The following is a 214754-nucleotide window of genomic DNA, read 5'->3' on the forward strand; positions in this document are numbered from 1 at the left end:
TTGCACTCAGTGATTTCGCGTCCGTTGTGGTAGCCTTTATCTACCAAAGCCGTGTAAGTTTCTAGCTCTAGATTTTCTTTGGCTTCGATAGCGATAGCTGCCAGTGCGTTGCGATCATTGCGATTAATAGTGTGAGTAGCAACCACTAAATTGTGTTTATTGTCTACCGCTGCCTGGACATTGTAACTTATCTCGACCACAACTCCTTGAACCAGTAGTGCGCGTGAGTCAGAATCGGTGGTACTAATTTGAGGTTCGCCACTAGCTTTTAGTTTTTCTTCCAGAAATTCATAACGGATTTTGTTTTTCTTTAATCGCGCTATTTTTTCTTGGATTTTAGTAACGGTTACTGTGTTGTCTTTTACATCATTTGTTTCTAATTCTGTCAAGTATTCTTGAGTTCTTTCTTCAATATAAGCCAAGTGTTTGTCAATTTTCTTTTGGTTAAAATTAGCTTTCTTGCTGTTGTGCGCTCTGCTTTTTGCGCCATCAATTGCAATGGTTTCACCAGCAACTAGGTCGGCATCTTTCAAAAAAGAAACAAAGAGTTTGAATAGTTTTCTAAGCCCTGCTGGGTTTTGCTTTCTAAAATCAGAAATGCTATGGTAATTTGGGCAAATAGCCTCTAAAAGCCATTGTAATTCGATATTGTGAAAGCACTCTTTTTCTAACTTTCTAGAACTTCTAAGGCCATTTAGGTACCCATATAAATAGATTTTAAGAAACAACTTAGTGTCAAAACTGGGACGGCCTTCAGATTTTATAGTTTGTACCGTAAAACCAAGTGCTTCAAGTGAGATGTGCTCTACAAAGGCTTCAATAAAACGTATGGGATTATCTGAGGCGATTTTATCTTCTAAACTACTTATTTGTAACTGTTGACGCGATGTTCCGGAGATGTGTTGCATCTTTAAATGTACAAATTTTCTCGCTTATATCATAAATAAAATACTATATTTGATGCAAATAAAACGGAAGTTTTTTCACAGACTGACGTTGGTGGAAATGCCAAAAAAATCGTAAAAAAAGAAAATATCTTACTAATAATTTGTAGAATGTTATCTAATTGAATAACTTTGCGCTATGAATGAGAAATTTATAAGGGAAGTTATTTATTACGAAGATTATTATCTTGACTTTCTTAACGCTCAAAAAGAAGACGTTAAAAAGAAATTTAACTGGACATTACAGCTAATATCAACTCAAGATAGAATTCCTGAAAAATTTTTCAAACATATCACAGGTTCAAGTGGAATATTTGAAGTAAGAGTTGAAGTTGGATCTGACATTTTTAGAATTTTTAGTTTCTTTGATAAAGGAAATCTTGTTGTTTTAGTAAATGGTTTTCAAAAGAAAACGCAAAAAACTCCAAAGGCTGAAATTGAAAAAGCTGAAAAACTAAAAAAAGAATATTTAGAATATAAATATAAAAAGTAACGATTATGAAAACAGAAAATAAAAAAATTACATCATTCGCTGAACATTTAGATGCTCAATATGGAAAAAGCGGAACAGAAACCCGTCAAAAATATGAAGAAGAATATGAGAGTTTTGAACTTGGCGTTTTAATTCAAGAAATGAGAAAAGAACGTGGAATGACACAAGAACAATTAGCATTAAAATGTGGAACAACAAAAACTTACATTTCTAAAATAGAAAATAATGCTAGTGATATTAGACTTTCAACATTAATGAGAATAATCAGACAAGGATTAGGGGGACATTTGAAATTAAGTCTAACTGCATAAAGGCACTATCAACCAACACACGTTTTGCGCTATTGCGAATTTTGTGCAAGCCGGACGTTTATATTTCGCAAAAAATAGTATCTTTAACAGAAAATAAGTAGTTCCGAAGCTCGCAACAGCGCAAAGCGCGGGAACGTCAGGCTGTGAATTTACCCCACTTTTGCTCAAATTAATTCAATAATGCCTTTTCTATTCGCACAAAACTCGCTTGTAAGCGAGTCGGTTTTTAGAGATAGAAATAATTGTTTGATATTTTTGAACTCGCAGAAGAGCTTAAAAAAGGTCACTTTGATTACGGCATACCCTTTTGGTGGGTATTTTGCATTCCATTTCTGGATTTTATCAATTAAATCGGGAATTCCCAGAATATTCATCGTGCGTTTGATGTTGTATATTAACACAAACAAACTGTGTTCTCCATTGATTCTAATTATGCCAAGTATTCTTGAGTTCTTTCTTCAATATAAGCCAAGTGTTTGTCAATTTTCTTTTGGTTAAAATTAGCTTTCTTGCTGTTGTGCGCTCTGCTTTTTGTGCCGTCAATTGCGATGGTTTCACCAGCAACTAGGTCGGCATCTTTCAAAAAAGAAACAAAGAGTTTGAATAGTTTTCTAAGCCCTGCTGGATTTTGTTTTCTAAAATCAGAAATACTATGATAATTTGGGCAAATAGCCTCTAAAAGCCATTGTAATTCGATGTTTCGAACGCACTCTTTATCTAACTTTCTAGAACTTCTAAGGCCATTTAGGTACCCATATAAATAGATTTTAAGAAACAACTTAGTGTCAAAACTGGGGCGCCCTTCGGATTTTATAGTTTGTACCATAAAACCAAGTGCTTCGAGTGAGATGTACTCTACGAAAGCTTCAATAAAACGTATGGGATTGTCTGAGGCGATTTTATCTTCTAAACTACTTATTTGTAACTGTTGACGAGATGTTCCGGTTATATGTTGCATCTTTAAATGTACAAATTTTCTCTCTATTATCCAAAATAAAATACTATATTTGATGCAAATAAAACGGAAGTTTTTTCACAGACTGCCGTTGTATGCCATTTTAAAAATCGTGCTAATCAACAAAATTTTGGTAATAATTTTCACTATTTTACAATTCTAAATTAATAGAATTTAATGAAAAAAGTATGAAACAAAAATTAAGAACATTAGATTCGTTAGAGCTTTTAAGTTTTCAAAATCAAAAGGCTAAATATCCTTCACATTATCACGACACATATTGTATTTCTTTAATAAAAAAAGGTGTGCTTCTTGAAAACGAATTAATAGCAACTTCGGGTAAAATAATAATTTCACATCCTTATGAAATTCACGAAAATAATTCATTAGAAAACATCAGTTTTTCTACGTATTACGTTAGTCAGGATGTTATTAATTTTATCAGCCCTTTCAATCATACAATTTTTCAAAGTAAAATTATCGAAAACCCTTTACTATTTAATAGACTAAACAATCTGCAACACTTTATCAACGACAAGCAAGATGAAAAAACTTTTATAAATCAATTAAACAAAGCTTTTAATCAGATTATATTTCAACTAACAACAAACTATGGCGGGAGAAATCCTAACAATGTAGAAAATGAATCTTATATTATACAGAATTTGAAATCGCACATATCAGATAATTTAAACACAAAATTGAGCATAATTGAACTTGCAAAAATAGTTAGTATGGATAAATTTCAATTTATTCGTTGGTTTAAATTTAATATTGGTTTGACGCCATTTCAATATATAATGCTAAAAAGAGTAGAGTATGGAAAGTCTCTAATTAAACAAGGGTTTCCAATCGTTGATGCTGCATTAGATTCTGGTTTTTATGACCAAAGTAATTTTTCGAATTATTTTAAAAAATATATTGGAATGAGTCCAAGCTTGTACAAACAAAGTTGCAATATCTTCCAAGACTCAAACTCACTTTAAAAATATATTTGTACTTCGTAAATTGAAACCTATTTATTATGAAGTATTTTATTGTCTTTCTACTACTTGTTTTTGGATTAGAAGCTCGAGCACAAAATCAAAATGATTTTGAAATCCAAATAAAAATAAAATCAACAGCACTTAAAGACCAACAATCTTCTGGCACTTGTTGGAGTTTTGCAACTACATCATTTATAGAAACAGAAGCACTTCGTTTAGGAAAAGATACTATTACAATATCACCAATATTTTATGTATCTCCTACATATATTAAAAAAGCTGAAAAGTTTATTGAAAAAAAAGGCAAAAGCTGGTTTGAGGCTGGAGATTTAACCTTTAGTGTTTTAGATGCTTATAAAAAATACGGTGCTGTACCAGAACAGGTTTATAAAGGAATTATTGAAGATGATTGGCAACACGACCACGTGGAAATGGACAACTTGCTATTGGCTATGGTTAAATCTGTGGGAACTTCTGGCTACGGTAGGATAAAACCGCAAAGTTGGGAAAAATCTTTCGGTTGTGTTTTAAATGCATATCTAGGAACAGCACCAAAAACATTTAATTATGAAGGCAAATCATACACACCAAAAACTTTTGCAGATACTTTTATAGGTATAAATCCAGATGAATATATAGAAATAACGAGTTATTCTCATCTTGAGTTTTACAAAAATGTCGTTCTAGATATTCCCGCCAATTGGAATGAAAACAAATATCTAAACCTTCCGCTTGAAGATTTTGAAAATGTAATCAACAATTCCCTTAAAAATGGATACTCATTGGCTTGGGATGGAGATGCTACCGAAACTAATTTTAATTTTCAAAAAGGTGTTTTGACTCTTACAAAAAAACAAGAAAAATTGAAAATTACTCAACTATTGCGACAGCAAACCTTTGAAGAAAAGACAACAACTGATGACCATAATATGCATATTATTGGAACCGCTATTGACAAAAATGGAAATTTATATTATTTATTAAAAAACTCTGAAGGAAGCAATACAATGAACGGATATATCTATATGTCTAAAAATGCACTTCTTTTAAAAACAGTTTCTGTCTTGGTTCATCAAAATGCCATACCACAAAATATTAAGAAAAAACAAACGTAAATATTTAAGCGATAAGATTATAAAAATAAAATCGATGAGAATAAAAATAAACTTAATTCTACTCTTTACAACTCTTTGTACTTTAATTTCTTGCAGTAGTAAGTACCAAAAAAATAACTCAATCAAGGGGATTTGGAAATCAGTCGGCTATGGAAAAATTTTAAAAATAGATTCTACCACTTATAAATATTTTGACATAACTGATATTTCTTGCTTACCGTCTAAAGAAGGCAATATTTCAGAAATAAAAAATGCAATTCAAATTTCAAATGATACGTTGACTGTAAAACTTGGATTTAGCGATTATCAATACTCTAGAATAAAGGAGTTTCCAATTTTATGTAAACAAAATCCAAAAAACAAAAATGACATATTATATAACTTCGAAGTTTTTGCAAATACATACAAAAATCATTATGCTTATTTTGAACTTAATAACGTTGATTGGGATAATGTTTACATAAACTCGAAAAACAAAATCAATTCAAAAAGTACAGAACTTGACTTATATTTAGTTATTAAAGATATGCTTGAAAAATTGAAAGACAATCACGGTTCGATAGAACCAACGGATGAAATTTACGAATTGGCAGAAAATAAAATTCAATCAGAATTAGAAGACGAAACGGAAGAATTAAGAGAATATGGCGATTTTGAGATAGCCGGAATTGTCGCAGATTATTATATTAAAGAGGATTTTACCAAAGACACTTGGCTTATGAAATGGGGAAAGATGGAAAACAATGTTGGCTACATCCAGATAAAAGCAATGTTTTTGTATGCGGATTTAAATGTAAATGATAGTCTTGTTAAAGAGAATGGATTTGTTTCAACATATATGGACGCATTTGATAATTTAAATTACGAACAACAAATTGCAGAGGAAGTTGCTGGAATAAGTAAACTAATGGATACAATTATGCAAGACTTAAAAGAAACAAGTCATATAATTATAGACGTTCGTTTTAATGGTGGTGGACAGGATGCAGTAGCATTAGAAATTTTAAGACGATTTAACGCTGACAGAAAACAAATCGCTGTAAAAAAAGCAAAGCACAATAACGGCTATACAAAAAAAACACCTATTTATTTAGAGCTTGCCAAAAATCCATACACAAAACCAGTTTATCTCTTGACTTCTCAACAGTCTGCAAGTGCAACAGATATGATTGCATTAAGTTCAATGGAATTAAATAATTTAAAACGTATTGGTTCACATACAAACGGAGCAATTTCAGATGCTTTACAAAAGAATTTACCAAACAGATGGCATTTTTCAGTATCAAACGAAATTTACACAGATAAAAATGGGCAAATTTACGAGAATATTGGAGTTCCTGTTCATTACGAATTAAATTATCCAAATGATAGACAAACATTTTTCAGAAGTGTTGCTAACGATCTAGAAAAAGATAAAATAAATATATTAAAAGCTATTGAAAAACTGCTAGATAAATAAAAAACGGCATATAACAGCAAGGGTTTCGTTGCGTTCAACAGCAAGGGTTTCGTTACGTTCGCCGCGGCGAACGAACAATGAACCCGCGGTTGAATCCTCCGCGACGGACAGGCTGGAACCGGTTACATGCCATTAACACTATGGAGTTATCGTAAAGTATTGATGTAGAATTTCAAGAGGCAAGTGGCCTCTTTTTTTTTGCAGTACAAAGTATTGTTTTTTTTTTAATCTTTATTGAACTTCAATGTCCATTCAGATAACCATAAAAATAGATTTTAAGAAACAGCTTAGTGTCAAAACTAGGATGACCTTCGGATTTTATAGTTTGTACTGTATAACCAAGAGCTTCTTGTAAGATGTGCTCTAAAAAAGCTTCAATAAAACGCTCCCGAAGCATCGGGAGGATTGTCTGACGAGATTTTTTCTTCTAAACTACTTATTTGTAACTGTTGACGCGATATCCCAGATATATGTTGCATATTTAAATGTACAAATTTTCTCGCTTATATCTCAATTAAAATACTATGTTTGATGCAAATAAAACGGAAGTTTTTTCACAGACTGATGTAAATAGTAATGTTAAAAAAAAATGTAGAAACCGAAACGATAGAAAATCTTTTATAAATTTGATTATTAATTTTAAAACAATAAATGAAATATCCTAAATATCAATATCGTTCAGAAACTTCAATGAGCTATTATGAATTTAGTAGTGAAGGACCGAAAGGACTTATTAAAAAAATAGTAGAATTTACTGAAACAGGAACTGAAAATGTATACAATTTAGGATTTGCTGATTATAATGAAAAAACTAAAACAACAAGCGACATTTCTGTAACGAATAATGGAGATAGTCTAAAAGTTTTAGCAACTGTCGCTTCTACAGTTTATGCTTTTACTCAGAAAAATCCCAAAGCATGGATTTTAGCAACTGGAAGTACAAACATTAGAACAAGATTATACAGAATGGGAATCACAAATAATCTGGCTGAAATAAATGAGGACTTTAAAGTTTTCGGATTAAATGATATCGGAGAATGGGTCACATTTATAGTAGGAGAAGATTACGAAGCATTTTTGTTAACAAAAAAAGAAAATATATTATAGTTATGACAATAGATCAATTAAATCAATCGAAAGTTCCGATTATTGTTTTCGACAAAAAATTGGAAGAATTTAAAGGAAAGGTATTGTTTCCTGAAAAATTAAAAAGAGCAAACGAAATTTTGGCAAAAGCAGGTCTACCTAAAGTTGAAATAAAAAAATAAATACTACTGCTAAAAGGTAAGGGTTCTTTAGGCTTGAAAAGCCAGCACCCGAGCGACAGCGAACTGACCAAGTAATGAACCCGCACTTCAATCCTCCGCGGCGGACAGGCTACAACCGTTTATATGCCGCCAGCACTATGGAGTCAATTTTAACTTATTAAAAGGATTTTGAAAAGGTAATCAAGCCTCTTTTTTTTGTAATATATTAAACTGGGAAGACCTTCGGATTTTACAGTTTGCACCGTAAAACCCTGTCCTTCGAGTGAGATGTGCTTTACAAAAGCTTCAAAAAAACGATCCCGGAGCATCGCTGGAACCGCTTACATATCGGCAATACTATGGAGTTATCTATAACTTATTAAAAGGATTTTGAGGAGGCAATCATGCCTCTTTTTTTTGCAACATAGTCAAACTTGCAAAACCCTCAGCTTTTATAGTTTGTACCGTAAAACCAGGTGCTTCGAGTGAGATGTGCTCTACCAAAGCTTCAAAAAAACGATCCCGGAGCATCAGGAGGATTATCTGAGGCGATTTTATCCTCTAAACTACTTATTTGTAACTATTGACGAGATGTTCCGGATACATGATGCATGTTTAAATGTACAAATTTTCTCGCTTATATCTAAATTAAAATACTATATTTGACGCAAATAAAACGGAGGTTTGTTCACAGACTGACGTTGTGTGCTATTTTTGAGCAACGAAAATCCCAAGAAACTACAACTAAAAACAGGAAAGCTGAAAACTGCATTTTGAAAGAGTAAGCAAAAAATAAAAAAGTATGTTAGAGTATTTAGCAGGATTAAGCGCAATTGTAATTATAATAAGTTTATTTTCTTATTTTCTACCAACTGTAATTGCAATGTTACGTGGAAAATCAAACACATTTGCAATTTTATTACTTAACCTTTTTCTGGGTTGGACTTTTATTGGATGGATTGTTGCATTAGTTTGGAGTGTAACAAGTGATAACAAACCACAAACAATTGTTGTAAATAATAATTCTTCGATTGAACCTAAAAACGAATTAAAAACTTTGACAAGTGTAGGAATTAAATCCGAACAAATAGATAATACAAATCTAAATTCTCATCAAGATAAAATTCAAAACCTGAAAAAACTAAAACAATTATTGGATGATGGGATTTTAACTCAAGAAGAATTTATTCAACAAAAAAATCAAATTTTAGAATAATAAACATGGAGAAAAATATTTACGGAATTATTCAAGATTGGCACGAACTATTAAAAAACGGCACCATAACAGAAAATGAGTTTAATTCAAAAAAAAACGAACTATTAAATATTGAAAAGAAGAAAACAGAAGAGCAAGAAAAACAAAGAATTAACGACAATGTTGAGTTTGAAAAAAGTAAAAGCTTTGTTAATAATTCAATTCTTTACACAATAGGAATTATTTGTATTGGTATTTTAGCCTTTTATTTTTTTAATCGAAATGATGAAGAATTTGAAACAGAAAATAATTCAGTCGGAAATGTCGAAACCGATACTATGTTAGGTAATTATATTGTTCAAGCTGATAATTCAACCTTGGTGCATTTTTTTGAGGAACCAGAAATCAATACAGAAAAAAAAGCCTATTTTAGTACTAATGACACTGTATATGTTACTCAAATTGAAAATGGTTTTGGTTATGTTAGATTTTTAAATAGTAAAGGACAAAAATCTATTGGTTGGTTACCATTAGAAAAAATGATTTATTGTGAAGAATGTATAAGTGAAGATGCCGAAAATTAAAACAGCACACAACAGTTAGGGTTTCGTTGCGTTCGAAGAACGAACAATGAACCCGCGGTTGAATCCTCCGCGGCGGACAGGCTGGAACCGGTTGAGAGTCCTCTAACACTATGGAGTTATCGTGAAGTATTGAAACAGAATTTCAAGAGGCAAGTGAGCCTCTTTTTTTTTACTGTAAAAAAAGTCCGGTTTTTCTCTTGTTTTCCTTTCCCGAATTTTCAGGATTAGTCACAACTTCCTTTACCCATAAAGTTAATTTTTACAATGATTTGAGCTTTGGCTATCGCCAAAATACCATCCCGACACTTCGGTAGGCGGACCACACTGGTCAAAAACAGCTATTCGATGTAAATTGCCTGTTTTGCAACAAGGGCATTTGGGTAAAAAAGGTCTAAGAAACAACTTAGTGTCAAAACTGGGACGACCTTCGGATTTTATAGTTTGTCCCGTAAAACCAAGTGCTTCAAGTGAGATATGCTCTACTAAAGCATCGATAAAACGTCCGAAACTTCGGGAGGATTTTCTGAGGTGATTTTTTCTTCTAAACTACTTATTTGTAACTGTTGACATGATATTCCAGATATATGTTGCATTTTTAAACGTACAAATTTTCTCGCTTATAACAAAATAAAATACTATATTTGACTCAAATGAAACGGAAGTTTTTTCATAGACTGACGTTGGCAGATATAGTCTCAAAAATCGTAAATAAAGAAGAAATTTCGAAATAAATTTGGAAAATTAGTAACTTTTAAGTTACCTTTGAAAAATGAAAGTACGTGAAGTTATAGCATATGAAAATCACTTTGAAGAGTTTCTCCTTGAACAACCGAAAAAAGTTCAAGATAAAATATTCAAAATTATTGAAGCTATTGAAACATTAGAAAGAGTTCCAGCGAATTATTTAAAATCAATGGAAGGAAATAATGGACTTTACGAAGCGAGAATTCAACTTGGTTCAAATATTTGGCGTGTATTTTGCTTTTTTGACGAAGGAAAACTTGTAATACTTTTAAATGGTTTTCAAAAGAAAACTCAGAAAACGCCTAAAAATGAAATTAAAAAAGCGTTGAAATTAATGACTAAATATTATTCTGAAAAAACTAAATAATCATGGAAACTAAAACGTGGAAAGAAATAAAAAACAATGTTTACGGTAAAAAAGGCACTGAAAGACGTGACGAACTTGAAAGAGAAATTCAAGGTTTTAAAATTGGAATACTTTTGAAAAAAGCTCGTGAAGAAAAACAACTAACTCAAACTGAACTTGGAGAATTAGTTGATAAAAAGAGAGAATATATTTCTCGAATTGAAAATAATGGAAGTAACTTAACTCTTAAAACTTTATACGATATTGTGGAAAAAGGGTTTGGCGGAAAAGTGAAAATTCAAATTGAACTATAACTCCATCTGCTAACAGCTAGGGTTTCGGTACCTTCGCCGAGTCGAACGAACACCCGAGCGACAGCGAACGGACGAAGTAATTAACCCGAGGTTGAATCCTCCGCGGCTGACAGGATAGAACCGATTACATGCCGCCAACACTAAAGAGTTAATTTTAAGTTATTAGAAGGATTTTGAGGAGGCAATCATGCCTCTTTTTTTTGCATAATAGTTAAACTTGTACAACCTTCGGATTTTATAGTTTGTACCGAAAAACCAAGTGCTTCAAGTGAGATGTGCTCTACAAAAGCTTCAATAAAACGCACAGGATTATCTAAAGCGATTTTATCTTCTAAAGTACTTATTTGTAACTGTTGACGCGATATTCCAGATATATGTTGCATCTTTAAATGTACAAATTTTCTCGCTTATATCAAAAATAAAATACTATATTTGACGCAAATAAAGCGAAAGTTTTTTCACAGACTGACGTTATGCACAATTATACCTCACGAATCTAAAACAAAAAAAATGGAACTTGTAAGTCAAATTATTAATGATTTAATTGATGAAGAAAAATCTTTAAATTCAGCATTATTAAAAACTAAAGTTCTAGCAAGTAGAATACAAAATGAAGTTTTATTAAATTGGGTAAATAATGAATTATCCGGATATCTAAACACAAATAAAATACCTAATTACCGAAGAGAAATTAATAATGAACTAAAAGGAACTTTTATTAATGGAACAATGAAATATACAAATACACAAGTTCCAACAATAGGTTTAGATAAATCATTTGAAAAAAAATTAAGAACTACAGATTTTATAGAAAGTATTAGTATGCTTGAAAAATTAATAATTAGTAACAAATCTTCTACTTTAAATGGAGCAATTAGAGCTGAGTTGTCATCCATAATAGAAGAAAATTGGATTAATATGGGAAATCCATATCTTCAACTTATTTCAGTATATAAATCAATGCCTAAAAGTTCTGTCGTCGAAATAATCATAAATGTAAGAAATAAATTATTAGATTTTATGTTAGAACTTGATGGTAAATATGGTAATTTAACAGAAATAAAAGATTTGACAATGAAAAAAGAAGAAATCTCTTCAATTGTAAACAATACAATTATAACAGGTGATGGAAATATTTTAAATACAGGCAAAAAGTCAACCATAAAAAATACTCCAAATATCAATAAAGCAAATAAAGATGATTTAATTACTCATTTAAAAAATATTGGATTAACAGAAGATGATACGACAGAAATTGCCGAAATAGTTGATTTAGAAGCACCAGATTTTCAAAATGAAAAATTTGGTGTTAAAGTGAATACTTGGATTGCAAAAATGATTGGCAAAACAGTTGATGGAAGTTGGAACGTTGGAATTGGAGTTGCGGGAACTTTATTAGCCGAAGCAATTAAAAAATATTATGGAATGTAATAAAATAACTGTGCATAACAGCTAGGGTTCCTATGTAAAGCATTTAAAGTTATTAACAACTTTTTATATGGGCGATATGTGGGTGATTTTCGAGTATAAAATACCGTTCCAACGGCTTGTTGGAAAAGTTGGGAACAACTTTTTGTCCGCCGTAGGCTCTGGACAGAAAAAGTTGTTCTGACTTTTTCAATAATGCCACGATTAGTTTTTGCTCTTTTATATCATATTTCACTTTTAAATTCTTAAAGCTCAGGCTCCTATTTGTGGTCTAAATAAATAGCCACCAGCACCTGTGTGGTTGTAAGAATAATAAAATAGCTGCCGGCTCGTTATGTAGCCCACGCTTTAGCGTGGCTACCACCTTAGCTTTGCAGTCTATTTTTTCTTGTTATTTTGTGAGACTCTTAAGAAAGTTATTTTTTGATTTTCGCTACTCCTATTTTTAATTTTATACTATTGATTTTTCTGAAATTATGTTTTTATTAATTTTATATGGGGTTTGTGTCTTAACGACTGCTAGTATCCTTCGAGTCATTTTGTGAGCTACTTTTACGATGATACTTTTTACATTCTTTCCTTGATGTTTTCTATAATACTGTTGCATTTCAAGATCTTTCCTCACAGCCATCCAAGCCGCTTCAATTAAGTAACTTCGTAATTGACTTCGGCTCCGAGGAGTTATTCCCAAACATTTCTCGCTACCACCACTTATGTGTATTCCAGGAACAATTCCAACAAAGCTAGCAAATTGTCCCTCGGTATTAAAACGCCTCAAATCACCACATTCTGCAATAATAACAGAGGCTAGATAACCCCCAATACCAGGAATACTCTTCAATAAATTGTAATCTTCTTTGTGGCTTTTTCGACAATAGGCTCGCATTTGATTGGCAATTTCCAAATATTCTGATTTGACGAATTTGTACATTCTAATTTTCCCTTGTAATGCCAGATCTCCACAAGTAGTGCTGAATTTCACTTTTTCTAACCATTCTATAAAACCATTAGACCAGTTCGAATTGTCATATTCGACGGGAACCTCTACTGCGTGAAACAACAGCAAACTCTTGATATGGAGTTTAGTTGTCCTCAATTTCTTTGTAACCTGTGTTCTATGACGTGCCAAACTCGTGAACTGATCCTCAACTTCAGTAGGGATATTGATCCCTTTTAAAGTGCCAGATTTTAACTGGTTGGATAAATTTTTAGCATCCAATGCATCTGTTTTCTGATACCGTTCTTTATTTCCTGTCTTCACGTCAGCTGGGTTGAATACCAGTACATTCCAGCCTAAATTTAAAAAATAGCGAGCTACAGAAAACCCACAACAACCTACTTCATAAACTAAATAAATATCATGATTATGAAAATTATTAGTTACGTATTGCTCTAAATCACATGATTTTGAAGGCATAGAATACGTTTTATGGAAAAATAAATCGGTCTGAATGGAAACTGTCCATGTTTTCTTGTGTATATCCAAACCAATATATACTTTTGGACTAGTAGTAATTTGAATACTCATATCATTAAAGTATTGGCAGACCGCTAAAACTGTACTGCAGTTAATATTTATTTTGAGGTTCAATTTACTGCTTTTACATGGATGCTCGTTGCGTTCGCCGCGGCGAACGAACACCCGAGCGACAGCGAACGGACGAAGTAATGAACCCGCGGTTGAATCCTCCGCGGCGGACAGGCTGGAACCGATTACATGCCGTCAACACTTATGAAGTTATCATAGAGTATATTAATGAATATCAAGGAGATTAATAGTCCTCTTTTTTTTTGCAGTACAAAAAGGTCGTTTTTTTCTTGTTTTCCTTTCCCAAAGTTTCGGGCTTAATCACAATTTCCCTTACCTATCAAGTTAATTTTTATCATGATTTGAGCTCTGGCTATTGCCAAGATACCATCCCGACACTTCGGGAGGCGCACCTCGCTAGTCAAGAACAGCTATTCGATGAAAAATGCCTGTTTTGCAAAAAGGACATTTACCAAGGAAAGGCTTTTCTAATACTTTTAGTTTTTCTTGTAAAAGTTTTAGTTTTTCCCGTTCATTGAGAAACTACCTAAAAACCGTAATGCCGTATTATAAGAGTTTGGGGCATGTATCACTTACAACCAGACAATTATTGAGACGGAAAACCTAGCGAATGATAAGATAAGATTCACAATGAAAATTTTGTTTTGGTCCATACTAAAAAAAAGAGTTCGTGGTTTTTATATCGGGACCAACAAATTCGATATGAAGCGTTTAATTACAGCTATTAGGTTTCTAAGTGAAGAATAATATTCTTAAACCTATCATATATTATATTTTTTAAATATTAAGCATCATAAATCTAACTTATCTCCTCTTTTTTGGCATATTAATATGATAACGATCATTTTAAATTACTTTAAATTATGTACTTTTGCAATCTTAATTGAATCTAAATAAGCTTTGCTAACAACGATACATTCGCTCAAAAAAGGAGAACAAGCCATCATAAAAGACTTTGACATCGATACCGTTCCCTTAAAATTATTGGAAATGGGTTGCTTGCCAGGCAACATGGTAGAATTACTCCAAATTGCACCTTTTGGAGATCCATTATTTTTGAATATCAACGGTTCGCATGTAGCGATTAGAGTAGAAACTGCAAAGGAAATTGAAGTTGATATTATTAAACTCAACTTATGATTAGTAAACAAAATATCAATATTGCTCTTATCGGCAACCCTAATGTAGGTAAAACTTCTGTTTTTAATCAGTTAACAGGATTAAACCAGCAAGTAGGTAATTATCCCGGAATTACAGTTGAAAAAAAAATTGGTTTTTGCAAATTACCAAATAACATTAAAGCAAACATCCTAGATTTACCGGGAACTTACAGCTTAAATGCCAGTTCAATTGACGAAAATGTTGTCATTGAATTGTTATTAAACAAGAAAGACAAATTGTATCCTGACGTGGCACTTGTAGTTACCGATGTTGAAAACTTAAAAAGAAACTTACTACTTTTTACTCAAATAAAAGATTTAGAAATTCCAACAATATTGGTCATAAATATGGCCGACAGAATGAAGTTCAAAGGAATTTCACTCAATATTCCATATCTTGAAGAACAACTAAAAACTAAAATTGCACTTATTAGTTCGAGAAAAGGATTTGGAATTCCAGAATTAAAAGAAATGATTGTTAACTATCGATCTCTTTCAACAGAATCGTGCCTGAATGCTTCGATTATTGATCCTGAGTATTTTGATAGTTTGCGCAAAGCATTTCCTAATCAATTGTTGTATAAATTATGGTTGGTAATTACTCAAGATGTAAATTTCCTGAATTTAGATCGAAATGAAATTCGCAGTTCTTTTACTAAATCGCACTCTGATCTAAAACGCTTACAGCAAAAAGAAACAATAAAAAGATATCAATTTATCAATGATGCTTTAAAAGAAGGACTTAAAATTGATTCAAGTGTTGCTAAAGATTATCGAAGCAAACTTGATCGAGTTCTTACTCACAAAGTTTGGGGCTATGTGATTTTCTTTTTAATCCTATTTGTTATTTTTCAGTCGATTTTTGAATGGTCAACAATTCCAATGGATTTTATCGACAGTAGTTTTGCGTCCTTAAGCGCTTACACTGCCGCTGAACTACCCTCAGGTGTTTTGACTAATTTAATTTCACAAGGAATTATCCCAGGGATTGGAGGAATTTTGATTTTTATTCCGCAAATCGCGTTTTTGTTTATGTTTATTTCTATTCTTGAAGAAAGCGGATATATGAGCCGCGTGGTTTTCTTGATGGATAAAATAATGCGAAAATTTGGTTTATCAGGAAAAAGCATCGTTCCGCTCATTTCAGGAACTGCGTGTGCGATTCCTGCTATTATGGCAACTCGAAATATAGAAAACTGGAAAGAAAGATTAATAACCATTTTAGTAACTCCTTTTACTACTTGCTCAGCGAGATTACCTGTATATGCCATTATCATAGGATTAGTAATTCCGGATGAACACTTACTTGGATTTTTGAATATGCAAGGTTTAACTTTAATGCTACTGTATCTTTTAGGTTTTGCAGCCGCTATCCTGTCGGCTTATGTTTTAAACAAAATATTAAAAATAAAGAGTAAAACCTATTTTGTTGTAGAAATGCCCAATTATAAATTGCCTCTTTTTAAAAATGTTGGTATTAATGTGATTGAGAAAACAAAAGCTTTTGTTTTTGGTGCGGGAAAAATCATTTTGGCCATTTCCATTGTGTTATGGTTTTTAGCATCCTATGGTCCAGGAAAAGATTTTAACGACGCTGAAAAAATTATTACTAAAAACAACATTACTTCGCCCTTAAATCCGGACGAATTTGAAAATGCAGTCGCTTCGCAAAAATTAGAAAACTCATACATAGGAATTATGGGCAAAACAATTGAACCTGCTATTTCGCCTTTGGGTTACGACTGGAAAATAGGAATTGCCATTATCAGCTCGTTTGCTGCAAGAGAAGTTTTTGTTGGCACTTTAGCCACTATTTACAGCGTAGGTGGAACCGATAATGAAGGTACTATTAAGAACAAAATGGCAGCAGAAATCAATCCGGCTACTGGTCAAAAAGTGTTTAATTTTGCCTCAGGAATATCATTGTTATTGTTTTATGCTTTTGCTTTGCAATGCGCTAGTACACTTGCCATCACTAAAAAAGAAACTAATTCATGGAAGTGGCCACTTGGACAATTAATTCTAATGTCTGGACTGGCTTATGTGGTTGCCTTAATTACATACCAAATTCTTAAATAATCTCAACTTTCCTTTCACCCCACATTTCAACAAATGTTAAATAACGCAAATATGTTATTTTTAATTTGTCTAAATAAGATTTGCGTTTTATCTTTGCAGCTTAGAATTAATCTAAATAAAAATAATAATGAAATATAGTATAATTGCCGCTTCACTTTTAATAACTTCCGTTTTGTTTGCGCAACAAAAGGAGCAATCAAAAACAGAATTAGATAGTATTGAAAATGCAAATAAAGCCGCTATCGATCTAGAAACTGTAATTGTAACTCCATTTCAGCAAAGTCCGGAGAGACAACCAGCAGTAAAAGGGAATGTGATATTTGTTGGGAAAAAGAATGAAGTTTTAAAACTATCAGCTATTACCGCAAATTTAACAACTAATAACGCACGTGAGGTTTTTTCAAGAGTTCCAGGGGTTAACATTTGGGAAAATGATGGTTCGGGAATCCAAGTTAATATTGGTGTTCGCGGCTTAAGTCCTAATAGAAGCTGGGAATTAAACACAAGACAAAATGGTTACGACATATCATCAGATGTTTTTGGATATCCAGAAGCATATTATAATCCACCATTAGAAGCAGTTGAAAACATCGAATTAGTTCGTGGAGGTGCATCTTTGCAATTTGGACCACAATTTGGAGGAATGCTGAACTATGTTTTAAAAAGAGAACAAAAAAGGAAATTTACTTTTGAAACTCAAAATACAGTTGGAAGTTATAATTTGATGAGTAGCTACAATGCCATTGGAGGAAAAATAAATAAATTCTCTTACTATGCGTATAACCATTCCAGAAGCGGGGACGGTTGGAGAGAAAATAGCAAGTACAAAGTTCGTAATTCACACTTGTTTTTAGAATATGCTTTTACAGAAGATACAAAATTATCTGCTGAATATACTAATATGGATTACTCCATGCAGCAAGCTGGGGGTTTAACGGATCAACAATTTAAAGAAAATTCAAGACAGTCCTCACGAGATAGAAACTGGTTTGGTGCGCCATGGAATTTATTTTCGGTAAACTTTGATACCAAAATTTCTAATTCTCTTACTTCAAACACAAAACTTTTTGGTTTAGTGGGCGAGCGTAACAGTGTCGGTTTTTTAGGAACTCCAAACGTTGAAGACGCTATAAATCCTGCAACTAATGATTATTCTAATAGAAGAGTTGACAGAGACTTTTACAAAAATATTGGAATTGAAAACAGAAACACTTACAGTTATGCAATTGGCAAAAGCCAAAATACTTTAGCATTTGGAGCTAGAATGTATAAAGCCGAAACACAGAGACAACAAAGTGGTAGAGGAACAACAGGCTCTAATTTCGATTTAACCACGCTTGAAAAATATCCAAGAGATTTACATTTTAATACTGAAAACGTTGCATTTTTTGCTGAAAATAACTTTAAAGTAACGGAAAATTTTAGTGTTGTTCCTGGTGTTCGATATGAATATATTACTTCTTCTGGAGATGGGCGATTTGGCGTAAGCTCAGGAAATGATATTCCTTTTCAAAATGAAAAAATTACTCGCCATCAGCCGCTTTTTGGTCTTGGGATGGAATATAAATTAGGTTCAACTAATATATACGGTAACATCACTCAAGCATTTAGACCAGTTTTGTTCTCTGACATTACACCACCAGCAGTTACTGATGTTGTGGATCCTAATTTGAGAGATGCAAGTGGATACAACGCTGATTTAGGTTATAGAGGAACGGTAAAAGGATTTTTAAATTTCGATTTTAGTTTGTTTTATTTGAGTTATAATAATAGAATTGGTGGCGTAAGACAATTTGTAAATAACGACCCTACTCAAGGTACATTTTTATTTAGAACTAACTTAGGAGAAACGGTAAATAAAGGAATAGAAGGTTTTGTAAACATGAATGTTACTAAATTTTTTGGTGTAGATAATGCCTTTGGAAATATTGATGTTTTTGCAACCACTAGTTTTATTGATTCAAGATATACTGATTTTAGAATTAGTTCAGCAACAGGAGCAGCACCTAACACTGTGATAACTGAAACTAATCTTGCGGGAAATCGTGTAGAAAATGCACCGAGATACATACATAATTTTGGAATCAGTTGGAGTAAAACTCAATTTTCAGCAACATTGCAATATAAAACCTCTGGTAAGATTTTTACTGATGCCAATAACACAACCGCTGCATCAGCAAATGGTGTAACGGGATTATTAGACGGTTACAAAGTGATGGATTTATCAGCTGAATATAAATTTCTTAAAAATTACAATATTAGATCTGGTATAAATAATTTGACAAATGAAAATTATGCAACCCGAAGAGCAAGTGGATATCCTGGACCAGGTATTCTGCCAGGAGAAGCAAGAACTTTCTTTATCTCTATTGGAGCAAAATTATAATTAGATAATGTTCTAATAGTACTATTTAAAAAGGAGTGGAATCGCGGTATTGATTTCACTCCTTTTTTGTATACCGTTCCTACTTATAAAAAAGTTTAGACCAGATAAATATTGACGATTACACGAGACTAACAATCTTAAACTTTGTCATTACTTTAACGGTATAAAGCAGCCATTAGAAATTGCTTTTCTTAATTTTACCGTATGGATATTCAAGAAGTTATTGCTTATATTTTACTTGGAATTGCACTAGCATTCCTAGCTAAAAAATTCTTTTTTAAAAAGAAAAAATCAGGTAAAGATTGCGGAAGTGATGACTGTGGTTGCCATTAACCAAGTGCAACATCAAGTGTCATCATTACTATGAAACCCCCTACAAATCCCAGCGTAGCGATATCAGTGTTTTTGTCTTGTTGCGTTTCGGGAATTACCTCTTCAACAACCACAAAAATCATCGCGCCTGCTGCAAAAGCTAACGCATAAGGCAAAATAGGCGTAAAAAAAGTAACTGCAAAAGCTCCTAAAACTGCTGCAATAGGTTCAACAAGCGCAGAAGATTGTCCATACATAAAACTTTTCCATCTACTCATTCCCATTCGGCGCAAAGGCATAGCAACAGCGATTCCCTCAGGGAAATTTTGAATCCCTATTCCTATCGCCAAAGTAACTGCAGCTGCAATGGAAGCCTCAGGAATACCAGCCGCAACTCCACCAAAAAGCACACCCACCGCCAGTCCCTCAGGAATATTGTGCAATGTAATAGCAGAAACTAATAATGTAGTGCGTTGCCAAGGTGATTTAATTCCTTCGGTTACTTTAAAATTAATATGAATGTGAGGTAGCACTTTATCAATACCAAAAATAAACAATGCACCAAGAAAAAAACCTACAGCAGCTGGCATCACTTTTGAAAATCCTTCGCCACCTGTCATCTCTATGGCTGGAGCCAACAAACTCCAGAAACTTGCCGCAACCATAACTCCGCCGGTAAAACCAAGCATTCCGTCAAGAACAGTGCGGTTCATAGTTTTAAAAAAAAACACAAACGACGCGCCAAGTGCGGTTAAAAACCAAGTAAACAAACTCGCATATAACGCGGCCAAAATAGGATCAATACTTGTGAAATAAGCAACTATATCTTGAAACATAATTATTGAATGTATAAATTACTGGCTATTTTATTTGAAATCATTAACTCTTTGCTACCCACTCGAATTTTGAAAGAATTATCAAACGTTTCCTTTTCTATGATTGCTATTTGGGATCCTAAAGCTATTTCTTGTTTGTCTAAGTATTTTAAAAAATCTGACGAAGTGTCTTTTACGCCTACGCAAATGCCAGACTGATTTTTTTCGAGTTCAGAAAGAAGCCGTTTTTCGACTTTGATAATCCTACCTTCTGCATCTGGAATAGGATCTCCATGCGGGTCTTCGGTAGGATTTCCTAGAAAATCATCTAGTTTATTAATCAATTTTTCAGATTTAATATGTTCCAATTGTTCGGCAACATCGTGTACTTCATCCCAAGAAAACTCTAACTTTTCTACTAAAAAAGTTTCCCAAAGACGGTGTTTTCTAACGATCATTTTAGCAGCTAGTTTTCCGTTTTCAGTGAGCGAAACGCCTTGGTATTTAATGTAGTTTACCAAATCTTTTTCAGCAAGTTTTTTAAGCATATCCGTAACTGATGATGCTTTAGTGTCCATTTTTTCGGCAATCGCATTAGTGCTGACTGCTTCCTCTGTCATCGAAGTTAGATGATAAATGGTTTTAAGGTAATTTTCTTCTGAGTAAGTCATTCCTACTGTTTATATATTTCTTTACAAAATCTGCTTTTGACGATTATCAAAAAAATAATCCTTCTAAAACCACTCGACTTAACAGATAAGGAAACAAATATAAACAAAAAACGACACCAAAAAAATATTTTTTAGATGCGTCTAAAATAAACTCAAGTCTCACAGGCAACTAGGGCACAAACCTGAAAGTGTAAAATTGACGGCTTTTACTAAATAATTGGAAGGCATTTTAAAGGTAGGTTCAACAGTATCAAGACAAGTTACAGCATGACATTTCTCACAACTAAAATGAATGTGATTGTGCGTGTGCTCGACTTCATTGTGAGCGTGATGACAACTCGCATATTTTATGGTTCCGTCTAAATTTACAATTTTGTGAATTACATCTTCCCCTACTAAGCGATCTAAAACCCTGTAAATAGTAACTCGGTCACATATATTGTTGCTTAGAGTCTGAATTTCAGTATGCGATAAAGCCACATCTGAATGTTTTATAATTTCTAAAATGGTGGTTTTCGCGGTGGTATTTCGAGTTGTTTTCATGATAATAATAATTAATGCAACAATGTTGCGATATATAAATTTAAAGTATCTTTGTACTTTATTTAAAATCGTAAGTGCAAAGTTATTATGAAAAAGGCAAAGATATACGTTTATCTTCTAACAGGATTTCTAGGTTCTGGAAAAACAACACTTTTAAATACTTTGTTGCAACAGTTTTCTGATCAAAAAAACATAGTTATCGAAAACGAATTTGGTAAGATTAATATAGATACTACTTTAATAAAAGGAAAATTTGAATCGGTTTTCGAATTGACTAACGGTTGCATTTGTTGTTCCATAAGTAACCAGTTATTTGAAACTTTATCGCTAATAGACAGTTTGCCAGAAAAACCAAATAATCTGTTTATCGAAACTACTGGAATTGCTGATGCGGGCGAAGTGGCTTCCATATTTAATCAGTTATATATTTCTGAAAAATTTGATTTGAAAAAAATAATATGTGTTGTTGACGCGCAAAATATTAATTACTATATAGATTCAGCCGTCGAAATACACAAACAAATTGTGGCTTCTGATTGTATCTTAATCAACAAAACCGAAACTATTGAACTCAACGAAATTGATTCTGTAAAAAAATTAGTAAAATCCTTAAATCCGTTTGCAGAAATTATACTTTCTAAAGATGGTGGTTTGTTGAAGGATTTTCTATTTACTCCAAACAATTCCAAAATAAGGATTGAAAATACTATAGATCAAACTAAAAATATCCATAACATAAAATCGCTACTTTTTGAAACCGATTCTAAATTTAACATTCAACAATTAAAATATGAGTTATTCAAGATTTTGTATTTGTATTATCATCAAATTTTTAGGATAAAAGGCTATGTATTAGATACTAATAATGAAGTTTTTTTAGTTCAGTCCATCGGGAAAACGACCTCAATAACGCCCGTTAAAAACAAAAAGATCGAAAAAAGTCAGTTGGTTTTCATTGGAACAGTATTAGAAATTAAATCAATAGAACGACTAATGAAACCTGCTTTCGAAAAAATAAATAAAAAAAAAGCGCAACTAATTTCTTAAAATGATCACGATAAACCTACCTAATGGTTCTCAAAAAACCTTTGACCACGATAAAGTTTCATTAATTGATGTTGCTAAATCTATAAGCAATTCACTTGCTAAGGAAGTTTTAGTTGGCAGCTCTAATGGAATAATAATCGATACAAACGATAGTATAAAAGATGGTTCAAAGATCAACTTATTTACTTTTAATGACGACGAAGGCAAGAATGCATTTTGGCATACCTCAGCACATTTATTAGGTGCGGCTTTGCAAGAATTATATTCAAATGTGCTTTTGGGCACTGGGCCAGCAATAGAAAATGGATTTTATTATGATGTTGATTTTGGTGACTACAAATTTACAGATGCCGATTTTAAAGCTGTTGAAAACAAAATGCTAGATTTAGCAAAATTAAAATCAAAGAACGTTCGAAGCGAAGTTAGCAAGCAAGAAGCTTTAGCATTTTTTACACTAAATCAAAACAAATATAAACTTGAATTGATTGATGGTTTGCAAGACGGTAACATTACCTTTTATAAAACTGGTGATTTTACTGATTTATGTGATGGTCCGCATATTCCTGATACAGGATTAATTAAAGCAATAAAAATAACATCTATATCAGGAGCTTACTGGCGAGCTAACGAAAAAAATAAAATGTTAACTAGAGTTTATGGTATATCATTTCCTAAAAAAACAGAACTAGATGCGTATCTCGATGCGTTAGAAAAAGCCAAAGAACGCGACCATCGCAAACTAGGAAGAGAATTAGAACTTTTTTATTTTGATGAAGAAGTCGGAATGGGCTTACCGCTTTGGGCACCAAAAGGCGAGGCATTACGTCAAAACTTAATTGGTTTTTTAAAGAAGATTCAAATGCGTGCTGGCTATCAGCACGTAGCTACACCACATATAGGCAAAAAGGAATTGTACATCACTTCTGGACATTATGCTAAATATGGTCAAGACGCTTTTCAACCCATAAAAACACCAACAGAAAACGAAGAATTTTTTCTCAAACCAATGAATTGTCCGCATCATTGCAAGATATATGCTACCAAACCACGCAGTTATAAAGAATTGCCTATCAAATACGCCGAGTTTGGTACTGTTTATCGCTACGAACAAAGTGGTGAGCTACACGGTTTAACAAGGGTTCGAGGTTTTACACAAGACGATGCGCACATTTATTGCCGACCAGACCAACTCAAAGAAGAGTTTTTAAAAGTGGTTGATTTAGTAAACTTGGTATATGGAAAATTAGGGTTTACCGATTTTCAAACACAAATTTCGCTCCGAGATCCTAATAATTTAGAAAAATATTTAGGCACTGATGAAATGTGGCGCTTATCAGAAAGTGCAATCATTGAAGCAACGCGAGAACGGGGAATGAAAACTACGACCAAAGAAGGTGAAGCAGCATTTTATGGTCCAAAACTAGATTTTATGGTTCGTGACGCAATTGGCAGAAAATGGCAAATTGGAACCATACAAGTTGATTATATGATGCCCGAAAATTTCAATTTAACTTATACTGGGTCAGACAATACAAGCCAGAGACCAGTTATGATTCATCGTGCTTTGTTTGGTTCGATGGAGCGTTTTATCGCTTTGTTAATAGAACATACAGCAGGGAATTTCCCAGTTTGGTTGGCGCCGGTAAAGGTAATTGTTCTACCAATTGCATCTAAATACAATGAATATAGCCAACAAATTGCAGACCGAATTAACGAAGAATTTGACCAGCAAATAGAGGTTGATAGTAGAGAAGAAAAAATTGGGCGAAAAATACGCGATGCCGAAACCCAAAAAATTCCTTATATGGTAATCATAGGTGAAAAAGAAATGGAAACACAAAGCGTTTCAATTCGGGTGCACACTCAAGGCGATGTTGGCACAGTTACTTTGAATGAATTTATAGAAGATTTAAGAAAAAATTTAAAAATAAGCTGATGATTTTAAGCGGAATCGAAATTGAAAAGAAAATTGGTAAGGAAATAATTATTGAGCCTTATGATAAGAAACAACTTAATCCAAATAGTTATAATTTAAGATTACACAACGAACTTGTAGTTTATGATGACGTTGTCTTAGATATAAAAATCAACAATACACATTCAACAATAACAATTCCAAAAGAAGGATTTGTATTGCAACCTGGCAAATTGTATCTAGGTAGAACAGTAGAATATACTAAAGTAGATAATTACATCCCAATGATTGACGGCAGAAGCAGCATTGGTCGTCTTGGAATGTTTATCCATATTACTGCAGGATTAGGAAATGTGGGAACTTCAGGGTTTTGGACACTGGAAATATTTGTAGTGCAACCACTTCGTATTTATGCAAATGTAGAAGTTTGTCAGATATTTTTTAATACTATCGAAGGCGAGTACAACTCTTATCTTTCCGGGAAATATTCAGCAAATGAGGGTGTTCAACCAAGTTTTCTGTACAAAGAACTGGTTTAAAATAGTTCAAAAAATTATCAGTTTTCCTGTTAGATTTTATAATTAATTGATATCGCTTTTGATTGGTTACAGTTGCCACAATCAAACAACGCACTCTAATTTTATGATTTAGGCAAATGGATAATGGGTGATTTTCAAGGGAATTTGCTTGAAAATCTTCAGTTACATTAAATACATTCTTATAAATAAACGAAGATATAATTCAATTTTAGAAAATATAAACAAAGAATAAATAAACAAATAACAAAACTTACGATGAACAATATAAACGAAAAATACGACGCAGTAGGTGACAACCACATTGGTACATCAGCAGAAACGCCACTTCGCGCAGATGCCTTTGATAAATCTGACGATCAAAAAATTGAAGAAATTTCCTTTCACTTTAAAAAAATAATGGAAGTTCTGGGGCTAGATCTAACAGATGACAGTCTTTCTGGAACGCCACATCGCGTTGGAAAAATGTATGTAAAAGAAATTTTTTCGGGCTTGGATCCAAAAAATAAGGCTAAAATGTCAATTTTTGACAACAAGTATGAATATAGTAAAATGCTAATTGAAAGCGATATTACTTTCAATTCGTCTTGTGAACACCATTTTTTACCTATTGTTGGAAAAGCACACATTGCATATATTTCATCAGGGAAAGTTATTGGATTATCTAAATTGAATAGAATTGTACAATATTATGGACGTAGACCGCAAGTTCAAGAACGTATGACCATGCAAATATTTAATGAACTTAAAAATGCGCTTCAAACCGATGATGTTATTGTTGTTGTAGAAGCAGAACATTTATGTGTTTCATCTCGAGGTGTAAATGACAAATCCAGCAAAACCACCACTATTGAGTACGGTGGAAAATTCACGGATAAAGACACACAAAATAATTTTTTTAAAATGCTTTAGATATGTTAGTACTTGCCCGAAAAATTCTTACCGAAAATCAATTAAAAATCACTCAAAACAGAGTTGATCTTTTAGCTCTTTTTTTAACCGATTCAAAAGCATATTCGTTATTGAATTTAGAAATTATTTTTGGTGAGAAACACGATCGTTCCAGTATTTTTAGATGCTTACAAACCTATACAAAACATAAAATCGTAGAGAAATTTGTTGATGCATCAGGAGTTGCTGTTTATGTATTACAGTGTAAAAACGCTAACAATACCCATTCGCATTTTAAATGCAAAGACTGCGAAAATGTCCAACAATTACCAGAATTACCCGCAGAATATTTAGCCCTTCTAGGCAAAAATAAAATCGAAACCACTAATCTTTTAATAGAAGGGAAGTGTGAGAAATGTCAGAGTGAAAAGGAATAAATTTTAAATTTTAAAATAAAAATCGAGATCGAAAAATGACAACATCAATTTATAGAGAATCCCACTTTAACGCGTGCCACAGAATGCACAATTCAATTTGGTCTGATGAAAAAAACGCCACCGTTTTTGGTTTGTGCAACAGTCCTAATTACCACGGACATAATTTTAGATTAGTCGTTAAACTTACTGGCGAAATCAATCCAGAAACAGGATATGTGATGGATTTAAAAGTATTATCGAATATCATAAAAGATAATATTGAAGCTAAGTTTGACCATAAAAATTTAAATATAGATTGTCCTGAGTTTGCTACCAAACTAGCATCTACCGAAAATTTTAGTTGGGTAATTTATAATATTTTGCGACCGTTAATTCCGCAACACCTAAAGCTGGGTTTAATACTTTACGAAACTGATAGGAATTTTGTTGAGATCACTGAATAGTTTTTTAACGCAACATTGTTGCAATAAATAAAATAATTCTATATTTGCATTTTAACTGCATTACAAAGATGATTGAAATGAAAAATAGCACAACGAAGCCGTATGATGTTTTAGGGATATCAAGCGCAACACTTTGTTTAATTCACTGTATTGTGTTTCCCATATTGACTATCGTTCCTTTCGGTTTTTCTAATAGTGTTTTTATCGATTCACTATTTGCTTCAATTGGAATGTTAGTGGTTTCAAAAGTATTAATGAGCAACGCCACTGTAACAGTAAAATATATTTTAGGAATAGCAATTCTTGTTATAGTTGTAAGTGTTGTTTTAGACCTAATATTTCACATACACACTGAACTTATAGTAATTGGTGGATTAGGAATGATCGTTGGACATATTTTGAATTTTAAAAATCATAAAAAAAAGCATTTATAAAATAATCACGCCTTTCACTTGGTTACAAACACCCATTACGATTTGCGACACGAAGTAAAACAACTCCAAAAAATAAGAATAGGAATTAATTACTACTGGAAGACTATCAATATCAATAAAAAACAAATAGTATTTAGATATGAAAAAATTACCCGTAACCGTATTGTCAGGATTTCTTGGTGCAGGCAAAACCACTTTGCTCAATCACATTCTTCATAACAAAGAAGGATTAAAAGTAGCTGTAATCGTAAACGACATGAGCGAAGTGAATATTGATGCCAACTTGATAAAAGCAGAAAATACATTATCGCGTACTGAAGAGCGTTTGGTCGAAATGAGCAATGGCTGTATATGCTGTACTTTGCGTGAAGATTTAATGATAGAAGTCGAAAAATTAGCCAAAGAAAACAGGTTTGACTATTTACTAATTGAAAGTTCTGGAATCAGTGAACCTATTCCTGTGGCGCAAACTTTTTCATTTGTCAATGAAGAGGAAAATATTGATTTATCACGTTTTAGTTACATCGATACAATGGTAACTGTAGTGGATGCATTTAACTTTTTTAAAGATTTTGGCTCAGCCCAAACCCTTCAAGATCGAAAAGCATCTGACATTGAAAATGACAACCGCACAATTGTAAACCTGCTAGTAGATCAAATTGAATTTGCAAACGTAATTATCCTGAACAAAACCGACTTAGTTAGTGAAAAAGATTTATCACTTTTAAAAGCATCGATTACTAAATTAAATCCGGTAGCAAAAATTGTCACTTCAATTCTTGGAAAAGTATCGCCAAGTGAAATATTAAATACAAAATTATTCAACTATGAAGAAGCAGAATCCTCTGCTGGTTGGATGAAAGAACTTGAAGGAATTCACACGCCTGAAACCGAGGAATATGGTATTTCTTCATTTGTTTTTAGAGACGAACGACCATTGCATCCACAACGTTTTTGGCAGTTCATCACCGCTGATTTTCCGCAAAATATCATTCGAAGCAAAGGATTATGCTGGATTGCTTCTCGGCCGGAACAAGCCATAAACTGGAGTCAAGCAGGTGGATCCATGAAAGCCGAAGGAGCAGGCGTTTGGTGGGCAAGTATGCCGCTAGGAGAACGCATGACCTTCAATAACTTTGTCGAATTCCAAGATATTATTGAAGAACGATGGACTGCAAATTTTGGCGACCGCTTGAACGAAATCGTTTTTATAGGACTGAAAATGGAAGAAAAATTAATTCGCATACAACTCGAAAAATGCCTTTGTAATCCAGATGAGATTATGGATTTACAAGATGGCTTTTTCTCTAGTAAAGACTTATTCCCAATTGCAAGAGCACATCAAAACGTGGCAGAAACAGCAGTTTTGAACGAAGTGTAAAAATTTATAAATCCCAATCGTTTTGGTTAATTATTGGGTGTTGAAACGGTTCATTGTCATGATGAATCGTTTTTTTATAATAATAAATTAATATTTTTTAATATCTCGAATATAATTTTTAGCTTTGTCTAAATTTAATTTAAGTACAGTGAAAAACTTATACGCAATGTTTATTTTCTTGACGGTTCATTTTGGCTACAGCCAAGAAAAAGCGAGCCTTTCAGGATTTATTTCATCTGATAAAAAGCAAGTGTCAGAAGCACGTGTTTTTTTGATTGGAACAAAGTACACAACCCAAACCGATAGTTTAGGGCATTACACAATCGAGAATATTCCGCAAGGAAATTATAAAATTCAAATTGTAGCAACTGGTTTTGAAACTTTAAAAAAGAATATAACAGTTCCAATAAATGAAAACTCGATTTTAGATTTTGAACTTTCAACTGCTGAGAATCTATTAAACGAGGTGGTAATTTCTGGAACCCTAAAACCAGTAAGAAGATTAGAAAATCCTGTGCCTGTAGAAATAATAACGGCAACCTTTTTAAAACAAAACCCAACTGCAAATATCTTTGATGCGCTACAAAATGTGAATGGCTTGCGACCACAAAACAATTGTAATGTTTGTAACACTGGCGACATCCGCATCAATGGACTAGATGGTCCGTACACGATGGTAACTATTGATGGTATGCCTATAGTTAGTGCCCTTGGAACAGTTTATGGTTTATCAGGAATTCCCAATTCGATGATTGACAGAATCGAAGTTGTTAAAGGCGCTGCTTCAACTTTGTACGGCAGCGAAGCGGTGGGTGGATTAATAAACATAATAACTAAAAGACCAAAAACAGTTCCTGTTTTTACCGCTGATGTTTTTTCAACTTCCTGGTTGGAAACTAATATTGATTTGGGATACAGAGCAAATTTTGGTAAAAACGTAGATGCGCTAATTGGAGTAAATTATTTTACATACAACAACCCCATTGATAATAACAACGACAACTTTACTGATCTCTCCTTACAGAATCGCTTTTCGATTTTTAGCAAATTAAATTTCAATAGAAAATCTCAAAAAGAGTTTAGTTTGGTTTCTCGCTACTTATATGAAGATAGATGGGGCGGCGAAATGCAATGGAACAAACGTTTTAGAGGCGGAAGTGAAGTTTATGGTGAAAGCATCTATACTTCTCGGTATGAATTTCTGGGAAAATACGAACTTCCTATTCGTGAAAAAATGTATTTCCAATTTTCAGTAATTGGTCACGATCAAAATTCTGTTTATGGTAATTCAACGTTTCTAGCTAATCAAAAAATTGCTTTTGGGCAACTGCTTTGGGATAAAAATTGGAATAATCACTCGGTGCTTTTTGGAAGCGCATTTCGATACCAATTTTACAATGACAATACGCCAGCTACAATCACCTCTGATCATTCTAAAATTTATAGTGCCTTTGCGCAAGATGAAATCACTTTTTCTGAGAAAATAAGTGCATTGCTTGGACTGCGATATGATTACAATTCGGCGCATGGTTCTATCGTTACGCCGCGTTTTGCTTTTAAATACAAACCATCTACAAATGATATTTTACGTTTAAATTTTGGAACAGGTTTTAGAGTAGTGAACCTTTTTACGGAGGATCATCAGGCATTATCAGGAGCAAGAGAAGTTATTTTAACTTCTGATTTACAACCCGAAACGTCGTATAATTTAAATTTGAATTATTTAAAAAAATACAATTTAACAAATGCTGGTGTCATTAATGTAGAATTGTCGTCTTGGTACACGTATTTTACAAACAGGATTTTTGCTAATTATGATTTGAACCCCAACCAAATTATTTATGATAATTTGAATGGCTATTCTAGAATTTTTGGACTTAGTTCTAATGTGGATTGGATAACGCCATTTGGATTAAAAGCAACCGTTGGCGCTAGTTATTTTGATCCAATAACTGAGCAAGACGACCAAAAGTTTGTTCCTTTATTCACTGAAAAATTCTCGGTAAACTGGGCGATAAGTTATGAAATCCCATCTTGGTTTTTAGCTGTTGATTATACAGGAAACCTGACTGGCCCAATGCGTTTACCGCTACTTGGTGAACTTGATCCTCGACGTGAAATTTCAATTCCGTTTAGTATCCAAAATATCCAATTTACGTATAAAAAGATTCATAATCTAGAAATTTACACTGGTGTAAAAAACTTGTTAGACTGGACACCTAATCGCAATAATCCTTTTTTGATTGCGCGAGCAAATGATCCTTTTGACAAAAATGTGCAATTTGACCCTAGCGGTAATGTTGTGCCAACTGCTGATAATCCTTATGCGCTGACATTTGATCCCACTTATGCTTATGGACCCAATCAGGGAATACGAATGTTTGTTGGGCTTAGGTATCATATTGATTAGAATATGTTGTTAAATAACTAATTACAGGGACAACATGACCATTTTTCAGTTCTATTTCAATCGCAACTTAAGAACAGCTTTGATTTGTTAACTATCGAAGCTATTCTGTTGAATTGTTTTTTTTCTTAAATCTCCCTATTAATATATTTAAAACAACGTAAAAAAGCGTGATTACTTTATTTATAGCTATAAATCAACGTTTTATGATTTTAAAAATTTCAAAATTAAGAATAAACGGTTGTTAAAATTATACAAACTGTAATTTGTAAGATTTAAAAACAGCGTATTTTTATACAAAACAAATATCTTATGAAAACAAAGAAAATTTTATCGTCAGTAGTTCTAGCAATTACCCTTTTTACTGGAATTAGCTCTTTTGCACAAACAGTTGTAGAAGTTGCCGTTGGATCCCCAGACCACACAACATTAGTAGCCGCTGTAAAAGCTGCAGGTTTAGCAGAGACTTTATCGGGAACAGGACCGTTTACAGTATTTGCGCCTACAAACGCCGCTTTTAACAAATTACCTGCAGGTACAGTTGAAAGTTTATTAGAACCAGCAAATTTAAAAACATTACAAGGTATCTTAACTTACCATGTAGTAGCTGGTAAAATTGATAGTAAGGCAGTTATTGCTGCTATCAAAGAAGGAAAAGGAAAAGCTGTTTTGACCACAGTTCAAGGCGGAACATTAACTGCCTCAATGAAAGGTAAAAATGTAATTGTTACCGATGAAAAAGGCGGAGTTGCTACAGTTACTGCAGTAGATTTGAGTGCATCAAATGGTGTAGTTCATGTAATCGACACTGTTTTAATGCATAAATAGTATTTTAATAAAATTTACAAGCAAAAAATAAACCACGCCAAAGCGTGGTTTATTTTTTTAAATTACCACAAAGAATTATATTTGCAAAGTGAAACACTACGATTATATTTTTACTGGCACAGGATTATCAGCTTTGATGACCGTTTATAAAATGATTCAATCAGGTTCATTTACCAATCAATCTATTTTACTAATTGACTCAAATCCAAAAAAGGAAAATGATAGAACATGGTGTTTCTGGACTACAACCAATTCATTATGGGAAAAATCAATTTCTAAAAAATGGAATTCGGCATTGTTTGCTGATCAAAACTACCGCAAAGATTTAAAATTACACCCTTATCATTACAATATGATAAAAGGATTGGATTTCTACAATCAAGTTTTCGAACTGATCTCAAAACAAACCAATATCACTTTTTTTAACGAAAAAGTAACTGATATTAACGAACTTGAAAACCATGTGTTTGTTGCCACACCCTCAGAAAATTTTACTTGTGGTAAATTATTGAACAGCATTTATGACAAACAAGAACCCGTAAACCAAACTAAATATCCGCTATTGCAACAGCATTTTATAGGTTGGTTTATTAAAAGCAAAGAAGCTGTTTTTAATGGTGACCAAGCCACGTTCATGGATTTCTCAATTGCCCAAAAAGGAAACACCCGATTTATGTATGTTTTACCGACTTCTACAACCGAAGCTTTAGTAGAATATACTTTATTTTCACACAAGCTTTTAAAAAAGGAAGAATACGAAAGCGAGATTGTAAACTATATCAACAAATTAGGAATTACTGATTATGAAATCGTCGATAAAGAACACGGTAGTATTCCAATGTCGTGTTATCCTTTTTGGAAAAAAAATACTCAAAAAGTAATGAATATTGGAACTGTTGGAGGATGGAGCAAAGCCAGCACTGGTTTTACATTTAAGAGTTCCGATAAAAAATCAACGGCCTTAGTCGCTTTTTTACAAAAAGAAACCGATTTTAGAAAATTTTACAAAAAAACAAAATTCTGGTTTTATGATTTGCTCCTTTTAGATATATTGGATCGAAAAAACGAGATGGGATCCTCTATTTTTTCCTCTTTATTTAGAAAAGGAAACCCAGATTTAATTTTTAAGTTTTTGGATGAAGAAACATCGTTCAGCGAAGACTTACAAGTGATGTGGAAATGTCCTCCAATGCCATTCATAAAAGCACTTTTTCATGCGTCATTTAGAGCAATGAAATCGCAATCAAACAATAACAAAACTTTATAACACAGACAATAGAGTTCTTTTTAAACTTCGTAACTTTGTCGATTCAAAATTAATAATTAAAATACAACGATATGTATCCAGAAGAAATGGTAAAACCAATGCAAGCGGAATTAACGTCAGCAGGTTTTCAAGATTTGCATAGTGCTGAGGAAGTAGATAACGCAATAAAAGCGGAAGGCACAACTCTAGTAATTGTAAACTCGGTTTGTGGTTGTGCAGCAAGAAATGCACGTCCAGGAGCAAAAATGAGTTTAGAAGGGGCAAAAAAACCAGATCACTTAATCACGGTTTTTGCAGGTGTTGATAAAGATGCAGTTGATGCAGCAAGACAGCACATGTTCCCTTTCCCTCCTTCGTCTCCAGCCATGGCTTTATTCAAAAACGGAGAATTAGTTCACATGTTAGAGCGTCACCACATTGAAGGTCGCCCAGCTGAAATGATCGCAGAAAACTTGAAAGATGCTTTTAACGAGTATTGCTAAAATATATTTTCAACTTCTCTTAACCCTTTCAGAGTTTAAAACTCTGAAAGGGTTTTTTTAATTAAAAATATTTTCATTGTATGTGAAAACACATTTAGTGCCATTTATGTTTTGAATTACCTGCTAAAAAGAATTGAATATTGTCAGGTTACGCACGTCATCATAATTATAATGAAGCACGAAACGTTGTTTGTAATCTCGACTGCGCTCGATTTGACAAAAACATGAAAGTAAATTTATAGACCATTGGTTATAAGTTCTATAATCATGAAGTAAAATTATTTTAAGTTATCGGATTATAGCTTCACATCATACGCCGCAAAAAAAATTCTACGATATGAGTAGATTGTGGGCAAAAAGACAAGTCTCTATTACATTTCAAAATGATAAATGAACCTTTACATCATTATTCTGATTGGATTCAAAGAACGAACAGATTAGTATTATGCTACTTTCGCCTTTTGAAATAATCCACAATTTATACCAACCAAATAAATATAATAAAAACACATAATTAGCACCGCGACTTCACTAAATTTTCAAGTTTCCTTTTTATTATAAGACTATCTTTGAAACATTAACAACCACAGTAATGAAACAAATCATTTCTATAGATTTCTACTTTCAAAATTTAGACCACATTCCAATTATTGATGTGAGATCGCCAGGAGAGTTTACTAAAGGACACATTCCAAATGCTACTAATATTGAATTATTTTCTGATGATGAACGAGCAGTAGTTGGCACTGCTTATAAAAAAGAGTCTAAGGAAAGGGCATTTGCAATTGGTTACGAATTTGTAAAACCCAAACTAAATGATTTTGTAACCAAATCTGTTGCAATTGCTCCTCATAAAGAAGCGGTAATACAATGTTGGCGAGGAGGGATGAGAAGTAATGCTTTTGCCGATCATCTTATTGAAAATGGATTTGAAAAGGTTTACGTTATCGAAAAAGGGTACAAAGCTTTTAGAAATTATGTACTACAATTTTTTGAACAGCCAGTAAATCTCAAAGTTTTAGGAGGATATACTGGTACTGGCAAGACAGAAATATTATATTACCTAAAAAAGAAAGGGCAACAAGTTATAGACTTAGAAGGATTAGCTAATCATAGAGGTTCTGCTTTTGGAGGTATAGATCTTCCACCTCAGCCAACAACGGAACAATTTGAAAATAATCTATTTTCAATAATTCGGAACTTAAACCCCAAATTACCGACCTGGATTGAGGATGAAAGCAGATTAATTGGGCAGGTATTAATTCCAGATGCACTGTATAATGCAATGCGGAATATGCCTGTATATTTTTTAGATGTTCCGCTTCATGAAAGAGCAAAACTCCTTGTTCACATGTACGCAAATCTAAACCATGATAAATTAGCAATTGCCATTACCCGAATTACGAAAAGACTTGGATACGACAACGCCAAATTTGCTTTGGAAGCACTTGAAAATAAAAACTATTACAAAGTGGTAGAGATAGCGCTTCAATATTACGATAAATGCTATCTAAAAGGATTACAAACCCGTCAGGAATCTACAATTCTTGAATTTAAAATCCCAGCTGTGACTCCTGAAGAAACGGCAGATTTTTTAATAAACTTAATCAATTAAAAAAATGAATGAAGGTATAAAATTAACAAGTTATAGCCACGGTGCTGGATGTGGTTGCAAATTATCACCAAAAGTATTAACTACAATACTAAAGTCCAATGCACCAAAAATTGAAGACAAACAGCTTTTAGTGGGCAACGATACCAGAGATGATGCTGCCGTCTATGATATTGGCAATGGAATAGGAATTATAAGTACAACCGATTTTTTCTTACCTATAGTTGACGACCCTTTCACTTTTGGGCAGATTGCTGCAACTAATGCTTTAAGCGACGTGTATGCAATGGGAGGAAAACCAGTAATGGCAATAGCAATTTTAGGGTGGCCTATTGATAAATTAGCGCCTGAAGTTGCTGCCCAGGTAATGGAAGGTGGCAGAAAGGCTTGCTTTGATGCAGGAATAATACTTGCTGGTGGTCATAGTATTGATAATCCGGAACCAATTTTTGGACTCGCAGTGACAGGGATTGTTGCAATCGATAATATAAAACGAAATGATAAAGCAAAGCCCGGTAGTATCCTCTATTTAACTAAACCGTTAGGTGTTGGAATCTTATCAACAGCACAAAAAAAAGGTGTTTTAGAGAACGATCACAAAGATATTGCTTCTAATTCGATGGTCATTTTAAATGATGTTGGATTGGAACTTTCAAAAATGGAAGAAATAACAGCTTTAACCGATGTAACTGGATTTGGACTTATGGGACATTTACTTGAAGTGTGTGAAGGAAGCAATGTATCTGCCATTATTAATTATAATAGAGTTCCTGTTTTTGAAGAAGTTCATAGCTATATTGATAAAAAATGTGTTCCTGGAGGAACGCTCAGAAACTGGGAAAGTTACGGTCACAAACTTGACATTGAAGATGAAAAACAACGATATATCTTGTGTGATCCACAAACTAGTGGAGGATTGTTAATTGCTGTTTCGAAAGAGGCTACCCACAAGGTGGAAGCACTATTAAGAAGTAAGGGACTTTATGCGGAACCAATAGGCGAATTGATAGAAAAAACAGAATTGTCAGTATATATTAATGATTAATGCTAATCTAAAAACAAACTGAACGATGACAAAGTGTTTGACAAAAAATCAAACGCAAGTAATTTTAAATGTTTGTTAATAATTCTTTCCCGTGCGAGCAATGGTTAGCAAAAAATAAAAAAAAAATAATTTTACAAACATGTATTTTTAACTTTAAATTCAAACTAAAACCTTGGTGATTTTTGCTGACATAGATCAAGATTATAATTTTGGCGATAACTACTCAAAAAATATTAACAAGCGGTCAATTATTTAAATGTCTATATTTACTATAAAATCATAAGGCAAATTCTAAGCCGGGCATTTACCGTTTGGATGTATAAAACTATACTATTAGAAAACCGTGCGAACATTTTAAAAAAAACAGAATGGAAAAATATTTAAGACAACTAATTTCAATAGAATTTGAAGACAAAAAAGAAATTTTCAGCGGTTTTCTTATCGATTGGACGCAAGATTGGATCTTACTCAAGAATAATCCTGTCGATTTTATAATAGATGGCTATACGATATTGAAAAACAAAAATGTAAAGGCAATTATCCAAAACGAAGACCATGAATTTACTACGAAAGTAATCAAACTGAAAGGATTAAAAACAAGCGCAGATGAGATCGTTCCGCTCAAGGACATATCTTCTATTATTTATTTTTTAGCAAGTCATTATGAGATTTTTCAAATTGCAACAAAGTCCAACAAAGCAGTTTATCTTGGTAAACTATTAGAAATTAATGACGATGAAATACAAATAGACTTTTTGGGAACCGAAGGACAATTTGAAGGGGAAATGAGTTTTAAGCAAAAGAAAATAAGAGTAATAGAATTTGATACGGATTACATTAATTCATTGAAACTTATTGTCAAAGAAGAACAGAAAAAGTAAGTATTAGCGACAAGGAATGACAACATTGATACCAAATAGTCTTTGAAAGTACCATTAGGTTTTTGTCAAATCGAGCGCAGTCGAGATTATGGTCGTCTTACAAACAACGTTTGGTGCTTCACTATAATGATGATGATGATGGTGTATTCAACCTGACAACACATAAAAGGTACATCTGGTCATTTAAGTGCAGGTTAAGATTGAAGGCATTTCTTGAATTAAGAAAAGTATTATTTATTTTTTTTGTCTATCGTTTATTACAAATAAAATGAATGTTACTAAACATTTAAACCTAATCTATCCTGAAAACCATACACTTATTTTTAAGCGTAATCATGGATTGATTCTCATTTTAACATCAAAAAAGAATATAGTTTAAATTAAAAATAGTACAAAACACCCTCTTGTTTTGTTGTTCTTTATAAAATATAATCCTTACAGAAGATGAAAAAAAATCTATTAATATTTTGCTTTTTGATGGCGATTTTACTGTCTTGTACTAACAAAAAGACCATCAATAATGATTCGGTACAAAATGATACAATAATAACAATACTAAAATTCTCAAAAGCGGATTCGATAATCGATAAAACTATTGAAGCTCACGGAGGTAAATTATATCTGACTGCCGATTACTCTTTTATTTTTAGAGAAAAAAACTACCGTTTTCAAAATAACGGAGGCAATTTTAAATATACATCCGAAATTAAAAAGGGTGATTCTGTTGTCAAAGATATTCTGACTCCAGCAAAATTTGAACGGTTTATAAACGACAAGTTACAACGTTTAAACAAAGAACAGACTGGTAAATATTCTGAAGCTTTAAATTCTGTTATTTACTTTGTTACGCTTCCTTATAAGCTTCAAGATGCTTCTGTAAACAAAGAATTCGTTGAAGAAAGCACAATAAAAGGAAAGAAGTACGATGCAATAGGCGTAACTTTTGGTAAGGACGGTGGTGGAAAAGATTTTGACGATGAGTATCAGTATTGGATAAACAAAGACACCCATAAAGTAGACTACCTGGCTTACAATTACCACGTAAATGATGGTGGAGTGCGATTTAGAGTCGCTATCAACACACGCGTAATTGCAGGAGTTACTTTTCAGGATTTTATCAATTATGAAGCTCCTGTAAAAACTCCTTTAAAGGATTTGCCTAAATTATACGAACAAGGAAAACTAAAAAAGATATCCCAAATTCTATCGGAGAATATCGTTAATAATCATAAGTAAAATTATTTTTTGCTTTACACATATTAGATTTATTTGCTGTTTCGAAATAATTTTTGTGCTTTTCCCATCAGTAAGTTATTATTTCTACCAAGACCTTTGCGCAACCTTTTTAAGAAATTTGCATCTAAATAAAAAACTACAGCCATGAAAACAAAAATTCTTTTACTGCTATGCTCTTTTTTACTCCTAAGTATGCAATGTGATGATAACGATCCCGATATTCCCGAGTTTACATTGGAACAGAAAAATAAAGAAATCATTGATTACATCAATAGCTTTTCTTGTTCAGAAACAGCTGGTTGTGGCTTTATTGGTTTTGGTTCAAAGCCTTGCGGCGGACCCAGAACGTACTTACTTTTTTCGAATGGAGTTGACATTGTAAAATTGAAACAAATGGTCGCTACCTACAATGAAATGGACCAAGAAAATAACATAAAAACAGGAGCAATTTCTGATTGTATGATGAGATTACCACCAACTGAAGTAAAATGTGTAAATGGTGTTTGTACTATTATCAAATAAATAGTTATTTTTTTTCTAGCTTAGTTTTCCATTTTTAAGGCTTTCCACGTTCTTATAAAGTTTGCGGATATTTTTGTTACTTTTGCAAAAAATAATTTTTCACACTTAACTGTTTATAGCATGCAACTGTATAACACCTTAAGCGCAGAAGAAAGAGCCATCATGATCGATGATGCCGGAAAACAACGTCTTACGCTGTCTTTCTATGCTTATGCGCAAATTTCAAATCCAACACAATTTCGTAATGAATTATTTCTAGCATGGAATCCTCTCGAGGTTCTAGGCCGGATTTATGTCGCCAATGAGGGAATTAACGCCCAGTTATCACTGCCTGCTGATAATTTCTATGCTTTTAAAGACTCTATAGAAGCGTATGATTTCATGAAAGGAATCCGGTTGAATATTGCAGTAGAACACGATGATCACTCCTTTTTAAAACTAACAGTAAAAGTTCGTGACAAGATTGTTGCTGATGGTTTAGTTGATGAAACTTTTGATGTAACCAACATAGGAATTCACCTAAAAGCTCATGAATTTAATGACTTGCTAGAAGATCCAAACACGATTGTGGTCGATATGCGTAATCATTACGAGAGTGAAATCGGGCATTTCACCAAAGCAATAAAACCAGATGTAGATACTTTTCGCGAAAGCTTACCCATCATCGAAGAACAATTAGGAGCGCACAAACAGGATAAAAAAATATTAATGTATTGCACCGGAGGAATTCGTTGTGAAAAAGCCAGCGCTTATTTTAAACACAAAGGTTTTGAGAATGTTTACCAACTCGAAGGCGGAATTATAGAATACACGCGACAAGTAAAAGCCGAAGGTTTAGAAAGCAAATTCATTGGAAAAAACTTTGTTTTTGATCACCGCTTGGGCGAAAGAATCACAGACGATATTGTTTCACAATGCCATCAATGTGGGGCGCCTTGTGACGTTCATACCAACTGCGCCAACGAAGGTTGTCATTTACTTTTCATCCAATGCGATTCCTGCAAAGAAAAAATGGAAGGCTGCTGCTCAACTGAATGTGTGACAGTAATTCATTTGCCAGAAGAAGAACAAAAAGCTGTTCGTAGAGGAATGAAAAACGGCAATATGATCTTCAAAAAAGGAAAATCAGATGTGTTGACTTTTAAGAACAATCAAGATCCATTAGCAGCGGTTCCAACTCTTAGCCAATTAGTAGAAACAAACACTGCGCGCAGAGTCGCCACTGTTCTGAAAAAAGAAATAAAAATTAAAAAACAATACGTTGGAAAAGGAACTCATTTTTTTCCAAAACCAAGTGTTGGAGAATTTTTAATCGAAGAAGGAGAAATAAACGTAGGTGATACCATATTAATTAAAGGAGCTACCACCGGAGAACAGCAAATGATGATTGAAAAAATGTTCGTAAACGACATCGATGCTAAAATTGCAACTACTGACGATACTTGTACTTTTAAATTACCTTTTAGAATTCGTTTGTCTGATAAATTGTATAAAGTTTTAGAGTAATTTAGCTAAGTAAAAAATAGTTATATGCCGCATTCCTATAATAAAATTTGGATTCACGCTATTTGGGCAACAAAATTAAGAACCAGTTTAATTGATTTTTCAATTGAAAAACAAGTTCAGGATTACATTCAGGACGAACTAATTGATTTAGGTTGCCCCGTTAGAATCATAAACAGCATGCCCGATCATGTTCACGCTTTATTTTTACTAAATCCTCAAAAATCAATTTCGGAAGTAATAAAACAAGCAAAAGGAAGTTCGTCCCATTCTATAAATGGAGTGGATTTGATGCTTGAAAAATTTGCTTGGCAAACGGGATACGCTGCTTATTCAGTTAGTGAATCACAAGTTGAGAAGGTTTACCATTATATAAAAAATCAGAAACAACATCATCTAAAGCAAAGTTTTCAGGAAGAGTTCGACGAGTACATTAAATTATATGGATTGTCTGAATAGTATAAGATCAGATTATCGAAGTTAAAAACAACGGATTCCCACGGTTGAAACCGTGGGCAATGAACACAATTATGCTACAACCATTTTTACCACAACCCACGGTTTTATCCGTGGGGAATTGTATCAATCCCGCAGTTAAAACCGAGGGCAATAAAACCAAATATGCTACAACCATTTTATCCACAACCCACGGTTTTATCCGTGGGGAATTCTATCACAAGCAAGTACTTATCTGTCTTATTGAATATTAAAATACAGCGCTTCATAACATCCCACGGTTGAAACCGTGGGCAATAAAAACAAATAAGCTGTAACCTTTTAACCGTGGGGATTTCTATCACAAGCAAGAACTTATCTGTTTTATTAAAAATTAAAAATACAACGGTTGATAAAATCCCACGGTTGAAACCGTGGGCAATAAACACAAATAGCTACAACCATTTTAACCATAACCCACGGTTTTAACCGTGAGGAATTGTATCACGATGAAGAAATTATCTATTTCAATAAATATTAAGAACAAAACGCTTATTAAAATCCCACGGTTGAAACCGTGGGCAATGAACACAATTATGCTAAAACCATTTTTACCACAACCCAAGGTTTTAACCGTGGGGAATTGTATCAGTCCCGCAGTTAAAACCGTGGGCAATAAAAACAAATATGCTACAACCATTTTATCCACAACCCACGGTTTTATCCGTGGGGAATTCTATCACAAGCAAGTACTTATCTGTCTTATTGAATATTAAAATACAGCGCTTCATAACATCCCACGGTTGAAACCGTGGGCAATAAAAACAATTAAAACACAACCACCATTTTAACCATAACCCACGGTTTTAACCGTGGGGAATTGTATCAATCCCGCAGTTAAAACCGTGGGCAATGAACACAATTATGCTACAACCATTTTATCCATAACCCATGGTTTTAACCGTGGGAAATTCTATCACTATCAAGAACTTATCTATTTTTTTGAATATTAAAAATACAACGCTTTATAACATCTCAAGGTTGAAACCGTGGGCAATAAAAACAATTAAGCTACAACGATTTTTACCATAACCCACGGTTTTAACCGTGGGGATTTGTATCAATCCCGCAGTTGAAACCGTGGGCAATAAACACAAATAGCTACAACCATTTTAACCATAACCCACGGTTTTACCCGTGGGAAATTCTATCACTATCAAGAACTTATCTATTTTTTTGAATATTAAAAATACAACGCTTTATAACATCTCAAGGTTGAAAAGGTGGGCAATAAAAACAATTAAGCTACAACGATTTTTACCATAACCCACGGTTTTAACCGTGAAAGAATAATGAAATCCAATTACTCCAAATTAAAACCTTGAGTGTAAAATCAACCTATTACCACACAAATAACTATGATTTTTTTAATAAAATTTTATCAATTTCATCTAATTCCAATGGTTGTAACATAAAATTAAAAAATACTATCTTTACGACTTAATCGTTTTAAGAACTTAAGTTGTGCCCGTCACAACACTATATATAAAATTATGGCATGTACAAGTTGTTCAACTTCTGATGGTGGCGCACCTAAGGGTTGTAAAAATAATGGGACTTGCGGCACCGATAGCTGCAATAAATTGACGGTTTTCGACTGGCTCTCTAATATGAGTTTACCTAATGGAGATGCACCTTTTGACTGCGTAGAAGTACGTTTCAAGAACGGAAGAAAAGAATTTTATCGCAATACTGAGAAATTAACATTGAGCATGGGAGACATTGTAGCTACAGTTGCTTCTCCTGGTCATGATATTGGAATTGTAACTTTGACAGGCGAGCTGGTTAAAATCCAAATGAAGAAAAAAGGAGTCAATCATTCTAGTAACGAAATTCCAAAAATCTATAGAAAAGCCTCACAGAAAGATATTGACATCTGGTCTGTTGCTCGTGATAAGGAGGAACCGATGAAAGTAAGAGCACGTGAATTAGCAATTGCTCAAAAACTTGAAATGAAGATCTCTGATATTGAATTTCAAGGAGATGGATCCAAAGCTACCTTTTATTATACTGCAAATGACCGAATTGATTTTCGTGCTTTAATTAAAGATTTTGCAAAAGAATTTAGCACTAGAATTGAAATGAAACAAGTGGGCTTTCGCCAAGAGGCTGCTCGTTTAGGAGGAATAGGATCTTGTGGAAGAGAATTATGTTGCTCAACTTGGTTAACAGATTTTAGAAGCGTAAACACCTCTGCAGCTCGGTACCAACAACTGTCTTTAAACCCTCAAAAACTAGCTGGGCAATGCGGAAAATTGAAATGCTGCCTAAACTATGAGTTAGATACTTATATGGACGCATTGAAAGATTTCCCAGATTTTGAAACTAGATTAGTTACTGAAAAGGGAGACGCAATATGTCAAAAGCAGGATATTTTTAAGGGATTAATGTGGTTTGCTTACACCAATAATTTTGCCAATTGGCATGTATTAAAAATCGATCAGGTAAAAGAAATTGTAGCTGAAAATAAACTGAAAAATAAGGTTTCTTCACTTGAAGATTTTGCAATAGAAATTGTTGTCGAGGTAGAGAAAAACTTCAACAATGCAATGGGACAAGAGAGTTTAACTCGTTTTGACCAACCAAAAGCGAAGAAAAAACCAAATAAAAAGCGCAAACCCATAGGCGAAAATGTAATTGTTGCAAACAATAACAAACCTACAAATAGCAATAAACCAGCCAACAATAATAACAACAACAACAATCGTCAAGCTCCCGACGATAAGAGACCTGTTGAGCCAAGAAAACCAATAATTATTACTAAAAATGTGGATAAAAAATAGCGCTTTACTGCTTATAGTGGTTGTACTTTTTTCATCTTGTGATAAAAAAAGGGTTTTTGACGAGTATAAATCGGTTGGAAACTCTTGGGACAAAGATACTATTGTCAATTTCCATTTACCAGAATTAGATTCAACGAAACGATATGATTTATTTGTGACTTTACGAGCAAATGACGATTATAAGTACAATAATTTGTACTTAATTGTTGCATTAGAATTGCCAAATGGTTTTACAAAAGTCGACACTTTAGAATATCAAATGGCCGAACCTGATGGAACATTGCTGGGCGATGGCTTTTCAAAAATAAAGGAAAGCAAACTATACTACAAGGAAAACGTACGCTTTCGTTCCACATACAAAGTGCATATTAAACAGGCTGTTCGTGAAGGCGATAAAATACCAGGTGTGAAAGCTCTGGACGGAATTACCGAAGTAGGTTTTAGAATAGAAAAAAAAGAATAAAATAGTATTATGGCCATCAAAAAAAACAACAACCAAGTAAAAAGAACCGATAAAAACAGTGCTTATTATCAAAAGAAATTTTGGAAAATATTCTTTATTGGACTTGGAAGTATTGGATTATTCTTCTTGTTTACCTCATGGGGGCTATTTGGTGCAATGCCCTCTTTTGAGGACTTAGAAAATCCGGATTCTAACTTAGCGACCGAAGTTATTTCAGCAGACGGAGTAGTACTTGGGAAATATTTTCAAAAAAATAGATCACAATTAAAATATTCTGACTTACCCAAAAATCTAGTTCAGGCATTAATAGCCACTGAAGATGCTCGTTTTTATCAACATTCAGGTATTGATGCAAGAGGAACTTTAAGAGCTATTTCTAGTTTAGGAACTAGCGGTGGAGCGAGTACGTTAACACAGCAATTCGCCAAACAATTGTTGCACGGGGAAGGTTCGAAATTTCTGCCTTTTAGAATCAAACAAAAGGTACAAGAATGGATAGTCGCCATTCGATTAGAAAGACAATACACTAAAAATGAAATTATTGCCATGTACTGCAATGTTTATGATTTTGGAAACAACTCTGTAGGAGTGAGTTCAGCGGCAAAAACCTATTTTTCAAAAGAGCCAAAGGATTTAACTATCGATGAATCTGCCATTTTAGTTGGAATGTTTAAAAATTCTGGTTTGTACAATCCAATTAGAAATCCACAAGGCGTTAAAAATCGTAGAAATGTAGTGCTTTCGCAAATGGAAAAAGGTAACATTATTACTGAAGATCAAAAACTAAAGTTACAGAGCTTACCCATCAAACTCAATTTTAAGCTAGAAACTCATAAAGAAGGAACGGCTACTTATTTTAGAGAATATTTGCGGGACTATATGAAAAAATGGGTAGAGACAAATAAAAAACCAGATGGATCTGATTATGATATTTATAAAGATGGTTTAAAAATCTATACTACAATCGACTCGAGAATGCAATTGCATGCTGAGGAAGCAGTTACGGCACACATGGCAAACCTTCAGGAAGAGTTTTTCAATCAATCTAAAGGCAATAAAAATGCTCCATTTGTAAACATTTCATCTGCTGAAACGCAAAGAATTTTGAACCAAGCAATGAAATCATCCAGTAGATGGGCGGTTATGAAGTCAATGGAAAAAACAGATGAAGAGATAATCGCTTCGTTCAGCGAAAAAACTAAAATGACTGTTTTCTCTTGGAAAGGAGAAAAAGACACTATTATGACACCATTGGATTCTATCCGCTATTATAAACATTTTTTACAATCTGGATTGATGGCCATGGAACCGCAAACTGGTAATGTGAAAGCATGGGTTGGCGGTATCAATTATAAATATTTCCAGTACGATCACGTAGGTCAAGGAGCAAGACAAGTGGGATCTACTTTCAAACCATTTGTTTATGCAACTGCTATTGAACAGTTAAATATGTCTCCATGCGACTCCATTATTGATGGTCCGTTTATGATTAGAAAAGGGCGCCACAATGTGACGGAAGATTGGGAACCAAAAAATTCAGATAACAGATACCGCGGGATGGTTACTTTAAAAAGAGGGTTAGCTAATTCTATAAATACCGTTTCGGCAAAGCTTATGGATAAAGTAGGGCCAGAAGCAGTTGTGGACTTAGCACACAAACTAGGAATTAAATCTGAAATTCCTTTTCAACCCTCTATTGCACTTGGAGCAGTTGAAATAACTGTTGAAGATATGGTGGCGGCTTACAGCACTTTTGCCAATCAAGGTGTTTATATGAAACCGCAATTTATATCGAAAATTGAGGATAAAAGTGGTGTAATCATTTACGAACCAATTCCAGAATCACACGATGTTTTGAATAAAGATATTGCTTATGCTGTAATTAAATTATTAGAAGGCGTTACAGAAGGCGGCTCGGGAGATCGTTTACGTACTACAGGCGGTGGTAATGGAGACAACAGATGGACAGGATATCCATACCAATTTAGAAACCCTATTGCTGGAAAAACGGGTACCACTCAAAACCAGTCTGATGGTTGGTTTATGGGAATGGTTCCAAATCTTGTAACGGGAGTCTGGGTAGGTTGCGAGGATCGCTCCGCCCGCTTCAAAAGTATTACTTATGGACAAGGAGCAACTGCAGCTTTACCTGTCTGGGGTTATTTCATGAAACTTTGTTACGCTGATCCTTTATTAAAAGTATCAAAAGCATCCTTCGATCGACCGCCAAATTTATCAATAAAAGTAGACTGTTATGTGCCTAAAAAAGTAATAGACACAACTGCTGTAGAGCAAGATACCGGGGAATTTGAATTGTAAAATTCCTTTCTTTAGGAGCTTAATCCCGCTATTTATTACAATCTTTTTATAGTCAAACCTTTCAGAATTTGACAATAAAAAGGATTTCCATTGCAAACGAAGTTCACTGAACTCCAATAGAAATAGAAAGTTAGTGAAGTAATCGGGGCTAGGGCATTAGTTTTTATAACTCAAATAATGAAACACTCTATTTTTAGAAACAATTTTATCTTTTTAATATATAATTAGATTATTACAACTCATTTTATGATTAACAAAAAAGTAAACAACGTTCAAGATGCACTTCAAGGTATCGAAAATGGTATGACGATTATGTTAGGTGGCTTTGGATTATGTGGAATACCAGAAAATTCGATTGCCGAATTAGTTCAAAAGGAAACGACTAATTTAACTTGTATTTCAAATAATGCAGGTGTTGATGATTTTGGTCTTGGATTGCTTTTGCAAAAGCGCCAAATCAAGAAAATGATATCCTCTTACGTAGGAGAAAATGCCGAATTTGAGCGCCAAATGCTCTCTGGCGAACTTGATGTTGAATTAACGCCACAAGGAACATTAGCCGAAAAATGTCGCGCTGCTCAGGCAGGAATTCCAGCATTCTTTACTCCAGCTGGTTATGGAACGGAAGTCGCTGAAGGTAAAGAAACGCGGGCATTCAATGGAAAAATGCACGTGATGGAATTAGCATATGAAGCTGATTTTTCTATCGTAAAAGCGTGGAAAGGCGACGAAGCTGGAAATCTTATTTTTAAAGGAACAGCAAGAAACTTTAACGCATGTATGGCGGGTGCTGCAAAAATTACGATTGCAGAAGTGGAAGAATTGTTGCCTGTTGGTTCATTAGATCCCAATCAAATTCACATACCGGGGATTATGGTGCAACGCATTTTTCAAGGTGAAACATTTGAAAAAAGAATAGAACAGAGAACAGTAAGAAAAAAGTAATCAGTCTTTAGCGTTCAGTCGTGAAAATTAAACATTTAATGAAAATCTTAATGAACCTTAATTTCTTAATGGTTTAAAATATAAATTATGTTAACAAAAGAAGACATAGCAAAGCGAATTGCAAAAGAAGTTAAAGACCGATATTACGTAAACTTAGGAATAGGTATACCAACATTAGTAGCAAACTATGTTCCCGATGGAATTAATGTTGAATTTCAAAGTGAAAACGGCGTTCTGGGTATGGGACCATTCCCTTTTGAAGGTGAAGAAGATGCTGACATCATCAACGCGGGTAAACAAACCATCACGACTCTTCCTGGGGCAAGTTTTTTTGATTCTGCTTTGAGTTTTGGAATGATTCGCAGTCAAAAAGTAGATTTAACCATACTTGGTGCAATGGAAGTTGCCGAAAATGGCGACATAGCCAATTGGAAAATCCCAGGTAAAATGGTAAAAGGAATGGGTGGCGCAATGGACTTGGTTGCTTCTGCCGAAAATATTATCGTCGCAATGATGCACGTGAATAAAGCAGGTGAGTCTAAAATTTTAAAACGTTGTACTTTACCATTGACTGGCGTAGGTTGCGTTAAAAAAGTGGTTACAGAACTTGCTGTTCTGGAAGTGACTTCAAAAGGTTTTAAACTTCTCGAACGTGCGCCAGGAGTTTCTGTAGAACATATTATTGCCGCTACTGAAGCAGAACTGATTATTGAAGGAGAAATTCCCGAAATGGTTATCTCTCACTATTTATAACCTCTTTGGATAAAAAATATTGATTGCGATTCTGAAACAAAGACAATTTAATTATGATATAAAAAAATCCCGATTGCCATTGCGAGCTCTCGGGATTTGCTAATTTCATCAATTACCTTAAACGTTCATAATCATAAATTTAGCTGCAGTTGGCTGTTAAAATTTAAAACGCAATAAAATTTCATTAGTATTTCTTGCTCTTGCAAGGCTAGCTCTTGTGCTCATTTCATATACAAAACCAAACATGAAGTGCTTGCTGATTGTAATTGTACTAATTGCAGCATAAGCTTGATCTGTTCTATAGGTCGCGCCAATCTCAAATTTGTTTTCAAATGAAAGCATGGTGTTTAGATCAATTGATATTGGTGCAGCATTTACATAGCGCACCATTGTTGATGGTTTGAGCGTGAATGAATCCGATAATTCAAAGTCATAACCACCACTAACGTAAAAATGAGGTCGATCTGTAGCTATTGTTGCAAAACCCATTTCGTTTCTCGCTTTTGTCGTATTTAGTAATCGAGGCACCGCTACGGAAACAAACCATTTTTCATTGCGCAATACGGCTCCAACCCCAATATTAGGGTTGAATGAACTGATGTTTGTTAGTGAATTATCCATCATTATATTATAGGTTTCTAATCCTGATAAGTTTACATCATAAAAGTTACCACCCGCTTTTAAACCAAAATACAAATCTGTATTTTGGTTCATTTGTACTTTATATGAAAAATCAATTGCAACAGTGTTTTGCTTTTCAATGAATGTTTGTTCATTGAGTACAGAAACTCCTATTCCCAAATTCTTACCAACAGGCATTCCAAAAGAAACGGTTTGCGTTGATGGTGCATCAGGTACACCCGTCCATTGCCTGCGAAGCGTACTTGTTAGTAAAGTTTCGTCATTTATACCAACATAAGCAGGATTGAATAAATTCATGTGATAACGAAACAAAGTAATGTTAGTTTCTTCCTGTGAGATCGCTTTAATACTCAGTAAAAGAACTATAACGACTATTATATTTTGTGCTTTTTTCATTTTTTTTGATCTTAATTTATTTAGTAATATAAATCCACCCCTTGTACTCTATTGAACCGTCATTACTAACATCTATTTGATAGTAGTAAGGTGCTTGAGGTAATTCTTCTAAATTATTTTTAAAATGACCATCCCAATCATTAGCGTAATTGTTAGAGTAAAACACTTCAGCTCCCCAGCGATTAAAAACACGAACGATCGTATTAGGACTATTCTCGATATTGTAAATAACCCAAGTGTCATTGACTCCATCTCCATTTGGAGTAATAGCTTGAGAAATGTTCAATCCTACTGCATCGCACACATCGCCTAATCCATCGCTATCTCTATCCTCTTGGCCAGGATTGTAAGTTATAGGACAATTATCAACTAAATCTAAAACTCCGTCGTTATCATCATCTGTATCGCATATATTCCCTATTCCATCTCCATCAGTATCTAATTGATCTTGATTTGAAATTAATGGACAATTATCTTGACCATCTATTATTCCATCCCCATCGGTATCAGAATTAAAAATATCAGAACGGATGGCTTTTTCATCAGCATTAATTTTACCATCGTTATCACAATCTGCATTATTCCATGCTACGCTAGTACTGACGGTTTGACTTATCAAAATAAAATTGCATAAGCTTTTTGGATCTGTTCCGTCCAATTTCTCTTTACCGTCTACAACACCATCACCATCGGTATCTGGATTTTTTGGATCCGTTCCATCTGTTTTTTCTTGTGCATTGGAAACACCATCACCATCGCAGTCGGAAGTATTCCATGCTGGATTTGGCGAGAGTGTTTGACTAGTCAAATTAAACTCACAAGGATTATTAGAATTGGTGTTATCCAGTAATTCCATAGTATCAGTAACACCGTCACCGTCAGTATCACCCACTAGTATCGTTAGCAATAAAGTAACTGACCCAGCATTATAGTTTTCATTGGCAGCTTGATAAGCAGTTATTGTAGTTGTGCCTGCGCTGACTATTGAAACAGTTGTACCGGTAACCGAAGCAATGTTTGGACTGTTACTAATGAAAGTAAATGCTCCTGTGCTGTTACTAGATGGTACGGGTAAAGTAAAAACTGGATCAATATCAAATTTCAAAATATTTACAAATGAACCTATAATTGGATTAGCTTTTGCAATTTCAAAAGTATAATCCGCTGACGTTACTCCAGTATAATTTGTATCTGAGGCAATTGTTGCTACTACTTTGTACGTCCCAGCATTAGTTGGTAATGTAGCACTTGGCCCGTAAGTTGTCGATCCCGTTCCTTCATAAACATAAGAAACTACTCCAATTGAACCTGTTGCATTTACTGTTGCAGGTCCCTGCCCTGTTCCAGTATAAGTGAAATTTGTATTTCCTGTCACTGAAATAGTTGAAGTTGCGGCGGCAATGTTAAAAGCATAATCCGCTGATGTTACTCCAGTATAATTTGCATCTGAAGCGACAGATGCTACAACTTTATACGTTCCAGCATTCGTTGGTAATGTAGCACTTGGCCCGTAAGTTGTCGATCCCGTTCCTTCATAAACATAAGAAACTGCTCCAGTTGAACCTGTAGCTAATACTGTTGCAGGCCCTTGAGCTGCACCAGAATAAGTGAAATTTGTGTTTCCTGTTACTGAAATAGTTGAAGTTGCTGCGACAATATTAAAAGCATAATCCGCTGACGTTTCTCCGTTATAATTTGCATCTGAAGCGATAGTTGCTACTACTTTGTACGTTCCGGCATTTGTTGGTAATGAAGCACTTGGCCCGTAAGTTGTCGATCCCGTTCCTTCATAAACATAAGAAACTGCTCCAGTTGAACCTGTTGCTAATACTGTTGCAGGCCCTTGAGCTGCACCAGAATAAGTGAAATTTGTGTTTCCTGTTACTGAAATAGTTGAAGTTGCTGCGACAATATTAAAAGCATAATCCGCTGACGTTTCTCCGTTATAATTTGCATCTGAAGCGATAGTTGCTACTACTTTGTACGTTCCGGCATTTGTTGGTAATGTAGTACTTGGTCCATAGGTTGTTGAACCCGTTCCTTCATAAACATAAGAAACTGCTCCAGTTGAACCTGTTGCTAATACTGTTGCAGGCCCTTGCCCTGTACCAGAATAAGTGAAGTTTGTATTTCCTGTTACTATAATTGTTGAAGTTGCTGCGGCAATGTTAAAAGCATAATCCGCTGACGTTACTCCCGAATAATTTGCATCTGAAGCGATAGTTGCTACTACTTTGTACGTTCCGGCATTTGTTGGTAATGAAGCACTTGGCCCGTAAGTTGTTGAACCCGTTCCTTCATAAACATAAGAAACTGCTCCAGTTGAACCTGTTGCTAATACTGTTGCAGGCCCTTGCCCTATTGCAGAATAAGTGAAATTTGTATTTCCTGTAACTGAAATAGTTGATGCTTCTTTATTTACCGTTAGCACACCTACATTAGAAACTATATTTTTACATACATTATTAATAGCAGTAACCATCACACGATATTGTACAGTGTCTAGTGATATTGTAGCTGCCGTTACAGCTAATGTATTAGTTGTAACTCCAGAATACGGAGTTGTATTACTTAAGCTTGTCCATGAAACACCGCTGTCCGTACTTATTTGCCATTGGTACCTCAAGTTAGTCGCATTGTCAGTTGCTGGAGGAATTACATAACTAGGCACACCGGCGGTAAAAGTCGTTGTGTTAAGCGATATTGCTTCAACTGTAAATGTTGTATCACTTCCAGCAATCACGCTTGTGTTTAATGGTTGCGTACTAATGGAAGCGTTAGTTGCAGAAGTTGCATTTATGTAAGCGCCTGAATATGTTGCTGCAGCAAGAGTAACCTGACCATTTGAATTTACTGGCGCTATTGCTCCTCCACTTTGTCCAAACTGCTGGTTAGCAGTAGCGCTAGTAGTATTGCCGTAATACTCATTAGAATCAGAACAACCATCGTTGTCTGAATCTAAGTCTAAATGATTAAGTATACCATCACCATCGGTATCTAAAACTTCGTAGTATGTTAGGTAATCTATTGCCAAGAATGTACTATTCCCCGGAACCAAGTTGCCAGTATCTACAAAATTTTTAGACGTTGGCACTAGTAATATTCTATCATAATTATATGATGAGCTGAACGAAATTAAGAATCTTTTCCATGCTGTACTATTATCAATTAGGTCACTTCTTCCTAATAAATCAACACCGTTCAGAGTCGCAATTGCGGCGGTGTTCGCCTGCTGTCCTGCAGTTGGGTCAGGGGTACCTACTCTAATACCATAAAAATCAAAGTGTCCAGGGTGCGTAAATTCAAAATTGGATTGAGAGCCTAAATCCATCTGATATGCTAAAAAACTTAATTGATAAGGTATGCCGCTTAACAAAAATTCATTATTCCTTAATGTGATTAAAACTGTTTCTTGTCCATAGTTATCAGGGGAATGGAGACCCGAGAAAGAAATACCATTTAATGCATTTATTTGTCCTATTAACGTAGGAGGATTTTCAAAATATCCAGCTGAACCAGTCGAATTTCTAATTTGACTACTACCTATTGGAAACGCATTTTCAAAACTATCGTATCCATTTGCTCTTGACCCTGTGGGATTTTCAAAATCTTCTATTACTTTTATGGAAAAACCCTCATCAGTATCTAATATTCCATCATTGTCGTCATCTAGATCTGTCACATCGGGTATACCATCACGATCATTATCTGCATTAATAGTAAAAACATAATCTACAGAAGTCGCTAAATCAAAATTTGTATCTGCTGCAACAGTCGCTACGACTTTGTACGTCCCTGCTGCTACTGGCACTATATTACTTGGACCATAAGTTGTTGAGCCTGTTCCTTCATAACTGTACGTAATTGTCCCACTTGAACCAGTGGTAGTACTCGTTGCTGGACCTTGTCCTAATCCATTAAAAATATAACTTGTTGCTCCATTTACTACAATTGTTGATGCTGCTTTATTTACCGTTAGCACACCTACATTAGAAACTATATTTGTACATACATTATTAATAGCACTAACCATCACACGATATTGTACAATGTCTAGTGATATTGTAGCTGCCGTTATCGCTAAGGTGGCAGTTGTAACTCCAGAATACGGAGTTGTATTACTTAAGCTTGTCCATGAAACACCGCTGTCCGTACTTATTTGCCATTGGTACCTTAAGTTAGCGGCATTGTCAGTTGCTGGAGGAATTACATAACTAGGCACACCGGCGGTAAAAGTCGTTGTGTTAAATGATATTGCTTCAACTGTAAATGTTGTATCACTTCCAGCAATCACGCTTGTGTTTAATGGTTGCGTACTAATGGAAGCGTTAGTTGCAGAAGTTGCATTTATGTAAGTGCCTGAATATGTTGCTGCAGCAAGAGTAACCTGACCATTTGAATTTACTGGCGCTATTGCTCCTCCACTTTGTCCAAACTGCTGGTTAGCAGTAGCGCTAGTAGTATTGCCGTAATACTCATTAGAATCCGAACAACCATCGTTGTCTGAATCTAAGTCTACATTATTTTCTATGCCATCTCCATCAGTATCTGGACACAAACGAATTTCGCTAAATAAAAAACCTGGTGCACCAGCTGTACCTTTATTGTCAATGTCTATTCTGGATACTTTATTTGCACTAAAATCAAAGTAAGCCAAATTAGGTCTGTGGAAAGTGTTTTGACCACCAGGTGCAGTTGGACTTAGATCGACAAAACCCACCCCAGCTGTTTTAGTAATGTTAGCTCCAAGATCATTAAATGTGGTTGGAGTTCCTCCTGGATATGTTCCCGAAGTACCCTCTCCGCTAGCAGTGATAAACGAATTTAGATTTGAATACGGAACTCCATTCTCGTCGTAAACGATTACTCTAGTGATTTCTCCCAGAACGTCTATATCCGTAACTGCAAATTTGATAAAAGCAGGCTGATTTAAGCGCATTATTTGAACAGCATCTCGATCGGGATAAACATAAGAAATAGGAGTTCCTGACGCGTAGAATTCACTGGCACTAGAGGTGCTCTCGGTGTATTCATAAATTTCACCAGTTCCTGTTTTTGTGTAATCTATATTTAATATCCCTACTGCTTGTGAATATCTTTGACCAGATGTTATTTCAGTAACAGAACCAGCAGCAAAATCGCCGTTTGACGCTCTTAAATCAATACATTCATCAGTATCTAATATGCCATCGTTGTCGTCATCCAGATCTGTAATATCTTCAATTCCATCAGCGTCAGTGTCCTTAATAACCCTTACTTCTGATACATTTGAAGTGACATTTCCACAGGTTCCTGAAACTATAACATAGTAATAGGATGTTCCAACCGTGGTAGTTAAGGGAGTATAAAAAGTATTGGCAGCCGCAGGAATTAATGATCCTGTTGTGTTATTATTTACTGTATTCTTGTACCAGGTATACTCCACAGCGGCACCAGTAGCTACAATACTCAAATTATTTGGAATTTGATTCTGAAAAACAGTTTGCGTAGCTGGAGTTATTTGATTTGTTATAGATGTGCCGGGATTAACATTTACCCGTGTTTTTGAGTATCGGTCGCCCCCGCCTCCAGTAATTTTAACGTAATAATAAATAGTACCAACAGTGGTAGATGGCGGAGTGTATGATGATGTTGTTGCTCCACTTATTATTGTTCCAGTTATAATGTTATCAAAAATATTTCTATACCATTGATAAGATACATTGCTACCAGAGGTTGTTACTGCTAAAGCCGTAGCTACAGCATTCAGACAAATGTCTTGCGGAGTGGCAGGTTGGGTGACAATATTAAATGTGGGGCATGCACTTATGGTTACATTAACCGTACCAATAGCACTATTATTATTTCCGTCATTAATGGTATATGTAAATGAACGTGTAGCTGGTGTGTTATTAGATGGCGTAAATGTTATTGTTTTATTTGCATTTACAACTATTGTACCACCAGTTACGACAATTGCGGAACCTATCGTGAAGTTATTGCCATTAATTTTGGTAATAGTAAGCACATCATTTTCAGGATCTGTATCATTATTTAAAACAGCTATATTTACAGCTTCTGAGCAATTTGTTATAGTAGCTTCGTTGGTTGCAATAGGGGCATCGTTTACTTGAAAACCAACAGCTGGATTGTCTATCATATACGTACTTCCAGCAGAGCTTCCCGCACCGTAAAAATAATATCGTAATTGGTAGGCTTGACCATTGATAAAAGTTCCGCCACTGACAATTGCACCTGCAATCCCCGAATTTGTACGATTATAAACTGGCACATCCTGCGATATTATAGTATTACTATTTGTTACAGGATTAAATAAAACTAAAGCTACCCTTCCATTGTTAAAACTTGCTACACGTCTTCCTACTGAAAAAGAACCAACTCGCACAGTGGGTCCTGGCGAATTTAGTACAACAGTCGTAAAAATATAATCATCATTGAGAAGCGCTTCCTCTAATGTTGAAGAAGCAATACCATTAACTGAAAATACTGTAGCGGTTCCGCCAGTCCTGTTAGTAATGTTAGAAAGATTAGCGCCAGGACCTCTAGCCATTGCTGAAGCACTAGTAACTAAGCCATCAAAGTACGCATTTGGTGTATTTGGGGGACTATCCCCAAAAAAGACCACTCCGCCATTATCGGTCCACAGTATACTTTTAAAATTGTTAGATCCAGCATCGATATTAGTCTGAAAAGATTTTGAAATTTTATCATTTGCTTTGAGTATGGCCATCTTCCCAATTACACTGGCATTAAATTCATCCTTGATAAATGCATTTATTAAATATATACTCGGGAATTTATCAGCTACATTTCCAAAGGAACTCGCTTGATATGTTTTTTTATTTAAAGAATCCTTTGTGTAAAAATTTTTGGATCGATCTGCAAAAGAATTTACAGAAAAAATTAATGTGATCACAAAAATAAATAAAAGGGAAAAGCGATAGTGGTAAACTTGTTTCATAAATTGGGTAGGTGTAATTTTATTTAAAATCTTGTAAAAATTGAAAGAATTAGTAATCGATTTTTCATGTGAATCTTATTATTGTTACTGCGATTTTATTTGTTTAAAGTTAATTCTACATTCCAAAATATTAAATTTATCGAAGAACACTCATACGACTTTATTTAAAGTAATTTTTGAAATTTAATAGTAGTAACATTTAAAGTTTTTTTAGGGAAAATCATTAAATATTATCAATTAGAAACAATGCTTAATAGAAAGTACTATTGTAAGTAATTTTGTTTTCATAGATAATTGTTTTGTGTTACTTTTTTTAAATTATTAACTCTACTATTTTAACATGTCAAAAAAATAAAAAATTATAAAATTTTTGTAGCGCAAATATATATTGTTTGTCAGATAATAAAAGATTAAAAGCAATTATAATCGATAAAATACATATTTAACCTAATTTAATGTGCAATAACTTATAAAATTGAAAATCAAAATAATTTTTTAAAGGTAAAAGCAGTGAAATAAAAGTGGTTCTACAAAAATTAAAGCATAAAAATCCAAATGTAGAGTATCTACAAACTATCCTTTTATGAACACGTTGCCGAGAACTTATAAAAAAAGTGGTCATAAAAAAAGAGGCGGAATTCTTTCGTAGAAGTTCCGACTCTTTTTTTATAACATGTTCAAGGATTAGTTTCTAAATCCTAGCATCACAAAAATGAAAAATACAATAACGATAAGTCCCAATAGAGCGCTATCATCCTCCATTAACTCATCCATCGGTTTTTGTCCACCGAAATAAATCCATTTACAAATATTACTTACAAAAAGAAATAAGTTTAAGAAATAATTTCATTATTTTTTTTTAAAAAAACCAAGTCGCTACAAATATTGCAGTAATCACACAAATTAAATCTATAATAAGCATCGCTCCTAAAGCATAACGAGTGTCTTTTATGTTTACAGAACCAAAGTAAACAGCAATAACATAAAAAGTGCTTTCGGCGCTACATTGAAAAATACTACTCAATCTTCCAGTTAGAGAATCGGCTCCAAAAGTATTCATAGAATCTATCAAAAATCCTCTTGATCCAGCTGAACTAAAGGGTCTTAATAAAGCAACGGGCAAAGCATCAATAATTTGCTTATTTACCCCAAAATTAGAAAAGACAAAAGCTAAACCATTACTTATAATATCAAACAAACCACTATTTCTAAACAACGAAATTGCGGCTAACATTCCTAACACATACGGAAAAATTGTAACTCCAGTTTTAACTCCGTTATTTGCTCCTACCACAAATGCATCAAAAACAGTAGTTTTGGCCTCGGCAAATAATTTCTCTTTTCGAAACGCATAAATTAATGTAAAGCCAATAATTGCCAATAATATCAACCCCGAAAGATTAGAAGTGAAATAATTTTTTCCAATCAGATCCAATTGATTTACATACAGCAACAAGCCGATGATAGCTCCAATTAATGTTATTAGACCAAGTACTAAAGAAGCACTTTTAAAATTGATTTTTTGTTTGATTCCCACAATGATAAAGGCGGCTATGGTACCAATAAACGAAGTAATTATACAAGGTAACATTACATCAGCAGGATTAGTAGACCCGGCGGCAGCACGGTAACCAATAATAGATGTGGCAATTAAAGTTAAACCTGATGCATGCAAACACAAAAACATAATTTGCGCATCGCTGGCTCTGTCTTTATCCGGATTGAGTTCCTGCAAACTCTCCATTGCTTTTAACCCAAAGGGAGTTGCAGCGGAATCTAAACCTAAAAAGTTAGCCGCAAAATTAAGCGTCATGTACGAAATAGAAGGATGGTTTTTAGGGATGCTCGGAAATACTTTTACAAAAACAGGACTCAATACTTTGGCTAATTTACCAGAAACTCCTGAAATAATTAGCAGCTCCATCAGCCCACAAAAGAAAGCCAAATAGGCAATAAGCGGAATAATAATGTCAACTAAACTGCTTTTGCACGTTGCTAACAAACCATCTGATTTTTGAACGCCACTGTAAATTTTTACGGTTTTATTCTTGAAAACATAAGTCGTATCAGCATTACTTTTATCGACATCAACAATCATAACTTGATCTGGAGCTAGTATGATGCTATCTTTGATAAAGGCAGGTATTTGATCTATATATTTTTCGGTAATTAAAATCGGATCATCTTTCTTTCCGTTTAAAATATGGTCAATCGTGTAACTGTCCCCCGAAAACAAACTAAAGACTACAAATACAATAGAAGAAATAAAAATGACCAACCAAAATCTACTCAATACCATAATCTAATTTTTTGTAAATGTAAAAAAATTAACCGCAAAGTCCGCAAAGGGATTCGCGAAGAGCACAAAGCTTTTTTTTTAATTTGAAAAGATACTGTTTTAGAAATTGTTCTTACACATGAATAATCTCTTCCTCTATCAACAAATCCTCCCGTCTTAATCTCAGAAAAATTTGTGCTACAGCAATAGTGTCTTTCTCACAATACGTTACAATTCGATCAATATCTTTATCTACATAAAAAACGTGACCCACTTGACTGCCATCGATATCGCCTTTCGGAGTTGGAATTCCGAGTACTTTACACATTAATTTTAATGAAGTGTAATGCTTGTAATCGCCAAATTTCCATAATTCTAAAGTATCTAAATGGGGAATTTCCCATGGCTTTTTGCCAAATAAATTCAACTTGTTTGGAATTGCAATTTGATTTATAATCATGCGTCGGGCCAAAAACGGTATGTCAAATTCCTTGGCATTGTGCCCGCATAAAACATGTTGGGGTTGGTTAAAATGAGTGTTAAGCAAATTATTAAAATCAAGCAACAATTTCTTTTCTTCTCCAAAAAAAGAAGTCACTCGAAAGTTTCGAATATCCCCTTTGATAGTAAAATATCCTACCGAAATACAGACAATTTTACCAAACTCAGCCCAAATACCCGCACGATCATAAAAATCCTCAGGCGTATATTCGTCTTTCCGCTGATATTGCGTTTTGTGTTCCCACAGCTCTTTCACTTCTGGATCCAAAGCATCAAAATCTTCGGATTCCGGAACAGTTTCTATGTCGAGGAACAAAATATTATTGAGGTTGATTTTTTCTATCATTGCTTTCTTTTTTAAACGCAGATTTCACAGATTAGCACAGATTAAGAAAACCTACAAAATGCTTTATCAAAAATATACTTTCCAAATATAAGTAAAATATGATACTATTTGTAAATCTATTAAAGGATGTCGCTGTTAAAACAAACTTTGTTGTGTCGTTAGGTTTTCGTGTTCCAATAACCATTTCTTTCGCCATAATCCCCCAGCATAACCAGTAAGCGAACCATCCGTTCCAACAACCCGATGACAAGGCACCACAATTCAAAGCAGATTTTTCCCGTTGGCAGCAGCCACAGCTCGAATGGCTTTGACATCGCCTAAAATTTTGGATTGTTCCAGATACGTTCTTGTTTTGCCAAATGAAACTCCCTTTAAAGATTCCCACACTTTATGCTGAAATACTGTCCCTTTTGGATTTAGTTTCAGAGTAAAAGCAGTTCTTTTAGAATCGAAATATTCTTGGAGTTGCTGCACCGCTTCTTGCAAAAAAACTGGAATTTCAGTTGAAATAGTTCCTTCGTCTGAAACTGAAATTACGGAGACGCCATTTTCATCGCCGGTAATTCCGGCGATTCCTAGAGGTGTTTTAATGTAGGCTGTTTCCATATTTTATATATAAAAAAATTAACCTGATTGTTTTATCAAGTGAGAAATAAAGTGACAATGTAAAGGGCAAATCGTTTTCAGGCATAAAAAAACCATTCGCGTGACGAACGGTTCTTGCATTTTAGCCCCGATAAAAGCGGCATCCTTTTATGTCCGCCGCGGCGGACGTAAAAGATATAGCGGTTAGCGGGAAATAGCTCCTTAAAAAATTACGCTTACTTCAAATGTGAATATACGTATGCTTCTAAAGCTTGCAACTCTTGATCTGACATAGCTTTGGTAATCACAAAATTTGTTTTCATAACTTCATACTGACTTGGGTCCACAATAGGCTCGCCTTCGCCTTTTAAAAATGCAACCATATTTGCGTTTTTATCTTTATAAATTTTAGCAATTTCCTGCAGGCTGGGTCCTATCACTTTCTCGACCACTTGATGACAAGCAATACAATTGCCTTTTCCCTCAAAAATTTCCTTGCCTAATTCCTCGGGCAATTGAGCGATTTCTTCAGTCGTAGTTGGATATAACGGTTCTTTTTTGACTTCTTCTTTTTTACAAGAAACGAAGGCCAAAATGGCAAATAAAAATAAGATCTTTTTCATGATAATTTCTTTTATTATAAATGCTTAAATTATCTAAATCACCAACCAACATACTTTGGAGGTTGAATTTGATTCAGATTTAAATAAACTAAAATTTGTGCTCTATGATGTGTAACATGATCTTGCATCAAATTTAGTATTTGCAGTTTGGACTTTGGACCAGCAAAAAAATCTACTTTCTGGGATAGTTCAACGTTCTTTACTTTTTGGATAACCATTTTTGCTTTATCAAAAGAGCCTTTTATTTCTTGTATTATTTGCGCTTTTGAAAGTTCTTTTATCGCTTCTTTTTTTACATATTTCTCTGATGAAAAGTAAGTTGTGCTTAACCAATTCATGTTGTCTTGAATGTGAAATAATTGTTCTCTAAAAGTCATTTCACGGTCAGCAGGTTTGTAATCATATTTATCTTCCGGCATGGCTTCCGCTACAGCAACTAAATAATCCTTGGAATTATCCCATTTCTCGATGAATGTGAAAACTACCTCAACTTGTGCTAAAATGCTGTTGGAAAGCAATAAAACCAAAATAATTAAACATTTTTTCATTTATTATTTGTTTAAAAGTATCGCAGCTTCTTTGGCAAAATAGGTCGAAATCAAACTAGCTCCGGCGCGTTTGATGCACATTAATTGTTCCATCATAATTTTATCGTTATCTAGCCAACCTTTTTCGGCAGCGGCTTTTATCATCGCATATTCGCCTGAAACATGAAAAACGGTAACAGGAACGTTAACGGCATTTTTGACTTCGCGCACGATATCCAAGTAAGCAATTCCTGGTTTTACCATCACCATATCCGCGCCTTCCTCGACATCCCACAAAGCTTCCTTTATAGCTTCGAGGCGATTGGCATAATCCATTTGGTAGGTTTTCTTGTCTTTTGGTACTTCAAAAGGCTCCGCATCGGGCATAATTTCTCTTGGCGCACTGTCTAAAGCATCGCGAAACGGCCCGTAAAATGCTGAGGCATATTTAGCGGAATAACTCATGATTCCCACGCTGTGAAAACCAGCTGCGTCTAACCCTTGTCGCAAACGCAAAACCCGTCCGTCCATCATATCCGATGGAGCTACAAAGTCGGCACCTGCTTGCGCATGAGAAACCGCCATTTTTACCAAAGCGTCATTGGTTGCATCGTTTGCCACATCACCGTCAGTTATAATCCCGTCATGACCATAAATCGAATAGGGATCCAAAGCTACGTCTGGCATCACAATCATTTCTGGACAAGCCATTTTGATTGCACGAATAGCATTTTGCATCAATCCATTAGGATTCCATGCTTCTTTTCCTGTATTGTCTTTTAAACTTTCGTCAACCTTTACATATATATTCACTGCACGAATGCCTAGTTCGAATAATTCTTTCACTTCCCTAACAGTCAAATCTATCGAACGCCGAAAGATTCCTGGCATCGAAGCAATTTCTACTTGATAATTTTCGCCCTCCGCGATAAACATAGGAAACATAAAATCGCTTGGACTTAATGTGGTTTCACGAACTAAACTTCTTATCGATTCGTTTACTCTTAATCTTCTACCTCTTTGTAATGGGAACATAATGATTTATGATTTAATTTAAGCTCCAGCGGAGCGTCATATTTATAGCTCCAGCGGAGCGTCATATTTATAGCTCCAGCGGAGCGTCATATTTATAGCTCCAGCGGAGCGTCATATTTATAGCTCCAGCGGAGCGGCATATTTATAGCTCCAGCGGAGCGTCATATTTATCTCAATCAAAAATAAATTCAGTTTTATAATCTACATCGAATGCTTCTAAAAACGCAACATATTCCTCTTTGAATGTCTTTGCTTTGTGATGTTCTTCCTGATTTTGAATATATCTAATCACATTAGTTAAATTTGAATGACTGTATGAAAATGCTCCAAAACCAGTTTGCCATTCGAATTTACCATTTACCCAAGCTTTTTCATTGATGAAACGAGAAGAATTTGCTTTTATATCTCTTACCAAATCAGACAATGCTTTGTTGGGTTTTATTCCAATTAAAATATGAATATGATCTGACACTCCGTTAATGGCAATTAATTTCTGCCCTTCATTGGTAACTATTCCTGTGATATATTTAGACAATTCGTCTTTCCATGTGTTGGAAATTAAATTTTGTCTGCCTTTGACAGCAAAAACAACTTGAACATACAATTGAGAATAGGTATTTGCCATGATCAAAAATTAATTATAACTATGTAAAACCAATGTGGATTAAAATTCAAGAATTTGGGATAATAAAATTATATAAATATTTTGCGCTATTAATATTTCGCACCGATGGTGCTAAAAATATGTCGCACCGATAGTGCTAAAAATATGTCGCACCGATGGTGCTATAAATATGTCGCACCGATGGTGCTATAAATATGTCGCACCGATGGTGCTGCTTGAAATATTATTTATGGGTATAAATATACAATTGTTACAGAGTTATCCAATCAATGGGTTTTTCCAATACTTTTACTAATTTTTCTTCTTCGCTTCCAGCTTCTGGATGATGGTCGTAAACCCACTGCACATGTGGTGGTAAACTCATCAGAATACTCTCTATTCTGCCATTGGTTTTTAAACCAAACAACGTGCCTTTGTCGTGCACCAAATTGAACTCTACATAACGACCACGGCGAATTTCTTGCCATGTTTTTTGCTCTGGTGTGTATGGCAATTCCTTTCTTCTCCCTACAATAGGAACATACGCCTCTAGGAAACTATTCCCCACTTCGCTAACAAAGCTAAACCAATTTTCCATTGAAATATCCTCAGTCGCTTTGCAATAATCAAAGAACAATCCGCCAATCCCTCTCGCTTCATTACGATGCAAATTCCAAAAATAGGTATCACATTGCTTTTTATATTTTGGATAAAACTCTAAATTGTGTTTATCGCAAGCAGTTTTACAGGTTTGATGAAAGTGAATCGCATCCTCTTCAAACAAATAATACGGTGTCAAATCTTGACCTCCACCAAACCATTGCTGAATTATACTACCATTATCATCGTACATTTCGAAATAGCGCCAATTGGCATGAACCGTTGGCACCATTGGGTTTTTTGGATGCATAACCAAACTCAATCCGCAGGCAAAAAAATCAGCCTCGCCTACATTAAACATTTTTTGCATGGCTTCAGGCAGCTTCCCGTGAACCGCAGAAATATTAACACCGCCTTTTTCAAAAACTTTTCCGTTTTCAATTACACGAGTTCGTCCACCGCCACCTTCTGGACGTTCCCAAAGATCTTCTTTAAATTTGGCTTGACCATCAACCGCCTCGAGTCCTGCCACGATTTGGTCTTGTAGGTTTTGTATGTAGGTGTAGAATTGTTCTTTCATAACTAATGTATCAAGTACAAACTTTCAAGAATTAAGATTCAAAAATCTTGATACTTAATACTTCAATCTTTGTACTTTATTTATACTCCTTCACCGCATCAATAAATGCTTTCGCATGATCTACAGGAATATTTGGTAAAATTCCATGACCTAAATTCACAATGTATTTGTCTTTCCCAAATTCGTCAATCATTTCGTGTACCATTTTCTTGATAACCGGAATAGGTGACAACAATCTTGATGGATCAAAATTACCTTGTAAGGTGATTTTTCCACCTGACAAATATCTTGCGTTTCTTGGCGAACACGTCCAGTCTACTCCTAATGCTGAAGCTCTACTTTTTCCCATCTCGCCTAGAGCAAACCAACACCCTTTTCCAAAAACAATTACCGGAGCATCATCAGCTAAAGCTTCAATGATTTGGTTAATGTATTTCCATGAAAATTCCTGATAATCAACTGGGGATAACATTCCGCCCCAAGAGTCAAAAACTTGGACGGCATTTACTCCCGCTTTTACCTTTTCTTTTAAATATAAAATAGTAGTATCAGTGATTTTTTGCAATAAAACATGTGCTGCTTCCGGATGTTGGAAACAAAATCCTTTGGCCATATCAAAACTTTTCGACCCTTTTCCCTCAACGGCATAACACATGATGGTCCATGGTGAACCGGCAAAACCAATTAATGGCACCTCATCGTTCAACATTTCTTTAGTCAATTTGATGGCCTCAAAAACATACCCTAAAGTTTCATTCACATCTGGCACAATCACTTTCTCTACATCTTGAATCGTACGAATAGGATTAGGTAAAAACGGACCGAAATTCTCTTTCATTAGTACCTCAATTCCCATTGCTTGTGGAATTACCAATATATCTGAAAACAATATGGCCGCATCTGGAGCAATTCTGCGAATAGGTTGCACTGTGATTTCGGCAGCTAGCTCTGGCGTTTGACAACGAGTGAAAAAATCATATTTATCGCGCAAAGCGATGAATTCAGGCAAATATCTTCCTGCTTGACGCATCATCCAAACTGGCGGGCGTTGCACGGTTTCTCCTTTTAAAGCTCTTAAAAATAAGTCGTTCTTAATCATGTTTTATATTTTAGCAGATTGCTAGATGCTTTCCGTTTTATAATATTCAATAACTTCCTCGATCACCTCTTCAATGGTCGGTGTTTCGGCAATTACAATGTTTTTAACTTTATTTAACTCTAATGTTTTAGCGGTGGTATTACCCACGCAAAAACAAATTTCATTTTTGATTTTATTATTAGTCAAATAACTCTCGGCGGCAGATGGGCTAAAAAATAGTATCCCGTCAAATTTTTCTTGGTCGGATATTTTGAAAGGCGCTAATTTGGTTTGGTAAACTTCTATTTCATTAAAAGTTATTCCTTCGCTTTTCAAAGCTGCTGGCAAAGTTTCCTTTCGTAAATTCCCGCTTAAAAAAGTATAGCTTTCTTTGTTGTAAATTAGAGTTATAATTTCTGCTAATTCTGATGCATAGTCCATGTAAACATCAACTTTAAAACCGTTTAGCTCCAGTAGTTCTTTGGTTTTAATACCTACACAAAACACACTTTTAGTTTTAAGCACTTCCCAATCGTTTTGTTCCATCAAACTTAAAACAGCATTTTGGCTACTAAAAATCAAATTAGTATTGATGGTATTCAGCTCAAAAAGATTATTTTTAATTTCGATAAAATCTTGTTCTAAAAGATCAAATTTTGCCTCAAGAAAGGCCTGCCTTTGTTCCCCAGACAATGTTTTAGTTGATAAAATGCTTATTTGACTCATTATTTTTTCAAATTATTTTTAATTTCCGCCATTAATTTTATTCCACCATTTTCAAGAATTTCTTGGGCACAATAAAAACCTAATTTTTTCCATTCTTGCATTGGAACGGTTTTTTCGATTTCTATTTTTTGTGTTCCATCCAAGGAGAAAAGAACACCTTTAAAAACAATATCATCTTCTACAAAAATGGCTAAAGCCCCTATTGGTGCCGTACAACCACCTTCAAGTGTCTTCAGGAATTGTCTTTCGATATGCGTACATACTTCGGTATCAATGTCATTAAGTTCGCTCAAAGCTTGTCTAGAGAACTCATCAACAGCCATGGCAACAACTACCATTGCGCCTTGAGCTGGCGCTGGAGTCATCCAATCTAAATCGATGTATGAAAAATTCTTATTATCTCCCTCTTCTTCGGAGAGTCCCGGGACTTTGGAAGTACTGAGATTAGGTTTCAAGTTGATTCTTTCTAATCCTGCTGCCGCAAAAACGGCTCCATTCCAATCGCTTTCCTGTAATTTCCGCATTCTCGTATTGACATTTCCGCGTAAATCTACAACTTGATGATTGGGATATTTATGCAGCCATTGTGCTTGCCTACGCAAACTGCCAGTGGCAATTTTCCCTACTCCATCGAGAAAATCAAGGTTTCCTTTATGTACCAAAATATCTAAAGTGGTCGCTCTTTCTAGAACTGCCGCTTGAACAATTCCTATAGGTAAAGCTGTAGGCACATCTTTCATCGAATGAACCGCGATATCCACTTGACCGGTGATCATTGCAATATCGAGTGTTTTAGTAAAGATTCCCGTGATTCCTAATTCGTATAGCGGTTTATCAAGGATAATATCACCAATAGATTTAACAGCAGTAATTTCAGTTTTATAACCTAAATCATTTAGTTTTTTTTCGACGGTGTGTGCTTGCCAGAGTGCGAGTTCACTATCGCGAGTTCCGATACGTATAATTTTTTCCGCCATTATGATTTTTTAAACCTTGTTTTTAAATTTAACAATAAAGGAATTAGATTCCATTTCATTGCTCAAAAAGCATTTGTCAAATTAAAACGTTTCTACAAAGATTTTATCGATTAACTTTTTTCTTGGAATCCAAAGCAAAGCAACTTTTACAAATTTCAATATGCTTAAGTACAGCATGTAAATTCGCGTTCACACTAATAAACATGTTGCTTTTCAACTAATCAAAAGTAAAAATGAATTTTGCTTTGCGAACTTAAATAAGAATTTGTTTTATCGAACCATTGCTTCAATTTTGAACACTTTTTCAATCCATTCAATGCTTTCATCAACCATCGTGTTTTCATCTTTAAGGTGATTGGCAAAATGTGTTGTTATTTTTTGAATGATTCTATTGCTAATAATTTCAGCTTGTTCTTCATTGAAATTTAAAATTTTTCTACTTTGAAAATCAAGCTCTGACATTTTGATGTCGTTCAGCTTTGCTTTTAAGGCATTAATTGTAGGCGCAAACTTTCGGCCTCTGGTCCAAGCGCTAAATTCTTCTTGTATTTCTTCGATAATTGCTTCGGCAGCAGGAATTTGTCTTTTTCTTTTTTCTAAAGTTTCATCAGTCATTTGAGACAAATAATCCATGTGAATAAGGGTCACTCCTTCTATTTCAGTAACATTTTCGTTCACGTTTTTTGGGAGTGACAAATCTAGAATTAACAACGGCTTTTTTAGATTTAAAATAGCTTTATCGACTGTTGGGTTTTGCGCTCCCGTTGCCACTACTAAAACATCCGCTTTTTGCAGCTCAAGCTGTAAATCAGCATAATCTTTCACTACTAAATTTAATTTTTTAGCTAGTTTCTCGGCTTTATCCTTAGTTCTATTAATGAGCGTGATTTGCTCATTTTTAGTATGCTTTACTAAATTTTCACAAGTATTTCTACCTATTTTTCCTGTGCCAAAAAGTAAAATGTTTTTGTTTCCAATATCTGCTACGTTCTTGATAATATATTGAACGGATGCAAATGAAACCGATGTTGCACCAGATGAGATTTCAGTATCTGTTTTGATTTTTTTACTCGCTTGAATTACCGAGTTTATTAAGCGATCCATGAAAGTGTTAATCAACCCATTAGATTTACTAAGGCTGAAAGCGATTTTCATTTGGCTAATAATTTCAAAATCACCTAATATTTGACTATCTAATCCCGTTCCTACACGAAACATATGATTGATAGCCTCTTGGTTTTTATAAATATAGGCTACTTCTTGAAATTCTTCTACAGAACCTTTGCTGTTTTCACAAAGTAATTTAATTAATTGATAAGGGTGCTTTGCAAAACCATAAATTTCGGTTCTATTGCATGTTGATGTAACTATCAAAGATTCTATTCCTTCGGCTTCGGCTTGGATCAATAAAATAGATTGGGCTTTGGCATCTAAGCTAAATTTTCCTCTTATAGTCGCATCGGCTTTTTTGTAACTTAATCCTAAAGCATAGAAGCTGCTATTCTTGGACATGTTGAATTTTTCCATATTATACTTTCCTTAAAAAAGTTCTACAAAATTATTACTAAGTATTTTATAAAAACAACGCTATAAGTGCTTTTTGTATCGCTGAGCGAAATTCGGATTAAAAATAGCTATTTAGGTACTATTTTAATAGAAAAACAGGGCTTCTTCAAGGTTTTCATACTCAATTATGTAGATTTATTCTAAATAAAGAGCGTTGCGGGTTTCCATTTTGTTTATTAAAAAATATCGCTTAAAGTTCACCAAAATGATGGAAAAATATCGACTAAACTATATTTAACAAATTTAAATATTTATTGCTAAATGTGTTTATTATCCTGCTAAGTGATACTATTAATGCTTGATAATCTCCAAATAATTATTGAATTAATTTTTTTATTTATGGAATATTACGCATAATTAGACTATAAACAGTACCTTTTCATGTCTTTTAACATCGATATTTACAGAATTTCGCTTACTATAATACAAGTTATCCACCTAATTAGAAAATCGACAATCAGGAATTAATTTTTTGTCCAGTTTTATAATAGCTGCAGATGACTTTGATATTGCGATTTCATTGATTATTAAGTAAACAGTATCCGTGAAAATAAATATCCACATTGCAACCATCTTAAAATAATATACAATCATTAAAGATTTTATAATTTTAAGACGAAGTACAGAAATAACCATCAAAAAGATTTAATTTTGAAAAGCGCAATAAATAGGTTGACTTACAAGCCAATTATTAACTTTGAATTAAGAAAATCTAACAAATGGAGGAAGAAATAAAAATTGACGATGATTTCATTCTAATTCGTTTTCAAAACACTACTGATGAAGTTATTGAATTTAAGCGTCCGGTTCAATTGGGCTTATTGCAGTTTCATTTTGGATTAAAAGGTAGTGCTAATTATATCTTCAATCAGCGCAATTACATCATGAATCTAAAAGAAGAAAAGGCGTTGCTGTTTTACAACACCGAGCGTGAATTGCCTTTGCATGTAGAGATTGCTCCTAAATCATGGTTAATTTCTATTTTTGTTTCGGTTAGAAAATTTCATGGATTATTTACCAATGATGCCGAATATATTCCGTTTTTAAGCAAGGAAAACCAAGATAAAAAATATTACAACGAAAGCGACATAAGTCCATCAATGGCCATCGTGCTTAACCAAATGTTTCATTATAACTTAAATCCATCGATAAAAAATCTTTATTACAAAGGGAAAGGGTACGAGTTATTAAGTCTGTTTTTTAATCGAAACGAAGATCCTAATGCGGAACAATGTCCGTTTTTAATCGATGAAGAAAACGTATTAAAAATCAAAAAGGCTAAAGAAATTATTATAACTAATATGGCCGAACCACCTGGATTACAGGAGTTGGCAGATGAAATAGGGTTGAATTTGAAGAAACTTAAAATGGGTTTTAAACAAATTTATGGGGATACCGTTTATGGATTTCTCTTTGACTATAAAATGGATGTCGCTCGAAAATTACTCGATAGTGGCTCCTATAATGTTAATGAAGTAGGCCTCAAAATAGGTTATAGTACAGGAAGCCATTTTATTGCGGCCTTCAAAAAGAAATTTGCAACCACACCAAAGAAATATTTGATGGGCATAAACTCTAATACCCAGTAAAGCATTGCTTTTACGTATTAGACAATAAATAAAAAATAGTTAATCTCAATTTACAGAAAGTAACTTTAAGTACTTTTGCAAAACGAAAAACAAGACAAGATGAAAGGTGTATTATTAGTTAATTTAGGATCTCCAGAAAGTCCAACTCCAAAGGACGTAAAGCCATATTTAGATGAATTTTTAATGGACAAGTACGTTATTGATGTTCCATTTTTATTACGAGCATTGCTAGTGCGTGGAATTATTCTACAAACCCGACCTAAAAAATCAGCTGCTGCTTACGCAAAAATATGGTGGGATGAAGGATCGCCTCTCGTTGTTATCTCTAAAAGAATGCATGCAAAGGTTCAAAAACTGGTTGATGTTCCCGTGTCATTAGCAATGCGCTACGGCAATCCGTCTTTATTATCTGGACTTCAAGAATTGCATGACAAAGGTGTAAATGAAGTTTTATTGTTTCCGTTATACCCGCAGCATGCGATGGCTTCTACAACTACAATTTTAGAATTAGCAGAAGAGCATCGCAAGAAGTATTTCCCAGAAATGAAATTTACAATCGTTCCCGCTTTTTATAACAAACCTGATTATTTACAAAACCTTGCTGACTCGATAAAAGGCCATCTACAAGGTTTTGATTACGATCATTTATTGTTTTCGTACCATGGAATTCCCGAGCGTCACATTCGCAAAACAGATATAACCAAATCACATTGTAAAATTGATGGTTCTTGTTGTAACACTCCTTCACCGGCGCATGAGTTTTGTTACCGTCACCAATGTTACGAAACAACCAAACAAGTTGTAAAGCTACTAGGAATTCCAGAAGGGAAGTACAGTCAAACATTTCAATCGCGACTAGCGGGCGATAAGTGGTTGACTCCTTACACTGACGTGGAAGTAAATAAAATGCCAAAAAAAGGAATAAAAAATCTTGCCGTTGTAACGCCTGCTTTTGTATCTGATTGTTTAGAAACATTAGAAGAAATTGCTATGGAAGCCGGTCATGAGTTCAAAGAAAATGGTGGCGAAGAATTTTTAGCTATTCCGTGTTTAAATGATGGTGATGATTGGTGTGCAACAGTAGGAAACTGGATAACAAACTGGTCAAATGTTTCGGCTCCAGCCAAATTTGACGCTGAAAAAGTTATTGCCTAAATGGCTGTTACTACTGATGAGCTAGGAACTCAAGACATTAAAAAACTTTTAATTAAGCAAGCAGTTCCGGCATCAATTGGTATTTTATTCATGTCGGTTAATATTTTAATCGACACTATTTTAGTGGGTCAGTGGATTGGTTCGTTGGCCATTGCCGCAGTAACGGTAGTTATGCCAATTACTTTTTTAATGTCGTCACTTGGAATGGCAATTGGTGTGGGCGGAGGTTCAGTTCTTTCCCGAGCATTAGGAGGCGGTGATAAGGAAAAAGCACTAATTACTTTTGGCAATCAAGTCATGATGACCTTTTTATTGGCATCAATTTTTGTGGTACTAGGTTTGTTTTTTAGCGACGAAATGCTGATTTTATTTGGTGCCAAAGGAGCCATAATGGAACCCGCAAAAGAATTCTTCTTTCCGATACTTATCAGCGTTCCATTTTTAGCACTTTGCATGATGGGCAACAATGTGATCCGAGCGGAAGGCAAAGCCAAATTTGCTATGGTGGCAATGATTATTCCAGCATTTTTTAATATTGCATTAGACATTCTTTTTATCAAAGTTTTGAATTTAGGAATGTTCGGCGCTGCATTGGCAACAGCCATATCCTACTTTACTTGTTTCTTATTTGTACTTTGGTTTTTTGTTTTCAAAAGTGAACTGAAGCTGGAACTTAAGCATTTTAAATTTCAATTTCCTATAGTTAAGGAAATCTCTGAGCTAAGTTTTGTAACATTTTCTAGACAAGGAGTCGTAGCTATTTTGTCTATTATATTGAATCACAGCCTTTACAATTATGGCGGGGAACATTCAGTTGCCATTTACGGTATTGTTAGCAGGATGTTGATGTTTGCTTTATTTCCAATACTGGGAGTCACGCAAGGATTTTTGCCTATTGCCGGTTATAATTATGGTGCAGAAAACTACGAAAGAGTCAAGGAAACTATTTCGCTTTCTATAAAATACGGTGCAATATTGGCTACGTTAATTTTTGTTTTAATATTAATTTTTGCTAAACCAATAGCTGCGATTTTTACTACTGACCCGCTAATAATTGATCAAACTCCTGAAGCTTTGCGTTGGGTGTTTGCGGCTTCTCCCATTATTGCTATTCAACTTATAGGTGCTGCTTATTTTCAAGCAGCGGGAATGGCAAGAAAAGCACTGCTGTTGACGTTGAGCAAACAGGGGTTTTTCCTAATTCCATTGGTGCTTATTCTACCGAATTTTTTAGGTATTTTTGGCGTGTGGATTGCATTCCCAATTGCTGATGTACTTTCAACAATACTTACCGGCTATTATCTAAAAAAAGAAATGACCACAAAACTTAGTCAAATAAAAAATGGAATACTATAATTACATTAAATCCTTACACCTAATCTTTGTAATCACTTGGTTTGCCGGGCTGTTTTACATTGTACGATTATTTGTCTATCAAATAGAAGCTGCCGATAAACCTTCACCTGAAAAAGAGATTTTGCGGAAGCAATACAAAATTATGACTTATCGCTTATGGTATATTATTACATGGCCATCAGCCGTGCTATCCAGTATTTTTGCTTATTGGATGATATTTTTTACTGATCTTGGACAGGCTTGGTTGCAAATGCCTTGGATGCATGTAAAACTTGGCTTCGTGTTTTTGCTTTATTTGTATCATGCTAAATGCCAACAAATTTTCAATCAATTGCAAAATGACGATGTAAAATACTCTACTAATTTTATGAGATTATGGAATGAAGGCGCAACCATTATCCTTTTTGCGGTAGTATTTTTAGTAATTTTAAAAAATGCTATAGACTGGGTCTATGGTGTTCTTGGAATTTTCCTTTTTGCGATTATAATAATGCTTGGTTTTAAATTTTACAAGAGATTAAGAGAGAAAAGTTAGTGGTCAGTGGTCAGATAATAGCTAAAGAAATACTGGTAGATAGTGGTCAGGTAGTCTGAACACTAAATAATGAAAACTGAGCACTGAAAACTGAAAACTAAGCACCGAGCACTGAACAAAAAAAAATGCTAAATAATTTCAAAATAACAACACTTTCATTACGAATCAGGATTTTCCTGTCAATGATTGTATTGATATTAATGGCCTCTGTAATCCTCGCTTCAATTTCGATTTTCCAATTTAAAAACGAAGCAAAACAATACCATCAAGAGCGACTAGAACGCAATGAAAATTCGGTCAAGCAACATATAAATTATGTACTTGCGACCACCACTTATCCGCTGAATTCTGGAAATTTAGATCTCATTTTTAAAGATAAAATCCATGAATTAGCGCACATTCATAATGTTGAAATTAATATTTACGGTCTTCAAGGAAAGTTATTAAAATCATCTAAAGAATCTTTTTCTGTTGATAAAGTAGCGCCCCCTATTCCAGAATACATCTTAAAACTTGTTCGATCTTCCATTGAGAAAAGATATGTTGATATTACAACCATTGATGGGAAAAGAAATCGATCGGCTTTTAGCCAAATAAAAGACGATAAATTCAAACCATTGGGAATTTTAAATTTACCTTACGTTGAAGATGACGGTTATTATGAAAATGAATTAAAAAGTTTTTTAATTCGTTTGGGGCAAGTGTATACATTTATGCTGCTTATCGCATTCGCTCTTGCGTATTTTTTGTCCTCATACATTACAAAATCATTAAAGACCATTTCAGATAAATTGAGCGAAACAAGTTTAAAACGAAAAAACGAAAAAATTGTTTTGGAAGCCAACAGCAACGAAATTAACTTATTGATAAAAGCATACAACGGAATGATTGACGAGTTAGAGATAAGTGCTGCTAAATTAGCCCAAAGTGAGCGCGAGGAAGCTTGGCGCGAAATGGCAAAACAAGTGGCACATGAAATTAAGAATCCGCTTACGCCAATGCGACTCACTGTTCAAAGTTTTCAACGGAAATTTGATCCCAAAGATCTAAAAGTAAAACAAAAAATGGACGACTACTCTGAAACTTTAATTCAACAAATTGATACGATGAGCGCGGTAGCTTCGGCGTTTTCTAATTTTGCATCGATGCCGGCTCAACAAAATGAAACGTTGAATGTGGTAGAAGTTGTAGAACTGGCGATGGATATTTTTAATGAAGATTATATCGAATGTAAAAGCGAGTCTCCTGAAATTATTTCGATAATTGACCGTACTCAACTGATCCGAATCATTACGAATTTGGCTAAAAATGCAATCCAGTCCATTCCAGAACAACAGGAATACAAATCAGTGGTGGTGCGAATTAAAAGAGAAAATAATAACGTACTAATTACCGTCGCCGATAACGGAATTGGTATTCAACGAACAGATACCGAACGAATTTTCGAACCAAAATTCACCACTAAAACAAGTGGAATGGGACTCGGACTTGGAATTATAAAAAACATTATCGAAAATTACAAAGGAACAATTACCTTTGAAACTAAACTCGGAGTAGGAACTACTTTCACCGTTTCATTTCCAATAATTAATACCTAAACAAACTATTATGAAATTCGAAAATATTTTAATTACTACCGAAAACAATATTGCGATTGTTACCATTAATCGCCCAACTAAGCTGAATGCTTTGAACGTGACAACTATAAATGAACTCCATAAAGCCTTTAAAACATTAAGTAAAAACAATGAAGTTCAAGTAATAATTTTGACAGGAAGCGGCGAAAAAGCATTTGTTGCAGGAGCTGATATTTCTGAATTTGCAAATTTCTCTGTTCAAGAAGGTTCACAATTAGCGGCAGAAGGACAAGAAAAATTATTTGATTTTATAGAAAATCTCAAAACTCCTGTAATTGCAGCAGTAAATGGTTTCGCATTAGGTGGCGGATTAGAACTAGCCATGTCTTGTCATTTTAGAGTAGCATCAGACAATGCCAAAATGGGATTACCAGAAGTTTCATTAGGTGTTATTCCTGGTTATGGAGGAACGCAGCGTTTACCTCAACTTATAGGAAAAGGACGCGCTATGGAAATGGTAATGACTGCAGCAATGATCACTGCCGAAGAAGCGCATAGAATGGGACTTGTCAATCACATAGTTCCACAAGCAGAACTACTGGAATTTTGTATTACTATAGCAAATAAAATCATGAAAAATTCGCCTTATGCAATTAGTAAAGCGATTAAAGCCGTGAATGCCAATTTTAAAGAAGGTAAAAACGGGTATAAAACTGAAATAAAAGCTTTCGGCGATTGTTTTGGGACTGAAGATTTCAAAGAAGGAACAACAGCATTCATGGAGAAAAGAAAAGCAGTTTTTACTGGGAAATAGTAATGAAAGAGAGCCACTTTGGTTCTCTTTTTGGTTTATTGCTAGAATTTTTTTAAATTATATCTAATTAAAAAGAAATGATTTGATTTACAAAAGCTAATTTTGCACTCCCGTTTTGGAATTTTACACAACTAAATAATAAATCTATGTCCTACCAACCTATATTCGCCCAATTTTGGGAAAAAGTAAAAGAAAGTATTGAAAATAAAACCTATGCTAAATTAACTTTAGCTAAAACCATTGGTGACACTGATTTGAAAAACATTTATGTTCGTCCCGTTTTATTAGAGAACGACGTTTTTGCACTATCATTGACTGCCAAATATAAAACGGAAGAAATAGAATCGACTCATACTTTGGACGAGGCTTTTATGGTCTTGGCACCATTTATAAACAATCCGTTTTTGACTGCCTTACTATTTACTACCGAAAATGATGTTACTTTTAAACTCAATAAAAAAAGAGTCGGTAGTATTGTCGAGCAAGCACCTACATTTAAAAACGCTTCAAATGTGATTCTTGAAATGAAGGAAAAAGGGATTGAGATTTAAGATTGTTGATTAACGATTTCTGATTTACGAAATAGTAAGCATACTCCTCAAAGTTTCCAAATACTGATTGTCAGTTTACTTTGTCATTCCGGAGGTAAAATCTGTAATTACTTTGTCATTCCGTAGGAATCCCTACAATAGTATCATTTTTCTTTAGTAGCAAGTGATGAGACGCTTCCAGCGTGACAAACTACACTGGGAAAGTTGCATAAAACTAGATGTTCGGATCAAATTACTCCTTTACTTTGTCATTCCGGAGGAATCCCTACAATAATATGATTTTGATTTAATAACAACTGATGAGACGCTTCCAGCGTGACAAACTAAACTGGTAAAGTTGCATAAAACTAGATGTTCGGATCAAATTACTCCTTTACTTTGTCATTCCGAAGGAATCCCTACAATAATATGATTTTACTTTGGTAGCATGGATGAGACGCTTCCAGCGTGACAAACTAAACTGGTAAAGTTGAATTGAACTAGACGTTCGGATCAAATTACTCCTTTACTTTGTCATTCCGAAGGAATCCCTGCAATAACATGTTTTTGTTTTAGAACAAGTGATGAGACGCTTCCAGCGTGACAAACGAAACTTGAAAAATAGGTAAGCAAATTATCCAACTACTTTGTCATTCCGGAGGAATCCCTGCAATAACATGATTGTTTTGGAACAAGTGATGAGACGCTTCCAGCGTGACAAACTAAACTGGGAAAACTGGGTGATAAAATCAGTAGTTACTTTGTCATTCCGGAGGAATCCCTACAATAACATGATTTTGAGATTACATTAAAAACTACTCAAAATGAGAATTCAAGAATTTCATTTCTGGATTAAATTCTTTAATTAGATTTAATTTCAATTCTCTCCGCATGTCTTTGATCTCCTTTTCTCTAGCAATGGCAAGCTGAATCCATCCGAAATGTTCATAATAAATCAAAAACTCGACATTGTAACGAGCAGTAAAACTACTAGCATTAATGTGGTTCTTATGCTCATTTAGCCTGCGTTTTAAATTATTGGTAACACTAGTATATAAAACAGTTCTGTTTTTATTTGTTGTCATATAAACATAAAAGTTGTAGATTCCTTCTGTGTATTCAATCATTTTTTTAAGATAAAACTAGTAAATATTTTGAGAAAGGCAAGTGGTTTATCTTAATTTGTCATTCCATAGGAATCCCTACAATAGTCTGATTATTTCTTAGTAACACGCGATGAGACGCTTCCAGCGTGACAAATTGGAGTGGAAAAGGTGGGTAATAAAACTATCTATATAATTTGTCATTCCGTAGGAATCCCTACAATAATATGATTTTGTTTTAGAACAAGTGATGAGACGCTTCCAGCGTGACAAACTAAACTGGTAAAGTTGCATAAAACTAGATGTTCGGATCAAATTACTCCTTTACTTTGTCATTCCGGAGGAATCCCTACAATAATATGATTTTACTTTGGTAGCATAGATGAGACGCTTCCAGCGTGACAAACTAAACTGGTAAAGTTGCATAAAACTAGATGTTCGGATCAAATTACTCCTTTACTTTGTCATTCCGGAGGAATCCCTACAATAATATGATTTTACTTTGGTAGCATAGATGAGACGCTTCCAGCGTGACAAACTAAACTGGTAAAGTTGCATAAAACTAGATGTTCGGATCAAATTACTCCTTTACTTTGTCATTCCGGAGGAATCCCTACAATAATATGATTTTACTTTGGTATCACGGATGAGACGCTTCCAGCGTGACAAACTAAACTGGGAAAGTTGAAGTGAATTAGACGTTTGAGACCATTTAATCCTTCCCTCTCTAGACAAATTATTCCTTTACTTTGTCATTCCGGAGGAATCCCTACAATAATATGATTTTACTTTGGTAGCATAGATGAGACGCTTCCAGCGTGACAAACTAAACTGGGAAAGTTGAAGTGAACTAGACGTTTGAGACCATTTAATCCTTCCCTCTCTAGACAAATTATTCCTTTACTTTGTCATTCCGAAGGAATCACTGTTATAATAAGATTTTGATTTAATAACAACTGATGAGACGCTTCCAGCGTGACAAACTAAACCGGGAAACTAAACTAGGAAAACTGGAATAAGAAAACCAAGTCGTAAAACTACCAACTAACTTTGTCATTCCGTAGGAATCCCTATAATAACATGATTTTATTTTAGAACAAACGATGAGACGCTTCCAGTGTGACAAACTAAACTGGGAAAGTTGCATAAAACTAGATGTTGGGATCAAATTACTCCTTTACTTTGTCATTCCGGAGGAATCCCTATAATAACATGATTTTATTTTAGAACAAACGATGAGACGCTTCCAGCGTGACAAACTAAACTGGTAAAGTTGAATTGAACTAGACGTTTGAGACCATTTAATCCTTCCCTCTCTAGACAAATTATTCCTTCACTTTGTCATTCCGGAGGAATCCCTACAACAACATGATTGTTTTAGAACAAGTGGTGAGACGCTTCCAGCGTGACAAACTGCATCACTGAACACTAAAAACTGAGCACTAGAACACTAAACACTACTTCTCCCCTTCCCACTCTGCATAAAACTGAGATAAAAATCCTTCCATATAACAGTGACGTTCTTTTGCGATTTCTTTACCGGTATCAGTATTCATTTTATCTTTCAATAAAAATAACTTCTCATAGAAATGATTAATTGTTGGGGAAGTATTCTTTTTATATTCTTCTTTACTCATCTTTAAATTTGGAGCAATTTTAGGGTCGTAAATCACTCTATTTTTAAATCCGCCATAATTAAACATTCTAGCAATTCCAATAGCTCCTATAGCGTCTAAACGGTCCGCATCCTGAACCACATTCAATTCTATCGAAGTAAATTTCTTCTCGAAGTTCCCGCCTTTGTATGAGATGTTTTCAATGATATTTACCACATGTTCAATTATTTCTTCATCAACATTTTCGGATTCTAAAAATTCTCGAGCTACTCTTGGACCAACGGTTTCGTCACCATTGTGAAACTTACTATCAGCAATATCGTGTAGCAAAGCGCCAAGCTGAACTACAACAGTATCACATACTTCATTTTTAGAAATCAAAATTGCATTTCTATAAACTCTTTCTATGTGAAACCAGTCGTGACCGCCTTCAGCATTTTCTAGTTTTGCTTTTACAAAAGAAATTGTCTTACTTATTAAATCCGCTTGAATCATTTAAATTATTGAATTTAAAAAAAAAGTTGAATTTCAAAGTTATTACTTCAAAATTCAACATTTTGTTATTACTTAAAAATTTGAAATCTATCTTACTAAAGCTGGTTCCACCCATTTGAAAATATGAGACTCTTGTGGAATCACCAACCTTTCAGAAATTCTAGCCATTCTCGCTGGTAATTTCATCAAGTAATCACGTGCTTTTTCAGCTTCATCAGTTAGTCCACCAATCTTATCGATCTCCCACTTTTCTATTAACTTCTGCATGATATCTACATAATCGGCAGCGGTGTAAACTCCTATTCGTTGTGCTGAATCTGAAAACTGTTCAAATGCACTGCTGATTTTTTCGCCAGATTCTCTCAAGAAATGTGCTGGCATAACGATTTTAGCTTTCATCATATATTGAAAAGCAAGCATCATTTCGCTTGGATCGATTTGAAAAATACGGTTTACAAATTCGCTATATGCATGATGATGACGCATTTCATCGCCAGCAATCATCTTACACATTTTCGACAATTTATTATCGCCATACTTTTTAGCCATTTGCGCAACTCTATTGTGAGAAACATAAGTTGCTAATTCTTGAAAGCTAGTATAAACAAAGTTTTTATACGGATCTCTTCCAGTTCCAATATCAAAACCGTCGCTAATAAGATGTTGTGTAGTCATTTCGACTTCACGCATATTGACACGTCCGGATAAGTACAAATACTTGTTAAGCAAATCGCCATGACGATTTTCCTCACTAGTCCATTGTCTGATCCATTTTGACCAGCCGTTTCTTTCAACGTTATCAATTCCTTCTACATCCATTAACCAAGATTCATATGTAGGTAAAGCTTCTTCAGTGATTGTATCACCAACTAAAGTTACCCAGAAATCATAAGGCAATTCTTTTGCAATTTCACGTAATTCTATTACTTCATCAAAAAAAGTATCACTTTGAGAATTCGGTAAAAAATCTGTAGGTTGCCATATTTTTTCTACTGGAATTAGATACTGATCTACAAAGCTATCTACGTTTTTTTCCAAAAACTGCATTACTTCTAATCGTATGTTTTTTATTGACATTATATATAATTTAAATTTTAATTCCTTGAACTATTGCTGTTTCAGTTTTTAACATTAAATCAGCAAAATCATAATCTTTAACCGCAAACGGCTCGTGAACTACAAAGGTAAGGCGATTTCCCAAACCTAACGGGAAAAAACCGTATTTAACTATTTTCCAAGAATTGTTTATGCTTATTGGAACAACATACGCCGAAGGTGCGTTTTTACACAATATTTTGAGCCCCGTTTGAGAAAATTCTTTTGGAACACCCGTTTTACTTCTGGTGCCTTCAGGGAAAATAACAGCGGATCGGTTGTGTTTTTCAATGTATTCTGCTAATCCCTTTATAGCTGGAATAGCTTGTTTAGGATCTTTGCGATCAATAAGTATAGAACCGCCATGCCTTAAATTATAAGAAACGCTTGGAATACCGCTTCCTAATTCTTTCTTGCTAACAAATTTACAATGCAAACGACGAAAAAACCAGATCATGGCAATAATATCGTACATACTTTGATGATTGGAAACAATAATTAGTGGTACGTTTTTGGGAATTGCTTTTACATTTTCAAACTTATAGCTGGTTCCTAAAAGATTCGTGCATCTTACAAGAAAAAAATTTAAGTAATCTACACTTTTTTTATGTGCTTGGTAACCAAAAACATTGAAACAAACCCACTGAATCGGATGAAAAATAATCAATGCGAGACTAAAACACAGGTAATAAATAACGGAAATGGGATACGAAATCAGTTTTTGCATGCTTTATAATTTGGCACAAAAGTAATAAATATATTTTTAGTTATAATTAATTCTAAAACGATATCGAGGCTCAACGTTAAATTGTAAATTTGCATCATACAAATTATGACTTTCTTCCTTCACAATGAATTTTAAATACCCAAAAAACGAAAAGCTAAAAAGCAAAATCACAATAGGATTATTGTTTACTGAAGGAAAATCAGTTTCAAAATATCCGTTGCGATTGGTCTATAAATCAGGAAATTTTGGCGAAGGCGAAACAATAAAAATGGGTGTTTCAGTTTCAAAAAAGAACTTTAAAAAAGCTGTGGATCGGAATTATTTCAAGCGGGTATTGCGCGAAACCTATCGCTTAAACAAACATTTATTGATTGATAATTTAGATCAACCTTATTCCTTTATGTTTTTTTACCAAACAAAAGATCGCTTGAGTTATCAAGAAATCAACACTAAAACGATTCAATTGTTTGAGAAGTTTATTCAGCAAAACTGCAAAAAGAACAATAACGCAATTGACTCACCAGCTGAAAATTTGTAAATTTAAATCATATTAATAACTGGCGAATTATTTACTTTAACATTCGTTTTAATTATTTGTTTATTTTAACTAATTTTAAAATTCTAAATTCTTAGTAAATTAAACGATGAAATTTGTTCCCCAAAAAAAATTCCTTATACCTATAGTCGCTTCGGCTTTATTATTTGTTGCCAGCAGTTTCAAAGACGATTTTTTTGAGGTGGCTAAACAAATAGAAATCTTTACGACGCTTTTTAAAGAATTAAATAAAAACTATGTTGACGAAACTAATCCTGGCGATTTGATGGATCAAGCGATCAAAGGAATGCTTGCTAGTTTAGATCCATATACCGTGTATTTTAATGAGCAAGATGTTTTGCGTTTCAAAATAAATAATACTGGTGAATATACTGGAATTGGTGCTGTATTGACCAGGAGAAAAGATTTTTTAATCGTTAAAGAAGTTTATAAAAATTTTCCAGCTGATAAAGCGGGTTTGAAACCGGGCGATGAAATTATCCAAGTTGGTGATATTGAACTTTCAGAATACAAAGACGAAGCCAATCAACTTTTTAAAGGAGCTAAAAACACTAAAATTGCCATTAAGTATTTACGCCAAGCCAAAGCAAACACAACCCAAATAGTTCTTGACGAAATCGAAATTAAATCAGTTCCTTTTTTTGCTAAAATTGATGAAAAAACTGGATACATAGTCTTAGCTCGTTTCAATAAAAAAGCTTCACAAGAAACTAAAGATGCATTAGAGCAATTAAAAAAAGAAGGCGCTGAACGTATCATTATTGATGTTAGAGATAATCCAGGGGGACTACTAAATGAAGCCGTAAATATTTGTAATCTTTTTGTTCCAAAAAACGAAACAATTGTTACCACCAAATCTAAAATCGAGAAACACAACAGCACCTATAAAACACAAAAAGATCCTGTTGACACTCAAATACCACTAGTTATTCTTGTAAATGATCGAAGCGCATCGGCATCAGAGATTGTTGCTGGAGCTCTGCAGGATTTGGATCGTGCGGTGATTGTAGGAAGTCGCAGTTTTGGGAAAGGACTCGTGCAGCGCCCTGTTGATTTAACGTATGGAACACAACTTAAAGTTACTATTTCGCGTTATTACACGCCATCTGGACGTTGTATTCAGTCATTAAATTATTCGAAAAAAGATCCAAACGGTAAAGCTATTAAAACCGATGAGAAAAATTATAATGCTTTTAAAACTAGAAAAGGAAGAACCGTTTATGATGGCGGCGGAATCCAACCTGATGTCGAAATGGACGAAGCTAAATCCAGTCCAATAACAAATGCGCTGATACGCAACGACGGTATTTTTAACTATGTTACTTCGTATTACTATAAAAATCCAAATTTAGGTAATAAAATTCCTGTCATTTCTGATAGCGATTACTCAGATTTTAAACAATATTTAAAAGTTCAAAAATTCTCATTTGACACAGAAACAGAATTGGCTTTGAAAAACACTTTGGCTGTAGCCAAAAAAGAAAAATTAGATGAATCTATTCAACTGGAATACCAGCAACTATTAACAGCTCTTCAAAAAAGCGAGAACACATTGCTAGATAAGAACCAAAAGGAGATTAAAAACTTGCTAATAGATGAAATTATCATAAGGTACCAATATCAGGAAGGTTTGTATCAATATTACATTCAAAATAATGCTGAAATAAAAAAGGCAACTATGCTTTTAAGTAATATTCAAACTTATAATACAATATTAAAAATGTGATCAAGGAAATGTGATGAAAAGAACAATAAGTATCCTAGCACTATTATTCTTAAGCTATTTACAAGCTCAAGAAAAGCCAGTGGAAACAGTTTACTTTGCGTTTGATAAATATTACCTCAACAAAGATCAAATACAAAATATTGTTGCTTTTATTAAAAATATTGACACTTCTACCGTCGAATCTGTTCAAATATATGGTTATTGTGATGATCGAGGCGAGAATGATTACAACTACAAACTCTCGCAAAAAAGAGTGCTCACTGTTCATAATATCCTCACTAAAAGGGGATATAGTAGAAGCAGAATTACCATATTTGAAGGCAAAGGCCGTATTCTTTTAAAGAAAGATGATTTAGAAAACGTCAACGAAACACGCTCTAAGAATCGGCGTGTTGACTTATTTATCGTAAAGAAAAATAGTTTTGGAAACAACATTTACAACTCGTTCCAAGATGATCACCAAGTGGGCGACCGAATCTATTTACATAACATCTTGTTTGAACTAGGCAGCAGTAAACTAACTTTACAATCGCAGCGGGAACTCGATAAAATTGTAATCAAATTACAAAAACAAAAAACATTGGAATTTGAAATTAGAGGTCATGTTTGTTGCACTTCAAATCTATATTCAGATGCAATAGATAAAGAAACGAACAAGCACAACTTATCGCTCAATCGTGCTAAAACTGTCTATAATTATTTACATAATGAAGGAATCAATAGGCTCAGAATGAAGTATTCAGGCAGAGGAAACAAATATCCGTTAGGTCAAGGTGATAAACTAGATCGGAGAGTTGAGTTTTATATTTCTAAAAATTAATTATTCTCTTTTCATCTCAATATGCGGAATATCATCTTCTAGATACATTTCGCTGATTTGTACAAAACCATGGCTTTCATAGAATTTCTTCAGGTATAATTGAGCGCCAATTGTGATTTTGCTTTCGCCAAAATTATGCTCAATTCCAGCAATGGCCTCGCGCATTAATTGATGACCCCACTTTTTATCTCTGTGCTTAGGATCTACTGTAACGCGACCAATTGAAGCATTGTCAAAACTAATTCCGGCTTGAAATAATCTGGCGTGTGCTACAATTTCTCCTTCAGTTTTGCCTAAAAGGTGCAAAGCTATTTTATCCTTTCCATCAAGATCAAGATACACACAGTTTTGTTCTACCACAAAAATTTCACTTCGTAGACGTAGCATATCATAAAGTTCATGAACAGAAAGTGCGTCAAATGATTTAATTTCCCAGAGTAATTGCATTAGCTATTTTTTTTGAATGCAAATTAAAGCAATTATAGACTACTTCTTTGCGATTACAGCTGATTTTATAATAGCTTCCAATTCATGCATTAAATCACGCTTATCTTTTGATGGAGCATAACAAAATCCCTCTAAAACTAAAATTCTATTATACTCAGGATCTACTATTGCAAAATTGATAAATGGCCCCGACATGAAATCATTATTTAATTGCCAGGTTCCTTTTGTTTCATAAGTTTCTTTACCGTCCTGACTGCTTTTAGTTAGATAAGGAGCGTAAGCTTCCTCAGTTAGCATATTAGTATTGAAATCTTTTCCACTTATGTATAAATCGCCTATTGAATCACGCATTTTTATAATACAGCTAATCAAATCCCCTTTTCTATTAATCGTTTTTAACGGTACTTGATAAAGTAACAAACTAGTGTTACCGCCTATAATTTCCTTTTTAAGCCATATAAAATTGCTTTTTTGCAACACATAAATATATCCTGTAGGAATGGCAATATTGATGCGAAATTTATTAGCAATGATTTGTGTGTCAAGTAGAGATTCTTTGCTGATTTTTTGCGTTTCGCCTATTTCGCCTTCCTTGATGATCTGGATCATTTTTACATAATTCTTTTCTATACATGCAATAATATCGCTGGGATTTTTACCTGAAATATGAAATACATTTTGAGGAGAAGCGTACTGATCTTTGTGGATTTGGAACTTATTTATTGTAGCTTTTTTGACCACGATAATGGCTCGTGTATCGGTCATAAATCCCTCTAAAAGTTTCGTGGGATACTGGTTAATGTTAAATAGCGGTTCTTCTTGTGGAAGTCCAATTACTGGCGATGCAAATTTATTTCGAATACTGTCACCTACATCAGCGTTCCAAAGCTGATCATCTATAATTACTGAAATTGTGTTTATTTTACCCCGTGACTGACGGATGATAGAATCATTTTCATTTTTACAAGACAAAAACATTAATGAAACAAAAAACAGTAAGAAATTGGTTTTATTCATTGCTATTCATTTATGAAATAAAACCCTGCTGTATAGAACTATTCTACACTATCCGTTTATTTTTAGTTTCATTCCAGGTTGAATTTCTTCACTGCGAATATCGTTCCATTTTTTCAAGTCGGAAATAGTTACACCAGGATATTTTTTGGCGATACTAAATAAAGAGTCCCCTTTTTTTACATAATAGTCGACAACATTCTTCGATGTTCTCGCAATTGAAGATTTAGTTTTAAAGGGATTGATTTTTGCCTTATCAGTAATTAACGCTACTTCATTTTGACTGACAATTAACGATTTGCCAATTGAAAGCATATTACCTTGCATTTTATTCCAAATTTTTAACTCATTTATTTCCACACCAAATTTAGTAGCAATACTTCCTAAATTGTCGCCCTTCTCTACTACATATTCAATGTATTTGTGCTCAGAACCTGACGCTAAAACCTCCTTAGAAATCAATTCTTTTTTTGCAACTTGCAATGTAGTTCCTACCTGAATATTATTGTCGGCAAGATCATTCCATTGTTTTAAATCACTTACTGTAACATTATATTTATTTGCAATATTCCCTAAATTATCTCCTTTTGCAACAATATAAGTAGGTTCAGAATTTGTAGCACGTGTATTAGTTTCTGTCGTTGCTACTTCTTCTTTTGAAGATTGTACAGTACTACTTTGATTTTTTGCATTATTTTCAGCAATTATATTTTGATCTTTTGGTTGAGTGTTATTTGAGGAATTTTGACTTTCGTTTAAAACAATCTTAATACTTTTGCCATAAGCGATAGAACTTCCTTTTAGATTATTCCATTTTTTTAATTGCGCGATAGAAACATCATATTTATTTGCAATTGCCGATAGATTATCACCTCGTCTCACCTTATAATAGGTCGTTTTTGAAGATTTGTTACTATCTGATGAAGAGTTAGCAGAGTCTCTGCTTGCCACGGCTTTAGCAGTTGTAAAAGGTCTTTCTCGTTTCTCTAACTCATTTTGACCATAAGCGTAGATTTGATTTTCATTTGAAGCAAAAACAGCTGCTTTATCTTGTGGCAATCTTAAATAATGAGGTTCGTCTTTGTAAAACGGAATTACATTGAGTTTATAAGCGGGATTTAACAATTGCAATTGCGCAACAGGAACGTCAAGTAAATCGCCTATTTGTTTAAACGACATTTGCTGTTTGATCATAATAGTATCAGTTGCAAAATGTTTCACGCTTGCCCTTTCTGGCACAATACCGTGTTCTTTGTGGTATTCATAAATATACATTGTGGCTAAAAAAGCGGGAACATAACCTTGGGTTTCTTTGGGCAAATTTTTACGAATATTCCAATAATTTTTCTGTCCTCCTGAACGGCGAATGGCTTTAGCAACATTTCCCGGACCAGAATTGTAAGAAGCCAAAACCAAGTCCCAATCGCCAAACATTTTATACATATTAGTCATGTATTGCGTAGCGGCTTGACTTGATTTAAGCGGATCGCTACGTTCATCAATGTAGGAGTCGATACTTAGACCATATTGTTTTCCTGTGTGATACATAAATTGCCACAATCCAGTTGCTCCCATTTTAGATACTGCTCTTGGATTCAGCGCCGACTCGACTACTGCTAAATATTTAATCTCCAAAGGAACGTTTTGCTTTGCCAAAGCTTCTTCAAAAAGTGGAAAATAATACTCTGATACGCCCATTAAGCGTTCAAAAGATTTTTTTCTATTTTTCAAAAACGATTTGATTATATTTTCAAGTCCTTGATTGTATTCAATGTTGAACGGAGATTTAGCATCCATCACTGCTAATCGTTCTTTTAAAAGGGCAGTTGGCAATTCAAAATCGACTGAGGTATCGATATTAAAATTTTCAATATCAGCTGTTATTGTATTGTATAAGTCGAAGGTAATTAATTCCTTCATCCACAAACTATCGACTCGCGAAGCTAATTCATTTTTAACAAAGGTTTTTTTTATCGAATCTAAGTAGGACAATTTTATTTCTACATTATCAATACCTTTAGTCTCAACAAAACTTTGCTGAGCCGTTAACGAAACGGATAATAGTAGAAAAAGCGATAAGGTGGTATTTTTAATATTCATAATTTTTTTGATTAAGGGGCCTTTTTTCAAATGATTACAAAACTTATTTTTTACAAACATAACAGCTAAATACTTAAATGCTTCTTTATAAAGTGTTAAAAATGACATATCTAGCTAAATTATAGCGAATTTTCTAACAATTATTTAAAAAATATAAACTAAAAAGATAGTTCAGCAATTGAAAAGCTAAAAAAAAACCTTAGTAATTACTTGATTCTAAGGTCTTTATTTGATTAAAAAATGTATAAATTAATGTTCTACTATTTGTAGAGATGAAGATAAAATTACTTTTATGGCATTAAATTATTCTAAAATAGCTGCAATTCCTGGCAATACTTTTCCTTCAAGCATTTCTAGCATTGCACCGCCACCCGTTGAAACGTAACTCACTTTATCTTCTAAACCAAATTGCTTCACAGCAGCTACTGAATCTCCTCCACCCACTAATGAAAAAGCACCATTTGCAGTTGCTTCAGCAATAAAATTTCCTAATTCTACAGTACCATTTGCAAAATTGGGCATTTCAAATACGCCTAGCGGTCCATTCCAAAGTATAGTTTTAGATTCCATTACGACTTTTTTGAAGTGTTCCAATGATTTTGGTCCAGCATCTAATCCTTGCCATCCATCAGGAATTTCTTTAACATTAACAATTTTAGTTTCGGCATCATTTGAAAAAGCATTCGCAGCCACAACATCAACTGGAATATGAATTTCAACGCCTTTTTCTTTCGCTAATTTTAATATTTCAAGTGCTAGCTCTTGTTTGTCATCTTCGCAGATAGAATCGCCTATTTTACCTCCTAACGCTTTTACAAAAGTAAAAGTCATTCCACCACCTATAATCATGTGGTCTACTTTATCGAGAATGTTTTCGATAACCGTAATTTTTGAAGAAACTTTAGATCCGCCCAGAATTGCTGTTACTGGTTTTTCACTATTTTTTAAAACTTTGTTTAGGCTTTCAATTTCTTTGGCTAGTAACAGTCCAAAACATTTTTTTTCATCAAAAAACTGCGCTATGATTGTCGTTGAAGCATGTGCTCTGTGCGCTGTACCAAAGGCGTCATTAACATATATATCTCCCAGAGATGCTAGCTCTTTTGCGAAAGCAACATCGCCAGCTTCTTCCTCTTTATGAAAACGTAAATTCTCTAATAACAATACTTCGCCTGCTTTTATATTTGCAGCAGCATCAGTTGCTTCCTTACCAATACAATCTGAAGCAAATTGAACCGGAACACCAAGAATTTCTGATGCAGTTTTTAGGATGTGTTTTAACGAATATTGCTCCTCTACTCCTTTTGGTCTGCCTAAATGCGACATCAAAATTACGCTACCACCTTGCTTTAAAATAGCATCAATAGTAGGTTTAGCAGCTTCAATACGGGTAGCATCAGTGACACTGAAATTTTCATCCAACGGCACATTAAAGTCAACTCGTATTAGTGCTTTCTTATTTTTAAAATCAAAATCATTTAAAGTTTTCATTGCTGTATTTTTTAGTTTATTGTTTTTCAAAGTCTAACAAATATAGAACTTTTAACGGCGTCAACTATTTGAAAAAATAAAATTGTAGAACTAAACACCAACGAAAACGTTATAATCTATTAAAAACAGTGGTTGTTTTAAAAAAAGGCACTAATCATGAACAGGACTTTGAGTACAAGGACAATTACTAATTCCTGCAAGGAAATCTAATCCGAGAGTAACCACGTGTGTTCCAGTATTAAAGGCTGACAATTGATTCAGTGTAGCTTGATACGAATATCCAAAATAGAAATTAGACTTTTTGAAGCCAACCATTGGACCTACATTTAAAGGCTTCCCTATTTGGTCGTTTAAAAAACGATAGGAAACTCCCGCCCAGATATAATCATCGTCACGATTGAATTTTCGAAACTTAACATTTACATCAGTACTAGAACGTCTGTCACTTGCAAATAACTGATAGTACACAGATGGTTCAATCTCTGTTCTATTATAGGTTTTACTTCTAAAAACATATCCAGAATACACTTGGTAATTCCGCAACAGACTTGGTTCTATACCTGTAAATTGGTCAATGTCTTTATTTAAAATATTACTAGCATTAAAACTCAAAAAGTAACCTTTATTTCTATACAGTAATCCCACGTCAAAGTTATTATTAGCGGTAAATCTATTGTTGTTTATAGCCGGATCAAAATTGATAGGATCTAGTGCGCTCGCATCTATCCTGAAACTATTAAAATTATATGATAAACCAAAAGACAAATATTGCTTAGAGTAATAGTCCAAGATAATGTGGTGCGCAAATGAGACTTTTGCACCCGCTTGATTTGTATTACCGTTTTTATCATTGTACAGTGAAATACCCACCCCTGATTGATCAGCAATTCTAAAATCGGCATAAATCGATTGATTATCGGGGGCACCTTTTATTCCTACCCATTGCGTCAAACCGTTGGCTCTAATTCTTAGGTTGTCCCCAATTCCAGCAAATGTAGACGAAATAACGAATGGATTATCTGCTAAATACTGGGTGAAAACCGGCAAATTTAGCTCCTGACTGTGGCTCGAAGCAACAGTCAAGAGAAAAATAGAAACTATAATTTTTTTCATTTTACTAATTTTATTTTGAGCCATCATAATTCGTTATCGTTTCAATTTATCTGTATAAAGTGAAGTGTCCTACAAATTCACGTCCATCATTTGACTGTTTAATTTTCACGACATACCAGTAATCTCCTGAAGGTAATTCGGCACCATTGTATCTACCATCCCAAAATTGTCCTTCGGTATATTTGCCTATTCTTCTACCGTAACGATCAAAAACATCAAATGTTAAATCTTTGTAATTGATTGTATTGGTTGGAGCCCAGGTATCATTGTTACCATCACCATTAGGTGTAAAAGCATTTGGAATTTTGATGTCTACAAACTCAAAAAATCTAGTAGCAGTAGCGGTACATCCTGACGCGTCAGTTACGGTTACCGTATAATTTCCTGATTTAGTTATAATAAATGAACTTTGACTACCAGCCGACTCGCCATCTAGACTGAACTGGTAATTTGTAATTCCACCCGTCGCTGTAGCAACAATTTCGTTTAAGCCACCATCAGCTAGTGTTAGTGTTAAAGGATCTACTCGAAGAATACCAAAAACAATTGCTTTTATACAACCATTAGAATGTCTCACTTCCACACTGTGCAATCCTACTGTCAAATTGTTGAAAACATTACTCGACTGGAAAACTCCTGAACCATCTAAGGCGTAATCTAAATCAGCTTGATTATTACTAGGATCAACAGTTATGGTTACTGAATTGCTCGCACTATTACTTATACAATCATAAGCAACTGTAGCTTGCGGGTTTAACGTCACTGCCTTTCCTAAAATCACAGTATGCTCTGTAGTACAACCACTAGCATCACGTACATAAACGATGTGTTCACTGCCTGTTAAGCCAGCAAAATCAAATTGTGTTTGACCTATAACACCGTTAGTGTAAGTTCCATTTCTATTGTTGATACTAACGCTATATGGAGCGTTTCCTCCTGTAATATTGACACTAAAAGCGGCATCATTATCACCTGTACAAACTTCTGGCATTTCTGATCCTGCAATAGTTGTTACAAAAATTGAATTTGGCTCAGTGATTTCGACTCCTGTTATGTATATGAAACAGCCATTTTGATCTTGAACGATATAATCGTAAAATCCTGGTCTCAAATCATCAAAAACATTGGACTCAAAAAACTGGTTTAAATTAGGTGAAATTGCATATTTAATAATTCCTGTGCCGCCCGAAGCTGTTATCACGATTGTTCCATCACCTTCTCCTGCACAAGTTACATTGGTGACAACATTAGCTTGTGAAAGCGCAGCAGCAGGCTCAGTAATTACAATTGGAACTGTGCTTTGTTCCAAGCAATCAATACTTACCACTCGCACTGTATAAGATCCTGCAGGAAGATTAGTAAAGTTACCCGGGGTAGTTTGTGTTGGAGTAAACGTGAGAGGATTTCCAGAACCATCTAATAATGTGTACACGTAATTTCCTAAACCGCCTTGGGCTGTTGCTACTATAACACCTGAACTATCACCACGACAACTAATTGTTGCATTAACGTCATTTATAGCAAGGGTTAGAGTTGGCACGGCATCAATTTTTATATCATTTGAAATAAAACTGGTACATCCATTATCATCTCTAATATAATAATTATATGTTCCTACCGCTACCGAGAATGTTACCGATGATCCTGTCATGGTAGTCGATGTGGTAAAGTTAGGATCCACACTGTAAATATACGGCCCAGTTCCTCCAGCAGCAGTTAAAGTAAGCGTAGCTTGAGTGTTACATGTATTTGCTGAAGCTAACACTAAGCTTGCTGTTACAAGCGCAGGAGGAGCTATTCTAATAGTTGCAGCAGTGGTTTCACAACCCCAAGAGTCAGTAACTTTTACTTGGTAACTCGCTGCTCCTAAATTTGTAAAAATGTTTGATAATTGAGGTCCGTTGTTAGTTACAGTACCATTAGCAAACGTAGTTATCAAAGTGTATAAATAGCTTCCTGAACCACCTGTTGGCGCACTAGCGGTAATGCTAGCTGTTGTATCTCCAAAACAACTCAATGCGGCACTAGGTGTTGCTGTAAACACAATAAGTGTTGGATTTGCTAGAACAACAATAACTTGATCTATACAACCTTTACTATCTCTGACATTTATAATATAGTTTCCAGCAACTAAACCAGTAAATTCTGTTTGAGTACCATACGCTACAATTGGATTTCCGTTTAAATTTAATTCATACTGATAACCACCTGGCCAACCTCCAGTAGCAGCTACTGAAATTGTTCCATCATTATTACCGCTAACACAAGTAATTTCGGTATGTGTTTCAGTAATATCCAGAGCGACATTTGGACCTGTAATGGTAAAGTTTTTAGAAACGGTACAAAAAGGTGATTGTGATAGCGTTGCTGTTACAGTATAAGTCCCAGCTGCTAATCCAGGAATAGTGATTGGTCCAGCGTTTGCTGCATTTCCTGATGCCACCGTAACTGTAGGTGTCGCTACATTTACCACTGTGTAACTAAAGGGCCCAGCATCATTAGTATTTATTGGTGCGGTTGTGATCAATCGGTCGACAAAAGTAATATTGGCTCTTCCATCATTGCCACCCAAACATATTACATCAACAAGGGTGTCAATTGTTAGATCAAAAGTGTTGGGCTCATTAACGTAATGAACACCTTGAATCTCACAATTGGTATCTAAGTTTCTAACTGTGATTAAATAATCGCCCACCACTAAACCAGTGAATATTCCAGTAGGACTCGTTACCACTGCTCCAAATATTGGTGCATTTGTATTTGGATCATAAGTCACAGCAACAATGGTATATTCTAAATTAGCAGTAGCTCCCACAGGTATAGTAGTAGCGGTCACGCTAATGTTTTCAAAATTGGTACAAGTTATTGCTTGATCGATATTGACATTTACCTTGTCTAAGGCAACGTAAGGAGCAATAACAACAGGTGTAGCTGTACTGCCTATACATCCTTTATCATCAACAACATTCACGGTATAAGTACCTCCAGCAAGGTTTGCTTCGGTGTACACATTACTGCTTCCAAATTGTACACGAGTTCCATTTAGTAAAAACTCATAGTTCAAGTACACTCCTGAACCTCCTGTGATTAACAACGGATTAACTGTAATGGTAGCTAGGTTACTTGTATTTCCTGCAATACAACCAAATTGTACTACTACAGGAGCAGGAACTGTGATTACTGTTGGTTCTATAACATCAATAGTTTCAGATGCAGTACATCCTCTACCTGAAGTAACGGTTACGGTGTATGTTCCTGCTGCTAAACCACTGAATAATCGGGATTCTTGTGCAGGTCTTGTAACCGTTACGTTACCTACAGTTGTTGTACCTGTAAGGGCAAAAGTGTAAATTGGGTTATCGTTTATACCTGCTGCTGGAGTGTCTAAAGTTGCTGTGATAGTACCGTCATTTCCACCGTTGCAGATAACATCAGTTTTAGTTACTGCAAAACCTGTAATAGGAGTTGCGGCTTGCAGGTTTACAGCTACAGAAGCCTCACAACCAGTTGTTGTATCACGAACGTAAACGATATGCGGTCCAGAGCTTATGCCTGTAAATGGTATGACCATAGGATAAACACCAGTATCGATTCTATATTCATAATTTCCTGAACCTCCTAATGTTGCCACTGTAATAACTCCATCTCCGTCAGTACAAGAAGGTGACACAGTTACTGTTGCCGTTAATATCAACGGTTGACGGATCACAACTAGTGCTGTTGCAGTTGTGGTACAACCATTAGCATCTTTTACCGTTACATCATAAGTGCCTGCTGCATTTACAATAAAAGTTGGACTTGTTTGAAAACCACCTCCTATGCTATAGGTAAAAGGTGCAACACCTGTAGGTGTATTAACCGTAAAAGTATAATTTCCTGTTACTACATCCGGACATTCGCTAAATGAAGCCACAGAAATAGCAGAAGGACTTGCATCCAAAATAATATTTTGTAAATTACTCGTAGTACAACCATTGGCATCAGTTACATAAACCGTCCAAGCCATGTCTAGCCCTCCATTAGTATCTACAACAAAAACATTATTAGATATAAAAACCGTTGGTACAGGATCACCCAATCTGGCTACTGCGTACTGATAAGCAGGCGTACCATCAGTTGCAGTTATTGTAATAGTGCTATTGTCATTATCACAATTTGTATTTGTGGCAATACTTGTTGAGGCAAGCGTTGCCGTTGGCTGGGTAATTGTTACTGTAACATCAGCGATACAACCAGTTGTAGCGTCAGTTACACGTAAAGTATAATTTCCGGGCTGCATTCCAGTTATTGAAACTGTATCGCCGGAGATTACAACTGTTCCTGTTCCTGCTGTTAAACTAGCAGTATATGTCGTTGCAAAATTAGCCACCGTAATTGTAGCAGTACCATTGTTGAGGCCAAAACAACTTACGTTTGTAGTTGCGCTGACTGTAGCTGTAATGTTATTTACCGGCGCAATTGTTAACAATTCTTGGTAGGTACATCCATTACTATCCGTTACTTGGAACATATAATCGTCTGGTACCAGACCAATAAATATTCCATTAGTGGCGCCCGTCACGTTGCTTGTTGCGGTTGCAGGTGAAAGTATTTGATACGTTAACATACCAGCTCCATTGATGACATTAGTGATGGTCACCGTACTCGTCAAGCTTGCTACTGGTGCACAATAAATTGGTGTTGCTGTAACATCCATCCCTGTTGGTGGATTGAATGCCGGTGTTGTCACATCAATTAAATTGAAGGTACAACCATTAGCATCGCGTACTACGATTGTGGTAATAGTAGCTATTGGGCCGTTATTTACTGTAAAAGTATTATCAGTTGTAAATCCTAAACTATTGAAGTTATAAGTGTAACCTGGCGTTCCACCAGTAGGAGTAACTGTAATTAAGGTAGTTGTGCTGCAGGTAGTATTAGCTGCAAAAGCTGCGCTAGCTGTTAATGCTGTTGCTGGAGCAACAACTACGTTGGCATCATCAGTACTACAACCTTGTCCAGAGTTTACTCTAATGGTATAAGTTCCTGGTAATAAACCTGTGAATATATTTGATGATTGCGCTGCAACTGTTTGTGGCCCTGCAATGATCGCATAGGTATAATCAGGATTTGTATTTCCTGGTAATAATGTAACAGTTATAGTGCCGTTGCTATCTCCTACACAAAGGGCTGGAGTTGTTGCGGTTGTAAATGTTACAGGAATTGCCGCTGACAATGTTACCTCTGCTGTAGTGGTACAAGGTGTTGGCGTGGCCGTATCGGTCATAGTAATGGTATACGTTCCCGCAGGCAATCCTGAAATAACTCCTGTTGTGTTATTTATTACAACACTTGGTGCGGTTGGTGCAATCGTATATGTATAGGTGCCCATAACTGGACCTCCAGTTCCCGTCATAGTAATTACACCATCATTATTAGCACAAGTAGGCAAAGCAGTAATGGCTGGCGTTGCCACTAATGGTTCATCAATGATTATCGTTTCAGTATCTGTACAACCATTAGTATCTCTAATACTTATGGTATGTGAACCTGAGTTTAATCCTGGAACAATATGTGGTAAACCTGTTATGCTAGTAAATGCACTTCCATCAACACTGATGGTATACGCTCCGGTACCCGCTGTAACTTGAGTAACTCTTATCTCAAAAATTCCTTGCGGTACACATTTATTCACTATTTCTAAAGCAATAACTGGCGATGGATCTACAGCAATTGTAACAGGTACATCAACTGTACAACCATTTGCATCACGCACGGTGATAATCCAGATCAAATCAGTTCCAGCTGCGCCTGGGTTTAAAGTTAGTACATTGCCAGGATTGAAAATTGTAGCAGGTCCAGGAGCTACTGCCGCCGCATACGTATAAGGACCTGTTCCTCCTGTTGTTGTTAATGTAACTAATGCACCTGTATTACAATCTGCATTTACATTTGCAGTAACATTAGATACAAGTGGTTGCGCTGGTTGAGTGATTGTAAAAGTATAAGAAGCTGAACATAACGTTCCTGTTGCCTCAGTAGCTCTCAACACATAATTACCTGCTGGTAATGTAGTAATATTTCCAGTAAATGGTCCTCCTGCAACTCCCGTTAATGTACCATTTATAGGAGTAGGTAAAGGTGCAAGCGTTAATGCATTTAATACTTGATAATTAATAGTTGTTACAGTTGGGTCGAAATTTTGAACTGTAAAAGCTAAGGTGCCGTTGGCTGTACCGTTACAAGTAACATTGGTACTTACAGTACCTGTTATAGCAATAGATGATGGTGATGGTGGTGTTGTAACCTCAACAATTGTGAAACATCCACCAGCATCAATTACTTGAAATTGATAAGTAGTACCATGAATTAAATTTGGAAATATATGACTTGTTGCAGCTGTTGGCCCAAAAGCGGTGCTTGGTTGACCAAAAATTTGATACGTAAAATTAGGAAATCCGGTAATTACTGAAATCTCAACAGTAGCTCCCGTTGCACATGTACCTGTACTTGCATTACCAGTTGCTACGATATTGGGTGGTGTTAAAATTCTTGTTCTAGCACTTTGAAATTCACAGCCATTAGCATCAATGATTCTAATATAATAATCACCAAAACCTAATCCTGCAAAATTAAAGGTAGTTGCAGGGATAGCACCTGATGTTGCGATTTGCGTGAATGCATTATTTAAAATGGAGTACGTAAAAGGAGCAACACCTCCTGAATTAATTGTTACATCAATACTACCAGGAACATTTCCATTACATTGAATAGGATTCGGACTAATGGTAGCTGCAATTGGTGCAGGATCAACTAAAACAATCGTTCCTGTAGCATCACACCCTTTAGCATCTCTAACAATATAATTGTAAGAACCAGCAGCTAAACCACCAAACACATTTGATGATCCTAAACCACTAACTCCTGAAATGCTGTACGTAAACGGAGCAACACCAGCTGTGGCAGTTAAACGAATTGAGCCGTCTGTAAATCCATTACACGTTGGGTCTACTTTTGCTGCTGTTGCCGCAACTGGCGTTATTGTATTAGTGTTAACCGTATTTGTTAATCTTACACAACCATTAGCATCGGTAATTTCAAATTCATAGCTTGCTCCAGTAGTTCCTGCTGCAGTATAAATAAATGAATTTCCTGTAAATGCAATTTGACCACCGCTGTAGGTGCCAGGCACAGTTCTTACTCTGTATGTAAAAGGAGCAAAACCACCAGAAATGTTTACTCTAATAGTAGCCTCTGCTGGTGCAGAACAAGTAATATCTTTAGTTACTGCTGCAACAGCAGTCAATCTTTGATTTACAGTTATGGTTGTAGTTGCTGTACAGCCATTAGCATCTCTAACTGTTATGGTGTAGGTACCAGCAGCCACTGTAAAAGTATTTGCAGGACTTGGAGCAACACCTGTATTTATGGTGTATGTATAGGGTGCTAAACCACCCGTTGCAGATGCTTCTATTTGAAATGTACTACCACTTGCTGTACATTGGTTTGTAACTGTGGCAGTTACATTTGGCGTACCATCATTAATAATAGTTACTGTTGTCACTGGTGTTAAACAACCATTGGCATCCCTAACGTAAACGTCCCACGATAAAATCGTTCCATTATTAGTATCTACTGTTACCACATTTGATGTTCCAAAAGTAGTAGGTGCCGTTGCACCACTTGGCACAGCCGCATAGCCATAACTTGGAGTTCCTCCAGTGGCAGTAATTGTTATTTGGGAGTTATCATTGCTACAAAATACTGGAGTTGCTGCTGCGGAAGTGATTGATACTCCCGATACTGGTTGATTGATGGTTATTGATTTAAAATCAGTACAACCTGTTGTATTATCTGTTACCGTAAAAGTATAGGTTCCCGCAACAAGATTTGTAAGCGTTCTTACATCTCCTGTTGAATTCATGTTAAATGGCAAACTTGCTGGTGTTGTTGTAACAACAATGTTATAATTGCCAGCGGCACTAAATCCAGTTACTGTAAATCGAGCGGAACCTGTATTATCCCCAAAACAAGCTACGTCTGACAGTTTTACTGCTGTAACAGCAATAGGCGTTACTGGAGCAATGGTATAAGATTCTGTATAAAAACAACCATTTGCATCGGTTACTCTAAACGTGTACAAACCAGGAAGCAATCCAGCAAAAGTATTGCTTGTTTGTTTTGCCACAATAGCTACAGATGGTGCAATAGTTTCATACTGTAAAATCCCCACTCCATTTATCGCCGTAACAGTTACTGTTGTTGTAGTAGCTGTAGGAATACACGTTATTGCTGGATTTGTAAATGTTAAATCAGTTGGCGGATTTAAGCGCAATATCGTTATCGTTTGAATTGGAGATAAACAACCATTCACATCACGAACTCTGTAGCTAATAATTTGATCGGTTCCATTATCATTTACCGTTAGTGTATTTGTACTTGTATATCCACCTCCATTAAAACTGTAGAAATAGGTACCTGTCCCTCCAGTAGGTAATCCAATAGTTACCAAAGCTGATAGTTTAGTATTTGTCGGACTACAAGTGAAATTCGTTGCCGTTGCTGTGATTACAATTGGAGCTGGATCCACGATAGTAACTGAACTTGGCACTGACTCACATCCTTTGCTATCAATCACTTTAATATCATACGTACCTGCAGCCAAACCAGTAAACTGATTAGTGGGTTGCGTAGTATACGAAGTAGCTGTAGTTAATTTTATAGCATAAGTATACGTAGTGGTAAAACCTCCAGAAGCGGTGATTGTAATGCTTCCGTTATTGAGTCCGTTACACGTTATATCTGTTTTTGCTGTTGCATGTGTCGGCGTTGTTTTAGGCGTTACCGTTATTGTATTACTAGTTGCTGGGCAACCACGGCTGTCTGTAATTGTAAACACGTAAGTTCCAGCTAATGTTGCAGCATAAGGAAAAGAAGAAACTGCAGTTGCTGCTGTTCCATTGTAGGAAACAGTATAAATATAAGGAGTTCCGTTACCACCAGTAATTAGTTCATTACCAATTGAGGCATTAACTAAACAGGTTAAATCTTGTAATAAAGATAAATTCAAAGTCAGTGCGGGTGCAATAACTATGTTAGCAAGTGTGGTTGTACAATTATTGCTATCCGTTACTAAAACAGTGTGTGTTCCTGGTGTTACATTTGAAAATGAAAACGTAGTTAAAGCCGAACTAACCGATGCGTTACTGTCTAATTTATAAGTAAATGGACCTACACCACCGCTTACATTTATAACAAGTGTGGCTGGATTTGCTGTAGTGTAGCAATAATCAGTAGTACTATCTAAAGTTGCCGTTAGTGCCGGTGGAGCTGTCACTGTAATTGCCGTTCCAGCTGGATTCGAACATCCATTTGCATCCGTAACAAAAACGGTATAATCCCCTGCGGGCACATTAGTAAAATCACGGTTGTTGCTAAATGGTCTAACAATAGTTATCCCATTCGCTGCGCGCAATTCATATTGATACGCTGGAGTTCCTCCGCCACCCGTTGCACGAATAGTTGCTCCTGTTGTACAAGTAGCTTCTATTACTCTTATAGCATCTGCTGTGACAGCAGTTGGTTCAGTGATAATAACTGAAAACGGTTTAGAACATGCACCAATAGCCGCTGCATCAGGGCGAACTACAACAGCAAAAGTACCAGCAGCTCTACTAGTTATAGTAACCGGAGAAGTTAACGACGTTGTGAAAGTTGCTCCATTATCAATGGAATATTGAAATCCAGTGGCAGCATCAAAATTTTGAACGTTAATAGTGAATTGACCATCAGCTGCTCCTGCACAAGTAACATTTCTTTCGCCTGTAATTTGAGCTGCAAAAGCTTTACCTGTAGGAACAAAAATAGTAAAATCTCTAGTGGTAATACATGTTTTTGGTAGTTGATATACTCTAATATCGTCTATAGCCACATCATTGCCGCTAGTTTGTCTCACATTAGATCGGACGATAAATCTTAGTGTTGTGTTTGCGCCAGGATTTAATGTAACTGGAGTTTTTGGATAGTTCTCCCATCTTTCCGATTTCGGAATTTCTCCCGTATTGTAAAAAGAAATTTCAGTCCCTGAAGCGTCTATCAAAGCAACTCTTAAATCAGGATTCGCTTGATTATTGAATCGATTTAGTAAATTAAATGCAAAAAACTCGACATTAATAGGTTGGTTTGGTATAATATTATTGATTACTTTCTCATACAAGATTTCTGTTACAGGAATTTGATCTCCAATATTTACTACCAATGCTCTACCTCTTGGAGTAGGTGGTATAGTAGGAGGTGTGTGATCTCCTGGCTGCAGCCAAGGTCCAAATGGACTTATAATTCTTGCCGTAACTGAATAATCTCCGTCGTTTATTTGAATATTATTTCTACATTGGGTTGCTACAACCTGTCTTTCAAAACAATAAAAAATTGCATTCATTCCAGGAGAAGTGGTGTCATCTCCGTATCCAAAATTTTCAAACAATAAGTTACTAAAAGTAGGAACTACACCTAAATTATAAGCTACTGTTATCTTATGTGTTCCCGGAGGAACATTAATAAATTCATTGGGTGGTGTGTTGGTGTTTACTACACCATTTCTAGAATAAACGTAAGTGTAATTTACCCCTCCAGGATTATTAACTGTTACCTTACTGGTGGCCGATCCATCACAATTAAAGTCAACAGGTGCGGCCACATCAATAACTGGTGCAACAGGTTCAGGATCTAACGTTACTGGCGCTGAGAAAATACAACGGTTAGCATCTCGTACAAATAAAGTATAAGTTCCTGGAGCTACAAGGGCATTGTTTACAGTACTCCAACTTGCTTGATTGTCAAAACTATACTCATAAGTACCAACACCGCCTTGAGGGTTAGTAATACGTACTCTACCAAAATTAGTATTAGGTGCAATTCCACAACCAGCTAATTCTGATACTCCTGCAGAGGCTGTTACTGCCGCCGCTGGTTGAGAGATTGTTATTGGTCTCATTGTATCTAAACAAATATCACCATTTAATGTATATCGTAGTATGGTATTGTATGTTCCCGCAGCAAGACCAGTAAAATTTGCAGAAGCGCCATAGGTGGCACCATTATCAATACTATAGGCTAGTGTGTAACCATTAGCATTAGTTACATTAAAATTAATAGTTCCTGTAAGATCATTATAACACTTTACATCGGTAGATGTGGTGTTACGTGTTGGAGCAGGAATTGCGCTCATGATAACTGGATCTAATGTAACCGAACAATTGTTGCTATCTACCACTTGTATAGAAAACGTACCCCCTGGTGACGGAATATTAAAGACATTATCTGTCACAAAAGGAGCATTATTGATAGAATAGCTGTACGGAAATGTTCCTCCCTGCTGCGTTACTGTAATTTGTCCATCAGTGCAGGTTATGGGTTTCGTAACTGCTGCCGATGCAGTCAAAGGAGTAAGTGTATTGATCGTTATTCTACGTCTTTCAATACAGCCATCTTGTGTTATTGCTTCCACATCATAACTTCCACCAGCCAAATTACCAAACGTAAATTGGTTAAACGTTTGAAGACCTGACGTATTAAGAAGAGTCGTACTTCCAGCTAGATAAATATTAAATGTGTACTGCGGGTTGACATCATTAGCAACCACTAAAACATTTCCTGTTCCCCCAAAACACAATGGCTGAGATGCATTTGCGGTTACCGTAAAATTTCTTCTACGAACTATTACATTGAGTACTTCAAAAACACAAGGGTTTGTAGCAATATTTTGTTGTCTTACATAAACGGTATACGTGTTTTGGACGTTAACTACGAAGGTATTTGACGTTTGATAATTTACGCCATCAATACTAAATTCATATCCTGAACTTGGAACATTGTTCACAACAATTCTTCCAGGTGTAGTACATATAATATCAGTTGCCGTTACTTGAGGATCTAATACATTTTTATAAACATTAAAATAATATTGATTAAAACAACCTCCGTCATAATTAATAGTTACCCTAAATTGACCTGGAGCACTGGCTAGAAAACTTGGCCCATTCGGTCCAGCTGATGTCCACGTACAACTTGCACTTTCATTAGCACATAAATCAGATAATGCAACCGGAGCGACGCAATTTGTCGTTTCCCAAACGATACTATTTGCTCCAGTTATGCCTGTATTAATTAATCGAGAAGCGGTTAATCCGCAAAGAAAGATTTTTGGTAGCTCTTTACCATTATTAGGACAAACAAGAATGGATCCATCTGGTTGCTTGTTATCAGCAAACGCATTGATTGGATTTACAGTTGTTCCGCCAAAAGGGGCTACAGTTATCACTTCATTATAATCAGTACAAGGAGCATTACCTACACCAAAAACGCTATAAACACCTGCGCGCGTCACAGTAACCGTTTGTCCGGTTGCATTAAATCCAAAAGGACCTGTCCAAGTATAACTTGCATATCCATTACGAGCTGTAATTGTTTTACTAGCTCCGCATAAAATTTCGTTTTTAGTAAATAGACAGTCGCTGACACCTACTAAAAAGTTAGTTGCTTGCGGTGTTCCTAAATTACAGGCCGTAAACGATGATAAACTCGGATCATCTGTTATTTGAGTGGCATTTACACTTCCTCTGTACGTTGCAAAAGCACTGTTTAAAATTCTATTATCACAAGCGTCACTTAAGTCAGCACAAGTAGGGACTACCCTAACTTTAAAACGTATTTCATATCTAGTAAAAGGTGGACCAGGAGTTAGATTTTTTACTACTAAATTATTAGGAATGGTGAAAATTAATGTTCTGTTAGCTGGAGTATAAGAATGCGTAACTCCTGGAGGAAGTGTACCAAGATCAGCAGGGTAATTAAAAATAATATTGTTAGGCAAAATATCTTTAATGGTAAAATTTGTCGCATCGTCATTGCCTTGATTTTCAAAACCAATTACATATTCTAGCTGATCTCCTAATGCTACATTGGCTCCACCTATATCATTCCCAGCAGAATTTTTAACTTCTTTTGTCAACAAGATTGCGGGTTCAATGATATCTACGGCAAAAGTGGCTACAAAAGCGCCATAACCATCGCCAGATGTTGTTAATCTCAATGTAGCACCCGTTTCATTATTGGGAACTACCTCATTATTGGCGTTAGCAACCACTACATTATCAATATCAAAGCCCAACGTATTGGAACTATTGGGTGACCTATTTGTAACAGCTACACCGTTATCCGTAATTGAAGCATTGAAAAAATTATTAGCTGGATTTCTAACATCGCTTATAGGTGTAAACAATGTTGGGACCGTTGACGCCTTAAACTGAAAAGTATCCCCAAATACTCCTAGGTCACCCTCAAGGGCTGCAACACCCATCTTGGCTCTTACAGGGAATGGAGCAGGTAAAGTTCTAAAACCATTAATTGCAAAATCAACTAATGGTAAAAAACCAGGGCCTGCATCTGGATTTACACCCACATAACCATCAAAAATGGAGATAAACTTACTTGGTACAGTAGGACTTTCGTATATCACAACCAATGTCCAACCTCCAGCACCACCACCATCTCTTTTTCCTCTTGCCGCCCTTACATTCGCAACTGTATATGGCCCATCAGCATCTGTTAAGATTGATAATAAAGATGTTACGTCTTTAAAGCACACATACGGTGAGTCCTTAAAAGAATCCGATACATTTGGTCCATTGAATTTATACCCATCAAATATTTTTTCATCTGCTACCAAATCCAAATAAGTCGTGGCATTAGGAACTTTGAACTTTATTCTATCAAAGTTTTCGTTTCGTAATGAACCTAGATATTTATTTCCTGTGTTAGTACTTCTATCATAGGGATAGATTGCAGACCAATATAATCCAGCAAAAACAATTTTTTTACAGCTGTTATTAATGTTCAAATTCGCTGTGCTTGAACTAAATGTTGAGTTGTCGTTGTCTATATCAATATATTCAACAAAAAAACTATTGTTATTGCCTGTATCATTGTAAGGTAAATTAGCTTCAGTTGTAAGTGCCGCTAAATTTGTAACAGTTCCAGTGTAAGTAACGCCATTTTGGGGTGCTGAGGGACTGAAAATAGCAGGGTTTAGACTACCGCCAGGTCCCACACCATTTACTTTATTGATTACGGTGTTACCAATAAGAACAACATCACCTTTAACCTTTATATTCCTATCAGGACCCGGAAGCCTTGGAGTAAATCCTTTTCCAATTTGCCCATAAGACAGCTGCCCAATAAAAATTGAAAAGACCAACGATACAATCATTTGGAAAACTAATCCTCTTTGAACCCTCTTGCTATTTACACAAATAGGTGTTGCACCGCTTAGGAATAACAAAATTGATTTTATGAAAATAGTTGTGGCTTTAAGTATAGTAACTCTTTTTGAAAAAGTAGTTTTTTCCATAATGATTGGGTGTTATTAGTTGATCATTCACACCTATTTGGGGCAGAGATGCAAACGATCTTTTTAAACTTTTAATTAAGCCAGCAAATTGCCGGCATACTTTATAATTTTTAAATACAGTAATTATTGAGATCCCATTCCCATTAATACAATACTTAATTTTCTACACGTATTATTGTCATTTTTCCATTATACGTTTTACTACCTCGAGATTCTAAAATTTGAGTAGCTTGCGTTAAATTGTCAAACTTATCGACATAAATGAAATAATTAGTTGATTTCACATCGTAAAAGAAATTAATATTTTGCTCTCCAGCTGCTACTGTTTTAGTTACAAAAGTGTCTCTTTTTGAAACCTCTTGATGAACAGCGAGTACTATATAATAACCTGTTTCAACGTTTTTAATATTTTTAATAATTTGCATGTTTGCTAGTTCCTTTCCGTAATCAAAATCCTCTGCTTTAAGTTTTATAGTACTTACGGCAGTTGTTGCTTTGATGCGATTCAAAGTTTCTTGATCCGTTTTATACCTACTATCTTCATTTTCAAAATTCGCGCGTTTTATTCTACGTTTCTTTTCTATTTCTGTAGCTTCATTTATTTGCACCAGTGCTGTTATTAATCTACTGTTAGATTGTTCTGCTATTTTTTGGTTTGCTTTCAATTCATTAATTGTTTGTAAATAGCTTAGCGTTAATGCATCATTTTTATTTGCCGTTTTCTTTAAACGTTCCTCATATAAAGTATTTATCGAGCTTAACAACTGATTTTGTTTTTTATTCGTTAAGTCAATTTCTGATTTCAATGATTCTAGTGCAGCATTTTCAGCAGAGACGCTCTTAAACTCTTTAGGCGGACTTGCAATTCCTCTATCATTTAAATCATTTTCATTTTTTAAATCTTTCAGTTCCTTATCTTTTTGTGCAACTTTTTCATTCAACTCACTTAATAATTGTTGTTGTGTTTCACGTGCGGCAGCTAAACTCAATGCGATATTATCCATCGATTTTGCGTTATCATCCTTCACTCTTGCATCAGCAATTAGTTTTGCAGCGTCGGCATCCGCTTTTGCTTTAGCATCTGCAGCTAGTTTTGCAGCGTCGGCATCCGATTTTGCTTTAGCATCTGCAGCTAGTTTTGCAGCGTTGGCATCCGCTTTTGCTTTAGCATCTGCAGCTAGTTTTGCAGCGTCGGCATCCGCTTTTGCTTTAGCATCGGCGGCTAATTTTGCAGCGTCGGCATCAGCTTTTGCTTTAGCATCAGCAATTAGTTTTGCAGCGTCGGCATCAGCTTTTGCTTTAGCATCAGCAATTAGTTTTGCAGCGTCGGAATCCGCTTTTGCTTTACTAGCGGCATCAGCAGCTAGTTTTGCAGCGTCGGAATCCGCTTTTGCTCTTGCATCAGCAATTAGTTTTGCAGCGTCGGCATCCGCTTTTGCTTTAGTAGCGGCATCAGCAGCTAGTTTTGCGGCATCAGCATTCGCTTTTGCTCTTGCATCAGCAATTAGTTTTGCAGCGTCGGCATCCGCTTTTGCTTTAGTAGCGGCATCAGCAGCTAGTTTTGCGGCATCAGCATTCGATTTTGCTTTTGCATCGGCGGCTAATTTTGCAGCGTCGGCATCCGCTTTTGCTTTAGCATCAGCAATTAGTTTTGCAGCGTCGGCATCCGCTTTTGCTTTAGTAGCGGCATCAGCAGCTAGTTTTGCGGCATCAGCATTCGCTTTTGCTTTAGCATCGGCGGCTAATTTTGCAGCGTCGGCATCCGCTTTTGCTTTAGCATCTGCAGCTAGTTTTGCAGCATCAGCATTCGCTTTTGCTTTAGCATCAGCAATTAGTTTTGCAGCGTCGGCATCCGCTTTTGCTCTGACATCGGCAGCTAGTTTTGCAGCATCAGCATCCGCTTTTGCTCTGGCATCAGCAGCAAGTTTTGCGGCATCAGCATTCGATTTTGCTTTAGCATCGGCGGCTAATTTTGCAGCGTCGGCATCCGCTTTTGCTTTAGTAGCGGCATCAGCAGCTAGTTTTGCGGCATCAGCATTCGATTTTGCTTTAGCATCGGAGGCTAATTTTGCAGCGTCAGCATCCGCTTTTGCTCTGGCATCGGCAGCTAGTTTTGCAGCGTCAGCATTCGCTTTTGCTTTAGCATCAGCAATTAGTTTTGCAGCGTCAGCATTCGCTTTTGCTTTAGCAGCAGCATCAGCTTTTGCTTTAGCATCAGCAGCTAATTTTGCTTTTGCAACAGCATCTGCTTTTATCTTAGCCTCGTCTGGTATCGCTTTTTGCTGCTGTGGAACAACTGGTTTCAGTTTTAAGTCAGCAGCAATCTTAGCTTTCGCAGCGGCATCGGCAAGAAATTTTTCTCTTTTTAATCTATTTTCCGCTAATAAGGCTTTTGCTTTAGCTTCATTATCTAATTTGATTTGTTCGTTAGCATCAGCTGTGGCTTTTGCTTTTGCGGCAGCATCAGCGAATAATTTTTCTCTTTTTAATCTATTTTCCGCTAATAAGGCTTTTGCTTTTGCGTCTCTAAGTTCTTTATCTTTTTGAATAGATGGGTCAACAGTGGTTACTGCGTTTGCTGTTTTTTTAGTATCGATCTTTCTGGATTCGATAGCAGGTATAATGGAACCTTCGTCTTCTTCATCATCGTTATATTTACCAACGAATTTGTATGCTAGAACAATTTCATGTGACGGTCCTAATTGCGTAAAACTACCTATTGCCCTTTCATAATTATATTCTACTGCAATCTTAGAAGTCAAATTAAGTCCCAATCCTGCCGAAATTCCGTGGAATGTATTATAACCAGCCTGAGCCCAAATCCCTTTTGGAATAGCCAACATCATTAATCCTGATATCACGGTTTGCTCTTTTTTACTCTCCGCTCTTACTAATCCTGAAAATTTACTTCTGTCAAAAAAACCATTGTTATCTATAAAGCCCGTGTACATCAAATGAGCTTGAATACTGCGCTGTGGATCATCTGGTACTAACTGAGATGACTGAACATTGTACAGAACTGCATTATTTACGGCTAAACCAAAATCAAAAAATGCATTTCCATAATTAATACCCGGACTCAAAGTGATTAAGGTATTCGATGGTATTAATTCTAATGATGGATCAGCAAAGTTCGTTACAACCTTTCCCATATTAATTCCGCTTTTATAGAATCCTAAATTAACGCCAAAAGTCACGTTACTATCTTGACTTAAATAAACATTTTGTGCAAAATTTGCTATTCCTCCAAAAGTGGTTAGTACACCATAATTTTGTTGAAATAAACCAACTGATACGCCTTGATTTTCTCTAAATCTCCCCGAATAACTGACCAGATAGGTTTGCGGTGCATTATCAAATTGCACCCATTCTCTCTTATTAAAAATACTGACATATGAATTTTGTTCTCTTGCAAAACTAAATGTAGGATTTAATAAAAATTTATTATACTTAAGTGAATTTCTAACTGGAATATTGAATGATGACACTCCACCTTCTTGTGAATGAAGCACTGGAAGCAGACAGAAAAAAAACAGAATGGTTAAAAAAATATTTTTCATCTTACCTAACTACAGTTATTGAGCCTTTTTTTACTTTATTGTCTTCGGTTGTAATTATGTAATAATAAATAGGATTGATGGAATTAAAATTAATTTCATTTTCAGGCCAATTATTCTGATAACTATTCGTTTGTAATGCTACTTCTCCTCTAGAATTTAATAGAATTATTTGTGTATTTGTGCCACTCACGTACTCTTGCGGTAATACCCAAGTGTCATTTATCCCGTCATTATTAGGACTAACAAGATTGGGAATCAAAGTAACATTTGGATCAATAAATGGATAATTTATTTCAAAAAGTAATTCTTTTTGCGAAACACAGCTTGTGCTTTGAGAGATAATCACAGCGTATTTTCCTTCGTTATTGATATTTAATGTGTTTGTAACAGCGGCACTAATTAAAGTATTGTTCAAAAACCATTGAAATGTAGGGTTGATTGCATTAGTGGTTACGATAACAGCTTTACTTTCTCCTTTGTTAATAGTGGTTGTGGCAGAAACATTTAAAGAACTGTTGAAATTAACATCCTCCAACTGTAACGTAGCAGTTGCATTACACCCGCCAAAATCTACTCTAACTGTATATAAACCACCTTCACTAGTTTGATATTGCTGACTCGTTGCACCCGCAATTACGACACTATTCTTAAACCACTGATAAGAATTTCCAGCTTGAGTAGCTAGAATTGTAGCTCCTGCTGACGCGCAAAAAGGATTGCCTTTGCTTGAAGTGATAGAAGCTGTGGCGCCGCCCGCCGCTTCATTAACGTCTACCCTATTCGAATACGAATCAGAAGTACATGTGCCATAATTAGTCTCAACGTAATAACGTCCAGGCTGCGTTACGGTTAACGTTTGCGTTGTTGCGATAGGAACGAGACTTGGAACTCTAAACCAGTTGTATTTAAGTGATGGATATTTTAAAGGAGAATCATTTGTCCCAGTTCCAGGATTATCTATAGACAATATTAATGATCCTCCTGTGCAAAAAGTAGCTGTTGGACTGAAATTGTTAATCGAGAATTGAGAATCTTGGATTTTATAATAAGCTGCAAAAGCATTTGTCGTTGGACTGACTGCTACAGGAGAAGTGCTTTTAACTCTGAGTCGGTAATTTTCACCACTAGTTGTGGTTGGAGCCGAAAAAATTAGTGTCCTCGAAGTTGGAGTTGCTGCTAATAGCTTTTCAGTATAACTAAGAATTATGGGAGAGGCAAAATTACCCGAACCATCAGACATTTCCAATATAAACTGGTTGGTAGGATTTAAAGAACCGGCTGGACTAAAGGAAAAACTTACCTCAAAGGTATTAAATCCTGGGTTAGCGCATAGTTGGGTAAAACCAATTGCAGGTTTATTTATTGCCACTTGAGAGTACACCAAAGTAATTGCTGGTATGACCAACAACATAAAAAATATAAAAGAGTTTTTTAAAATGGTAGTGGGGCTACATTTTATCATTGCTTCAAGTGTATTTTTAGAAAGTTCTAACTTACATTACTATCTAAAAAAACTACTTAGATGCTGTAATTTTTGATAATTGTAAACGAAAATCTGGTTTTCTATCATTAGAAAAATCAATGAATGTCTCTGAATTATTTCCTTTAGAATACACATTAAAAAAAGCACTCTGACCGTACCAACTTTCTAAATCTTCATTATTTGTGTTGTTTTCAGTAAACAAATTTCCTTTACAATTATTGAAGTACATCGATTCAAATGTTAATTTTTTTAAATTCTCATTATTAATTTGAATTTGATCATCAAGCACAACAGCTGGATTAAAACCAGAAACTACCGTTCTTTTACATTGTATAGAACTATTTTCAGATACAAAAATAGCTTCCTTAATTAAACCTGATTCAATATCAGCATTTATGTTGTCACTGATATTAGCTAGTGTCAAGTTAGTTGCTACAACTAATGTCTTTTTTTTACTAAAATCAACTTCCTCTTTTTTATCATAAGAAGCAATATCTAAACATCTAGAACCATACTTACTGCTAAGAAAAGGAGAACGAACAGCGAGCGAATTATTAATATTGGCTTGCGTTCCATAATTAAATTTATAATCATTACTACTAGAACGGAATGAAACCAATTGATTCAAATTAAGTTCTCCACCTAGAAATTCAAATGAATCTCCCGCAGAAAAACTAACCATTATATTTTCAAGAATTGTTTTATTCCCAACTCCGGCTAAAAGCAACGCATTCAGATTTTCTCCTCCGCTTTGCGCTTTTGCGCCAGCAAACTCTATTCTTACATAACGCATTATTCCCGCATTGTAAGCTGGATTTACACCTCCGTATAAAGTCATCGCTGGGTTTAAATCAAAGTTTACTGACGAAATTCCTCCATATTTGTTAATTGGAGCATCTCCTAATATGACAATTCCGCCCCAGTCTCCTGCCTTTTTCATACTTCTATTGGAAGTAAAAACGATAGGATCTGTTTCTAAACCGTCCGCTATAATTGAGGCACCTTTAGTGATAATTAAAGTACCTTTTGATTGAAAATCACCAATGATGACGGTACCTGGCTCAATTGTTAGAACCGCATTATTTGTAACATAAACATTACCTTGCAATTGGTAAGTATTTTTCTTAAACAACTTAGTATTTGCAGTAATGTTGCCCGCCAAAATTTGATTGGCCTCTGAATATTCAACTTTATTAGCTTTGAATTCAGTCCAATTATTTAACCAATTGTTTAATCCAGTAATTCCCTTTTCTTGTTGCGCATTGGCACTGAAAACTACTAAGAGAGATGTTGCTATAATCTGAGTAAAACTTTTCATAAGATAAAGATTTAATTAACATTTTAAAAATCAAAAATATTTTGGTATGCGGAACTACAAACTATCAAACTCATGCAATGATCTCATCGTATTTTCATAAAATAAGACTGCGGATATTATATTATCCTTGTCACAATAAGGCAGCATTTGTCTTTGAAAATCTACAGTTGTATTTAAAAAATTTTGAGTGGCTTCACGTTGACCTTCCATCACTTTCATGTTTTCAGAGGTACTTGGTATTCCAAGGTCAGCTATAGTAATTCCTGGCTTTGTAGCCAAGGCAATGTACGGTAACGTTTTCACTAAAACTTGTATGCGTTCAACATACAGTTCAAGAAGTTCCCCTTTTTGCATCTTCCTCAGTTCCTCTATATCATGGTATTTTTTAATAGATGCGCTTGAACTAATGATACTTTGCGGAGCATTTTTGTTTTGCGAAAAAGCCGAAGTGGCGATACACAAAAAAATAAATAAAAAGATGGTGTTGGTTTTCATATTTTTGGTCGTAAACAATTAATATACTATTAACAAAAGTAGCTAAATAAAGTTACTTTGCAAATTTTATGAACAATTGTTCATAAATAAAAGTATTACAAAACATTTTATATTGTACGAGACAACGACAAAACAAACACTATAACGTGTTTTTAACAAAATTTTATATAATTTTTTAATGTAAGATTTTATAGAATAAAATATTGATAATCAATTAGTTAATTACTAAATTTAAACGAAAACGATGAAAAAAAAATATAATATTGATTACCTAAATGCTTCCTACTTTTTTAAAAGCGAAACGATTTTTAAGATCAAAAATTGAATATTTGTAAAGGGCCTTTTCAAAATAGAGAAATAAAAGGATTACAAAAATATTTGCTTTTTCTTGATTTTTTGTTGTAAAAAACAAAATTTAATAATTAAAATTAAATAATTAATAATCAATAAATTACAAAATAAAAGATCAAAAATCGTCAAAAACAAAATTTGAAAAAATACCGTAACAGATTTATATAATTTATTTATCATTGTTTATTTAATCATGCAAAACTTTGCTTATTAAATTTAAAGGCTAAACCATTTTCTATTATCTTTGCTTTATGCAATTTTCAGAAATTTTTGGGCAAGAAAATATTAAAAGTCATTTGACAAAAAGTGCTGATTTAGGTAGAATTCCTCATGCACAATTATTTGTTGGTCCCGAAGGAAGTGGCACTTTACCCATGGCGATTGCTTACGCACAATACATTATTTGTAGCAATCAAAACAACGAAAACTCAGGCCTAAATCAGGCTTGTAACCTTAAATTTAAAAAAATTTCCCATCCTGATTTACATTTTATATATCCAACTGTAAGCACTGAGGACGTAAAAACCAAACCAAAAAGTATTGATTTTATAACAGAATGGCGTCAATTTCTGGAGGATAATCCTTATGGAAGTTTGTTTGATTGGTATCAACTTCTAGGAGTTAAAAACAAGCAAGGCGAGATTAGAGTTGATGACGCGCAAGAAATTTTAAGATTATTGGCACTTAAATCTTTTGAAGGCGGTCATAAAATAATGATCATTTGGATGGCCGATAAATTAAATATTGCTGCCTCTAATAAATTACTAAAGCTACTGGAAGAACCTACCGATAAAACTGTTTTCATTTTAATCTCAGAAAATGAGGAAGACATTATTCAAACGATTCGTTCCCGTTGCCAAGTGCTACATTTTAATGGACTGCCCGAAAAAATTATTGCAGATGCATTGACAATTAATCAAAATATTGATCCAGCAGTAGCTTTGAAAATTGCGCATCAAGCACAAGGAAATTACAATAAAGCATTGCAATTATTACAACCAGACAGCGAATCTACGTTTTTTGAAAAATGGTTCGTTGACTGGGTTCGAGCTGCTTTTAGAGCCAAAGGAAATGCCGCCGCTATCCAAGATCTCATTCAGTGGAGTGAGCAAATTGCTAGTTTAGGAAGGGAAACCCAAAAAAAATTCTTGCTTTTTTGCATTGATATGTTCCGACAGGCTCTTTTACTAAATTATCAAACTCCTAGCTTAGTTTACATGCAACCACAGGTTGAAAAATTCAAATTGGAGAACTTCGCGCCGTTTGTAAATGGAAACAATATAAATGACATTTTTAAAGAACTTTCCGATGCGATGTATCATATTGAGCGTAACGGAAACGCTAAAATTATTATAACCGACTTATCTATAAAACTTACTCGTTTACTTCACAAAAAATAAAAAAAAATGAACAACATTACCTCGATTTTAATTTTAATTTTTTTGGCCATTACTTTTCTGCAATCTGGATATGATAAATTGTTTAATTGGAAAGATAATGTAAGCTGGCTGCAAGGCCATTTTGCAAAAACACCTTTAAAAAATCAGGTTCCTTTGGCATTAGCAAACATTTTAATTTTAGAATTAATTTCTGGAATCTTAAGCGTGGTGGGTTGCATCGAACTTCTGGTTAATAACGGCAGAGTATTTGGTTTTTATGGTGCTGTTTTTTCTTGCGTCACCTTGCTAATGTTACTTTTTGGACAGCGATTAGCTAAAGATTATGACGGTGCGCGAACAATCGTTATTTATTTTATTCCTGCTATCTTAGCAGTTTATTGGTTAAACTAAAAAAATACAATCAACAAAAATTCCATTTTAGATAAAAATATGAATCCAAAACATCCATCTGAATCCTTAACAATACTAACCGACTTAGTTTTACCTAGTGAAACCAATCCTTTAAATAATCTTTTTGGCGGAGAATTACTAGCGCGCATGGACCGTGCAGCCAGCATTGCTGCAAGAAGACATTCCCGCAGAATTGTAGTGACCGCATCAGTAAATCACGTCGCTTTTAATAGAGCCATTCCATTAGGAAGTGTGGTTACGGTCGAAGCCAAAGTGTCTCGCGCTTTTAAAAGTTCGATGGAAATATACATTGATATTTGGGTAGAAGATAGAGAATCAGGAAATAAAACCAAAGCCAATGAAGCGATTTATACTTTTGTGGCAGTCGATGATACGGGACGACCTGTAGAAGTACCCCAAATAGTTCCCGAAACAGAACTAGAAAAACAACGTTTTGAAGCGGCGTTGAGACGTAAGCAATTGAGTTTAGTTTTAGCGGGAAAAATGAATCCGCATGATGCAACTGAATTAAAGGCTTTGTTTATGTAAGAAATTTAAAATAATTTAATTGTCAGATTTTTAAAATTTTCTTGAAAGAAAAAATTTGGATTAAAAAAAGAAGTATTTTTACGAACATAAATAGTCGAACACCAAAAGAAATTTCAGGATAATAATATGCCTGTCAACTTCTTAGAATTATAAAATAGTATATTTAAATGAAAGAAAAGGCAAAAGAGAAAATGAGTACAGAAAAAGAATCCAAATTAAAAGCGCTACAACTTACGCTTGACAAATTAGACAAAACCTACGGAAAAGGTACGGTCATGAAAATGGGTGATAAAGCGATTGTAGAAGTAGAAACAATCTCTTCGGGATCTTTAGGAATCGATTTGGCTTTAGGAGTTGGGGGTTACCCAAGAGGTCGAATCGTTGAAATATATGGACCGGAATCCTCAGGAAAAACTACGCTGACTTTACATGCGATTGCAGAAGCTCAAAAAGCAGGTGGTATTGCTGCTTTTATCGATGCCGAACATGCTTTTGATAGAAATTATGCCGAGAAATTAGGGGTAGATATTGAAAATTTAATTATTTCTCAGCCTGATAATGGAGAACAAGCATTAGAAATTGCAGAAAACTTAATTCGCTCAGGCGCTATAGATATTGTAGTAATTGACTCGGTTGCGGCTTTAACGCCAAAAAGTGAAATTGAAGGCGAAATGGGAGATTCTAAAATGGGTCTGCACGCGCGTTTAATGTCCCAAGCACTAAGAAAATTGACTGGAACAATCAGCAAAACAAATTGTACCGTTTTCTTTATTAACCAATTGAGAGAAAAAATTGGAGTAATGTTTGGTAATCCTGAAACCACAACTGGAGGAAATGCATTGAAGTTTTACGCATCGGTACGTTTAGATATCCGACGTTCTACTCAAATAAAAGATGGCGATAATGTTCTAGGTAATAGAACTAAAGTTAAAGTGGTAAAAAATAAAGTTGCTCCACCGTTTAAAATTGCTGAATTCGACATCATGTATGGAGAAGGCATTTCAAAAACAGGAGAGATTTTAGATCTTGCCGTTGAGTTTGAAATTATTAAAAAAGCAGGATCTTGGTTCAGTTATGGCGAAACTAAATTAGGACAAGGTCGTGATGCAGTTAAATCTTTAATTAAAGACAATCCTGAATTAGCGGATGAATTAGAATTAAAAATTAAAGCTAGAATAAAAGAATTAGCAGAAGTATAACAATTTCACTAAACCATATTTTAAAATGCTCGGAAAATTTTTCGAGCATTTTTTTTTGACCTCATTCAAGATAATAATTCGTAATTTTATTTCCACTTACACCAAATAGTCTTTGAAATTACTGTCCTGTTTTTGTCAAATCGAGCGCAGTCAAGATTACGAACGATTTACAAACAACGTTTCGTGCTTCATTATAATGATGATGAAGTACTCAACCTGACAATTTTCAATTCTTTTTAACAGTAAAATCAAAACATAAATGCCATTGCTTACTATTTAATAACGCAGTAAGTGCATTGCTCCTACGCTAAACATACCTTTTTTAAGATAATTAAAGTTTATCCTGAATTATTTTAAAATTTAAGTTTCACTCAAGCAACCTTTTAGATATTCTAGACTCTTATAAACGTAGAGGCTAAATAACTTTTAAATGAAAATGAAATGAAAAAAATTGCACTATTTCTAGTACTTGTAGTAACGTTATTTAGTTGCACAACAGATAATAATGACCGCGAAAATTTCAACTTTGATATCCTTCCAGTTGAAAGCTACATTCTTCCAGAAAGCTTTAAACTTGGCGAAACTTATGAAATAAAATTAAAATATCAAAGACCTACTTCTTGCCATATTTACCAAGGACTCTATTATGATAAAAACTTGAACACGAGAACGATTGCCATTCAAACGGCAACTAAAGCAAATCAAGTTTGTACTCTAGAACTTCCTCCACTATCCGAAGTTTCCTTTAATTTTTTAGTGACTGCTACTGGTTCATACATTTTTAAATTTTACAAGGGCAAAGATGCTGATGATAAAAATCTATTTGAAAGCGTAGAGATACAAGTAATTCCTTAACAAATAATTATTTACGTGACGTTAGAACAAATAATTACTGATTGTAAAAAGTTCCACCCCAAAGCTCAAGAACAATTATATCGATTGTTTGCCAAGAAGTTTTTTGGAGTGTGTCTTAAGTATTCTAGTAATTATAATGATGCGCAAGATAATTTACAAGATGGCTTTATAATTATTTTCAACAAAATTGAGCAATATAGCGGAAAAGGATCCTTTGAAGGCTGGGCAAAGCGAATACTGATAAATAATGCGATACGACGATTTAAAGACATTCGTTTTCTTGAAATAATTGATGATAATATCGCAGAAGTAGAAATTGAAATTGACGAAGAAAACCTATCTCTAGATTACCTCCTTCAAATAATTCATGAATTGCCAGATCAATACCGCATTGTATTCAGCTTATACGTTCTTGACGAATATTCCCATAAAGAAATTAGCGAAATGTTGAAAATTTCAACAGGCACAACCAAATCCAATCTTTTTAGAGCACGTGTGATATTGAAAGAAAAGATTGAAAAACTAACACAAATTAACATCGGATCGTCCGCAAAATGAAAAATAATAAAAATATAGACCGATTGTTTCAAGAGAAATTCAAAGATTTTGAAACAGAACCTAATAATCATACTTGGTCTAAAATCCAACTGGGTTTAAAGGAAAAAAAACAGCGGAAAATAATTCCTTTTTGGCTAAAAAATACGGGGATAGCTGCTGCATTTTTCTTGGGATTTTTTGCTCTGAACACAATTTATAAATCAAAATCTAATGCTAAACAACAGATTGTAATCGGAACTAAATCTGTAGACGCTGAAACTGTAAACGAAGACGCAGTTTCAAATAAAAAACAACGCATAGATAAAAGCATCAATCTCAAAAACCACCAGAAAATTACTAAGTCGAATCTTCAAAAAACAGACAACGATGAAAAACCAAATACAACAACTGAGAAAACAAAAAGCATCTCCAACAAAACAAAAAATACAAAAACTGCTGCGTTTTATAATCGTAAAAATAATCAATCGCTAGAAAAAATAGAACTTGTGACTGGCACTGACAACTCAGATGAAGTGATTAGTAAAACTTTAAATTCTCCCAATTCTAAAGAAAGTGATTATTTAATAATTGATAAAACTTTAAATAATGTTTTATCAAATAAAAGTAATTTGGCTACAGCCAAAACTGAAATTATTGATAACAGTCTTTTAAATGAAGTTCCAAATGAGTTAGAAACGATTTTAAAGCAAAACGAAACTAAAAACAAAACTGAGGTGGCTGTTGTCAAAAACAAGTGGTTAATCACGCCTAATGTTGTCGCTATGTTTGCAAATGCCAACGGTTCCAACCTTGATCCACAATTTGCCGAAAATTCTAAAACGATGGATAACAATATTGGTTTTGGCATTGGTATCAATTATCTCGTGGCGAAAAAATTAACTTTGCGATCCGGAATTAATAAATTTGCGTTAGGATATAATATCAATAACGTTTCCTATTCTGCGGCTTTGAGCGCCACTCCGCTCGCTAATGTGCGGTATAATACAAATGCAATGATTGAAATAAGTAGTAAAGCTAATACCGCATCTCTAAACACTTTTGAACAAAATTTACAAAAAACAAGTGAAGGAACAATCAATCAGAATATCAGTTATTATGAGGTTCCAATGGAGGTTTCCTATTTGGTATTAGATAAAAAAATAGGTATTAACGTTATTGGTGGCTTTAGCACATTGCTACTTGACAATAATAAAATATCATTACTGTCACCAGAAACAAATCTGCCGCTAGGTCAGGCTAATAATTTGAATACAGTACATTTCACTACAAATATTGGGCTTGGTTTTAAGTATAGATTTGTAAAATCATTCCAGCTAAATTTTGAGCCTATGGTTAAGTATCAACTCAATACATTCTCTAATAATTCAGGTAATTCTAGGCCTTTACTAATAGGCCTTTACTCCGGGATTAGCTATAGTTTTTAGAAATTTCGTTTTCATAAGCCAGCAATTTTGTGTGAATAATATTGCGAACCTCATCACGAATTTCTTTACGGTCAAGTACCGTTTTACCTGCAGTTGAAACGTGCGAATGCATTTTTACACGCAATAGTCCAGGACTTCCGCTGAAAAAAGTATAGGAAAATCTTTTTTTATTATCTGCAAATGTAATGGGCGCAATAGGAATCTGATGCTCCAACGCTAAGCGGAAAGCGCCATCTTTAAAAGTATCTAACAAAATTGATTCATCATCTGGAACTCCACCTTCGGGGAAAATACAAATACTTAAACCTTGATTTATTCTTTTTTGAGCTCTATTGAAAACTTCCATTTTGCTTTTGGACGAATTTCTATCTACTAATATGCAGGTTCGTTTGTAAAAAAAACCAAATAACGGAATTTTAGAAAGCTCTTTTTTACCCACAAAGACAAACGGATTTCTAGTTATGGCGAGCATCAACATGATATCGGCCATCGAAGTGTGATTAGCCACAATCATATAACTCTTACGATAGATCATATCTTGACTTTTATCAACTTTATAACGGAACCCCATTCCAAAGAGAATGAATTTTGCCCAAATTCGAGCCATTTTAAAAAAGTAGGGATACCCACTTTCGGTTATTATTGAAAGTACTAAAAAAGGAAACATAACCAGAATTGGGATAGTCATTAAGATGTAAAACCAGATGCGGTACAATATCCAAAATATAATTTTTATTCCTTTCATGAGGCCAAAAGTAAGAAATCAGAAGTTATATTGCTTAAAAAATATTCTTCTGTTTTGCAACATATTAGTAATGTGCCTTTTTAAGTTGGTTCGCAATCATTACACGCTCTTTCGACAATTTAAAGTCTTAGCGGCTTAAATGACATATAAGTTGAAAGATTATACGAATAACAAATTGACTATCATTGATTGTTATAATTTGCGAATTAGCGGTAAAAATTAAAAAACTTTGCGAACTTTGCGCCTCATATTAAAAACAATGGCAAAAATACTCACAGGCGTTCAAAGCACTGGAACTCCACATTTAGGAAATTTACTTGGCGCAATCATTCCCGCAATAGCGCTATCCAATAATCCCGAGAACGAATCATTTCTTTTTATTGCCGATTTACATTCGATAACACAGATAAAAAACGGTGAAACTTTGCGCACAAACACCTACAGCACAGCTGCAGCTTGGCTTGCTTGTGGACTAGATGTAAATAAAGTGGTTTTTTACAGACAGTCGGATGTACCACAAACAGCAGAGTTGTCATGGTATTTGAGTTGTTTTTTTCCGTTCCAACGCTTGACATTAGCACATTCGTTCAAAGATAAAGCGGATCGTTTAGAGGATGTCAATGCCGGATTGTTTAGTTATCCAATGCTGATGGCTGCTGATATTTTATTGTACGATGCAGAGTTTGTTCCCGTGGGAAAAGACCAGCTACAACATTTAGAAATCACTCGTGATGTCGCTTCGCGGTTCAATCACCAAATGGGTGAAACATTTGTAATTCCAGAAGCTATAGTGCAGCAAGATGGTTTGCTAATTCCTGGAACCAATGGCGGTAAAATGAGTAAATCAGCTAATAATATTATCAATATATTTCTAGATGATAAAGCCTTACGCAAGCAAGTAATGAGCATTGAAACAGACAGCACACCTCTTGAAGACCCCAAAAATCCAGATACCTGCAACGCTTTTGCTATTTATGCTTTACTAGCAACTGAAGAACAAATCGCAGCTATGAGAGCACTTTATTTGGGCGGAAATTACGGTTACGGTCATGCCAAGCAAGCATTGTTTGAATTGATTTGCGAGACCTTCAAAACAGAGAGAGAAAAATACAATTACTACATGAATAACTTTCAAGAAGTTGATGTGTTATTGAAAATTGGCGCTGAGAAAGCTACGGCTGTCGCCAATGGGGTGCTAGGTAGAGTTCGAGAGAAGTTGGGTTTTAAGGTGTAGACATTTTTGTAAAACATTTAAATCATATAAGTATTCATATTACGTTAAAGTTTAAAGGAAAGTAAGATCGAGAGCTACAATTATCTAATTATTGTAGCTTTTGTGTTTTAAAGCTGCATCAATATAGTTGATAAACTGCTTTTAAATTACCAATTAAAACGGCATGTAGAATTGAGAATGAAGTCAGGTTCAGATTGCTATATGAAACACGCAGCAGCCAAGTTCTGATACCGTTTTGTTTAAAAAGAAAACTTCGTATAGCTGGTTGCTAATACAGTCTTAACGCTTGAGAGCAACTTAATAGAGACGCTTCCAGCGTGACAAACTAAGTAAAATGGAATTAAAAAACCTTCGGCTGTCACCAATAGTGTTTTAGGAAGAGTAAAAAAGAAATTGGGTTTGATGTGATGTAGCCATAACTAATTCCACTCATCCCGATAACTATGGTTTTTGCAAATAAAAATTGTTAAAGTTTTTCTTTATTTTTTGCTAATAATTCAATAACTTTGAGTAGGAAAAACACATAAGTCTTGCGAAGGGGAAGAAGTTTTTTTACATCTTTCCTTTCAAAAGAAAATTATATTTTAGTTTTTTTAACTTGCTAATCTAAGCTCATAATTTTTATTATTTCTTATACAAGCACAAATTCTATGAATTAATTTGTTTCTAACATTGTTAATCACAAGCATTTTGTTTTTTCCTTCTGCTACTTTTCTATCATAATAGTCTTTAAAATCACCTTTTGCTCTTATGCTAGAAATTGCACACATGTGTAATTGTTTTTTGAGTTTTTTATTTGCCATATAGTGCACTCTTGATCTGCCTTTAATAGATTTTCCTGAGGTGTATTCAAAAGGCACAACTCCACAATAACAGGCTAATTGTCTTGGTGTTTCATACATTTTAAATTCATTTGTATAACAAATTAAATATAAAGTAGTTACTTTACCAACACCAGTTACAGAAGTAGATTTTTCGTAAACATTACTGAGGTTTTCGTCGGATTTAATAATGTTATCTAACTCTTTTTCAATGTTTTTTAAATCTGCTTCTAAACCTTTTACGGTAGATTTACAAAATTTAGCATAAATTTTTGAAAGTTCTGGTTCAAATCCTTTCAATTCTTTACTATTTCTTAATAACATCGCTCTAGTAGTCACTAAATGCTCTCTTAAGGATATGAGTTTTTTTAGTTGTTCTATAACTTTTCTTGGAGGCTCATAAATTTGAGCTTCTTCCTGATTTTTCATTGCATAATATGCAATTCTTTCGGCATCAATTTTATCATTCTTACCTCTTTGTAAGCCTATGCTACGAATTATTTTTAAAGACATTTCGACCCAAATATCAAACTTAAACGAAGTTAAATAATTGATAATCAATTTTCCATACATACCAGTATGCTCCAAACAAACAAGTGTGTTTTCATAGGTGGAGCCTTCTTCTTTCAGCCATTTACAAAGAGATTTGATCCCCTTGTAATCATTCGCAAACTGGCTGTGAATAGATTTTTCTTTAGTACCATCTAAAATTACCACTGCATCAAAGTATTCTTTTGATACGTCAATACCAACAAAATGTTTAAATTTGCTCATAAGAAAAGTTTTTAAAGATTAGCAACCAAGTAATTGAACACAATCGAAACCTTAATAATAGTCCTTTAAGACTTAATAACTATTTGATGCTTGTTCAATAGAAACTGACAAAGTCCTAATCGGGGGATAAGCCTGAAACTTTGCTCTGCGAATGGTTCACTTTGTCAGTTTGGTTGATAATTTAAAATTACGAATAATTTATTATGCAAATCTAAAGGCTCTGCGAAGTGTTCTTAAAAACAAAAGTTCTAAAAAACCTAAGGGCTGCTGTGCGAATGTCTCTGACTTCGTACCCACAATAATGAGCAAACAATAACATATAAACAAAAAGCACAGCTAGACTTGTGCTTTTTATGATTAGTGATAGAAACTTGGTTATATTGCAATGGCAAATAGGAATGGGTACGAAGTCGGGAGACTTCGCACAGCTGGGTGATATTTATCTTGCTACTATTCCAACAAAAGCAGACGACATTATAAAAAACGGCCAATTGTTGGGGGCTTATGCAGAAGAGTTAAATCATATTGTCGTGAAAAATTACAAGCCAATTAATATAACAACTGCTGAATGGAATAATATTAAATCTTGGTTGGGACACTAATTTGAATTATTGAAAATAATTTTTAAAATCTTTGTCGGTAGATAAATCAATAAATCTGTCAATATCTTTATAGATGTTGACCAATTCTTTTAAGGAGTGTATTATTTTTTGATTATTAGAATATTCAAAGTTTTTAATGATTAAATTGTTTCCTTTTTTAATATATTCTAAAATGGCTTTTGTTTTTCCTATGGCAAATCCCTGTCCAGATGCAATTTGGAAAGCATCAAGTATCTCACAAATTTCTTTAAATGAAATTGCACCTGTATTGTTTAGCTCTTCACTTAATTTTTGCTGGATTATAATACTCATACTCAAATCGCTTTAAGTTTCACATTATTAATCATTGCATCGAGAGCGTAGAGAATGCAAACTTTGTCTTGTTCTGGAAATTTAGCAATGTCGTTTAACCGCTTCATCATAGAAGGATCTTTTAGAAGTTCTCTATCTTCTGTTTCTCCAAGCAAATAACCCACAGTCGTTTCTAAAACATCTGCCAGCTTCTTAACCACGTCAATAGTTGGTTTTACTTCATCACGCTCATACTTCCCAATAATAGAATGATGGGAGCTTATTCTACGAGCCAGTTCAGCTTGCGAGAACCCTTTAGCATCTCTGCCAGATTTTAATTTTTGTCCGAATGTGTTCATATTCTACGCATTTATGGTACTAAAACACCTTTAAATCATTGCTAATGCAAAAATACAGACAAAAAATGAGTTATAAAAATTATAAATATTTTGCTTAATGAAATAGATATTATATTCTTGTACCCGATCGTGCGGATTTGCAATCCCGATTGCGTGGAAATACAATAAACATCTCTGTTTGATAGCGGAATTACACACGAGCGATAGCCAACTTACATAGTAATCCGTGCACATAAAAAAAGGCAAATCACAATAAGACCAGTGCCAGTACTTATGTTTCAGATTCAGGGGTATTAAAAATCGGAAAAGTAGATTTTCCTATTATCGACCTCCTGAATTTGAATAATTTTAATACATCAATGAATATTGCAAGTAAAAAAATAGGAGGGGAATGTAAAAGTGGGTACGAAGTTGGGTTATGAAAGCTATCGGAATCGCACAGCAGCCAAGTTCTGATACCGTTTTGTTTTAAGAAGACTTTGTGTAGCTCGTTGCTAATACAGTCTCAACGCTTGAGAGCAACTTAATAGGGACGCTTCCAGCGTGACAAACTAAGTAAAATGGAATTAAAAAAGCTACGGCTGTCACCAATAGTGTTTTAAGAAGAGTAAAAAAGAAATTGGGTCTGATGTGATTTAGCCATAATTAATTCCACTAACCCCCGCCGCTGAAAAATTAAACAAGAATGCCGATGAAATAGCTGGCAAGGCCAGCAAGTATGCCACCAACATTGGGCAATTCTCTCGCATTCGTATCACTTTTCAAAACATTGGTGTAAACACCGATTTTAAATTGATCTCGGGCGAGATTATAGCGAGTTATGATCCAGACTGGAAAAGCATGGCTGATCTGGATGGCATTGTCAAAAATTTATTTGGTGATGCAGGTGAAGTTATCAATTATAATATACAGTTTCAAATAGCGACTGTTGTCAAAAATCCTGATGGTACAGTAACGGTAACAGGTACCAATGGCGCTTCATTTGTACAAGAAAAAACGCCGAATGACATTATTTTTACAGACAAAGATGGCAAACAATACACCGTTGCGGCCGATGCTCCAGCTGGGCCAATAGCGTCCTCTGGGCAACTCGCTCCTGGAGGAATTCCAACCTCTAAAAACACTAACGGAATGGGTTCTGGAGGCGTAGTCGCCGAAATTTCTTCGCCTGATGTGCGTGTTATTCTCACTAAAGGCAATGGAAAATATGCTTTTGATACCGCTCCCACCTCGCAAAATGGTAGTTTAAACAAAACCTATACAACCCTCCCTCAAAAAAGCGGCGGCACGTACAACGTTCCTCTCAAAGTCATTTCAGATAAGCCAAACTCGACTGATGTAATTGTAGCAACTGTAGATTTTAAAAACGGAAAAACTAAGAAAGATCTAGTATTCAAAACGCAAAATGGTACCGCCATAGACAGTACGCAAATTGTTTGGAACGGAAATATAGCAACTCTAACGCTGAAAAAAACACTAGATTTTGCCAAAGAAAGCATCATTGCTACAGTTCGCCCTGCTGTACCTAAAGATCCAAAGGAAGCAGCAAGTAAATATGATATCGCCGGTACTATTGATTTGTGGCATTTAACCAATAAAAAGGTTAATGTAACTTTAGTGAGTGTTAATGGGGCTACAATACCTGCAAATGCTCAAACAGAGTTAAATACCATTTATGAGCCTGCAGGAATAACTTTTAATGTAAGTACTACTGCAATAACCCTAGACAACATTTGGGGTGAAAGCATACAAACGAGCGAAAGCGGTTTATTAGCTACTTACACAGACGAACAGCAGCAAATAACCAACAACTTAAAACAAAAACTAGGAGCAGCTTACAAAAACGATACGTATTATATCATCTACACTGATACTCCTTCAAACAAATCGAACATACTAGGTTTTATGCCTCTAAAGCGACAGTATGGTTTCATATTTAATAAAAACAATATCGTACGCACCTTGGCACACGAACTAGGTCACGGTGTCTTTGGTTTAAAACATCCTTTTACAGAATACAACACCACTACAACAACTAATCTGTTAATGGATTATGGTACTGGTGTTGAACTAAGCCATAATGATTGGCAAGTGCTTCATGCGCCTGGTTTACAGCTGTATCCGTTTATTCAAGGGGATGATGCGGGTGAATTAGCTGGAGGATATGCAATTGCTCCTGATTGGAGTTTTGTGAGTAATGGAGATGAAAAGACAATAGCCAATATTGAAGCGGCACCAGAAGGATTCTTGGGTGGATTCATCGACATCAATGGAGTAAACTACAAATGGGATGGAAAAAATTATGTAAATCTAGATGGAGTATCTAATACAAAAGCAATTGTAAAAGAACCCGCATTAGGTTCCAAAATTTATTTGTTTTACAACAACAATGCCTCTTGTGGCAATAACAATTTTTTACGAAGCACCAATACCAAAGAACTTCAAGCAATCATAACCGCAAAAGTTAAATATCCCACAAAATTAGTTGCTTATATAAAACGTTTTAGTCAAGACAAGACCCTTAAAAGTAGAGGAAAAGACGAAAATAGAAGTACTTATTGGGGGGTTGTGGATTGTAACAGTAGAAATAATCAAAGTATTAACTGTCCTAATTTACCAACTGACATTAAGGAAATTACAGTTGATTACTTGGTAAATAATTTCTACGCCAGTAAAAGCGCAGCATGTTTAGAAAAAATAACCTTAGATAAAAGGAAGGAATTATTACAAAAAATGCTCAAAGAATGGGCTGTGACTAGTTGTGTTGAAAGCGAAAGTTATCCCAATATTAGAATAGGTAATTGCTATGAACCTTTAGTTTATAAACTTATTTTATCTACAAAAACTACCGATGAGAAAGCTATGTTAGATTGGCTTGTAAAAGAAAAAATAATCTTTCCATTATTAGACAAAACACAATTTCAAACCTTTGATGAAATTGCTAAAAAATTAGTTTCTTGGCAATTACGATACTATCCTGTAAGTTCTCAAAAAATTGTGGAATCAGTATTAGAAAACGAAGTTAAGAGAATTGAATACATAGATAACTTAGTAAGCGGTACTATTGAAACCAACTCTTTTGTTTTGAAAAGAGAGGCTTACGGGCAATGTAAAGAATGTATTCCCGTTGCCGAACAGATGATTGAAATTACAAATCCTCTAGATTATGTTTTGGTTCGTTTTAAAAACCAAACGATGGGCTATAAAGCTGGAAGTATTGCTAAAATGCCCGCATTGGCAGCGCTTTATCTTTTCAATAAAGACAGACGAGAACTAATCATATCATCATCTAAAACAATGTTTAATATTGCATTGTTTGCTGTTGGAGTTGGAGAATTACAAGCAGCTTACAAAACCTACCAAGCTTCCCGAACCCTATACGCTTCCTACATCGGGATAAAAGCACTTGGAGATGTAGGCATGTCTATCACAGATATTATTATAAATGATGCCTTAGTCAACGAATGGGCTACAACACCAGAAGGACAAAAACGTTTAGAACGATGGAATACGATAAACACTTATTACGCAATTGCAACAATTTCAGCAACAGCTGTAGATCTTGCCGTTCAAAAATTTGGTCGCCGCGTTATCAATAACTCAAACGAATTTGATACATTTGCGGATGAGCTGATGAGAGTGCAGGGGGCGGGGAAGTTGGCTCAAAGCCTTACTGGTGCTTTGAAAAACACCTATGATGATTTATTAAAAGCAGGGTATAAGGTTTCTGATGATGGTATTTCTATAATCTTTAAAAATGTAGATGATTTGCCAATCGCTAAAATTAGTGATGACGCACTTCATATTAAAATTCCAGATAATCATGGTGGTGGTGGATGGGCCAAACAGTCAAATACATCAAATGCCACAACCGCATTGAGTAAAATTAATAATGGCGACCCATTGTATAGAATTGGCACTTTAAATCATAGTGCAGCTGCAGAAGCTCAATATTGGTCTTTAGAAAACCCAGCAAATATAACAGACATAAAATTATTTGCTCAAAAATATGGTATTCCAGAAGCAAATTTAAAAAATGGCGACTTTTTTATTGAAATAGGAAAGCCAAAAGCAAATATCCCTAAAATCTCAAGAGAAGCACCAGGTGTTGGTGGTAATGTTGGGGGTAATATTGAAATCGTAGTTCCTGTAAGTGGGGTGAAATTAGAATCTTTTCATACAATTAAATTCTAAAATATGGATTGGATTAAAAAAATTATTGAAATTAAAGAGAAGCTTTCAGATAATGGCTATCGTAATTCTTTAGATAAAATAACAAATGCACAAATGATATTTGGTACAACAGGGGAGATGTATTTGGAAGTTATGAATGTGTTATTGATAATAAAACAAACAAATTTACCCGAATTAGTACTTATCGAAAAGGACATCGATGAATTGCTAAAATATGGAAATGATATTGGATACTTTGTTTTAGAGTAATTTTCGTTTTTCCAGCCCCAAATATCGCAAGCATTAGCAAAGCTTATGTTTGCAAATAAAATGTATCCAAAACGGATACTTTTTAGCTAAAAATAAGTTGTCAAATTGGATAAAAATAGTTTTTATTAAAATTTGAAAAACCTCTTTTAGTTATAAATACACCTAATAAGGTTCTTTCAATTATTTTTTCAAAGTGTAGCGATATTGTTCTGTAAATACTCTTTAAATCTCTTTTTTGACACAAAAGTTTCAATAAGTTTAAGGAGTATTCCTTTTTCTTCGCTGTCTAGTTCGTTTATCAGTTTTAGTTGTTCTAGCGTAGCCACATCTTCCATAGAAACCTCTGTGAGTACAGCGTTTTTGTCTCCCGCAGGCGCTCGTTTGCAACGAGTGCCTGCTTAACTTATAAAAACAAATCATAGCGTTTGTAACGCGGCTAACTAAAATAGGAGTACATTCAAGCAAGTAAACCCGATTGCGCGAATATTCAATAAATATTTTAGTTAGTTAGCGGGGATTTGCACACGAGCGATAGCGAACCGACCTAGTAATCCGTGCGCACAAAGAAAGGCAAATCACGATAAGAGAACTGCCAGTACTTATGTTTCAGATTCAGGGGTATTAAAAAGCGAAAAAAAAGATTTTCCCATTGTTGACGTCCTGAATTTAAATAGCTTTACTACATATAATGAATAGAGCAAGTAAAAAAGTAGGAACGGCATGTAAAAGTGGGTACCAAGTTGGGTTATGAAAGCTATGGAATCGCACAGCATCCAAGTTCTAAAGATTAGTTTAAAGGAAGACTTCGCATAGCTGGGGATTCTAAATATAATCTTTCAACAAATCATCAATTTCATTGTCAGAAATACTGTCTTTGTCGCCTTTGTTGTAGATAGAGAAAAGAAGCACTTGAGTACCTGTTACTTTTACAAACGACATTACCCTTGCACCGCCAGACTTACCTTTGTTTTTGGAAGCGATGGCCAGGCGTATTTTATAAATATTATTACCCATATCTGTACCCATAATAGGATTTTAGCTAGTTCGTCAAACAAATCTGATAGTTCTTGTTTAAGAGATGGGTATTTTTTAATTAGCTTTTTGGCTTCTTTTTTAAAGTTAGCAGAAAGCTCAACTTTATAACTCATTTAAGAAATCTTTGGCGGCGGTAGTTTTTAATTTTCCTTTTTTGAATAACTGTACCTCTTTAAGCCCTGTTTTTATGTTGTCTAAAATAGTTTCTTTTGAATCTTCATCAGTTTCTATTTTTTTAACGTAACTCAAGCTTCTTGTAAGTTCTAAAAAATGACTGTATTCGTTGTCTGTGATATAAACCGTTACGTGCCTCATTATTTTAATATTTAAATATTTTGCATAAAGAAAGTCTTGAAATTTAATTCACTCTTATTATTTATTAAATGTTCAGCTAAATTACTAAAAATATATAATTCTCCCAAATGGTTTTCCATCACAATGGCTCAGCTACATACAAATTATAGCTGCTAACCCCACCGGCGCTCGTTTGCAACGAGTGCCTACTTACTCATAAAAAAAATTTGAAGCGTTTGCAACACGGCTCATTACAGCAAGAGTAAATTTAAAACGATGCCGTTTTTTTGTGATGAAAATAAAGCGTCTCACTTAGCCGCGATGGCAGTGGCATCCTTGCTGGGCGGGGTTCGCCCAGCAAGATATAACGTACAGCGGGACAACTCGTGTGGCATGCAATGAGGTGCTGCTCCTACTAACAATAATAGAATTTGATACTACTGCAACACTTATAATGCAGTACATTATCAGCTATTATATCGCCTCAAACAATTTGCCTGGCAAGGGCCTGATAACACCTTTTAGCTCCATGTTCAACAGCATTCCTGAGATTTTGTAAATAGGAAAATCACAGCGCAAGGCTATGATATCCATCAATTCTTTACCGGTTTGCAGCAGGTAATCATACACTTTTTGCTCATCATTGTCTAGAGTGACAAACAATTGTTTTTGCACGGGTTTAGATTCTTTCTGGATATCCCAATTTAAGATATAAACCAAATCGGCGGCGCTGGTGAGTACATTTGCTTTTTGGGTTTTGATTAGATTGTTACAGCCTTGACTGTATTTATCGGTCACTCTACCTGGAACCGCAAATACATCGCGGTTGTAATCATTCGCCATATTTGCGGTAATCAACGAACCACCGCGATCAGCCGATTCAATCACTATAGTTGCTTCACTCATTCCTGCGACAATGCGGTTTCGTTTAACAAAATTTTCTTTGTCGGGATTTGCAGAACTCCAAAACTCGGTCATAAAACCACCGTTCTGCTCTACTTTAGCAACATATTTTTTATGGGTTTTCGGGTATATTTGGTTTAATCCGTGTGCTAATACGCCTATCGTTTGGAGATTGTGGTCCATAGCCAGTTGATGCGCCACAATATCAACTCCGTAAGCAAAACCACTAACGATTATGGGATCAAGCGGTGCCAACTCTTCGATTAATTTTCGACAAAACTCGGTACCGTATGAGGTAATCTGGCGCGTTCCTACTATGCTTATTATTCTTCTATTTTGTAACTTGATATTCCCTGAGGTGAATAATATTAGCGGTCCATCAATACAATGTTTCAGTCGTTCTGGATAATTTTCATCCTTAAAGTATGCTACATCAATAGCATTGTTTTTTATAAACTCTAGTTCCAAAGTTGCTTTTTCGAAAACGGACTTGTCTTTTAAATTTTTTAACAAAATAGATCCCACTCCATCAATTCCAGCAAGTTGGGAAGCCTTTGTATTAAAAACAGCTTCTGCCGAGCCAAAATGAGTAAGTAATTTTTTGGCCATAATGTCCCCTACTCCTTCAATTCTTTGCAAAGCCAATAAATAAAATAAGTCCTGTTCGTCCATGCTAAATATTTGAGTGTGAAATGTATAAATTTTTATGCGAATTGTTAATAAAAATTGTGAATAAAATTTTGATAACTATTTTGCTTGTCTAACTTTGTAAGTATGAAAATCGAACTCTACATCGCGCAGCTTTTATACCGTTATCAATGTGTAACTGTTCCGGGTTTCGGAGCTTTTTTGACCGAAATTCAGTCGGCTCAATTAAACGAAAGTTCAAATTCCTTTTTCCCTCCTAAAAAAAGAATTGTTTTCAACACTAATTTAAAAAACAATGATGGGCTTCTGGCTAATCACATCGCTTTGGCGGAGAAAACATCTTATGAATATGCCCTAAGCGCAATTCAATATGAAGTTTTTAATTGGAAAAAAACACTTGCCGAAAATGAAGTATTGTCGATAAAAAATGTTGGAGACCTTCGTTTAAATTCCGATAAAAATATTGTTTTCACACCAAATGATCAAGCAAACTATTTAACAAGTTCTTTTGGATTGGCTCCATTTGTATCGCCACTTGTAAAAAGAGAAATCTTCGAGAAAGAAATCGCGGCAATTGAAGAAAAAGCAACTATCACAATGATTCCCGAAGCGACCAAAACAGCAAAATCCTATTTAAAATATGCTGCTGTTTTTGTGTTAGGATTAGGAATTGCAGCAAGTGTTGGTTATCCAATGTACCAAAACCAAATCGCCTCAGAAACGATTCTGGTTGAAACTGCGGTTCAAAAACAAGTTCAAAATAAAATACAGCAAGCCACTTTTTTTATCGAAAGTCCTGTTCCTGCTGTAACCCTTTCAGTAAAGTCGCCAGCTCTAGCAAAAATGCCGTACCACATCATGGCGGGTGTTTATCGAGAAGAGAAAAACGCGAATAAAACTTTGCGCATTTTATCTGGTTTAGGATACAATGCCAAACGTATTGCTCCTAATAAAAATGGTTATTACCCAGTTTTATATGGAAGCTATACTACTTTTGCAGAAGCTGAAAAAGCCAAAAAAGAAATCAATGAAAAGCACAATCCCGATGCTTGGATCTTGATTCAATCCTTATAAAATTTTATTTTCCTACGATTTAATTATCCCCAAATAGTGCACTGCTATTTGGGGATTTTTTTTTAGGAGCTTGTTCCAGCTATTCGCTATATCTCTTTTAGCCTCGTTAAAAAACGAGGCTAAAAGAGGATGCCGCTTCTATCTGGGCTAGGAAATGGTGACCCGTAAGACATATTGCTTTTTTAAGGGGTTTCCCGATTGATTTGAGCTAAATACTACGACAATCACCATAAGATAAATAATGTTGCTTAAGAACGCTGTTTTGTGCACCGGGTGGCGAGTAGCTCAACTCTTGAGGATTTATTTATCCGATATAAAAAACGCGTTGCAAAAGTTAAGTTTTGTATTTTAAATGAAAGTAGGTAGTTATTGCAAATAAGCAGCAGAGGGGGTTTTAATAGGAATAAAGGAGTTTATCGAAATCTCAGGAACTAATAAATCTGAACTTAAGAATCATTAATCAAAAATCTACAATCACTTTTATTGATTTATCCTTAATTTAGAGCCATTGAAAAACAAAATAAAGAATTTAGACTAACTTTATTTCTCAAATTTAGATTTTAAATCCATTCTCTCATGAAGTATTCTAACCACTTCAATTTCATTATGGCCAATAATTCTAAAGAAAATAATATGATGATTGCTTTTAAATCCTAGTAAATCTTTAAGGACTGATTCATAAGATTTGCCAAAATTAGGATTGTTGGCTACTTCTTGGCAGGATTCTACTAATAATTTATAATATTTGTTAGCCTGCTTTTCTGACCATTCTTCATAAGTGTATTCCCAGATATCGGATAAATCTTCGACAGCTTTGTGCGTCAAAAAATACTTAGCTTTTTGCATTCTGCCTTTTTGATTGCAATCGTTCTAAATGCTTTTTTGGATCAAAGTCATTTGCAATACCGCTATCCAATCCTTCCTTAATTGCAGTTCTCAGCGCACTAATTTTATCTTCTTCTTCTTCAAGCATTCTCAGTCCAGCCCGAATAACTTCGCTGGCATTTTGAAACCGCCCTTTTGAAACACTTTTTTCTACAAATGCCTCGAAATAATTTCCTAAAGATATGGATGTATTCTTTCCCATGGTTCTAGATATTTTTAGCTAAAGTACCAAATTTTGGTAATTTATGCAAGTAGCGGAAAAAAATTATCACACGTTCAATCATTTGCCTACAATAAATATTCCCTGATCTATTATTATTTAAGCGGTTTGCCATTTTGAAAAACCACGTTGCAAATACAACATTTTTTTGGCTTCAAAGAAAATTGAGTATTCGTTTAAATCAATTATCAGAACAGACTTCTAGTAAAATCAACTTAAAATAGCCAAGGGCCCGCATGCCTTTTAATGTTGTAAAAACGATAAAAACCCATCTTATTTTACTTCAAAAAAAAAGGTTTTCTATTGGTCCCGACCATTCGGGACTTCCGAAAATCTTACGATAACTCCGTAGTGTTGACGGATTCTCAACCGGTTCTACTGGTTTGCCGCCGAGGATTCAACCGCGGGTTCGTTACTTCGCCCGTTCGCTGTCGCTCGGGTGTTCGTTCACCGCACCGAACAAACCGAACCGTTTGATATTAGCTGCTGGCGTTCTATTCATTCTGGTTTAAATCATTCCAAGTTGACCACTTCTTTTAATAAATATTGAACAAGTAATAATCCAAATAATAAATGTCCCTTCAATAATACGTTAATATAAACCTGCAAAATTTGTTAGAGGATCAGAAAATAATAAACCGACAAACAAAATACAAATTAATCCGCAAATGATAGCAAATTTTGATAGTCCGTACTGCTTTTTTGATTTTCGTAAACCGACACCAATAAATATAATGCTGATTGGAACAAATATGTAAGTCAATAAACCTGTTAAATTATGAATGACTTGCGAAACACTGGGATCAATTAATTCTTTATTACAGCCTTTGTCGCAAGGAAATAGTCCAACAATTATTGTAACAATTCCGTAAAAAATCCCAAGTCCGCAAAATCCAATTTTAGTCACATTAGATTTAGGAAACTTTTTAAGCGCTGCGAAACTAAATATTGTTAATAGTATTCCACTAGGAATGTACCCGAAAAATCTTAATACTTTTCCGTATGGTGTATCAATTGCCATTGTCTCACTTATGTATTGAGAAATTGGGTTATAATTTTCAAATTGAAAACCACCTAATAAGGAAGCCATACCAAAGAATGTCACACCAAGTATACCAGTCCAAAAAACTAATTTATTGCTCATAATTATTTTTTGTTTTTAGTATTTACCTGTGACTGTTGCACTAGATATTTTAGTTTTATCTTCTGCCTTTTTTACCTGTTTTATTTCTTCGCAAAATTTTCTTCTAAAAACTTAAATACTAAATCAAAATGTTTTAGTGGTTCTCCATGTCCACCTTCGATAACAATATGCTTGTTAGCATCTTTAAATTTGTTGGCTTTTAGGCGTTCTATAATTTTGTCGCAAATTTCTACACTGGGAATATGGTCGTCTTTGGTAGCAGATAAAAGTAAAATAGGTCCATTAATTTTTTCTACTTTAATTAATGCTTTTTCTTCTGCTATGCTGTCTTTTAACATAGCTGTAAATGTTCCTCGTAAATCATGTTTCATTAAAAAGGGTACCGCTTCATCATTAACAGGCACAAATGGAAGTTCCTTGTTATTAAATGTCCATGCAGAAGTAGAAAAATGATTGGTATGACCCGGGAAAGCCACATGACTAGGAACAATTGCTACCACACATTTGATGTCTCGATAGTAACTTCCTATTAGAAGTGCTAAATCTCCGCCTCTTGAGCCGCCTACGATTGCAATTTTCTTTTTATTGATATTAGCGTTTTTAGTAGCTAATACTATTGCATTATGTACACTCTCAATGGAAATTTTGTTTAATGTATCGGGCGTTCCTTTTGCTTTAAAGTAACCAATTGCTAAAAAGGCGTAGCCTTTTTCAATAAATTGGTCTCTTGTTTTTTTCCAATAATCGCTGGTCCAAGCATTGCCTCCTTCCGAGCCGCCAAGTCCAACAATTAAAGGTTGATTTTTACCGTTTCCAAGATATAATTTACTCTCAACATTTGGCGTTGTTAATGTTATTTGAGAAAATGAGTTGGACGAGATAACTAGAAATAGCCCAAAAATAATGTGTCTTAAATTTTGCATTTCGATTGTTTTTATATTTTGAAATCCAAAGTTGAGATTTTAAATTCTTATAACTTTTGACCTATATCAAAAAATCACTTTTCGGCTCTAATTCTGCTTAATGTTTCTTGTGTAATACCTAAATAAGTTGCTACCATTCCCAGCGGAATACGAGGATAAATGTCTTGATAAGTTGAGCGAAAATGGTCGTATTTTTCTTTAGCAGTTGTAAATCTTAAAGATGTTATCCTTTCTAGTAAATGTCCAAAAACCGTACCCATAGATAACCTAGCATAGCGTTCCATTTCTGGAAAATTATCAAATAGATAGACTAAATCATTTACATGTAGGCAAAAACATTCTGTGTCTTCTAAAGCATCAATATAATAAATGTCTTTCTGTCTTGTTCTGAAACTCCTTGGTGAATTGCACCATTCGTTTTCTGCGGAGAAATATTCGCTTATCTGTTTTCCGTCTTTGATAAAGTATGCTGCTCCCCAAAAAACGTACAACTTTTTGTGTGAATTTAAGATAGGATTAAAAACCTTAAATTAGCAGAATTATGTCAAGAACAAGAAGAGTATTTGGAAAAGATTTTAAAGCAAAAGTTGTTTTAGAAGCGTTAAAAGAGAAAGAAACATTGGAGGTTTTAGCCAAGAAATATGAGCTTTTACCCACCCAGATTTCTAGTTGGAAAGCCGAGGCAATTAAAAATATTTCGGCAGTTTTCAGTCACGAGAAAGAGATAGTGAAAAAAGAAGAAATTCCAGCCGAAAAGCTATTTGCGAGAATCGGACAACTTACGTTAGAGAATGATTTTTTAAAAAAAAAGTTGAGCTAATGCCGATGACTGAAAGACAAAAAATGGTCGATTCTAACGAAAAAATGAGTCTAACGAAGCAATGTAAATTATTGAAGGTCAATCGTAATTCTTTATATTTTTTACCTAAAGGTGAAAACAATGAAAATATAGCAATTATTGAATTATTGAAAGAGCAATACACCGCAACTCCTTTTTATGGGTATCGCAAGATGGCTTTTTGGCTTGAAAACTGCGGTTTTGCTGTCAATGAAAAGCGAGTCCGACGCTTAATGAAATTGGTGAACTGGCAAACGATTTACAGAGAACCACGCACCACAATTGCTATTAAAGAACATAAAAAATACCCATATTTACTCAAAGGGTTAGCAATTACAAAGAAGAATCAAGTTTGGGCGACTGACATAACATACATCCCTATGAATAAAGGATTTATGTATTTATGTGCGATAATCGATTTGCGGACTCGCTATGTCTTGGGTTGGGATATAAGCAATACTATGACAGCAGAATGGTGTACAGGAGTTCTTCAAGAGGCGATTACTAAACACGGCATGCCAGAAATATTTAACACCGATCAAGGAAGTCAATATACAAGTGAAATACACACTAAGTTGCTGATTGATAATGATATAAAAATATCAATGGATGGAAAAGGACGAGCAATAGATAATATTTTTATCGAACGATTATGGCGTACAGTAAAATATGAAAACGTATATTTACAGGCCTATGAGTCTACTTTAAACTTGTATCACGGTCTGAAAAAATACTTTGAGTTTTACAATAACGAGCGTTTCCATCAATCGTTAGACTATCAAACACCAGGAGAAATGTACAGCAAAACAGAAGTGGCATAAAATCGGAATAACTTTTTTGACCAATGGCTTCGCCGGTCAAAAGTTATTTCCGATTTTAGCCTAGAAAATAGAAATGAAAACTTAAAAAACTATCTTAAGTTTCTAAAAAAGTTGCATCGCGAATAGGTCGCAGCATAAAGTAAGTTCGCAAAAGTCCCTTTTGGATAAAGTAACTCTTAATGCAGATTGTGTCAGCATTATGCACAAGTTCACCCTTTTTAAAAGTCTTAAACGAAATTCTTTTAATAAGTTCACTTTTTAAAGTGTCGCTTAGTTTTATATACTTTTCAAAGTGTCTGAATATTTCGTCTGTCTGTTCGATAATGTGTCTATTTATTATTGATTATGCGGTGCGGTAAGTTTGAAATTAACGTCAGTTCGTCTAAAAATCTCCAAAGTTTGCAAAACCCGCTAACTATTTGTTAATATATTTAATTTGTCGTAGAATAAAAAAGGATTTTATAAAATAGTCCGTAATTGATCGTAATTAATTTGAAGCCGTAAAAAAAGAGTTAATATAATTTGGATAAACCCAGTTGAAATAGGCACGGTGCCGAAACTTCAGGAGCAAATTCGAGCGGTCGGAGGTTAGCGCTTGGTAAATATGGCGATCTTTACCACAAATGTTTAAGCGGAGAAACAATGTTTGATTAACAACAAATATTTCTACCTAGCATTGAATCGCCATTTTAGCTTAACTGCTGTTAGCAATAGTGCCTTCATGCGTCAATATTACTGTCCAAATGGTTTTATTTTTTTTCCGCAAGTTTTTGCTTAATATATGCTTTCAATTCGTCAAAAGTCATATTTTGAGTTTCAGAGCTAATTTTATCTCTGATATCTCTCATCATTTTTACAGCGTCAAACTGTTTTTCTTTTTTAGTCGTTTCCATAATTTACTAAGTCTTTAGGGCTTCTAATTTCAATCATTGAATATCCAAGCCGTAAGTTCACAGAATTGTAACCCTTAATTCTGTCAAGGTTAACGATATGTTTAAAATTCCAACTTACTAAAAATTAACTATTTATTTTCGATCTGTTTATCGTAAATCATTTGGCAAACTTTATCCATTGCCTTAAAAATTGCAATATCAATATTGGGAGAATTTGTAATTCTAGTTAGAGTAACAACAGCATCAAATAGTAATTCATTTTCATTACGATGAATCCGTTCAATGAAATTTACTTTATTACTTCCTTTTTGAGATTCTGAAATGATTATCTCTTCAGTAGTTAGATCTGTTGCGAATAAGAGTGTCTTTTTCATGTCTTTAAAATGTTTTATGTCTTTAATGTAAATGGCACCGGCCATTTAAATTGGTTGTTTTCTTTTTACATCTACTTCCCTTCATTGTTGTTCCTAAACATTGACTTGAAGTGACTAGTGACCTATTCGTTGTGTTTTTGTCACAACAATTAGTTCCAACTCTCCTGTTATGTATTTTACAAGTACAACTATTCGACTTACTTCGATTGCATTGTTGGCAAAGTAACTGCATATTTGAGACATCACTATTTCCTCCACATGAAAATGGTGTGATGTGATCATATTCTAATTTTAAAGAGCTTCCGCAGCAGTTACAAATGCCACCATCCCTTGAGAATACAATTTTTTTTGTTGTTTCAGAGACATATCGGCTCTGTGAAAAACATGAAATACTGATAAAGAGGAATGCTGAGAATAAGAATATTTTTCTCATTGTTCTACTCTGGTTTTTAAGTTTGGTTTGGTTAACTTTTTGTTCATTATGTTTACTTCGTTTGTCACTAACTCACAAATAGCCGCTACTTTATAGAGCATGGCATTCACTACAAGGTAGATTGGCGAATGTTTGTATCGCTTTTTTTATTTTCAAATATAATTAAATATTCTTACAAATATATTCCTTTTACATCGAAAAAATATATTTGTAAAACCCTCAACATTTTAATTCAAACTCGCTTTATACATCCTCGCTTCTTCCCAAGAGAATTTTTGTCCGTGTTTTTCCATCAACGCATTGAGCGATTCTTCACCGTAACCTGCAAAAGCGGCAGCCAGATCCTGCAGTTTATTTTGAGGTAAAACCTCCGCAATTGCTACAGCCTTAGTTTGAATCAACTTTACAAAATGGCTGTAAATGGTTTGTGTGGTTAAAACTCGAATGGTGGCAATGTCAGCAATAGATTTCTTTTCGACCCACAGCTCGTATGTTTCCTGAACAGTTGATTTTTTTGGTGTTGCTACTTTCTTCTTTTTCGAAGTGTAACGCTCTACATCTTTGTCGTCATCAATCAAGGTGACATTTAATTCTTTGAACTGCTTCTGAATCGCCTCCGCTTTTCGGCTGATGTATGATTTTATTTCTGTGGAGGTTAATTTTTCTTTTGAAATGGTTTCTCCAGCAACTACCGTTTCTATCAATAATTTGGCTTTCATCAATTGCAAAACGGCTTTGGTTTGCAGTTCTTCCAGCACAATTAATTCTTCATAAAATCCTTTTGCTTTTTTGCTACGCTTTACTTCCTCAATTTTCCAAAGAAGTTCAAATACGAGTTCGTCCAACGGTTTCAGGAAATAACTGAAAGCCGCTTGAATACGTTCGGAAATATGATTCAAATCCACTGTTTCCTGAGAAAAGAGTTTGTTTAATTGCGCAATAAACTTTTTGGATGGATCCAAAAGCTGATCGATAATTTCCGCTTGCTTTTTCGCCCAAAGCGCATGTTTTGACTTTTCAGAAATTTCTGAATTTTGATTATAACTGAATCTATGATTGCGCCATTCTTGTGCTAACTCATTCCAATCAAAGGTGTTGATCAAATAGTTGTGTATGAAATTTTTGGTTTCAAAGTGTAAAGCGTTGGCTAAAATAGCGTCAGTTGCTTTATTAAGCGAATAATCCATCACGTCTTGATCATTCGAAATACCATTCATTCGAAGCGGAGATAGCAAAATAAGCCCTTCTAATGAACGTAAACGCGATAAAGCGACGTATGCTTGTCCTGGTAGAAAAACTTGCGAAACATCGAGTGCTGCTTTATCAAACGTCAAGCCTTGACTCTTGTGTACAGTAATCGCCCAAGCTAATTTAATGGGATAATGCACAAAAGTCCCTAAAACCTCCTCTTCTATTTCCTTAGTGGTTTCGTCTACTTTATATCGGATATTTTGCCATTCGTATTTTTCAACTTCTATGGTTTTGTTTTCTTCAGGGAAGTAAACTAAGATTTCTTTGCTGGCAAGTGATTTGACGACACCCATTTTTCCGTTGAAATAATGCTTATCAAAAGACAGATCGTTTTTGACAAACATAACCTGTGCGCCTACTTTTAGTTTCAACTCTTGTTCCACGGGGAAAATTTTGTCTGGAAAATCGCCTGTTATTTCTGGATTGTAAACTACTAACTTCCCTTCAAGATCTTCCAACGCTTGCGCATTCATCGAATCGGCTTTGTTGTTGTGCGTTGTCAATGTAATATAGCCCTTGTTTGCTTTTAAATCAAAATCAGGTTTAACATATTTGTTTAGGGTTTGTATATCCTGCGGCGAAATCTGATTGTTTCGCAAATTATTCAAAACGGCGATAAATGTATCGTCTGTTTGACGGAAAATCTTAGATAATTCAATGTACAAAGGTGGATTTTGCTGCACTACATGCGAATGAAAAAAGAATTTTCCTTTGTAATACGCTTTTAATGTTCTCCACTCCTCATCTCGAATTACCGGTGGCAATTGCAATAAATCGCCAATATACAGCACTTGCACTCCACCAAAAGCGGTGTTTTTTTTACGGACAGATTGCATCATGTAATCCATAGCGTCCAGTAAATCAGCGCGTAACATACTGACTTCGTCAATAATTAGCAATTCCATATTGCGAATTACTGATTTTTTCAAACCGCTCATTCTGAAATGCCTACGCAGGGTAGCTTTGGTTTCAAACTTGGTGCTATCAGAAAATTGAGGTGATGAATTATCAGGAATAAATCCGCCAAATGGCAATTGAAACATCGAGTGAATCGTGACTCCGCCCGCATTAAGAGCGGCAATACCTGTAGGGGCAACAACTACGGTGTTCTTGTGCGTAGTTTGAATAATTTCGCGTAACAGTGTCGTTTTCCCTGTGCCTGCTTTTCCGGTCAGGAATACAGATCTATGGGTTTGATTGATAAATCGTAAGGTGTAAGCGGCGGCTTCTGAAATAGTTTGCATTAGGCGTGTATATTTAAAGCTAAAGTATTGAATTTTAGGACTACTAGTTTAAGTTTTAAAAAATATTTGTAACTAAAATCAGTGTTATTTCTACCTCGATAGTAACGGAAATCCCCGAGTTTTGGCAAGTGATTTTTTTCTAACCAGAAAAGAACTACTGGAGAAAGCTCCTTTTACGGTGTAAAAAAAACAGTTGCTAACCGACAGATTACTGCACTATGCTTTCATTTTAATTAGTGTTCAGTGAACTACGTTCAAAGCGTCCCTAAACTTAGGGAAGGGGAAATAGCTTCAAAAAAAATGCCTTCAATCTAATAGTAGATGAAGGCTTTTCTTTTCAATTTCTAGAATTAATCTATTTTTTAACTTCTGCTTTTTCTTCTGTTTTGGCAGGTGCTTTATATTTGTCGTTCAACGCTTTGATTATTTCTTTTGTGATATCAAATTTGTCTTCAGCGTATAAAATGGAAGCTGCATCGCCTGTACCGTAGATATATGCGTATCCTTTCTCTTTACCATAAGCTTTGATGAATTTTTTAACGCCGGAAACTAATGAATCCATTTCTTTTCCACTTTCTTGTTGTAATTCCTGAGACAATGATTGCTGTGCGTAACCTAATTGCTGTTCTCTTTTTTGCAGTTCGGCTCCTTTTTGTTGTGCCCAAGTTTGTCCATTTGCTTGTGCTTGCGATTGAAAGTTTGCCGCTTCTTGTTTAAAACGATTGATTTCAGCTTCTAACTGTCTGCCTTTTTCTTCAGCCTTTGTTTTGTATTTTGCTTCAAGATCTTTTGCCTCTGTATATTCTTTCATTAATTCAGAAGTGTCAACGTAAGCTGTTTTTACTTCCTTAACTGCTTCGGCCGGTTTGTTACAAGAAACAAGTGAAATTGATAATGCGAAAAGTACTATTGCTATTTTGGTCATATTTTTATTATTTCTTTTTTGGTAATCGTTAATTGATGTTTTCATTTTGGTGAATTTGTAGTTTTTAAGTATTGATGACAAAAATATAAAAAAATAGATAGCATTGACAAAAAGTTGTAAAAATGCTATTTATTTTATCATATAGGAATTTGTTATGGCAATTGGTTTGTATATAATTTAAGACTATCAAAAATGGCTTGCATATCTTTTAATTAAAGAATTTCTTTAAAAAAGTCATCATTGAAGTTAAGGCGGTTAAAAATCGTCGTTTAAATGCGCTTAAAATGATTTTTAGTTGTTTTTTAAGACGTAGATGTGTGATGAATACTCGAAATTTTCTTTTGCCTTCCAATTTGATTGCAATCCTACGAAAAATGCTTTAATGAAATTCATTTTTCCTGTTTTGTATTTTTCAGAAAGTAAGCTTACATAGAACGAATCAAATTTCATAGGAAGTACTTTTTCTATAACCATTTCTTCTTTTCCAAAAATCTTTTTTATGGCTGTTTTAGAAAAATGCCAAAAATGAATGGGCACATCATACGCGGCCCAAAATTTTCCGTAATGTTTCGCGTCGAAAGATTTAAAATTTGGAACTGCTATAATAAGCGTTCCGTTTGGTTTTAATAATCGCTTTAATTCTGCGATTTGGTTTTCTAAATTGGGAACATGTTCAAAAACATGCCACATAGAAATTATGTCAAATGAGTGATTTTCTAATTCGCTTGTTGCTTCCACAAAAGAAACGCCCTTCTTTTTTGCAATAGCTTTTGCTTTATCGCTTGGCTCTACTCCTACAGTTATCCAACCGTTTTCTTTTGCTACTAATAAAAAATCTCCAGTTCCAGCACCAATGTCTAAAATTCTACCTTTATTAGGTTGGAGTGAATTAATTAAATTCAATTTATTTTTCAGCGCTATGCTTTTTACAAATTGGTAGGCTTTTTCAAATAAAGATCTTTTGCTATCTGTGTGCGAAATGTAATCGACACTTTCGTAATACTTTCCTAAATTTTCTAAACTGGGTTGCGGAGATGTAATCAGCATGTCCAATTCTGTGTCGTGATACAAATCAAATGTTTCTTGGGAAACAGAATAATCTTTGACGGTTAAAAAATACTTTTTATTTGAAATGTCCATTTTGTAATTATTGGTATTTTAGTTTGTTTTTATAACAAACCCTAAAAATGAAACTGTCACTTTTAGGGCTTGATGTTTTTATTTTTTTTTATATTTAGCGCTTCTAATTTATTTTAACCGCCGATATTTTCTAATTTCAATTTTCATTTCGTTCCAAATTAAAAATCCATCTTTAAGACAAAACAACAAGGAAAATTTATATTGCTCTTTATTTTGCCTTACATCATTTAGATGATCTACAACCCATCCATTCAAACGGTTTCAATTCTTTATTAGTTCTTCCATCAATTCAGAACCTTTGCCACTTGCTCGACTGTTTTTATTTCTAAGTATTTCAAACCAATCTTCATCAATTTTTTAAAAAAGTAAACGCACATCTTTAAATTTTGTTTACGTCCTCAATCAGTAAAGAATGTTTTTTATTGGATAAGTTTGTTAAATCCAAATCGAAACCATTAATTGTATTATAACTTAATATCCCTGGATCTTCAGTATTTGAAAGTTGACATAATTCCTCTTTCTCTTTAAAAACAGAATTCCTTACTGTTTTCAACACCTCACAAAATAGTTTCACGTGGAACAAAACGATTGCAGATTTTTGATTACGGATTTTTGATTACGGATTTTTGATTGCGGATTTTTGATTACAGATCTAAATCAAAAATCGTTAATCTTACAGCTGCAGCCTTAAACATTACCTTCCCATATAAATCAACAACACCGATACATCACTTGGTGATACACCGCTTATTCTCGATGCTTGCGAAATAGTAACTGGTCGGATCTTGCTTAGTTTTTGTTTTGCTTCTATCGACATTGATTTGATTTTTTCATAATCAAAATTTTCTGGGATTTTCACATCTTCGAGACGGAGCAATTTGTCAGCATTATTTCTCTCTTTTTCGATGTAACCAGAATACTTTACCTGAATTTCAGCTTGCTCTAAAATTTCTTGATCCACTTGATTATTTGCAACATAATCAGCTACCTTTTCAAACTTCATTATGTCTTCCAGATCAATTTGCGGACGAGAGAATACTTTAAACATTTTATCCCCTTGCGTGATTAACGCCGTAGCTTTTGATTCCAATATCGGATTTGCTTCAGCAACAGAAACACTTGTTTCTTTGAAGAAAGCAACCATTTTTTCAGATTCATTTAGTTTATGCTCCATTCTACGCAAACGCTTTTCTGATGCTAAACCTATTTCATGCGACATAGGTGTCAATCTAAAGTCGGCATTATCTTGACGCAATAACGTTCTATATTCTGCACGCGAAGTAAACATTCTATATGGCTCATCAGTACCTTTTGTAATTAAATCGTCTATCAATACACCAATATATGCTTCATCCCTTTTTAAAATTAACGGCGCTTTTTCATGCACTTTTAAATGCGCATTGATACCAGCCATCAATCCTTGCGATGCCGCTTCTTCGTAACCAGTAGTTCCATTTATTTGCCCAGCAAAATACAAACCTTCAACTAATTTGGTTTCCAAAGTATGTCTTAATTGTGTTGGTGGAAAGTAATCGTATTCGATTGCATAACCAGGTCTAAAAAATTTCACCTTTTCAAAACCCACCACCGAACTCAATGCTTTAAATTGAATATCCTCTGGCAGCGAAGTCGAGAATCCATTGACATAAACCTCGCATGTATTCCAACCTTCTGGTTCAATAAATAATTGATGTCTTTCCTTATCGGCAAAGCGATTTATTTTATCCTCAATTGATGGGCAATATCGCGGACCTAAACTTTTAATCCGACCATTGAACATTGGCGAACGATCAAAACCTTCCCGCAATATATCGTGAACGTCGAGAGAAGTGTAGGTCATGTGACAAGATCTTTGATGAACTAACGGCGAAGTCACATCGGAGTACGAAAACTTGTCTGGCTTAGCATCTCCTTTTTCTTCGTTCATTTTAGAATAATCCAAAGAACGTCCATCGACTCTTGGGGGCGTTCCTGTTTTCATTCTTCCGGCCTCAAAACCTGCAGCCAATAAATCTTCAGTAACGCCATGCGATGCACTCTCGCCTGCTCTTCCTCCACCAAATTGCTTTTCACCAATATGGATCAAACCATTGAGGAATGTTCCATTAGTTAGCACCACCGCTTTTGCGCGAATTTCAAGTCCGAGCGACGTTCGTATCCCTTTTATCCTGCCATTTTCGATTATCAAACCCTTTACCATTTCCTGATAAAAATCAAGATTCGGAGTTCCTTCAAGCATCATTCTCCATTCTTCAGCAAAACGCATACGATCACTTTGAACTCTTGGAGACCACATTGCAGGTCCTTTGGATTTATTAAGCATCTTAAACTGGATTGCCGTCCTATCTGAAACAATTCCAGAATAACCTCCAAGCGCATCGATTTCTCGAACTATTTGTCCTTTTGCAATACCTCCCATAGCAGGATTGCACGACATCTGCGCAATGTTCTGCAAGCTCATTGTTACCAATAAAGTTTTGGAACCCAAATTTGCAGCAGCAGCAGCAGCCTCAGAACCGGCATGACCTGCGCCAACAACAATTACATCATATTCATCTACAAACATCTTTTGTAAAGTTTAGCCCTACTTACGGGTTCTAATTATAAAATCTATCTTTTGTTCCACGTGAAACAATAATCTAATCATTGTAATAATAAGGTTTGTGTTCCACGTGAAACATAACGTTAACATCACCATTCCTTTTCTACTGTTCCACGTGGAACAGAGCAATTTTTTCATCTTCTTTAGTACGCATTAAAAGCTCTTCTACTTCTCCTTTATCTTTGTAACCACAGTAATGCAATATACCGTGAACTAAAACCCGCTTCAATTCTTCGTCAAAAGAAACCTTAAAATCAGCAGCGTTGTCTTTCACTCTTTCGACAGAAATAAAAATATCTCCGCTAATTTCATTTCCCATTGTATAATCAAAACTAATGACATCAGTTAATGTGTCGTGATTTAAATATTCTAGATTTATCTTGTGTAGGTATTCGTCATCGCAGAAAATATAGTTTATCTCCCCTTCTTTCTTCTTTTCTGAAATAATAACAGCAGATAACCAAGATGCAATATTCTCTTCACTGTCTAAAATAAAATCGGTTTCGTAATTAAAATTGATCATTTTTTATTAAAATATTCTTGAACCTTTTGATTAAAATTCGAGCGCAAAGGTAAGGATTGTCTATTTAATATTTCTATGCTATTCAAATAATCTAATAAACCTGATGGCAGTGCATTAGATTGATTGTTGAACTCCTTTCTGTTAGTTTCAGATTGACGTTTATTTTCCTCACCTTGTTGCTGCACGGCCGAATTTAATTTTAATAACTCTTGCTTGATATTAAGGATCTTTTGAAGTGTTTCATTTTTGAAACCCTTATTTAATAATTGCTTTTCAATTTGCTTCATTTGTTCCAAAGCACTTTGTCCATTTCCTCCCAGTCCGTGTTTGTCTAATTCCTTTTGCAACGCCTCGCGCAGTTGCTTCTGCTCCTTGTAAATTTCTAGAATCGCTTGCGCATCACCTTCTCCTCCTTCACCCTCTTGACTTCCACCGCCAGACTTTTCTTGTTTGCCTTTTGATCCTTTTTCACCTTCGCCCGGCTTTTGCCCTTTCATTCCTTCTTTCATCTTATCACCCAATCCTTCTTGCTTTTTTATAATATCAGGCAATTGCATACCCTGTCCCTTTCCCGGTCTTGGCTTGCCAGAAGACATTCCTGACATTTGCATTTGCATATTATTAAGCATGTCACTAAGAAAATCTGCTAGTTTATTTGCAGCCGCAATAGTGTATTGCTGGTGCGATACCCCTTTTGGTACTTGAGCATCGGCTAAGGTGCTCAACGCTCTTTCAATGTTATATGTCACATTACCAATTTCCTTGGTTATATCCTCAGCTATTTTAGGATTGCGCAATGACATCGCAAATAAACTGTCGTCCACATGTTTGAACTGCTGCTTTAAATCCTGTTGTACTTTGATGTTTTTATTAAACGCCGGCGATCCAGATTTATACTTTTTAAACTGTTTCATTAAATCCTCTTGTGACAATGAAAAAGCCAATAAGTTATCCAGTATTTGTCGCATCATCGCCACATCCTCCTCTAACTGTTCCATCTCTCCGCCCTCCATACTTTCAGCCATCTTCTGCGACATCTCTTTCATCTTTTTCGCTGCGCTTTTTTGATTGGGTTTCGCCTGTTCCTTTTTGCCACTCTTCAATTGATCAGCAGCTTTCTTTAAATCATTCTTAATGCTCTCTTTTTTGTCCGCATCATTAGGTATTTCTAATGGGGATTTCAATTCTTTATTTTCCTTCTCTAAATCATTTAAATCTTTCTGAATGTTATCAAACTCAGTATTGATGTCATCTTGTTTATCACCTTTGTTTTCCTTTTCATTACCAGCTAATTTCTCTTGCTTTTCTGCCAGTTTATTTAATTTGTCACTTATTTGCTCTGCCTTCTTTTCCACATAAAACCGCTTTGTTAACTCTACTAACTGCTCTAAATTCTTCGTTTGGTTTTTACTATTTTGTTTGAATTTTTCTAACTTGGTCAACAACTCTTCATTTTGAATTTTATTGTTAAGCTCTTTCAATTCGTCTAAAAGCTTTTGGTTTTTCTCCAACTCCTTTTCAGCTTTATCCATACGTTTTTGCAGCTCTTCCTTCAATTCGTCTTTCTTATCAGTTTTAAATTGCTCCAAATTATCATTCATCTTTTTGGTGAATTCCTTCATCATTTCCTCTTGCTTCATTTGACGATTGATAAAATCGTTCACTTTTTGTTGATCCTTGAAATCTAAGTTTTCTTTTTCCTTACCATTTTTTTGAAGTTTCTCTATTTCAGAAATTTGTTTGTCTTGGTTTTTTAAAGACTTTTCTAAACTATTAATGTTTTCATTTTGCTGTAGCAAAATTTGATCTTCCTTTTCATCTTGAGTAGCAACACGATTTGTGAAAACAGTGGATTTGCTTCTTTTGAAATTATGAATGGCATCATTGTCAAAAACTTCAAAATAATAATCATAGGATACCCCCTGTATAACTGGGAGATCACTAGGAAACGAAAACACAAATTGATCAAATGCAGCTTTTTTAACGGCAATTGTTCCACGTTTAGCCGCTTGTGGCTTCTCTCTTTCGTAATAGACAACCTGAACTTTAGACAACCCATAATCATCAGCAACTTGACCAACTACATAATTCTTTGCAACGTTCAAGCTATCTGGCGGATTGTTTACACTAATTGTAGGAAACTGATCCTTAACAATAGTAAGCTGGTAATTCAATTTTTCGTGGTTTTTTACCTTATCATTTGAAGTAAGAATTTGATATTCTGTGTCTTGCAGTATACTTTTTGATAAGAAAAAATTATTTTCGACTTTCGAAAAAGCAACTTTTGACCGTTCATCCTGCCACATAACATTCTGAGTCGCTTGAGTACTCATTTTCCACGTCACGCTGGTGCCTTCTGGAATAACTGCATTTCCTGTTCCTTTTATACTTTCTTGCTTTTTATTCAAATACGATGGAAAATTCAATTTCATTTCAAAATTTGCAATAGTCGGAACGTTAATCACTTTCAACTCATACTCAGGCGAAGTGATCGCATTCCCCTCCACGTGGAACAAAATATTTCCTGCTGGTTTAACAATCTTAAATTGAAACTCCCCAGCCTTAGCAGATTCCATGAAATAACTTTCGTCGTCAATAAATATTAAGGCATTCTCCGGAACTATTTTACCTTCGGTTTTAATTCGTAGTATAAAGTCCTTCCCTTGTTCGGTTTGTAGATCCGTATTCAAAACCACAAATTTAAAGGGAGCTGGTGGCAAAAACGCAGAATTGAAATTCACAACCCTATTCAAACTTTGAGAAATTATACTGCTATTTCCAGACACAAAAAAAAATGCCAACAATAGCATTGGAATTACTGCCAAAGGATAATATTTTTTATTAACGTTATAGTTTATCGCATTTGCAAAAGGGATTGGCTGCAAAGCATTGGCTTTTTGTTCAATGGATGCAACTAATAATTCTGATTTAATTTGTTGGTTATTTGAATTTGCTAATTGTAAAAAGTTGGTAAGTTTATCACTCACTTCGGCAAAGTGACTTCCTATAATGGTCGAAGCTTGACTATATTCAAGACCTTTTTTTAGCTTGAAAAGTTTAAATAGTGGAAACAATATAAAACGAGACAACAAATAAACTTCTACCCCAACAAAAGTCCAAAATAAAATTGTTCTGCCCATTGGCTTGAGCCAAAGAAGATATTCAACAAAAAGCGTCAACAGAAAATACAACAATCCTAAACCAATAAAGAACATCGTTCCCCGTATCAATTCGTTGATATAAAACTTTCTAATGAAAGCCTCTAATTTTTGATAAATAAGTTGTTGATTTTCCAACATTTTTAAATCTTTTTAATAACCACTAAATGTAGTAATTTATATTAATTGCAACTTGTTAAATAAATGTTGTTATTATTTATGTTTATAATTACAAAACGTTTTGCTAATTTTATGCAAAAACACTGACTATGAAATATTTATTCGCTTACAGCATTCCTGTTATTGGTATAATAGGAATATACTTTGGAGGCTTCTGGACTTACTCAGCTTTACTGTTTGCCTTTGTAATGATTCCACTATTAGAATTAGTATTGCCTACCGATGAAAAAAATTATGATACCGAAACCATCTCAAGACGCTTACACAATATACTTTTTGATGTTTTACTGTTACTAAACGTGCCTATAGTGTATGGAGCGATATTATTTAGTTTGTTTAGAACTACCCAATATCAACTACCCATCTATGAAATAATTGGAATGACGCTAAGCTTGGGAATTATATTGGGCGCAAATGGGATAAATGTTGCCCATGAATTAGGCCACCGAAAAACAATGTTTGAAAAAGTTATGGGTAAAATTCTTTTGATTCCAAGTCATTATACTCATTTTTTTATAGAACACAACCACGGCCACCATTTGCATGTTTCTACTCCAGAGGATCCATCAACGGCTAAATATAATCAGAATCTATATTCATTTTGGTTTCAAACCGTAACTGGAACCTATTTCAAAGCATGGCAAATTCAAAAAAAATTAAATAAAATAGACAATCGATCTTTGTTTTCATTAAAAAATGATATGTTTTGGTTCACACTAATTCAAGTGGGTTATCTAATTACTATTTATTATTTCTTCGGCTTTGGAGGATTACTATTCGCCATATTTTCAGGCATCGTGGGATTTCTACTTTTGGAAACAATAAATTACATTGAGCATTATGGCTTAAAAAGAAATCAACTTGCCTCAGGCAGATATGAACGTGTGACCGAAAAACATTCTTGGAATTCAAATCATGTGTTAGGTCGCATTGTATTATACGAACTTACTAGACACAGCGATCACCACTTTAAAAATCAAAAAAAATATCAAATTCTAGAATACCATGACGTGTCACCACAAATGCCTTATGGGTATCCTACGTCAATGGTTTTATCGTTCTTTCCACCACTTTGGTTTGCTGTGATGAATAAACGAATACCAGCAAATATGAAGTAATCTATAAAAATAAAATTATATTTGCCAAAAATCAACAATAATGTCTAAACAAGTTCGGGTGCGTTTTGCACCAAGTCCAACTGGACCTTTACATATTGGCGGCGTTCGTACCGCTTTATTCAATTATTTGTTTGCCAAAAAAAATAATGGCGTTTTCTTCCTTCGAATAGAAGATACAGATCAAAACCGTTTTGTTCCTGGAGCCGAAGCATACATCATGGAAGCACTCGAATGGCTAGGCATTGCGCCAGATGAGACCATTGGCAAAAACGAAAAATATGGTCCTTATCGTCAGAGCGATAGAAAAGATTTATACCAAAAATACGCTGTAGAATTAATCAATTCCGGCAATGCCTATTATGCTTTTGATACCACTGACGATCTAGATGCAGCAAGAAAATTAGAAGAAGAGCAAGGAAAAACCTTTATTTACAATCATACTAACAGAGAAAAACTTGATACTTCGTTAGTAATTTCCGCAGATGAAACTGCAAAACGAATTGCTAATAGTGAACATTACGTGATCCGATTTAAAACTCCAGTTAATGAAACATTGCATTTGCATGACATCATTCGTGGAGATGTGAAATTTGAAACAAATCTCTTAGATGACAAAGTATTGTTTAAAAGTGACGGAATGCCAACGTACCATTTAGCGAATATTGTGGATGATCATTTGATGGAAACGTCACATGTAATTCGTGGCGAAGAATGGCTGCCATCAATGCCATTGCATGCTCTATTGTACCGCGCCTTTGGTTGGGAAGCACCAAAATTTGCACACTTACCATTGATTATGAAGCCTGTTGGTAACGGTAAATTATCTAAGCGCGATGGTGATAAAATGGGATTTCCTGTTTTTCCATTGGAATGGACAGATGCTTCTAGCATGACAAAGTCGTCGGGATACAGAGAAAAAGGATTCTTCCCAGAAGCAGTTATTAACTTCTTAGCTTTATTAGGCTGGAATGATGCCACCGAAAAAGAAATATTTTCACTAGAAGAACTAGTGGAAGCATTTGATTTGGATAGAGTACATAAATCAGGCGCAAAATTTGATCCTGATAAAAACAAGTGGCTCAATCACCAATATTTGATAAAACAAGAAGACGTTACTTTGGCGAAAGCCTTCGCTCCTATTTTGGCTGAAAAAAACCTCTCGACTGCGCTCGACATGACAGATGAAAAACTTACAAAAGTAGTTTCACTTATCAAAGAACGCGCTAATTTTGTTTCGGATTTTTGGGATATCAGCGATTTCTTTTTTGTAGCTCCAACAGCTTATGACGAGAAAGCAAGTAAAAACTGGAAAGCAGAAACACCAGCTTTGATGCAGGAATTAATTACGGTACTTGAAAAAATAACTGATTTTACTTCGATGAATATCGAAACAATTGTCAAAGACTGGATGACAAAAAATGAAATTGGAATGGGTAAAGTAATGCAACCATTTCGTTTAAGTATAGTGGGCGCACCTAGAGGTCCTCACCTATTTGATATTGTGGAAGTTATTGGAAAACAAGAAACGATTACCAGAATTCAAAAAGCGATAAATACACTTTAATAATTGAAAGTCCTGAAATATCAGGACTTTTTTTATTTCCAGTCCTAAAAAAATCTTGTCAACATGGCTACAGCTTCTGCCCCTATCATAAACAAGCAACAAAGTTATATACAATTAATAGTTTTTGATTAAAAAGTTACCATTACAATCGCTAATTTAAATCAATAACGATTTCCACAAATGATATCTTTATCTTAATATTTTATAGTGTTAGAAAAAAAGCACAACTTTTATTGTAAATTGTGGGTTAATTTAAATTTAAAAATAAGCGATATGAACATTACATTAATTATCCTCTTCGTACTAGGATTTTTTATTTTACTCTCTTCCTTTTTTACAGTGCGGCAACAAACTGCTGTTGTTGTTGAGAGATTTGGAAAATTCTTGAGTATTAGACAATCAGGTTTGCACCTCAAAATTCCACTTATTGATCGAATTGCTGGAAGAGTAAACCTAAAAATTCAACAGTTAGACGTCATAATCGAAACAAAAACTAAAGACAATGTTTTTGTGAAACTGAAAGTTTCTGTACAATTTATGGTGATAAGAGAAACAGTTTACGATGCTTTTTACAAATTAGAATATCCACACGATCAAATAACCTCTTATGTATTTGATGTAGTGCGAGCCGAAGTTCCAAAACTAAAACTCGATGATGTTTTTGAAAGAAAAGATGATATTGCCATTGCTGTCAAAAGAGAATTGAATGAAGCCATGACCACCTACGGGTACACAATCATAAACACGTTAGTAACGGATATTGACCCTGATATCCAAGTGAAAAACGCGATGAATAGAATCAATGCAGCTGATAGAGAGAAAACAGTAGCTGGATTTGAAGCGGAAGCCACCCGAATTAGAATTGTTGCCAAAGCAGAAGCAGAAGCCGAAAGCAAGCGTTTGCAAGGCCAAGGTATTGCAAACCAAAGAAGAGAAATTGCCAAAGGTTTAGTAGAAAGTGTTGATGTTTTAAACAGAGTTGGAATTAACTCGCAAGAAGCATCAGCATTAATTGTTGTAACACAACATTACGATACACTTCAGGCAATTGGCGCTGACGCTAATTCTAATTTAATTTTATTGCCTAATTCACCACAAGCAGGAAGTGATATGCTAAATAACATGATTGCTTCATTCAGTGCTTCGAATCAGGTAGGTGAATTAATGAAAAAGAAAAACGGAAAAGAACGTCGAAAGAGAGAATCTGACTACGAAATACCAGAATCTCCAGAAAACCCTGATATCGAATAATTACCATCAATTTAAACTAAAAAAGAGGCTTAACCGCCTCTTTTTCTGTTTTTAAACCAAGTTTTTACCGCTGGGAATATTTTATTAATAACGAATGGAATTGCCGTTGAAACAATTGATCCATAAGGAATTGCCGAACTGTACTTGCTTATTAAATCAGTAACAATATTTTGTGGAACTAGATTGTCTTTCGTTTTTTTAACGCCAAAGATTAATTTTTCATAACTAATCTCTTTTTCAATTTTCAACATTTCAAGATCTCTGTCAATTTGGCTATACGAAGTATATATTCTATTTGTCATATCTTAATCATTAAAAAATATTTCTGAAAACTTCTTTAGTATTGGACCTTCCACGATTTTATCTTTTAATAAAATTAAAATTCCTGTTACAATAAGATAAAATCCGCCTACTGCTAAAAATCCTAAAGGATAACTTCTAAAAGCTGTACCGATTGCCAAAGCACCCGCTACAGAACAAAAAAGTAGGACCATCGCACAACTAAATAAAATCAATGAATATTTGACTATCATAGTTGTTGATTTCATCGCAACTTTGAATCCACGTAATTTATAATACGCTGCTGAACTTTCTACATAAGACTTAAGGTGTTCTTGAATATTTTCAGTGTTTTCTTTTAATTCTTCAAAAGCCATAGATTTATTTTTAAAAATATCTTTTAGTAATTATCAATATTATTTTTGGTGTTGTGCGTTTTGCTTTTTCAAGTTAGCTAGTTTTTCTTCTAAGAACGAAATGACATCTTCAGTCTTGTAACTTGCATTTGAGACCATATCTTTGTAAGATTCTTCTAGGTCAACTGCGGTAGTTATTAATTTATCACCCAGTTGAGATAATATAGAATCAAACTTATGATTCAAATCGTTTTTTCCATCGGCAAAACCATCTTTGACATCTTTTCTAGTTTTTGAGCCTTTATCTGGTGCATATAAAATTCCCAACCCTGCTCCAATTGCAATTCCTGCCAAAACGGCTAATAAAGTATTTCCAGTATTATTCGACATAATTTTATAATTTTAAGTTGATTTAATAAATCTACAACATTATTAACAATCTAGAGTTAACAACTCGTTAAAGTCCAAAACATCGCGATTAAAATTGTTTTAAAGCACGTATTTTAACGTAAATTTAGCTTTAATGAAAGAGGATGGAAATATTAAAATGACGTCTTAATTCTGTCTATTTAACGTCGATTACCATAGAAATTATATATTAAAATACCGCATTTTATAGATAATTACAATAATAAGAAAAGCCCTCTAAAGAGAGAGCTTATCATTAGTAAAAACAATAGTTCAAATCTTAACTTAAATTTTAAGATCATTTAATAATTTATAAACCTTTTCATTTTTTTCATTCATTTTTAATTCTGTTAGCTGCGTTTTAAAAAGAGCAAAATTATCCACATCATTTTGCAAATTTTCAATCGTTAACAGCCGTACTGCGGCTAACTGACTTTTTAACGACATCGAATATAATTTAGTTAATGAATCCTCGTCAATGTCATTTACAGTAATTTTATCTGAATGAAGTATTATCAAATTAGAAAATAATAAAGCATTATTGTCATTCTTTATGTTTTTAACTATCGTTTGCGTTAACAAACTATAATTATCAATACTTTTTATGTTTCCAATAATTGTGTTTAAAATTGAAACGACATTATCTTCATCCTTTTCCTTTACATATTTATTGATTTCTTTTTGGGTATTCATCAACAAATTTTCTTCCTTTTTACCTTTTTCTTCCCAAGCATCTTTTAATCCAACAGTTTTATTGAACACAATTTTTTCTGAAGAAGAATCAAAATCTACATTAAAGTAACCCAAACGTTGAAATTGAAATTTTTCTCCTGCTTGGACATTAGCCAAACTTGGTTCTACAAATCCTTTAATAATTTCTAAAGAATCAGGATTTACAAAATCTAAAAAACTTTTCTCTTTATGACTATCTGGCGCTTCATCACTAAATAAACGATCATAAAGTCGAACTTCCACTTCCAGCGCATGTTGAACACAAACCCAGTGCAAGGTTCCAGCTACTTTACGTTGGCTGGCATCACTCCCACTCCCACTTTTGCTATCTACGTCATACGTTACATGTATTTCACTAATATTTCCAGCAGCATCTTTTACAACACTTTCCCCTTTAATAATGTAAGCATTTTTTAATCGGACTTCACGACCTATACTTAATCGAAAAAATTTTGACGGAGCTTCTTCTAAAAAGTCTTCCCTTTCAATATATAATTCTTTTGAAAAAGGAACTTTTCTAAAGCCTGCACTAAAATCTTCTTGATTGTTTTCAGCTTCTAACCATTCTTCTGTATCTTCTGGATAATTAGTAATAATTAATTTAACTGGATCTAAAACCGCCATAACTCTTGGAGCAGTTTTATTTAAATCTTCACGCAAACAAAATTCTAAAAGCGAATAATCAATTACATTTTCTCTTTTGGCAACACCAATAATATCACAGAATTTCCGAATAGATGCCGCAGTGTAGCCTCTTCTTCTTAGTCCAGAAATCGTAGGCATTCTTGGATCGTCCCATCCATTTACGATATTTTCTTGCACTAATTGTAACAGTTTTCGCTTGCTCATTACAGTGTAATTAAGGTTCAAACGAGCAAATTCATATTGATGCGGTCTAACCTTATCGTGATCGTAAATTTGGTCTAAAAACCAATTGTATAATTCGCGGTGCATAACAAACTCTAACGTACAGATCGAGTGCGAAATTTGCTCTACATAATCACTCTCGCCATGCGCGTAATCATACATAGGATATATATTCCAGTCGTTCCCCGTTCTATGATGATGACGGTGTAATATTCGGTACATTAGCGGATCACGCATCAACATATTAGTCGATTTCATGTCAATTTTAGCTCGCAAAACATGACTACCTTCCGGATAATCGCCATTTTTCATTGCGTCAAACAGCTTTAAATTCTCTTCTACAGATCGATTTCTATAAGGACCATCAACTCCCGGTTGTGTTGGTGAACCTTTTTGAATTGCTATATCTTCAGAAGATTGACTGTCAACATACGCTTTACTATTTTTTATCATCGCAACCGCCCAATCGTACAATTGTTGAAAATAATCAGACGAATACAATTCCTCGTTCCACTTAAATCCCAACCATCTCAAATCCTCCTTAATTGCATCTACATATTCTTGTTCCTCTTTGGCTGGATTTGTATCATCAAAACGAAGATTCACTGGAGCATTGTATTTAAGACCCAAACCAAAATTTAAGCAAATAGACTTAGCATGACCTATGTGTAAATAACCATTTGGTTCTGGCGGAAATCGAAAACGCAATTTATCCTTTGGAAAACCATTAGTTAAACTTTCCTCAATGATTTGTTCGATAAAATGAAGGGATTTTTCTTCGGTTGACATAATTTTTATTAATTTTAGCAAAGATAAAAAATAGAACATAGAAAATAGAAAATGGGAATTATAAAGCTAAAAAATATTAGAACTTACTCGTATCACGGTTGTCTAATCGAAGAAGGAAAAATTGGCTCTGACTATATTGTAAACTTAGAGGTTAAAACTGACTTAAGAAAATCAAGTATTTCAGATAGTTTAAAAGACACTGTAGATTATGTACTTCTAAATCAAATTGTAGTGGATGAAATGGCTATTCGCGCTGATTTGTTAGAGCATGTAGCACATCGAATTCTCACAAGAATTTTTGATGAAATCCCTGAAATATCAAGAATCATTGTTGGAGTTTCAAAGCTAAACCCTCCTATAGGCGGTGATGTTGAAGCAGTTACTATTGAAATGGAAGAGTACAGGAGTTAAAGCCACCTGTCCTCCGAACGGGGACTAAAGATAACAAAAATGAAACTTTATAATAATACATATCCTTCGTTTTTAAATACTTATAATGAGCTAATACTATTTTTAGAATTTTAAAATTTTAAAATTTTTTAAACTTAAAATTATTAAGTACATTTGCAGACCAATAAATAATTGGCGTCGTGGCCGAGCGGCTAGGCTGGGCTCTGCAAAAGCTCCTACTCCGGTTCGAATCCGGACGATGCCTCCAAGAGATACAGAAATGTATCTCTTTTTTTATGTCTAATTTTTAAAAAAATTAATTAAAGATAGTATTCGAATCCAGACGATGCCTCCAAGAGATACAGAAATGTATCTCTTTTTTTATGTCTAATTTTTAAAAAAATTAATTAAAGATAGTGTTCGAATCCGGACGATGCCTCCAAGAGATACAGAAATGTATCTCTTTTTTTATGTCTAATTTTTAAAAAAATTAATTAAAGATAGTGTTCGAATCCAGACGATGCCTCCAAGAGATACAGAAATGTATCTCTTTTTTTATGTCTAATTTTTAAGAAAAATTAATTAAAGATAGTGTTCGAATCCAGACGATGCCTCCAAGAGATACAGAAATGTATCTCTTTTTTTTATGTCTAATTTTTTAAAAAAATTAATTAAAGATAGTGTTCGAATCCAGACGATGCCTCCAAGAGATACAGAAATGTATCTCTTTTTTTTATGTCTAATTTTTTAAGAAAAATTAATTAAAGATAGTGTTCGAATCCAGACGATGCTTCCAAGAGATACAGAAATGTATCGCTTTTTTTATGTCTAATTTTTTAAAAAAATTAATTAAAGATAGTGTTCGAATCCAGACGATGCCTCTAAAGAGCTACAGAGATGTATCTCTTTTTTTTATGTCTAATTTTTAAGAAAAATTAATTAAAAATAGTGTTCGAATCCAGACGATGCCTCTAAAGAGATACAGAAATGTATCTCTTTTTTTTATGTCTAATTTTTAAGTATGCAGTTTGTCACGCTGGAAGCGTCTCAATTATGATGCTCAAATTTGTCGAGACGCTTCCTACGTGGCAATTGGAATGGATTTACCTTGTCTTTTTGGTACAGTCTCAATAGAAATGATCACAATTATTGAGACGCTTCCAGCGTGACAATTGAAGTGGCTTTAGCTTATAATTATGAAATATCGCAAAAGAGTTGCTCAATATTGTTGAGACGCTTCCAGCGTGACAATTTGCGCAGATTAAGGTATCAGCGATAGAGAATTACATTGAAAGACGTTGGTTAGGAGTTAATTAATTAATTTTTAGCCTTCTTAATTCAAACTAATGGCAATTACTGAGAATTAGGTTGATCTGGCTATTAAATACATCCAAAAAAAACCCAACCCTTATAAAAAATTATATAAAATAATTTTTCAGTATTCAGTTTGTCACGCTGGAAGCGTCTCAATTATGGTGCTCAATTTTTTCGAGACGCTTCCTACGTGGCAATTTGAGTGGATTTAACTTGTCTTTTTGGTAACGTCTCAATATGTAATGCTCAAAATTGTTGAGACGCTTCCAGCGTGACAATTGGAGTGGCTTTAGCTTATCTTTTTGGTAATGTCTCAATAGAAATGCTCACAATTGTTGAGACGCTTCCAGCGTGGCAATTAGAGTGGCTTTAACTTGTAATTGTGAAATGTCGCAAAAGAGTTGCTCGCAATTGTTGAGACGCTTCCAGCGTGACAATTGGAGTGGATTTAGCTTATAATGATTTAATTTATTTCTAACCTTCTTAATTCAAATTAATGGTAATTACTGAGAACTAATTTGATCTGGCTGCTAAATACACACAAAAAAAACCTAATCCTTATGAAAAATTATATATAATAATTTTTCAGTATTCAGTTTGTCACGCTAAAAGCGTCTCTAATATATTGCTCAATTTTGTTGAGACGCTTCCAGGATGACAATTGGAGTTGATTTAACTTGTCTTTTTAGTAATTCTCAATGGAAATGCTGACAATTGTTGAGACGCTTCCAGCGAGACAATTGGAATAGTTTTACTTTGTCTTTTCAGTAATTGTAAATGGAATTGTTGACAATTGTTGAGACGCTTCCAGCGTGACTATTAGAGTGGCTTTAGCTTATAATTAATAAATTTATTTCTAACCTTCTTAATTCAAAATAATGGTAATTACTGAGAATTAATTTGATCTGGCTACTAAATACACACAAAAAAAACCTAATCCTTATGAAAAATTATATAAAATAATTTTTCAGTATTCAGTTTGTCACGCTGGAAGTGTCTCTATTATGTTGTTAAATTTTGTCGAGACGCTTCCTACGTGGCAGTTGGAGTGGATTTACCTTGTCTTTTTGGTAATAACTCAATAGAAATACCCACATTTTTTGAGACGCTTCCAGCGTGACAATTGGAGTGGCTTTAGCTTATAATTATGAAATGTCGCAAAAGAGTTGCTCACAATTGTTGAGACGCTTCCAGCGTGACAATTGGAGTGGCTTTAGCTTATAATTAATAAATTTATTTCTAACCTTCTTAATTCAAAATAATTGTAATTACTGAGAATTAGGTTGATATGGCTGCTAAATACACACAAAAAAAACCTAACCCTTATAAAAAATTATATAAAATAATTTTTCAATATTCAGTTTGTCACGCTGGAAGCGTCTCTACTATATTGCTCAATTTTTTTGGGACGCTTCCAGCGTGACAATTGGAGTGGATTTAACTTTTAATTTTCAAATGCCTCAATAACAATGCTCAAAAATGTTGAGAAGCTTCCAGCGTAACAATTGGAGTGGATTTACCTTGTCTTTTTGGTAATGTCTCAATAGAAATGCTCACCATTGTTGAGACGATTCCAACGTGACAATTGGAGTGGCTTTAGCTTGTAATTGTGAAATGTCGCAAAAGAGTTGCTCACGATTGGTGAGACGCTTCCAGCGTAACAATTGGAATGGTTTTACTTTGTCTTTTCAGTAATTGTAAATGGAATTGTTGACAATTGTTGAGACGCTTCCTACGTGACAATTAGAGTGGATTTAGCTTATAATGATTTAATTTATTTCTAACCTTCTTAATTCAAAATAATGGTAATTACTGAGAACTAATTTGATCTGGCTGCTAAATACACACAAAAAAAACCTAATCATTATGAAAAATTATATATAATAATTTTTCAGTATTCAGTTTGTCACGCTGGAAGCGTCTCTAATATATTGCTCAAAATTGTTGAGACGCTTTCAGCGTGACAAATCAAACCGCTTTACCTTGTCTTTGTGATAATGTCTCAATAGAAATGCTCAAAATTGTTGAGACACTTCCAGCGTGACAATTGGAGTGGCTTTAGCTTGTAATTGTGAAATGTCGCAAAAGAGTTGCTCACGATTGGTGAGACGCTTCCATTGTGACAAATGGGGTGAATTTACCTTGTCTTTTTGGTAAAGTTTCAATAGAAATGCTCACAATTGTTGAGACGCTTCCTACGTGGCAATTGGAATGGATTTACTTTACCTTTTTGGTAATAACTTAATAGAAATGCTCACAATTGTTGAGACGCTTCCTATTTGGCAATTGGAGTGGATTTACCTTGTCTTTTTGGTACAGTCTCAATAGAAATGCTCACAATTGTTGAGACGCTTCCAGCGTGACAATTGGAATGGATTTACTTTGTCTTTTTAGTAATTCTCAATGGAATTGTTGACAATTGTTGACACGCTTCCATTGTGACAAATGGGGTGAATTTACCTTGTCTTTTTGGTAATGTCTCAATAGAAATGCTCAAAATTGTTGAGACGCTTCCAGCGTGACAATGCCCGTAGGTTGATGCACTAGCGATAGAGAATTACATTGAAAGAAGTTGGTTAGGAGTTAATTAATATAATTCTAACCTTCTTAATTCAAACTAATGGTAATTACTGAGAATTAGGTTGATATGGCTATTAAATACATCCAAAAAAACCCTATCCCTTATAAAAAATTATATAAAATAATTTTTCAGTATTCATTTTGTCACGCTGGAAGCGTCTCTAATATATTGCTCAATTTTGTTGAGACGTTTCTAGCGTGACAATTGGAGTGGTTTTAGCTTGTCTTTTTGGTAATGTCTCAATGTAAAATGCTCAAAATTGTTGAGAAGCTTCCAGCGTAACAATTGGAGTGGAATTACCTTGTCTTTTTGGTAATGTCTCAATAGAAATGCTCACAATTGTTGAGACGCTTCCAGTGTGACAATTGGAGTGGCTTTAGCTTGTAATTGTAAAATGTCGCAAAAGAGTTGCTCACAATTGGTGAGACGCTTCCAGCGTGACAATTGGAGTAGCTTTGGTTATTTTAGAAGTGTTTCAATAAAATTGCTCGAAATTGTTGAGACGCTTCCAACGTGACAAATGGAGTAACCTGATCTAAATGTATTAGCAATTACTAAACTTTTATTAATTTCCTCGTTTATCAATCTTTTCTAAAGCATGTTTTACCATTTCTTTTTCTTTGGGAAACCAACCTTGTGTCATAAGAACAGTTCCAAAAATCATTAAAATAATACTTACCCCTTTTTTGATCTTTAAAATATTAACAGGTGTTAACTTATTTTTTAACTGCTTAGCTAAAAGAATTTTGATACAATCCACAATTAAATATGATAAAATTATTGCAGTAAAAAAAATAATCATTCTGGAGGTTTGCATCTCTAATTTAGGTCCTACAGAAATAATCACTGCCAACCAAAAACCTAGAACTCCAATATTTATAATATTTAAAAAAAAACCTTTTACAAATAAACTAGCATAATCTTTCTTGATGATTTCTTTATCAATGATATCTGTATTTACTTTTTCTTCTTTTTTAAGTTTTATAAAAGAGATTATTCCATAAACAAGCATTAGTAAACCACCAAAAATAAAAAGAGCAGGCTTATCTTTTAGACTTTGAATCAATCTGAAACTTCCTAAATAAGCAATTCCAATAAAAATAATATCACCTAAGATTACGCCTAAATCAAATACCAATGCTGCTCTAAACCCTTTTATAATACTAGTTTCGAGCAAAATAAAAAATACAGGGCCTATCATAAAACTTAAAAAGATTCCCCAAGGAATACCTGCTAAAATATCATTTATCATTAAAAACTAAATTAATTACTCTAAAATAAATGGTAAAATACTAATTTTTTTCTAAAATCGTCCCACCAATAAAAACATCCTTGTTGATTTGTTTTGGTTTACCATAGATAAAAATAGAACCTCCAGCTTTTACTTTGGCATCAACTAATGTATTAGCGCGAATCTCAGATTGTCCCCCTGCAGAAACGCTAATAGATGTTTGAGCCGTATCTAAATCTTTTGCATTTAAAATTCCACCAGATGTAATTGTCACATTTTGATTAGCGGCCTTCCCTGATATATTTACAATTCCTCCAGCATTTGCTTTAATATTAACTTTATCAACATTTATTTCCAAATCAATTTCTCCTCCGCTTGTAGCATTTAATTCTAAACTAGTTTGTTTGAAATTGATCTCACTTGAAACGTAACTTCCTTCGCTAACTGAAATACTTTCAATTCTTTTAAAGTATAATTTTACTACGATCTCATCACCAGATAAAAGTTTAGGAAACGGCATTCTGATTTTTAACTCACCATTTTTATTAACGGTTTGCATTTCCTCAGCGCGCAATCCTTTTATTTCAATTTTGTTCTCTGTTGACGGAATTAACTTTACATTAATCTTATCAAAGACCTTAACTTCATCAAAATCTCCTAAGTTTCTAGTTACTTGCCCAATTGTAATTTGGCTTAAAAATACACATGCAATAATCGCTACTCTTTTCATCCTTTTTTATTTTACTAGTTCGTCGCTTCTTCTTAAAAAATTAAAATCTAACTGTTTTTTAACTAAATCAGCATTTTTAACTTTAACGTAAATTTCATCTCCTAATTGTAATAATTTACCTGAAGTTGCTCCTGTTAATGCATATTGTTTTTCGTCAAAGGTGTAATAATCATCCTTGATATCTCTAATTCTGCACATTCCTTCACATTTGTTCTCGATAATTTCTACATAAATTCCCCATTCAGTTACACCAGAAATAACTCCTAAAAATTCCTGATCTTGATGATCTTGCATGTATTTCACTTGCATGTATTTTATAGAATCTCTTTCAGCATGAGTAGCTAAACCTTCCATTGTAGAGGAATGCAAACATTTAGTTTCATACGTTTCTTCATCAGCTGACTTTCCTCCGTCAAGATAATATTGTAACAAACGGTGCACCATTACATCAGGATAACGACGAATAGGTGACGTAAAATGGGAATAATAATCAAAAGCTAAACCATAATGTCCTATATTAGCTGTCGAATATTTAGCTTTACTCATACTTCTAATTGCTAAAGTATCAATTAGATTTTGTTCTTTTTTACCATTTACCTCTTCCATCAAAGCATTCAATGATTTAGAAATATCCCCTTTATTACGAAAATCAATTTTATATCCAAACTTAGCAATTACGGTTTGCATGGCTATTAATTTATCTTCGTTTGGTTCATCATGAATTCTGTAGATAAAAGTTTTCTTTTGTTTGCCAATATATTCTGCCACTTTCCTATTGGCCAAAAGCATAAATTCTTCAATTAAGTGATTGGCATCTTTAGAAACTTTGAAATAAACGCCTTGAGGTTCACCTGCTTCATCTAAGTTGAATTTCACTTCTACTTTATCAAAAGTTATAGCTCCTTCAGCCATTCTCTTTTTTCTAAGAATCTTAGCTAATTCATCCATTTTAAGCGTCGCTGCAACTATTTCTGCAGAAACTTGATATGCAGCTCCAGTTATGGAAGTTTCCACTGGAATTGTATCATTTTTCGTTTCAATAACGTACTGTGCTTCTTCGTAAGCAAAACGTTGATCAGAATATATTACAGTTCTTCCAAACCATTGATTCATCACTTGAGCATTTTCATTAATTTCAAAGATTGCCGAAAAAGTGTATTTTTCTTCATTTGGACGCAATGAACAAGCAAAATTAGATAGGACTTCTGGTAACATAGGCACTACTCTATCTACTAAGTAAACCGAAGTTGCGCGCTGATAGGCTTCGTCATCTAAAATTGTTCCTTCCTGCAAATAATACGAAACATCGGCAATGTGGATTCCAATTTCGTAATTCCCATTTTCTAATTGTTTAAAAGAAAGTGCATCATCAAAATCTTTAGCATCTTTTGGATCAATAGTGAATGTCAAAGTATCACGCATATCGCGACGTTTTGCAATTTCACTTTCCGATATTGAAGTATCAATTTTTTGTGCAAAGGTTTCTACTTCAATTGGAAATTCTGACGGTAAACCGTACTCCGCAAGAATTGCATGAATTTCAGTGTCGTGCTCTCCAGGTTTTCCTAAAACTCTAATAACTGACCCAAAAGGACTATCGGCTCTTGCTGGCCAATCTTCGATATGAACTAAAACTACATCGCCTTGTTCTGCTTCGCCAATTTTATCTTTTGGAATAAAAATATCGGTGTACATTTTGGGATTGGCAGTTGAAACAAAAGCAAAATTAGCTTGAATATCAATTACCCCTACGAAATCAGTTTTATGCCTTTCGATAACTTCTATTACTTCGCCTTCGGGTTTTTTTCCGTTTCTACGACTGTAAACATATACTTTAACGATATCTTTATCTAAAGCGTGATTTAAATTATTAGATGGAATAAAAACATCTTCTTCAAGTTCAGTAGAAACAAAATAAGCTGTTTTACGACCTGTCATATCTATTTTACCTTCGTAATAATCTTTGCTTACTGCTTTTATTAAATACTTCCCAGGTTCTGATTCTATAATTATGTTTTGAGATGCTAAAATCTTCAAATCTTTGATAATTTGATTTCTACTTTCGGTATCATCAAGTTCTAGCTTTGCTCCTATTTGTTTGTAATTGAATGCTTTGTTAGCACTCTGCGATAATATTTTTACTATTTTTTCAGAGAAATCTTTTCCCTTTTTTACCGGCTTTCTTAATCTTTTACTCATAAAAATTTTCTTAAAAGTCTAAAATTACAAAATACTAAACTGTTATCGTTATTGACTAAGCAGTTTTAAATAAAATATAACTTTACTGAATAATTGTATCTTTATAAAAACAATAAAAAATGGAGGAATTTCAAACCATAGCAATTTACAATTATTCACACGAAATTGTCGTTATCAAACATTTGCTTGAGCAAGAAGAAATTCGATATTTTTTTGAAAATGAAACTTTGGTTTCCATTGATCCATTTGCAAGTTTTGCTTACGGTGGAATCAAACTTAAAATTCATTTGAACGATTTTGAAAAAGTTCAAGCATTGCTGGATCATTTGAATAACAAATTAAAAATTGTTTAATTAACTGCCAATCAGAAAAATTAATTTTTTCAAAGTTGTCAACATATATTAAAATAAACAAAAAGAAAATTTAAATTTAAAATCTTTCTTGGTTGTTATGATAGCGTGTTAATAGTTACAATAAATTTATTTCAAAATGTATTAAAATTAAGTTTAAACATGTTATTGGGAGTTATTAACACACTTATAATTAGATAAAGCTTTAGTTTTTAAGTCTTTTTACATTTTAATTAACAATCGTTGATAACATATAGAATACCGATTTTGTAAATAACTTAGCCTGTCGTTTTTTGTTGATAAATAACTTTCTGATAGTGATAACTATTATAGAAATAAGACAAACTAAATTAGGATTTTAAAAGTGGGTTTTGGATTAGTTATTTTTTTAATACAACCGTAAAATAGTTTTTACTTTCTATTTCAAGTTATCAACACTCAATGTTAATTTAAAGTTAACTGAATATCAAGTAATTGCGTTTTACTATTAACAATGTAGATATTTAACATTTTTGTTATCAAATAGTAATTGATTTGCAGGTTATTATGCATCACAAGAAATATTTATAACCCGCAATCTAATGGTACAATGGTAGTTGCAGTAGTGTAATGATTATTGGTTTATTTTCTTTATTTTTTCTAAATAAAAACTTTGGTAAGTTCAAATATATCGTGAAACTTAAATACTTTGAGTAAATTTGCAACACACCACTTAATTTACCTTTTATGAAAATCTCTATAGGAAACGATCACGCTGCACCCGATTATAAAAAGGCAATTGTTGAAATGCTTGTCGCAAAAGGACATCAGGTAATTAATTACGGATCAGATTCTACTGATAGTGTTGATTACCCTGATTTTGGTCATCCAGTTGCAACTGATGTTTCTGACGGTAAAGCTGATTTTGGAATTATCATTTGCGGCAGCGGAAACGGAATTGCAATGACGGCTAATAAACATCAAAAAGTACGCGCCGCTTTATGTTGGATGAAAGAAATTGCAATTTTAGCGCGCCAACATAATGACGCCAATATAATAAGTATTCCTGCTCGATATACTTCAATTCAACAAGCAGTAGAAATGGTGGACGCTTTTTTAAATACTGAATTTGAGGGCGGAAGACATCAAAATAGAGTAAATAAAATTTCTTGTTAAATAAATTATTTAATTTACAGAAAACAATTCGTTACGATGACGCCAGATTTCTTGCAATTTAATAGTTTACCATTTCCAATTATCTATATTAATGTGAATTCAGTCAACGTATTGACTGAATTAATGTAAATTTAGTCAACGCACTGACTGAATTAACGTTTTTTATGTATATTTGATTATATTATCAAATACAAAAAACATGAGTAATTATTTAAAAAGAGCAATCGCTAACGAATTTAACCATAAATTACTTCCAAATAAAGTGTTGATTTTATTAGGTGCAAGACGTGTTGGAAAAACGGAGTTGATAAATAATTATCTTCAAAATATTCCTATTGGAAGCTTCTTAAAATTAAATGGTGAAGATATAAATGACGCTAGTTTACTCAAAGAACGTTCTGTTATAAATTATCAAAGATTACTCTCGAATATTGATTTATTAGTAATAGATGAAGCACAAATTATTCCTGACATAGGATTAATTTTAAAACTAATTGTAGATTCAATTCCCGGTATAAAAGTTATTGCAACCGGCTCTTCTGTTTTTGATTTAAATAATAATTTAGGGGAACCATTAGTGGGTAGAAAAAACACTTTGTATCTTTTTCCATTGGCTCAAATAGAGTTTGCTCCCTATGAAAACTACAAGCAAACCGCCGAAAATTTAGAACAACGTTTACTTTTTGGTGGTTATCCGGAATTAGAGCAATATACAGATTGGGAAGATAAAAAAGAATATTTATATGAAATAATCAATTCTTATCTACTAAAGGATATTTTGATTTATGATGGCATAAAGCATTCTAATAAAATATATGATTTGTTGCGATTGATAGCATATCAGCTTGGAAAAGAGATTTCGTTACAAGAGCTAGCAACGCAATTGCAAATGTCTAAAAACACAGTAACAAACTATTTAGACTTACTTTCAAAAGTATTTATTATTTTTAAAGTAGAAGGTTTTAGTAGAAATTTACGTAAGGAAATAGTAAAATCGAGTCGATGGTATTTTTATGATAATGGTATTCGCAATGGCATCATCAGTAACTTTAATCGGTTGGATTCCAGAACTGATGTTGGCGATTTATGGGAAAATTATTTAGCATCTGAAAGGGTAAAAAAACAAAATTATCAAAAAATAAAAGTTAAAAATTATTTTTGGAGAACCTATGATCAGCAAGAATTGGATTGGTTAGAAGAAATAGGCGATTATTTGCATGGTTTTGAATTCAAATGGAACGAAAAGAGAAAAGCTAAAATACCAGCTGCTTTCGCAAAAGCATATCCTGATGCGATGTTTGACGTAATAAATAAGAGTAACTATTTAGATTTTATTCTGTAATTTCACAATGCTATTTAATATTCAACAAATTAAAAAAATGATCAAATGAAGAAATTTCTAAAAATGATTGTTGGCCAAATCCTTATTGTAATCATGCCAAAAAAAGCAGCAGCGTTAAGTGGTGAAGGGATGACAATAGATATGGGTCTTACAACGAGAGATCGTCTAATTCGTTACGCTATTTTGGAAAAAGCAAAAAAAAAGAAAGATTTTGAAACATTATCAAACTTGCATCAAGATTACTGGGTTAACAAAGGAGAGGAATATTTTTCAAGTGGATTTAATAGCAATGTGCTTGAAAATTTTTTCATACCTAAATGTTCTTTCTTATTGGATTTATTGCAAGAACAATTGAAATTAGATTCAGGACAATATAATACATTGGTTGAAATAGGTACTGGCGATGGGACAATATTGGAGCATTTGAGCACGAAGTTTCCACAAATAAATAAATTTGTTGGAATAGATTTGAGTGTTGTTCAGATAGAGGCAAATAAAAAAGTTTTTGCCAAAAATAGCAATCTAGACTTTGTCGCTTCGGATGGTTTTGAATGGATTAAAAAGAATGGACACGATCATATGATAATTGTTACTTCCAGAGGTGTTTTAGAATATTTTACCCAATCTAAGTTGCAAGCACTCTTTGATGAATTGAACAAAAAAAGAAAAATAATTTTTTTAGCAATCGAGCCTACAGGAGTCAATCATGATTTTTTAAAAAATCCGGATTCGGAAATTTACGGTATCGAAAATTCATTTTCACACAATTATGCGCAAGTATTTAAAAACTCAGATTTCATTTTATGGCATCATTCTAAAGAACTTTATTCAAATAGTGAATGCTGTATGAATTTTATTGGGGCAAAAAACTAAATCACACTTAGATCTTAAAAATATTAATATAGAAATTCTCCAGCAATGTTGCCTTTCAAACCTTAGTTTTTAAAAGGGTTGCATAAATATAACCAACTTATTAAAATTTGGAAAAAAACAATGCCATAAAACTTTATTAAATAACTATTTTTTGCTGTTTTATGTCTAAAAAATATCATTCCTAAACCAGAGCCAATTGTTCCCCCAATCAATATTAAGACCAAAAGTGTTTTCTCTGAAACGCGATTTTTATAATTTTTAGCAAGATATTTATCGTAGCCTATTGACAAAAAGCTGATTGTGTTTAAAAATAGAAACAGATAGAATAAAACAATCATTTAACTCAATTTAGTCTTCAAAGATATTATTTTCGCGCTGTGATTTTAAAATTTAATATTAACTATCAAATAACGTTTATCAAAAATGACCAACCTGCAATTCATATCAAAATTCGTTGCCACCGCTGATATAAACATTCAAAATACTGTTCAATTATTAACCGACGATTGCACAATTCCCTTCATTTCTCGTTACCGAAAAGACAAAACGGGAAATCTTGATGAGGTGCAAATAGAAAGTATAGCCAAATTCCAAAAGGAATATGAGATAATTGTCAAAAGGAAAGAGTCAATCTTAAAATCTATTTCAGAGCAAAATGCGTTAAGTCCAGATTTAAAATCGAAGATTGAAAATAGTTTTGATTTACAAGAAATGGAAGATTTGTATTTGCCATTCAAAAAGAAGAAAAAAACAAGAGCTGATGTAGCTCGTGAAAATGGATTAGAACCTTTGGCAAAAATCATCATGGCTCAAGGGAATGAAGATGTGGATTTTATTTCTACAAAATATCTGAACGAGAAATTTAGTAATGAGGAATCAGCTCTGCAAGGCGCAAGAGACATAGTAGCCGAATGGATCAACGAAAATATCTATGTTCGGAAACAATTGCGAAGATTGTATCAAAGAAAAGCCAGCATAACTACTAAGGTGGTAAAAACTAAAAAAGACGATGAAAACGCTCAAAAATTCAATCAGTATTTTGATTGGTCAGAGCCGTTGAGCAAAACACCATCACATCGTTTATTAGCCATGCTGCGAGCTGAAAATGAAGGTTTTGTTAAAATGAAAATTGAAGTGGACACTGACGAAGCATATGATTTAATTGACGAAATAATTTTAAAAAAGCAAAGCAATTCTACTTCACACATGCAACTTGCTATTGAAGACAGTTTTAAACGACTTTTAAATCCTGCAATTTCAAACGAAAGTTTACAGGAAGCGAAAGTAAAGGCTGATGCCAATTCTATTCAGGTTTTTGCTAATAATTTGAGTCAGTTATTATTGGCGCCACCACTGGGCGAAAAGCGAATTCTTGCTATTGATCCTGGATTTAGAAGTGGTTGTAAAATAGTTTGTTTAGATGAAAAAGGCGATTTATTGTACAACGAAACGATTTATCCGCACGCGTTGCAGTCCCGAATTAACTCGGGAGAGGAAGCAATGGCGATGAAAAAAATACGTTCAATGGTAAACTCGTATAAAATTGACGCGATTTCGATAGGAAACGGAACTGCTTCGCGCGAAACCGAATTTTTTATTAAGAAAATTGCTTTTGACAAGCCGGTTCAAGTTTTTATTGTTAGTGAAGCTGGTGCTTCGGTTTACTCAGCTTCTAAAATTGCTAGAGACGAATTTCCTAATTATGATGTGACCGTTCGCGGTTCAATATCTATTGGAAGGCGACTGTCTGACCCTTTAGCGGAATTGGTGAAAATTGATCCAAAAGCCATCGGCGTAGGCCAATACCAACATGATGTAGATCAACACAAGTTGAAAGAGGAATTGGACACAACGGTTATTCGTTGCGTAAATTCGGTGGGAATAAATATTAATACGGCGAGCAAACATTTACTGAGTTATGTGAGTGGAATAGGAGAGAAGTTGGCAGAAAACATTGTGCAATATCGTTCTGAAAACGGACCATTTACAGATCGAAAACAACTTAAAAAAGTACCGCGATTAGGCGAAAAAGCATATCAGCAAGGGGTTGCTTTTATCAGAATTTCGAACGCTAAAAACCCATTGGATAATTCAGCGGTGCATCCAGAGGCTTATGGAATTGTTGAAAAAATGGCCAAAGATTTAAAGTTGACAGTAAATGATTTAATTGCTAATAAAGAAAAAACAGCACTAATTAAACCAGAAAATTATGTTACTCCTGAAATAGGTTTATTAACCTTAAAAGATATTATAAAAGAGCTTGAAAAACCAGGGTTGGATCCAAGAAAATCAGTTAAAGTATTTGAATTTGATCCAAATGTAAAATCGATAAAGGACGTAAAATCGGGAATGATTTTGCCTGGAATTGTAAATAATATTACAAACTTTGGCTGCTTTGTTGACATCGGCGTTAAAGAAAGCGGCTTGGTTCATATCTCACAACTCAAAGCAGGTTTTGTAAGCGATGTAAATGAAGTAGTGAAATTGCACCAACATGTTCAGGTAAAAGTAACTGAAGTGGATGAGGAAAGAAAGCGAATTCAGTTGACAATGGTGATCTAAAAGTACAATAAAGTCCCGATTTTCTCGGGACTTCCTAGCTTTATTTTTTTAAAATCCAAGTACTCATTTTGTCAAGAACTCTGGGAGAAATAGTTTGTTCTATTTCTCCATATTCCGCGAATGCTCCTGTTTTGCACTCTTGGAAAAGATGATTCAGTCCCTCGAATTCGTAGGTCTCAAAGTTTTTATTTTTAGCTTTTGTCAATGATTTATTAATTGCTGCTAAATTATCTTTGGCAGGAACCTGAAAATCTAAACTTCCATTAATTGCTAAAACAGGAATTTTTACTTTAGATAAATAGAAATCGGGATTAAAATTTATGAAGTATCGAAACCATGGCCCTGATAATTGGCTAATTTGATCATTGTTCATCTTTTCTCCAGTAGTTTCAATAAATGATCGTAAGTCTTTTTCGAAAGTAGCTCCAGTGTAATTTTTGATAAAGACGTAGGTCTTCTGATTTGATTTTTTATTATCTAGTAAGTTTTTTTCGGGCATACCAGTTAATTTTCCCCCTAAGTAGTTTTGTTGCACTAATAATTCGTCCAGAGGAGTTCCAGGCCCAGCCATTAAGACCATAAAGCGTACATTTTTATTCTTGTTAGCTACCATAGGAGCAATCATTCCGCCTTCGCTGTGTCCTATCAATCCAATATTACCGTATCCTTTGTCAGTTAAGAATGCCACAGCACTACTAATATCATTTGCATAATTATCTGAAGTATCAGTGTTAGCTCCCTTAGAAGATCCACCTATTCCACGATCATCAAGGCGTAGTGTAGCAATCCCTTTATTTGCAAAATCATCAGCAATAACTGCAAATGGTTTGTGGTTAAAAATTTCTTCATCGCGATTTTGCCTACCTGAACCAGTAATCATAATCAGAATGGGTGAATTTTCATTAAAATTTTTCGGTATTGAAAGTGTACCTGCTAAAGTATTTTTGTCTGTGGGATTGACAAAACTAACCTCTTCAATATTGTATTTAAATGGCGCTTTAGGCGATTGTGGCCTATTTATAGGCTTTACTACCACCTCTTTATTTTGTCGAATAAGAGATAGCGGAATTTCCATATCTCCTTGCTTAAAAACACCTTCAATATTTTCGTTAACATATTTTCCAGAATAGTTCAACCCTAATGACGGTACGTTTATCACGAGTTGATTGTCAATAAAACTAGTAGATTTAACAGGAATATTAGTAGCGCCTTGTTTGGGACTATCTATACTTGAAACGAGGTTATTACCATCTTTTTTTATATGGATTATTAGCGGGAGCTGCATTCCTTGAACATTCAGTTCTCCCGACCAAGAACCCGTTATTTCTTGTGCAAATAGGAATTGCATGGATAATAATGAAAGAATTAAAATTTTTGTTTTCATGATTTTTGTTTTTATTATTAGACAATAGAAGTAAGTCTCAACAAATTTTACAATTTGAAAAGGGAATTGAGTTTGAAATAAAGTAGCGTATTCGTAACTAGATTAGAGATCTAGATAGTGTATATAAACTTGATGAAAAATTAAGAAAGTGAATAATGAGATAACAAGCAATACGGTGTGTTGCCATTTTTTGAGGTTTGTAGCGGTTTTAAAACCATTGTAAAGGAGTACAAATCCATACACAATAATGGTCAAAAGTAGGAGAATACAAGCTACTAATAGTATTACGCTGGGCGCGCTTACCTCAATGCTAGGCGCTGTTCCAATATTTGTTTGTAGTTTTCTTGCCAGTGTATCCATTCCGCTATATTTTATATATAATAATACAAGAAAGTTGGGAGCTTGACAAATTAACACCGTGTTTACGATATCAATAAAGCGGGTCTTTTTGTTAAAAAGTAAAGCCATAAGAAATATAAATATTATGGCAGAAACAGTACTTATAACACATAAAAGTATGGCGGTTGAAAACGACAGATTTTCATTTGGAGTAAAATGAAATATACTATCCATTCTTGTTTTTGTAAAAAAGCAGACAAAGGAATTGATCCAGAAAACTAAAAAACCAAAAACAAACAATTGTTTTTCTGAAAACTTTGAAAACGGATTAAAGATGGTTTGCCAATTCATAATTAAAATTTTAAATTTTTGATTTTTTCAATAAGATCATCCATTTTATTGCGCATGGTCGGATAAGAGTTTCCCGCTTGCTTTGCCATCTCTTTGATGCTGCCACTGCTTAGAAAAAATTCTAGTATAAAATCTTGTTCTTCTCTATTAAGTTTTAAGTATAGTGGTAAGTCGTAATTTCCATTGACTTCGGTGGTGCATTGCTCACATTTCATCTGACTTACACGAAGCGAATTTTCGCAACTTGGACAAACAATTGGTAGTTTCATTTTAATAAAATTAAATATATTTTTAACAAAGTTAAAAAAATATTTAATTTATATCAATTTTTTTTACTAAAATTTTAGAATAGAAAAATACGTAATTAAAATAAATCTCGCTTTTAGGCACAAAAAATCCCAAACACTATTAATTGATATTTGGGATTTCTTCAAATTTCTACAATTTATGCCTTTTAAATGGCGTCGTTGGAGTTTACTCTTTCGTATCTTCTTTTTTATCAGCTGGTTGACTGTCTTTGGATGCATTTTTAAATTCTTTAAGTCCGCTTCCTAAACCTTTCATCAATTCTGGGATTTTCTTACCACCAAAAAGTAATAAAACAATCGCTAATATAACAAGGATTTCTGTAACACCTAATCTTCCCATGATAGAATAATTTTTTGCCTCGGCAAGTTTTTAATAAACAGTACAGCAAAGGTAGATAGAATTAGTTAACTGAAAACCATTTTACTCAATTTATTTAAATTTACAACAGTTAAAAAATTGCTAATTATTTGAAAGGTGCTTTCTGAATTCGACATTAAGGAACACAAATACACAATAATAGCTATATTTGTTCTCAATTGAAATGACATGTTAAAAACAAAGTTGAAGAAACTCAAAATAAAAGAAAATTTATTCAATAAAAGACGTTTGATAATTTTAAACGAGGATACTTTTGAGGAAACCTTTTCGCTCAAATTAACGTTAATGAATGTTTTTGTCTTTGCAACTTTGGGTGCGATAATTATCACATTTGTTACCACTTTTATTATCGCTTTTACTACGTTACGCGAATTTATTCCTGGTTATTCCTCTACTAAGCTTAAAAAAGACGCTACAGAACTCGCTTTAAAATCAGATTCGCTGACAATCGCATTGAAGAAAAATGAAGTTTATATTTTATCGATTAAAAAAGTGCTGACAGGAAAATTAGATTATGCAAAATTCAATAAAGATTCTATTATTGCTGCTACAGAACTTACAATTAAACCTGAAAAATTAAAAGCTTCTGAAGAAGAATTAGAATTAAGAGATCAGATTTTAGAGGAAGAAAAAAATGTTCAACTCAATAAAGCTTTTACACCCGAGGAGGGAAATAGTAAAAAATCAAAAAAGTAAAAACTTTGTGCCTTTGTGTCCCTCATCTGAAAGGCGAGGCTCGTGGCAAAACAAAATTAACTATGTCTATAAAATCTGTTGCAGCAAAACTTTTTGCAAAAAAAATCTATAAAAAAACGCAGTCTTGGGTTGTAAATCCTATTGCAACTCAAAATAAAGTCTTTTTAGAATTAATAAAAGAGGCTAAAAACACACAGTTTGGTATTGATCATAATTTCGAACAAATCAAAACTACTGCAGATTTTTCTAAACATGTTCCAGTTCGTGATTATGAAGGGCTAAAGCCCTATATTGATAAGGTAGTAAAAGGTGCCGAAAATATACTTTGGAAAGGAAAACCACTTTATTTTGCTAAAACCTCTGGGACAACTTCTGGGGCAAAATACATTCCGCTCACTAAGGAATCTATGCCTTATCACATCGAAGCAGCTAGAAATGCAATTTTGCACTACATACATGAAACAGGGAATGCTGATTTTGTAGATGGAAAAATGATTTTTCTTCAGGGAAGCCCGATTTTGGAGAAAAAAAACGGTCTACAATTTGGTCGTTTGTCTGGAATTGTGGCTCATTTTGTTCCAAAATACCTTCAAAAAAATAGAATGCCATCGTGGGAAACCAATTGCATTGAGGATTGGGAAACTAAGGTAAATGCAATTGTTGAGGAGACATTTAATGAAAATATGTCGATTATTTCGGGAATTCCATCTTGGGTGCAAATGTATTTTGAAAAATTACAGCAAAAAGGAGGGAAGCCAGTGGGTGAAATTTTTAAAAATTTCAATTTGTTTATTTACGGCGGTGTTAATTATGAACCTTATCGCGCCAAATTTGAGAATCTTATTGGTCGGAAAGTAGATAGTATCGAATTATTCCCGGCTTCAGAAGGATTTTTTGCCTACCAAGATTCTCAAAAAGAAAAGGGAATGTTACTGTTATTAAACGCTGGAATTTTTTATGAATTTATAAGAAGTGACGAATTCCAAAATGAAAATTCAAAACGTTATACAATTGGTGAAGTAGAATTGAATGTGAATTACGTTTTAATCATTTCCACAAATGCAGGACTTTGGGCTTATAATATTGGCGACACTGTTCAATTTGTTTCCTTAAAACCGTATCGAATTGTCGTTTCGGGAAGAATTAAACATTACATTTCTGCTTTTGGCGAACATGTAATTGGTAAGGAAGTAGAAAACGCTTTGCAAGAGGCAATCATTGGAACTGATATTCGCATAAATGAATTTACAGTTGCTCCACAAATCACGCCAGAATCTGGTTTACCCTATCACGAATGGTTTATAGAATTTGAAAACGAACCAAAGGACAGTAGCGCTTTTGCGGAAGCGATAGACAGCGCAATGCGAAAACAAAATATGTATTACGATGATTTAATCGTGGGTAAAGTATTGCAGAAAGTAATTGTTACAAAAGTAGCCAAAAACGGATTTCAAGATTACATGAAATCGATAGGGAAATTAGGGGGACAAAATAAAATCCCTAGACTTTCTGACAATAGGAATATTGTTGACTTATTAAAAAGAAAATAAAGGAAAATGAAAAATTTTTACGTGCTTGTATTTTTTGTTTATTTTTCAATGAGTTCGCAGATCAATGGAACTGTCGTTGATGAGAAAAATCAAGCTATTGCTTATGTCAACATTTGGGTAGAAAATGAAAACATAGGAACGACCTCTAATCAAAAAGGTCAGTTTTTCATAAATTCCACTATTGAAAAAGTATTAATTTTCTCTGCAGTAGGTTTTGAATTAAAGAAAATTAAAATTGTCGATAAAGAAATAGTGACTTTGCAAACCGCCATTTATAATTTAAATGAAGTTGTAATAAGTAAAAGCAAAGGATCAATAGAAAGAGAAATTGGAAATTTTAAAAAATCTATTACAAGCCATCTATCAGGTTCTGTGCCTTGGATTTATGCGAAGCGATTTGAATTTAATGGAGTGTATAAAAAAACTCCTTTTTTAAAAAATGCTATAGTATTTACAAAGAGCAAAATAAAAAACGCTAAATTCAAATTGAGAATTTTTGCAGTTCAAGAAAATGGTTTCCCAGCAGAAGATTTATTAAAAGAAGATGTTGTAGTTGTTGTCAAAAGTGGTAAGAACAAAAATGTGATTGATCTGTCCAAATTCAAACTAATATTTCCACATAATGGAATCTTTCTAGCTTATGAATGGATGATAATTGAAGAAAACAAATATTTATATAAAACTAATTTTAAGGGATCATCAAAGAATTATTCTATAAATTATGCTCCAGCTGTACTAGTGAATAAAGTTGAAACGGAAAATACATTTATGTATCGAGAAGGGCGATGGATGTCAAGAAAAGGTTCTTCAATGAATGAAAATTCAAACAACGTAATAATAGAGCCCGCAATTAATCTTACATTAACAAATTAAAACATAAAAAAACTAACTTTGCAGGTTAGAAAATAATTATAAAATGAAAGAAACTAAAAATATATCTCGTTCGCGAGCGCAGGAATCATCAGCAGCTATTGAAAAAATGTACATTACAATGCGCCACTTGTTCAATAGAGGTTTTTACAAACCAATGGGGATTTCAGGCGACACATTACGAGAAGCTTTATTAGCGTTGCGCCCAGAGATTTATGGAAATATTGCCGAAGATAAAGTAGAGTTAAATGGACTTTTATACGTTATAGAGCGTTTGCCAGTAGGAATTGAAGAATGCCGATTTATTAATTTAACTTCAGAGGAAGGGTATTCTAAATCGCATTTTCAAGCGATTGTTCCGCCAAAAAGACGCAGGAATTGTTACCGTATTGATGAAGAACAAATGAATGTTGAAATAACTAGAGGTAGATCAGATATTTATGATATTTTGACACATTTGACGTTTATATTTATCGAATCACACAAAATTAGAAATCGCGTTTTACTTGATGATGCAGGCGAAGTTTCGCGTGACTGGTTTAAACTAGAACAAGCGGTTTCTCAAAAGAAAAAACTGACTCTTGTAGAAAAAGAAAAAGCCATTTCTCACGCTGCTAATATTTTAGGAAGAACTTTTGAAGAAGTATTAGATATATACGATGCTTTTGGTTCAGTGGTTGCGCCAGATCGTTTTTTGCACGTTATTTTTTGGTTGGGGAAATTGGCAATTGAAGAGATTGTAGATGATAATAAACGAACAATTACGTTTAGTCCTATTTTAAGAGAACGTTTAGGACATCATATTCACGGAGAAATTTGGGCCACAAACATCAAAGAAGTTTTAAAGGCAAACCAGCTTTTAGATCGCCCTATTCATGTAATTAGTGCCAATATGCACTCGGTTATGAATTCTATCTTTGCTACGGAGGTTTTAAAAACTAAATTTAAAGACAAATCGGATTTCTTTATTTACGAAGAACTGAGTAGATCTGGTGCCGATGAGGTTCGGAACCAAGTTACAGCAGTGGCATTGAAACAAGGAATGATTTCGTTGCCAGACAGTTCTGGAACAAATATCGATGTTCAAATATTTGATACAGCCAAAATTGATTGGAAAAAAACCTCTTTTACTACAGCAAATACTGGAGATAAACAACCAGTGTTAATTGTAATGGATTACGCTTTTGGAGAGCAAGCCTATGAAACTATAGATGAATTATTGAAACCATTCAAGAAAGACACATTGCTTAATGTAGAATCAGTATCTATCATGGGAAAAGCAGGAATTCTAGAAGGCGGAAAAGGAGATATTATGATTCCAAATGCACACATCAATGAAGGAACTGCGGATAATTATTATTTTGAAAATGAACTAACTGCAGAAATGTTTGAAGGAAATGACATTGCAGTTTTTGCAGGTCCAATGGTTACGGTTTTGGGAACTTCATTACAAAATAGAGATTTACTAAAATTCTTCCATGAATCAACTTGGGGAATAATTGGACTAGAAATGGAAGGCTCTTATTATCAAAAAGCCATTCAATCGGCTTCAAAAATTAGAAAAAGTGTGCCGCATGATGTGAAAGTAAGATATGCTTATTACGCATCAGATAATCCGCTGGAAACAGGAAGTACACTAGCCTCCGGAGGATTAGGAACTACAGGTGTTAAACCAACTTATTTGATCACTATAAAAATTTTAGAACAAATTTTTAATATAAAATAAACTAACTAGATGAGGAATTTAATTCTTCTTTCACAAACGCAAAAACTATGAAAAGAATTTTAATCACCGGCGCCGCAGGATTTTTAGGCTCACATCTTTGTGACCGATTTATAAAAGAAGGTTATTTTGTTATTGGTATGGACAATCTCATTACCGGTGATTTAAAAAACATCGAACATCTTTTTAAATTAGAACATTTTGAATTTTACCATCACGACATAACTAAGTTCGTTCACATTCCTGGAGATTTAGATTATATCCTTCACTTTGCTTCACCAGCAAGTCCAATTGATTATTTAAAAATTCCTATTCAAACACTTAAAGTAGGTTCTTTAGGAACGCACAATCTTTTAGGTTTAGCTCGTGTAAAAAATGCGCGAATTCTTATTGCTTCAACCTCGGAAGTATATGGCGATCCTTTGGTTCATCCACAAACAGAAGAATATTATGGAAATGTGAACACAATTGGCCCACGTGGCGTATATGACGAGGCCAAACGTTTTCAAGAATCGATAACTATGGCGTATCATACTTTTCACGGCGTAGAAACCAGAATTGTTCGAATTTTTAATACTTATGGACCTAGAATGAGACTCAACGATGGTCGTGTGATTCCGGCATTTATAGGTCAAGCAATTCGTGGCGAAGATTTAACGATTTTTGGAGATGGAATGCAAACTCGTTCTTTTTGCTACGTTGATGATCAAGTAGAAGGAATTTTTAGATTATTGCATTCAGATTATGTTTATCCAGTAAATATTGGTAATCCAAATGAAATTACCATTAAAGACTTTGCTGATGAGATTATAAAGTTAACAGGTACAAGTCAAAAAGTAGTGTATCATCCTTTACCAATAAACGATCCTTTACAGCGTCAACCGGATATTACAAAAGCAAAACAGTTACTAGGATGGGAGGCTAAAGTAGGTCGCGCTGAAGGAATGAAAATCACTTACGATTATTTTAAGTCACTATCTAACGAAGAATTATCAAAAGAGGAGCATAAAGATTTCTCAAATTATATAAGGTAGTGAAGACAAGAGCAGGAAGATATTCAGCCTATATCCGCCCTTTCTCATACATGATTGATTTAATTGTCATCAATGCCTTGTCTGTTTACATTGGTCCGTTTCATGAAAACCAACTTTTGTATGCATTTTTTATTAGTAGTGCTTGGATTGTTATCGCTACTTATTTTGGGTTTTATGAGGTGTATCGTTATACTAGAGTTATTGCAATTCTCAACAAATCCCTGAAACAGACTGTTTTATTTGGAGTTATGTGTCTTGCGTTAGAGCTTTATTTTTCAGCATTTGCCTATCAAGATAAAGTAGTTTTCTATGTTTTAATCTCACTATCAGTTGTTCTTTCGATCAAACTTTTTATCTATTATTTTTTAAGAAAATTTCGTGTTTTATATGGTGGAAATTCTAGAACGGTTGTTTTACTGGGGAATGATAATAATATTGCTCCCTTAAAACACTTTTTTACTGATAATCCAGACTATGGTTACAACTTAACTAAAGTATTTTTTTTTGATAAAGATAAAAATGACACGATAAAGGAATGTCTTTTATTTGTATCTAAAAATAAAATAGATGAAATTTATTGCGCTATGGCTGATTTATCAGAAAATATGGTAGCTGATATCATCGATTTTGCTGATAACAATTTGAAAACAGTAAAATTTATTCCAGATGATAAACAAATGCTTTCCTCAAATGTAAAGTTTGAATTCTACGACTATATTCCGGTTATTTCATTAAGAAATATATTGCAGGAGGAAAGTTTTAATAAAGTAATTAAACGCGCTTTTGACCTTATTTTCTCATTAATTATAATAATTGGAGTTTTATCGTGGCTTATTCCAATTATGGCTATACTAATTAAATTAGATTCGAAAGGACCTTTGTTTTTTGTCCAAAAAAGAAACGGGTTAAATTATAAAGATTTTGATTGTTATAAATTTAGATCTATGGAATTAAATGATACTGCTGATATGGAGTTGACTTCTAAAAATGATACGAGAATAACTAATATAGGTAAATTTATTCGCAAAACTAGTATTGATGAACTGCCACAATTTATCAACGTCTTTTTGGGCGAAATGTCTGTCGTGGGACCAAGACCTCACATGGTTAGTGTAGCCAATATCTATGCTGCCAAAGTCGATAAATTTATGGTGCGGCATTTTGTAAAACCAGGTATCACGGGCCTAGCACAAACCAAAGGTTACAGGGGCGAAGTAGAAAAAGACGGAGATATCATAAACCGAGTAAAATATGATATTTTTTACATTGAAAATTGGTCACTTTTACTAGATATAAAGATTATTTTAATTACAATATACAACACACTAAGAGGTGATGAAAAAGCATATTAATAATGCAAAATCCACTTGTATCTATAATTACTCCTTGCTATAATTCTGAGAAATTTATTCAGGAAACAATTCAATCTGTTCAAAATCAAACCTACCAAAACTGGGAAATGATTATTGTTGATGACGCTTCTACAGATGAAACAGTCGCTATCATTGATAAAATTGCAAGTATTGATTACAGAATTAAAGTTAATAAACTAAATAAAAATTCGGGAACTGGAATTGCGAGAAATAAAGCTCTTGATTTTGCAAATGGAAAATACATTGCGTTTCTAGATGCCGATGATTTATGGAAGCCAGAAAAATTAAAAACACAAGTTAATTTTCTTCAGTCTAATAATATACCTTTTACTTTTTCCTATTATGAATGCATAAACGAAGAGGGAAAGCCATTGAATATAGCAATCGAAGCACCGAAACATCTTTCCTATCGACAACTATTTTTTTGCAATTATGTTGGTAATCTCACGGGTATTTATGATGTTGATTATTTTGGAAAAATAAGTATTTCTTCAACTAGAAAGCGACAAGATTGGATGTTGTGGCTCACTATTTTACAAAAAATTAAAGTAGCTCACATTGTTCCGCAAAGTTTAGCCTACTACAGAGTCCGACAAAATTCAATTTCGGCCTCAAAATTTGATTTAGTGAAGCACAATTACGCTGTTTACAAAACGTTTCATGAACTTACTGTTGTTAAATCGATAATATGCATGATCATTTTTTTATTTACTCAATTAGTAGTTAAACCACGTTACATTAAACCATCGATTTAAACTGTTTTAACTTTCCGCGACTACTTCTTTCCAAACGTTCTTTTCGAGTAAAGATAAAATGTAAATTAGGTTCAAGATACAATTCTATTGCTTTTTCAATTTTTTTTATTTGTTCCAAATGCAATTCGGTTTCACTCACATAGTCAATTTCAAAAGCATTAATTCTGGTTTGTTTAATGATGAATTCTTTCACATTTCCGTCATCTTCAATGATACTTTTTGTCACATAATAAAAAGTCAATCCGGGCGCTTTTTTTCCGCTGGGTAAAATGGCAATGTCATTGGTTCGTCCAATTAATTTTTTTAAAATAGGTTTTTGTAAAGTGCTTTTTTTGTCTAGAATTCCAATGTCGCCTATATCATATCGTATAAACGGATGCGCTTTGTTAAACAAAGATGTAATTACAATTCGGCCTGAAGAACCATTGGCAACAGGTTGATTATCGTCGTCTAAAATCTCTATCATTAAAGTTTCGGCATTCACTTGCCATTCTAAATTTGGATTCTGAAAAGCAATTAAATCTAATTCTGAAGCGCCATATTCATTAACAATAGTAATTCCAAATTGCTTTTCCAGCAGTAGTTTATCATCTTCAAAAAGCATTTCAGAAGTTACCATACAGACTTTCAAAGTAGGGCAAACGTCTTTTAATATGATGCCTTTTTTCTTTAAAAATTTGGCAAACAGAACAATCGAACTGGTATAACCATTAATGTAATCAAATTTCGATTTCTTAAATTTCAGAAGCATTTTTTCTAAAACTAAATCTGATAAATCAAAAATAGAGAACCGAAAACGGTGACTTAAAAAATCTTTAATTCTTTCTTTTTTATTGCCAAAAAAGTCCAGCGGAATTCCATAAAAACGGGCTTGATACGAAGTATTAAAATCAATTCCGTACCATCCAAAACGGTACATATTGGAAGCCCAAGTTAATGCATGACAGTATTTATCTTTTGCAAAAACAAATGGAGTGCCACTGGAACCCGAAGTTTTGTTAATATAAATATCTTTTAAAGAGTAACCTTTTGAAAGTCTTTCTAAAAGTGATTTTTGTAAATTGTGTTTGTTCAAAATAGGTAAATCGCTCCAGTTAGAAATTATTTTTGAGCCGGATAGCTGCTGGTAAAAAGAATTATTTGCCAAGTGAAATGCAACAATTTCTTGTTTTTTGTTTTCCAGAAATAGTTTGTATTCTTCTTCATTGAATGCCACAATTTTTTGTAGTTCAATTTTGGCTTTGTTTATTGGGAAACCATTTACTTGAAGTGAAATGTCGAAAAGTGGAATCATACAAACTGATATTTTATCAAAAATAATATTTACTAAGATGTAATGAATAGTAAATATCAGTTTTTTAAGAATTAATTATTTTTTAAGTTTAAAACTAATTATTTTTGCAATCACTTGAAAAAGTGAACACACAACTAAACAACTATAAATGACAATTTTACTATTAGGTTCTGGTGGAAGAGAACATGCATTCGCATGGAAAATGGTTCAAAGTCCGCTTTGCGAAACCCTTTTTGTTGCTCCAGGAAATGCTGGCACAGCTACAATTGCTACAAATGTTGCAATGAGTATAACTGATTTTGAAGCTATTAAAACATTCGTTATTCAAGAAAAAGTATCGATGGTTGTTGTAGGTCCAGAAGATCCATTAGTAAAAGGAATCTATGACTTTTTCTTGAACGATGCCGATTTAAAAAATGTTCCTGTTATTGGCCCATCTAAATTAGGTGCGCAATTGGAGGGAAGTAAGGAATTTGCAAAAGAATTCTTAATTAGACATAAAATCCCTACTGCTGCTTACGATAGTTTTACTGGCGAAACTGTTGAAAACGGCTGTCAATTTCTAGAAACATTACAGCCGCCTTACGTTTTAAAAGCTGATGGGCTAGCAGCTGGAAAAGGTGTTCTTATCATTCAAGATTTGGCGGAAGCCAAAGAAGAATTGCGAAACATGCTCGTTCATCAAAAATTTGGTGCAGCAAGTGCAAAAGTTGTTATTGAGGAATTTTTAGATGGAATAGAACTAAGCTGTTTTGTGCTAACCGATGGAAAAAATTATAAAATCTTACCAACTGCTAAAGATTATAAACGAATTGGTGAAGGCGATACAGGATTAAATACAGGCGGAATGGGAGCTGTTTCTCCGGTTCCTTATGTTGACGCTGTATTGATGGAGAAAATTGAAACGCGCATTGTAAAACCAACTATTGCCGGTTTTCAAAAAGATGGAATTCCGTACAAAGGATTTGTTTTTATCGGACTGATTAATGTAAATAATGAACCCATCGTAATTGAATACAATGTGCGAATGGGTGATCCTGAAACAGAAGTTGTAATCCCAAGATTAAAAACAGATTTGGTACAGTTGTTTTTAGCTGTAGCCAATGAAAAACTAGATCAAATTACGCTAGAAATAGATGAACGAAGTGCGACAACGGTTATGCTAACTTCGGGAGGTTATCCAGAAAATTTCGAAAAAGGGAAAATTATTTCAGGACTCGAAAACATAGAAGATTCAATCGTTTTCCACGCAGGAACTAAACTAGATAATGGAAACGTGGTATCAAATGGAGGACGTGTTTTAGCAGTGACTTCTTATGGAAATAACTTTGAAGAGGCCATAAAAAAATCTTATCAAAACATAGGTAAACTAAGTTTTGATAAGATGTATTTTAGAAAAGATATTGGAAACGATTTAAAATAGATTCTAATAGCCGTTTACTCTTTTTTATTTCAAGAAAGAGTGAGCGGTAGTATCTTGTTTCTCAGTTCCAGATTCTTCAAAAATTTTCAATTGTTTGACCCAGTAAACCAAGGCTGAGGCACAAATAATCACAAAAATCCAGTTGATTGTGTTAGCAACAAACCAAGAGGAAAGCTCTAAAGAGCGTAAAAAGTTTAGTGGAACAAATAAAATGTCGACAAATAGGTATTGTATTGCTTCGAAAAATGCTTTCATAATATATAAAAATTAATTTTAGTAGTTATTTTTTTGGATGCTGAAGGATCAAATCGATTATTTTAAATAATGTTTTGACCTTGCAGAGTTTCCTTTTTAAACAAGTATTATATTTACAGTCACAAAAGTATAAAATATCCTTATGATAACAAGTGTTTTTAGAAAATCTACACCGTTAAATTTTTCAATGGTCGTAATTTTGATGCTGGTTTTCTTTTCCATATTCCAATTTCAAGATCTATCTTTTACAAATTCTACTTTTTCAATATTGAATAAAGTTGGATTATTCTGTCTTTTAATAATTTCTATGTTTATCTCAAGCTTTATTGCAAAGAGAAATGGATTGACCAGAGACAGTGCATTTACAATATTTTTTTACTTGCTTTTTTTACTTTTTTTTCCATCTGTTTTAAATAATGCAAATTTAATAATTGCAAACTTTTTTATTCTTTTAGCAATCCGTCGTCTGGTTTCATTGCAATCACTCAAAACTTCGAAAGAAAAGATATTTGATGCATCATTTTGTATTTTTGTCGCAGCTTTATTTCATTTTTGGAGTATACTTTTTATTTTACTCGTTTTTATATCTATTATTTTACATGTAGCCAGAGATTATAGAAACTGGATTTTGCCATTTATAGCGCTGTTAAGCGTTTTAATTTTGTTTTTAATTTTTACTACGTACTTTGATATAAATAGTTTAGAATTGCTTTTCAAGGGCGTTCAAACTAATTTTGAAATCGATTATTTTACTAATTATTATCAAAACGGTGCCTTTTCAATTTTTGCAACCATAGCACTATTTTTTATCGTTTCAATATTTATTACCTTATCAAGTAAGCCACAATTATTGCACACATCCTACAAAAAAATTATCGCATCTTTTTTTATTGGAATATTAGTTTTTGTAGTTTCAGCAAATAAAAGTAGTGATTTGCTAATTTTTACAATTGCACCTTTATCTATTTTGGCAACTACTCATATTGAGATGCCGCAACTAAAACTAAATCAGGAATTAGTTTTTTACTCACTAATTGTTTGTAGTATGTTTGCTTTTTTTAGTCAGTTATAATTTTTTTCCGTAAGCTAAATCACCAGCGTCGCCAAGCCCTGGAACAATATAATTATGTTCGTTTAGATTGTCATCTAATGCTGCAATCCATAGATGACAGTTTTCAGGCAAATGATTTTGAAGGTGTGCAATTCCTTCTGGAGTAGCAATTACCACCGCAATATGAATCTCTTTTGGAGTGCCTTTTTCGATTAATTTATTAAATACTGCAACAATAGATTGACCCGTAGCAAGCATTGGATCGAGTAGTAAAACATTTTTATTATTTATATCGGCAACGGCTTGATAATCTACTTTTATCTCAAAGTAGTCGTCATTATTGGGATGGTATCTAAAGGCAGAAATAAAACCATTTTCAGCACTGTCAAAATAGTTTAAAAATCCTTGATGCATAGGCAAACCTGCGCGTAGAATGGAACATAAAACGAGTTGGTCATTTATTTGGGTTGTTTTTTTTGTTCCAAGCGGCGTTTGAATTTCTACATCGCTATAATGAAGCTCTTTACTCAATTCATAAGCCATTATTTCGCCAATACGCTCAATGTTTCTACGAAAACGCATGCTATCATTGTGGATATTAATATCTCTAATTTGTCCCAAAAAGTGATTTAAGACGCTATTTTTTTCTGATAAATTATGAATTTGCATGGATTGGATTTAGAGATTGAACTATTAAAGATTTTATTAAACCATAAAAGTATAAAAAGTATCTTTGTGTTTATAAATTATAAAATTATGTTTTCAAAATTAGCGTATTCCGTATTCGAAGAAAGTATCAAGAATTATCATCAATTTGATAATGTTGACCAACCGATTAGCAATCCGTATCCAAAAGATAAATTTGAGCATTTATTGTATCATAAAAACTGGATTGACACGGTGCAGTGGCATTTTGAAGATATTATTAGAGATCCAAATATTGATCCAGTAGTCGCTTTAACTTTAAAAAGAAGGATTGACTCCTCTAATCAGGAACGCACTGATATGGTTGAATACATTGATAGTTATTTTCTTCAAAAATACAGTACTGTTAAAGTGAAATTTGAAGCAAAAATAAATTCTGAAAGTCCAGCTTGGGCTTTTGATCGATTGTCAATCTTAGCATTGAAAATTTACCACATGCATGAGGAAGCTACACGTGCTGAAGCGTCTCAGGATCATAGAGACAAGTGTCAGTTAAAGTTAAACATTTTGTTAGAACAAAGAACAGATTTATCTACTGCAATTGATGATTTATTAGCTGATATCGAGAATGGTGACAAATTCATGAAAGTGTATAAACAAATGAAAATGTACAATGATGATGAGTTGAATCCTGTTTTGTATCAGAATAAGAAGTAGAATGGCAAAAAAATCTTTCTTTTAAACAGAACCTCTGTTTTTTAAATTCGTCTATATCATTGGATTTATAGGCGTTTTTTATGTCTTTTATGAAAACATTTTTCATGTTGAAGAGAAAAATTCTGGGATAATATTGTATGTATTAGTGATATTTGGTCTTTTTAATTTAAGAAGATATATTATTAGTAAAAACAAAAACTCACAGCGTTTACCTAAAATAAAGTTAAATAATTTTGATTATAAAACAGAATCATATTGCCGTCATGAGACTTTCCGCAATGGGAGATGTCGCTATGACGGTTCCTGTTTTAAGAGCATTTGCAAATGAGTATCCACAAGTTAAAATCACGGTTATTTCACGTCCTTTTTTCAAACCATTTTTTGACGGAATTCCCAATTTGACTTTTTTTGTATTTGATGAAAAAAAGAGACACAAAGGGTTTTTTGGATTATTGCGTTTGTTTCTAGATTTAAAAGAACGTCAAATTGATGCTTTTGCTGATTTGCACAATGTATTGCGATCCCAAATTATTGGTAATCTTTTTGCTTTAAGCGGAAAAAAAGTGGCTGCTGTTGATAAAGGCAGAAAAGAAAAAAAAGAACTTACTCGTGCTGAAAATAAAGTTTTCAAACCATTACCAACTATGTTTGAAAGACATGCTAAAGTATTTGACGAACTGGGTTTTCCTTTAGATTTATCCTCCCGAATTGTTGGGAAAAATTTCCCACAAAAAGCGGCTTTAAATCAAGAAATTGTATTAATTATTGGAGAGAATTATCAAAAATTAATCGGAATTGCTCCTTTTGCACAATATGATTCTAAGGTGTATCCATTAGATTTAATGCAAAAAGTTATTGATCAGTTAGCTAACAATAATTCCTACACCATTTTGCTTTTTGGAGGCGGAAAAAAAGAAATAGCTTTACTAGAGTCATTTTCAAAAAATAAGAATAACGTCATAAATATAGCGGGTAAAATAAAATTTCAGCAGGAATTGCAACTAATAAGCAATCTTGATGTAATGCTTTCTATGGATTCCGGAAATGCACATATAGCGGCTATGCTGGGTGTAAAAGTGATCACACTATGGGGTGCAACACACCCTTTTTCTGGATTTTCTCCATTCAATCAACCATTAGAAAACGCTTTAGTTTCTGATCGAGAAAAGTATTCATTATTGCCCACATCTGTTTATGGAAATAAAAAGATAAAAGGATATGATGAGGCAATGAGAACGATTTTGCCGGAGACAGTGGTTGCTCTTATTCAATCGTTGTTGTTGTAAAATAGTAGTATTATAATTTTGGCTTAAAGCCAAATTCCATTTTCTCTGCAACTTACGATCAAAAAACGTTTCAGGTTTGAAAGCGACTCTTCATAATCAGGTGGTTCTAATCCAAAACGTAAAAATTCTTTTTGTTGCTTTTCGGTCTCTTCGCAAGCTTTTACAATTTCTTTGAGCATATCAAGCATAATCAATTGCTTGTTAGCGTTTTGTTCAAATTTTAAATCAACTAGTTCATCTTGTAATTTTTCACAATAGGTTATGAGTTGCTCTACTTCTGATTCGTCCAGAAGATGTGGTTTGTTTTTAAAAAGTTCACGTGGTTTTTTCATGGAGATACAACGGAAGATTATAAGCGTGATTAACTTTTCAACTTACAGTTCTAATAAAACTTGAATTTCCTTTTTGAGATTTGAAATATGGCGATTTAAAATAGCCCAAACAATTGAGTTGTCAATACTATCATAAGCATGTACTAATCTATTTCTAAATCCAATTATTTGTTTGTCATTTATAATCTGAATTGTAAGATCATTTTTTTTAATTTTGTTCAAGGCCTCTCCAACTATTACTAATTGTCTTTCAACAGCGCTTTGAGTTTTTTTGTCATTTTCATAATCATTAAAACTAGTAATATCGATAGTAAAATCCTCAATTAGTCCGATTGCGATTATAATATCAGAAAGATACTTTTTGCTCTTTTCCGTCATAAATTAAAATTTTTGTATCGTCTATGTTTTTTTTTAAAATTGGATTTCTAATGGAAGAATTGGTTAATAAATCTACTTTTTTTTGAAAAAAATCCTCTAATTTATCCCAAAGAGACATCAAGTTTTCGCCTCTAATAATTGGATCTTCGCTATCAATTTCTATAAGTAAATCGATATCACTTGTTTTATCATCAAAATTTTCAGTTACCGCAGAACCAAATGCATAAATATTCTTAACATTATGGCTTTTACACAATGATAAAAATTCTGCTAGTTTAGTTTTTATAGATTCTTTCATTTCCATAAGGCTAAGGTAGTTGATTTTTATGTATTCAATGTTTTGCTGTTTAAAACCTAAAATTGAAAACTATTTCTTTTTAAAAAGTTCAGATGGTTTTTTCATTAAGTCTTAAAATTAAAAATTCCAAATTCCAATTTCTAAAGTTGGAGTTTGGAATTTTAAACAGTGGAATTTAATTTTTAAACATCATCATAATCAATATAAATAGTCTCAGATGTGGGATGTGCTTGACAGGTCAAAATCAATCCGCTGGCAATTTCTTTATCAGTAAGAATAGAATTCTTAGTCATTTCGGCAGTTCCCGACGTAACACGCGCTAGACAGCTACTACAAATTCCGCCTTGGCAAGAATAGGGAGCATCAATACCTTGTTTTAATGCTGCGTCAAGAACAGTTTGTTTTTGTGACATTTCAAAAGTCGTTTCCTCATCATCAACCATAATGGTGATTTTTGATTGTCCGCTTAATGATTTTTCTATTGCGTTTTCTGTGCTTGAAGAAGAGAAAAGTTCAAATTTAATAGATGATTCTTTTACGTTTTGTTCTATTAAAACTTCGGTAACGCGATTGATCATTTCTTCAGGACCGCACAAGAAGAATTTATCAAATGTTAATTCCTTGTGTTTATTTTTCAAAACATAATTCACAGTGGATTTCTCTATTCTTCCAAACAAGGTGTCATCTACTTTGGCTTGACTAAAAACATAATGCACAAAAAAACGACCAACGTGTTGTAATTGCAAATCATGTAATTCTTGATGAAATATTGTTTCTTCGGGGGTTTTATTCCCATAAACTAAAACAAAAGAACTTAGAGGTTCGTTTCTTAGCATTGATTTAATTACCGACATGATAGGCGTAATTCCGCTACCAGCTGCAAAAGCTGCGTAATTTCTTTGACGATCAGCTTGTGGTTCAAACGTAAATTTCCCTTCGGGAGTTCCTATTTCAATTGCATCGCCAGTTTTGAGTGAAGTATTAGCAAACTGAGAAAACGCGCCGCCTTTAACCGCCTTAACCGCAATACGAAGTTCGCCGCTATCTGGTGAAGAACATATAGAATACGCACGACGAATTTCCTCACCGTCAAGAGTCAATTTTAAATTAAGGTATTGACCTGCAATGAATTTATAATTTTCTTTTAGTTCCTCAGGAACGTTAAAAAGTATGGAAACAGCATCTTTGGTTTCGCGTTTTACTTCTTTTATAATTAATTTTAAAAACGATGACATGTGATTATTTTTTGACAAAGATAATAAAGAGATTAGGTTTCTAAAAAATTAAAAAGAGCGAAATTTATATACTTACTGAAGTTATGTATAAGAATCTTTTGTATATTTTTTTAAAGAAATGAAAAAAAATGAAAAACGCTCAATTATATGGAGGAAGTCTCAATGCTATTGTCATGAAGTTGCTACAGGAAAACGGTACAAAGTTTGGCTATGAGATCATTCAAAAAGGACTAAGCATCTCTAAAACTATGAAATCATCTTAAAGTAAATAATATGATTAAATTTAACATTGCGACAATAAAGATTATCAAAACACGAATTTGTCATTCTCAGTAACGAAGCACCGCTACAAAATTGGCAAATCATCTATAAAGTACTAGAAAAGTTTTACATACTGGAGTTACAAATAATTTAAAAATCAGATTACAATTGCGCAAAGACTCAATAAATTCAAACTCGTTCACAGCTAAAAATTAAGTTCATTATTTGTTGTATTTCGAAAGATTTACGTGGATACAAATAGCAATTGCTAAAGAAAAAGAAAGTAAAGGATGGAAAAAAGATAAAAAGAGCACACTAATAAAAACTAATAATCCCGAGTTGAATTTTATCAATTATTTGTGTGAATAAAATTGAAGAGATGTTTCGTTCCTCAATTTGACAAAGTGTACTATGAAATAGAAAATACAAATCTGTAACGTTTTCCTACTTTGACTTACTTACCATAAAACCAAAAGACCTAAACTATGATTCAAAAATTTCTTTATCTCGAATGGAAAGCATTTACTAGATCGGCTTCCTTTGCGACCAACTTAGCACTGAAAATCCTGATGGGTTTTGTGGCTGCGTATTTCATTCTGATTTTTTTAGCACTAGGAGTACTAACTTTTTACATCCTAGAAAAAGAGAATTTCGACCCCATTGCTACTGTAAATAAATTCATGATTTACTACGTATTGATGGATTTAGCCACTCGATTGCTGGTGCAAAAAATCCCTGTATTGAATATTCGTCCAATGTTAACTTTCCCAATCAAAAAAAGTACAATCGTGCATTTCTCTCTTGGAAAAACAGTTTTATCATTCTTCAATTTAATTCATGGGTTTTTTATAATTCCTTTTAGTGTTGTGTTGATAATAGAGGGATATGACGCTGTCTCTGTATTACTTTGGTTTGTAGCTATCTTTTCTTTCCTTTACATCAATAATTTTATCAATATTATACTGAGCAACAAAGACAATTTATTTACCATTTTCTTGGTATTAGTAGCAATTTTAGCAGGATTGCAGTATTATGGTTATTTTAATATTACTGATTATTCAGCACCATTTTTTGATGCTATTTTCAACACGTATTGGGCATTTGTAATTCCAGTTTTTGCTTTGATATTCTTGTACTATTTCACATTCCTATATTTCAAAAGAAATTTATACCTCGATGCAGGACTTGCGAGCAAGCATGATATCGCTAAAACGGAGGATTTAACGTGGCTGAACCAATTTGGAACTATCGGAACGTTCTTGAAAAATGACATCAAATTAATCAAAAGAAACAAGCGATCAAAAACCACCGTTGGATTAAGTGTAATGTTTTTATTTTATGGACTGTTTGTCTTTACAAACGGAATTGAAGCTTACAACAATCCAATGATGCATATTTTAGCTGGGATCTTTGTTTCCGGTGGATTTCTAATCACTTTTGGACAATTTGTTCCTAGTTGGGATAGCGCTTATTACCAATTAATGATGACGCAAAATATTCCGTACAAGGGCTATTTAAGTTCTAAATGGTGGTTGATGGTTATTGCTACACTTGTTTCAACAACTATTGCGTCATTTTATCTTTATTTTGGTTGGCAGATTTATTTGACAATTATTGTAGGGGCTATTTATAACATTGGCGTGAATTCCCATTTAGTTTTGCTTGGAGGCGCGTATACTAAGACACCTATAGATTTGAGTTCTGGACAAGGAGCTTTTGGCGACAAAAAAGCATTCAATGTAAAAACCATGTTAATTTCGATTCCGCAGTTGGGTTTGCCAGTTTTGTTGTTTTGGTTAGGTTCTAAATTTTTCAGTCCTGATGTCGGCTTAGCTTTAGTGGCAACATTAGGAATCTTAGGTTTTGCACTGAAAAATAAAGTATTCTCGCTAATTGAAAGAGTTTACAATACAGAGAAATATGCCACTATTGCCGCTTACAAACAAAAAGGATAATTAAAAGACAGACAGCCATTAACCATTCAAATAAAAAAACTTTAAAAAATGATCAAAGTAAACAACCTTTCAAAAACATATAACGGAACAACCGTATTAAAAATAGATTCTTTAGAAATAAAAAAAGGCGAAAGTTTTGGACTCGTTGGAAACAATGGAGCCGGAAAAACCACCTTTTTCAGTCTTTTGTTGGATTTAATCCAGCCATCTACAGGAAATATTATCAACAATAATATCCAAGTGAATACTAGCGAAGCGTGGAAACCTTTCACTGCTTCTTTCTTGGACGAAAGCTTCTTAATAGGCTACTTAACTCCCGAAGAATATTTTTATTTCATAGGTGATTTACGCGGACAAAACAAAGCCGATGTCGATGCTTTACTAGCAACGCACGAAGAATTTTTTAATGGTGAGATCCTGAAAAACAAAAAATATTTACGTGATTTATCTAAGGGAAACCAAAAGAAAGTGGGAATTATTGCCACACTGATAGGAAATCCTGATGTGATCATTCTCGATGAACCCTTTGCAAATCTAGACCCAACAACCCAATTCCGATTAAAAAAAATCATCAAGGATCTAGCTAACAATCCGGAAGTTACCGTACTAGTTTCCAGTCACGATTTGCAACACACCGTTGAGGTAAGCGATCGAATTGTCGCGATGCACAAAGGTGAAGTAGTTAAAGACATTCAAACCTCTGAAGAAACACTGAAAGAATTGGAATTGTTCTTTGCTGTTTAGAAAAATTCATATTTAACCGCTGATGTGCTGATTTCAGCAAGTGATGCAACTAAAATCTGGTCATCGTAAATTTAGTATTATTTTGTCACGCTGGAAGCGTCTCAAGACTCGAGAGCAACTTAATTGAGATACTTTTAGCATGACAAAATAAAGGGCGACTCGCGCCAAATTATACAATTAACAATAAAAAACAATTTTTATTTTTGAACCATTAAGAATGTTAAGTCGCATTTAGACTTAACTTAACCTAATGGTTTTGATGGTTTTATAAATTTAATACCTGATTTAAATAGACTTTTTTATAAATATAAACAGTTTCAGTAATCCTTTTGTCACGCTGGAAGCGTCCCTAGACTCGAGAGCAACTAAATTAAGAGGCTTTTAGCGTGACAAAATAAAGGGCGACTCGCGTCAAATTATACAATTAACAATAAAAAACAGTTTTTATTTTTGAACCATTAAGAAGATTAAGCCACATTAAAACTTAACTTAATGTTCTTCATGGTTTTCTAAATATAATGTTTGTCTGACAAACACTTTTTTCTAAATAGAAACGTTATTATCATTCCCTTTGTCACGCTGGAAGCGTCCCTAGACTCGAGAGCAACTAAATTGAGAGGCGCACCGCATGACAAAATAAAGGGCGACTCGCGCCAAATTATACAATTAGCAATAAAAAGCAGTTTTTATTTTTTAACCATTAAGAAGATTAAGTAAAATTAAGACTTGATACTGCTTAATATTTTTAGTGGTTTATTAAATTGTACAAACTTTTTTATAAATATAAACATTATCAGTAATCCGTTTGTCACGCTGGAAGCGTCGCTAGACTCGAGAGCAACTTAATTGAGAGGCGCACAGCATGACAAAATAAAGGGCGACTCAAGCCAAATTATACAATTAATAATAAAAAACAGTTTTTATTTTTGAACCATTAAGAAGATTAAGACTTGATACTGCATAATATTTTTAGTAGTTTATTATATTGTACAAACTTTTTTATAAATATAAACAGTATCAGTAATCCGTTTGTCACGCTGGAAGCGTCTCTAGACTCGAGAGCAACTTAATTGCGATGCTTACAGCATGACAAACTAGAGGGAGACTCGCGTCAAATTATACAATTAGCAATAAAAAGCAGTTTTTATTTTTTAACCATTAAGAAGATTATGTAAAATTAAGACTTGATACCGCTTAATATTTTTAGTGGTTTATTAAATTGTACAAACTTTTTTATAAATATAAACAGTATCAGTAATCCGTTTGTCACGCTGGAAGCGTCTCTAGACTCGAGAGCAACTTAATTGCGATGCTTTCAGCATGACAAACTAAAGGGAATGAAAGGGTGTAAAACCTTTAAAAACCCTAATAAAGTTCAGTTTTACTCGGCCGTGACCTTACGTTACTTCGTCGTTCCTGCTGGCAACTTCGGGTCGGGCTTTCGCTCCCAATCTTTTTTATTCTTTGTCAAGAATAAAAAAGGATTTCCGCTACATCCCTCACGCAACTAACTTTCATTTGTAACCTTAACCCTTTCACACTATCAAAAAGAAATGTATTTTTACCAATCAATATACTAAAAAGTGTATTTAATAGTTAATTGATAAAAACGTTTTCCATTGAGAATCAATATAATTAAACAATTCTTCTTACTTTTATTTTTAGTATTTGTTGCAGCATGCTCTACTAAAAAGAATACTTTTTTGTCCAGAAATTCACATGCCTTAAGCACTAAGTACAATATTTTGTACAATGGTGGAGTGGGCTTTGACAAAGGCGTTCAAACTATTAAATCCAATAATGATGATGATTTTTGGCAGTTGTTACCGCCAGAAAAAATGCAGTTAAAAGAAGAAATTCTTTCTAGTTCTAAACCCAGTAACGCTGATTTTGAATTGGCTGAAACCAAAGCCACAAAAGCAATTCAGAAACATTCAATGAACATTGGCGGAAGAGAAAGAAACAGCCAAATTGATGAAGCATACCTAATGCTCGGAAAGGCGCGCTATTTTGATCAGCGATTTGTGCCAGCACTTGATGCTTTTAACTACATTTTATACAAATATCCTAATAGCAGCAGAATTTACGAAGCTAAAATTTGGCGCGAAAAAACCAATATGCGTCTGGGAAACGATGCTTTAGTTATTAAAAACATCAGCAAATTACTAGAAGATCACAAAGTAAAAAAACAAGTTTTTGCTGATGCAAACGCGCTTTTAACAGCTTCATTTTTAAACATAGAAGAAAAAGATAGCGCTGTTGCTAAAATAAAACTAGCGATAGAATTTACTAAATTGAATCAGGACAGGGCACGTTACCGCTTTATTCTAGGACAATTGTATCAACAATTAGGTTACAAGGACAGTGCAATTGCTTCCTATCAATCTGTGATAGAAATGAAAAGAAAAGCGGAGCGAAAATTTGTTATCCAAGCGCACGCTAAAAAAGCAGAACTATTTGATTTTGCAAATGGCGATTTTGTTTTATTTGAAGAAACCTTTGATAAATTAGTTAAGGACAGAGAAAATCGTCCCTATAAAGATTTGATTTTTTATAATTATGGTATGTATCATGACAAGAAAAACAATCAAAAGCAGGCTCGGGAATTTTACAGTGCATCGTTAAAGGCAAATTCTAAAGATCCTTATTTAATAGCTTCTAATTATAGAAACTTGGGAAACATGTATTTTAGAGAAGCAAATTATCCCATTGCTGCAAAGTATTATGATAGTACTTTAGTAAAACTGAATATTAAATCAAGAGAATTTCTTAAAATCCAAAAAATAAGAAAGAACCTAGACGAGGTCATTCTGTACGAAGCGGTAGCAGAAAGAAATGACAGTATTCTCACCGTGGTGGCTCTAAATCCAAGCGATAGGATCTCCTATTTTGAAAACTACATCGACAAATTAAAAAAGGAAGACGAAACCAAGCGACTCCTTGAAGAAAAAAATGCTGAGAAACAAGCAAATATAGATCGCAATAATGCCGCTTCAACTATTGATCCTATTACAAATGCTGCCACAAATCCGCCTCAAGGCGTAGCTATGGGTCCGCCAGCGATTCCGGGAACTCCCTCAATTGCTGGAAATAGTACTTTTTACTTTTATAATCCCACAACCATTGCTTTTGGAAAATTAGAATTTAAAAAAATATGGGGAAATAGAGCTGCAATCGGCAATTGGAGAATGTCAACAACTGCTACAACTAATACCGTCAACGATACTTTGAGTGCCAGTAATGAAGCTATCGATAAAATAGAGGAAAAAGATATTGTAGTTGAAAAATATACCACTGAGTTTTATTTAACACAACTTCCAGTAGAAAAAGTGATATTGGATAGCATAAACAAAGAACGAAATTTTGCTAATTATCAACTTGGAATCATTTACAAAGAGAAATTCAAAGAAAATCTTTTGGCTGTAGCCAAATTGGAGAAGCTTTTAAGTAGTAACCCAGAAGAAAAACTTGTTCTTCCTGCTATGTACAATTTGTATAAATTATATCAAATTACTGATGTAATCAAAGCAACTACAATGAAAAATAGTATAATTGCTCAATATCCAGATTCGCGTTATGCACAAATTTTAAACAATGCAAATCCTAACGCCGACTCGTTAATAGATTCACCCGAAGGCACGTACACAAAGTGGTACAGATTATATGAGCAGGAGCAATACGCTGTAGTTCTTGCAGCTATGGATCAATTGATTTTACAATTCTCAGGTGAGGAAATTATATCTAAATTAGAATTGCTTAAAGCAAATGCTATTGGCAAGTTAAAAGGAGTTACGGCTTATAAAGATGCACTGCAAGATGTAGCAGATAATTATCCAAATACAGATGAAGGTAAAAACGCGCAATTGATAATTAGCGACCAGATTCCGTATTTAGAGAAAATGGAGTTTGTAGATAAACCATCTAATAATTGGAAGATCTTATACAGAGTGGGTTTGCGCGATGACCAAGCTACAAAAGATCTACAAGAGAAAATTAAAAGTTTTATCGATAACGGAGATTTAAAAAATATTTATTTTTCGTTTGATGGTTATACTGCTACCGAACAATTTATTACTATTCATGGAATAAATTCAAAACTGTACGCTGATGATATTGCATTTGTTTTGGCAGATAAAATTAAATATAAAATTACTAACACCCCAATTGTAGTTTCAGCAGAAAATTATAAAGTGATTCAAATCAAAAAAAATCTTGAAACCTACCTAACAATAAAATAAATATGTTTGACAAAAAAAAGAAACCGTATACAGATCTATTGGGGAAAACCAATCGAATTGTAGAAGGAACAATAATAAAAGGTGATATTATTTCAAAAGCTGATTTTAGGCTTGACGGAGAATTAATTGGCAATTTTGAAACGAGTGGTAAACTTGTTATCGGGCCAGCGGGAAGTGTAACCGGAGACATAATTTGTAATAATGTGGATATCGAAGGAAAGTTCAGCGGGATTATTCAAGTCACAGAACTACTTAATGTGAAAGCAACTGCTGTTATAAAAGGCGAAGTTAAAGTAGGTAAATTATCAGTAGAGCCGGGCGCTGATTTTAGTGCAACCTGCGTTATGAATTCTACCATGAAACAAACAGCAGCAGTTGATGAGCAAAAACAATAATTTAAAGCAAACTAATAAATGGTTAGTGATGATGAATATTCCTTTTCAAATGGGAATCATTATTTTTTGCTTTACTTACTTGGGAATTTGGTTAGACGAAAAATACACCAGTTCCTCAATTTTCACCATTATTCTATCACTTTTTGCAGTTTTTATAGCATTGTATAATGTTATTAGGCAAGTCAAAAACTTAAATAAAGACGATTAATGCAGCAGTTTTATAGGTTTTTAATAATTATTTTTCCGATTTCTATTATATTATTTTTCGTACAATATTTTAGTATTGATATATTTTTTGAAAATACTTTTTTCTTTTATTCTACTTGGAGTATTTACATTTTTCATCTTATTTTGACTTTAATAAGTTATGGTTTTCTGCTTTTTGTGAACAAAACGTTTGCTGATAAAACAGGATTTGCCTTCATGGGATTTAGTCTTATAAAAATGCTGGCGGCAATTGTTTTTTTGATTCCGTTGTTGCAGTCGGATGTGGTGAGTAAAATCCCCGATGTAAGCGCATTTTTTATTCCGTATTTTCTATTTTTATTTACAGAGACATTTTTCGCTGTTAAATTGTTGAATAAACAATAGATGAGAACACAGTTAGATTCCGTTTTTTATTAGAATTTAACGACTAAAAACAAAATGATAAATTTTCAGTTATGAATAATTTATGTACCTTTGCAAAAAATTTTAAAACGTAGAATTAGACACACAATTTAAGAATGGTATTTTCAAATAAACTTGTTCAGTTCATATTAGTTGCCGTAATAGCCAGTATTCCTTATTTTGCAGCTGCAAATCCTGAAGCTGATAATGTTCCTGTTGCTAATGAAGCGGTTACAGATCACAAAGCAGGAGCACCTCATGAGAAAGAAGCATTCAATGCTACTAAATTGATTAATGATCACATTGGAGATTCGCATGAATTTCACATTGCCGATTGGAATGACCATCCCATTACTTTCTATCTTCCTGTAATTTTATGGACAAACAATGGTTTGGAAGTTTTCTCTTCTGAAAAATTTCATCATGATAACAAAGCCGAACATTTTGTGGATCAAAATGGTCAAAAGTTAGTTCGCTACAATGAAATTATTTTTTACGCAGATAAATTTGAAGCTTTAACACAGGATCAAAAAGATCTTGGCGCATTTGAATTTGATGCAAGACCATTAAACTTCTCGATAACAAAGAATGTGTTTTCCATGTTTATTTCGGCTATCGTAATGTTCTTATTATTTTTAGTAGTAGCAAGATCATACAAGAAAAATCAATTAGCGCCAAAAGGTATCGCTGGTTTTCTCGAGCCATTAGTAACATTTGTTAGAGATGATATTGCGAGACCAAACATTGGAGAAAAAAAATACGCACAATACATGCCGTATCTTTTAACTATCTTTTTCTTTATCTGGATTAACAACTTGATTGGTTTAATTCCGTTTTTTCCTTTCAGTTCAAACTTGACTGGAAATATTTACTTTACTTTTGTTTTGGCTTTTATTACATTTATTGTTACGACTTTAAGCGGTAACAAAGAATATTGGGGACATATTTTCAACACACCTGGAGTACCGGTTTGGTTAGCGCCTATTATGATTCCTGTGGAAATTATTGGTATGTTGACAAAACCTTTCGCATTGATGATTCGTTTGTTTGCTAACATTACAGCAGGTCACATCATCATATTGAGTTTAATTTCATTGATTTTTATATTTGAAAGTGTAGCGGTTTCTCCTATATCTGGAGCTTTCGTAGTTTTCATGACCGTATTAGAAATGTTAGTTGCTGCATTGCAAGCGTATATTTTTACGTTGTTATCAGCATTATTTATTGGTCAAGCAGTAGCAGAGCATGATCATCATTAATTTGAGTTTTATTAATTATTAACTATATAAATTTATTATTATGGTATTAGCTGGAATCGGAGCTGGATTAGCAGTAATTGGAGCAGGTCTTGGAATTGGAAAAATTGGTGGATCTGCTATGGATGCAATTGCTCGTCAGCCAGAAGCTGCTGGAAAAATCCAAACTGCTATGATTATCGCTGCTGCACTTATTGAAGGTGTTGCACTTTTCGCAGTAGTTGTTGCGTTGATCACAAAGTAATTACAAATTAAAATTTCCTGTAGCGGTTGGCTGCAGGAAGTTTTTATTTATAAAATAAAAAAAATATTTTAAATATACCTATATGAATCTTACAGCACCGGAGAGTTTAATTTTTTGGACAACGATCATTTTCTTTGTTTTCTTTCTTCTTTTAAGAAAATTTGCTTGGAAACCAATTTTGGGAGCCGTAAAAGGTCGCGAAGAATCGATTAATAATGCTTTGGCATCAGCCGAATCAGCGCGAAGAGAAATGCAGAATTTAACTGCTGATAACGAGCGTATTTTACAAGAAGCGAGATTAGAGCGTGACAACATGCTAAAAGAAGCGCGTGAAATGAAAGACAAGATGGTTGCTGATTCTAAAAAAGAAGCGCAAATTCAAGGCGAAAGAATGATTGCGCAAGCAAAAATTGCAATTGAGGCTGAGAAAAATGCAGCAATGGCTGAATTGAAATCGCAAGTTTCAACTTTGTCATTGAGTATCGCAGAAAAATTATTGAAAGACCAATTATCTAATAATGAAGCTCAAACAAAATTGATTGAGAATATGTTAGGTGACGTAAAATTAAACTAGAATTATGTCAGGAACTAGAGCAACAATTCGGTATGCAAAAGCATTTTTAGATTTAGCTATTTCTGCGGGAAATGAGCCAGAAGTCTATAAAGATATGGCTTTGATATCGTCAACAATAAACAGTAATGAGGAATTGAGTAGTTTTATTCAAAATCCAACAATTTCTGTTAGTTTGAAACAAAGTGCCTTGACAGAAGTTTTTGCAAGTGCAACAGGATTGACTAAAAGTCTCTTCCGTTTGTTATTTGAAAACAAGAGATTTGAAATTCTAGCAGATATTGTATCACAATACGTTCTTATGTCAGATGAAAATAATGGTTTTCAAGTTGTGACAGTAACTACAGCAATTGCTATGGACGCTGTACTTGAAGCTAAAGTTTCTGATAAAATAAAAGAATTTTCAGATAAGAAAATCACAATAGTAAATACAATAGATCCAGCTATTATAGGAGGATTTATTTTAAGAATAGGCGACAAAGAGTATAATGCTTCAGTTGCTAATAGATTACAAGTATTAAAAAGAGAGTTAAGTAACTAGTTATATTGCACGTTAAAGTGTCTAATTTATAAATTAAGATGGCGGAAATTAAACCTGCTGAAATATCAGCAATATTAAGAAAGCAAGTAGAAGGTTTTGAATCTGGCGCAACGCTAGAGGAAGTAGGAACGGTACTTCAAGTTGGAGATGGTATTGCTCGTGTTTACGGGCTTTCAAATGTTCAATACGGTGAGTTAGTAGAATTTGACAATGGTCTTGAGGCAATTGTTTTGAATCTTGAAGAAGACAATGTTGGTGTGGTACTTTTAGGACCATCTACAGGAATCAAAGAAGGTTCAACTGCTAAAAGAACACAACGTATTGCTTCTCTTAAAGTAGGAGAGCAAATGGTAGGTCGTGTAGTAAACACACTTGGTTTTCCAATTGATGGAAAAGGACCGATAGGTGGAGACTTGTACGAAATGCCATTAGAAAGAAAAGCTCCAGGAGTTATCTTCCGTCAGCCAGTAACCGAGCCTTTACAAACAGGTATCAAAGCAGTAGATGCTATGATTCCAGTAGGAAGAGGACAGCGTGAGCTAGTTATTGGTGACCGTCAAACAGGTAAATCAACTGTTTGTATTGACACTATCTTAAATCAAAAAGAATTTTACGATGCTGGTAAACCAGTATTTTGTATCTATGTTGCCATTGGACAAAAAGCGTCAACGGTAGCAGGAATTGCAAAAATGTTAGAAGAAAAAGGAGCAATGGCATACACCATTATTGTTGCTGCTAATGCTTCTGATCCTGCTCCTATGCAAGTTTACGCTCCTTTTGCAGGTGCTGCAATTGGAGAATATTTTAGAGATTCAGGTCGTCCAGCTTTAATTGTTTATGACGATTTATCTAAACAAGCTGTTGCTTACCGCGAGGTATCTCTTTTATTGAGAAGACCACCGGGACGTGAAGCATATCCTGGAGACGTTTTTTACTTACACAGTCGTTTATTAGAGCGTGCTTGTAAAGTAATTGCTGATGATGGAATTGCTAGAAACATGAATGATTTACCAGATTCATTGAAATCGATTGTAAAAGGTGGTGGTTCACTAACGGCTTTGCCAATTATTGAAACTCAGGCTGGTGACGTATCTGCTTATATCCCAACAAATGTAATTTCGATTACTGATGGTCAAATTTTCCTTGATGGAGATTTGTTTAACTCAGGAGTTCGTCCAGCGATTAACGTAGGTATTTCGGTATCTCGTGTAGGTGGAAATGCACAAATTAAATCAATGAAAAAAGTAGCAGGAACATTGAAACTAGATCAAGCACAATTCCGTGAATTGGAAGCGTTTGCTAAGTTTGGTTCTGATCTTGATGCGGTTACATTGAACGTAATTGAAAAAGGAAAAAGAAACGTTGAAATCTTGAAACAAGGTTTGAACGATCCATATACTGTTGAAGACCAAGTTGCAATTATCTATGCAGGTTCAAAAAACTTATTGAGAAATGTTCCTGTGAAGAAGGTAAGAGAATTCGAGAAGGACTTCTTAGAATACTTGAACAACAAACATAGAGACACTCTTGATGCTTTGAAAGCAGGAAAATTATCAGACGAAATCACAGATGTAATCGAATCTGTAGCAAAAGAATTATCAGCAAAATATAACTAATCCGCACCAAGCCTCTCGCCTTGGCGAGGAGGAGTTAGGAAAGGTGAACATAATATTAATATAAGACAGATACCCTCGTTTGGTCTCCCTCCCCTTTGGGGAGGGTTGGGGAGGGGAAAAGATGGCAAATTTAAAGGAAATCCGTAATAGAATTACTTCCGTTTCATCTACGATGCAAATTACATCGGCAATGAAAATGGTCTCTGCAGCAAAGCTAAAAAAAGCACAAGATGCAATTACAGCAATGCGCCCTTATGCCGAAAAATTGACGGAGTTGTTACAAAATCTTTCTGGTACGCTGGAAGGTGATGCTGGTAGTGAATATACAGTGCAACGCGAAATCAAAAAAGTACTGCTTGTTGTAGTGACTTCTAACAGAGGTTTAGCTGGTGCGTTTAACACAAATGCTATCAAGGAAGCTAAAAGTCGTGCGGTATATTACGCTGGTAAACAAGTTGATATTTTTGCTATTGGTAAAAAAGGAAATGATGTTTTAAGTAAAACTCTTGATGTTGTTGCGAACCAAAGTTCTGTTTTTGATGAATTGACTTTTGATAATGTAGCAAAAATTGCTGATGAATTAACTCAGAAATTTGTTTCAGGTGAGTATGACAAAATTGAGTTGATTTACAACCAATTTAAAAATGCAGCGACACAAATCGTTCAAACAGAACAGTTTTTGCCGCTTGCTCCAATAAAATCAGATGTTGCAGTTGCAGCGGGTGATTATATTTTCGAGCCTTCAAAAGAAGAAATTGTTTTGACTTTGATTCCAAAATCATTGAAAACACAATTGTATAAAGGAATTCGTGATTCATTTGCTTCAGAACACGGCGCGCGTATGACTGCTATGCACAAAGCAACGGATAATGCAACTGAATTGAGAAATCAATTGAAATTGACTTACAATAAAGCTCGTCAAGCTGCTATTACCAATGAAATCTTAGAGATTGTTGGTGGAGCGGAAGCGTTGAAAGGATAGATTTCCCTAGCCCCGCCGCGGCGGGAGAAGTAAAAAATAAAGCCAGCAATTTGTTGGCTTTTTTATTTAAATATTGTAATCTTTTTTCAATTGTATCTTGTTATTCTTTAAATTTGCTTTATAAAATTTAAAAACATGGCAATTATTACAAATTTTTCGGATTTAGATTTGACTAAGCAATATTCGTATTCTGATTATTTGCTTTGGCAATTTCAGGAACGTGTAGAATTAATTAAGGGATTTATTCGTAAAATGAGTCCAGCACCAAGTATGGTGCATCAAACTATTGTAAATAACCTTACTGGAATATTCTATATTCACTTTAAAAATAAATCCTGTAGAGTTTTCCAAGCTCCTTTTGATGTTCGTTTAGCTATTCCATCAACCAAAAAAGACTCCACTGTGGTTCAGCCTGATTTGTGCATTATTTGTGATGAAAGCAAACTAGATGCACGAGGATGCAATGGATCTCCAGATTTGATGATTGAGATTATATCGACTAATAATAGCAAACACGATGTGCACACTAAGTTTAATTTATATCAAGAAGCGGGCGTGAAAGAATACTGGATAATTGAACCTAATGATAAATTAATTCTAGTTTACACCTTAGTGAACGAAGTATTTATTGGTTTAAAACCACAAGTAGAAGGCGAAAAAATTACAAGCCCACTGTTTCCTGAATTGGATATTGCTGTAGAAGATATTTTCTTTAAAGTATAAATGTCAATAGTTCTAAAGTTCTTTCGTAAAATAGTTCTTTCAAAATCACTGACAATTATTTTTTGTTAGTAATTCATTTTTCTTTCTGTACAGTCCTATCAATAAATTTATACCATTCAGATCTATTAGAATCAAACTTGCGATTCAAAGTATCATGTTAATCAATGAATTGATTAAATTTATTAAAAGTAAACATATCAAATAAGGTGATAATGTTTCAAACTTATCGAGATCGTGAAAACAAATTTAGTTTACAAATATTGCGTTATTTTGCATCATCATTTATTTTTAGTAATTAAAATGCAAAATAAAATATTCTATCATCAATCTTTTCTATATTTATCGAAATATTTAGGTTGTAATGTGTTGATCGACATCCAAATAAAGCTACGATTATGAACAAAATCACTTTTAGAAAAATTAACATAGCTTTTTCGATATTTCTATTTTACTGTATTTTAAGTGCAAACGCGCAATGCATTCAAGGAAACGAATTCAACAAAAGCACCCCAAAAAGAGATTTAAGAGCAGTATTTTTAACAACTGTTTTTAACTTAGATTGGCCAACCAGTAGAACGGCTTCTCCAGCAACGCAGCGCGCTGAGTTAATCACCATATTAGATAATTTACAAGATAATGGGTATAATACAGTTTTCTTTCAAGTGCGTCCATCCAGTGATGCGCTGTACGCTTCAACAATAGAGCCGTGGTCGTTCTACTTAACAGGAACTGAAGGATTAGCACCCAATCCGGTTTGGGATCCTTTAGAGTTCGCTATAACTGAATCACATAAACGCGGACTCGACTTACATGCCTGGATTAATCCTTATCGATCAAAAAATGGTACGTACATTAATGCTGTCAATCATCCATCAAATGTAAATCCTAATTGGGTAATGACCGCAACGATCAATCCCAACCTGAAAATCTTAAATCCTGGATTGCCTGAAGTAAGAAACTACATTGTTTCTATTATTCAAGATATTGCTATCAGATATGATGTTGATGGAATTCATTTTGATGACTATTTTTATCCGACATCTTTTATGGCGGCAACTCCAAATAATCAAGATAGTCAAACTTTTTTAGTCCATAATCCAAGTGGTTTAACATTAGCCAACTGGAGAAGAGAAAACGCGAATTTGCTTGTAGGGCAAGTTTATGATGCAATACAAGTGATCAACACTAATTTTAATAAGAATATTATTTTTGGAATTAGTCCATCAGGTATTTGGAAAAGCGGAACGCCAACTGGAATTATTGGAGGATCTCATTTTAACGATCAATTTTATGATCCTATTGCGTGGCTAGATGCAGGAAAAGTAGATTATTTAGCACCGCAGTTGTACTGGAAAATTATTGGAGCCCAAGATTATGTTGCGTTGTCTAAATGGTGGAACGATCAGGTAAAACTAAGAAACAAGCAATTGTATTTAAGTCAAGCGTATTACAAAATGACGGATAGTAATAACTGGGCTTCCTCAGAAATACAAAATCAAATTATACAAAATAGATCTGCCGCAATGGATGCCACATTTGGACAAATAGGATATCGCTATGTATCGATAAAAGATAATTCAAAATCGCTAAACACTAATTTGCTAGCGGCCGAATATAAATATAAATCTTTTGCTCCGTCAATTGCGGGAAAAGACGCCATTTGCCCAAATCCTCCGGCTAACATTACCATTACAGGAAATTTGCTGACTTGGAATACTCCCGCTGCAGCAAATGATGGAGATTTACCAGTAAAATATGTTATTTATGCCTTTGATAATATGGCGGAAGCTGTAACAAATAAAGAGGATGGTGCTAAAATAATTGAAATTACCGCTGGGAATCAGTTTACATTAACGCAAGATCAAGTCGATAATAAATTTATTATAGTTACATCATTAGATAAAAATAATAATGAGGCAGGAACGTACAACCCTTTAAGTATAGAAGATTTTGAGTTAAGTACAAGCGAATCACTTACAGTTTATCCAAGTCCGTTTTATGATTTTTTCACAATTATATTTAATAAATCAATAACAACAAACGCCGAAATATTGATTTTTGAAGGAACGGGGAAACCTGTTTTTCAGCAAAATTATTACACTATTTCAAACTCTAAAATTACTGTAGCGCCTATTAACTTGGCAAGCGGAATATATTATGTCAGAGTTAATTTTGAAGATGGAAATAGTGAAAGTTTTAAGATTATAAAAAAATAGGAATTAGTTACTTCTATTTTTTTATCGATCGTCTTTTGGGTAAAAAACTATGTCTTTAATTTGCTTTCTAGACTCTTATTTTGAGTTTAATTGATATCAGAGAAAACATAAACTTTTAAAATCTGGGCAGTAGATTTGTATCGTTTTTTACTACGATTAATTTATTCGCTGCAGTAAATATGGGAGAAGTATAATAAAGATCTATAAAAGGATTTAGGTCAATTCGAGAATTGTTTTTAAACGGGGCTAATAAATTTGCCGTATTAATATATTATCTAAAAGACGTTTAAAAGAGTCGATGGTTTGATGGCTATAATTTAATTTTAAATTTCAGTTTTTAATAAGTTAAAAATCGAAAAGATAGTTAAGGGTGATAACTTTCTCTTGAGATTCAGGACAACTAATTGATAAAAAAAAGCAAAAAGTACAGTAATTAATACTATCATTAACTTTTTTACAATGCCGAAATTTGGAGAATGCTAGGAAGAAAGCAAACATTATAAATATTACAGAAATAAATAAAGATTTAGAAATCCAATGTTTAATAGGAATTTAAAATGGATCACAAAATAAACCAGTATAACAACTATCAAATTAATGAAATTTTGTTTAATTAGAAATTTCATATTGCAGGACTGTTTACAAAAAATGTTTTAAAATAAAAACTATAAAATTATAAAGAGAATGTGCAGTTGCAACTAAAATAAAACCATAATTTTTCTTCACACCAATTATAAAAAGATAAGCAAAGATAAAACCAATAAATAAAGCAAAAATAAAATAAAACGAATTATATAAATGTTGGAGAGCAAAGGCAAAAGAAGATATTATACAGGCATAATGAGATTTAGTTTTTGTTAAAAAGAAATTAATTATGAGATACTGAAATAATAAAGTTTCTAAAATAGGTGCCAGAAAAACTACTAATATAAATTCTTCATTCAAATTTTCAAATCCTTTTACACCATGATTAATAGAACGTCCAATTAAGTGAGTAGAAAGAAGCGAAGCTATCGAAGAAATAATCAAATTGCAAAATACAGCAATTATTACTAATTTAGGAAAATTCAACTTATTTAGAAAATAGTTTATTTGCTGCACCACGATTAAGAATTTAGAGATAAAAATTCCAGAATCAATATTTTTCTATGATTCTGGAATACTTTTAATTTTATTTATAAACCATTGCATTACCATGTCTAGAATCGCTCCTTAATGATGCTGCGATTTCGTATGCACTTCTTATTGTATATGCGACGCCATAACTTAAATCACCCCAAAAACTGCTTCCTCCCTCAATATTTAATAACTCAAAATCGCTAAGTACTGTTAAATTTTCCATAAAAATAAGTTTTGATTGATTAATGATTTCCTCCGTCAGCCCATCCTTGTCTCCAACTCGATTTTACTTCTTCCCAGTTATCAATAATCTGGGACGCAGCATAGCCCCAAACGGTTTTCTCCCAGAAACTTTTGCCCCCTCCGTCAATTTCTAATTGTTCCTGAGCACTAAGCTCCCCTAAATTTAAATTTTCTAATGTCATAATTTTAATTTTTTTTGATTAAATATTCTTACTTTGTCCAACTTGGTTCTGCAGCTCCTTATCAAGACAAGACAAATTTAAGATACTTCCGGCCAATATAATTGGACAGAAGTCAAGCCCTCCAGATATTTTCCTAGCTTCGCCTTCAAGAATTATCTCAAATTGAAAATGAAGTCTTAAATCAAAAGACTTGGCATAATAAAAACTTTGCCTTTTCTTGCAATATTTAATACTGGCATCAAAGTCTTTAAAATATTCGAGAATATTATAGAGCTGACTCCTACTCAATTTTAGTTTATTTGCAAACTCGATAGGAGTTCCCGTTTTTTCGGTATGAATTAAATGATGTACTTTATTCAATCGTTCAATTTGGTTAATAAAATTCATTTTTTGTAGACTTTTTACTATGTTAATAAAATCACCGCTGTTTTAAATGTATGCTTGAAAGTTACTAAGCCTTTTTTAAACCAATTCTTCTCCCTGCCATAAATAATAATACTTCCGTTTTTATTCTAACAAATAGATATGTTTTCCACTATTCTGTGAATATTATGAGTTTTTCGCCTCTTTACACCAATTGATTGTTTTTGAGTTTTATAAAAGTCACTTTGCCATTTACTAAGCTACTTACTAAGACATTATCTGTAGTACCGCGCAGCATACTGCAACCCTGACTGCCAATGTCAATTTTTAGAAATGGTAAGAAAATTATAAAAACAAGTATTGCTAAAATAAGCACCAAGTAAATAGAAATACTCTTAGTTTTGCTTTTGTCCTTTAGATTTTCTAAAGGGTTTATTGGGTCTTGAGAGAAGTTCAAAGTTTATTTTTTGAGATTACTTTATCTTCAAAAAAAGAATGTTAAACATGTCAATTACCATTATTTATTATCTAACACCCCAAGACCCTCAACGAACGAAAATGGCTCGTAGCTCTTTACATTTTTATACATTGGTATAAATTGCCAAAATAAAGTAGTGTAGTTACTATGATTTATATCTAAGGAAACTTCTTTTGTTTCTCCAGCTTCCTTTTTTGTTAAATAATACAAATTATCTGGATAAAAATTAATTATTTTTTGAATTGAACTAAAGTCAGTTTCTGATTTACGTTTGCTATCAACGCTTTCGATAGAGGAATAAAAAATCAAATTATTGATATCAAGCTCGTTTGCATTGAACTGGATATTTATTCTTTCGTAGAAATTCTTAAAAACGAATCCAAATAATTTCAGACTTTCCTCTTCCTTTAATAATACTTTTGTCAAGTAAATATCTTTAAAATTTTGATTATCTATTTTCTCATCGTACTTAAATTTTGCCTTTAAAGAGTTGAAATCAGCTATTTTTTTTAATTCAGGTAATTTGTATGAATCAAAATCATAAGTTTCAATTTCTTTATGATTGACATTTGAATTTTTAACTTTAAAAATTCGATATTGTAGTAATTTTTTTTCCTTATATTTTTTAGAATTATAGTCAAATAGATACTGTATTTTACCTTCAATATAACCTGTCACCCTTTTATTATTGGTAATAATATTGTTAAAATAACCTTCGACCACAATAATTTCAGCGTTTTTATTATTTTTTGAAATAACCACTTCTGATAAATTTATTATTTTCGTATCAAGATAAAAAGTGTTATTCTTGATTTCTTTTAATCGCACAGTATCTTGTACAACATTATTATAATTTGCAATAAAATAAAGATCTTTTTCCGGAAGTAATTTTATTTCAATAAGTCCATTTTCGTCAGAATTAGTTACTAAAAGACCCTCAGGATTAAAAATTAAGACATTTTTTAAAGGATTACTGTCCTGAAGCGAAACAAACTTGATTTGTTGCGCAAAAGAAGAAAGAATACTTAAAATTAATAGAACACAATAAACTGCTAATTTTGGCATTTTTTTTATCAATGTTTAGGAAATTATAAAAACAAGTATTGCTAAAACAAGCGTCAAGTAAATAGAAATGCTTACGGTTTTATTTTTGGCGATTAGATTTTCTAAGGTGTTTATGCGGTTGGAGCTCAATCTCATAGGGTTATTTGTAATTTTTCGACAAATTAATTAAAATCAAATCGAGTTGAAATATTTAATAATAAAAATAAATCACTCATATCTACCAATTGTATCCAGCTAATAAATAAACGGCATACAATGCAACTAGGACAAAGGCCACTTCACAAAACGTTTTTACGATAGTTAATAAATTTTCTTTTTTCATTATTATTAGGTTATAAAAGACCGTTGTTAAGTATTTTTAGGATGAAAAGCTTACGATTGAGCTAATCGATAAGCTCGATAAAGTGGAGTTGCAATTCCATGAAAATTTCTTCCTAATTTTAATATATGTTTTTTGCTCACTTTAAATATATTTTAATACCAATAACGACACCAGCAAAAAAACCAATCATTAATGAAATTAAAAACGTTTTTACTAATTGACTTACTTCTAAATTATTCATTTTACATCTATTTTGTTATTCCACTACTTACAACTGCTGCAATACCATTAACGAAAAAAACTAATAATGACGGATCAACTTCACCCTCAACTTCTTTCACTTCTTGAGCATTTAGCTCCACTAGATTCAATTTTCTAAATTCATTTTTTAATTTTTTATAACCTGCTTTGTAACAGGGAAGATTAAACATTTTCTTGTTTTACAAAAAGAGTTTCTCGAGAACTTTCTTTTTACTAGAGTCTTTATTCCGGCAGCTGTAGTTCCGTTTGCTTGGTTTTATGGAGACCATAGCTTTGCACAACTCCTTGCTTTGTTTTTTTTGGAAGGGTTACAGTACAGCTGAATTACTCCCTTATGCTTTGTTTTTTGAGGAACAAATAGCTTTACCTAACGTCATGCTCTGTTTTTTTTAGAGGGTTACAGTACAGCTGAATTATTCCCCTGTAATTGGCCAATTCCTTAAGATAGTAATTTACATTTAAGTAACGTCTTACTCCAAACGCTTGCACTTTCTTGATGCCAAAACTAATCTAGTTAGCATCGGTGTGCAAACACTTGTTATCGAAATTCCGTGAATTCCGTGTCGAAATACTTGAATTTCGATACATTTATTATTTAAAAACATATTAATCAAAGAATTAAAAAAACTAAAAAGGTTACCTTTAAGCTATACTTCTGAAAAAGTTGCTGTATTTTCGTAAAAAATTCTAGTAAAATGAAATACCTTCTACCTACAAAAACAATTTTTTTTCTGTTATTTCCTCTTTTTTTACATTCGCAAATTACTATTCATAATCACACTTCTTTATCGTATAATGCTATAGATGATAATTATTTTAGAGTTCAAGGTGATTATAAAAAACAAGTGGCTTGGACAAAAGTGTACTTAGAAAAAGCCAAAAGGGACAGAAAAGCAATCCGAATTGCCAGAGGCTATTATTTAGTAGCTCTTTTGTTTTATACTAATAAACCGGTCAAAGCAATACAATATCTAGATAGCGTTATTAAATATTCTAAAATAGATCCTAATAAATTTTTTCCAGCAGCTGCGTATTGTGAAAAAGCCTCTTTACTTGTACAAGAACGAAAATTTGACGAGGCATTACTTAATTTTAATTTAGCCGAGCAAGTAGCTTTAAAAACAAATATCGATTATTATTACGTCGTAAGAAACGCCATTGGAACAACAAAATCTGAAGAAATGGGGGAGGTTGATGAAGCATTAAAATTATATCAGGAATGTTTTGCTTATTATCAAACTAAAGAATATCGAGGGGACTATTATTCATGGGATTACCAAAACATAATATTTGGATTAGCAGATGTTTATAAGGCATTACACAAAACGGATTCAACTACTTTTTACAATACGTTAGGGTATAAGGAAGCATTAATCACAAAGAATAAAGAATATCAACTTTTGTTCACTCTAAACGAGGGCGCTAATCAGGTGGACAAAAAGAATTATGCAGCTGCTCTGGACAGTATTAGTAAAGCATTACCTGGATTAATTAAACTGAAAAATGAAGGAAATATTTTGGCTTCATATTATTATTCAGGCAAAGCCTATTCTGGATTAGGAAATAAAACTAAAGCGGTACAAAATTTTATAAAGGTGGACTCCATGTATACCATTAAAAAAAGAATTACACCTGAGTTTGTAAGTGGGTATTCATATTTGATTGATTACTACAAAAAAACTGGCGATAAAGAAAAACAGTTGCACTATATCACCGTTTTTATGCATATCGATAGCGTCTTGCAAAAAAACTATAAACATTTGAATAAGGTTTTGTTAAAAGAATATGATACACCTCATTTGTTTGCCGAAAAAGAAAATTTAATTCTGTCGCTACAAAAAAATCAAACTACATCTTCATTTGGCATGTTGGCTTTAATTATTTCTACAATTACCATTACTGGCTTTGCTACTTACCAATTTAATCAAAAAAAACAATACCGCAAGCGTTTTGAAGCCATCGTTCATCCCGCTTCAACTACTGTTGAAACGAGTAGTGCTCAAGAAACATCAGTCCCAACATCAGAGGTAAAAGAATCTCAAGAACAGCAAAGTATACCGGCTGATATAGTGCAAGAATTACTGACTAAATTAACAACATTTGAGAACAACAAAGCATATTTAGAAAAAACTATTTCGATTCAAAAATTAGCAGTGAGTTTGAATACCAATATAAAATACTTATCTAAAGTTATAAATGAAAATAAAGGGAAAACATTTGTCAACTACATTAATGATCTTAGAGTGGATTATGCAAGTATTCAATTGCAAATTCAGCCTAAACTGCGTAAATATACCATTCAGGCTTTAGCGCATGAATTTGGGTTTAACAGTGCGGCATCATTTTCAGCTGCTTTTAATAAAACTTACAAAATAAATCCTACTTATTTTATTAAAGAGCTTGAAAGCTTAAATGAGTCCTAAGCTTTACTTTAAATGATTGGTGTTTTTTAGATTTCTTAGTTTGAATGTATTTTAGTTATAATCCAACTCCTTCAAATGTTCCGTTTGTAATAGTGTGAATAAGCATTCCATTATCATAAACTTGCAAGTTCATTTCGCCTTTAGTTACTTTTTTCCCGTTTATTATTACTTGTTCTTTGATAGTATAACTACCCGAAGTTTGAAATTTTTTCCAATCTTCTATTGGATTGTAGTTGGAGTTTGTTGCTCGAAAACTTCCAATATGTTTTTGTAAATCAATTCTGTTTTCGATCGTGCTTTGATCAAAACTATAAGTTTTTCCTTTATCCAAATTCCCAAAATTGTTTTTTAAACTAAAAATTGCACGATATCCGTTATTAGAGTAAAAAATATGTCGATACGGATTACTACTTAAACTAGGATTGTGGGTTCCAAAGAAATTTGTGCCAGTAAAGAGCAGACCAGAAGTTTCAAATTGCATCGTAGGTAAAAAAGTATTGCATTTATAATCATCAAGATTGGTAATAGTGACCACTCCCCGAATAAATCTTCGAGCAAAACTACCATTGGCCGCAGCACTAGATCTAGAAATAACTTGCAATACTTCGCCACTATATTCAAAATGTACATAGTTTGTCGCTTCGTCATACTTGAAATTTGTTATTTTCATCAATGCAACGGGATTAAAATCTGCAGTGTCAAAAAGATTTTGACCTCCTGTGAGAGAGAAGTCTACTAATGTAGCCTTGTGTAGGGCTCCGTTTTTAAGTATATTGAAATCAATGCCAAAGTGCCCATCAGGCTGATCATAAAGAAATCCGATAGAAAGTCTTTCGCAATCTTTTGTGGCACCCACCCATTTATTGACTAATTTATAGTTTTTATCACCTAGTTGTATCGTAAATAATCGTTCAGTTGCAGGTTCAACTAGGTCATCGTTGCAAGAAGATATAAAAAAGGCTGCAAATACTGCAACTATTTTTAAAAGACCCCTCACAAAGCTATCGCTTTGAGAAGGGATTAAATTTGTTATTTTTACCATTGTAATTGAATAGATTATTGGACATTATAATTTCTGGATTCAAAACTAGATAATACAGAATTATTTTACAAACACTTGTTATCGGAATTACGTGAATTCTGATAAGCTGATATATAAAAAGGTGTTTTTAGACAATTTTTATATACTAATTTCTTAAGTACATGACAAAAAACTGAACATATTGTTTTCTAATGAATTAAATCCCGTTAAAAGGAATTTGGATAAATAATCTAATCCATATTTGAATA

Annotated in this window: 185 protein-coding genes, 1 tRNA gene and 3 pseudogenes; 103 read left to right on the forward strand and 86 right to left on the reverse strand. The window is 33.9% G+C overall.

Going from position 1 to position 214754, the window contains the following annotated elements:
• The coding region (locus tag BUB42_RS08505) for a transposase (protein WP_139257319.1) at positions 1–908 on the reverse strand (908 nt) is incomplete at its 3' end.
• A 175-nt stretch (positions 909–1083) separates the two neighbouring features.
• On the opposite strand from BUB42_RS08505, the gene BUB42_RS08510 reads away from it, so the two are divergent.
• Both BUB42_RS08510 and BUB42_RS08515 read left to right on the forward strand, forming a co-directional pair.
• Positions 1084–1437: a type II toxin-antitoxin system RelE/ParE family toxin gene (locus BUB42_RS08510; protein ID WP_073019158.1), complete on the forward strand. Its 354-nt coding sequence runs from the start codon at positions 1084–1086 to the stop codon at positions 1435–1437.
• 5 nt (positions 1438–1442) lie between these two features.
• A complete protein-coding gene (locus tag BUB42_RS08515; protein ID WP_073019160.1) occupies positions 1443–1748 on the forward strand; it encodes a helix-turn-helix domain-containing protein in 306 nt (101 codons plus the stop codon).
• 164 nt (positions 1749–1912) lie between these two features.
• Here the strand turns inward: BUB42_RS08515 and BUB42_RS08520 are convergent, their stop codons facing one another.
• On the reverse strand, positions 1913–2122 hold the full coding sequence (locus tag BUB42_RS08520) for a hypothetical protein (protein WP_073019162.1): 210 nt from the start codon (positions 2120–2122) through the stop codon (positions 1913–1915).
• A gap of 56 nt (positions 2123–2178) precedes the next feature.
• Positions 2179–2706 carry a transposase gene (locus BUB42_RS08525; RefSeq protein WP_244533909.1) on the reverse strand — a complete coding sequence of 176 codons (528 nt, stop codon included), beginning with the start codon at positions 2704–2706 and terminating at the stop codon, positions 2179–2181.
• A gap of 185 nt (positions 2707–2891) precedes the next feature.
• Between BUB42_RS08525 and BUB42_RS08530 the strand changes: the two genes are divergently transcribed.
• The 7 genes from BUB42_RS08530 to BUB42_RS08555 all read left to right on the forward strand — a co-directional run bounded on the left by BUB42_RS08530 (position 2892) and on the right by BUB42_RS08555 (position 9289).
• On the forward strand, positions 2892–3689 hold the full coding sequence (locus BUB42_RS08530) for an AraC family transcriptional regulator (RefSeq protein ID WP_073019164.1): 798 nt from the start codon (positions 2892–2894) through the stop codon (positions 3687–3689).
• A 38-nt stretch (positions 3690–3727) separates the two neighbouring features.
• The gene (locus tag BUB42_RS08535) at positions 3728–4804 is read left to right on the forward strand and encodes a C1 family peptidase (RefSeq protein WP_073019165.1); all 1077 of its coding nucleotides are present in this window, start codon (positions 3728–3730) and stop codon (positions 4802–4804) included.
• Positions 4805–4838: 34 nt separating this feature from the next.
• Complete coding sequence (locus tag BUB42_RS08540) at positions 4839–6263, forward strand: S41 family peptidase (RefSeq protein WP_170857202.1); 1425 nt, start codon at positions 4839–4841, stop codon at positions 6261–6263.
• Between the two features lie 651 nt (positions 6264–6914).
• A complete protein-coding gene (locus BUB42_RS08545; protein ID WP_073019169.1) occupies positions 6915–7370 on the forward strand; it encodes a DUF6934 family protein in 456 nt (151 codons plus the stop codon).
• A 2-nt stretch (positions 7371–7372) separates the two neighbouring features.
• Entirely contained in the window at positions 7373–7531 is a 159-nt protein-coding gene (locus BUB42_RS16395; protein ID WP_170857203.1) for a hypothetical protein, read from the forward strand.
• Positions 7532–8312: 781 nt separating this feature from the next.
• Positions 8313–8726: a superinfection immunity protein gene (locus tag BUB42_RS08550; protein WP_073019180.1), complete on the forward strand. Its 414-nt coding sequence runs from the start codon at positions 8313–8315 to the stop codon at positions 8724–8726.
• 5 nt (positions 8727–8731) lie between these two features.
• A complete protein-coding gene (locus BUB42_RS08555; RefSeq protein WP_073019182.1) occupies positions 8732–9289 on the forward strand; it encodes an SHOCT domain-containing protein in 558 nt (185 codons plus the stop codon).
• Between the two features lie 252 nt (positions 9290–9541).
• Here BUB42_RS08555 and BUB42_RS16995 read toward each other — a convergent pair.
• Positions 9542–9682: pseudogene (locus tag BUB42_RS16995) on the reverse strand (IS91 family transposase); the annotation flags it as partial.
• 376 nt (positions 9683–10058) lie between these two features.
• Between BUB42_RS16995 and BUB42_RS08560 the strand changes: the two are divergent.
• Both BUB42_RS08560 and BUB42_RS08565 read left to right on the forward strand, forming a co-directional pair.
• Positions 10059–10400 (forward strand): type II toxin-antitoxin system RelE/ParE family toxin, encoded by a 342-nt coding sequence (locus BUB42_RS08560; RefSeq protein WP_073019184.1) that lies wholly within the window; start codon positions 10059–10061, stop codon positions 10398–10400.
• 2 nt (positions 10401–10402) lie between these two features.
• Positions 10403–10693, forward strand: a complete 291-nt coding sequence (locus BUB42_RS08565; RefSeq protein ID WP_073019196.1) for a helix-turn-helix domain-containing protein — start codon at positions 10403–10405, stop codon at positions 10691–10693.
• A 185-nt stretch (positions 10694–10878) separates the two neighbouring features.
• Here BUB42_RS08565 and BUB42_RS08570 read toward each other — a convergent pair whose 3' ends face one another.
• Positions 10879–11076 (reverse strand): hypothetical protein, encoded by a 198-nt coding sequence (locus BUB42_RS08570; protein ID WP_073019198.1) that lies wholly within the window; start codon positions 11074–11076, stop codon positions 10879–10881.
• A gap of 127 nt (positions 11077–11203) precedes the next feature.
• On the opposite strand from BUB42_RS08570, the gene BUB42_RS08575 reads away from it, so the two are divergent.
• Positions 11204–12124, forward strand: a complete 921-nt coding sequence (locus BUB42_RS08575; protein ID WP_073019200.1) for an AbiTii domain-containing protein — start codon at positions 11204–11206, stop codon at positions 12122–12124.
• A gap of 448 nt (positions 12125–12572) precedes the next feature.
• Here BUB42_RS08575 and BUB42_RS08580 read toward each other — a convergent pair whose 3' ends face one another.
• Complete coding sequence (locus BUB42_RS08580) at positions 12573–13649, reverse strand: IS110 family RNA-guided transposase (protein WP_073019202.1); 1077 nt, start codon at positions 13647–13649, stop codon at positions 12573–12575.
• 345 nt (positions 13650–13994) lie between these two features.
• A pseudogene (locus tag BUB42_RS17000) lies at positions 13995–14183 on the reverse strand (IS91 family transposase); the annotation flags it as partial.
• Positions 14184–14570: 387 nt separating this feature from the next.
• On the opposite strand from BUB42_RS17000, the gene BUB42_RS08585 reads away from it, so the two are divergent.
• The 4 genes from BUB42_RS08585 to BUB42_RS16240 all read left to right on the forward strand — a co-directional run bounded on the left by BUB42_RS08585 (position 14571) and on the right by BUB42_RS16240 (position 19628).
• Positions 14571–14810 (forward strand): FeoA family protein, encoded by a 240-nt coding sequence (locus tag BUB42_RS08585; protein ID WP_073019204.1) that lies wholly within the window; start codon positions 14571–14573, stop codon positions 14808–14810.
• Positions 14810–16909, forward strand: coding sequence for a ferrous iron transport protein B (gene feoB / locus BUB42_RS08590; protein ID WP_139257328.1), 2100 nt, complete (start codon positions 14810–14812; stop codon positions 16907–16909). The genes BUB42_RS08585 and feoB overlap by 1 nt, the downstream gene beginning before the upstream one ends.
• A gap of 127 nt (positions 16910–17036) precedes the next feature.
• Positions 17037–19295, forward strand: a complete 2259-nt coding sequence (locus BUB42_RS08595) for a TonB-dependent receptor family protein (RefSeq protein WP_073019207.1) — start codon at positions 17037–17039, stop codon at positions 19293–19295.
• Between the two features lie 204 nt (positions 19296–19499).
• A complete protein-coding gene (locus tag BUB42_RS16240) occupies positions 19500–19628 on the forward strand; it encodes a FeoB-associated Cys-rich membrane protein (RefSeq protein WP_139257321.1) in 129 nt (42 codons plus the stop codon).
• Here BUB42_RS16240 and BUB42_RS08600 read toward each other — a convergent pair.
• The 3 genes from BUB42_RS08600 to BUB42_RS08610 all read right to left on the reverse strand — a co-directional run bounded on the left by BUB42_RS08600 (position 19625) and on the right by BUB42_RS08610 (position 21636).
• On the reverse strand, positions 19625–20443 hold the full coding sequence (locus BUB42_RS08600) for a ZIP family metal transporter (RefSeq protein ID WP_073019209.1): 819 nt from the start codon (positions 20441–20443) through the stop codon (positions 19625–19627). The genes BUB42_RS16240 and BUB42_RS08600 overlap by 4 nt on opposite strands.
• 2 nt (positions 20444–20445) lie before the next feature.
• Entirely contained in the window at positions 20446–21093 is a 648-nt protein-coding gene (locus BUB42_RS08605) for a metal-dependent transcriptional regulator (RefSeq protein WP_073019211.1), read from the reverse strand.
• 159 nt (positions 21094–21252) lie between these two features.
• Entirely contained in the window at positions 21253–21636 is a 384-nt protein-coding gene (locus BUB42_RS08610) for a Fur family transcriptional regulator (RefSeq protein WP_073019213.1), read from the reverse strand.
• An 87-nt stretch (positions 21637–21723) separates the two neighbouring features.
• Between BUB42_RS08610 and BUB42_RS08615 the strand changes: the two genes are divergently transcribed.
• From BUB42_RS08615 to BUB42_RS08735, 26 genes are all read left to right on the forward strand, one after another.
• On the forward strand, positions 21724–22683 hold the full coding sequence (locus BUB42_RS08615) for a CobW family GTP-binding protein (RefSeq protein ID WP_073019215.1): 960 nt from the start codon (positions 21724–21726) through the stop codon (positions 22681–22683).
• Between the two features lies 1 nt (position 22684).
• The gene (gene thrS, locus BUB42_RS08620) at positions 22685–24619 is read left to right on the forward strand and encodes a threonine--tRNA ligase (RefSeq protein ID WP_073019217.1); all 1935 of its coding nucleotides are present in this window, start codon (positions 22685–22687) and stop codon (positions 24617–24619) included.
• Entirely contained in the window at positions 24619–25137 is a 519-nt protein-coding gene (dcd, locus tag BUB42_RS08625) for a dCTP deaminase (protein WP_073019219.1), read from the forward strand. The genes thrS and dcd overlap by 1 nt, the downstream gene beginning before the upstream one ends.
• Positions 25138–25392: 255 nt before the next feature.
• Positions 25393–26046 carry a GTP cyclohydrolase I FolE gene (gene folE, locus BUB42_RS08630; RefSeq protein WP_073019221.1) on the forward strand — a complete coding sequence of 218 codons (654 nt, stop codon included), beginning with the start codon at positions 25393–25395 and terminating at the stop codon, positions 26044–26046.
• Between the two features lie 2 nt (positions 26047–26048).
• Positions 26049–26462 carry a Fur family transcriptional regulator gene (locus tag BUB42_RS08635; protein WP_073019222.1) on the forward strand — a complete coding sequence of 138 codons (414 nt, stop codon included), beginning with the start codon at positions 26049–26051 and terminating at the stop codon, positions 26460–26462.
• Positions 26463–26497: 35 nt separating this feature from the next.
• Positions 26498–26905 carry a 6-pyruvoyl trahydropterin synthase family protein gene (locus BUB42_RS08640; protein WP_073019224.1) on the forward strand — a complete coding sequence of 136 codons (408 nt, stop codon included), beginning with the start codon at positions 26498–26500 and terminating at the stop codon, positions 26903–26905.
• A gap of 77 nt (positions 26906–26982) precedes the next feature.
• Positions 26983–27339, forward strand: a complete 357-nt coding sequence (locus BUB42_RS08645; RefSeq protein ID WP_073019516.1) for a MerC domain-containing protein — start codon at positions 26983–26985, stop codon at positions 27337–27339.
• A 139-nt stretch (positions 27340–27478) separates the two neighbouring features.
• The gene (locus BUB42_RS08650; RefSeq protein ID WP_073019235.1) at positions 27479–28720 is read left to right on the forward strand and encodes a GTP-binding protein; all 1242 of its coding nucleotides are present in this window, start codon (positions 27479–27481) and stop codon (positions 28718–28720) included.
• Positions 28721–28868: 148 nt separating this feature from the next.
• Positions 28869–31130: a TonB-dependent receptor gene (locus tag BUB42_RS08655; RefSeq protein ID WP_317614897.1), complete on the forward strand. Its 2262-nt coding sequence runs from the start codon at positions 28869–28871 to the stop codon at positions 31128–31130.
• A gap of 309 nt (positions 31131–31439) precedes the next feature.
• A complete protein-coding gene (locus tag BUB42_RS08660; protein ID WP_073019239.1) occupies positions 31440–31955 on the forward strand; it encodes a fasciclin domain-containing protein in 516 nt (171 codons plus the stop codon).
• Between the two features lie 88 nt (positions 31956–32043).
• Positions 32044–33222, forward strand: coding sequence for a lycopene cyclase family protein (locus tag BUB42_RS08665; RefSeq protein WP_073019241.1), 1179 nt, complete (start codon positions 32044–32046; stop codon positions 33220–33222).
• A gap of 71 nt (positions 33223–33293) precedes the next feature.
• The gene (locus BUB42_RS08670; protein WP_073019243.1) at positions 33294–33704 is read left to right on the forward strand and encodes a BrxA/BrxB family bacilliredoxin; all 411 of its coding nucleotides are present in this window, start codon (positions 33294–33296) and stop codon (positions 33702–33704) included.
• Between the two features lie 592 nt (positions 33705–34296).
• Positions 34297–35319, forward strand: a complete 1023-nt coding sequence (mnmH, locus tag BUB42_RS08675) for a tRNA 2-selenouridine(34) synthase MnmH (RefSeq protein ID WP_073019245.1) — start codon at positions 34297–34299, stop codon at positions 35317–35319.
• 4 nt (positions 35320–35323) lie between these two features.
• The gene (gene selD / locus BUB42_RS08680) at positions 35324–36361 is read left to right on the forward strand and encodes a selenide, water dikinase SelD (RefSeq protein ID WP_073019246.1); all 1038 of its coding nucleotides are present in this window, start codon (positions 35324–35326) and stop codon (positions 36359–36361) included.
• Positions 36362–36729: 368 nt separating this feature from the next.
• Positions 36730–37242 (forward strand): hypothetical protein, encoded by a 513-nt coding sequence (locus BUB42_RS08685; RefSeq protein ID WP_073019248.1) that lies wholly within the window; start codon positions 36730–36732, stop codon positions 37240–37242.
• Between the two features lie 444 nt (positions 37243–37686).
• Entirely contained in the window at positions 37687–38478 is a 792-nt protein-coding gene (locus tag BUB42_RS08690; RefSeq protein ID WP_073019250.1) for a DUF6503 family protein, read from the forward strand.
• A 144-nt stretch (positions 38479–38622) separates the two neighbouring features.
• A complete protein-coding gene (locus tag BUB42_RS08695; RefSeq protein WP_073019252.1) occupies positions 38623–39000 on the forward strand; it encodes a hypothetical protein in 378 nt (125 codons plus the stop codon).
• Between the two features lie 120 nt (positions 39001–39120).
• On the forward strand, positions 39121–40506 hold the full coding sequence (gene trhO, locus BUB42_RS08700; protein WP_073019254.1) for an oxygen-dependent tRNA uridine(34) hydroxylase TrhO: 1386 nt from the start codon (positions 39121–39123) through the stop codon (positions 40504–40506).
• 24 nt (positions 40507–40530) lie between these two features.
• Complete coding sequence (tnpA, locus tag BUB42_RS08705) at positions 40531–40962, forward strand: IS200/IS605 family transposase (RefSeq protein WP_073019256.1); 432 nt, start codon at positions 40531–40533, stop codon at positions 40960–40962.
• 59 nt (positions 40963–41021) lie between these two features.
• Positions 41022–41213 (forward strand): hypothetical protein, encoded by a 192-nt coding sequence (locus BUB42_RS16245; protein WP_139257323.1) that lies wholly within the window; start codon positions 41022–41024, stop codon positions 41211–41213.
• Positions 41214–41522: 309 nt separating this feature from the next.
• The gene (locus BUB42_RS08710) at positions 41523–41714 is read left to right on the forward strand and encodes a hypothetical protein (RefSeq protein ID WP_139257324.1); all 192 of its coding nucleotides are present in this window, start codon (positions 41523–41525) and stop codon (positions 41712–41714) included.
• A gap of 777 nt (positions 41715–42491) precedes the next feature.
• Positions 42492–43781 carry a PSP1 domain-containing protein gene (locus BUB42_RS08715; RefSeq protein ID WP_073019259.1) on the forward strand — a complete coding sequence of 430 codons (1290 nt, stop codon included), beginning with the start codon at positions 42492–42494 and terminating at the stop codon, positions 43779–43781.
• Positions 43765–44244, forward strand: a complete 480-nt coding sequence (locus BUB42_RS08720) for a gliding motility lipoprotein GldH (RefSeq protein ID WP_073019270.1) — start codon at positions 43765–43767, stop codon at positions 44242–44244. The genes BUB42_RS08715 and BUB42_RS08720 overlap by 17 nt, the downstream gene beginning before the upstream one ends.
• A gap of 9 nt (positions 44245–44253) precedes the next feature.
• Positions 44254–46563 carry a penicillin-binding protein 1A gene (locus BUB42_RS08725; protein WP_073019272.1) on the forward strand — a complete coding sequence of 770 codons (2310 nt, stop codon included), beginning with the start codon at positions 44254–44256 and terminating at the stop codon, positions 46561–46563.
• A gap of 246 nt (positions 46564–46809) precedes the next feature.
• The gene (locus tag BUB42_RS08730; protein WP_073019274.1) at positions 46810–47508 is read left to right on the forward strand and encodes a CoA transferase subunit A; all 699 of its coding nucleotides are present in this window, start codon (positions 46810–46812) and stop codon (positions 47506–47508) included.
• 87 nt (positions 47509–47595) lie between these two features.
• On the forward strand, positions 47596–48261 hold the full coding sequence (locus tag BUB42_RS08735; protein ID WP_073019276.1) for a CoA transferase subunit B: 666 nt from the start codon (positions 47596–47598) through the stop codon (positions 48259–48261).
• A 156-nt stretch (positions 48262–48417) separates the two neighbouring features.
• On the opposite strand, the gene BUB42_RS08740 is transcribed toward BUB42_RS08735, so the two are convergent.
• From BUB42_RS08740 to hemA, 14 genes and pseudogenes are all read right to left on the reverse strand, one after another.
• Positions 48418–49299, reverse strand: coding sequence for a PorP/SprF family type IX secretion system membrane protein (locus BUB42_RS08740; protein WP_073019278.1), 882 nt, complete (start codon positions 49297–49299; stop codon positions 48418–48420).
• Between the two features lie 16 nt (positions 49300–49315).
• Positions 49316–56260, reverse strand: coding sequence for a T9SS type B sorting domain-containing protein (locus tag BUB42_RS08745; protein ID WP_073019280.1), 6945 nt, complete (start codon positions 56258–56260; stop codon positions 49316–49318).
• Between the two features lie 859 nt (positions 56261–57119).
• A complete protein-coding gene (locus tag BUB42_RS08750) occupies positions 57120–58559 on the reverse strand; it encodes a nucleoside recognition domain-containing protein (RefSeq protein ID WP_073019282.1) in 1440 nt (479 codons plus the stop codon).
• A 112-nt stretch (positions 58560–58671) separates the two neighbouring features.
• A complete protein-coding gene (locus BUB42_RS08755; RefSeq protein WP_073019284.1) occupies positions 58672–59385 on the reverse strand; it encodes a 3'-5' exonuclease in 714 nt (237 codons plus the stop codon).
• Positions 59386–59520: 135 nt separating this feature from the next.
• Positions 59521–59991: pseudogene (locus tag BUB42_RS08760) on the reverse strand (methylated-DNA--[protein]-cysteine S-methyltransferase).
• Positions 59992–60206: 215 nt separating this feature from the next.
• Positions 60207–60593 (reverse strand): c-type cytochrome, encoded by a 387-nt coding sequence (locus BUB42_RS08765; RefSeq protein ID WP_073019286.1) that lies wholly within the window; start codon positions 60591–60593, stop codon positions 60207–60209.
• A gap of 38 nt (positions 60594–60631) precedes the next feature.
• A complete protein-coding gene (locus BUB42_RS08770) occupies positions 60632–61141 on the reverse strand; it encodes a DinB family protein (protein ID WP_073019287.1) in 510 nt (169 codons plus the stop codon).
• Between the two features lie 3 nt (positions 61142–61144).
• Positions 61145–62155 (reverse strand): porphobilinogen synthase, encoded by a 1011-nt coding sequence (gene hemB, locus BUB42_RS08775; RefSeq protein WP_073019289.1) that lies wholly within the window; start codon positions 62153–62155, stop codon positions 61145–61147.
• Positions 62156–62327: 172 nt separating this feature from the next.
• The gene (gene tnpA / locus BUB42_RS08780) at positions 62328–62780 is read right to left on the reverse strand and encodes an IS200/IS605 family transposase (RefSeq protein WP_073019290.1); all 453 of its coding nucleotides are present in this window, start codon (positions 62778–62780) and stop codon (positions 62328–62330) included.
• 250 nt (positions 62781–63030) lie between these two features.
• A complete protein-coding gene (hemF, locus tag BUB42_RS08785) occupies positions 63031–63939 on the reverse strand; it encodes an oxygen-dependent coproporphyrinogen oxidase (protein ID WP_073019292.1) in 909 nt (302 codons plus the stop codon).
• Positions 63940–64015: 76 nt separating this feature from the next.
• Complete coding sequence (hemE, locus tag BUB42_RS08790) at positions 64016–65038, reverse strand: uroporphyrinogen decarboxylase (protein WP_073019294.1); 1023 nt, start codon at positions 65036–65038, stop codon at positions 64016–64018.
• A gap of 21 nt (positions 65039–65059) precedes the next feature.
• The gene (locus BUB42_RS08795) at positions 65060–65743 is read right to left on the reverse strand and encodes a uroporphyrinogen-III synthase (RefSeq protein ID WP_073019295.1); all 684 of its coding nucleotides are present in this window, start codon (positions 65741–65743) and stop codon (positions 65060–65062) included.
• On the reverse strand, positions 65743–66720 hold the full coding sequence (gene hemC, locus BUB42_RS08800) for a hydroxymethylbilane synthase (protein WP_073019297.1): 978 nt from the start codon (positions 66718–66720) through the stop codon (positions 65743–65745). Before hemC ends, BUB42_RS08795 begins: the two co-directional genes overlap by 1 nt.
• A 270-nt stretch (positions 66721–66990) precedes the next feature.
• Complete coding sequence (gene hemA / locus BUB42_RS08805) at positions 66991–68247, reverse strand: glutamyl-tRNA reductase (protein WP_073019299.1); 1257 nt, start codon at positions 68245–68247, stop codon at positions 66991–66993.
• 758 nt (positions 68248–69005) lie between these two features.
• Between hemA and BUB42_RS08815 the strand changes: the two genes are divergently transcribed.
• From BUB42_RS08815 to BUB42_RS08845, 7 genes are all read left to right on the forward strand, one after another.
• On the forward strand, positions 69006–69875 hold the full coding sequence (locus BUB42_RS08815) for a helix-turn-helix transcriptional regulator (protein WP_073019302.1): 870 nt from the start codon (positions 69006–69008) through the stop codon (positions 69873–69875).
• 99 nt (positions 69876–69974) lie between these two features.
• Positions 69975–71030, forward strand: coding sequence for a ferrochelatase (hemH, locus tag BUB42_RS08820; RefSeq protein WP_073019304.1), 1056 nt, complete (start codon positions 69975–69977; stop codon positions 71028–71030).
• A complete protein-coding gene (locus tag BUB42_RS08825; protein WP_073019306.1) occupies positions 71031–72386 on the forward strand; it encodes an MATE family efflux transporter in 1356 nt (451 codons plus the stop codon).
• Positions 72373–72921: a CopD family protein gene (locus BUB42_RS08830; RefSeq protein ID WP_073019308.1), complete on the forward strand. Its 549-nt coding sequence runs from the start codon at positions 72373–72375 to the stop codon at positions 72919–72921. Before BUB42_RS08825 ends, BUB42_RS08830 begins: the two co-directional genes overlap by 14 nt.
• A 125-nt stretch (positions 72922–73046) precedes the next feature.
• The gene (locus tag BUB42_RS08835) at positions 73047–74519 is read left to right on the forward strand and encodes an ATP-binding protein (RefSeq protein WP_073019309.1); all 1473 of its coding nucleotides are present in this window, start codon (positions 73047–73049) and stop codon (positions 74517–74519) included.
• A gap of 10 nt (positions 74520–74529) precedes the next feature.
• Positions 74530–75312, forward strand: coding sequence for an enoyl-CoA hydratase/isomerase family protein (locus BUB42_RS08840; RefSeq protein ID WP_073019311.1), 783 nt, complete (start codon positions 74530–74532; stop codon positions 75310–75312).
• 146 nt (positions 75313–75458) lie between these two features.
• Entirely contained in the window at positions 75459–75863 is a 405-nt protein-coding gene (locus BUB42_RS08845) for a hypothetical protein (protein WP_073019313.1), read from the forward strand.
• Between the two features lie 794 nt (positions 75864–76657).
• On the opposite strand, the gene BUB42_RS08850 is transcribed toward BUB42_RS08845, so the two are convergent.
• From BUB42_RS08850 to BUB42_RS08865, 4 genes are all read right to left on the reverse strand, one after another.
• Complete coding sequence (locus tag BUB42_RS08850; RefSeq protein ID WP_073019315.1) at positions 76658–76969, reverse strand: GIY-YIG nuclease family protein; 312 nt, start codon at positions 76967–76969, stop codon at positions 76658–76660.
• 1433 nt (positions 76970–78402) lie between these two features.
• On the reverse strand, positions 78403–79056 hold the full coding sequence (locus BUB42_RS08855) for an HD domain-containing protein (protein ID WP_073019316.1): 654 nt from the start codon (positions 79054–79056) through the stop codon (positions 78403–78405).
• An 87-nt stretch (positions 79057–79143) separates the two neighbouring features.
• On the reverse strand, positions 79144–80133 hold the full coding sequence (locus BUB42_RS08860) for an acyl-ACP desaturase (RefSeq protein ID WP_073019318.1): 990 nt from the start codon (positions 80131–80133) through the stop codon (positions 79144–79146).
• A gap of 10 nt (positions 80134–80143) precedes the next feature.
• Positions 80144–80878 (reverse strand): lysophospholipid acyltransferase family protein, encoded by a 735-nt coding sequence (locus tag BUB42_RS08865; protein WP_073019320.1) that lies wholly within the window; start codon positions 80876–80878, stop codon positions 80144–80146.
• 124 nt (positions 80879–81002) lie between these two features.
• On the opposite strand from BUB42_RS08865, the gene rnpA reads away from it, so the two are divergent.
• From rnpA to BUB42_RS08880, 3 genes are all read left to right on the forward strand, one after another.
• Positions 81003–81416 (forward strand): ribonuclease P protein component, encoded by a 414-nt coding sequence (gene rnpA / locus BUB42_RS08870; RefSeq protein WP_073019321.1) that lies wholly within the window; start codon positions 81003–81005, stop codon positions 81414–81416.
• Positions 81417–81522: 106 nt separating this feature from the next.
• The gene (locus tag BUB42_RS08875) at positions 81523–83160 is read left to right on the forward strand and encodes a S41 family peptidase (protein ID WP_073019323.1); all 1638 of its coding nucleotides are present in this window, start codon (positions 81523–81525) and stop codon (positions 83158–83160) included.
• Positions 83161–83173: 13 nt separating this feature from the next.
• Positions 83174–83980 carry an OmpA family protein gene (locus BUB42_RS08880; RefSeq protein WP_073019325.1) on the forward strand — a complete coding sequence of 269 codons (807 nt, stop codon included), beginning with the start codon at positions 83174–83176 and terminating at the stop codon, positions 83978–83980.
• Here BUB42_RS08880 and BUB42_RS08885 read toward each other — a convergent pair whose 3' ends face one another.
• The 10 genes from BUB42_RS08885 to BUB42_RS08930 form a co-directional block, all read right to left on the reverse strand.
• Positions 83981–84427: a GNAT family N-acetyltransferase gene (locus BUB42_RS08885; protein WP_073019327.1), complete on the reverse strand. Its 447-nt coding sequence runs from the start codon at positions 84425–84427 to the stop codon at positions 83981–83983.
• Positions 84428–84466: 39 nt separating this feature from the next.
• Complete coding sequence (locus BUB42_RS08890; protein ID WP_073019329.1) at positions 84467–85444, reverse strand: DUF4837 family protein; 978 nt, start codon at positions 85442–85444, stop codon at positions 84467–84469.
• 48 nt (positions 85445–85492) lie between these two features.
• Positions 85493–87541: a LysM peptidoglycan-binding domain-containing protein gene (locus BUB42_RS08895; RefSeq protein WP_073019528.1), complete on the reverse strand. Its 2049-nt coding sequence runs from the start codon at positions 87539–87541 to the stop codon at positions 85493–85495.
• A 303-nt stretch (positions 87542–87844) separates the two neighbouring features.
• On the reverse strand, positions 87845–89032 hold the full coding sequence (locus tag BUB42_RS08900) for a phosphoglycerate kinase (RefSeq protein WP_073019331.1): 1188 nt from the start codon (positions 89030–89032) through the stop codon (positions 87845–87847).
• Positions 89033–89182: 150 nt separating this feature from the next.
• A complete protein-coding gene (locus BUB42_RS08905) occupies positions 89183–90145 on the reverse strand; it encodes a PorP/SprF family type IX secretion system membrane protein (RefSeq protein WP_073019530.1) in 963 nt (320 codons plus the stop codon).
• Between the two features lie 46 nt (positions 90146–90191).
• Entirely contained in the window at positions 90192–104531 is a 14340-nt protein-coding gene (locus BUB42_RS08910; RefSeq protein WP_073019333.1) for a T9SS type B sorting domain-containing protein, read from the reverse strand.
• A 155-nt stretch (positions 104532–104686) separates the two neighbouring features.
• Entirely contained in the window at positions 104687–108091 is a 3405-nt protein-coding gene (locus tag BUB42_RS08915; RefSeq protein ID WP_073019335.1) for a PorP/SprF family type IX secretion system membrane protein, read from the reverse strand.
• 1 nt (position 108092) lies between these two features.
• Positions 108093–109553: a T9SS type B sorting domain-containing protein gene (locus BUB42_RS08920; RefSeq protein ID WP_073019337.1), complete on the reverse strand. Its 1461-nt coding sequence runs from the start codon at positions 109551–109553 to the stop codon at positions 108093–108095.
• 52 nt (positions 109554–109605) lie between these two features.
• Positions 109606–110892: a hypothetical protein gene (locus tag BUB42_RS08925; RefSeq protein WP_073019339.1), complete on the reverse strand. Its 1287-nt coding sequence runs from the start codon at positions 110890–110892 to the stop codon at positions 109606–109608.
• A 54-nt stretch (positions 110893–110946) separates the two neighbouring features.
• Positions 110947–111387: a hypothetical protein gene (locus BUB42_RS08930; protein ID WP_073019341.1), complete on the reverse strand. Its 441-nt coding sequence runs from the start codon at positions 111385–111387 to the stop codon at positions 110947–110949.
• A 602-nt stretch (positions 111388–111989) separates the two neighbouring features.
• Between BUB42_RS08930 and BUB42_RS08935 the strand changes: the two genes are divergently transcribed.
• From BUB42_RS08935 to BUB42_RS08965, 7 genes are all read left to right on the forward strand, one after another.
• Positions 111990–113138, forward strand: a complete 1149-nt coding sequence (locus BUB42_RS08935) for a DNA polymerase III subunit (protein WP_073019343.1) — start codon at positions 111990–111992, stop codon at positions 113136–113138.
• Positions 113139–113144: 6 nt separating this feature from the next.
• Positions 113145–113528 (forward strand): DoxX family membrane protein, encoded by a 384-nt coding sequence (locus tag BUB42_RS08940; RefSeq protein ID WP_073019345.1) that lies wholly within the window; start codon positions 113145–113147, stop codon positions 113526–113528.
• Positions 113529–113567: 39 nt separating this feature from the next.
• Positions 113568–114077 (forward strand): acyl-CoA thioesterase, encoded by a 510-nt coding sequence (locus tag BUB42_RS08945; RefSeq protein ID WP_073019347.1) that lies wholly within the window; start codon positions 113568–113570, stop codon positions 114075–114077.
• A 191-nt stretch (positions 114078–114268) separates the two neighbouring features.
• Positions 114269–115276, forward strand: a complete 1008-nt coding sequence (recA, locus tag BUB42_RS08950; RefSeq protein WP_139257330.1) for a recombinase RecA — start codon at positions 114269–114271, stop codon at positions 115274–115276.
• 441 nt (positions 115277–115717) lie between these two features.
• Positions 115718–116131: a hypothetical protein gene (locus BUB42_RS08955; RefSeq protein WP_073019350.1), complete on the forward strand. Its 414-nt coding sequence runs from the start codon at positions 115718–115720 to the stop codon at positions 116129–116131.
• A 15-nt stretch (positions 116132–116146) separates the two neighbouring features.
• Positions 116147–116689, forward strand: coding sequence for an RNA polymerase sigma factor (locus tag BUB42_RS08960; protein WP_073019352.1), 543 nt, complete (start codon positions 116147–116149; stop codon positions 116687–116689).
• On the forward strand, positions 116686–118113 hold the full coding sequence (locus tag BUB42_RS08965; RefSeq protein WP_073019354.1) for a hypothetical protein: 1428 nt from the start codon (positions 116686–116688) through the stop codon (positions 118111–118113). Before BUB42_RS08960 ends, BUB42_RS08965 begins: the two co-directional genes overlap by 4 nt.
• On the opposite strand, the gene BUB42_RS08970 is transcribed toward BUB42_RS08965, so the two are convergent.
• Entirely contained in the window at positions 118097–118858 is a 762-nt protein-coding gene (locus BUB42_RS08970) for a lysophospholipid acyltransferase family protein (protein ID WP_073019356.1), read from the reverse strand. The two genes, BUB42_RS08965 and BUB42_RS08970, sit on opposite strands and share 17 nt — an antisense overlap.
• 259 nt (positions 118859–119117) lie before the next feature.
• Between BUB42_RS08970 and trpS the strand changes: the two genes are divergently transcribed.
• Positions 119118–120092, forward strand: a complete 975-nt coding sequence (trpS, locus tag BUB42_RS08975; protein WP_073019358.1) for a tryptophan--tRNA ligase — start codon at positions 119118–119120, stop codon at positions 120090–120092.
• 593 nt (positions 120093–120685) lie between these two features.
• On the opposite strand, the gene BUB42_RS08980 is transcribed toward trpS, so the two are convergent.
• Complete coding sequence (locus BUB42_RS08980; RefSeq protein WP_073019360.1) at positions 120686–121687, reverse strand: IS110 family RNA-guided transposase; 1002 nt, start codon at positions 121685–121687, stop codon at positions 120686–120688.
• Between the two features lie 353 nt (positions 121688–122040).
• On the opposite strand from BUB42_RS08980, the gene BUB42_RS08985 reads away from it, so the two are divergent.
• Positions 122041–122289, forward strand: a complete 249-nt coding sequence (locus BUB42_RS08985; protein WP_073019362.1) for a hypothetical protein — start codon at positions 122041–122043, stop codon at positions 122287–122289.
• Positions 122290–122295: 6 nt separating this feature from the next.
• Here BUB42_RS08985 and BUB42_RS08990 read toward each other — a convergent pair whose 3' ends face one another.
• The gene (locus BUB42_RS08990) at positions 122296–122601 is read right to left on the reverse strand and encodes a hypothetical protein (RefSeq protein WP_073019364.1); all 306 of its coding nucleotides are present in this window, start codon (positions 122599–122601) and stop codon (positions 122296–122298) included.
• Positions 122602–122603: 2 nt separating this feature from the next.
• A complete protein-coding gene (locus tag BUB42_RS08995) occupies positions 122604–122939 on the reverse strand; it encodes a helix-turn-helix domain-containing protein (RefSeq protein WP_073019365.1) in 336 nt (111 codons plus the stop codon).
• 792 nt (positions 122940–123731) lie between these two features.
• On the opposite strand from BUB42_RS08995, the gene BUB42_RS09000 reads away from it, so the two are divergent.
• Positions 123732–127133: a hypothetical protein gene (locus BUB42_RS09000; protein WP_073019367.1), complete on the forward strand. Its 3402-nt coding sequence runs from the start codon at positions 123732–123734 to the stop codon at positions 127131–127133.
• 3 nt (positions 127134–127136) lie between these two features.
• Entirely contained in the window at positions 127137–127382 is a 246-nt protein-coding gene (locus BUB42_RS09005; protein WP_073019369.1) for a hypothetical protein, read from the forward strand.
• Positions 127383–128204: 822 nt separating this feature from the next.
• On the opposite strand, the gene BUB42_RS16735 is transcribed toward BUB42_RS09005, so the two are convergent.
• The 3 genes from BUB42_RS16735 to dprA all read right to left on the reverse strand — a co-directional run bounded on the left by BUB42_RS16735 (position 128205) and on the right by dprA (position 130286).
• Positions 128205–128408, reverse strand: coding sequence for a type II toxin-antitoxin system RelE/ParE family toxin (locus BUB42_RS16735; protein WP_244533910.1), 204 nt, complete (start codon positions 128406–128408; stop codon positions 128205–128207).
• A gap of 111 nt (positions 128409–128519) precedes the next feature.
• Positions 128520–128732, reverse strand: coding sequence for a hypothetical protein (locus BUB42_RS09015; RefSeq protein WP_073019371.1), 213 nt, complete (start codon positions 128730–128732; stop codon positions 128520–128522).
• 453 nt (positions 128733–129185) lie between these two features.
• Entirely contained in the window at positions 129186–130286 is a 1101-nt protein-coding gene (dprA, locus tag BUB42_RS09020) for a DNA-processing protein DprA (protein ID WP_073019373.1), read from the reverse strand.
• A gap of 102 nt (positions 130287–130388) precedes the next feature.
• Here dprA and BUB42_RS09025 point away from each other — a divergent pair, with 102 nt between their 5' ends.
• On the forward strand, positions 130389–131336 hold the full coding sequence (locus BUB42_RS09025) for an HU domain-containing protein (RefSeq protein ID WP_073019375.1): 948 nt from the start codon (positions 130389–130391) through the stop codon (positions 131334–131336).
• A gap of 540 nt (positions 131337–131876) precedes the next feature.
• Here the strand turns inward: BUB42_RS09025 and BUB42_RS09030 are convergent.
• From BUB42_RS09030 to BUB42_RS09050, 5 genes are all read right to left on the reverse strand, one after another.
• Positions 131877–132182, reverse strand: a complete 306-nt coding sequence (locus BUB42_RS09030) for a type II toxin-antitoxin system RelE/ParE family toxin (protein ID WP_073019377.1) — start codon at positions 132180–132182, stop codon at positions 131877–131879.
• Positions 132169–132423: a type II toxin-antitoxin system ParD family antitoxin gene (locus BUB42_RS09035; protein ID WP_073019379.1), complete on the reverse strand. Its 255-nt coding sequence runs from the start codon at positions 132421–132423 to the stop codon at positions 132169–132171. The genes BUB42_RS09030 and BUB42_RS09035 overlap by 14 nt, the downstream gene beginning before the upstream one ends.
• A gap of 610 nt (positions 132424–133033) precedes the next feature.
• Positions 133034–133585: a DUF998 domain-containing protein gene (locus tag BUB42_RS09040; RefSeq protein WP_084118311.1), complete on the reverse strand. Its 552-nt coding sequence runs from the start codon at positions 133583–133585 to the stop codon at positions 133034–133036.
• Positions 133586–133665: 80 nt separating this feature from the next.
• Complete coding sequence (locus BUB42_RS09045) at positions 133666–134508, reverse strand: acyl-CoA thioester hydrolase/BAAT C-terminal domain-containing protein (protein ID WP_073019382.1); 843 nt, start codon at positions 134506–134508, stop codon at positions 133666–133668.
• A 74-nt stretch (positions 134509–134582) separates the two neighbouring features.
• Positions 134583–134999, reverse strand: a complete 417-nt coding sequence (locus tag BUB42_RS09050) for a Crp/Fnr family transcriptional regulator (RefSeq protein ID WP_073019384.1) — start codon at positions 134997–134999, stop codon at positions 134583–134585.
• A 50-nt stretch (positions 135000–135049) separates the two neighbouring features.
• Here BUB42_RS09050 and BUB42_RS09055 point away from each other — a divergent pair, with 50 nt between their 5' ends.
• Positions 135050–135328 carry a transposase gene (locus BUB42_RS09055; protein WP_073019386.1) on the forward strand — a complete coding sequence of 93 codons (279 nt, stop codon included), beginning with the start codon at positions 135050–135052 and terminating at the stop codon, positions 135326–135328.
• Between the two features lie 23 nt (positions 135329–135351).
• Positions 135352–136167 carry an IS3 family transposase gene (locus BUB42_RS09060; protein ID WP_073019532.1) on the forward strand — a complete coding sequence of 272 codons (816 nt, stop codon included), beginning with the start codon at positions 135352–135354 and terminating at the stop codon, positions 136165–136167.
• Positions 136168–136916: 749 nt separating this feature from the next.
• Here the strand turns inward: BUB42_RS09060 and BUB42_RS16400 are convergent.
• The 9 genes from BUB42_RS16400 to BUB42_RS09100 form a co-directional block, all read right to left on the reverse strand.
• A complete protein-coding gene (locus BUB42_RS16400; RefSeq protein WP_170857205.1) occupies positions 136917–137060 on the reverse strand; it encodes a hypothetical protein in 144 nt (47 codons plus the stop codon).
• Positions 137061–137188: 128 nt separating this feature from the next.
• Complete coding sequence (locus BUB42_RS09065) at positions 137189–137434, reverse strand: hypothetical protein (RefSeq protein WP_073019396.1); 246 nt, start codon at positions 137432–137434, stop codon at positions 137189–137191.
• Between the two features lie 22 nt (positions 137435–137456).
• Positions 137457–137867: an HNH endonuclease gene (locus BUB42_RS16920; RefSeq protein ID WP_073019397.1), complete on the reverse strand. Its 411-nt coding sequence runs from the start codon at positions 137865–137867 to the stop codon at positions 137457–137459.
• Between the two features lie 227 nt (positions 137868–138094).
• Positions 138095–140362 (reverse strand): helix-turn-helix domain-containing protein, encoded by a 2268-nt coding sequence (locus BUB42_RS09075; protein ID WP_073019398.1) that lies wholly within the window; start codon positions 140360–140362, stop codon positions 138095–138097.
• A gap of 355 nt (positions 140363–140717) precedes the next feature.
• Positions 140718–141287 (reverse strand): OmpH/Skp family outer membrane protein, encoded by a 570-nt coding sequence (locus BUB42_RS09080; protein WP_073019534.1) that lies wholly within the window; start codon positions 141285–141287, stop codon positions 140718–140720.
• A gap of 291 nt (positions 141288–141578) precedes the next feature.
• Positions 141579–142427, reverse strand: coding sequence for a class I SAM-dependent methyltransferase (locus tag BUB42_RS09085; RefSeq protein WP_073019399.1), 849 nt, complete (start codon positions 142425–142427; stop codon positions 141579–141581).
• Between the two features lie 694 nt (positions 142428–143121).
• Positions 143122–144993, reverse strand: a complete 1872-nt coding sequence (gene mnmG, locus BUB42_RS09090; protein WP_073019401.1) for a tRNA uridine-5-carboxymethylaminomethyl(34) synthesis enzyme MnmG — start codon at positions 144991–144993, stop codon at positions 143122–143124.
• Positions 144994–145132: 139 nt separating this feature from the next.
• Complete coding sequence (ybeY, locus tag BUB42_RS09095; RefSeq protein ID WP_073019402.1) at positions 145133–145552, reverse strand: rRNA maturation RNase YbeY; 420 nt, start codon at positions 145550–145552, stop codon at positions 145133–145135.
• Positions 145549–148848, reverse strand: coding sequence for a DUF4175 family protein (locus BUB42_RS09100; RefSeq protein WP_396177777.1), 3300 nt, complete (start codon positions 148846–148848; stop codon positions 145549–145551). The genes ybeY and BUB42_RS09100 overlap by 4 nt, the downstream gene beginning before the upstream one ends.
• A gap of 131 nt (positions 148849–148979) precedes the next feature.
• On the opposite strand from BUB42_RS09100, the gene BUB42_RS09105 reads away from it, so the two are divergent.
• The 3 genes from BUB42_RS09105 to BUB42_RS09115 all read left to right on the forward strand — a co-directional run bounded on the left by BUB42_RS09105 (position 148980) and on the right by BUB42_RS09115 (position 152823).
• Positions 148980–150008 carry an alkane 1-monooxygenase gene (locus BUB42_RS09105; protein WP_073019406.1) on the forward strand — a complete coding sequence of 343 codons (1029 nt, stop codon included), beginning with the start codon at positions 148980–148982 and terminating at the stop codon, positions 150006–150008.
• A 40-nt stretch (positions 150009–150048) separates the two neighbouring features.
• Positions 150049–151572 (forward strand): glutamate--tRNA ligase, encoded by a 1524-nt coding sequence (gene gltX / locus BUB42_RS09110; RefSeq protein ID WP_073019408.1) that lies wholly within the window; start codon positions 150049–150051, stop codon positions 151570–151572.
• A 273-nt stretch (positions 151573–151845) separates the two neighbouring features.
• A complete protein-coding gene (locus BUB42_RS09115; protein ID WP_073019536.1) occupies positions 151846–152823 on the forward strand; it encodes an SPFH domain-containing protein in 978 nt (325 codons plus the stop codon).
• Between the two features lie 29 nt (positions 152824–152852).
• Here BUB42_RS09115 and BUB42_RS09120 read toward each other — a convergent pair whose 3' ends face one another.
• From BUB42_RS09120 to BUB42_RS09135, 4 genes are all read right to left on the reverse strand, one after another.
• A complete protein-coding gene (locus tag BUB42_RS09120; protein ID WP_073019409.1) occupies positions 152853–153125 on the reverse strand; it encodes a DUF6327 family protein in 273 nt (90 codons plus the stop codon).
• Positions 153126–153128: 3 nt separating this feature from the next.
• On the reverse strand, positions 153129–153479 hold the full coding sequence (locus BUB42_RS09125; protein WP_073019411.1) for a competence protein: 351 nt from the start codon (positions 153477–153479) through the stop codon (positions 153129–153131).
• Between the two features lie 39 nt (positions 153480–153518).
• Positions 153519–153848, reverse strand: coding sequence for a YtxH domain-containing protein (locus BUB42_RS09130; RefSeq protein WP_073019413.1), 330 nt, complete (start codon positions 153846–153848; stop codon positions 153519–153521).
• A gap of 303 nt (positions 153849–154151) precedes the next feature.
• Positions 154152–156254, reverse strand: coding sequence for a glutamine--tRNA ligase/YqeY domain fusion protein (locus BUB42_RS09135; RefSeq protein ID WP_073019414.1), 2103 nt, complete (start codon positions 156252–156254; stop codon positions 154152–154154).
• 51 nt (positions 156255–156305) lie between these two features.
• On the opposite strand from BUB42_RS09135, the gene folB reads away from it, so the two are divergent.
• Both folB and BUB42_RS09145 read left to right on the forward strand, forming a co-directional pair.
• Positions 156306–156665, forward strand: coding sequence for a dihydroneopterin aldolase (folB, locus tag BUB42_RS09140; protein ID WP_073019416.1), 360 nt, complete (start codon positions 156306–156308; stop codon positions 156663–156665).
• A gap of 173 nt (positions 156666–156838) precedes the next feature.
• Positions 156839–156912, forward strand: a tRNA-Cys gene (locus BUB42_RS09145).
• 4192 nt (positions 156913–161104) lie between these two features.
• On the opposite strand, the gene BUB42_RS09150 is transcribed toward BUB42_RS09145, so the two are convergent.
• Genes BUB42_RS09150 through rnr form a run of 3 tightly spaced genes read right to left on the reverse strand, consistent with a single transcriptional unit; the run spans position 161105 to position 164699 of the window.
• A complete protein-coding gene (locus BUB42_RS09150) occupies positions 161105–161791 on the reverse strand; it encodes a LysE family translocator (protein ID WP_073019418.1) in 687 nt (228 codons plus the stop codon).
• Between the two features lie 40 nt (positions 161792–161831).
• Positions 161832–162500 (reverse strand): head GIN domain-containing protein, encoded by a 669-nt coding sequence (locus tag BUB42_RS09155; RefSeq protein ID WP_073019420.1) that lies wholly within the window; start codon positions 162498–162500, stop codon positions 161832–161834.
• Positions 162501–162506: 6 nt separating this feature from the next.
• Positions 162507–164699, reverse strand: coding sequence for a ribonuclease R (rnr, locus tag BUB42_RS09160; RefSeq protein ID WP_073019421.1), 2193 nt, complete (start codon positions 164697–164699; stop codon positions 162507–162509).
• Positions 164700–164818: 119 nt separating this feature from the next.
• Here rnr and BUB42_RS09165 point away from each other — a divergent pair, with 119 nt between their 5' ends.
• The 4 genes from BUB42_RS09165 (at position 164819) to BUB42_RS09180 (ending at position 168419) form a co-directional block, all read left to right on the forward strand.
• The gene (locus BUB42_RS09165; RefSeq protein ID WP_073019423.1) at positions 164819–165052 is read left to right on the forward strand and encodes a hypothetical protein; all 234 of its coding nucleotides are present in this window, start codon (positions 164819–164821) and stop codon (positions 165050–165052) included.
• Between the two features lie 723 nt (positions 165053–165775).
• Positions 165776–166204: a ribose 5-phosphate isomerase B gene (rpiB, locus tag BUB42_RS09170; RefSeq protein WP_073019425.1), complete on the forward strand. Its 429-nt coding sequence runs from the start codon at positions 165776–165778 to the stop codon at positions 166202–166204.
• A 199-nt stretch (positions 166205–166403) separates the two neighbouring features.
• On the forward strand, positions 166404–167546 hold the full coding sequence (locus BUB42_RS09175; protein WP_073019435.1) for an ATP-binding protein: 1143 nt from the start codon (positions 166404–166406) through the stop codon (positions 167544–167546).
• A gap of 45 nt (positions 167547–167591) precedes the next feature.
• A complete protein-coding gene (locus BUB42_RS09180; RefSeq protein WP_073019437.1) occupies positions 167592–168419 on the forward strand; it encodes a class I SAM-dependent methyltransferase in 828 nt (275 codons plus the stop codon).
• A gap of 62 nt (positions 168420–168481) precedes the next feature.
• Here BUB42_RS09180 and BUB42_RS09185 read toward each other — a convergent pair whose 3' ends face one another.
• Positions 168482–168757, reverse strand: a complete 276-nt coding sequence (locus BUB42_RS09185) for a DUF1294 domain-containing protein (protein ID WP_073019439.1) — start codon at positions 168755–168757, stop codon at positions 168482–168484.
• Between the two features lie 85 nt (positions 168758–168842).
• Here BUB42_RS09185 and BUB42_RS09190 point away from each other — a divergent pair, with 85 nt between their 5' ends.
• On the forward strand, positions 168843–170981 hold the full coding sequence (locus BUB42_RS09190) for a Tex family protein (protein WP_073019440.1): 2139 nt from the start codon (positions 168843–168845) through the stop codon (positions 170979–170981).
• Between the two features lie 40 nt (positions 170982–171021).
• On the opposite strand, the gene BUB42_RS09195 is transcribed toward BUB42_RS09190, so the two are convergent.
• The 4 genes from BUB42_RS09195 to tatA form a co-directional block, all read right to left on the reverse strand.
• Positions 171022–172365 (reverse strand): alpha/beta hydrolase family protein, encoded by a 1344-nt coding sequence (locus BUB42_RS09195; RefSeq protein ID WP_073019442.1) that lies wholly within the window; start codon positions 172363–172365, stop codon positions 171022–171024.
• Positions 172366–172467: 102 nt separating this feature from the next.
• A complete protein-coding gene (locus BUB42_RS09200) occupies positions 172468–173055 on the reverse strand; it encodes a YIP1 family protein (RefSeq protein WP_073019444.1) in 588 nt (195 codons plus the stop codon).
• A 2-nt stretch (positions 173056–173057) separates the two neighbouring features.
• Positions 173058–173324, reverse strand: coding sequence for a DUF2089 family protein (locus tag BUB42_RS09205; RefSeq protein WP_073019446.1), 267 nt, complete (start codon positions 173322–173324; stop codon positions 173058–173060).
• A gap of 205 nt (positions 173325–173529) precedes the next feature.
• Complete coding sequence (gene tatA, locus BUB42_RS09210) at positions 173530–173703, reverse strand: twin-arginine translocase TatA/TatE family subunit (protein WP_073019448.1); 174 nt, start codon at positions 173701–173703, stop codon at positions 173530–173532.
• A gap of 207 nt (positions 173704–173910) precedes the next feature.
• Here tatA and BUB42_RS09215 point away from each other — a divergent pair, with 207 nt between their 5' ends.
• The 7 genes from BUB42_RS09215 (at position 173911) to BUB42_RS09245 (ending at position 181743) form a co-directional block, all read left to right on the forward strand.
• Positions 173911–174438, forward strand: coding sequence for a peptidase (locus BUB42_RS09215; RefSeq protein ID WP_073019450.1), 528 nt, complete (start codon positions 173911–173913; stop codon positions 174436–174438).
• A 62-nt stretch (positions 174439–174500) separates the two neighbouring features.
• Positions 174501–175988 (forward strand): GH3 family acyl-acid amido synthetase, encoded by a 1488-nt coding sequence (locus BUB42_RS09220; protein WP_073019452.1) that lies wholly within the window; start codon positions 174501–174503, stop codon positions 175986–175988.
• A gap of 6 nt (positions 175989–175994) precedes the next feature.
• Positions 175995–176861: a carboxypeptidase-like regulatory domain-containing protein gene (locus BUB42_RS09225; protein WP_073019454.1), complete on the forward strand. Its 867-nt coding sequence runs from the start codon at positions 175995–175997 to the stop codon at positions 176859–176861.
• 43 nt (positions 176862–176904) lie between these two features.
• Positions 176905–178584, forward strand: coding sequence for a DUF6909 family protein (locus BUB42_RS09230; RefSeq protein WP_073019456.1), 1680 nt, complete (start codon positions 176905–176907; stop codon positions 178582–178584).
• A gap of 47 nt (positions 178585–178631) precedes the next feature.
• On the forward strand, positions 178632–179615 hold the full coding sequence (locus tag BUB42_RS09235) for a UDP-glucuronic acid decarboxylase family protein (protein WP_073019458.1): 984 nt from the start codon (positions 178632–178634) through the stop codon (positions 179613–179615).
• Positions 179615–180967, forward strand: coding sequence for an exopolysaccharide biosynthesis polyprenyl glycosylphosphotransferase (locus BUB42_RS09240; RefSeq protein ID WP_073019460.1), 1353 nt, complete (start codon positions 179615–179617; stop codon positions 180965–180967). The genes BUB42_RS09235 and BUB42_RS09240 overlap by 1 nt, the downstream gene beginning before the upstream one ends.
• A gap of 2 nt (positions 180968–180969) precedes the next feature.
• Positions 180970–181743 (forward strand): glycosyltransferase family 2 protein, encoded by a 774-nt coding sequence (locus BUB42_RS09245; protein ID WP_073019462.1) that lies wholly within the window; start codon positions 180970–180972, stop codon positions 181741–181743.
• Here BUB42_RS09245 and BUB42_RS09250 read toward each other — a convergent pair.
• A complete protein-coding gene (locus tag BUB42_RS09250; protein WP_073019464.1) occupies positions 181727–183037 on the reverse strand; it encodes a phenylacetate--CoA ligase family protein in 1311 nt (436 codons plus the stop codon). The genes BUB42_RS09245 and BUB42_RS09250 overlap by 17 nt on opposite strands.
• Positions 183038–183185: 148 nt before the next feature.
• Here BUB42_RS09250 and purD point away from each other — a divergent pair, with 148 nt between their 5' ends.
• Positions 183186–184460 (forward strand): phosphoribosylamine--glycine ligase, encoded by a 1275-nt coding sequence (gene purD, locus BUB42_RS09255; protein WP_073019466.1) that lies wholly within the window; start codon positions 183186–183188, stop codon positions 184458–184460.
• Positions 184461–184484: 24 nt separating this feature from the next.
• On the opposite strand, the gene BUB42_RS09260 is transcribed toward purD, so the two are convergent.
• Positions 184485–184715, reverse strand: coding sequence for a DUF6341 family protein (locus BUB42_RS09260; RefSeq protein WP_073019468.1), 231 nt, complete (start codon positions 184713–184715; stop codon positions 184485–184487).
• 142 nt (positions 184716–184857) lie between these two features.
• On the opposite strand from BUB42_RS09260, the gene BUB42_RS09265 reads away from it, so the two are divergent.
• Positions 184858–185787, forward strand: coding sequence for a DUF6427 family protein (locus tag BUB42_RS09265; protein WP_073019469.1), 930 nt, complete (start codon positions 184858–184860; stop codon positions 185785–185787).
• Here BUB42_RS09265 and upp read toward each other — a convergent pair.
• Positions 185782–186435: a uracil phosphoribosyltransferase gene (gene upp / locus BUB42_RS09270; protein ID WP_073019471.1), complete on the reverse strand. Its 654-nt coding sequence runs from the start codon at positions 186433–186435 to the stop codon at positions 185782–185784. The genes BUB42_RS09265 and upp overlap by 6 nt on opposite strands.
• An 87-nt stretch (positions 186436–186522) precedes the next feature.
• On the opposite strand from upp, the gene BUB42_RS09275 reads away from it, so the two are divergent.
• Positions 186523–187128, forward strand: coding sequence for a DUF4254 domain-containing protein (locus tag BUB42_RS09275; protein WP_073019538.1), 606 nt, complete (start codon positions 186523–186525; stop codon positions 187126–187128).
• 263 nt (positions 187129–187391) lie between these two features.
• On the forward strand, positions 187392–188414 hold the full coding sequence (locus BUB42_RS09280; protein WP_073019473.1) for a glycosyltransferase family 9 protein: 1023 nt from the start codon (positions 187392–187394) through the stop codon (positions 188412–188414).
• A gap of 23 nt (positions 188415–188437) precedes the next feature.
• On the opposite strand, the gene BUB42_RS09285 is transcribed toward BUB42_RS09280, so the two are convergent.
• The 4 genes from BUB42_RS09285 to BUB42_RS09300 form a co-directional block, all read right to left on the reverse strand.
• Complete coding sequence (locus BUB42_RS09285) at positions 188438–188746, reverse strand: hypothetical protein (protein ID WP_073019474.1); 309 nt, start codon at positions 188744–188746, stop codon at positions 188438–188440.
• A gap of 42 nt (positions 188747–188788) precedes the next feature.
• A complete protein-coding gene (locus BUB42_RS09290; protein WP_073019476.1) occupies positions 188789–189124 on the reverse strand; it encodes a HepT-like ribonuclease domain-containing protein in 336 nt (111 codons plus the stop codon).
• Entirely contained in the window at positions 189093–189422 is a 330-nt protein-coding gene (locus tag BUB42_RS09295; RefSeq protein WP_211517681.1) for a nucleotidyltransferase family protein, read from the reverse strand. The genes BUB42_RS09290 and BUB42_RS09295 overlap by 32 nt, the downstream gene beginning before the upstream one ends.
• Before the next feature lie 182 nt (positions 189423–189604).
• On the reverse strand, positions 189605–190657 hold the full coding sequence (locus BUB42_RS09300) for a ferredoxin--NADP reductase (RefSeq protein WP_073019480.1): 1053 nt from the start codon (positions 190655–190657) through the stop codon (positions 189605–189607).
• Positions 190658–190785: 128 nt separating this feature from the next.
• On the opposite strand from BUB42_RS09300, the gene BUB42_RS16825 reads away from it, so the two are divergent.
• The 15 genes from BUB42_RS16825 (at position 190786) to BUB42_RS09380 (ending at position 207008) form a co-directional block, all read left to right on the forward strand.
• Entirely contained in the window at positions 190786–190920 is a 135-nt protein-coding gene (locus BUB42_RS16825) for a hypothetical protein (RefSeq protein ID WP_262987403.1), read from the forward strand.
• Between the two features lie 483 nt (positions 190921–191403).
• Entirely contained in the window at positions 191404–192873 is a 1470-nt protein-coding gene (locus BUB42_RS09315) for a DUF5687 family protein (RefSeq protein WP_073019482.1), read from the forward strand.
• Positions 192874–192921: 48 nt separating this feature from the next.
• A complete protein-coding gene (locus tag BUB42_RS09320; RefSeq protein ID WP_073019484.1) occupies positions 192922–193617 on the forward strand; it encodes an ABC transporter ATP-binding protein in 696 nt (231 codons plus the stop codon).
• 1619 nt (positions 193618–195236) lie between these two features.
• Positions 195237–197855 carry a type IX secretion system periplasmic lipoprotein PorW/SprE gene (porW, locus tag BUB42_RS09325; protein WP_073019485.1) on the forward strand — a complete coding sequence of 873 codons (2619 nt, stop codon included), beginning with the start codon at positions 195237–195239 and terminating at the stop codon, positions 197853–197855.
• Positions 197856–197857: 2 nt separating this feature from the next.
• Positions 197858–198250: a bactofilin family protein gene (locus tag BUB42_RS09330; protein ID WP_073019487.1), complete on the forward strand. Its 393-nt coding sequence runs from the start codon at positions 197858–197860 to the stop codon at positions 198248–198250.
• Entirely contained in the window at positions 198234–198458 is a 225-nt protein-coding gene (locus tag BUB42_RS09335) for an AtpZ/AtpI family protein (protein WP_073019489.1), read from the forward strand. Before BUB42_RS09330 ends, BUB42_RS09335 begins: the two co-directional genes overlap by 17 nt.
• Positions 198458–198841 carry a DUF6168 family protein gene (locus BUB42_RS16745; protein ID WP_073019491.1) on the forward strand — a complete coding sequence of 128 codons (384 nt, stop codon included), beginning with the start codon at positions 198458–198460 and terminating at the stop codon, positions 198839–198841. The genes BUB42_RS09335 and BUB42_RS16745 overlap by 1 nt, the downstream gene beginning before the upstream one ends.
• Before the next feature lie 134 nt (positions 198842–198975).
• The gene (gene atpB, locus BUB42_RS09345; protein ID WP_084118313.1) at positions 198976–200118 is read left to right on the forward strand and encodes a F0F1 ATP synthase subunit A; all 1143 of its coding nucleotides are present in this window, start codon (positions 198976–198978) and stop codon (positions 200116–200118) included.
• Between the two features lie 40 nt (positions 200119–200158).
• Positions 200159–200359, forward strand: coding sequence for an ATP synthase F0 subunit C (atpE, locus tag BUB42_RS09350; protein WP_073019493.1), 201 nt, complete (start codon positions 200159–200161; stop codon positions 200357–200359).
• Positions 200360–200441: 82 nt separating this feature from the next.
• Positions 200442–200933, forward strand: coding sequence for a F0F1 ATP synthase subunit B (locus BUB42_RS09355; protein WP_073019495.1), 492 nt, complete (start codon positions 200442–200444; stop codon positions 200931–200933).
• Positions 200934–200937: 4 nt separating this feature from the next.
• Entirely contained in the window at positions 200938–201471 is a 534-nt protein-coding gene (gene atpH / locus BUB42_RS09360) for an ATP synthase F1 subunit delta (protein ID WP_073019496.1), read from the forward strand.
• Positions 201472–201509: 38 nt separating this feature from the next.
• Positions 201510–203087 carry a F0F1 ATP synthase subunit alpha gene (atpA, locus tag BUB42_RS09365; RefSeq protein WP_073019497.1) on the forward strand — a complete coding sequence of 526 codons (1578 nt, stop codon included), beginning with the start codon at positions 201510–201512 and terminating at the stop codon, positions 203085–203087.
• A 121-nt stretch (positions 203088–203208) separates the two neighbouring features.
• Positions 203209–204069: an ATP synthase F1 subunit gamma gene (gene atpG, locus BUB42_RS09370; RefSeq protein ID WP_073019498.1), complete on the forward strand. Its 861-nt coding sequence runs from the start codon at positions 203209–203211 to the stop codon at positions 204067–204069.
• Positions 204070–204204: 135 nt separating this feature from the next.
• Positions 204205–204792, forward strand: a complete 588-nt coding sequence (locus BUB42_RS09375) for a Uma2 family endonuclease (protein WP_073019499.1) — start codon at positions 204205–204207, stop codon at positions 204790–204792.
• Positions 204793–205187: 395 nt separating this feature from the next.
• Positions 205188–207008 carry a family 10 glycosylhydrolase gene (locus BUB42_RS09380; RefSeq protein WP_073019500.1) on the forward strand — a complete coding sequence of 607 codons (1821 nt, stop codon included), beginning with the start codon at positions 205188–205190 and terminating at the stop codon, positions 207006–207008.
• A 639-nt stretch (positions 207009–207647) separates the two neighbouring features.
• On the opposite strand, the gene BUB42_RS09385 is transcribed toward BUB42_RS09380, so the two are convergent.
• From BUB42_RS09385 to BUB42_RS09405, 7 genes are all read right to left on the reverse strand, one after another.
• On the reverse strand, positions 207648–208079 hold the full coding sequence (locus BUB42_RS09385) for a CPBP family intramembrane glutamic endopeptidase (RefSeq protein ID WP_170857206.1): 432 nt from the start codon (positions 208077–208079) through the stop codon (positions 207648–207650).
• 100 nt (positions 208080–208179) lie between these two features.
• The gene (locus BUB42_RS16410; protein ID WP_170857207.1) at positions 208180–208350 is read right to left on the reverse strand and encodes a hypothetical protein; all 171 of its coding nucleotides are present in this window, start codon (positions 208348–208350) and stop codon (positions 208180–208182) included.
• Positions 208351–208369: 19 nt separating this feature from the next.
• On the reverse strand, positions 208370–208552 hold the full coding sequence (locus tag BUB42_RS09390; RefSeq protein WP_073019504.1) for a hypothetical protein: 183 nt from the start codon (positions 208550–208552) through the stop codon (positions 208370–208372).
• An 18-nt stretch (positions 208553–208570) separates the two neighbouring features.
• On the reverse strand, positions 208571–208939 hold the full coding sequence (locus BUB42_RS09395; RefSeq protein WP_073019506.1) for a hypothetical protein: 369 nt from the start codon (positions 208937–208939) through the stop codon (positions 208571–208573).
• A 181-nt stretch (positions 208940–209120) separates the two neighbouring features.
• Positions 209121–209372, reverse strand: coding sequence for a hypothetical protein (locus BUB42_RS16110; protein WP_084118315.1), 252 nt, complete (start codon positions 209370–209372; stop codon positions 209121–209123).
• Positions 209373–209432: 60 nt separating this feature from the next.
• On the reverse strand, positions 209433–210458 hold the full coding sequence (locus tag BUB42_RS09400; protein ID WP_073019508.1) for a hypothetical protein: 1026 nt from the start codon (positions 210456–210458) through the stop codon (positions 209433–209435).
• A gap of 570 nt (positions 210459–211028) precedes the next feature.
• Positions 211029–211211 (reverse strand): hypothetical protein, encoded by a 183-nt coding sequence (locus BUB42_RS09405; protein ID WP_073019510.1) that lies wholly within the window; start codon positions 211209–211211, stop codon positions 211029–211031.
• A 525-nt stretch (positions 211212–211736) separates the two neighbouring features.
• Between BUB42_RS09405 and BUB42_RS09410 the strand changes: the two genes are divergently transcribed.
• Positions 211737–213464: a helix-turn-helix domain-containing protein gene (locus BUB42_RS09410; RefSeq protein WP_073019512.1), complete on the forward strand. Its 1728-nt coding sequence runs from the start codon at positions 211737–211739 to the stop codon at positions 213462–213464.
• Positions 213465–213519: 55 nt separating this feature from the next.
• Here the strand turns inward: BUB42_RS09410 and BUB42_RS09415 are convergent, their stop codons facing one another.
• A complete protein-coding gene (locus BUB42_RS09415; protein WP_073019514.1) occupies positions 213520–214506 on the reverse strand; it encodes a hypothetical protein in 987 nt (328 codons plus the stop codon).
• Positions 214507–214754: the final 248 nt, after the last annotated feature.

Source organism: Flavobacterium micromati (assembly GCF_900129585.1).
Taxonomy (GTDB): Bacteria; Bacteroidota; Bacteroidia; order Flavobacteriales; family Flavobacteriaceae; genus Flavobacterium; species Flavobacterium micromati.

Bases quoted from the DNA above. Each gene is read 5' to 3' on its own strand.
- BUB42_RS08510 (WP_073019158.1), top strand. From the start codon at position 1,084: ATGAATGAGAAATTTATAAGGGAAGTTATTTATTACGAAGATTATTAT.
- BUB42_RS08515 (WP_073019160.1), top strand. From the start codon at position 1,443: ATGAAAACAGAAAATAAAAAAATTACATCATTCGCTGAACATTTAGAT.
- BUB42_RS08520 (WP_073019162.1), bottom strand. From the start codon at position 2,122: ATGAATATTCTGGGAATTCCCGATTTAATTGATAAAATCCAGAAATGG.
- BUB42_RS08525 (WP_244533909.1), bottom strand. From the start codon at position 2,706: ATGCAACATATAACCGGAACATCTCGTCAACAGTTACAAATAAGTAGT.
- BUB42_RS08530 (WP_073019164.1), top strand. From the start codon at position 2,892: ATGAAACAAAAATTAAGAACATTAGATTCGTTAGAGCTTTTAAGTTTT.
- BUB42_RS08535 (WP_073019165.1), top strand. From the start codon at position 3,728: ATGAAGTATTTTATTGTCTTTCTACTACTTGTTTTTGGATTAGAAGCT.
- BUB42_RS08540 (WP_170857202.1), top strand. From the start codon at position 4,839: ATGAGAATAAAAATAAACTTAATTCTACTCTTTACAACTCTTTGTACT.
- BUB42_RS08545 (WP_073019169.1), top strand. From the start codon at position 6,915: ATGAAATATCCTAAATATCAATATCGTTCAGAAACTTCAATGAGCTAT.
- BUB42_RS16395 (WP_170857203.1), top strand. From the start codon at position 7,373: ATGACAATAGATCAATTAAATCAATCGAAAGTTCCGATTATTGTTTTC.
- BUB42_RS08550 (WP_073019180.1), top strand. From the start codon at position 8,313: ATGTTAGAGTATTTAGCAGGATTAAGCGCAATTGTAATTATAATAAGT.
- BUB42_RS08555 (WP_073019182.1), top strand. From the start codon at position 8,732: ATGGAGAAAAATATTTACGGAATTATTCAAGATTGGCACGAACTATTA.
- BUB42_RS08560 (WP_073019184.1), top strand. From the start codon at position 10,059: ATGAAAGTACGTGAAGTTATAGCATATGAAAATCACTTTGAAGAGTTT.
- BUB42_RS08565 (WP_073019196.1), top strand. From the start codon at position 10,403: ATGGAAACTAAAACGTGGAAAGAAATAAAAAACAATGTTTACGGTAAA.
- BUB42_RS08570 (WP_073019198.1), bottom strand. From the start codon at position 11,076: ATGCAACATATATCTGGAATATCGCGTCAACAGTTACAAATAAGTACT.
- BUB42_RS08575 (WP_073019200.1), top strand. From the start codon at position 11,204: ATGGAACTTGTAAGTCAAATTATTAATGATTTAATTGATGAAGAAAAA.
- BUB42_RS08580 (WP_073019202.1), bottom strand. From the start codon at position 13,649: ATGAGTATTCAAATTACTACTAGTCCAAAAGTATATATTGGTTTGGAT.
- BUB42_RS08595 (WP_073019207.1), top strand. From the start codon at position 17,037: ATGAAATATAGTATAATTGCCGCTTCACTTTTAATAACTTCCGTTTTG.
- BUB42_RS16240 (WP_139257321.1), top strand. From the start codon at position 19,500: ATGGATATTCAAGAAGTTATTGCTTATATTTTACTTGGAATTGCACTA.
- BUB42_RS08600 (WP_073019209.1), bottom strand. From the start codon at position 20,443: ATGTTTCAAGATATAGTTGCTTATTTCACAAGTATTGATCCTATTTTG.
- BUB42_RS08605 (WP_073019211.1), bottom strand. From the start codon at position 21,093: ATGACTTACTCAGAAGAAAATTACCTTAAAACCATTTATCATCTAACT.
- BUB42_RS08610 (WP_073019213.1), bottom strand. From the start codon at position 21,636: ATGAAAACAACTCGAAATACCACCGCGAAAACCACCATTTTAGAAATT.
- BUB42_RS08615 (WP_073019215.1), top strand. From the start codon at position 21,724: ATGAAAAAGGCAAAGATATACGTTTATCTTCTAACAGGATTTCTAGGT.
- thrS (WP_073019217.1), top strand. From the start codon at position 22,685: ATGATCACGATAAACCTACCTAATGGTTCTCAAAAAACCTTTGACCAC.
- dcd (WP_073019219.1), top strand. From the start codon at position 24,619: ATGATTTTAAGCGGAATCGAAATTGAAAAGAAAATTGGTAAGGAAATA.
- folE (WP_073019221.1), top strand. From the start codon at position 25,393: ATGAACAATATAAACGAAAAATACGACGCAGTAGGTGACAACCACATT.
- BUB42_RS08635 (WP_073019222.1), top strand. From the start codon at position 26,049: ATGTTAGTACTTGCCCGAAAAATTCTTACCGAAAATCAATTAAAAATC.
- BUB42_RS08640 (WP_073019224.1), top strand. From the start codon at position 26,498: ATGACAACATCAATTTATAGAGAATCCCACTTTAACGCGTGCCACAGA.
- BUB42_RS08645 (WP_073019516.1), top strand. From the start codon at position 26,983: ATGAAAAATAGCACAACGAAGCCGTATGATGTTTTAGGGATATCAAGC.
- BUB42_RS08650 (WP_073019235.1), top strand. From the start codon at position 27,479: ATGAAAAAATTACCCGTAACCGTATTGTCAGGATTTCTTGGTGCAGGC.
- BUB42_RS08660 (WP_073019239.1), top strand. From the start codon at position 31,440: ATGAAAACAAAGAAAATTTTATCGTCAGTAGTTCTAGCAATTACCCTT.
- BUB42_RS08670 (WP_073019243.1), top strand. From the start codon at position 33,294: ATGTATCCAGAAGAAATGGTAAAACCAATGCAAGCGGAATTAACGTCA.
- mnmH (WP_073019245.1), top strand. From the start codon at position 34,297: ATGAAACAAATCATTTCTATAGATTTCTACTTTCAAAATTTAGACCAC.
- selD (WP_073019246.1), top strand. From the start codon at position 35,324: ATGAATGAAGGTATAAAATTAACAAGTTATAGCCACGGTGCTGGATGT.
- BUB42_RS08685 (WP_073019248.1), top strand. From the start codon at position 36,730: ATGGAAAAATATTTAAGACAACTAATTTCAATAGAATTTGAAGACAAA.
- BUB42_RS08690 (WP_073019250.1), top strand. From the start codon at position 37,687: ATGAAAAAAAATCTATTAATATTTTGCTTTTTGATGGCGATTTTACTG.
- BUB42_RS08695 (WP_073019252.1), top strand. From the start codon at position 38,623: ATGAAAACAAAAATTCTTTTACTGCTATGCTCTTTTTTACTCCTAAGT.
- trhO (WP_073019254.1), top strand. From the start codon at position 39,121: ATGCAACTGTATAACACCTTAAGCGCAGAAGAAAGAGCCATCATGATC.
- tnpA (WP_073019256.1), top strand. From the start codon at position 40,531: ATGCCGCATTCCTATAATAAAATTTGGATTCACGCTATTTGGGCAACA.
- BUB42_RS16245 (WP_139257323.1), top strand. From the start codon at position 41,022: ATGAACACAATTATGCTACAACCATTTTTACCACAACCCACGGTTTTA.
- BUB42_RS08710 (WP_139257324.1), top strand. From the start codon at position 41,523: ATGAACACAATTATGCTAAAACCATTTTTACCACAACCCAAGGTTTTA.
- BUB42_RS08715 (WP_073019259.1), top strand. From the start codon at position 42,492: ATGGCATGTACAAGTTGTTCAACTTCTGATGGTGGCGCACCTAAGGGT.
- BUB42_RS08720 (WP_073019270.1), top strand. From the start codon at position 43,765: ATGTGGATAAAAAATAGCGCTTTACTGCTTATAGTGGTTGTACTTTTT.
- BUB42_RS08725 (WP_073019272.1), top strand. From the start codon at position 44,254: ATGGCCATCAAAAAAAACAACAACCAAGTAAAAAGAACCGATAAAAAC.
- BUB42_RS08730 (WP_073019274.1), top strand. From the start codon at position 46,810: ATGATTAACAAAAAAGTAAACAACGTTCAAGATGCACTTCAAGGTATC.
- BUB42_RS08735 (WP_073019276.1), top strand. From the start codon at position 47,596: ATGTTAACAAAAGAAGACATAGCAAAGCGAATTGCAAAAGAAGTTAAA.
- BUB42_RS08740 (WP_073019278.1), bottom strand. From the start codon at position 49,299: ATGAAAAAAGCACAAAATATAATAGTCGTTATAGTTCTTTTACTGAGT.
- BUB42_RS08745 (WP_073019280.1), bottom strand. From the start codon at position 56,260: ATGAAACAAGTTTACCACTATCGCTTTTCCCTTTTATTTATTTTTGTG.
- BUB42_RS08750 (WP_073019282.1), bottom strand. From the start codon at position 58,559: ATGGTATTGAGTAGATTTTGGTTGGTCATTTTTATTTCTTCTATTGTA.
- BUB42_RS08755 (WP_073019284.1), bottom strand. From the start codon at position 59,385: ATGATAGAAAAAATCAACCTCAATAATATTTTGTTCCTCGACATAGAA.
- BUB42_RS08765 (WP_073019286.1), bottom strand. From the start codon at position 60,593: ATGAAAAAGATCTTATTTTTATTTGCCATTTTGGCCTTCGTTTCTTGT.
- BUB42_RS08770 (WP_073019287.1), bottom strand. From the start codon at position 61,141: ATGAAAAAATGTTTAATTATTTTGGTTTTATTGCTTTCCAACAGCATT.
- hemB (WP_073019289.1), bottom strand. From the start codon at position 62,155: ATGTTCCCATTACAAAGAGGTAGAAGATTAAGAGTAAACGAATCGATA.
- tnpA (WP_073019290.1), bottom strand. From the start codon at position 62,780: ATGGCAAATACCTATTCTCAATTGTATGTTCAAGTTGTTTTTGCTGTC.
- hemF (WP_073019292.1), bottom strand. From the start codon at position 63,939: ATGAAAGAACAATTCTACACCTACATACAAAACCTACAAGACCAAATC.
- hemE (WP_073019294.1), bottom strand. From the start codon at position 65,038: ATGATTAAGAACGACTTATTTTTAAGAGCTTTAAAAGGAGAAACCGTG.
- BUB42_RS08795 (WP_073019295.1), bottom strand. From the start codon at position 65,743: ATGAGTCAAATAAGCATTTTATCAACTAAAACATTGTCTGGGGAACAA.
- hemC (WP_073019297.1), bottom strand. From the start codon at position 66,720: ATGGCGGAAAAAATTATACGTATCGGAACTCGCGATAGTGAACTCGCA.
- hemA (WP_073019299.1), bottom strand. From the start codon at position 68,247: ATGGAAAAATTCAACATGTCCAAGAATAGCAGCTTCTATGCTTTAGGA.
- BUB42_RS08815 (WP_073019302.1), top strand. From the start codon at position 69,006: ATGGAGGAAGAAATAAAAATTGACGATGATTTCATTCTAATTCGTTTT.
- hemH (WP_073019304.1), top strand. From the start codon at position 69,975: ATGAAAGGTGTATTATTAGTTAATTTAGGATCTCCAGAAAGTCCAACT.
- BUB42_RS08825 (WP_073019306.1), top strand. From the start codon at position 71,031: ATGGCTGTTACTACTGATGAGCTAGGAACTCAAGACATTAAAAAACTT.
- BUB42_RS08830 (WP_073019308.1), top strand. From the start codon at position 72,373: ATGGAATACTATAATTACATTAAATCCTTACACCTAATCTTTGTAATC.
- BUB42_RS08835 (WP_073019309.1), top strand. From the start codon at position 73,047: ATGCTAAATAATTTCAAAATAACAACACTTTCATTACGAATCAGGATT.
- BUB42_RS08840 (WP_073019311.1), top strand. From the start codon at position 74,530: ATGAAATTCGAAAATATTTTAATTACTACCGAAAACAATATTGCGATT.
- BUB42_RS08845 (WP_073019313.1), top strand. From the start codon at position 75,459: ATGTCCTACCAACCTATATTCGCCCAATTTTGGGAAAAAGTAAAAGAA.
- BUB42_RS08850 (WP_073019315.1), bottom strand. From the start codon at position 76,969: ATGATTGAATACACAGAAGGAATCTACAACTTTTATGTTTATATGACA.
- BUB42_RS08855 (WP_073019316.1), bottom strand. From the start codon at position 79,056: ATGATTCAAGCGGATTTAATAAGTAAGACAATTTCTTTTGTAAAAGCA.
- BUB42_RS08860 (WP_073019318.1), bottom strand. From the start codon at position 80,133: ATGTCAATAAAAAACATACGATTAGAAGTAATGCAGTTTTTGGAAAAA.
- BUB42_RS08865 (WP_073019320.1), bottom strand. From the start codon at position 80,878: ATGCAAAAACTGATTTCGTATCCCATTTCCGTTATTTATTACCTGTGT.
- rnpA (WP_073019321.1), top strand. From the start codon at position 81,003: ATGAATTTTAAATACCCAAAAAACGAAAAGCTAAAAAGCAAAATCACA.
- BUB42_RS08875 (WP_073019323.1), top strand. From the start codon at position 81,523: ATGAAATTTGTTCCCCAAAAAAAATTCCTTATACCTATAGTCGCTTCG.
- BUB42_RS08880 (WP_073019325.1), top strand. From the start codon at position 83,174: ATGAAAAGAACAATAAGTATCCTAGCACTATTATTCTTAAGCTATTTA.
- BUB42_RS08885 (WP_073019327.1), bottom strand. From the start codon at position 84,427: ATGCAATTACTCTGGGAAATTAAATCATTTGACGCACTTTCTGTTCAT.
- BUB42_RS08890 (WP_073019329.1), bottom strand. From the start codon at position 85,444: ATGAATAAAACCAATTTCTTACTGTTTTTTGTTTCATTAATGTTTTTG.
- BUB42_RS08895 (WP_073019528.1), bottom strand. From the start codon at position 87,541: ATGAATATTAAAAATACCACCTTATCGCTTTTTCTACTATTATCCGTT.
- BUB42_RS08900 (WP_073019331.1), bottom strand. From the start codon at position 89,032: ATGAAAACTTTAAATGATTTTGATTTTAAAAATAAGAAAGCACTAATA.
- BUB42_RS08905 (WP_073019530.1), bottom strand. From the start codon at position 90,145: ATGAAAAAAATTATAGTTTCTATTTTTCTCTTGACTGTTGCTTCGAGC.
- BUB42_RS08910 (WP_073019333.1), bottom strand. From the start codon at position 104,531: ATGGAAAAAACTACTTTTTCAAAAAGAGTTACTATACTTAAAGCCACA.
- BUB42_RS08915 (WP_073019335.1), bottom strand. From the start codon at position 108,091: ATGAAAAATATTTTTTTAACCATTCTGTTTTTTTTCTGTCTGCTTCCA.
- BUB42_RS08920 (WP_073019337.1), bottom strand. From the start codon at position 109,553: ATGATAAAATGTAGCCCCACTACCATTTTAAAAAACTCTTTTATATTT.
- BUB42_RS08925 (WP_073019339.1), bottom strand. From the start codon at position 110,892: ATGAAAAGTTTTACTCAGATTATAGCAACATCTCTCTTAGTAGTTTTC.
- BUB42_RS08930 (WP_073019341.1), bottom strand. From the start codon at position 111,387: ATGAAAACCAACACCATCTTTTTATTTATTTTTTTGTGTATCGCCACT.
- BUB42_RS08935 (WP_073019343.1), top strand. From the start codon at position 111,990: ATGCAATTTTCAGAAATTTTTGGGCAAGAAAATATTAAAAGTCATTTG.
- BUB42_RS08940 (WP_073019345.1), top strand. From the start codon at position 113,145: ATGAACAACATTACCTCGATTTTAATTTTAATTTTTTTGGCCATTACT.
- BUB42_RS08945 (WP_073019347.1), top strand. From the start codon at position 113,568: ATGAATCCAAAACATCCATCTGAATCCTTAACAATACTAACCGACTTA.
- recA (WP_139257330.1), top strand. From the start codon at position 114,269: ATGAGTACAGAAAAAGAATCCAAATTAAAAGCGCTACAACTTACGCTT.
- BUB42_RS08955 (WP_073019350.1), top strand. From the start codon at position 115,718: ATGAAAAAAATTGCACTATTTCTAGTACTTGTAGTAACGTTATTTAGT.
- BUB42_RS08965 (WP_073019354.1), top strand. From the start codon at position 116,686: ATGAAAAATAATAAAAATATAGACCGATTGTTTCAAGAGAAATTCAAA.
- BUB42_RS08970 (WP_073019356.1), bottom strand. From the start codon at position 118,858: ATGAAAGGAATAAAAATTATATTTTGGATATTGTACCGCATCTGGTTT.
- trpS (WP_073019358.1), top strand. From the start codon at position 119,118: ATGGCAAAAATACTCACAGGCGTTCAAAGCACTGGAACTCCACATTTA.
- BUB42_RS08980 (WP_073019360.1), bottom strand. From the start codon at position 121,687: ATGAGCAAATTTAAACATTTTGTTGGTATTGACGTATCAAAAGAATAC.
- BUB42_RS08985 (WP_073019362.1), top strand. From the start codon at position 122,041: ATGATTAGTGATAGAAACTTGGTTATATTGCAATGGCAAATAGGAATG.
- BUB42_RS08990 (WP_073019364.1), bottom strand. From the start codon at position 122,601: ATGAGTATTATAATCCAGCAAAAATTAAGTGAAGAGCTAAACAATACA.
- BUB42_RS08995 (WP_073019365.1), bottom strand. From the start codon at position 122,939: ATGAACACATTCGGACAAAAATTAAAATCTGGCAGAGATGCTAAAGGG.
- BUB42_RS09005 (WP_073019369.1), top strand. From the start codon at position 127,137: ATGGATTGGATTAAAAAAATTATTGAAATTAAAGAGAAGCTTTCAGAT.
- BUB42_RS16735 (WP_244533910.1), bottom strand. From the start codon at position 128,408: ATGGGTACAGATATGGGTAATAATATTTATAAAATACGCCTGGCCATC.
- BUB42_RS09015 (WP_073019371.1), bottom strand. From the start codon at position 128,732: ATGAGGCACGTAACGGTTTATATCACAGACAACGAATACAGTCATTTT.
- dprA (WP_073019373.1), bottom strand. From the start codon at position 130,286: ATGGACGAACAGGACTTATTTTATTTATTGGCTTTGCAAAGAATTGAA.
- BUB42_RS09025 (WP_073019375.1), top strand. From the start codon at position 130,389: ATGAAAATCGAACTCTACATCGCGCAGCTTTTATACCGTTATCAATGT.
- BUB42_RS09030 (WP_073019377.1), bottom strand. From the start codon at position 132,182: ATGCAAAAAGCTAAGTATTTTTTGACGCACAAAGCTGTCGAAGATTTA.
- BUB42_RS09035 (WP_073019379.1), bottom strand. From the start codon at position 132,423: ATGGGAAAGAATACATCCATATCTTTAGGAAATTATTTCGAGGCATTT.
- BUB42_RS09040 (WP_084118311.1), bottom strand. From the start codon at position 133,585: ATGAGCAATAAATTAGTTTTTTGGACTGGTATACTTGGTGTGACATTC.
- BUB42_RS09045 (WP_073019382.1), bottom strand. From the start codon at position 134,508: ATGCAAAATTTAAGACACATTATTTTTGGGCTATTTCTAGTTATCTCG.
- BUB42_RS09055 (WP_073019386.1), top strand. From the start codon at position 135,050: ATGTCAAGAACAAGAAGAGTATTTGGAAAAGATTTTAAAGCAAAAGTT.
- BUB42_RS09060 (WP_073019532.1), top strand. From the start codon at position 135,352: ATGGTCGATTCTAACGAAAAAATGAGTCTAACGAAGCAATGTAAATTA.
- BUB42_RS16400 (WP_170857205.1), bottom strand. From the start codon at position 137,060: ATGGAAACGACTAAAAAAGAAAAACAGTTTGACGCTGTAAAAATGATG.
- BUB42_RS09065 (WP_073019396.1), bottom strand. From the start codon at position 137,434: ATGAAAAAGACACTCTTATTCGCAACAGATCTAACTACTGAAGAGATA.
- BUB42_RS16920 (WP_073019397.1), bottom strand. From the start codon at position 137,867: ATGAGAAAAATATTCTTATTCTCAGCATTCCTCTTTATCAGTATTTCA.
- BUB42_RS09075 (WP_073019398.1), bottom strand. From the start codon at position 140,362: ATGCAAACTATTTCAGAAGCCGCCGCTTACACCTTACGATTTATCAAT.
- BUB42_RS09080 (WP_073019534.1), bottom strand. From the start codon at position 141,287: ATGACCAAAATAGCAATAGTACTTTTCGCATTATCAATTTCACTTGTT.
- BUB42_RS09085 (WP_073019399.1), bottom strand. From the start codon at position 142,427: ATGGACATTTCAAATAAAAAGTATTTTTTAACCGTCAAAGATTATTCT.
- mnmG (WP_073019401.1), bottom strand. From the start codon at position 144,993: ATGTTTGTAGATGAATATGATGTAATTGTTGTTGGCGCAGGTCATGCC.
- ybeY (WP_073019402.1), bottom strand. From the start codon at position 145,552: ATGATCAATTTTAATTACGAAACCGATTTTATTTTAGACAGTGAAGAG.
- BUB42_RS09105 (WP_073019406.1), top strand. From the start codon at position 148,980: ATGAAATATTTATTCGCTTACAGCATTCCTGTTATTGGTATAATAGGA.
- gltX (WP_073019408.1), top strand. From the start codon at position 150,049: ATGTCTAAACAAGTTCGGGTGCGTTTTGCACCAAGTCCAACTGGACCT.
- BUB42_RS09115 (WP_073019536.1), top strand. From the start codon at position 151,846: ATGAACATTACATTAATTATCCTCTTCGTACTAGGATTTTTTATTTTA.
- BUB42_RS09120 (WP_073019409.1), bottom strand. From the start codon at position 153,125: ATGACAAATAGAATATATACTTCGTATAGCCAAATTGACAGAGATCTT.
- BUB42_RS09125 (WP_073019411.1), bottom strand. From the start codon at position 153,479: ATGGCTTTTGAAGAATTAAAAGAAAACACTGAAAATATTCAAGAACAC.
- BUB42_RS09130 (WP_073019413.1), bottom strand. From the start codon at position 153,848: ATGTCGAATAATACTGGAAATACTTTATTAGCCGTTTTGGCAGGAATT.
- BUB42_RS09135 (WP_073019414.1), bottom strand. From the start codon at position 156,254: ATGTCAACCGAAGAAAAATCCCTTCATTTTATCGAACAAATCATTGAG.
- folB (WP_073019416.1), top strand. From the start codon at position 156,306: ATGGGAATTATAAAGCTAAAAAATATTAGAACTTACTCGTATCACGGT.
- BUB42_RS09150 (WP_073019418.1), bottom strand. From the start codon at position 161,791: ATGATAAATGATATTTTAGCAGGTATTCCTTGGGGAATCTTTTTAAGT.
- BUB42_RS09155 (WP_073019420.1), bottom strand. From the start codon at position 162,500: ATGAAAAGAGTAGCGATTATTGCATGTGTATTTTTAAGCCAAATTACA.
- rnr (WP_073019421.1), bottom strand. From the start codon at position 164,699: ATGAGTAAAAGATTAAGAAAGCCGGTAAAAAAGGGAAAAGATTTCTCT.
- BUB42_RS09165 (WP_073019423.1), top strand. From the start codon at position 164,819: ATGGAGGAATTTCAAACCATAGCAATTTACAATTATTCACACGAAATT.
- rpiB (WP_073019425.1), top strand. From the start codon at position 165,776: ATGAAAATCTCTATAGGAAACGATCACGCTGCACCCGATTATAAAAAG.
- BUB42_RS09175 (WP_073019435.1), top strand. From the start codon at position 166,404: ATGAGTAATTATTTAAAAAGAGCAATCGCTAACGAATTTAACCATAAA.
- BUB42_RS09180 (WP_073019437.1), top strand. From the start codon at position 167,592: ATGAAGAAATTTCTAAAAATGATTGTTGGCCAAATCCTTATTGTAATC.
- BUB42_RS09185 (WP_073019439.1), bottom strand. From the start codon at position 168,757: ATGATTGTTTTATTCTATCTGTTTCTATTTTTAAACACAATCAGCTTT.
- BUB42_RS09190 (WP_073019440.1), top strand. From the start codon at position 168,843: ATGACCAACCTGCAATTCATATCAAAATTCGTTGCCACCGCTGATATA.
- BUB42_RS09195 (WP_073019442.1), bottom strand. From the start codon at position 172,365: ATGAAAACAAAAATTTTAATTCTTTCATTATTATCCATGCAATTCCTA.
- BUB42_RS09200 (WP_073019444.1), bottom strand. From the start codon at position 173,055: ATGAATTGGCAAACCATCTTTAATCCGTTTTCAAAGTTTTCAGAAAAA.
- BUB42_RS09205 (WP_073019446.1), bottom strand. From the start codon at position 173,324: ATGAAACTACCAATTGTTTGTCCAAGTTGCGAAAATTCGCTTCGTGTA.
- tatA (WP_073019448.1), bottom strand. From the start codon at position 173,703: ATGGGAAGATTAGGTGTTACAGAAATCCTTGTTATATTAGCGATTGTT.
- BUB42_RS09215 (WP_073019450.1), top strand. From the start codon at position 173,911: ATGTTAAAAACAAAGTTGAAGAAACTCAAAATAAAAGAAAATTTATTC.
- BUB42_RS09220 (WP_073019452.1), top strand. From the start codon at position 174,501: ATGTCTATAAAATCTGTTGCAGCAAAACTTTTTGCAAAAAAAATCTAT.
- BUB42_RS09225 (WP_073019454.1), top strand. From the start codon at position 175,995: ATGAAAAATTTTTACGTGCTTGTATTTTTTGTTTATTTTTCAATGAGT.
- BUB42_RS09230 (WP_073019456.1), top strand. From the start codon at position 176,905: ATGAAAGAAACTAAAAATATATCTCGTTCGCGAGCGCAGGAATCATCA.
- BUB42_RS09235 (WP_073019458.1), top strand. From the start codon at position 178,632: ATGAAAAGAATTTTAATCACCGGCGCCGCAGGATTTTTAGGCTCACAT.
- BUB42_RS09245 (WP_073019462.1), top strand. From the start codon at position 180,970: ATGCAAAATCCACTTGTATCTATAATTACTCCTTGCTATAATTCTGAG.
- BUB42_RS09250 (WP_073019464.1), bottom strand. From the start codon at position 183,037: ATGATTCCACTTTTCGACATTTCACTTCAAGTAAATGGTTTCCCAATA.
- purD (WP_073019466.1), top strand. From the start codon at position 183,186: ATGACAATTTTACTATTAGGTTCTGGTGGAAGAGAACATGCATTCGCA.
- BUB42_RS09260 (WP_073019468.1), bottom strand. From the start codon at position 184,715: ATGAAAGCATTTTTCGAAGCAATACAATACCTATTTGTCGACATTTTA.
- BUB42_RS09265 (WP_073019469.1), top strand. From the start codon at position 184,858: ATGATAACAAGTGTTTTTAGAAAATCTACACCGTTAAATTTTTCAATG.
- upp (WP_073019471.1), bottom strand. From the start codon at position 186,435: ATGCAAATTCATAATTTATCAGAAAAAAATAGCGTCTTAAATCACTTT.
- BUB42_RS09275 (WP_073019538.1), top strand. From the start codon at position 186,523: ATGTTTTCAAAATTAGCGTATTCCGTATTCGAAGAAAGTATCAAGAAT.
- BUB42_RS09280 (WP_073019473.1), top strand. From the start codon at position 187,392: ATGAGACTTTCCGCAATGGGAGATGTCGCTATGACGGTTCCTGTTTTA.
- BUB42_RS09285 (WP_073019474.1), bottom strand. From the start codon at position 188,746: ATGAAAAAACCACGTGAACTTTTTAAAAACAAACCACATCTTCTGGAC.
- BUB42_RS09290 (WP_073019476.1), bottom strand. From the start codon at position 189,124: ATGACGGAAAAGAGCAAAAAGTATCTTTCTGATATTATAATCGCAATC.
- BUB42_RS09295 (WP_211517681.1), bottom strand. From the start codon at position 189,422: ATGAAAGAATCTATAAAAACTAAACTAGCAGAATTTTTATCATTGTGT.
- BUB42_RS09300 (WP_073019480.1), bottom strand. From the start codon at position 190,657: ATGTCATCGTTTTTAAAATTAATTATAAAAGAAGTAAAACGCGAAACC.
- BUB42_RS16825 (WP_262987403.1), top strand. From the start codon at position 190,786: ATGAAAAACGCTCAATTATATGGAGGAAGTCTCAATGCTATTGTCATG.
- BUB42_RS09315 (WP_073019482.1), top strand. From the start codon at position 191,404: ATGATTCAAAAATTTCTTTATCTCGAATGGAAAGCATTTACTAGATCG.
- BUB42_RS09320 (WP_073019484.1), top strand. From the start codon at position 192,922: ATGATCAAAGTAAACAACCTTTCAAAAACATATAACGGAACAACCGTA.
- BUB42_RS09330 (WP_073019487.1), top strand. From the start codon at position 197,858: ATGTTTGACAAAAAAAAGAAACCGTATACAGATCTATTGGGGAAAACC.
- BUB42_RS09335 (WP_073019489.1), top strand. From the start codon at position 198,234: ATGAGCAAAAACAATAATTTAAAGCAAACTAATAAATGGTTAGTGATG.
- BUB42_RS16745 (WP_073019491.1), top strand. From the start codon at position 198,458: ATGCAGCAGTTTTATAGGTTTTTAATAATTATTTTTCCGATTTCTATT.
- atpB (WP_084118313.1), top strand. From the start codon at position 198,976: ATGGTATTTTCAAATAAACTTGTTCAGTTCATATTAGTTGCCGTAATA.
- atpE (WP_073019493.1), top strand. From the start codon at position 200,159: ATGGTATTAGCTGGAATCGGAGCTGGATTAGCAGTAATTGGAGCAGGT.
- BUB42_RS09355 (WP_073019495.1), top strand. From the start codon at position 200,442: ATGAATCTTACAGCACCGGAGAGTTTAATTTTTTGGACAACGATCATT.
- atpH (WP_073019496.1), top strand. From the start codon at position 200,938: ATGTCAGGAACTAGAGCAACAATTCGGTATGCAAAAGCATTTTTAGAT.
- atpA (WP_073019497.1), top strand. From the start codon at position 201,510: ATGGCGGAAATTAAACCTGCTGAAATATCAGCAATATTAAGAAAGCAA.
- atpG (WP_073019498.1), top strand. From the start codon at position 203,209: ATGGCAAATTTAAAGGAAATCCGTAATAGAATTACTTCCGTTTCATCT.
- BUB42_RS09375 (WP_073019499.1), top strand. From the start codon at position 204,205: ATGGCAATTATTACAAATTTTTCGGATTTAGATTTGACTAAGCAATAT.
- BUB42_RS09380 (WP_073019500.1), top strand. From the start codon at position 205,188: ATGAACAAAATCACTTTTAGAAAAATTAACATAGCTTTTTCGATATTT.
- BUB42_RS16410 (WP_170857207.1), bottom strand. From the start codon at position 208,350: ATGGAAAATTTAACAGTACTTAGCGATTTTGAGTTATTAAATATTGAG.
- BUB42_RS09390 (WP_073019504.1), bottom strand. From the start codon at position 208,552: ATGACATTAGAAAATTTAAATTTAGGGGAGCTTAGTGCTCAGGAACAA.
- BUB42_RS09395 (WP_073019506.1), bottom strand. From the start codon at position 208,939: ATGAATTTTATTAACCAAATTGAACGATTGAATAAAGTACATCATTTA.
- BUB42_RS09400 (WP_073019508.1), bottom strand. From the start codon at position 210,458: ATGCCAAAATTAGCAGTTTATTGTGTTCTATTAATTTTAAGTATTCTT.
- BUB42_RS09405 (WP_073019510.1), bottom strand. From the start codon at position 211,211: ATGTTTAATCTTCCCTGTTACAAAGCAGGTTATAAAAAATTAAAAAAT.
- BUB42_RS09410 (WP_073019512.1), top strand. From the start codon at position 211,737: ATGAAATACCTTCTACCTACAAAAACAATTTTTTTTCTGTTATTTCCT.
- BUB42_RS09415 (WP_073019514.1), bottom strand. From the start codon at position 214,506: ATGGTAAAAATAACAAATTTAATCCCTTCTCAAAGCGATAGCTTTGTG.